At 66.0% G+C, this 230,686-nt stretch carries 209 protein-coding genes, 3 pseudogenes and 1 riboswitch (1 of these 213 running past the window's edge); of the genes and pseudogenes, 87 read left to right on the top strand and 125 right to left on the bottom strand.

The window, feature by feature from the left end; translation table 11 throughout:
* A protein-coding gene (locus AC3WTE_RS09425) for a hypothetical protein (RefSeq protein ID WP_492437135.1) crosses the window boundary here: on the top strand, positions 1–303 show its 3' end. 1,017 nt of this gene lie to the left of the window's left edge; the window shows 303 of its 1,320 coding nt (coding positions 1,018–1,320); its start codon lies beyond the left edge, outside the window; it ends in the stop codon at positions 301–303.
* A gap of 187 nt (positions 304–490) precedes the next feature.
* On the opposite strand, the gene AC3WTE_RS09420 is transcribed toward AC3WTE_RS09425, so the two are convergent.
* On the bottom strand, positions 491–2,599 hold the full coding sequence (locus tag AC3WTE_RS09420; protein WP_492437134.1) for an acyltransferase family protein: 2,109 nt from the start codon (positions 2,597–2,599) through the stop codon (positions 491–493).
* Positions 2,600–3,528: 929 nt separating this feature from the next.
* Between AC3WTE_RS09420 and AC3WTE_RS09415 the strand changes: the two genes are divergently transcribed.
* The gene (locus AC3WTE_RS09415; protein WP_492437133.1) at positions 3,529–4,947 is read left to right on the top strand and encodes a hypothetical protein; all 1,419 of its coding nucleotides are present in this window, start codon (positions 3,529–3,531) and stop codon (positions 4,945–4,947) included.
* Between the two features lie 295 nt (positions 4,948–5,242).
* Positions 5,243–5,938, top strand: a complete 696-nt coding sequence (locus AC3WTE_RS09410; RefSeq protein ID WP_492437132.1) for a class I SAM-dependent methyltransferase — start codon at positions 5,243–5,245, stop codon at positions 5,936–5,938.
* Positions 5,939–6,096: 158 nt separating this feature from the next.
* Here the strand turns inward: AC3WTE_RS09410 and AC3WTE_RS09405 are convergent, their stop codons facing one another.
* The 6 genes from AC3WTE_RS09405 to AC3WTE_RS09380 all read right to left on the bottom strand — a co-directional run bounded on the left by AC3WTE_RS09405 (position 6,097) and on the right by AC3WTE_RS09380 (position 13,234).
* Complete coding sequence (locus AC3WTE_RS09405) at positions 6,097–6,651, bottom strand: hypothetical protein (protein WP_492437131.1); 555 nt, start codon at positions 6,649–6,651, stop codon at positions 6,097–6,099.
* Between the two features lie 317 nt (positions 6,652–6,968).
* A complete protein-coding gene (locus AC3WTE_RS09400; RefSeq protein WP_492437130.1) occupies positions 6,969–8,351 on the bottom strand; it encodes a tyrosine-protein kinase domain-containing protein in 1,383 nt (460 codons plus the stop codon).
* 149 nt (positions 8,352–8,500) lie between these two features.
* Positions 8,501–10,336 carry a DUF4012 domain-containing protein gene (locus tag AC3WTE_RS09395; RefSeq protein ID WP_492437129.1) on the bottom strand — a complete coding sequence of 612 codons (1,836 nt, stop codon included), beginning with the start codon at positions 10,334–10,336 and terminating at the stop codon, positions 8,501–8,503.
* A 36-nt stretch (positions 10,337–10,372) separates the two neighbouring features.
* Positions 10,373–10,792 (bottom strand): hypothetical protein, encoded by a 420-nt coding sequence (locus AC3WTE_RS09390; RefSeq protein WP_492437128.1) that lies wholly within the window; start codon positions 10,790–10,792, stop codon positions 10,373–10,375.
* A gap of 520 nt (positions 10,793–11,312) precedes the next feature.
* Entirely contained in the window at positions 11,313–12,239 is a 927-nt protein-coding gene (locus AC3WTE_RS09385; protein WP_492437127.1) for a glycosyltransferase family 2 protein, read from the bottom strand.
* Complete coding sequence (locus AC3WTE_RS09380) at positions 12,236–13,234, bottom strand: glycosyltransferase (protein ID WP_492437125.1); 999 nt, start codon at positions 13,232–13,234, stop codon at positions 12,236–12,238. Before AC3WTE_RS09380 ends, AC3WTE_RS09385 begins: the two co-directional genes overlap by 4 nt.
* Positions 13,235–13,402: 168 nt before the next feature.
* Here AC3WTE_RS09380 and AC3WTE_RS09375 point away from each other — a divergent pair, with 168 nt between their 5' ends.
* The 6 genes from AC3WTE_RS09375 to AC3WTE_RS09350 all read left to right on the top strand — a co-directional run bounded on the left by AC3WTE_RS09375 (position 13,403) and on the right by AC3WTE_RS09350 (position 20,140).
* Positions 13,403–13,993: a D-sedoheptulose 7-phosphate isomerase gene (locus tag AC3WTE_RS09375; RefSeq protein ID WP_492437123.1), complete on the top strand. Its 591-nt coding sequence runs from the start codon at positions 13,403–13,405 to the stop codon at positions 13,991–13,993.
* Between the two features lie 19 nt (positions 13,994–14,012).
* Positions 14,013–14,588, top strand: a complete 576-nt coding sequence (locus AC3WTE_RS09370) for an HAD-IIIA family hydrolase (protein ID WP_492437358.1) — start codon at positions 14,013–14,015, stop codon at positions 14,586–14,588.
* 15 nt (positions 14,589–14,603) lie between these two features.
* Positions 14,604–15,647: a GHMP family kinase ATP-binding protein gene (locus AC3WTE_RS09365; protein WP_492437122.1), complete on the top strand. Its 1,044-nt coding sequence runs from the start codon at positions 14,604–14,606 to the stop codon at positions 15,645–15,647.
* A 78-nt stretch (positions 15,648–15,725) separates the two neighbouring features.
* Positions 15,726–16,418: a class I SAM-dependent methyltransferase gene (locus AC3WTE_RS09360; RefSeq protein WP_492437121.1), complete on the top strand. Its 693-nt coding sequence runs from the start codon at positions 15,726–15,728 to the stop codon at positions 16,416–16,418.
* 380 nt (positions 16,419–16,798) lie between these two features.
* Positions 16,799–17,650 (top strand): hypothetical protein, encoded by an 852-nt coding sequence (locus AC3WTE_RS09355; protein ID WP_492437119.1) that lies wholly within the window; start codon positions 16,799–16,801, stop codon positions 17,648–17,650.
* A gap of 303 nt (positions 17,651–17,953) precedes the next feature.
* Positions 17,954–20,140, top strand: coding sequence for an acyltransferase family protein (locus AC3WTE_RS09350; RefSeq protein WP_492437118.1), 2,187 nt, complete (start codon positions 17,954–17,956; stop codon positions 20,138–20,140).
* A gap of 199 nt (positions 20,141–20,339) precedes the next feature.
* On the opposite strand, the gene AC3WTE_RS09345 is transcribed toward AC3WTE_RS09350, so the two are convergent.
* From AC3WTE_RS09345 to rfbA, 6 genes are all read right to left on the bottom strand, one after another.
* Positions 20,340–21,152, bottom strand: a complete 813-nt coding sequence (locus AC3WTE_RS09345) for a TylF/MycF family methyltransferase (protein ID WP_492437116.1) — start codon at positions 21,150–21,152, stop codon at positions 20,340–20,342.
* A 162-nt stretch (positions 21,153–21,314) separates the two neighbouring features.
* Positions 21,315–22,949: an oligosaccharide flippase family protein gene (locus AC3WTE_RS09340; protein ID WP_492437115.1), complete on the bottom strand. Its 1,635-nt coding sequence runs from the start codon at positions 22,947–22,949 to the stop codon at positions 21,315–21,317.
* 97 nt (positions 22,950–23,046) lie between these two features.
* Entirely contained in the window at positions 23,047–23,931 is an 885-nt protein-coding gene (locus AC3WTE_RS09335; protein WP_492437114.1) for a hypothetical protein, read from the bottom strand.
* A 678-nt stretch (positions 23,932–24,609) separates the two neighbouring features.
* Positions 24,610–25,197 (bottom strand): glycosyltransferase, encoded by a 588-nt coding sequence (locus AC3WTE_RS09330; protein ID WP_492437357.1) that lies wholly within the window; start codon positions 25,195–25,197, stop codon positions 24,610–24,612.
* 112 nt (positions 25,198–25,309) lie between these two features.
* Entirely contained in the window at positions 25,310–25,711 is a 402-nt protein-coding gene (locus AC3WTE_RS09325) for a hypothetical protein (RefSeq protein WP_492437356.1), read from the bottom strand.
* A gap of 543 nt (positions 25,712–26,254) precedes the next feature.
* Positions 26,255–27,124 (bottom strand): glucose-1-phosphate thymidylyltransferase RfbA, encoded by an 870-nt coding sequence (rfbA, locus tag AC3WTE_RS09320; RefSeq protein WP_492437113.1) that lies wholly within the window; start codon positions 27,122–27,124, stop codon positions 26,255–26,257.
* A 75-nt stretch (positions 27,125–27,199) separates the two neighbouring features.
* On the opposite strand from rfbA, the gene AC3WTE_RS09315 reads away from it, so the two are divergent.
* A complete protein-coding gene (locus tag AC3WTE_RS09315) occupies positions 27,200–27,727 on the top strand; it encodes an arsenate reductase/protein-tyrosine-phosphatase family protein (protein ID WP_492437355.1) in 528 nt (175 codons plus the stop codon).
* Positions 27,728–27,738: 11 nt separating this feature from the next.
* Here the strand turns inward: AC3WTE_RS09315 and AC3WTE_RS09310 are convergent, their stop codons facing one another.
* Positions 27,739–28,818, bottom strand: a complete 1,080-nt coding sequence (locus AC3WTE_RS09310; RefSeq protein WP_492437112.1) for an NAD(P)H-dependent amine dehydrogenase family protein — start codon at positions 28,816–28,818, stop codon at positions 27,739–27,741.
* A gap of 237 nt (positions 28,819–29,055) precedes the next feature.
* On the opposite strand from AC3WTE_RS09310, the gene AC3WTE_RS09305 reads away from it, so the two are divergent.
* Complete coding sequence (locus AC3WTE_RS09305) at positions 29,056–30,891, top strand: acyl-CoA dehydrogenase (protein WP_492437111.1); 1,836 nt, start codon at positions 29,056–29,058, stop codon at positions 30,889–30,891.
* Positions 30,892–31,091: 200 nt separating this feature from the next.
* On the opposite strand, the gene AC3WTE_RS09300 is transcribed toward AC3WTE_RS09305, so the two are convergent.
* The 3 genes from AC3WTE_RS09300 to AC3WTE_RS09290 all read right to left on the bottom strand — a co-directional run bounded on the left by AC3WTE_RS09300 (position 31,092) and on the right by AC3WTE_RS09290 (position 33,368).
* Complete coding sequence (locus tag AC3WTE_RS09300) at positions 31,092–31,448, bottom strand: hypothetical protein (protein WP_492437110.1); 357 nt, start codon at positions 31,446–31,448, stop codon at positions 31,092–31,094.
* 227 nt (positions 31,449–31,675) lie between these two features.
* The gene (locus AC3WTE_RS09295; protein WP_492437109.1) at positions 31,676–32,389 is read right to left on the bottom strand and encodes a VIT1/CCC1 transporter family protein; all 714 of its coding nucleotides are present in this window, start codon (positions 32,387–32,389) and stop codon (positions 31,676–31,678) included.
* 61 nt (positions 32,390–32,450) lie between these two features.
* Positions 32,451–33,368 carry a TIGR03564 family F420-dependent LLM class oxidoreductase gene (locus AC3WTE_RS09290; protein ID WP_492437108.1) on the bottom strand — a complete coding sequence of 306 codons (918 nt, stop codon included), beginning with the start codon at positions 33,366–33,368 and terminating at the stop codon, positions 32,451–32,453.
* 81 nt (positions 33,369–33,449) lie between these two features.
* Between AC3WTE_RS09290 and AC3WTE_RS09285 the strand changes: the two genes are divergently transcribed.
* Complete coding sequence (locus tag AC3WTE_RS09285; RefSeq protein WP_492437107.1) at positions 33,450–34,565, top strand: TDT family transporter; 1,116 nt, start codon at positions 33,450–33,452, stop codon at positions 34,563–34,565.
* 11 nt (positions 34,566–34,576) lie between these two features.
* Here the strand turns inward: AC3WTE_RS09285 and AC3WTE_RS09280 are convergent, their stop codons facing one another.
* Positions 34,577–35,155 (bottom strand): TetR/AcrR family transcriptional regulator, encoded by a 579-nt coding sequence (locus tag AC3WTE_RS09280; protein ID WP_492437106.1) that lies wholly within the window; start codon positions 35,153–35,155, stop codon positions 34,577–34,579.
* 119 nt (positions 35,156–35,274) lie between these two features.
* On the opposite strand from AC3WTE_RS09280, the gene AC3WTE_RS09275 reads away from it, so the two are divergent.
* Positions 35,275–36,081, top strand: a complete 807-nt coding sequence (locus AC3WTE_RS09275; protein ID WP_492437104.1) for an alpha/beta fold hydrolase — start codon at positions 35,275–35,277, stop codon at positions 36,079–36,081.
* A gap of 178 nt (positions 36,082–36,259) precedes the next feature.
* Here the strand turns inward: AC3WTE_RS09275 and AC3WTE_RS09270 are convergent, their stop codons facing one another.
* Positions 36,260–37,561, bottom strand: coding sequence for an acetyl-CoA C-acetyltransferase (locus tag AC3WTE_RS09270; RefSeq protein WP_492437103.1), 1,302 nt, complete (start codon positions 37,559–37,561; stop codon positions 36,260–36,262).
* A 145-nt stretch (positions 37,562–37,706) separates the two neighbouring features.
* Here AC3WTE_RS09270 and AC3WTE_RS09265 point away from each other — a divergent pair, with 145 nt between their 5' ends.
* Both AC3WTE_RS09265 and AC3WTE_RS09260 read left to right on the top strand, forming a co-directional pair.
* The gene (locus tag AC3WTE_RS09265) at positions 37,707–39,083 is read left to right on the top strand and encodes a 3-oxoacyl-ACP reductase (RefSeq protein ID WP_492437102.1); all 1,377 of its coding nucleotides are present in this window, start codon (positions 37,707–37,709) and stop codon (positions 39,081–39,083) included.
* Positions 39,084–39,117: 34 nt separating this feature from the next.
* A complete protein-coding gene (locus AC3WTE_RS09260; RefSeq protein WP_492437101.1) occupies positions 39,118–39,960 on the top strand; it encodes a MaoC/PaaZ C-terminal domain-containing protein in 843 nt (280 codons plus the stop codon).
* A gap of 189 nt (positions 39,961–40,149) precedes the next feature.
* Here the strand turns inward: AC3WTE_RS09260 and AC3WTE_RS09255 are convergent, their stop codons facing one another.
* The 6 genes from AC3WTE_RS09255 to AC3WTE_RS09230 all read right to left on the bottom strand — a co-directional run bounded on the left by AC3WTE_RS09255 (position 40,150) and on the right by AC3WTE_RS09230 (position 46,082).
* Positions 40,150–40,713 (bottom strand): CHAP domain-containing protein, encoded by a 564-nt coding sequence (locus AC3WTE_RS09255; protein WP_492437100.1) that lies wholly within the window; start codon positions 40,711–40,713, stop codon positions 40,150–40,152.
* A 128-nt stretch (positions 40,714–40,841) separates the two neighbouring features.
* Positions 40,842–41,615 carry an ABC transporter ATP-binding protein gene (locus tag AC3WTE_RS09250; protein WP_492437099.1) on the bottom strand — a complete coding sequence of 258 codons (774 nt, stop codon included), beginning with the start codon at positions 41,613–41,615 and terminating at the stop codon, positions 40,842–40,844.
* Positions 41,612–42,601: a FecCD family ABC transporter permease gene (locus AC3WTE_RS09245; protein ID WP_492437354.1), complete on the bottom strand. Its 990-nt coding sequence runs from the start codon at positions 42,599–42,601 to the stop codon at positions 41,612–41,614. The genes AC3WTE_RS09250 and AC3WTE_RS09245 overlap by 4 nt, the downstream gene beginning before the upstream one ends.
* A gap of 20 nt (positions 42,602–42,621) precedes the next feature.
* Positions 42,622–43,629, bottom strand: a complete 1,008-nt coding sequence (locus tag AC3WTE_RS09240; RefSeq protein WP_492437098.1) for an ABC transporter substrate-binding protein — start codon at positions 43,627–43,629, stop codon at positions 42,622–42,624.
* Between the two features lie 68 nt (positions 43,630–43,697).
* A riboswitch (cobalamin riboswitch) is annotated at positions 43,698–43,883 on the bottom strand.
* Between the two features lie 386 nt (positions 43,884–44,269).
* Positions 44,270–44,869: a TetR/AcrR family transcriptional regulator gene (locus AC3WTE_RS09235; RefSeq protein ID WP_073697390.1), complete on the bottom strand. Its 600-nt coding sequence runs from the start codon at positions 44,867–44,869 to the stop codon at positions 44,270–44,272.
* Positions 44,870–44,894: 25 nt separating this feature from the next.
* Positions 44,895–46,082 (bottom strand): glycoside hydrolase family 3 N-terminal domain-containing protein, encoded by a 1,188-nt coding sequence (locus AC3WTE_RS09230; RefSeq protein WP_492437097.1) that lies wholly within the window; start codon positions 46,080–46,082, stop codon positions 44,895–44,897.
* A 106-nt stretch (positions 46,083–46,188) separates the two neighbouring features.
* Here AC3WTE_RS09230 and AC3WTE_RS09225 point away from each other — a divergent pair, with 106 nt between their 5' ends.
* Both AC3WTE_RS09225 and AC3WTE_RS09220 read left to right on the top strand, forming a co-directional pair.
* The gene (locus tag AC3WTE_RS09225) at positions 46,189–46,362 is read left to right on the top strand and encodes a DUF2613 domain-containing protein (protein WP_138228177.1); all 174 of its coding nucleotides are present in this window, start codon (positions 46,189–46,191) and stop codon (positions 46,360–46,362) included.
* Positions 46,313–50,542, top strand: a complete 4,230-nt coding sequence (locus AC3WTE_RS09220) for an alpha-(1->3)-arabinofuranosyltransferase (protein WP_492437353.1) — start codon at positions 46,313–46,315, stop codon at positions 50,540–50,542. Before AC3WTE_RS09225 ends, AC3WTE_RS09220 begins: the two co-directional genes overlap by 50 nt.
* On the opposite strand, the gene AC3WTE_RS09215 is transcribed toward AC3WTE_RS09220, so the two are convergent.
* Entirely contained in the window at positions 50,539–50,892 is a 354-nt protein-coding gene (locus AC3WTE_RS09215; protein WP_492437096.1) for a VOC family protein, read from the bottom strand. The genes AC3WTE_RS09220 and AC3WTE_RS09215 overlap by 4 nt on opposite strands.
* 8 nt (positions 50,893–50,900) lie before the next feature.
* Entirely contained in the window at positions 50,901–52,049 is a 1,149-nt protein-coding gene (locus AC3WTE_RS09210) for an acyltransferase family protein (RefSeq protein ID WP_492437352.1), read from the bottom strand.
* A 179-nt stretch (positions 52,050–52,228) separates the two neighbouring features.
* Here AC3WTE_RS09210 and pgfA point away from each other — a divergent pair, with 179 nt between their 5' ends.
* Positions 52,229–53,425, top strand: a complete 1,197-nt coding sequence (gene pgfA / locus AC3WTE_RS09205) for a cell envelope lipid trafficking protein PgfA (protein ID WP_492437095.1) — start codon at positions 52,229–52,231, stop codon at positions 53,423–53,425.
* Positions 53,426–53,442: 17 nt separating this feature from the next.
* A complete protein-coding gene (locus AC3WTE_RS09200; protein ID WP_492437351.1) occupies positions 53,443–55,062 on the top strand; it encodes an MmpA family trehalose lipid delivery protein in 1,620 nt (539 codons plus the stop codon).
* On the opposite strand, the gene AC3WTE_RS09195 is transcribed toward AC3WTE_RS09200, so the two are convergent.
* Positions 55,028–56,497 carry a sugar transferase gene (locus AC3WTE_RS09195; RefSeq protein ID WP_492437094.1) on the bottom strand — a complete coding sequence of 490 codons (1,470 nt, stop codon included), beginning with the start codon at positions 56,495–56,497 and terminating at the stop codon, positions 55,028–55,030. The genes AC3WTE_RS09200 and AC3WTE_RS09195 overlap by 35 nt on opposite strands.
* A gap of 328 nt (positions 56,498–56,825) precedes the next feature.
* Positions 56,826–58,013 carry a glycosyltransferase family 4 protein gene (locus AC3WTE_RS09190; protein ID WP_492437093.1) on the bottom strand — a complete coding sequence of 396 codons (1,188 nt, stop codon included), beginning with the start codon at positions 58,011–58,013 and terminating at the stop codon, positions 56,826–56,828.
* A gap of 57 nt (positions 58,014–58,070) precedes the next feature.
* Between AC3WTE_RS09190 and AC3WTE_RS09185 the strand changes: the two genes are divergently transcribed.
* The 5 genes from AC3WTE_RS09185 (at position 58,071) to AC3WTE_RS09165 (ending at position 61,865) form a co-directional block, all read left to right on the top strand.
* Positions 58,071–58,829 (top strand): class I SAM-dependent methyltransferase, encoded by a 759-nt coding sequence (locus AC3WTE_RS09185; protein ID WP_492437350.1) that lies wholly within the window; start codon positions 58,071–58,073, stop codon positions 58,827–58,829.
* A gap of 113 nt (positions 58,830–58,942) precedes the next feature.
* Positions 58,943–60,415, top strand: coding sequence for an aldehyde dehydrogenase (locus AC3WTE_RS09180; RefSeq protein ID WP_492437092.1), 1,473 nt, complete (start codon positions 58,943–58,945; stop codon positions 60,413–60,415).
* A gap of 176 nt (positions 60,416–60,591) precedes the next feature.
* Positions 60,592–60,813 carry a hypothetical protein gene (locus AC3WTE_RS09175; protein WP_459367882.1) on the top strand — a complete coding sequence of 74 codons (222 nt, stop codon included), beginning with the start codon at positions 60,592–60,594 and terminating at the stop codon, positions 60,811–60,813.
* 291 nt (positions 60,814–61,104) lie between these two features.
* Entirely contained in the window at positions 61,105–61,239 is a 135-nt protein-coding gene (locus tag AC3WTE_RS09170; RefSeq protein WP_492437091.1) for a hypothetical protein, read from the top strand.
* Complete coding sequence (locus AC3WTE_RS09165) at positions 61,236–61,865, top strand: TetR/AcrR family transcriptional regulator (protein WP_492437090.1); 630 nt, start codon at positions 61,236–61,238, stop codon at positions 61,863–61,865. The genes AC3WTE_RS09170 and AC3WTE_RS09165 overlap by 4 nt, the downstream gene beginning before the upstream one ends.
* On the opposite strand, the gene AC3WTE_RS09160 is transcribed toward AC3WTE_RS09165, so the two are convergent.
* Positions 61,862–62,389, bottom strand: a complete 528-nt coding sequence (locus tag AC3WTE_RS09160; RefSeq protein WP_492437089.1) for a dihydrofolate reductase family protein — start codon at positions 62,387–62,389, stop codon at positions 61,862–61,864. The genes AC3WTE_RS09165 and AC3WTE_RS09160 overlap by 4 nt on opposite strands.
* Positions 62,390–62,447: 58 nt before the next feature.
* Here AC3WTE_RS09160 and AC3WTE_RS09155 point away from each other — a divergent pair.
* From AC3WTE_RS09155 to AC3WTE_RS09140, 4 genes and pseudogenes are all read left to right on the top strand, one after another.
* A pseudogene (locus AC3WTE_RS09155) lies at positions 62,448–63,566 on the top strand (acyl-CoA dehydrogenase family protein); the annotation flags it as partial.
* A gap of 426 nt (positions 63,567–63,992) precedes the next feature.
* The gene (locus tag AC3WTE_RS09150; protein ID WP_492437349.1) at positions 63,993–64,568 is read left to right on the top strand and encodes an acyl-CoA dehydrogenase family protein; all 576 of its coding nucleotides are present in this window, start codon (positions 63,993–63,995) and stop codon (positions 64,566–64,568) included.
* A 101-nt stretch (positions 64,569–64,669) separates the two neighbouring features.
* The gene (locus AC3WTE_RS09145; protein WP_492437088.1) at positions 64,670–65,155 is read left to right on the top strand and encodes a hypothetical protein; all 486 of its coding nucleotides are present in this window, start codon (positions 64,670–64,672) and stop codon (positions 65,153–65,155) included.
* 55 nt (positions 65,156–65,210) lie between these two features.
* Positions 65,211–65,678 (top strand): hypothetical protein, encoded by a 468-nt coding sequence (locus tag AC3WTE_RS09140; RefSeq protein ID WP_492437087.1) that lies wholly within the window; start codon positions 65,211–65,213, stop codon positions 65,676–65,678.
* A 6-nt stretch (positions 65,679–65,684) separates the two neighbouring features.
* Here the strand turns inward: AC3WTE_RS09140 and AC3WTE_RS09135 are convergent, their stop codons facing one another.
* On the bottom strand, positions 65,685–66,470 hold the full coding sequence (locus AC3WTE_RS09135) for a crotonase/enoyl-CoA hydratase family protein (RefSeq protein WP_492437348.1): 786 nt from the start codon (positions 66,468–66,470) through the stop codon (positions 65,685–65,687).
* A gap of 147 nt (positions 66,471–66,617) precedes the next feature.
* Between AC3WTE_RS09135 and AC3WTE_RS09130 the strand changes: the two genes are divergently transcribed.
* Genes AC3WTE_RS09130 through AC3WTE_RS09120 form a run of 3 tightly spaced genes read left to right on the top strand, consistent with a single transcriptional unit; the run spans position 66,618 to position 70,220 of the window.
* Positions 66,618–67,361, top strand: coding sequence for a lysophospholipid acyltransferase family protein (locus AC3WTE_RS09130; protein WP_492437347.1), 744 nt, complete (start codon positions 66,618–66,620; stop codon positions 67,359–67,361).
* A 23-nt stretch (positions 67,362–67,384) separates the two neighbouring features.
* Positions 67,385–68,995, top strand: coding sequence for an acyl-CoA ligase FadD12 (fadD12, locus tag AC3WTE_RS09125; protein WP_492437346.1), 1,611 nt, complete (start codon positions 67,385–67,387; stop codon positions 68,993–68,995).
* Positions 68,985–70,220 carry an alpha/beta hydrolase gene (locus tag AC3WTE_RS09120; RefSeq protein WP_492437086.1) on the top strand — a complete coding sequence of 412 codons (1,236 nt, stop codon included), beginning with the start codon at positions 68,985–68,987 and terminating at the stop codon, positions 70,218–70,220. Before fadD12 ends, AC3WTE_RS09120 begins: the two co-directional genes overlap by 11 nt.
* Positions 70,221–70,326: 106 nt before the next feature.
* On the opposite strand, the gene AC3WTE_RS09115 is transcribed toward AC3WTE_RS09120, so the two are convergent.
* Together AC3WTE_RS09115 and AC3WTE_RS09110 are read right to left on the bottom strand one after the other, a co-directional pair.
* A complete protein-coding gene (locus AC3WTE_RS09115) occupies positions 70,327–71,745 on the bottom strand; it encodes a WS/DGAT/MGAT family O-acyltransferase (RefSeq protein ID WP_492437084.1) in 1,419 nt (472 codons plus the stop codon).
* A 45-nt stretch (positions 71,746–71,790) separates the two neighbouring features.
* Positions 71,791–73,014 carry an alpha/beta hydrolase fold domain-containing protein gene (locus tag AC3WTE_RS09110; protein WP_492437083.1) on the bottom strand — a complete coding sequence of 408 codons (1,224 nt, stop codon included), beginning with the start codon at positions 73,012–73,014 and terminating at the stop codon, positions 71,791–71,793.
* A 144-nt stretch (positions 73,015–73,158) separates the two neighbouring features.
* Here AC3WTE_RS09110 and AC3WTE_RS09105 point away from each other — a divergent pair, with 144 nt between their 5' ends.
* A complete protein-coding gene (locus AC3WTE_RS09105) occupies positions 73,159–75,357 on the top strand; it encodes an acyl-CoA dehydrogenase family protein (RefSeq protein ID WP_492437082.1) in 2,199 nt (732 codons plus the stop codon).
* Positions 75,358–75,446: 89 nt separating this feature from the next.
* Complete coding sequence (locus AC3WTE_RS09100) at positions 75,447–76,694, top strand: septum formation family protein (protein WP_492437081.1); 1,248 nt, start codon at positions 75,447–75,449, stop codon at positions 76,692–76,694.
* Positions 76,695–76,764: 70 nt separating this feature from the next.
* Here the strand turns inward: AC3WTE_RS09100 and AC3WTE_RS09095 are convergent, their stop codons facing one another.
* Positions 76,765–78,123 (bottom strand): WS/DGAT/MGAT family O-acyltransferase, encoded by a 1,359-nt coding sequence (locus AC3WTE_RS09095; RefSeq protein ID WP_492437080.1) that lies wholly within the window; start codon positions 78,121–78,123, stop codon positions 76,765–76,767.
* A gap of 45 nt (positions 78,124–78,168) precedes the next feature.
* Positions 78,169–79,656: an amino acid permease gene (locus tag AC3WTE_RS09090; RefSeq protein WP_492437079.1), complete on the bottom strand. Its 1,488-nt coding sequence runs from the start codon at positions 79,654–79,656 to the stop codon at positions 78,169–78,171.
* Positions 79,657–79,753: 97 nt separating this feature from the next.
* Here AC3WTE_RS09090 and AC3WTE_RS09085 point away from each other — a divergent pair, with 97 nt between their 5' ends.
* Together AC3WTE_RS09085 and AC3WTE_RS09080 are read left to right on the top strand one after the other, a co-directional pair.
* A complete protein-coding gene (locus AC3WTE_RS09085; protein WP_492437078.1) occupies positions 79,754–80,671 on the top strand; it encodes an alpha/beta hydrolase in 918 nt (305 codons plus the stop codon).
* A 271-nt stretch (positions 80,672–80,942) separates the two neighbouring features.
* Entirely contained in the window at positions 80,943–81,221 is a 279-nt protein-coding gene (locus tag AC3WTE_RS09080; RefSeq protein ID WP_492437077.1) for a hypothetical protein, read from the top strand.
* 66 nt (positions 81,222–81,287) lie between these two features.
* Here AC3WTE_RS09080 and AC3WTE_RS09075 read toward each other — a convergent pair whose 3' ends face one another.
* The 10 genes and pseudogenes from AC3WTE_RS09075 to AC3WTE_RS09030 all read right to left on the bottom strand — a co-directional run bounded on the left by AC3WTE_RS09075 (position 81,288) and on the right by AC3WTE_RS09030 (position 94,437).
* Positions 81,288–82,433, bottom strand: coding sequence for a 3-ketosteroid-9-alpha-monooxygenase, oxygenase component (locus AC3WTE_RS09075; RefSeq protein WP_492437076.1), 1,146 nt, complete (start codon positions 82,431–82,433; stop codon positions 81,288–81,290).
* A 46-nt stretch (positions 82,434–82,479) separates the two neighbouring features.
* Complete coding sequence (locus AC3WTE_RS09070) at positions 82,480–84,030, bottom strand: FAD-binding protein (RefSeq protein WP_492437075.1); 1,551 nt, start codon at positions 84,028–84,030, stop codon at positions 82,480–82,482.
* Positions 84,031–84,052: 22 nt separating this feature from the next.
* On the bottom strand, positions 84,053–85,735 hold the full coding sequence (gene casI, locus AC3WTE_RS09065; protein ID WP_492437074.1) for a steroid-22-oyl-CoA synthetase: 1,683 nt from the start codon (positions 85,733–85,735) through the stop codon (positions 84,053–84,055).
* Positions 85,731–85,856: pseudogene (locus tag AC3WTE_RS09060) on the bottom strand (nuclear transport factor 2 family protein); the annotation flags it as partial. The pseudogene AC3WTE_RS09060 and the gene casI, both read right to left, overlap by 5 nt.
* A gap of 129 nt (positions 85,857–85,985) precedes the next feature.
* A complete protein-coding gene (locus AC3WTE_RS09055; protein WP_492437073.1) occupies positions 85,986–87,017 on the bottom strand; it encodes a PucR family transcriptional regulator in 1,032 nt (343 codons plus the stop codon).
* A 19-nt stretch (positions 87,018–87,036) separates the two neighbouring features.
* Positions 87,037–88,050 carry a MaoC family dehydratase gene (locus AC3WTE_RS09050; protein ID WP_492437345.1) on the bottom strand — a complete coding sequence of 338 codons (1,014 nt, stop codon included), beginning with the start codon at positions 88,048–88,050 and terminating at the stop codon, positions 87,037–87,039.
* Positions 88,051–88,144: 94 nt separating this feature from the next.
* Positions 88,145–89,671 carry a fatty-acid--CoA ligase FadD4 gene (fadD4, locus tag AC3WTE_RS09045; protein WP_492437072.1) on the bottom strand — a complete coding sequence of 509 codons (1,527 nt, stop codon included), beginning with the start codon at positions 89,669–89,671 and terminating at the stop codon, positions 88,145–88,147.
* Positions 89,672–89,725: 54 nt separating this feature from the next.
* Positions 89,726–91,009 carry a calcium:cation antiporter family protein gene (locus AC3WTE_RS09040; protein ID WP_492437071.1) on the bottom strand — a complete coding sequence of 428 codons (1,284 nt, stop codon included), beginning with the start codon at positions 91,007–91,009 and terminating at the stop codon, positions 89,726–89,728.
* Positions 91,010–91,374: 365 nt separating this feature from the next.
* A complete protein-coding gene (locus AC3WTE_RS09035) occupies positions 91,375–93,204 on the bottom strand; it encodes a phosphoenolpyruvate carboxykinase (GTP) (RefSeq protein ID WP_492437070.1) in 1,830 nt (609 codons plus the stop codon).
* Positions 93,205–93,423: 219 nt separating this feature from the next.
* Complete coding sequence (locus AC3WTE_RS09030) at positions 93,424–94,437, bottom strand: hypothetical protein (RefSeq protein ID WP_492437069.1); 1,014 nt, start codon at positions 94,435–94,437, stop codon at positions 93,424–93,426.
* 89 nt (positions 94,438–94,526) lie between these two features.
* Here AC3WTE_RS09030 and trmB point away from each other — a divergent pair, with 89 nt between their 5' ends.
* The 3 genes from trmB to mmpL3 all read left to right on the top strand — a co-directional run bounded on the left by trmB (position 94,527) and on the right by mmpL3 (position 99,132).
* Positions 94,527–95,339: a tRNA (guanosine(46)-N7)-methyltransferase TrmB gene (trmB, locus tag AC3WTE_RS09025; protein ID WP_492437068.1), complete on the top strand. Its 813-nt coding sequence runs from the start codon at positions 94,527–94,529 to the stop codon at positions 95,337–95,339.
* A gap of 45 nt (positions 95,340–95,384) precedes the next feature.
* Entirely contained in the window at positions 95,385–96,065 is a 681-nt protein-coding gene (locus AC3WTE_RS09020; protein WP_459370571.1) for an NYN domain-containing protein, read from the top strand.
* 97 nt (positions 96,066–96,162) lie between these two features.
* Positions 96,163–99,132: a trehalose monomycolate exporter MmpL3 gene (gene mmpL3, locus AC3WTE_RS09015; protein WP_492437067.1), complete on the top strand. Its 2,970-nt coding sequence runs from the start codon at positions 96,163–96,165 to the stop codon at positions 99,130–99,132.
* Here mmpL3 and AC3WTE_RS09010 read toward each other — a convergent pair.
* On the bottom strand, positions 99,092–100,264 hold the full coding sequence (locus tag AC3WTE_RS09010; RefSeq protein WP_492437066.1) for an AI-2E family transporter: 1,173 nt from the start codon (positions 100,262–100,264) through the stop codon (positions 99,092–99,094). The two genes, mmpL3 and AC3WTE_RS09010, sit on opposite strands and share 41 nt — an antisense overlap.
* A gap of 126 nt (positions 100,265–100,390) precedes the next feature.
* Between AC3WTE_RS09010 and AC3WTE_RS09005 the strand changes: the two genes are divergently transcribed.
* Genes AC3WTE_RS09005 through AC3WTE_RS08995 form a run of 3 tightly spaced genes read left to right on the top strand, consistent with a single transcriptional unit; the run spans position 100,391 to position 103,095 of the window.
* Positions 100,391–101,533 (top strand): lysylphosphatidylglycerol synthase transmembrane domain-containing protein, encoded by a 1,143-nt coding sequence (locus tag AC3WTE_RS09005; RefSeq protein WP_492437344.1) that lies wholly within the window; start codon positions 100,391–100,393, stop codon positions 101,531–101,533.
* On the top strand, positions 101,520–102,734 hold the full coding sequence (locus AC3WTE_RS09000; RefSeq protein WP_492437065.1) for a M23 family metallopeptidase: 1,215 nt from the start codon (positions 101,520–101,522) through the stop codon (positions 102,732–102,734). The genes AC3WTE_RS09005 and AC3WTE_RS09000 overlap by 14 nt, the downstream gene beginning before the upstream one ends.
* Entirely contained in the window at positions 102,724–103,095 is a 372-nt protein-coding gene (locus AC3WTE_RS08995) for a DUF3054 domain-containing protein (protein WP_492437064.1), read from the top strand. Before AC3WTE_RS09000 ends, AC3WTE_RS08995 begins: the two co-directional genes overlap by 11 nt.
* Positions 103,096–103,140: 45 nt before the next feature.
* On the opposite strand, the gene AC3WTE_RS08990 is transcribed toward AC3WTE_RS08995, so the two are convergent.
* Together AC3WTE_RS08990 and AC3WTE_RS08985 are read right to left on the bottom strand one after the other, a co-directional pair.
* Positions 103,141–103,500: a heme-binding protein gene (locus tag AC3WTE_RS08990; protein ID WP_492437063.1), complete on the bottom strand. Its 360-nt coding sequence runs from the start codon at positions 103,498–103,500 to the stop codon at positions 103,141–103,143.
* A gap of 102 nt (positions 103,501–103,602) precedes the next feature.
* A complete protein-coding gene (locus tag AC3WTE_RS08985; protein WP_492437062.1) occupies positions 103,603–104,160 on the bottom strand; it encodes a hemophore in 558 nt (185 codons plus the stop codon).
* Between the two features lie 412 nt (positions 104,161–104,572).
* Between AC3WTE_RS08985 and AC3WTE_RS08980 the strand changes: the two genes are divergently transcribed.
* Positions 104,573–107,497, top strand: coding sequence for an MMPL family transporter (locus AC3WTE_RS08980; RefSeq protein WP_492437343.1), 2,925 nt, complete (start codon positions 104,573–104,575; stop codon positions 107,495–107,497).
* The gene (locus AC3WTE_RS08975; RefSeq protein WP_492437061.1) at positions 107,494–108,033 is read left to right on the top strand and encodes a helix-turn-helix domain-containing protein; all 540 of its coding nucleotides are present in this window, start codon (positions 107,494–107,496) and stop codon (positions 108,031–108,033) included. Before AC3WTE_RS08980 ends, AC3WTE_RS08975 begins: the two co-directional genes overlap by 4 nt.
* Before the next feature lie 9 nt (positions 108,034–108,042).
* Here the strand turns inward: AC3WTE_RS08975 and AC3WTE_RS08970 are convergent, their stop codons facing one another.
* Both AC3WTE_RS08970 and AC3WTE_RS08965 read right to left on the bottom strand, forming a co-directional pair.
* The gene (locus AC3WTE_RS08970; protein ID WP_492437060.1) at positions 108,043–108,732 is read right to left on the bottom strand and encodes a hypothetical protein; all 690 of its coding nucleotides are present in this window, start codon (positions 108,730–108,732) and stop codon (positions 108,043–108,045) included.
* Entirely contained in the window at positions 108,729–109,409 is a 681-nt protein-coding gene (locus tag AC3WTE_RS08965) for a hypothetical protein (RefSeq protein WP_492437059.1), read from the bottom strand. Before AC3WTE_RS08965 ends, AC3WTE_RS08970 begins: the two co-directional genes overlap by 4 nt.
* Positions 109,410–109,468: 59 nt before the next feature.
* Between AC3WTE_RS08965 and AC3WTE_RS08960 the strand changes: the two genes are divergently transcribed.
* Positions 109,469–111,451 carry a M13 family metallopeptidase gene (locus AC3WTE_RS08960; RefSeq protein ID WP_492437058.1) on the top strand — a complete coding sequence of 661 codons (1,983 nt, stop codon included), beginning with the start codon at positions 109,469–109,471 and terminating at the stop codon, positions 111,449–111,451.
* A 65-nt stretch (positions 111,452–111,516) separates the two neighbouring features.
* On the opposite strand, the gene AC3WTE_RS08955 is transcribed toward AC3WTE_RS08960, so the two are convergent.
* The gene (locus AC3WTE_RS08955) at positions 111,517–112,590 is read right to left on the bottom strand and encodes a L,D-transpeptidase (protein ID WP_492437057.1); all 1,074 of its coding nucleotides are present in this window, start codon (positions 112,588–112,590) and stop codon (positions 111,517–111,519) included.
* A 223-nt stretch (positions 112,591–112,813) separates the two neighbouring features.
* Here AC3WTE_RS08955 and AC3WTE_RS08950 point away from each other — a divergent pair, with 223 nt between their 5' ends.
* Entirely contained in the window at positions 112,814–113,113 is a 300-nt protein-coding gene (locus tag AC3WTE_RS08950; protein WP_492437056.1) for a thiamine-binding protein, read from the top strand.
* Between the two features lie 78 nt (positions 113,114–113,191).
* Here the strand turns inward: AC3WTE_RS08950 and ricR are convergent, their stop codons facing one another.
* Positions 113,192–113,557 carry a copper-sensing transcriptional repressor RicR gene (ricR, locus tag AC3WTE_RS08945; protein WP_492437054.1) on the bottom strand — a complete coding sequence of 122 codons (366 nt, stop codon included), beginning with the start codon at positions 113,555–113,557 and terminating at the stop codon, positions 113,192–113,194.
* Between the two features lie 75 nt (positions 113,558–113,632).
* Here ricR and ilvD point away from each other — a divergent pair, with 75 nt between their 5' ends.
* A complete protein-coding gene (ilvD, locus tag AC3WTE_RS08940) occupies positions 113,633–115,366 on the top strand; it encodes a dihydroxy-acid dehydratase (protein ID WP_492437052.1) in 1,734 nt (577 codons plus the stop codon).
* Positions 115,367–115,572: 206 nt separating this feature from the next.
* Here ilvD and AC3WTE_RS08935 read toward each other — a convergent pair whose 3' ends face one another.
* From AC3WTE_RS08935 to AC3WTE_RS08915, 5 genes are all read right to left on the bottom strand, one after another.
* Positions 115,573–116,013 (bottom strand): SPW repeat protein, encoded by a 441-nt coding sequence (locus AC3WTE_RS08935; RefSeq protein WP_492437051.1) that lies wholly within the window; start codon positions 116,011–116,013, stop codon positions 115,573–115,575.
* A 133-nt stretch (positions 116,014–116,146) separates the two neighbouring features.
* Positions 116,147–116,899, bottom strand: a complete 753-nt coding sequence (locus AC3WTE_RS08930; RefSeq protein WP_492437050.1) for a DAPG hydrolase family protein — start codon at positions 116,897–116,899, stop codon at positions 116,147–116,149.
* The gene (locus AC3WTE_RS08925; protein WP_492437049.1) at positions 116,896–118,236 is read right to left on the bottom strand and encodes an FAD-binding oxidoreductase; all 1,341 of its coding nucleotides are present in this window, start codon (positions 118,234–118,236) and stop codon (positions 116,896–116,898) included. Before AC3WTE_RS08925 ends, AC3WTE_RS08930 begins: the two co-directional genes overlap by 4 nt.
* Positions 118,237–118,300: 64 nt before the next feature.
* Positions 118,301–118,714: a hypothetical protein gene (locus tag AC3WTE_RS08920; RefSeq protein ID WP_492437048.1), complete on the bottom strand. Its 414-nt coding sequence runs from the start codon at positions 118,712–118,714 to the stop codon at positions 118,301–118,303.
* Positions 118,714–119,346 carry an O-methyltransferase gene (locus AC3WTE_RS08915; protein ID WP_492437342.1) on the bottom strand — a complete coding sequence of 211 codons (633 nt, stop codon included), beginning with the start codon at positions 119,344–119,346 and terminating at the stop codon, positions 118,714–118,716. The genes AC3WTE_RS08920 and AC3WTE_RS08915 overlap by 1 nt, the downstream gene beginning before the upstream one ends.
* A gap of 116 nt (positions 119,347–119,462) precedes the next feature.
* Between AC3WTE_RS08915 and AC3WTE_RS08910 the strand changes: the two genes are divergently transcribed.
* Positions 119,463–120,467: a DUF4331 family protein gene (locus AC3WTE_RS08910; RefSeq protein WP_492437047.1), complete on the top strand. Its 1,005-nt coding sequence runs from the start codon at positions 119,463–119,465 to the stop codon at positions 120,465–120,467.
* Positions 120,468–120,566: 99 nt separating this feature from the next.
* Here AC3WTE_RS08910 and AC3WTE_RS08905 read toward each other — a convergent pair whose 3' ends face one another.
* From AC3WTE_RS08905 to AC3WTE_RS08890, 4 genes are all read right to left on the bottom strand, one after another.
* Complete coding sequence (locus AC3WTE_RS08905) at positions 120,567–121,058, bottom strand: TIGR04338 family metallohydrolase (protein WP_492437046.1); 492 nt, start codon at positions 121,056–121,058, stop codon at positions 120,567–120,569.
* Between the two features lie 12 nt (positions 121,059–121,070).
* Complete coding sequence (locus AC3WTE_RS08900; protein ID WP_492437045.1) at positions 121,071–121,820, bottom strand: DUF2786 domain-containing protein; 750 nt, start codon at positions 121,818–121,820, stop codon at positions 121,071–121,073.
* A 76-nt stretch (positions 121,821–121,896) separates the two neighbouring features.
* The gene (locus AC3WTE_RS08895; RefSeq protein ID WP_492437044.1) at positions 121,897–122,925 is read right to left on the bottom strand and encodes an alpha/beta hydrolase family protein; all 1,029 of its coding nucleotides are present in this window, start codon (positions 122,923–122,925) and stop codon (positions 121,897–121,899) included.
* 13 nt (positions 122,926–122,938) lie between these two features.
* On the bottom strand, positions 122,939–123,778 hold the full coding sequence (locus AC3WTE_RS08890; protein ID WP_492437043.1) for an alpha/beta hydrolase: 840 nt from the start codon (positions 123,776–123,778) through the stop codon (positions 122,939–122,941).
* A 60-nt stretch (positions 123,779–123,838) separates the two neighbouring features.
* Here AC3WTE_RS08890 and AC3WTE_RS08885 point away from each other — a divergent pair, with 60 nt between their 5' ends.
* Both AC3WTE_RS08885 and AC3WTE_RS08880 read left to right on the top strand, forming a co-directional pair.
* The gene (locus tag AC3WTE_RS08885) at positions 123,839–124,873 is read left to right on the top strand and encodes a sigma-70 family RNA polymerase sigma factor (protein WP_492437041.1); all 1,035 of its coding nucleotides are present in this window, start codon (positions 123,839–123,841) and stop codon (positions 124,871–124,873) included.
* 191 nt (positions 124,874–125,064) lie between these two features.
* Positions 125,065–126,192: an NDMA-dependent alcohol dehydrogenase gene (locus AC3WTE_RS08880; protein WP_492437040.1), complete on the top strand. Its 1,128-nt coding sequence runs from the start codon at positions 125,065–125,067 to the stop codon at positions 126,190–126,192.
* 96 nt (positions 126,193–126,288) lie between these two features.
* On the opposite strand, the gene AC3WTE_RS08875 is transcribed toward AC3WTE_RS08880, so the two are convergent.
* Positions 126,289–127,155, bottom strand: coding sequence for a helix-turn-helix domain-containing protein (locus AC3WTE_RS08875; RefSeq protein WP_492437038.1), 867 nt, complete (start codon positions 127,153–127,155; stop codon positions 126,289–126,291).
* A gap of 238 nt (positions 127,156–127,393) precedes the next feature.
* Here AC3WTE_RS08875 and AC3WTE_RS08870 point away from each other — a divergent pair, with 238 nt between their 5' ends.
* Entirely contained in the window at positions 127,394–128,719 is a 1,326-nt protein-coding gene (locus tag AC3WTE_RS08870) for a hypothetical protein (protein WP_492437036.1), read from the top strand.
* 70 nt (positions 128,720–128,789) lie between these two features.
* Here the strand turns inward: AC3WTE_RS08870 and AC3WTE_RS08865 are convergent, their stop codons facing one another.
* From AC3WTE_RS08865 to AC3WTE_RS08850, 4 genes are all read right to left on the bottom strand, one after another.
* Complete coding sequence (locus tag AC3WTE_RS08865) at positions 128,790–129,698, bottom strand: DUF4349 domain-containing protein (protein WP_492437035.1); 909 nt, start codon at positions 129,696–129,698, stop codon at positions 128,790–128,792.
* Positions 129,699–130,030: 332 nt separating this feature from the next.
* The gene (locus tag AC3WTE_RS08860; protein ID WP_492437034.1) at positions 130,031–130,807 is read right to left on the bottom strand and encodes an SDR family NAD(P)-dependent oxidoreductase; all 777 of its coding nucleotides are present in this window, start codon (positions 130,805–130,807) and stop codon (positions 130,031–130,033) included.
* 59 nt (positions 130,808–130,866) lie between these two features.
* Entirely contained in the window at positions 130,867–131,250 is a 384-nt protein-coding gene (locus AC3WTE_RS08855) for a hypothetical protein (RefSeq protein ID WP_492437033.1), read from the bottom strand.
* A gap of 68 nt (positions 131,251–131,318) precedes the next feature.
* On the bottom strand, positions 131,319–131,753 hold the full coding sequence (locus AC3WTE_RS08850) for a MarR family winged helix-turn-helix transcriptional regulator (RefSeq protein WP_492437032.1): 435 nt from the start codon (positions 131,751–131,753) through the stop codon (positions 131,319–131,321).
* Between the two features lie 76 nt (positions 131,754–131,829).
* Here AC3WTE_RS08850 and AC3WTE_RS08845 point away from each other — a divergent pair, with 76 nt between their 5' ends.
* The 3 genes from AC3WTE_RS08845 to AC3WTE_RS08835 all read left to right on the top strand — a co-directional run bounded on the left by AC3WTE_RS08845 (position 131,830) and on the right by AC3WTE_RS08835 (position 134,314).
* Complete coding sequence (locus AC3WTE_RS08845; protein WP_492437031.1) at positions 131,830–132,600, top strand: pirin family protein; 771 nt, start codon at positions 131,830–131,832, stop codon at positions 132,598–132,600.
* Between the two features lie 170 nt (positions 132,601–132,770).
* Positions 132,771–133,877, top strand: a complete 1,107-nt coding sequence (locus AC3WTE_RS08840) for a phosphodiester glycosidase family protein (protein ID WP_492437030.1) — start codon at positions 132,771–132,773, stop codon at positions 133,875–133,877.
* Complete coding sequence (locus AC3WTE_RS08835) at positions 133,877–134,314, top strand: hypothetical protein (RefSeq protein WP_492437028.1); 438 nt, start codon at positions 133,877–133,879, stop codon at positions 134,312–134,314. Before AC3WTE_RS08840 ends, AC3WTE_RS08835 begins: the two co-directional genes overlap by 1 nt.
* A 59-nt stretch (positions 134,315–134,373) precedes the next feature.
* On the opposite strand, the gene AC3WTE_RS08830 is transcribed toward AC3WTE_RS08835, so the two are convergent.
* From AC3WTE_RS08830 to fadD5, 14 genes are all read right to left on the bottom strand, one after another.
* Complete coding sequence (locus tag AC3WTE_RS08830; protein ID WP_492437027.1) at positions 134,374–136,830, bottom strand: hypothetical protein; 2,457 nt, start codon at positions 136,828–136,830, stop codon at positions 134,374–134,376.
* A gap of 411 nt (positions 136,831–137,241) precedes the next feature.
* Positions 137,242–138,093, bottom strand: a complete 852-nt coding sequence (locus AC3WTE_RS08825) for a mammalian cell entry protein (RefSeq protein WP_492437026.1) — start codon at positions 138,091–138,093, stop codon at positions 137,242–137,244.
* The gene (locus AC3WTE_RS08820; protein WP_492437024.1) at positions 138,060–138,623 is read right to left on the bottom strand and encodes an Rv1363c family protein; all 564 of its coding nucleotides are present in this window, start codon (positions 138,621–138,623) and stop codon (positions 138,060–138,062) included. The genes AC3WTE_RS08825 and AC3WTE_RS08820 overlap by 34 nt, the downstream gene beginning before the upstream one ends.
* A complete protein-coding gene (locus AC3WTE_RS08815) occupies positions 138,623–139,573 on the bottom strand; it encodes an RDD family protein (protein ID WP_492437022.1) in 951 nt (316 codons plus the stop codon). Before AC3WTE_RS08815 ends, AC3WTE_RS08820 begins: the two co-directional genes overlap by 1 nt.
* Positions 139,574–139,605: 32 nt before the next feature.
* The gene (locus tag AC3WTE_RS08810) at positions 139,606–140,250 is read right to left on the bottom strand and encodes a hypothetical protein (protein ID WP_492437020.1); all 645 of its coding nucleotides are present in this window, start codon (positions 140,248–140,250) and stop codon (positions 139,606–139,608) included.
* On the bottom strand, positions 140,220–141,776 hold the full coding sequence (locus AC3WTE_RS08805) for an MCE family protein (protein ID WP_492437018.1): 1,557 nt from the start codon (positions 141,774–141,776) through the stop codon (positions 140,220–140,222). Before AC3WTE_RS08805 ends, AC3WTE_RS08810 begins: the two co-directional genes overlap by 31 nt.
* Before the next feature lie 3 nt (positions 141,777–141,779).
* Positions 141,780–142,946 carry a virulence factor Mce family protein gene (locus tag AC3WTE_RS08800; protein ID WP_492437016.1) on the bottom strand — a complete coding sequence of 389 codons (1,167 nt, stop codon included), beginning with the start codon at positions 142,944–142,946 and terminating at the stop codon, positions 141,780–141,782.
* Positions 142,946–144,562 (bottom strand): virulence factor Mce family protein, encoded by a 1,617-nt coding sequence (locus AC3WTE_RS08795; RefSeq protein WP_492437014.1) that lies wholly within the window; start codon positions 144,560–144,562, stop codon positions 142,946–142,948. The genes AC3WTE_RS08800 and AC3WTE_RS08795 overlap by 1 nt, the downstream gene beginning before the upstream one ends.
* Before the next feature lie 10 nt (positions 144,563–144,572).
* Entirely contained in the window at positions 144,573–146,138 is a 1,566-nt protein-coding gene (locus tag AC3WTE_RS08790) for an MCE family protein (RefSeq protein ID WP_492437012.1), read from the bottom strand.
* On the bottom strand, positions 146,135–147,163 hold the full coding sequence (locus AC3WTE_RS08785; protein WP_492437011.1) for a virulence factor Mce family protein: 1,029 nt from the start codon (positions 147,161–147,163) through the stop codon (positions 146,135–146,137). Before AC3WTE_RS08785 ends, AC3WTE_RS08790 begins: the two co-directional genes overlap by 4 nt.
* A complete protein-coding gene (locus AC3WTE_RS08780) occupies positions 147,160–148,443 on the bottom strand; it encodes an MCE family protein (RefSeq protein ID WP_492437009.1) in 1,284 nt (427 codons plus the stop codon). Before AC3WTE_RS08780 ends, AC3WTE_RS08785 begins: the two co-directional genes overlap by 4 nt.
* Positions 148,444–148,447: 4 nt before the next feature.
* Positions 148,448–149,317 (bottom strand): MlaE family ABC transporter permease, encoded by an 870-nt coding sequence (locus AC3WTE_RS08775; RefSeq protein ID WP_459367813.1) that lies wholly within the window; start codon positions 149,315–149,317, stop codon positions 148,448–148,450.
* Positions 149,318–149,321: 4 nt separating this feature from the next.
* Positions 149,322–150,125 (bottom strand): MlaE family ABC transporter permease, encoded by an 804-nt coding sequence (locus AC3WTE_RS08770; RefSeq protein ID WP_492437007.1) that lies wholly within the window; start codon positions 150,123–150,125, stop codon positions 149,322–149,324.
* Positions 150,126–150,387: 262 nt separating this feature from the next.
* Positions 150,388–152,010, bottom strand: coding sequence for a fatty-acid--CoA ligase FadD5 (fadD5, locus tag AC3WTE_RS08765; protein WP_492437005.1), 1,623 nt, complete (start codon positions 152,008–152,010; stop codon positions 150,388–150,390).
* Positions 152,011–152,146: 136 nt separating this feature from the next.
* On the opposite strand from fadD5, the gene AC3WTE_RS08760 reads away from it, so the two are divergent.
* Positions 152,147–152,845 carry a GntR family transcriptional regulator gene (locus AC3WTE_RS08760; protein ID WP_492437003.1) on the top strand — a complete coding sequence of 233 codons (699 nt, stop codon included), beginning with the start codon at positions 152,147–152,149 and terminating at the stop codon, positions 152,843–152,845.
* On the opposite strand, the gene AC3WTE_RS08755 is transcribed toward AC3WTE_RS08760, so the two are convergent.
* Positions 152,846–153,289, bottom strand: coding sequence for an SRPBCC family protein (locus tag AC3WTE_RS08755; protein ID WP_492437001.1), 444 nt, complete (start codon positions 153,287–153,289; stop codon positions 152,846–152,848).
* A 106-nt stretch (positions 153,290–153,395) separates the two neighbouring features.
* Positions 153,396–153,827, bottom strand: coding sequence for an acyl-CoA thioesterase (locus AC3WTE_RS08750; RefSeq protein ID WP_492436999.1), 432 nt, complete (start codon positions 153,825–153,827; stop codon positions 153,396–153,398).
* Positions 153,828–153,853: 26 nt separating this feature from the next.
* Here AC3WTE_RS08750 and AC3WTE_RS08745 point away from each other — a divergent pair, with 26 nt between their 5' ends.
* Entirely contained in the window at positions 153,854–154,942 is a 1,089-nt protein-coding gene (locus AC3WTE_RS08745; RefSeq protein ID WP_492436997.1) for an alcohol dehydrogenase catalytic domain-containing protein, read from the top strand.
* Positions 154,943–155,008: 66 nt separating this feature from the next.
* Here AC3WTE_RS08745 and AC3WTE_RS08740 read toward each other — a convergent pair whose 3' ends face one another.
* Positions 155,009–156,805, bottom strand: coding sequence for an acyl-CoA dehydrogenase (locus AC3WTE_RS08740; RefSeq protein WP_492436995.1), 1,797 nt, complete (start codon positions 156,803–156,805; stop codon positions 155,009–155,011).
* A 30-nt stretch (positions 156,806–156,835) separates the two neighbouring features.
* A complete protein-coding gene (locus AC3WTE_RS08735; protein WP_492436993.1) occupies positions 156,836–157,534 on the bottom strand; it encodes a TetR/AcrR family transcriptional regulator in 699 nt (232 codons plus the stop codon).
* Positions 157,535–157,683: 149 nt separating this feature from the next.
* On the opposite strand from AC3WTE_RS08735, the gene AC3WTE_RS08730 reads away from it, so the two are divergent.
* The 4 genes from AC3WTE_RS08730 (at position 157,684) to AC3WTE_RS08715 (ending at position 162,003) form a co-directional block, all read left to right on the top strand.
* A complete protein-coding gene (locus AC3WTE_RS08730; protein ID WP_492437341.1) occupies positions 157,684–157,797 on the top strand; it encodes a hypothetical protein in 114 nt (37 codons plus the stop codon).
* A 252-nt stretch (positions 157,798–158,049) separates the two neighbouring features.
* A complete protein-coding gene (locus AC3WTE_RS08725) occupies positions 158,050–159,582 on the top strand; it encodes a Re/Si-specific NAD(P)(+) transhydrogenase subunit alpha (protein WP_492436991.1) in 1,533 nt (510 codons plus the stop codon).
* A 34-nt stretch (positions 159,583–159,616) separates the two neighbouring features.
* A complete protein-coding gene (gene pntB / locus AC3WTE_RS08720) occupies positions 159,617–161,047 on the top strand; it encodes a Re/Si-specific NAD(P)(+) transhydrogenase subunit beta (protein ID WP_492436989.1) in 1,431 nt (476 codons plus the stop codon).
* Positions 161,048–161,160: 113 nt separating this feature from the next.
* Positions 161,161–162,003: a type IV toxin-antitoxin system AbiEi family antitoxin gene (locus AC3WTE_RS08715; RefSeq protein WP_492436987.1), complete on the top strand. Its 843-nt coding sequence runs from the start codon at positions 161,161–161,163 to the stop codon at positions 162,001–162,003.
* Between the two features lie 74 nt (positions 162,004–162,077).
* Here the strand turns inward: AC3WTE_RS08715 and AC3WTE_RS08710 are convergent, their stop codons facing one another.
* The 3 genes from AC3WTE_RS08710 to AC3WTE_RS08700 are packed head-to-tail and all read right to left on the bottom strand — an operon-like array spanning position 162,078 to position 164,863.
* Positions 162,078–162,974, bottom strand: a complete 897-nt coding sequence (locus tag AC3WTE_RS08710; RefSeq protein WP_492436985.1) for an alpha/beta fold hydrolase — start codon at positions 162,972–162,974, stop codon at positions 162,078–162,080.
* A 40-nt stretch (positions 162,975–163,014) separates the two neighbouring features.
* A complete protein-coding gene (locus tag AC3WTE_RS08705) occupies positions 163,015–164,220 on the bottom strand; it encodes a sensor histidine kinase (RefSeq protein ID WP_492436984.1) in 1,206 nt (401 codons plus the stop codon).
* A gap of 1 nt (position 164,221) precedes the next feature.
* Positions 164,222–164,863 carry a response regulator gene (locus tag AC3WTE_RS08700; RefSeq protein WP_492436982.1) on the bottom strand — a complete coding sequence of 214 codons (642 nt, stop codon included), beginning with the start codon at positions 164,861–164,863 and terminating at the stop codon, positions 164,222–164,224.
* A gap of 206 nt (positions 164,864–165,069) precedes the next feature.
* Between AC3WTE_RS08700 and AC3WTE_RS08695 the strand changes: the two genes are divergently transcribed.
* From AC3WTE_RS08695 to AC3WTE_RS08685, 3 genes are all read left to right on the top strand, one after another.
* Positions 165,070–165,309 (top strand): hypothetical protein, encoded by a 240-nt coding sequence (locus tag AC3WTE_RS08695; protein ID WP_492436981.1) that lies wholly within the window; start codon positions 165,070–165,072, stop codon positions 165,307–165,309.
* A 140-nt stretch (positions 165,310–165,449) separates the two neighbouring features.
* Positions 165,450–166,667 (top strand): acyl-CoA dehydrogenase family protein, encoded by a 1,218-nt coding sequence (locus AC3WTE_RS08690; RefSeq protein WP_492437340.1) that lies wholly within the window; start codon positions 165,450–165,452, stop codon positions 166,665–166,667.
* Positions 166,667–167,476: a tyrosine-protein phosphatase gene (locus tag AC3WTE_RS08685; protein WP_492436979.1), complete on the top strand. Its 810-nt coding sequence runs from the start codon at positions 166,667–166,669 to the stop codon at positions 167,474–167,476. Before AC3WTE_RS08690 ends, AC3WTE_RS08685 begins: the two co-directional genes overlap by 1 nt.
* A 15-nt stretch (positions 167,477–167,491) precedes the next feature.
* Here AC3WTE_RS08685 and AC3WTE_RS08680 read toward each other — a convergent pair whose 3' ends face one another.
* The 7 genes from AC3WTE_RS08680 to AC3WTE_RS08650 all read right to left on the bottom strand — a co-directional run bounded on the left by AC3WTE_RS08680 (position 167,492) and on the right by AC3WTE_RS08650 (position 173,543).
* Positions 167,492–168,031 carry a YceI family protein gene (locus AC3WTE_RS08680; protein WP_492436977.1) on the bottom strand — a complete coding sequence of 180 codons (540 nt, stop codon included), beginning with the start codon at positions 168,029–168,031 and terminating at the stop codon, positions 167,492–167,494.
* The gene (locus tag AC3WTE_RS08675; protein ID WP_492436975.1) at positions 168,028–168,513 is read right to left on the bottom strand and encodes a DUF456 domain-containing protein; all 486 of its coding nucleotides are present in this window, start codon (positions 168,511–168,513) and stop codon (positions 168,028–168,030) included. The genes AC3WTE_RS08680 and AC3WTE_RS08675 overlap by 4 nt, the downstream gene beginning before the upstream one ends.
* Before the next feature lie 2 nt (positions 168,514–168,515).
* A complete protein-coding gene (locus AC3WTE_RS08670) occupies positions 168,516–169,487 on the bottom strand; it encodes an NADPH:quinone oxidoreductase family protein (RefSeq protein WP_492436974.1) in 972 nt (323 codons plus the stop codon).
* A gap of 3 nt (positions 169,488–169,490) precedes the next feature.
* Positions 169,491–170,354: an SDR family oxidoreductase gene (locus tag AC3WTE_RS08665; protein WP_492436972.1), complete on the bottom strand. Its 864-nt coding sequence runs from the start codon at positions 170,352–170,354 to the stop codon at positions 169,491–169,493.
* A gap of 112 nt (positions 170,355–170,466) precedes the next feature.
* Positions 170,467–171,867 carry an aldehyde dehydrogenase family protein gene (locus AC3WTE_RS08660; RefSeq protein ID WP_492436970.1) on the bottom strand — a complete coding sequence of 467 codons (1,401 nt, stop codon included), beginning with the start codon at positions 171,865–171,867 and terminating at the stop codon, positions 170,467–170,469.
* A gap of 80 nt (positions 171,868–171,947) precedes the next feature.
* Complete coding sequence (locus AC3WTE_RS08655) at positions 171,948–172,880, bottom strand: class I SAM-dependent methyltransferase (protein ID WP_492436968.1); 933 nt, start codon at positions 172,878–172,880, stop codon at positions 171,948–171,950.
* 27 nt (positions 172,881–172,907) lie between these two features.
* Positions 172,908–173,543 (bottom strand): TetR/AcrR family transcriptional regulator, encoded by a 636-nt coding sequence (locus tag AC3WTE_RS08650; protein WP_492436966.1) that lies wholly within the window; start codon positions 173,541–173,543, stop codon positions 172,908–172,910.
* Positions 173,544–173,787: 244 nt separating this feature from the next.
* Between AC3WTE_RS08650 and AC3WTE_RS08645 the strand changes: the two genes are divergently transcribed.
* The gene (locus tag AC3WTE_RS08645; protein ID WP_492437339.1) at positions 173,788–175,974 is read left to right on the top strand and encodes an FUSC family protein; all 2,187 of its coding nucleotides are present in this window, start codon (positions 173,788–173,790) and stop codon (positions 175,972–175,974) included.
* Here AC3WTE_RS08645 and AC3WTE_RS08640 read toward each other — a convergent pair whose 3' ends face one another.
* Positions 175,975–176,979, bottom strand: a complete 1,005-nt coding sequence (locus AC3WTE_RS08640) for a pirin family protein (protein WP_492436965.1) — start codon at positions 176,977–176,979, stop codon at positions 175,975–175,977. It lies immediately after the preceding gene.
* Between the two features lie 53 nt (positions 176,980–177,032).
* The gene (gene ptsP, locus AC3WTE_RS08635) at positions 177,033–178,760 is read right to left on the bottom strand and encodes a phosphoenolpyruvate--protein phosphotransferase (protein WP_492436964.1); all 1,728 of its coding nucleotides are present in this window, start codon (positions 178,758–178,760) and stop codon (positions 177,033–177,035) included.
* Between the two features lie 102 nt (positions 178,761–178,862).
* Between ptsP and AC3WTE_RS08630 the strand changes: the two genes are divergently transcribed.
* From AC3WTE_RS08630 to AC3WTE_RS08615, 4 genes are read left to right on the top strand one after another with little or no spacing between them, the layout of a single operon-like run.
* Entirely contained in the window at positions 178,863–179,642 is a 780-nt protein-coding gene (locus tag AC3WTE_RS08630; RefSeq protein ID WP_492436963.1) for a DeoR/GlpR family DNA-binding transcription regulator, read from the top strand.
* Positions 179,639–180,616 (top strand): 1-phosphofructokinase, encoded by a 978-nt coding sequence (pfkB, locus tag AC3WTE_RS08625; RefSeq protein ID WP_492436962.1) that lies wholly within the window; start codon positions 179,639–179,641, stop codon positions 180,614–180,616. The genes AC3WTE_RS08630 and pfkB overlap by 4 nt, the downstream gene beginning before the upstream one ends.
* A 25-nt stretch (positions 180,617–180,641) precedes the next feature.
* Positions 180,642–182,657, top strand: a complete 2,016-nt coding sequence (locus AC3WTE_RS08620; RefSeq protein WP_492436961.1) for a PTS fructose transporter subunit IIABC — start codon at positions 180,642–180,644, stop codon at positions 182,655–182,657.
* A 44-nt stretch (positions 182,658–182,701) separates the two neighbouring features.
* Complete coding sequence (locus AC3WTE_RS08615) at positions 182,702–182,959, top strand: HPr family phosphocarrier protein (RefSeq protein ID WP_155900347.1); 258 nt, start codon at positions 182,702–182,704, stop codon at positions 182,957–182,959.
* 88 nt (positions 182,960–183,047) lie between these two features.
* Here AC3WTE_RS08615 and AC3WTE_RS08610 read toward each other — a convergent pair.
* Positions 183,048–183,185 (bottom strand): annotated as a pseudogene (locus tag AC3WTE_RS08610) (ESX secretion-associated protein EspG); the annotation flags it as partial.
* Positions 183,186–183,353: 168 nt separating this feature from the next.
* Between AC3WTE_RS08610 and AC3WTE_RS08605 the strand changes: the two are divergent.
* Both AC3WTE_RS08605 and AC3WTE_RS08600 read left to right on the top strand, forming a co-directional pair.
* The gene (locus AC3WTE_RS08605; protein WP_492436959.1) at positions 183,354–183,752 is read left to right on the top strand and encodes a hypothetical protein; all 399 of its coding nucleotides are present in this window, start codon (positions 183,354–183,356) and stop codon (positions 183,750–183,752) included.
* Positions 183,745–184,932 (top strand): MinD/ParA family ATP-binding protein, encoded by a 1,188-nt coding sequence (locus tag AC3WTE_RS08600; RefSeq protein WP_492436957.1) that lies wholly within the window; start codon positions 183,745–183,747, stop codon positions 184,930–184,932. Before AC3WTE_RS08605 ends, AC3WTE_RS08600 begins: the two co-directional genes overlap by 8 nt.
* An 8-nt stretch (positions 184,933–184,940) precedes the next feature.
* Here AC3WTE_RS08600 and AC3WTE_RS08595 read toward each other — a convergent pair whose 3' ends face one another.
* Entirely contained in the window at positions 184,941–185,648 is a 708-nt protein-coding gene (locus tag AC3WTE_RS08595; RefSeq protein WP_492437338.1) for a transcriptional regulator, read from the bottom strand.
* Positions 185,649–186,063: 415 nt separating this feature from the next.
* Between AC3WTE_RS08595 and AC3WTE_RS08590 the strand changes: the two genes are divergently transcribed.
* Both AC3WTE_RS08590 and AC3WTE_RS08585 read left to right on the top strand, forming a co-directional pair.
* Positions 186,064–186,360 (top strand): WhiB family transcriptional regulator, encoded by a 297-nt coding sequence (locus AC3WTE_RS08590; RefSeq protein WP_029104857.1) that lies wholly within the window; start codon positions 186,064–186,066, stop codon positions 186,358–186,360.
* 76 nt (positions 186,361–186,436) lie between these two features.
* On the top strand, positions 186,437–186,748 hold the full coding sequence (locus tag AC3WTE_RS08585) for a GNAT family N-acetyltransferase (RefSeq protein WP_492436954.1): 312 nt from the start codon (positions 186,437–186,439) through the stop codon (positions 186,746–186,748).
* Between the two features lie 49 nt (positions 186,749–186,797).
* Here the strand turns inward: AC3WTE_RS08585 and AC3WTE_RS08580 are convergent, their stop codons facing one another.
* The 5 genes from AC3WTE_RS08580 to AC3WTE_RS08560 form a co-directional block, all read right to left on the bottom strand.
* Positions 186,798–187,304 (bottom strand): pyridoxamine 5'-phosphate oxidase family protein, encoded by a 507-nt coding sequence (locus AC3WTE_RS08580; protein ID WP_492436952.1) that lies wholly within the window; start codon positions 187,302–187,304, stop codon positions 186,798–186,800.
* 99 nt (positions 187,305–187,403) lie between these two features.
* Positions 187,404–188,060 carry an enoyl-CoA hydratase-related protein gene (locus AC3WTE_RS08575; protein ID WP_492436950.1) on the bottom strand — a complete coding sequence of 219 codons (657 nt, stop codon included), beginning with the start codon at positions 188,058–188,060 and terminating at the stop codon, positions 187,404–187,406.
* The gene (locus AC3WTE_RS08570) at positions 188,057–188,683 is read right to left on the bottom strand and encodes a TetR family transcriptional regulator (protein WP_492436949.1); all 627 of its coding nucleotides are present in this window, start codon (positions 188,681–188,683) and stop codon (positions 188,057–188,059) included. Before AC3WTE_RS08570 ends, AC3WTE_RS08575 begins: the two co-directional genes overlap by 4 nt.
* 55 nt (positions 188,684–188,738) lie before the next feature.
* Positions 188,739–190,400, bottom strand: coding sequence for a serine/threonine-protein kinase (locus tag AC3WTE_RS08565; protein ID WP_492436947.1), 1,662 nt, complete (start codon positions 190,398–190,400; stop codon positions 188,739–188,741).
* 43 nt (positions 190,401–190,443) lie between these two features.
* The gene (locus AC3WTE_RS08560; protein ID WP_492437337.1) at positions 190,444–192,075 is read right to left on the bottom strand and encodes a metallophosphoesterase; all 1,632 of its coding nucleotides are present in this window, start codon (positions 192,073–192,075) and stop codon (positions 190,444–190,446) included.
* A gap of 203 nt (positions 192,076–192,278) precedes the next feature.
* On the opposite strand from AC3WTE_RS08560, the gene AC3WTE_RS08555 reads away from it, so the two are divergent.
* From AC3WTE_RS08555 to AC3WTE_RS08540, 4 genes are all read left to right on the top strand, one after another.
* A complete protein-coding gene (locus AC3WTE_RS08555; RefSeq protein ID WP_492436945.1) occupies positions 192,279–192,770 on the top strand; it encodes a hypothetical protein in 492 nt (163 codons plus the stop codon).
* Between the two features lie 358 nt (positions 192,771–193,128).
* A complete protein-coding gene (locus AC3WTE_RS08550; protein ID WP_492437336.1) occupies positions 193,129–194,397 on the top strand; it encodes a S1C family serine protease in 1,269 nt (422 codons plus the stop codon).
* 139 nt (positions 194,398–194,536) lie between these two features.
* A complete protein-coding gene (locus AC3WTE_RS08545; protein ID WP_492436944.1) occupies positions 194,537–195,133 on the top strand; it encodes a DUF3592 domain-containing protein in 597 nt (198 codons plus the stop codon).
* 103 nt (positions 195,134–195,236) lie between these two features.
* Positions 195,237–198,317, top strand: a complete 3,081-nt coding sequence (locus AC3WTE_RS08540; protein ID WP_492436942.1) for an ATP-binding protein — start codon at positions 195,237–195,239, stop codon at positions 198,315–198,317.
* A gap of 2 nt (positions 198,318–198,319) precedes the next feature.
* On the opposite strand, the gene AC3WTE_RS08535 is transcribed toward AC3WTE_RS08540, so the two are convergent.
* Together AC3WTE_RS08535 and AC3WTE_RS08530 are read right to left on the bottom strand one after the other, a co-directional pair.
* Positions 198,320–198,721 carry a hypothetical protein gene (locus AC3WTE_RS08535; RefSeq protein ID WP_492436940.1) on the bottom strand — a complete coding sequence of 134 codons (402 nt, stop codon included), beginning with the start codon at positions 198,719–198,721 and terminating at the stop codon, positions 198,320–198,322.
* Positions 198,722–199,453: an LpqN/LpqT family lipoprotein gene (locus tag AC3WTE_RS08530; protein ID WP_492436938.1), complete on the bottom strand. Its 732-nt coding sequence runs from the start codon at positions 199,451–199,453 to the stop codon at positions 198,722–198,724. It lies immediately after the preceding gene.
* Between the two features lie 241 nt (positions 199,454–199,694).
* On the opposite strand from AC3WTE_RS08530, the gene AC3WTE_RS08525 reads away from it, so the two are divergent.
* Both AC3WTE_RS08525 and AC3WTE_RS08520 read left to right on the top strand, forming a co-directional pair.
* The gene (locus AC3WTE_RS08525) at positions 199,695–200,231 is read left to right on the top strand and encodes an anti-apoptotic protein (RefSeq protein WP_492436936.1); all 537 of its coding nucleotides are present in this window, start codon (positions 199,695–199,697) and stop codon (positions 200,229–200,231) included.
* Positions 200,232–200,234: 3 nt separating this feature from the next.
* Positions 200,235–201,602 carry a neutral zinc metallopeptidase gene (locus AC3WTE_RS08520; protein ID WP_492436934.1) on the top strand — a complete coding sequence of 456 codons (1,368 nt, stop codon included), beginning with the start codon at positions 200,235–200,237 and terminating at the stop codon, positions 201,600–201,602.
* Positions 201,603–201,612: 10 nt separating this feature from the next.
* Here the strand turns inward: AC3WTE_RS08520 and AC3WTE_RS08515 are convergent, their stop codons facing one another.
* From AC3WTE_RS08515 to AC3WTE_RS08505, 3 genes are read right to left on the bottom strand one after another with little or no spacing between them, the layout of a single operon-like run.
* Complete coding sequence (locus AC3WTE_RS08515) at positions 201,613–202,131, bottom strand: nuclear transport factor 2 family protein (protein ID WP_492436932.1); 519 nt, start codon at positions 202,129–202,131, stop codon at positions 201,613–201,615.
* On the bottom strand, positions 202,128–202,748 hold the full coding sequence (locus tag AC3WTE_RS08510) for a TetR/AcrR family transcriptional regulator (RefSeq protein WP_492436930.1): 621 nt from the start codon (positions 202,746–202,748) through the stop codon (positions 202,128–202,130). Before AC3WTE_RS08510 ends, AC3WTE_RS08515 begins: the two co-directional genes overlap by 4 nt.
* 2 nt (positions 202,749–202,750) lie before the next feature.
* Positions 202,751–203,575 carry an SDR family NAD(P)-dependent oxidoreductase gene (locus tag AC3WTE_RS08505; protein ID WP_492436928.1) on the bottom strand — a complete coding sequence of 275 codons (825 nt, stop codon included), beginning with the start codon at positions 203,573–203,575 and terminating at the stop codon, positions 202,751–202,753.
* An 84-nt stretch (positions 203,576–203,659) separates the two neighbouring features.
* On the opposite strand from AC3WTE_RS08505, the gene AC3WTE_RS08500 reads away from it, so the two are divergent.
* Positions 203,660–204,526: a TIGR03619 family F420-dependent LLM class oxidoreductase gene (locus AC3WTE_RS08500; RefSeq protein WP_492436926.1), complete on the top strand. Its 867-nt coding sequence runs from the start codon at positions 203,660–203,662 to the stop codon at positions 204,524–204,526.
* A complete protein-coding gene (locus AC3WTE_RS08495) occupies positions 204,523–205,020 on the top strand; it encodes a nuclear transport factor 2 family protein (protein WP_492436925.1) in 498 nt (165 codons plus the stop codon). Before AC3WTE_RS08500 ends, AC3WTE_RS08495 begins: the two co-directional genes overlap by 4 nt.
* On the opposite strand, the gene AC3WTE_RS08490 is transcribed toward AC3WTE_RS08495, so the two are convergent.
* The 8 genes from AC3WTE_RS08490 to AC3WTE_RS08455 all read right to left on the bottom strand — a co-directional run bounded on the left by AC3WTE_RS08490 (position 205,017) and on the right by AC3WTE_RS08455 (position 213,546).
* Complete coding sequence (locus tag AC3WTE_RS08490; protein ID WP_459370560.1) at positions 205,017–205,622, bottom strand: TetR/AcrR family transcriptional regulator; 606 nt, start codon at positions 205,620–205,622, stop codon at positions 205,017–205,019. The genes AC3WTE_RS08495 and AC3WTE_RS08490 overlap by 4 nt on opposite strands.
* Positions 205,623–205,735: 113 nt before the next feature.
* A complete protein-coding gene (locus tag AC3WTE_RS08485) occupies positions 205,736–206,791 on the bottom strand; it encodes a DUF6670 family protein (RefSeq protein ID WP_492436923.1) in 1,056 nt (351 codons plus the stop codon).
* Between the two features lie 32 nt (positions 206,792–206,823).
* Positions 206,824–207,657 carry an SDR family NAD(P)-dependent oxidoreductase gene (locus AC3WTE_RS08480; protein WP_492436921.1) on the bottom strand — a complete coding sequence of 278 codons (834 nt, stop codon included), beginning with the start codon at positions 207,655–207,657 and terminating at the stop codon, positions 206,824–206,826.
* A 93-nt stretch (positions 207,658–207,750) separates the two neighbouring features.
* Positions 207,751–209,082, bottom strand: a complete 1,332-nt coding sequence (locus tag AC3WTE_RS08475) for a family 1 glycosylhydrolase (protein WP_492437335.1) — start codon at positions 209,080–209,082, stop codon at positions 207,751–207,753.
* A 103-nt stretch (positions 209,083–209,185) separates the two neighbouring features.
* Positions 209,186–210,022 carry a mycofactocin-coupled SDR family oxidoreductase gene (locus tag AC3WTE_RS08470; RefSeq protein WP_492436919.1) on the bottom strand — a complete coding sequence of 279 codons (837 nt, stop codon included), beginning with the start codon at positions 210,020–210,022 and terminating at the stop codon, positions 209,186–209,188.
* 46 nt (positions 210,023–210,068) lie between these two features.
* Positions 210,069–211,292 carry an NADH:flavin oxidoreductase gene (locus AC3WTE_RS08465; RefSeq protein WP_492436918.1) on the bottom strand — a complete coding sequence of 408 codons (1,224 nt, stop codon included), beginning with the start codon at positions 211,290–211,292 and terminating at the stop codon, positions 210,069–210,071.
* A 57-nt stretch (positions 211,293–211,349) separates the two neighbouring features.
* A complete protein-coding gene (locus AC3WTE_RS08460; RefSeq protein ID WP_492436916.1) occupies positions 211,350–212,525 on the bottom strand; it encodes an MCE family protein in 1,176 nt (391 codons plus the stop codon).
* Positions 212,518–213,546 (bottom strand): MCE family protein, encoded by a 1,029-nt coding sequence (locus AC3WTE_RS08455; protein WP_492436914.1) that lies wholly within the window; start codon positions 213,544–213,546, stop codon positions 212,518–212,520. The genes AC3WTE_RS08460 and AC3WTE_RS08455 overlap by 8 nt, the downstream gene beginning before the upstream one ends.
* A gap of 213 nt (positions 213,547–213,759) precedes the next feature.
* Between AC3WTE_RS08455 and AC3WTE_RS08450 the strand changes: the two genes are divergently transcribed.
* Positions 213,760–214,383: a TetR/AcrR family transcriptional regulator gene (locus AC3WTE_RS08450; RefSeq protein ID WP_492436913.1), complete on the top strand. Its 624-nt coding sequence runs from the start codon at positions 213,760–213,762 to the stop codon at positions 214,381–214,383.
* Between the two features lie 255 nt (positions 214,384–214,638).
* On the opposite strand, the gene AC3WTE_RS08445 is transcribed toward AC3WTE_RS08450, so the two are convergent.
* The 8 genes from AC3WTE_RS08445 to AC3WTE_RS08410 form a co-directional block, all read right to left on the bottom strand.
* A complete protein-coding gene (locus tag AC3WTE_RS08445; protein ID WP_492436912.1) occupies positions 214,639–215,307 on the bottom strand; it encodes an RNA ligase family protein in 669 nt (222 codons plus the stop codon).
* A complete protein-coding gene (locus AC3WTE_RS08440; RefSeq protein WP_492436911.1) occupies positions 215,304–215,813 on the bottom strand; it encodes a hypothetical protein in 510 nt (169 codons plus the stop codon). Before AC3WTE_RS08440 ends, AC3WTE_RS08445 begins: the two co-directional genes overlap by 4 nt.
* Positions 215,810–217,189 carry an AAA family ATPase gene (locus tag AC3WTE_RS08435; protein ID WP_492436909.1) on the bottom strand — a complete coding sequence of 460 codons (1,380 nt, stop codon included), beginning with the start codon at positions 217,187–217,189 and terminating at the stop codon, positions 215,810–215,812. The genes AC3WTE_RS08440 and AC3WTE_RS08435 overlap by 4 nt, the downstream gene beginning before the upstream one ends.
* Positions 217,190–217,539: 350 nt before the next feature.
* Entirely contained in the window at positions 217,540–217,995 is a 456-nt protein-coding gene (locus AC3WTE_RS08430; protein ID WP_492436908.1) for an SRPBCC family protein, read from the bottom strand.
* Positions 217,996–218,062: 67 nt separating this feature from the next.
* Positions 218,063–219,799, bottom strand: coding sequence for a dipeptide ABC transporter ATP-binding protein (locus AC3WTE_RS08425; RefSeq protein ID WP_492436907.1), 1,737 nt, complete (start codon positions 219,797–219,799; stop codon positions 218,063–218,065).
* Positions 219,799–220,758: an ABC transporter permease gene (locus AC3WTE_RS08420; RefSeq protein WP_492436906.1), complete on the bottom strand. Its 960-nt coding sequence runs from the start codon at positions 220,756–220,758 to the stop codon at positions 219,799–219,801. Before AC3WTE_RS08420 ends, AC3WTE_RS08425 begins: the two co-directional genes overlap by 1 nt.
* The gene (locus tag AC3WTE_RS08415; RefSeq protein WP_492436905.1) at positions 220,751–221,677 is read right to left on the bottom strand and encodes an ABC transporter permease; all 927 of its coding nucleotides are present in this window, start codon (positions 221,675–221,677) and stop codon (positions 220,751–220,753) included. Before AC3WTE_RS08415 ends, AC3WTE_RS08420 begins: the two co-directional genes overlap by 8 nt.
* A 3-nt stretch (positions 221,678–221,680) precedes the next feature.
* On the bottom strand, positions 221,681–223,327 hold the full coding sequence (locus AC3WTE_RS08410; RefSeq protein WP_492436904.1) for a peptide ABC transporter substrate-binding protein: 1,647 nt from the start codon (positions 223,325–223,327) through the stop codon (positions 221,681–221,683).
* Between the two features lie 295 nt (positions 223,328–223,622).
* On the opposite strand from AC3WTE_RS08410, the gene AC3WTE_RS08405 reads away from it, so the two are divergent.
* The 7 genes from AC3WTE_RS08405 (at position 223,623) to AC3WTE_RS08375 (ending at position 230,424) form a co-directional block, all read left to right on the top strand.
* The gene (locus AC3WTE_RS08405; RefSeq protein ID WP_492436903.1) at positions 223,623–224,306 is read left to right on the top strand and encodes a GAP family protein; all 684 of its coding nucleotides are present in this window, start codon (positions 223,623–223,625) and stop codon (positions 224,304–224,306) included.
* 98 nt (positions 224,307–224,404) lie between these two features.
* Positions 224,405–224,872: a hypothetical protein gene (locus AC3WTE_RS08400; protein ID WP_492436902.1), complete on the top strand. Its 468-nt coding sequence runs from the start codon at positions 224,405–224,407 to the stop codon at positions 224,870–224,872.
* 667 nt (positions 224,873–225,539) lie between these two features.
* Positions 225,540–225,839 carry a type VII secretion target gene (locus tag AC3WTE_RS08395; protein WP_492436901.1) on the top strand — a complete coding sequence of 100 codons (300 nt, stop codon included), beginning with the start codon at positions 225,540–225,542 and terminating at the stop codon, positions 225,837–225,839.
* 49 nt (positions 225,840–225,888) lie between these two features.
* The gene (locus AC3WTE_RS08390; protein WP_492436900.1) at positions 225,889–227,694 is read left to right on the top strand and encodes an alpha/beta hydrolase; all 1,806 of its coding nucleotides are present in this window, start codon (positions 225,889–225,891) and stop codon (positions 227,692–227,694) included.
* A 114-nt stretch (positions 227,695–227,808) separates the two neighbouring features.
* Positions 227,809–228,264: a lipoprotein LppJ family protein gene (locus tag AC3WTE_RS08385; RefSeq protein ID WP_492436899.1), complete on the top strand. Its 456-nt coding sequence runs from the start codon at positions 227,809–227,811 to the stop codon at positions 228,262–228,264.
* 545 nt (positions 228,265–228,809) lie between these two features.
* A complete protein-coding gene (locus AC3WTE_RS08380) occupies positions 228,810–229,889 on the top strand; it encodes a matrixin family metalloprotease (protein WP_492436898.1) in 1,080 nt (359 codons plus the stop codon).
* A gap of 121 nt (positions 229,890–230,010) precedes the next feature.
* On the top strand, positions 230,011–230,424 hold the full coding sequence (locus AC3WTE_RS08375) for a hypothetical protein (protein ID WP_492436897.1): 414 nt from the start codon (positions 230,011–230,013) through the stop codon (positions 230,422–230,424).
* Here AC3WTE_RS08375 and AC3WTE_RS08370 read toward each other — a convergent pair.
* Positions 230,409–230,588: a hypothetical protein gene (locus tag AC3WTE_RS08370; protein ID WP_492436896.1), complete on the bottom strand. Its 180-nt coding sequence runs from the start codon at positions 230,586–230,588 to the stop codon at positions 230,409–230,411. The two genes, AC3WTE_RS08375 and AC3WTE_RS08370, sit on opposite strands and share 16 nt — an antisense overlap.
* Between the last annotated feature and the right edge of the window lie 98 nt (positions 230,589–230,686).

The raw sequence follows: 230,686 nt of genomic DNA, 5'->3' as shown, positions 1-230,686 counted from the left end.
GCGGGCTACTCCGCATTTTCCGATGTTCGCCCAGATCAGAACGTTCGTGTGCAACTTCTCACGTATTTCTGGGAGACACCGGCAGATATTGTCATTCAGAACAATACATTCGACCAAGCATTCAGCGCTTACACCTATAATCATACTGAGCCCATAGGATGCGTGTCCCGCAACAACACGATCAGAATGAAACCTGGGCAGCTGATCGAGTTTCAGCGCAGCGAGACGGTGGATCAGTTTCCGGTCTGGCAGGCAGCAACGAAGCGTGAAATAGGATCTGTTTTGAAGATTTCCGCCGAATAGGATCCACTATCGGGCATTAGACCAAAATACGCCTAGGCCTCGATTGCCAGCTGTGACCGCCGTCGGATTGTTCGTTCATCGCACAGTGCGCATGTTCTTCGAACCCGACTTTCCGAAGCCCAAGCTCCGAGGCGATAACACCGTGGCGACGGCCCTGTCGAGGTCAAGTAAGGTCGCGGTCGGGTGGTCACCGAGTAGTGGTCGCCCGCGCAGCCAATGCGCGTCGGACTCCATCCTCGATGGCCGGTGCAAGCGTCTTCGCATACGTCGTCGTTAAGTGGGATGCGAGATCGCGGTACACGATTACGTTGCCTATAACCGATGGGCAACGGTCAGCTGTGCAGAAGTACGGCGTCAGGTCGATCAGTGTCGCGCCAGGTACGAGATCTGCGGCGGCGATCAGCGGATCGGATGCCCTCAGGGCAGACGCTCTTGGCATACCGCATTCGCCGGTTCGATCATCACTGAGACTGACCCTGGTCAGGCACGCAAGCGTATCCTCGCTCGTCGCCGGAACGTCTGCTATTACGCCGATTCGACTGCCGGCCGCGGCGATCGGTGCCCACGCTTTCTGGTAGTCGGCCGGTGCGGTGCCCGACGACCGAATGGATGTGGTGAGTACAAGATCGTACGGGTGAGCGAGGAGCTTCGTTTCGATCTCGTCCATCGGACAATCGAATCGGGGTGGGTCCTGCCAGCCGCATCCCATGTAGGTCGTGAGGCGCCACTTGTTCGGCCCGAGTACCCGGAACAGCGCCGGTAGGAGCGATGCCGCGTGCGAGTCGCCTACGAACGCAATGCGAGTCGCGTCGTCACCCATGTAGCCGTAGGTGCAGGTCTTCAGCTCTTCACCTTTGTTTTGGCCCCGGTAGCACTTGTATTGTTCCGCCGCGTCGTGGGCGAACGTGTCGACACTGGGCTTCAACGGCACGTTGGGGTCCCGCAAGACGCAGCCAGGAGTCAGCATTGCTGGCGCCCCGAAGCATGGGTCGACCTTCTCAGTAGACGGGGTCGAGTCAGTTGCCTGCCCTTGGCCATCCTGTGCGCGGGATAATTCCTGCTCGCCAGAAGTCATGCCGGTGTGCCGGATACCGAGGATGGACAACACAATTGCGACGACCATGACACCACCGATGAGACCCCAGCTCGACGGGCCCAGTGCCGGCAGTCGGCGATCTTTCCGGGCGGCCTTGTCGAGCAGCCAATCCGATTTACGGATCGGGTCCTCGTAGAAGTGGTATGTGACCGCGGTCAGCACCATCGCGACGCCGAGAGCGACGGCGTAGAAGAGCGGGCCCTTCGGAATCATGGTCAACAGCAAGATGATCACTGGCCAGTGCCAGAGATACAAGGTGTAGCTGGTGTCACCAAAGTAGCGGGCGACGGGGTTGGTCAGCGCAGGCATACCGCGGATCTCGGCGCCGTGAAACGACGCGACCACGAGCGCCGTCGACAGGACAGGCAATGCCGCCCAAGGGGCGGGGAACTGAACCGTCGAATCGATCAGGAACAGTGACCCGAGCACGCCCGCGAGACCGAGGTATGCGAGCCCTGGCCGGATGACAGATGGGATGTTTGCGAGCCACGGTCCGGCGATCGCCAACAGGGCGCCGACTCCGAGTTCCCACACCCGGGTCAGCGTGGAGAAGTACGCGCTGTTCGGGTCGTCCGCCGACAGGACCATCGCCCATCCGAAGGAGGCGGTGACGATCATGGCCATCGCGCCGATCAGCCCCCACTGTCGAGCCCACGTGTTCCCGCGACGGCGAAGCCTTCGGGTGAGCGCGAAGAGCAGCACCAGCAAGGCGGGCCACACGAAGTAGAACTGCTCTTCGATCGACAACGACCAGTAGTGCTGCAGCGGTGACGGTGGCTGACTTCGTTGGAAGTAGTCGGCCCCGACCGCTTGGAAGCGGAAGTTCGCGCCGAACAGCGCGGCGTATAGCGCGTCGAGGAGCGTCTCTTTCGCACGGGTCGCGGGGAACAGCAGGTGGGAGCAAATCACCGTTACGACGAGCACGAGCACAGCGGACGGCAGGATTCGCTTCACGCGGCGCACGTAGAAGTGCTGGAACGACAACTTTCCTCTCGTCGTCCTCTCCCGGATCAGGAGTCCAGTGATGAAAAAACCACTGAGGACGAAGAACACGTCGACACCGACGAATCCACCTGGTGGCCAATCGAACAAGTGATCAGCGAAGACCGCCAAGACCGCGACCGCGCGCATTCCCTGCAGGTCCGGACGCCGAGCACTTTCGATGGTGCGGCTCCTATGCGATGTCTTGCCGACATTCATATCTGGTGTACTACGGGTAGAAGCTCCCGCGACCTTCATCCGCGGTACGCTACTCCGCTCGCCCCAGTGAGACGGCGATATTCGTGGTCTTCATTCGCTTTGGGTTTCAGTGTCGCGTCGCGATTGCTTGCGGTCGCGCCGCAGTCGTAGGGGTGGCGCCACCGTCAACCGCATGCCGTTCGTGATGGCGGTCGCAGGTGTTGGATCTGGTCGATAGTGTCCTGCCACAGCGCTTTCCACGCAGGTCGGCGTTGGGGTCCGGACAAGTGAGCGGGGAGTCGACGATGCGCCGCCGTAGTCGGAGTTCTCGAAACACATTGTCGCCCTAGCCTACTAACTCGAATCCCAGAACCCGATACGCTGCACACGGCGCTTCCCACAACGCGGTCATCTAAGAGGACAGGATCGGCAACGTGCCCAGACCCAGATGAGCGGCGAGGCCTTCGCCCTGCACACGCAGGCCACCTATCGACACCTTAATAGGCAAGTCAGGCCTCAGCGCACTAAGGCTGTGAATCAATTTGCGGACTGGCGGTCAGCAACGAAGCGTGCAATCGGGCGTGCAATCGGGCCTGTTTTGGAGGTTTTCCGTCGAATAGCCCTCGACCCCGAATCGGCTGTCGGGCATTAAACCAAAATACGTCTAAACCTCGATTGTTGGCCGGGCCGCCGTCGGAGCGTTGCTTCATCGCACAGCGCGAACGCTCTTCGAGCCCGACTTTCCAAAGCCCAGCGGTCTGCCGTCGCGTACGGCAGAACATTGCCGTGGGGCGGGGCCACTGCACTGCCCCTCGGCAACCCCGACTTGGCGACTCCAGTGGTCAGCTCACGATCCAGCTCGCCAACCGCGCGGAACCCGCGATAAATTCGCGTGCACCTTCTCGTCAAGAGCAACCACACGGCACGTCGTTCTCCGCTACCCTTTGTTGATGGGGATGCTGGCCGTCATAGCCTTCATTGCGTTCGCGATGTTGATAATGGCGTATGCGCCACAGTGGTGGATAGGCGTGGTCATCTTCCTCACCTTTGCGAGTTTGCCTACGTTCATTCCACAACAGATCTATATTTCAGGATTCGGTGTATTTCTACACGAGATTCCGCTTTTTATCGCAGCTTTCTACCTATTGATCTCTCGGCCATCAAACCGCCTTACCGATTGGTGCTGCATAGGCATCGGAGCAATTACTTCCATCGGCGTGCTCGCCGGATTCTGGAGCGGATACGATATACGAGCAATCGCAAATGATGGGCGCGGCCTGCTGGTTGTCGCGTTGTCGGTGTTTATCGTTGGCCGAATTGCCTCGACGCCGCAAGCCGATATTGCGCTTCGGGCGGTAAAAATTACCCTTTGGGTGTCGTTTGGTTTCATTCTCATGGACCTCTGGGGTGTCATGAAAGTCAACGTGCACGCCGAGGACGCGTCACTGTCCGGGAGGGCGTTTCACGGTGGCGTAGCAGGCGTGGAACGAATACTTGGACCAACAACTCACCTGGCAAGCGCTACAGTCGCTATTGTCATCGCATTGTGGGCGATCAGGCCGGATTTGGCTCGCAAGACGCTCGGCTACTTCGTTCCCGCATTCGGCATGACGGTTATCGGATACTCGCGATACGCAATCGTCCTCGCAGGAATAACACTGTTACTGACGCCGCTGTTTCAGCGAGGCGTCCGAATTTCCGGACGGACGCATCGCTACGGCGGCATGATGCGGGCGATCGCGATCGCTGTCGTCGGCATCGCTGTCTTCGCGACGGTGGGAGTGGTCTTATCCTTCGCCGGCGATATTCCCGGACTAGATGGTCTCCGAATGATTTACGCGGCGTACACGAGCCGTGTTGTCGAGGGATTCGGCGGCTATGCGCAGCACTACGACTATTCAGTGCTGTATCGGCAGAGCGAAGTCGTCTGGCTGCACAGCGCAATCTCGGGCCACGAACTGACAGGTAACGGGTTCGGCTTCCGCTACCGCCAGCCTGTCGGCGTCGGGTTCACCGCGACTTCGGGAACTTACTACGCCCATCAGTTCTACTGGTGGGCTATTGCCAAGGTCGGCTGGTGTGGGCTTATCGCGTACATGGTTACATTCTTGACACCAGTTGCACACGCCCTCTTCGCTCACGGGCGATTTGCTCTGCGGTCAGCGGCGGGGGCCGCCATTGTCGCATTCCTAATCACGAACACAGTTGTTCCCGCCCCCGAGGACGTCTCCGGTGCACCGGTATTCGGGTCCTTGTTGGGTATAGCGCTACTCGCCCGGGGTTCCCGGCAGACCCAAGACGACAGCGACAGCGCCATCAGTGAGCCGCAGTTGCGCGGCCGTGAGGACGCTCAGTTGGCGGATTCATGATCGGTTCCGTCGACGAGAAGATTCCTGCATGCGAGCGACAAATTCCGTTCCGGACCGCCTCGTATCCGCGAAATTCCGGCGGGTTGCGACACGCATTCGCCACAACGGCACGGTGTTGTCGGTCGGGTGGCCGTGGGCTTCCGGCGGGTCGATCGTGGCCCTTCTCCGTGACGGGAGGGCCGCTGGTTCTCTCGTCGAATGATCGCTGGTGTCGCGGCGGATGTGAACGCGCGCAGAGTTGTTTGCAAGTGCGCTGGGATCTGGTTGTGTCACGACTGAGTCAGCTACCCTACGTATGAACTCGCCCGAAACCAATGAACATCACTCGGAAATTGTTAGGTCGTTCATGTTGTCGGTACAGCCCGTCAAAAATTACCACGACCTGGTACGCGCGGACGTCTTTCCATTGCTGCCGGATCGGTTAGGACGAGTGCTTGATTTCGGTGGTGGTGTAGGTGCTACCGGCGCGGCGCTAAAACGACTCGGACGAGCAAGCTACGTAGTCGTGGCAGACCGGGTAACCGGGCAGTTGAATGACATCGACCGAACCTGCCTCGGCGACCTTGAAGATGCCGACTTTGTGAAGAAGATTCTTGCTGAGCGCGGGCCATTCGACACGATCATGGCACTCGACGTCCTGGAGCACCTTCGCGACCCCTGGACAACTATTGAACTCTTGCACGACGGCTTGACGCCGGATGGCGTCATCGTGGTGAGTGTGCCGAACGTAAATTACTACCAGCTCCTGCTACCGCTGCTATTTCGTGGACGCTATACGCTTACCGATTCGGGAATCTTGGATCGTACACACATTCGATGGTTCGCGAGGCATGGCGCAGTTGAACTGATGAGTTCACCTGGAATGAACGTCGAGGTAGTGCGGCCAAATATTCCGGGAAGGCGTGGCGCTCTCCTCGATAAGCTGACATTTGGTCGTCTACAGCGGTTTCTTGCCGTGCAATATCTCATCAGGTCGCGACGCGTTGACTAAAGGAATATTCAGAGAGCGGCCTAGAGCCCTTATCTTGTACTCAGCATAGAGAAAGTACTCCGCAATTTGACCGTGCACTCATTCCGGTATGCGCCTTTTCGGCGCGTAGGTGCACACCATCCGGAACATTCGCGGGGAAGTATGCTTCCCGCTGAACATCAGTGTTCCGCGTCGGCTACAGACGTCGGAATAGGTGCCGCCGGAAGGCCATCCTCCAGCGCCCACACCTTGTCGAAGTCAAAAATCCCGGTCGCCGGCGTTCGGCTTGGATCTTCGCGCCAAAATCCGTATACCCCGGGCGAGACAGGCATCGGTAGTGATCTTGATTCGTCGATTCCCGGACCCGTAACACTCACTTGACTGCCATTGCAGCGTAGGAAAAATCGGTAGCTGCGACCCAGTTCTAACGGCCGGGAAAACTGGCCTGTTGCTATTATCTTGAGCCTGCTGTTGGCATTCTGACTCTGCAAGCCCCAATCAGTCCGGCTAGCGGCAAACATAACAACATCCGTTTTGAGATTCTCGTCGCCGGCGATACCAATCATGATGGTGCTTTCACTATTAGAATTGCCGCGGCGGTTAAACTGCCCTTCGGCACCGATGGCCAGTAGCGGAGCGCGAAACTGGCGTATCGCGATGACATCACTTGTCCCGGCGTAAGTGAAGTGTCCATCCGCGATGTATCCGTCCGTCGCGGAAGGCAGGGATGCCACGTCGCCCCTTGGCGTGTGACGCAAGTTCCAACCTTCTCCGAGTCCGTTTTTCGTATCGGGCCGGTCGAACTCGTCGACGAATGACGCCTCGGCGGGTGGCGAAACCGGCGCCGCACCGATGGGTTTAGTTGATTGACTCGTCGAGCTAGGTGTCGAGATTGCGCGCGACTCATAGAGCGGAGGCTTTGGCGTGCACGCAGAGAGCACTAACAAGACGCCTACTAGGCACCCACCTCTAATAGTCGCTGATCTCGTATGCCCAAATCTGATGTCATCGCGCATCGCGCCGGCACCCCGGGAAGGATTCATCGTCCGGGTCAGTCGTTACGAGAGCGTCGACCACCATGGCCACTGCCGTAGTAGTAATAAGCGCCGTCGTAAGACGAACGATTGCGTGGGGGCGTCATTGTGAAGACGGTGCCAAGCAAGACTGCGCCTACGTTCCGAAGGGCTCCTGTTGCGTGGGACAGCTGCTCGCGCTTGGTCAGGCCATATCGTGCCAGTAGTAACGCGCCATCTGAATTTGCCGCCAACAGCGCAGCATCCGTAACCGCCAGCAATGGAGATGAATCCATAATCACGTAGTCGAATTGCCCGCGAAGCTCTGCGATCAGCTTCTTGGCTGCTTGTGATGCCAACAACTCGCTTGGATTTGGCGGTACTCCGCCAGCAGCCAAAACTGTTAATCCGGGGAATTGCGTCTCCTGCAGCGCGTCGGCAAGAGACACGGAGCCACTGAGGACGGTACTCAGCCCTACCGCTCCATCGAGCTTGAGATAACTCTGTAACATCGACCGGCGCATATCGCCATCGACGAGTAGTACATTGTTGTCCGCTTCGGTCAAAGCCAACGCAATATTAATAGCAGTCGTTGTTTTACCCTCGTTCGGAATGGAACTCGTCACAACGATTACCCGCGGTGGATTGTCTACCGCCAAGAAGCTGAGATTGGTGCGCAGCTTTCTGAATGATTCGGCAATCCCGGAATTCTCCGCGCCGAACGAGATAGCTGGGTCCGCTCGCCGGGCTTTGTCGACTGGTATATCTCCAACAACACCGACTCCAGTGATGCTCTCAAGATCTTCTTGCTTCTTGACAGTGTTGTCCATGGCATCTCGCCCGACGGCGAATGCGATACCGAGCAAGATGCCCGCGGCCAACCCAAATGCAAGATTCTGTATCAAATTCGGAACAGCCGGAGAGGTGGCGACCGCCGCGGGCTGCTCCACCACCACCCGGGTATCGGGAATGTTGCCGTCGCCCGGGGTCTCTAGCGTACGAGTCATCGCGACGAATTCGTTCGATAGCGTATTCGCGATATCGCGCGCCCGGACAGGCGATGGGTCGAGTACATCCACGTCGATCAGAACAGTGCCTGCCTTTGATCGGGCTGTAATTTCCTTACGTAATGCCTGCGTGGACATGTCGAGATGAAGCGCATCCACAGTTCGCTGGGCGAGCGCCTCGCCCGTCAGCAGTATCGTGTACGACGTGATTCTCTCCTGGGAGAGTAGATTTCCTTGGTACGTATCGGACAATGAACTACCGGCATATGTGGAAATGAATAGGCGCGTCGACGACTTATAAAGTGGAGTCGTCGTAACGGTAATTACTATTGCCACCAGCACGGCCAAGACGATCGTCGCACTGACTGTGATCCATCTCTGCCGCAATATCTTTAGAAAATTCTGCAGATTCAACGCCGCACTCTCCTTCTAATCGCCTAGCGCGTCGACCCCGACTGGTTGCTGCGAGAAAGTGTGTGGCAGCCTAGGTCCGGTAAGCTCAGCGCGTCGATGATGCTCCTCAATATATGTCACGCGGAGGTCAAAAATATGCGGATTTGCCATCACTTCTGGGCGCATTCGGGGACCTTCACCGTAGTGGCCGCCTCATCGATGAGTGGTTGTGGTGGAACTCGCGCAACACCAGGAGCCGTGGGCTCCGACAAGCGAAAGGTCAGCACCCCCGATTGCCGCGGTGGGATGGCCACCTGGATTTCGAAGGTCGGGTGATCGCGGTCCACCCCGGTGAACACCGGTACCTGCTGGCCGTTCGAGAACGCGCCCTGTAGTTTCGCGCCCTTCGTGGCGACTAGTCGAACGGACGTCACCATTGTCCCGCTTGGCAATGTGAGCGGTATATCGCTCTTGAGGCCGAGGGAACCCGCCACATACTCAGGCAGCGGTGTGTTCGGCACGACGCTCGTCAGCTTCACGGTCACCGTCGAGTTACGGGTGTCGCCGGTACAGCCCTCGGCCTCGTAAGTGACGTCCTGCCTTACGTAGTAGTCAACTTTGTTGCCGGCCAGATTGTTGAGAACGACGGCTGCATATGGTGATGCGTCATCGGGAATCGTATGAGCAAGCGGCGTCTGCTCCAGTAGCTTTTCTTCATCCGGAGACGCACTCCATAGCGCAATCCGTCGCTCACTGGCGGCTCTGCCGAGCGCATCGAGGAGGCTCCGAGGTGAGTCGACTGCGGTGGTCATTTTCTTGACGACGGTCGTCGCGATGTCCTGTAGGAACTGTTTGCGCGCTCGCTGGTCCGTCGGAAATCGTTTGTACGCCGTCGATTCGGTCAGTTCGACGACGTTGGCCGCCGTGATCAGTTCGCCGTCCGACAACGCCAGCGGTCCAGTGGCACCCAGGACGTAGCTAAGCGCAACCGGATCCATTGCGATGACTCCATCGACAGTGGTGCCCGATTGCTGCGCCCACATCGATCGCCAAATCTGCGCTGCGTACGGAAAATGTGAGCTGAGATTGCTGTTGCGAAAATCGGTGCTGGGGTTGGTGTAGCCGTACTCCTGATTGAACTGGGCGCCAAGGTCCAGCGGTGTGAAAGGCCCGCTCAATTCGGTGTTGGGGCCCAACGCATTTACGGTCGGCACACCATGGTCGAAGTGAAGAATTCCAAACCCGCCGAGTATGCCGCCTGTTCCCCTGGCCTCGGCGTTGGTCTGAAATCCCATGAAATAGGTGCGAGGTCCGTCTACGCCCATCAACAGCGGGGCGAGCTTTGCGGTGAGAGTGGCTTTATCCAGCAGGTTGGCGACTTTGGCCGTTTGTGCTTGGAGCTCCGTACGGGCGTTCCGAAGGAATGAGAAGTAAGCCGGGTCAGCGATTGCACCGGCATCTGATTCAATACGACGCGCATCAGATGCGATCTTGGATACCGTCGGCTCCTTCTCGCGAAGCTTCTGAACGTCGACGTGCGAGCCCTTGATCAAATGGGTTGGAGAAAGCACCGTGCCCAGCTCTGCGGCGGGCCTTATGACATCTGACGCCAGTCCTAGAACGACCTGCGAGATCTGCTGTGCGGTCTTGAATGGACTTCCTAGCCACGGAACATGTGCGGCGAGGTTCCATGGCATTGAGTGGGCTGCACTGTTCGCCCGTTTAGCGTCCGCTTCTGCCTCGGAGGCAAAGCGCACCGCAGCGTCAAGATCGCCGCCTGACATCGCTTCTTTCGAATGCTGTGCGTTAGCACGCGCTCGCTCCAGATGGGATTTAGCCGAATACCCTTCTAATCCCAACCAGCACAGAAATCCGATTGCGCCGACCAGGACAGCCAGTCCCACTATGCGGATGGCGCGGCGACGCTCCGGCCGACGGTGCCGATTCCTGTCGGTGCTGTTGCCGTCACCCGATGCGTCGTCGTCAGCATCCCCCGCTGTATCCACAGAAGAAATGTGTTACTCGACGAGATCGCGCGCGACCTAGCAGCCCCGAGTCAGCGAAACCGTGATGGTGCCGTACGGCCCGATCTTGGCACCGAAGCCGAGGAAGCAGGCCGAGAAATTGATGTTGGCCGTGAGTTGCTTCCACAGTGGCTGAAGAAAGCCCGGGATGATCGACAGCGGGGTGAACGTCCCGACCAGGATGGGTGCGGGCGGAGTCGGGCTCGGCGAGTGGGAGAACCACCACCAGGGCTCGTTCTCCCACCAGCTGGCCTGTGGCAGGAACGTGAGTGGACCTTGAATGATGTTGTCCACCACGTGCGTTATTGGGGCAAGTGGAACCGGTGCGGCCTGCGCCATCACCGGAGTCAGTGTGGCGGCTCCGGCTACCGCGCATGCGGCCATACCGACCTGCAACTTAGCTGTGGCGTTCGAAACATGCGTCGTGAGAACAGACATTGTCCGAGCCTTCCGATGATGAGATCCTCGTGGAGGAAATCCTCATAGGAGCATCGCAGAAATTGAGCCCGGCGTCAATAGCTAACGACGCAGGCTGCGGGATATTTTCGGCGCTCGTGGTGGGCCGAATGCCCGATCGATGAACATCGATTCCTCAGGCAGAATCCTGCCCTCGCTCTCGATTGCCCTGCGCTGGTGCCGTCATTAGCTCGGTATAACAAATCTGAGGGCTTGCCCGCACACAAGCACTGAGCGCCCCGGGTTGGTTTCCTCAGTCGGTTTGAAGGTCCATACATGGCGACCGCCGGACATCGCGATCATTTGTCTGCCACCTCACCCATGCGTTGACCGAGCAAGTACTCAAGGCCGAGACAACAGCGGCCGGCGGCCCAGACGCTCGGTGCTGTCGACGCCAGTCCATGCCTCGACCGGTGACGACCGTTGCGCGAACCGACAGAACGGTGCTCTGTCCAGACCGATCTCCGTGTGTCATGGTTGCGCCCCGACCATCAGGTCGATTTCATCGCACTCTAGAAAACTGCCGCACCCCGTCGCAGGTACCGCGAATGGCGGCGCGCACTTTCAGGAACCGTTTCTCGCGTTCGCGGAGTGCCCAGAAGATCAGCCGCAACGACTCCAGTGCTCCGCGGCCCCAGGTCAGTCGGCGGCGTTCAATCCCGGTGTCGCGTGCGTAGACGAAGCGATTGCGAGTTGCCCAATAGTAGAAGACTGAGCTCAGTCCGTACCCAGATGAAGCCCCGACAGCATGCCAAAGACGCGCTGACGGAATGACGCCCAGTCGAAGCCCTAGCTGTCGAGCCCTCCAGGAGAAGTGGGCGTCCTCCCAGTAGAGAAAGTACTCGTCGGGGAAACCGCCGACTGCACGAAACACGGACGCACGCATCATCGGAGCGGCACCCGTCACGAAGCTGGTCTCGAAATCGTCCTGTGGCACAACAGTGGTCGGGGCGCCGTAGAGCTGATGACGCACCCTTAGTGAACGCCTGTTGATGTCCCCGCCGCAGTACCAAATCCAAGCCGTGTCGCCGCTTCCACTGAAGATGAGCGGTGAGATGACATCGAATTGCCCTCGATCCAGCGCATTTTCGAGCTCCGCGAGGCAACCGGGCTCCGGCCGAGTGTCTGGGTTGAGGAGCCACAGCACGTCAGATGGCGAGATACCGCCTCGGTCGGCCAAAAAGTTCATACCGGCGCCAAATCCGACGTTGTCGTCATTGACGTGAAGGGCTACTGAATCCAATCCGGATAGGTTGTCACGGAGTTCGCGGAGATTCTCCGGCGTAGAAGCGTTGTCAAGCACATGGACCACAACCTTGCGCCCGCTGGGTGTACACAGCGGGAGGGCTCTCACCAAACTCGACGTCAGAGCCGGTGTATTGAAATGAACGGTCAGCACATGCAACGTGCCCCCTGCCGCGCTACTCATGGAATCGACAGCTGGCCCGTCTTTATGAACAGTTCACGCCATGCGGCGGCCGCCCGTTCGGAATAGTCTGCCGCAGAACGAATTTGCCCTTCGCGGGCGGACGTCGCCGCTAGGACAGCCTGCAACCAGGAATCCGGATCATTCCAGTTGTCCACAGCACCAGGAAAATTCGCACCGAGGATCGACGTCAGAAATCCCGTGCTTCGTCCGACTGTGGGAACTCCGGCTTCCAGCGCACGCAACGCGACTCCACTCTGGAAGTAGTGCTTGTAGGGCAGTAACACCGCAGCTGCAGAGCCAAGGAGTTCGGCGAACTCAGCTTCACTGACAAAGCGGTCGATGACATCCCAGCCAGGCACAGACGGCCAGCCGCGGCCGGCCACGATGGGCGTCCAACCAGCTGCTCGCAGGGCTGGAGCGATGACTAACATGACGTCCAGGTCCCGCGCCGGCTTGTACTGACCGAGGACAAGGACGGACTTCCGGCGAACAGTAGGCTGGCCCAATTGCGGTGCCCTCATGGGATGCGGCACCAAGTGGATACGATCTGGATCCACATGTTTCGCGGCAGCTGCCATCGCTTCAGGGCTCATGGTGACCAGATGTGGCCAACGGGAACCTGACAACCTGATCGCATTGGCCGCGGCGAGCGGCGACAGTCCGTCCTGCCGGGCCACTGCCTCCGGATCGTGCATCGCGATGAACGTTCGGTGTGTGTGGTGCCGCCACAGCGGCATCTCCCACCAACCGGTGAGCGGCCAAGCCACGACATTGGGTCCACCCGTACGAACATGTCGGCGCACATTGAGAACATGGGCGCCGAGTGCTTGCGCTTTCGCAAGACGATTCGAACCAACCTCACCATCACGAGAGGGAAGCCGTACGCAGGCAATGCCTGCGGCGCCAAGCGACTCAGTCAACCGCTCGACAAAATGTTCAGAGACGTTGTGCAACGGACTGTAGATCCGGACACAGGCGCTGTCACGCCCGTTCAACTGAGCTCCGCCACTTTCGAAAACATTTATATTTCCCTGGCCTTCCGCAGTGCATCTCGTCGCGGACGTCTATTGTCGGCAGACTAGCAGCAGCGCGTCGACGGCAGTGCCGGAAACCACTGTTGTGTGAACAGGTTGCAATATGTGTTGAGTCTGTCAGGAGCGCACATGAGGAGCACCGAAGAAATACTCGCCGAGACCGTCGCGGTCAAGCAACGCATCCTCGCCGACACAGCCTTGCTGGCGACCATACGAGCGGTTGAGGATCGGATCATCGCCAGCTACCAAGCCGGCGGGCGGTTGTTCATATGCGGCAACGGAGGCAGTGCGGCCGATGCGCAACACTTCGCGGCCGAGCTGACCGGCCATTTCATCTTCGACCGGCCGCCGCTCAGCGCCGAAGCGCTGCACGCAAATTCGTCTCATGTCACGGCTGTGGCAAACGACTATGACTACGCCACCGTCTTCGCCCGCGCACTCGAAGCGTCTGCTCGACCAGGTGACACACTGGTCGCCATCAGCACCTCTGGCAACTCTCCGAATGTACTTCGGGCAGCAGAGAAAGCCCGCGATCTTGGCGTCACGGTGGTGGCCATGACGGGAGCCACCGGGGGCGAACTAGCGGAATTCGCAGACTATTTGATAAACGTGCCGTCTAACGATACTGGCCGCATTCAAGAAAGCCATATCGTATTCATTCACGCCATTTCGGAACATGTTGAATATGCGCTCTTCGGATCATTGCAGCACAGCTGCTGACTATTCGACCGTCCGAGATATCGTTCGCGACCGAGCTGGTCGCCGATGGTGTCTATTCATCGATCGAGATGGCGTCATAAACCGACAAATTGTTGGTGATTATGTACGTAGCTGGGCCGATTTCGAATGGTTGCCAGGGGCTGCGACCGCAGTCAGCGCACTCCTCGAATGGGCGCCCTACGTGGTGGTCGCCACTAATCAACAGGGCATCGGCAAGGGGCTGATGACCACTGACGATGTGGCGGAGATCCATCGACACATCCGGGCGGCTACCGCCCGAAATACCTTGGAAATAACAGATTTCCGGGTGTGCCCCCACCTCGAGTCCGACTGCTGCTCGTGCCGAAAGCCCAGCCCCGGCCTTCTGCTGGACTGGCTCGATCAACATCCCGACGCAGATCCGGCACTCAGTGTCATGATCGGCGACGGCGCAGGCGATCTGCTGTTAGCTCAAAACGTAGCCGCACTCACCGGTGCGTGCACAAGCGTCCACATCGGCCCCCATGGAGACTTGAACAGCGCCGCCGATATTTCGTTCAATTCCCTGCGGGAATTTACGTACGCGGTAATATCTGCCCAGAAGGAACTCCGCTAGGGAGGAACAGGGCTCATGAAGAGAGTGCGTGGGCGGGCCCCATTACGTTTGGGCTTGGGCGGCGGCGGCACCGACGTTGATCCGTACTCAACCGAGTACGGCGGACGAATACTGAACGCGACCATCGACCGCTACGCGTACGCCTTCGCGGAACCAGGATGCGGCGAACACATCGCCTTCCAGTCGCCTGATCGAGACTGTTCCGGAGAGGCCGACATAGCCGATCTCGGCTGTCTCGAAGACAACTTCCCGCTTCACGTGGCCGTGTACCGACGGGTGATGGCAGAGTTCAATGGCGGGTCACCCTTCCCGATACGCCTCGCTACGCAGGTGGACGCACCACCCGGGTCTGGCTTGGGTTCTTCGTCCGCATTGGTCGTCGCCATGCTGATCACTACGTGCGAGCTGATCGGCGTCACACCGGGGCCTTACGAACTGGCTCAGCTGGCGTGGGAGATTGAACGGGTCGATCTAGGGATGGCTGGCGGTTGGCAGGACCACTACGCTGCCGCGTTCGGCGGTTTCAACTACATGGAATCGCGCCGCGGTGGAGAAGTGGTCGTGAATCCGCTGCGCATTCGTCGTGAGGTCATCGCCGAATTGGAGGCGTCCCTGCTGTTGTACTTCGGTGGAGTCTCCAGACTGTCTTCTGAAGTCATTGCCGAGCAACAACGGAACGTGGTCGACGGACACGAGGACGCTCTTGACGCGACCCATACGATCCGCGCCGAAGCGCTGGAAATGAAAGATCTCCTGGTGGTTGGCGACATCCCAGGCTTCGCCGATTCGCTCTTGCGCGGTTGGGAAGCGAAAAAGCGTTTGGCATCCCGGATTTCGAACTCCGATATTGAGCGCGCCTACGACGTCGCCGCCTCGCACGGCATGATTGCCGGCAAGGTTTCGGGCGCCGGCGGCGGTGGCTTCCTCATGATGATCGTCGATCCACGTCGTCGGATCGAAGTGGTGCGCGGGCTCGAGAAGGAATGCGGCGGCTCCGTGGGCCCGTGCCTGTTCACCAAGAGTGGTGCGGTGACCTGGCGGATCCCCGAGCACAAGTAGCTAGCTATGCCCACCTGTGCCAATCGTCTTGGAGCCGGATGGAGTTCGCAATTGTGACCACCAGGAGCTACAGCTGACATGACCCTGATCAGCGACCGCGCAAAGTCACTGGGCCATGTCATCATGCGCGCCAACAACCGGCGCCGGTTCCTCAGTGAGCTGCCCACGGGAGCCGAGGTGTTCGACATCGGGTGTGGCAATGATTCGCCTTACCTGTTCAAGTCCATTCGTCCGGATATTCGCTACGTCGGACTCGACGTCGCTGACTATGGGATCGACCATGACCCCAGCGAGTACGCCGACCAGTACCTTGTCGTACCGCCGAACGAGTTTCTCAGTGCGATCGAGCAGCGCGAAGGCGAATTCGACGCGGTCGTGAGCTCCCACAACCTCGAGCACTGCGCCGAGCCTGACAGCGTCGTCACAGCAATGGCGCACGCACTCCGGCCCAACGGCCGCATCTATCTTTCGTTCCCATCGGCGGACACGGTGCGCTTCCCGTCGAGGAACGGGACGCTGAACTTTTACGACGATGACACGCACGTCCGGCCACCGGACTATCTTCGCGTCATCGGGCTACTGACCGCCCGCGGTATCAACATCGATTTCGCTGCTGAGCGATTCCGTCCGCTGAACTGGGCGCTGCTCGGCCTTATCAACGAACCGCTCAGTCGCATCCGAAACAAGGTGATGCGGGGAACATGGGCGCTATATGGGTTCGAAACTGTGATCTGGGGGACAAAGGCCGATCCTCACACCACCGCTTCCTGAGCCGCCCCTGGATGGTCGGCAGCGTCCTAATTGAAGGACCCAGCCGGCGGCGGGTCTCCGTCGCCGCGCGTGACGTACGGCCTCGAGTTCAGAGGTCGGGCGCCGCAAAAAGCGTAGAGACGTTCGCGTTGGTCGTTGAACCGGCCGCGCATCAAAGGTTCCCAAACTCAAGCTCTTCAATCGCGCGGGCGTGAGCATTAGCTTCCACGCACGGTAGCTCACTCTCCCGATATTGACGCCGAAGTCAGTCACTCCAGCTACACTTCTGCAAGTCAAGCCACGCGCGGCGGCGCCAAAGCCGCAACAGCTACCGCCGGAATTGCAGCTCAGCGAATCGCCGTAGGAGCCTTTTATGCCGAGTCAGTATCGGGGACGATGAGATGAACAATCGCAAGGCTTTGCTCATGGACAAACTGGTGCGCGCCGCGGCGAAAGACTCGTCATCCGTCGGCTTTATTGCCAAACGCCTCCTGGCGCGAACTCCCGCCAGCCACGGATACTCGCTCATGCAGCAAGTCCAGCTTGGCATTTTGCCGCGACCGGCATACGCGTACACCGCTGTTTGTGCTAGCGAAACCGCGGTGCGGTTAGGGTGCGACGAAGTCACCTGGATAGAATTCGGCGTCGCCGGCGGAGCCGGCCTGATTGCTCTGGAGGCAATCAAGTCCGAGGTCGAAAAGCGCCTGCCGATCCGAGTCCGCATCGTCGGATTTGATATGGGCTCAGGGCTGCCGACGCCCGCTGACTATCGCGACCTGCCCTATGCGTGGAAACGCGGCTTCTACGAGATGGATGTTCCTCTGCTAAAAAGCAGATTGACCAGCGCCGAGTTAGTCATAGGTCCCATCTCGGACACACTGCCGGAATTTATTGAAAACGGGTCGACGCACGCTCCAATCGGAATGATCTCGTTCGACCTCGATTATTACACGTCCACCATTGAGGCATTGAAGATATTCGATTTAGCCCCGGAGTCAATTCTCCCGCGGGTGTTCTGCAATATGGACGACGTTATAGGCTCAGGCGAGGTATTTTCAGATTTCACTGGGGCACGTCTGGCCATTCATGAATTCAATGCACTCAACGAATTACGCAAAATATCAGCTTGTTATGACTTCGCACAATTCGCCTACGAGCGATGGCAAGAGAAAGTAATGGTGCATCACAACTTCCAGCACCCTCGTTATCCTGAGTACGTTGGCGACGACACAGGCGGTCAGCTACCCATCTGAGGGAGGTATGACCGTCCGGGGGACAATGGCGTCCGACAGCTCAGCGAGGACCCCACAAAGGGGTCGCCCTGGAGACAGGCCGAGCTGGCTTCGACGAATGCTATCGACATTCAGTTCACGTCACCACCACACGGGGCAGCGAACACGCACAGGACCAACGGCGCCGGCCGAGCGCCGGCGGTCTAAACATCCCGACCTGGTCAGACTCCCCATCGACCCGATTCTGAGCGTCACCGGATCGAGGAATCGGCAGCAAATTGACGATCTCGTCGATAGGATATCTCCGACCTTAGGAGACTGACCGTGACGTCAATACTCAAGAAGTATCGGCGATACTCCCGTCACCGGGACCAGATTGCCGCGGAATCGCATCAACGTCTCGACCTTCAGGGACTGCGAATGGTCGCGATGCTCACCGTGTTCGCGAACCATCTGTGGGGATGGCCAGCAGGCGGCTTCGTGGGCGTTGACGTGTTCTTCGTCATCTCCGGGTTCCTCATCACCGGCAACCTATTGCGAAGCGCCGAAGTGCGCGGCAACGTCAGATTCCGGACGTTCTACTGGAACCGCGTCCGACGCATCGTCCCAGCCGCGACCGTAGTTCTGATCCTGACATATCTGGTCTCGACGTGGCTGCTCAAACCATTCAAGGCGCACGAAGTGGGGCTCGATGCCCTGTATGCATTCATCTTCATGTCCAACTGGCGGTTCGCCGCTAAAGGCACCGACTACTTCAACGCAGACGGTGCGGCATCGCCCATACAACACTATTGGTCGTTATCGATAGAAGAGCAGTTCTATTTCGTCTGGCCCGCACTGATTTTCGTGATCAGCTTGGTTGTCCTCCGCAAGGCTTGGCCACACCAACGCCGGATGCAATTGGCCGGCGGCGTAATGGGCCTGGTCACCGCGATCTCACTGGCGTGGGCCTTGCATGAATCCGTCAGCTGGCCGGCACGAGCGTATTTCGATACGTTTACCCGCGTTTGGGAGCTCGGCGTCGGCGCCTTGTTGGCTACCGCTGTGGGAGCACTCGCGCGGATACCCGCGCAGGTAAAGGTTGCGCTGTCTTGGACTGGGTTGGCCGCCATCGTGGCCAGCAACGCATTGATCACCGATCAGGTGATGGGTTTTCCCGCCCCGTGGGCGCTACTTCCCGTCGCGGGCTCAGCGCTCGTGATTGCCGCGGGCGTTGCCGGCGAACCGGCCTATCAACCCTTCCTCCGCAATCCTGTCAGCACATATCTAGGAGACATCTCCTACTCGCTCTACCTGGTGCACTGGCCGGTGATCATTTTACTGGCAGACCTCATGGACCCAAGTCCGGCGTACTACTCAGCTGCAACGGCGCTGACCTTGGGACTGGCTATCGCATCATTTCATTTCGTCGAAAATCCGTTGCGGCGCATCGACATGACCAAGATTCGCACGCGGGTGCGCGCGCTTCAGCGCCAGAGGTTCGAGATACGTCGGTCGACGCAACTCGCCGCCATCACTGCGTCCGCACTACTTGTTGTGGCAATGACTGCCTACGCGCTGCGCCCCGACACGTACCGACACGCACTGGTACCGAACGACATTCCAGCCGTCGCATCCGTTGATAATCCGCTCGCACCAAGCGATAGACCCAGGGCCAGCGAACTTCGCGCCGAGATCACAACTGCGATCAGAACAACCGCATGGCCCCAGTTCAATCCTTCAGTTGAGACCGTCGTGAAGGGCCCCATAACCTCGCCCGAAGTAGATGAATGCGGTGGCACAAAGCTGCTCGATCCAGGAGATTGCACCTGGGGTTCACCTTCGGCGCCCACGCGTGTAGTGGTAATCGGCGATTCCGTCGCGTTGAGCTACCTCGGACCGCTGCGCCAAATGGCACTGAATTCCAATGGCGAACTCCAGGTGCACAGCGAAGCTCAGTACGCATGTTTCTTCATCGACCAAGCCGTTGCATTTAAGGATCAGAAGCTGGTCGACACTTGCGCAAGAAGGAAACCAGTGGCTGTTGATTACATCAACAGAACAAAGCCAGATGTCGTCATTCTTTCGCATTTCTACGGGGCTAAAAAATTGGCCGACGGCGAATCACTTACAGCACAGGGATGGGCTGACTCGCTACAGAAATTCATCGATCAATTCCGCTCGAGCACAAAAAAGATCGTGTTCATCGCGCCGCCACCTGACGGCGTATCTATCGATGCGTGCTATGGACAACAATCCAACACTCCGCCGGACTGCATATCCAAGATATCGCATACTTGGAAATCCATGGCCGTCGCAGAGCAGCAATTGGCGCGGGCAGTCAACGGCGTTTGGGTCGACTCGCTTCCCTGGTTCTGTTACGACGAGCGGCGCTGCCCTAGTTTCGTCGGGGACATGCTGACCAAACGCGACGATGTACACATGACGCTGTCCTACGGCGAGAAAATACTCCCCGTCATGCAGGAATCGCTAGTCGCATCTGGTGTGCTCGGGCCACCCGCATCTCGGTGAATGAAGGCCGCCGAACGTGATGTCGAGTTTGAACAGCTACGCCCCAGAGCTCTATCGGAGCTCCTCGCGGATTACGGTGGGCTCGGGAAATCCATCAGTTAGCCCGACGAGAAGACCGTCGTGCCGTCCGTAATTGCTGCTCAGCACAGCTAACTTCGTTGCGACGCACGCAGCGATCGGGTCGACCGTGGCGCCGACCTCAGGCCGACTTCTGCCAGAAGGCACCCGTCCAGTCGATGGACTTGATCGTCTCAACAATTCCATGCTGAGCGCGGTAGTCGGTGACAGCCTGCTTACACCCAGGTATGGCTCCGTAATCGTCAACGATCAGGTAGCCACCCGGGGACAGTTTCGGGTACAGACTCACCAATGCGTCCATTGTCGATTCGTACATGTCACCGTCGAGCCGGGCTACCGCCAGCTTTTCGATCGGAGCGGACGGCAATGTGTCCTTGAACCAACCTTTCAGGAACTGCACGTTGTCGTCGAGCAGGCCATACCGTGCAAAGTTCGACCGCACCGTGTCTAGCGAAATAGCCAGTTCTGAATACTTGTGGTGCCTGTCATGTGCATCTGCCGAATACTTCGAGGCGTCTGGCTTCGGGAGTCCCTCGAACGAGTCAGCGACCCAGACGCGGCGATCGGTCACACCGTGGGCGGCAAGGATGCCGCGCATGAAAATGCATGCGCCGCCGCGCCATACGCCCGTTTCGATGAAATCACCGGGAATACCTTTGGCCATAACGTCCTCGACGCAGAAGCGCAAGTTCTCCATGCGTTTCTGGCCGATCATGGTGTGCGCCAGACGCGGCCAATCCCGTCCGTCTTCTCGCAAACCGGGCTCCGCGGCGCCGGACGACCGACCGGAGAGGCGAGCAGCAAGCTTGCGAGCGGCGGCTTTGAGCGGACTAGCCATAGGCATCGCGCCGTCGTCGGCATGCCAGAGCGACATAAGCAGGGCGCCTTGCAACAGATCGATATACCGATCGCACAGATCGGTGGCGTGATCCACAGGGTCAACAGACGAGTACGACAACGAGCCCCCAAACAACTGACGCTGGTGTCAGCAATGTTAGCGCTGGGCCGCACAACGCAAGGCGCAATTCCTCAACTTTGCCCTAGCGGCCAAGACAATCCGGGCAACGTTGCTGTTAATCCGTGACCACGGCCTACTTCAGGCGTCCCGGGTCGAACTTTCTGTAGGGTCCGAGTGCCCGAACTTCAGTTGCGGCAGCGCCTCGCGAGCGTCGGCAATCTCAACCGGGAGCGCACGAGTCTCAGCCGACACCCGATCAGCGCGGCGTCGCCACAGCATGTGGCGGCCCGGAGCGAACGAAACACGGGGCAAATAACCGCGGTTCCAACCGAGCGCCACGTAAACCACCAGAAATACCAACGTTGAGGCAATAAAGGGGACCACAGCGGAGCGCCGATCCTGCGGCATGGTCAGCAGGCCTATCGGTAACGCCGACAATGTCGCCACCAGAGCGACGGCGTAGGGACCACGCACGGAACGGAAATACAAGTGCTGTGGGATGCCAGCGCTTGCCCGCATGAACCAAAGCCCCACCTGTTTTATAACGGGAACACCAATGCCGATCGCCACCGCGAGGCCTACAAAACCGAAGAACTTGGTTGCGACCACCGCAACGATTACCTGCAACGTGCCGGCTATCACCGTAATCCGGGCGATCACCGCGGGCCTACCGATCGCAAGGAGCGTACAGCTGCACGTCAGAGCTGACACGTTGACCGAGATGCCGGCCAAAATGGCAAGCAAGACCCACACCACCTCCTCATGTCCCCGGCCCAGCCAGAGTGGGATCGCGGTCACCGCGGTGGCCACCATTGCGAACGGAACCAGAAGTGAGACAGAGGCGCTGCGTCGCGTCAGGTGCTCGTACTGAGTCAGTATCCCGCCGATTCCGTCTGTCACGTAGCTGCGAGTCAGATGCGGCATCAGGGTAGTTCCAGAAGCCGCGCCCAGAACCTGCGCGGCCATTGCGGGCCTGCTGGCAAGTTCGTAAATGCCAGCGGCAGACGGTCCGATCAGTGCTCCAGCAATGAGCTTCCCCGACTGGGTCAACAACATGTCGCCGGCGGCAGCGACTTGAGACACTGTTCCGTACGCGAAGATCTCGCGTGCTATCCGCATGTTCGGCAAAGCGAATGTAAGTCGACCCTCGTCAACCAAAATGACACCCACAACGACTGCGAGCCCGAGCGATATTCCTGCCAGCGTCCCATATGCGAATGCGAGCAACGCTGGTCTAAAAACAAGTACGACGACGCCACCGACGGCCTGCAGTATGGATAGGACTGCGACTGCCATCGTTGCCGGCACAGTCCGGCCCCTGCCGATGGATGCGGCGGCCAGAACCCTGGCCAATAACCCCACGATCAGAATCGCGACTGCGCTGAGCAACAGTGGGCGAGCCTGCGTCGGATCGTTCAGTCCGAGCACGGGAGCGACGAGCTGCGCAGTCATCGCGGCAAGAGCGCTGAGCGTTGCCCCTACAGCGAGCAGCGTTGCCACACATACCGCAACGACCCGACCTTCGCCCCGAACATCAGACTCTGCGTGAGAAATTGCCACAAAGCGGCTGGCTGCTCGCGAAACACCAAGGTCGAACAATGCCCCGTACTGTGCGAGCGCACCCGTTATGGACCACACACCGAAGTCATGCAGGCCAAGTCTTGCAAGCACATACGGCGTAGTAACAAGTTGTATGCCGTAACCCGCGACGATCGATAACATCTGGGCTGCGGAACCCAGCTTGAGCGATTGAACGCCTTTGGGGCGTGCCATATCCACCTACCTCGCTACGCGATGAGCAAGACTTCTGGACGAGCCCCGACTGGCCTGCGAATGTGCGCTATCTACCGGAAACCGCGCGGGCGACATCTCAGCCGTCAATCGCGGCTTTGACGCTTCCGACGCTCGGTCTCATAACGTAGTCCGGCCTAGTGGCAAGTGTCGCGCGGATTCGGGAGAGCGCCCCCGGGCCCTTGACCGTATCTATGAGTCGTTGCGTGTGAGGTGATTCATCTGGAAGTGTCACTGGTCGGAAATCTGCATGCGGCCCTTCCAAGCTGGCGATCAGCTCGGCCAATTCTTCCTGATTTGGAGTCGGCCGCTTGTCTGATGGTGATCGCGTGAAGTGTCGAATACGAGAAGTGAGGTCAATGTTTGGCTTGACAACGTCTAGTCCGGATGCCGTGCAAAACTCGATAAGTTGCCGGAACCACTTCTCAGGTTGTTCAGTGAGCTCAGAGTAAGCGGTAAATAGGACTGGATGTCCTGCAATCGAAGTCAGCATCTGGCGCGAATGACGTTCCCATATCGCTAGCGATACATCCATATCCAACTGATCACGTCGCGAGATGCTCGCCGCTACGGCAACCGGGTCTCGATATGGAATCAATAATGGCTGAATGCCCAACACCTGATCCCAGAACGGCAACAGCATCGCCAGGCGGGGATCCTTCCATACCCAACCGCGCTCGTCCCCGAATACTCTTCTGAATGTCCGCGTTGCACTGCGTGTGCAGTGGTATCCCGTTAAATAGTCCCGATCAACACGGCATGGCTTCCACCATGTCTGCCCGCTGGCCGCTAGAAGTCGGTCATTGAACGTAATGAGGCTACGACTTTCCAGATATCCGTCCGGGTTCCACTCATCGGCCGGAAGGTCATCGTTGGGCGGCCTCAGCCCCGCGAATTCAGCAAATGCTGTCGCTGTGGATGTGCCGCTTCGGCCAACGCCAACAACGAACAGTCCATCTGCCATGTACGAACCTCGTTCCTACACTCAGTTGCGTCATTACGTGTCCCACCGGGCGGCGTGGGGCCAGACCTCCGGCTACACACCTGCCCGATTTGTCACCGATAGGGCGGCAAGCGCCATGCACCCGCAGACCGGCACGGTACACGCTTGATTATTTGGATGTAGGACAACCCTGAATCTCTGTCAAACTTGGATGCGATCGCAGGTACTCGGCGCACCACGCCTGCCCTTCAGGTGTGTCGTGCCGCCACGCGTCCACTATCTGCTCCGTTTTTGCCGTGCGGCCTACGGGACTCCCGGCTGAGTTACCGGCCTCCGTTGCCGATGCAACCGCAGCATTGCAATTCAGGGCTAGGAGTAGCTTCGCGGGCGTCTTTACAGAACCAAATTGCGAGGCCGGACGAAGCGACTGGCTAGTAACGATGCAGTTGTCCCGAGAAAGCTCTGTGCCAAGAGTTGTGGCAACTTCATATTTGTAGTTCCACTTCGTTAGCAATCCCGCCGCCTTGGAGTACGTCATCCCTACCATCGACGGCACGTTTGCGCTGGCATGCCCAGCGCCGACCAACGCTCCGCCAAGCAACGAAAGTGCCACGACGTTGGTGAGAATTTTGCCCACAATGCCTCCTGAAGATTCTGAGATGATGCGTGCGGACTGTCGCTGGGTTGTTCGGTTTGCTGCTACATCGCGATCCGCTGCGGTCGCGCCGAACGGGCGACAGGCAGGTCCAGCTTCGCAGCGCGGCTCAAGATGGGATGAACTTCGGCATGCGCAGCCACGCCGCGCGCCTCCATGGCTGCGCGCATCGCACTGTCATAGCTGCGGGCGACCGACTCCCATGAATAGTGCTGCGCAGCCCGAAGCATCATGGCGCGCGATTCGTCTTCCCGCTCTGCGCGATTCCCCATGAGGTGCAGAACGGACTTTGCGATCAACTCAGGATCATCCGATACGAACTCGCCGGCAGAACCCAGAACCTCGCGGTTGTAGTCGGTGTCCCGTGCCAAAATCGGCGCACCCGCCGCCATCGCCTGCACCAGTGCCGGATTGGTACCACCGACGCTGTGCCCATGGAAATAGAGGCCGGCGTGCTGCCACAACGCAAGCAGCAACTGATGGTCGTGTACGTGCCCCAGCCAAGTCACCGACGGATGCGCGGAGAGGCGTCGAGCGGTGGCGTCCAATTCACCGCCATATCCGGAACTTCCGACGATCACTACCGGGTGATGCTCGGCGATGGCCGGCACCGCCTCGAAGAACTGAGCCACAGTGTTCTCCGGCACGAATCGCGTTACGACGAGGACGTATTCGCGCCGCGCCACCCCGTCCGGCACCGGCAGCTCGGAGGTGATGTCGCCGCCGTAAGGAATGAATGCACCGTCAGCGCCAAAGGTTTCCTTCCAATACCTCGCGATTCTGCGTGCATCGAAGACAAGCCCGTCCGCCCACTTCGCCGTACACTCGGCGGCTCGCCGGTAGACGCGCTTGGCCAGGGGGCCTCCATTTGTCGCGTTCCCATTCGAGTCCGTCGACATTCACCAGAGTCGGTATTCCCCGCGCGCGCAGGATGGGCAGGAAGTAGCCGTTGGCACAATTCATGATCAGAGCCACATCCGGCTTGCGAGCCGCAGCATCCAGTGCAGCTGTCAGGCCATGCGACAAGGTGCTCAGTTTCTGCGTCTCCATACCCCAAGTGACCTTCCGCTTTATCCGCGGATCCAAGGTGGGGTCATCGGGCTTCGTCGCTCCACGCCGGCCATAAACCGTGACGTCCCACCCCATATCGGCGAGATCAGGTGCGAGTTTTCGTACGGCCGTCTCAAATCCCCCGTAATAGCTGGGGTAGCCACGTGTACCAATGATTGCGACAGAAGACATCTGGACCCCGATCTAATCCAAACCCTCAGGCACGGAACCGGGCCTCATATGTATCCCTTGTGGAATCCATATGCGCCCTATATGCAGCCGATGCTACGGCCGCCATTAGGCCTGTGGATGCACTTTCGCGAAGTTTTTTGCTAAAACGTCAATATTGGTTAGCTGACCTCGACAGTCTGGATTAGCGCACACACCCCTCAGCAACCAATTCATTAGCAGTAGCAGCAATTCACAGATGCGGGCGAGCCAGCTAAATTGACGCCTTTGATATATTTACCTTCACGTCAATACGCGCAGGTCAGAGCCGCAGGTGGAAGCGCGGAGAAACGCCGGGGAACCGCGAGCCCCGACGCTCGCAAACCGAGGAAAGTCAAACACCCTCGCGCCAGCAACACTGAGCAAATGCCATGCCCACGTGAGGCGCAGTATGAATCGCAGCCGCGCCCATCACCATCCATGATCGAGAAGATCAAGCAGGTAGGAGCCGTAACCAGACCGCACGAGACCCTCCGCACGCTCCCGCAGCTCGTCGTCCGTCAGGAAACCTTGCCGCCACGCGACCTCTTCCGGCACGCCGACCTTCAGCCCGGTCCGTCGCTCCATGGTGCGGACGAACTCGGCGGCATCGGTCATATGGTCGACCGTGCCGGTGTCGAGCCACACCGTTCCCCGGGGCAGCACCTCAACATGGAGCCCACCCCGCTCCAGGTACCCGAGGTTGACGTCCGTGATCTCGTACTCCCCGCGGTCACTCGGCTTCAATCCCCGCGCGATCGACACTACGTCGTTGTCATAAAAATAGAGCCCCGGAATTGCGTAACTACTTTTCGGAACTTTTGGCTTTTCTTCTAGCGAAATCGCCATTCCTTGAGAATCGAATTCCACGACGCCGTAGTCGCTGGGCTCGGCCACTCGGTAAGCAAATATGGCGCCGCCGTCAACGTCACTGAAGTTCTGCAGTTGAGTACCCAGGCCCGGGCCGTACAAGAGATTGTCACCCAATATCAACGCAACTTTCCCGGACCCGATGAAGTCGGCGCCAATAGTAAAGGCCTGCGCAAGCCCGTCCGGCGATGGCTGCTGCGCATACGTGATCGACACGCCAAACCGTGAGCCGTCGCCCAGCAGCCGCTCGAAACTGGGTGCATCGAACGGCGTGGTGATGACGAGAATGTCGCGGATGCGCGCCAAGAGCAGCGTAGAGAGCGGGTAGTAGACCATCGGCTTGTCATAAACCGGTATCAACTGCTTGGACACACCCAAGGTGATCGGGTGCAGCCTCGTACCCGAGCCGCCCGCTAGGATGATGCCCTTCACGGGCTTATCGTGGCACGTCAGAAAAGCGCGCACACGGTTATTGACGATTGCGTTAGAGCTCTTTGGGAGGTCAGGCTGCGCATCTTGTTCGTCTGCACCGGCAACATCTGCAGATCGCCTACGGCGGAACGACTTTCAGTCCCATTGGCCGCGCAGATGGGTATCCCTGACTTCACCGCGACGAGTGCGGGAATCTACGCCGTGATCGGCCATCCGATACACGAGCTCGCCGCCGACGTCTTGACCCGACTCGGTGGAGACCCCTCCGGTTTCGCCGCGCGGCAGCTGACGCCGCCAATCGCTTTTGATGCCGACCTCGTCCTCACGATGACCGAGGTCCAACGCACCGCGGTATTGGAACTGGCGCCGCGACAGTTTCGGAAAACGTTCACCCTCGGACAAGCCGCGCTCCTGGCGTCTACCTACGGCCCACGCTCGGTCGCCGAGCTGGCCGCGCTGCGTCCCCGCCTGGCCGAGCATCACCCGGTTGAAGTCGCCGACCCCATCGGCCTCGATCTTGAAACGTTCGAGGCCGTGGGCCAGCAGGTCGCCGCGCTGCTGCCACCCGTCCTCACGCTGTGCCGCAACGCCTCCACGGCCTGACGGCTTTTCTCTCAAGCCCAGCGCGTCGCCTCGACCTCCGCCGGCAGCGGCGCATGCAAGGGCACGTCGAGGCCGTCGTAGATACCCGGCTTCTGGGTGGCCAGCCACTCGATCGCCCCGAGGAGCCGGTTGGCCGCAGTGGTGTTGCCGCCGTCGGCCCTCGTCCCGCCCGGCACGTCGGCGCGCACCACGATGGTCAGCTGCGGGTCACCGTCGATGATCACCCGATGGTCGCCCACGCCCTCGTCGGGCTGCGGCCAGTCCGGCGCGCAGGACGGGTCGATGCGGGTGATGTGTTCGATGATCACGCGCTGCACACCCTGCGACCACCCGATGACCTCCAGCCGGAAGGCGCCCTGGGTGCCCGCCTCGAAGCGGCCCATGACGTTTTCAACGTCGTCGGCCAGCGGCAGGCGCTCGCAGGTCTCGGTGATGTCGTCGATCTCGATGCCGAGCCCGCGGCCGATCAGCCGCACGTTGCCACCCCACACCATCGTCGGAATGGTCGGGATCAGCATCAACGGCGTCTCGTCCATCGGGCCGCCGAAACCGCAGCGCACCCGCACCGCTTCGGGCTGGTTGTAGGTCGAGTAGTCGAAGATCTCCTGGCATCTGATGGTCTTGATCCGGGTGCACAGCCCGGCCGCCGTCACGGCGAGCGCGTCGTTGCCCCATCCGGGATCGACTCCCGACACCAGCAACGAGGCATTACCGGCCGCCGCGGCGTCGGAGAGACGCTCGACCCACTCGGCCGGCGCCGACGCCGGGTCATATAAGGAGTAGAGCGACGGCGTCACGACGTGCTTGCCGGCGCGCAGACAGCGCTCGATGTCGGCGATGGCCTCCTCCGGGCGGATGTCTCCGGAAGACATATAGGCCACGGCATCGCAGTCCGCGAGGGCCGCGTCGATATCGGTCGTGGCGACCTTTCCCGTCAGGGCGTCGAGCTTGGCGAAGGTCGCCGCGTCGCGCCCCGCCTTGTCCGCGCTCGAGGTGATGACGGCCGCCAACTCGAGCCCGGGGAACGCGACCGCTGATCGGATCGCCGTGGACCCCATATTTCCTGTTCCCCACACCACAATCCGCCGCATTTGTGCACCGTACTTCACCCCCGAGTGACCATCCTCACACCTCGTTGAAATCGCTGGTCAGGAAGTTTTTGACGGGTCCGATGGGACTCCGATCAACTACTGGGTTGGTGCTTGGGTACAAATTGCTCGCAAGTGCTTTGCGATGAAGTTACCCGGCGGTATAGTTAGCCGCAGTTACTGGTGGGTAACTTAGCCCTGAGTACCCAACCGACAGTCCAATCTCATCGAGGAGAAATCGTGGGCCACTACAAGAGCAACGTCCGTGACCAGGTGTTCAACCTGTTCGAGGTCTTCGGCGTAGACAAGGCAATGGGTGAAGGCAAGTTCGCCGACCTGGACGCCGACACCGCCGGAGAAATGCTCAACGAGATCGCGCGCCTCGCCGAGGGCCCGATCGCCGATTCGTTCGCCGACGGCGACCGCAACCCGCCGGTCTTCGACCCCGCGACCCACACCGTCACCCTGCCTGCGCCCTTCAAGAAGTCGATGCGCGCACTGCTCGACGGCGGCTGGGACAAGGTCGGTCTGAAGGAGGAGCTCGGCGGCATGCCGATGCCCCGCGCGCTGCAGTGGGCCCTGATCGAGCACGTCCTCGGCGCCAACCCGGCCGCCTACATGTACGCCATGGGCTCGGGCATGTGCGAAATTTTCTACAACAACGGCACCGACGAGCAGAAGAAGTGGGCCGTCCTCGCTGCTGAGCGCGGCTGGGGCGCCACCATGGTGCTGACCGAGCCCGACGCCGGCTCTGACGTGGGTGCGGGCCGCACCAAGGCCACCCAGCAGGCCGACGGCACCTGGCACATCGACGGTGTGAAGCGATTCATCACCTCGGCCGACTCGGACGACCTGTTCGAAAACATCATGCACCTGGTCCTGGCCCGCCCCGAGGGCGCCGGCCCCGGCACCAAGGGTCTGTCGCTGTTCTTCGTGCCGAAGTTCCATTTCGACCCCGAGACCGGTGAGCCCGGCGAGCGCAACGGTGCCTTCGTCACCAACGTCGAGCACAAGATGGGCCTGAAGGTTTCGGCCACCTGTGAGCTGACGCTCGGCCAGCACGGCACCCCCGCCGTCGGTTGGCTCGTCGGCGAGGTGCACAACGGCATTGCGCAGATGTTCGACGTCATCGAGCAGGCCCGCATGATGGTCGGCACCAAGGCCATCGCGACCCTGTCGACCGGCTACCTGAACGCTCTCGAGTACGCCAAGACCCGCATCCAGGGTGCTGACCTGACCCAGATGATGGACAAGACCGCTCCGCGCGTCACGATCATGCACCACCCGGACGTGCGCCGGGCGCTGCTGACCCAGAAGGCCTACGCCGAGGGCCTGCGCGCCGTGTACCTGTACACCGCGACGTTCCAGGACCCCGAGGTCGCCAAGCTGGTTCACGGTGTGGACGCCGAGCTGGCCTTCAAGGTCAACGACCTGATGCTCCCGATCGTCAAGGGTGTCGGTTCCGAGCGGGCCTACGAGAAGCTGACTGAGTCGCTGCAGACCTTCGGCGGTTCCGGCTTCCTGCAGGACTACCCGGTCGAGCAGTACATCCGTGACGCCAAGATCGACTCGCTGTACGAAGGCACCACCGCCATCCAGGCGCAGGACTTCTTCTTCCGCAAGATCATTCGCGACAAGGGCCAGGCCCTGGCGTTCGTGGCCGGCGAGATCGAGCAGCTGATCAAGAACCAGGACGGCAACGGCCGCCTGAAGGCCGAGCGCGAACTGCTCGCCACCGCCCTGGGCGACGTGCAGGGCATGGCCGCCACCCTGACCGGCTACCTGATGGCCGCTCAGGAAGACCCGAAGTCGATCTACAAGGTCGGCCTGGGCTCGGTCCGCTTCCTGCTGGCCGTGGGTGACCTGGTCATCGGCTGGCTGCTGCTGAAGCAGGCCGCTGTCGCCATCAAGGCTCTGGACAACGGCGCCGCCGGCGACGAGCGTGCGTTCTACGAGGGCAAGATCGCGTCGGCATCGTTCTTCGCCAAGAACATGCTGCCGCTGCTCACCAGCACCCGGACCGTTCTCGAGTCCATCGACAACGAGACCATGGAGCTGGACGAAGCGTCCTTCTGATCCATAAGAAAACAGCAGCCCCCGGCGAATGCCGGGGGCTGCTGTTTTTGCATTGACCGACTCACCGCAATTTGACCGTGCGTGAGCGCAGAGGATTTGGCGCGGTCAACTTGCCTTGACGGTCAAGGCAAGTTGACCGCTCCCGACGAGAGTTGTGTAGGCAGAGGCAGTTCGACCGGCCCGGTCCCGATCGGCGAACCTCAACCGGCCCGGTCACGGAATCGGCTGTGCAGCGCCTGCTTGGAAACGCCGAGAACCCTCGCTACCTCGGGCCACGTCCAGCCAGCAGCTCGAGCTTGAACGACGGCCTGGTCATAGCGCTCCTTTGCGGCGGCCAGCCCGTCACGGGCTTCGGCCAACGCACGCAGGCTGTTTCCACTGTGGAAATCGGCCAACACCGGATCGGGTTCCGGTTCACGCTCCTCGAACACGTCCTCATCGGGCACGTCGATATCGAGGCCGTTGAGGGCGCGGTAGGCGTCCTCCTCGCCCAGAAGATCTATCAGCGCACGACGACCCAGTTCACGCATGTACGGGTCGTCACTCGGTCCACCCATGCTTGTCCCCTCCCCATGGATATTTCGGGAAGTATGCACCCGCGCACCGACAGCTTCTGTGGACCGCGCAACTGTCTCTAGGACATGTCCGATCTGGGCAGGTCAACTGTCCTTGACCGTCAAGGTAAGTTGACCGCTCCAAATCGCTTGTGTCACAGGAGAGCCGACACGCCAGTGTCTGACACGCCGACAAACGCCAGCAGGGACGGTAGGCGGGTCAGCCGGGCTCAGGCGACGACGCCGCCGACGAGATGACCGACCAGATAAGTGGCTCCCAGGGCCAGGGCGCCGCCTATCACGTTGCGTGCCACAGCCTTTCCGACGGATGCGCCGCCGAGCCGGGCCGACACCACCCCGGTGATGGTCAGCGCCACGAGCACCGCGAGCATGGTCACCGGGACCCGGTAGTCCATCGGGGGCAGCAGTATCGCCACCAATGGCAACAACGCCCCGACCGTGAACGCCACCGCGGACGAGAAGGCGGCCGCCCACGGGTTCGACAATTCCCCTGGGGTGATACCCAATTCGACGACCGCGTGTGCAGCGAACGCGTTGTGATCGGTGAGCTCCTCGGCAGCCGTGCGCGCTGTCGACGGCGACAGACCCCTGCCTTCCAGCAGGCTGGCCAGTTCATCAAGTTCGGCGGCGGGGTCCTCTTTGAGCTCACGACGTTCTTTGGCCAGCAAGGCCCGTTCGGTATCGCGCTGGGAGCTCACCGACACGTACTCGCCCAAGGCCATCGACACCGCACCGGCCACCAGTCCGGCCATGCCTGCGGTGAAGATGGGCCCGCGCTCCGTGGTCGCCGCTGCGACACCGACCACGATGCCGGCGGTCGACACAATGCCGTCGTTGGCGCCGAGCACGCCGGCGCGCAACCAGTTCAGTTTCGACGCAACCGAACCCTCATGAGGCTCGGCAGCGTGCGACGAGATCGCCATTCCTGCAACGCTATGCGGGCGCGCGACGATCCGCCAGCCAATGAAGCCTTGCCAAACCTGGTCAGGATTCCAGTTTTTTGAGCACCGCGCGGGTGCGGGCTCGGCCTTCGACAGACGGATCGAACGTCACGCCGACGTATTCGTCGACGCCGGCGGCTTCGATCTCGGCGAGCCGTTCATGCACCGTCTGCTCGTCACCGATGATCGCAACGTCCTCCGGCCCGGCGTAGCCCTCCCGGTCGAGCATCGCGCGGTACGAGGGCAGGTGCCCGTAGATCGCGAACTGCTCGGCGGCCTGCTTGCGGGCACCGTCGACGTCGTCGGTCACCGAGACCGGAATGGCTGCCACCACCCGGACTGCGTCGGCCCGGCCGGCGTCGGCGGCGGCCTGTCGCAGTGTCGGGCTGACATGGCCCGCAAGGGTTTTCGGCCCGGTCATCCAGGTCACCGTGCCGGAGGAACGCCGTCCGGCGATCTGCAGCAGCTTCGGTCCGAGCGCGGCGATGTACACGGGAGGGGTCGGGGCGCCGGGGATCATCAGCGCACCGCGGGTGGTCACCGTCTCGCCGCTTGCGTCGGCCTTCTCGCCATTCAGCAGCGGCAGTAGGCCGTCCAGATATTCGCCCAGCCGGCGCACCGGCTTGTCCCACGGGATGCCCCACATGCCCTCGGTGACGGCCTGGTGCGTCATCCCCAGCCCGAGCAGCAGGCGTCCGCCCGACATCTGGCTGATGGTCAGCGCCCGCTGTGCCAGCAGCATCGGATGCTGATTCTGGATGGGCAGCACGCCGGTGCCGGCCTCGATACCGTCGACTTCCCGCAGCCCGACCGTCAGCGCCGTGAGAAGGTCTGGCTCGTAAGGCATCTGGGCAAACCAGGCCCGGCGGAAACCCTCCTCACGCAGCTGCGCGAGATACGCGACGGTGTCGTCGACGGGAGATTTGAAACCACTCAACGAACCGAAAATACTGATCTGCACGGGATGCTCCTTGAGGCCGGATTACGTCACCTGTTTGTATCGAACCATGACTTCCCAGCGAGGAGCGAAGGCGGATCGCGCATGAGTACCGATGCCCAGGAGACTGCCCGGCTGCAATATTTCGGACCCAACTGGTTCGCGTCGGTAATGGGCACCGGCATTGTCGCCACGGCGGCCGCGTCGCTGCCCGTGCACCTGCCTGGGTTGCGGGGCTTCGCCGAGGGTGTGTGGGTGATCGCCACCGCCCTGCTGGTGTTGCTGATCGTCGCAGTCTCGGTCCAGTGGGTGCGCCACCCCAAGGTGGCCCGCGGCCAGGTCCGCAACCCGCAGATGACGCACTTCTACGGCGCGGCGCCCATGGCGCTGCTCACCGTCGGGACCGGCGCCCTGCTGGTCGGGCAGGACCTGATCGGCGCACGCTTCGCCGTCGACATCGATTGGGTGCTGTGGACCGCGGGCACCATCGGCGGCCTGTTCACCGCGATGACCATCCCGTTCCTGATGTTCACGCAGCTGGAAGTCGGGCCGGACGCCGCGTTCGGCGGCTGGCTGATGCCCGTCGTGCCCCCGATGGTGTCGGCGGCCTCGGGTGCCCTGCTCGTGCAGCATCTGGAACCCGGCACCGCCCGCGCGACGATGTTTTACGGCTGCTTCGCGATGTTCGGACTGTCGCTGGTCGCGGCACTCATCATCATCACGATGATCTGGAGCCGACTAGCGCACTACGGCACCTCGGGATCGGCTCGAGTGCCGACGTTGTGGATCGTGCTGGGCCCGCTGGGCCAGGGCATCACCGCGGCGGGCCTGTTGGGCACAGCGGCGGCCTCGGCCATCAGTCCCGAGCTGGCGTCGGGCATGAGCATCTTCGCCGTGCTGTTCGGCGTCCCGGTGTGGGGCTTCGCGGTGTTGTGGATCAGCCTGGCCAGCGCGCTGACGGTGCGGACCATGCGGCGCGGCATGCCGTTCGCGCTGACGTGGTGGAGCCTGACGTTCCCCGTCGGCACCTTCGTCACCGGTACATCGCAGCTGGCCGCGCATACCGGCCTGCCCGCGTTCCGGGTCGCCGCAGTGCTGGCGTACGTCTTCCTGCTGAGTACCTGGGCGCTGGTCGCGGTACGGACTTTGCGTGGCAGTGTCGGAGGCAGCCTGTTCACTCCACCACCTGCTCCGGCAGCCATCCGCAAGGACCCGAAATGATGGACTGAGTGTCAGCGCGAGGCCTGCGGCCGCGGGGCCGTCGCGAAGTCCACGAGCACGGCACGGGCCTGCAGATCGGCACGGCCCAGACCGAGTTCCAACAGCGCACACTCGACGGTCGCCCCGATCCACAGCCGTGCCGCGACTGCCGGGGCCGGCCAGCCGAGGGCGACGAAGTCCGTGGTCAGCAGCGTCACCGTCGCTTCATTGCGCCGGGCGATCTCGTCTTGGATCGGAACCAGCGCACGGGCCTCGAGGATGAGGGCACGCACGCCACGCTGGTTCAGGCAGGCGTCCAGATAAGTAGTCGATATCGCCGCCAGCCGCTCGCGCCCCGACGGCAGGCCCGCGACGGCCTGCTGGACATCGGCGAGTATCCGATCGTGAAACCGCCGGTGCAGCTGCACCAAATACGCGGTGCGGTCACCGAAATGGTGAAAGAACGTCCCCTTGGCCACGCCGGCCGCTGCGGTGATCGCGTTGACGCTCAGACTGTCCAACCCCGTCGTCTCAGCCAGGGCGAAGCCGGTGTCCAAGAGCACGTCACGGGTTCGTTCTTTCGCTGCCGCCCGCGATATTCCGGTCGTCATGGCATCCTGTTCGTCTCGTTGACCGACTGGTCAGCCGTAATGCTACTTGTTTCCGCATGGATGGACAGTGTTCAGACAATTCATTGACCGACCGGTCAATCAATGAATATCATCGGGTCATGCCCACAGTCGAGACCCGAGCCGGAACGCTCGCCTATCGGGACCACGGTGACGGCCCGGTCCTCATCCTGTTGCACGCCACGTTGCACAGCCACCACGACTTCGATGCCATTGCTCCCGCGCTGGCACGGGAGCACCGCGTCATCGCCGTGGACTGGCCCGGCTGCGGAGACTCGCCGCCGCCCGCGGACCCGGCGAATCTGAGCGCGCCGCTATTCGCCGATGCCCTCGAAGACCTCGTGGACCATCTCGGCGCATCGAAGGTGGTTTTGATCGGCAACTCCGTGGGTGGCTTCGCAGCCGCGCGACTGGCAATCACCCGGCCGCAGCAAGTCGCCGGGCTGGTGTTGGTGCAGACCGGCGGTTTCATGCCGATGAATGCCGCAGTGCGCCTGTTCTGCCGGACGTTGGGCACGCCAAGCCTGTTCAAGATGCTCGCGCCGCTGTTCACCCGCGCTTACATGAAGCCACGGACCGCACTCGACCACCAGATCGTCAATCACAGCCGGGCACTCGTGGGCACGGCCGCCGGACAGCTGCACGGAGCGGCGATGTGGCGCAGTTTCGCCGGACGAGATCACGACCTGCGGTCGCGTGGAAGGCAAATAACCGCACCTACGCTGATCATCTGGGGTCGTCGCGACGTCGCCATCCCGCAGGCCGCCGGTCGCGCGGCCAACGCCGCGATCCCCGGCTCCGAATTGGTGGTGTTGAACACGGGCCATGTGTCCTTCTCGTCCGCACCTGACGAGTTCCTGGCCGTGGCACAACCGTTCCTTGCCGCGATCCGCGAACGCATCGCCTGACGGCACACGGCCCCGAACACGAGAGTGCCCCGTGCCTCCGTCAGGTCGGGGGTCAGACGGAAACACGAGGCACTTGGGGTATCGCTGCGGCTTCGCAGGGCGTTACACGTCCCGCGAAAGTGGTTGAAACGGCCGCAAAACCGCTGGTTCGGCGGCCATTTCCCACACGTTCGAGGTGTCAGGCCTCCAGGATCGCGGTGACGCCCTGGCCACCCGCGGCGCAGATCGAGATCAGGCCGCGCACCGGCTTGCCCGTCTCCTTCTTCTTCTCGGCGAGCTGCTTGGCCAGCTGGGCCACGATGCGGCCGCCGGTCGCGGCGAACGGGTGACCCGCGGCCAGCGACGAGCCGTTGACGTTGAGCTTCGACCGGTCGATCGAGCCGAGCGGGGCGTCCAGGCCGAGGCGGCCCTTGCAGTACTCGGGCGACTCCCAGGCCGCGAGCGTGGCCAGCACCACGGAGGCGAAGGCCTCGTGGATCTCGTAGAAGTCGAAGTCCTGCAGCGTCAGACCGTTGCGCGCCAGCAGTCGCGGCACCGCGTAAGTCGGGGCCATGAGCAGGCCGTCGGGGCCGTTGACGTAATCGACGGCGGCGGTCTCAGAGTCGACGAAGTAGGCCAGCACCGGGATGCCCCGCTCAGCCGCCCACTCGTCGGTGGACAGCAGCGCCACCGACGCGCCGTCGGTCAGCGGCGTTGAGTTACCGGCGGTCATGGTGGCGTCGCCCAGCTTCACGCCGAAAACCGGCTTCAGCTTGGCCAGCTTCTCGGTCGAGGAATCGCCGCGCAGGTTGTTGTCGCGGTACAGGCCCAGGAAGGGGCTGACCAGGTCGTCGAAGAAACCGCGGTCGTAGGCGGCGGCCATGTTCTGGTGGCTGGCGGCGGCCAGGGCGTCCTGGTCGGTGCGCTTGACGCCCATCTCCTTGGCGGTCTGGGCGGCGTGCTCGCCCATCGACAGGCCGGTGCGGGCCTCGCTGTTGACCGGGATCTCGACGCCGACGGCGGCCGGCAGCTTGCCGACGAGCTTGAGCCGGTCGACGTTCGACTTGGCACGGCGCAGGCTCAGCAGCACGCGGCGCAGGTCGTTGCCGAGAGCGATGGGCGCGTCCGAGGCGGTGTCCACACCACCGGCCGCAGCCACCTCGTAGCGGCCGGCAGCAATACCGTCCGCGGCCGCGATGGCCGACTGCAGACCGGTGCCACAGGCCTGCTGCAGGTCGAACGCCGGCGTGTACGGCGACAGCGACGTGCCCAGCACACACTCGCGCATGAGATTGAAATCACGGCTGTGCTTGAGGACCGCGCCGCCGATCACCATGTCGAGCTTCTCGCCCTTGAGGTTGAAGCGGTCGATCAGGCCGTCCAGCGTCGCGGTGAACATGTCCTGGTTGGAGGCGTTGGCGTACGCACCGTCGGATCGTGCGAAGGGAATGCGGTTACCACCCAGGACGGCCACGCGGCGGCGGCTGTTGGTCTCGGCCACGGTATTTCTCCAGTTCGTTGACGTTCGATGACTGAGGCAAGATGTTGCTTGACGCCTATATTACCCACCGTTCTTACTCTGGAGTAAGTTCGTCTCTGACAAGACGGTTCCGTCTATACGACACACGTCCGCAGAAAGGTCCGCAATGGCTGACGTCCTCTCCCAAGTTCTGACCTCCGGCCCGGGTTCGTTCCTGGCCAAGCAGCTCGGCGTACCGCAGCCCCAGCCGCTGCGCCGCTACAAGGCCGGCGAACCCCCATTGAATGGACCGCTGCTGATCGGCGACTCCGGCTCGATTACCGGCTCAGCCGGCGGTGGCCGCGTGGCCGAGCCGCTCCGCGCGGCCCTCGCCGACGACTACGACCTGGTCGGCAACAACGTGGGCGGCCGCTGGGCCGACTCGTTCGGTGGCCTGTTGTTCGACGCCACCGGCATCACCAAGCCCGAGCAGCTCAAGGCGCTCCACCAGTTCTTCACCCCCGTGCTGCGCAACCTCGCCGCCAACAGCCGCGTCGTCGTCGTCGGCACCACGCCCGACGAGACCGACAGCATCGACGAGCGCATCGCCCAGCGCGCCCTCGAAGGCTTCACCCGGTCGCTCGGCAAGGAGCTGCAGCGCGGCGCCACCATCGGCCTGGTCTACCTGTCCGCCAAGGCCTCGCCGGCGGCGTCGGGCATCGAGTCGACCGTCCGCTTCCTGCTGTCGGGCAAGTCGGCCTACGTCGACGGCCAGGTGTTCTACGTCGGCGCCGCCGACTCCGTCGCCCCGGCCGACTGGGACAAGCCGCTGGCCGGCAAGGTCGCCCTGGTGACCGGCGCCGCCCGCGGCATCGGCGCCGAGATCGCCCGGGTGTTCGCGCGGGACGGCGCCGCCGTCGTTGCAATCGACGTCCCGCAGGCCGCGGACGCGCTCGCCGAGACCGCCGCGGCGGTCGGCGGCACGGCGCTGGCCCTGGATGTGACGGCCGACGACGCCGTCGCCCAGATCGTCGCGCACCTCACCGAACACCACGGCGGCAAGGCCGACGTCCTGGTCAACAACGCCGGCATCACCCGCGACAAGCTGCTCGCCAACATGGACGACGCCCGCTGGGACTCGGTCATCGCCGTGAACCTGCTTGCGCCGCAACGTCTTGCGCAGGGCCTGGTGGAGAACGGCACCATCGGTGAGGGCGGCCGCATCGTCGGCCTGTCGTCGATGGCCGGTATCGCCGGTAACCGCGGCCAGACCAACTACGCCGCCACCAAGGCCGGCATGATCGGTATGACCGACGCATTCGCCCCGGTGTTTGGCGAGAAGGGCGTCACCATCAACGCCGTCGCGCCAGGTTTCATCGAGACCAAGATGACCGACGCCATCCCGCTGGCCACCCGCGAGGTGGGCCGTCGCCTCAACTCGCTGTTCCAGGGCGGCCTGCCGGTCGACGTGGCCGAGCTGATCGCCTACTTCGCCAGCCCCGCCTCGAATGCCGTCACCGGCAACACGATTCGGGTCTGCGGCCAGGCCCTGCTGGGAGCGTGATGAGCGCTTGCGCGAAGAACAGGAGGCAATAGCCATGTCCCAGCCAAACGGTCTTCTGAACATGGCACGGGCGGTGGCGGGTGCGCTGCCGTTCGTGTCGCGGGGCTCCACCCTGCCGGCCCGCACCGTCACGGTGTCGGGCTTGACCATCGACCCGAAAAACGTCTCCGAGTACGCCGCGGTGACTGGGCTGCGGTTCGGCGACACCGTGCCGCTGACCTACCCGTTCGCGTTGACGTTCCCAACCATGATGTCGTTGGTCACCGGATTCGATTTCCCGTTCGCCGCAATGGGTTCGGTGCACATCGAGAACCACATCACCCAGTACCGGCCCATCAAGGTCACCGACGAACTGGACGTCGCGGTGCACGCGGAGAACCTGCGCGAGCACCGCAAGGGGCTGCTGGTCGACATCATCACCGATGTCAAGGTCGGCAATGATCTGGTGTGGAGCCAGGTCACCACGTTCCTGCATCAGCAGCGGACCAGCCTGTCGGGTGAGCCGAAGCCGGAACCGGTCAAGCAGCCGAAGCTGCCGCCGCCCAACGCGGTCATCAGCATCAGCCCCGGCCAGATTCGGCACTACGCCGACATCGGCGGCGACCACAACCCGATCCACACCAGCTCCATCGGCGCCAAGCTGTTCGGCTTCCCGACCGCGATCGCCCACGGGATGTTCAGCGCCGCAGCGGTGCTGGCCAACATCGAAGGCCAGCTGCCGGATGCCGTTCGGTATTCCGTCAAGTTCGGTAAGCCCGTGCTGCTGCCGGCCAAGGTCGGGCTGTACGTCGACCCGATCGATGGCGGCTGGGAGCTGGCGCTGCGCAACCTGTCCAAGGGTTACCCGCACCTGACGGCGACGGTCACCGAGCTGTAGCTCGACGCGCGTACGTGATGGCCCGGGCGTGCATGGCGCGCCCGGGCGCGTCGGCTCTCCTATGACACTTGCGATTTGGAGCCGTCAACTTTCCTTGACCGTCAGGGACAGTTGACGACTCCAGGCGAAACATGTTGGTAGACAGCGCCAACCTCGATTCCAGCGAGCCCACCAGGCGACCGCTCGGCGTCATTCGTACCGGCCGAAACCGCGGATTCCGGGGTCGTTGGCGATCTTGTAGGTCGACAGGCCCACGTTGGTGCCCTCGCCGCCGCCGACTGTCGTCAGCGTGCCCTTGTCGTTGATGAGCACGATGTTGACGTGCTGGCCCTTCGGACTTGGCTTGTCGTAGAGCACCAGGTCGCCGGGCAGTGGCGAGTAGTCCGCCGGTTCCCAGCGCCCCTCGACGTGCAGATAGTCGGTGAGTGTCATGACGCCCGGGATGCGCCAGTGCCCGGAGTTGGGATTGGCGAAGGGTTTTCCGGATTCCCGCATGACCCAGCTGGCGAAGTCCGCACACCAGGGCTCGTCGTTGCCCTCTGCGTACTTCGACATGCCCGATTGCGCCGCGTATTCCTGGGCCAGGACGTGCACGACGGCTGCGCGCCCAGGGCTCAGTTTCGAGGTGTCCACGGCCGGGAAGTCCGGCCGGGCGATGTGCTCGCGGTAGCCGCGATATCCGGCCAAAGCGCCGACGCCCACCGCCACCAGGACAGCGACGACCAGCAGGATGCGCCACGCCCGTTTGTGCATATTTCCCAGATTAAGTGACCGACATGGTGCTATCCGTCGGCAATTTCCGGGCAGCGCCTCGCCAAGGTGAAGTAGATCGCGAAGATCGAGCGAATTCTCGCGATCTACTGCACGCTCGGCGTGACGAGCTAGGGCCGGAGGAGCTGGATCGCCGGGCGGCCGTCGCCGGCGCCATCGGGAATGACGTGTGCCGCGACGCCATAGACCGACGAAATCAGCTCAGCGGTAAGGACTTCGGCGGGCGTGCCCGCCGCGACCAGACAACCGTTATGAAGCACGACGAGCCGGTCGCAGAACAGCGCCGCGAGCGTCAGGTCATGCAGTGTCACCACTGACGTCACCGGCAGCGCGCGGATGAGTGCCAGCAGTTCGAACTGATGGCGGATGTCGAGATGGTTGGTGGGTTCGTCGAGGAGCAGTTCGCGGGCCTCCTGAGCGAGCGCCCGGGCCATCTGCACCCGCTGCTGCTCGCCGCCGGACAGCGTCCGCCAGTCCCGGTCGCGCATGGCCGTCGTCTCGGTCTGCTCCAGGGCACGTTCGACCGCGCGATTGTCGGCCTGCGTCTCGCCGGACCAGATGCCGCGGTGCGGAATTCGTCCCAGCCGCACGATCTGTTCGACGGTCAGGTCCAGCTCGGTACTCACCTGCTGCTCGACCACCGCGATGCGTTGCGCGACGGCCCGGCGCCGATGGTCGGTGAGCGGACGTCCGCTGAGCAGGACCGCACCACCGTCGGGGTGCCGTAGACCGGCGAGTAATCGCAGCAGTGACGACTTGCCGGCGCCGTTGGGCCCGAGCAGCCCCAGCGTCTCGCCGTCGGCTACGACCAGCGACACCCCGTCGATGACGAGCCGTCCGCCGGCCGACCAGCTGACAGACTCGGCAGCAATCGGGCGCGTCATCGAAACCGCCTGCGCCGAGCCAGAATCCATATGAAGATCGGGACACCGACTAGTGCGGTCACCACGCCGACCGGCAATTCCTGCGGCGCGAATACCGTGCGGGCAGCGGCGTCGACCCAGACCAAGAAGATGGCGCCGGTGATCGCAGTGACGGGCAGCAGCCGGCGATGGGACGGCCCCACGATCATCCGCGCCGCGTGTGGCAACACCAGTCCGACGAAGCCGATGGCGCCGGCGGCACTCACCAGCACGGCCGTCAGCAGCGCCGTGGTCGCCAACAACACGGCCCGGACCCGTCGTACCGAGACACCCAACGAGGCGGCTGCGTCACGACCGAAAGCGAACGCATCCAAGGCATCTGAATGCAGCCGGCAGATCGCCAGGCAGACCGCACAGATGACACCGCACAGCGCCACCTGGGACCAGCCGGCCCCGGCCAGGGAACCGAGCAACCAGAACAGCACTCCGCGGGTCTGTTGAGCGTCGGCCGACGAGAACACCACCAACGCCGTGGCCGCCGAAAACAGCTGGGTACCAGCCACTCCCGCCAGCAGCACCCGGTCCTGCCCACCGCCGGAAACGGCGGCCAGCGCCAGGACCAGAACGAACGCGATCACCGCACCGACGAACGCACCGCCCGACAGCGTCAGCGCACCACCGATACCCGCCACCACGACCAGCACCGCTCCCGTGGACGCACCGGAGGAGATGCCCAGCATGAACGGGTCGGCCAATGGGTTGCGCATCAGCGACTGCAGTATCGCCCCGCAGATACCCAGGCCCGCACCACAGATCGCCGCCAACAGCGCTCGTGGCAGTCGCAGTTCCCACACGATGCCGTCGTCGATCGGCGCGATGTTCGCAGGGCGGCCCCAAACATGTTGCGCAACCACGTCATACACGTCCCCGAGCCCGAGTTCGGCGGGCCCGACGGTCATGGCCGCCGTGATCGACAGCGCCAGAACCGCGAGGCCGAGCGTCACCATCCCGCCGGCGCGCACAGCCGTCAGGACTTTCCACCCAGCCCGAACGCGCGCAGACCGGTTGCGACGGTCTCGACGGCGTCGACGTTGCGCAGTGACGGGTCCATCGCACTGGCAGGCAGCACGATCCACCGCCGTTCCCGCACGGCCCTCAACTTGCTTGCCGCCGGGTCGGTTTCGAGGAACTTGATCTTGGCTGCGACACTGTCACCGTCCTTGCCGCGAGTCAGGTCGGCGAGAACCAGAACGTCGGGATCGCGTTGCAGAATGGCCTCCCAGGAAATCTCAGGCCATAGTTGCCGGTCGTCGGCGAACGCGTTGCGCGCCCCGACAGCCGTGGTGATGATTCCGGGCGCACCGCAGCAGCCGGCGATGTACGGAGTTCTGGTACCCGCGTACCACCACATCAAAGAGACGTTGTCCGCTTTGAGCCCGTTTGTCGCGGACGCCATCCGGGCCCGCAATGTCGCCACCAGCTTTTCGCCGCGTTCAGGAACGTCGAAAACCTTGGCAATGTCGCTGATTTCGGCGTACGTGTCGTTGAGTGTCAGCGCGCGCTGCTGCGCCGCGTCCTGCCCACCGCACTCGCTGGAAGACTGGTACGTCGGCACCCCGAGGCGCTCGAACCGATCCCGCGGGGCGACGCCCTGGTCGGTGAACGACCAGTCGAACGTCGCGTAGACGAAGTCGGGCTTCTCCTTGAGCACCCGCTCGAATGACGGGAAATCCCGGCTCAGCACAGGCACTTTGGCGTTGTCGGCGGCCAGGTCGGGCCGGACGTCGTCGCTCCAGGACGCGGTCCCGGCCATGCGGTCGGCGAGCCCGAGCGCCAGGAGCAGCTCGGACGCCGGCTGGTTGATCGACACCGCGCGCTGCGGTGGCGCTTTCACCGTCACTGTGCGTCCGCAGTTCTGGAGGGTGACGGGATAGCCGGCTGTCGCGGCGTTGACGGTTCCGGTCGCCCGCGGTCCGCCACAAGAGCAGACCAGCGAAACAACTAGGGAGACAAGCACAATGGTGCGTCGAGACACGGCGGCGCCTTCCGATCCGGGACTCTGGTCGCGGAGTCCATGCGTGGGCGGGTTCTCGCGCCGCCAGGCCGCGAGAGCCCGAGCCAGCAGGTCTTCGGACTCGGGATCATCCAGCCGGAGCGCCTTCCCAGCCCACGTGGGACCAGTGGCCGTTGCTCCGCCTGTCCCCCTTACCGCTGCGCGTCAGTTCCGGGTTCGCACCGGATTCCCTGACCCAACCGCGTTGGGTTTCGACTGGCTCGAGTCGGACCATACCAGCGCCGCGGGGGTGGTATGCCTGGCGAGCAGTTCGCCGTGAGCATTCATTCTGCGCTGAGGGCGACAAATGTCGAGTGGACGCGGCCGTGAGCGCAGTGTCGACCGCGGCGCCCGGTTGACCCTGCGGCCACGGCGCAAAAGTTCGAGTACCCAACACCGCCAGCGCAGAGTCAACGCACGCGTGAGTGATCCTGCGGCCAGGGTGCGGTTGCCCAAGTGGCAACTGCGAATTGAAGCCGTCAGCAAACGTTGACATTTGTCAGCCCAAGCTGACAGCTCCCGGCGAAACATGCCAACAGAGAACGGTACTCAAGTTGCCAATGTGACGACTCGCGTCATGCCCGCGGCGCCACGCACCGCCCGCCGGGAAGGCCGAAAAGAGTCAGGACTCGGCGCGCTTGCCCTTCAGACCGCGCCAGAACAGGTTGATCATCAGCTCGGTGGCGTCGTTGACGTCGGTATCACCGGCGCTCACTCGCGACGCGATGGCCTCACCCGCGCCCACCAGCGCCACGGCCATCATCTCGAAGTCGCTGTCCGGCTCCGGGTTTCGCGTGCCGGTACTGAGCAGCCGGGCCACCAGGTCGATGATCTTCTCGCGACCCTCACGCACCGTGTGAGCGAACGCCTGCGAGCTGGTGGCCTGGGTGTACAGCACGATCCAGGACGCCCGGTTGCGGTCGATGTACGTCATGAACGACAGCACCGCGTTACGCAGCAGGTCGCGCGGACTCTGGGCGAAGTTGATGTCCGCCCGGACGGTGTCGACGAAGCGGGTCAGCTCCCGATCCAGGCACGCGGCGAACAGCTCTTCCTTCGAGCCGTAATAGAGGTACAGCATCGGCTTGGAAATCTCGGCCTGCGCGGCGATCGCGTCCATCGAGGTCTCGTGATAGCCGTTCACCGAGAACATCTGCACGGCGGCGTCGAGCATCTGCTGTTCGCGGACGGCCCGCGGCAGCCGCTTGGTTCCACCTGCCATCAGATCAGGGTATTCAACGAACAGCTCACTTCACGCATTTCGCGCCCGGCCCTTTCATGGCCGCCACCCGTAGCACCGAATTGTCGATCTGCGCCTGGTCCAGCTGCCCGGCCTGCGCGGCCGCCTCCAGCTTGTCCAGTACGTCCGGGATGCCGTCGGTGGTGATCCACAGGGCGACATCCGCACCGGCCTGCAGCGCCTTGAGCGCTGCGTCGGCAACGCTGTAGTGGGCGCTGATGGCCGCCATACCCGTCAGGTCGTCGGTGAACACCACGCCGTCGAACGGCGGGCCGCCGTACTGGCCGCTGCGCAGCAGGTCGTAGGCCGGCTTGCTGAGGCTGGCCGGATCATCGCCGAGTGTCAGGCCCGGCACCTGCAGGTGCCCGACCATCACGGCGACGGGCTGTTGCGTCGTCAACGTCCGGTACGGCACCAGGTCGTTGTCCTTCAGCGCCTCCAGCGGTGGCGTCTTCACGCCGCCGGTGTGCGAGTCGCCCGAGCCGTGCCCGTGACCGGGGAAGTGCTTGAGCACCGGGACCAGCCCCGCCTCGCGCAGGCCAGCGGCGTACGCACCGGCGTACTCGGCCACCTTCTGCGGGTCCGAGCCGAAGGAACGGTCGCCGATCACCTCGTCGTCAGCTTCTTCGGTGACGTCGGCGTCGGGCGCGAAGTCGACGGTGATGCCGAACTTGTCCTTCATCTGCTGCCCGCGGTCCTTGGCGATGGCCTCGACTTCGGCCGGCGTCTTGGTCGTCGCCAGCACACGCGCCGACTCCTGCGGCCCGATCAGTTTCTTCAGCCGGGACACCCGGCCGCCCTCTTCGTCGATGCTGACCGCCAGCGGCAGCGCGCCCGATGCGGCCTGCAGCGCGGGAATGGTGCCGTCCGACAGCATGGACAGGTCCGTCCAGCTCCCGATGAAGATGCCGCCGACCTGCTGCTGTGTCACCGCGGCGCGGGCATCGGCGGCGTCCTTGACGCCGACCATGAGCAGCTGGGCCAGCTTCTGCCGCAGCGTGAGGGTGCTGAGGAGGGCGTGCGGATCGCACGGCGGGGCGGTCGGCGCGGGGGCGTCCATGGGCTTGCTGGACGCGGCTGTGCTCTTGGCCGGGCTGGACGTGCTGGACGCAGCAGGATGGTCGGACGACGAGGAGCAACCCGCCACCAATCCGGACACCAGTGCCAGTACGCCGAGGGTTCGGTGCAGGGACATGGGATTCGAGCCTAGCCGGGCGACGACGGGGCCCTGGTCCCGCGATGACCTGGCAGCCGGCTGGCGAACACAGAAGCAGGCAGGTCGTCATGCTAGTTTGGGCGCCATGGACCGCTTCCTCGTGCCCGCCGGAGCCAGCATCGTGGTCGGTCTGTTGCTCGGCGCTGCAGCGGTCTTCGGCACCACGCTGATGCTGGAGCAGAACACCAAGCCGACGCTGCAATCGGGCGATCCAGCGTCATCGGTGCTCAACCGGGTCGAATACGGCAACCGCAGCTGATCCCGCAGCGCCGCTCTCCCGGCGCTGCCTATGGGTCGTCAGCGCGGCCGCACTGGTCCTGACGTTCGCCCAGTCACCGGGCCGGGTCTCGCCCGACACCAAACTCGATCTCACCGCCAACCCCGCGCGCTTCCTGGCGCGGGCGGCCAACCTGTGGAGCAGCGACCTGCCCTTCGGGCAGTCGCAGAACCAGGCCTACGGCTACCTCTTCCCGCACGGCGCGTTCTTCCTCGCCGGTGACGTCATCGGCCTGCCCGGCTGGGTGACCCAGCGGCTCTGGTGGGCGTTGCTGCTGGTCGTCGGGTTCTGGGGGGTCATCAGAGTCGCCGAGGCCCTCGGCATCGGCAGCCGGTCCTCGCGCGTCCTCGCCGCGGTGGCATTCGCCCTGTCGCCGCGCGCGCTGACGACGCTGGGCGCGATCTCCTCCGAGACGCTGCCCATGATGCTGGCGCCGTGGGTGCTGCTGCCGGTCATCCTGGCGTTGCGCGGGGACCCGAGAATCCGGCAGCTGGCCGCGCGCTCGGCCGTCGCCGTCGCGCTGATGGGCGCCGTCAACGCCGTCGCCACGTTGACGGGCTGCCTCGCCGCGATCATCTGGTGGGCCGCACACCGGCCCAACCGGCGCTGGTGGCGCTTCACGGCGTGGTGGTTCGGCTGCACGCTGCTCGCCATCTTGTGGTGGGCGGTGGCGCTGGTGTTGCTCGGCCGGATCAGCCCGCCGTTCCTGGACTTCATCGAATCGTCGGGTGTCACGACCCAATGGCTGTCGCTGACCGAGGTGCTGCGCGGCACCTACGGCTGGACGGCGTTCGTCGCGACCAACGCCACGGCAGGTTCGTCACTGGTCACCGGTTCGGTGGCGGTGCTCGCCACGACCCTGGTGGCGGCGGGCGGTATGGCCGGTCTGGCGATGCGCAGCATGCCGGCCCGCGGCCGGCTCACCGCGATGCTGCTGCTCGGCCTCCTGCTGCTGGCGGTCGCGTACTCGGGTGGCCTGGGCTCCCCCATCGCGCACCAGGTGCAGACCTTCCTCGATGCCGGCGGTACCCCGCTGCGCAATGTGCACAAGCTCGAGCCTGTGTTGCGGCTGCCGCTGGCGCTGGGCCTGGCCCACGTGCTGGGCCGGATTCCGCTGCCCGGCACGGCACCGCGCCGGGAATGGATCAACGCGTTCGCCCACCTCGAGCGGGACAAGCGGATGGCCGTGGCGGTGGTGCTGCTGACCGCGCTGGTCGCCGGGACATCACTGGCGTGGACGGGCCGCCTGGCCGCTCCGGGTGCCTATAGCGCCATTCCGCAGTACTGGCACCAGACCGCGGACTGGCTCGATGAACACAACGCCGAGACGCCGGGCCGGGTGCTGGTCGCGCCGGGGGCGCCGTTCGCCAACCAGGTCTGGGGCAACACGCACGACGAGCCGCTGCAGGTCCTGGAGCACGGCGCCTGGGGTGTGCGCGACTCGATTCCGCTGACCCCGCCCGAAACCATCCGCGCCCTGGACTCCGTACAGCGCCTGTTCGCCACCGGGCGGCCGTCCGCCGGGTTGGCCGATACCCTTGCCCGACAAGGCATCTCATTCGTCGTGGTGCGCAACGACCTGGACCCCGACAACTCGCGCTCGGCCCGGCCGCTGCTGGTGCACCGGGCTATCGAGGGGTCCCCGGGCCTGACGAAGGTCGCCCAGTTCGGCGACCCCGTCGGCCCCGGCATGCTGGACGGCTTCGTCTCCGACAGTGGCCTGCGGCCGCGCTACCCGGCGATCGAGATCTACCGGGTGACGGGCGCCACCCCGACCCAGCCCTACCTGGCCGACGCCGACACCATGCCCCGCATCGACGGTGGACCTGAATCCCTGCTGCGAATCGACGAGCGCCGGCGCCTGATGGGACGAAAACCCTTGGCCCCCACGGTTTTGACGTCGGACGCACAGCAGGCCGGACTGCCGGTGCCCGAGGTCACCGTCACCGACACCCCGCTGGCGCGCGAGACCGATTACGGGCGCGTCGACGACCACTCGTCGGCGGTGCGCGCACCCGACGATCCACGACGCACCTTCAACCGGGTCATGGACTACCCCAGCCCGGGCGCCGCTCCCGCGTACGGCGAATGGCCGGGCGGACGGATCACCACCTCGAGTTCGTCGTCCGATTCGACCGCGCTGCCCAACGTGGCGACGGCGGCCGGGCCGGCCGCCGCGATCGACGGAGACTCCTCGACCAGCTGGGTGTCCAGCTCACTGCAAACCGCTGTGGGCCAATGGCTTCAGGTCGACTTCGACCATCCGGTGACCAACGCGACCATCACCCTGACGCCCAGCGCCACCGCCGTCGGAGCGCAGGTGCGCCGCATCGAGGTGGCAACAGCCAACGGCACCAGCACAATTCGCTTCGACCAGCCCGGCAAGCCGCTGACGGCGGCGCTGCCCTACGGCGAGACCTCATGGGTCCGGTTCACCGCGACCGGCACCGACGACGGCTCCCCCGGCGTGCAGTTCGGCATCACCGACTTCTCCGTGACGCAGTACGACGCGTCCGGCTTCGCCCATGCGGTGAGCCTGCGGCACACCGTCGACGTGCCCGGCCCGCCGGCGGGATCGGCTGTCGCGCAATGGGATCTGGGCAACGACCAGCTGGGCCGGCCCGGCTGCGCCGAGGGACCTAACGGAGTGCGGTGCGCTGCCACCATGGCCCAGTCGCCCGAAGAACCCGTCAACATGAGCCGCACCCTCACCGTGCCGACGCCCATGACCGTCGTGCCGACGGTGTGGGTGCAGGCCCGGCAGGGCCCGCACCTGGCCGACCTGGTGAGCCAGCCGGGCACCACCCGCGCGTCCGGGGACGCGGACGTCATCGACGTCGCGGGCTCGGCCTACGCCGCCACCGACGGCGACCCGCGCACCGCCTGGGTGGCGCCGCAGGGCATCGTGCAATTCCGTGACGGCGCCAACCTGACCGTGCACCTGCCGGCCCCGACGACCGTCAGCGCCCTGCGGCTCGTCCCCAGCGCCTCCGAGCTGCCGGCGCATCCGACCGTCGTCGCCATCGATCTGGGCACCGGACCGCAGGTGCGGCGGATCGGCGACGGACCGCAAACCCTGCAGCTGACGCCCACGAAGACCGACACCATCAAACTGTCAATCCTCGACTGGCACGACCTGATCGACCGCACCGCACTGGGATTCGACCAGGTGAAGCCGCCTGGTCTGGCCGAGGTCACGGCCCTCGACGACCACGGCGCACCGATCGCGCCCGCCGATGCCGCCGCCAACCGGCGCCGCGCCATCACGCTGCCCTGCGGCCGCGGTCCGATCGTGGCGATCGCCGGCCAGTTCCTGCAGACCTCGGTACACACCACCGTCGGCGCGCTGCTGGACGGCGAACCGATCGCGGCCCAGCCCTGCCAGTCCGCGCCGCTGCAACTGCCTGCCGGGAAACAGGAACTTCTCATCAACCCGGGGGCGTACTTCACCGCCGTCGGCGTCCGCCTGACCGGCCCGCTCGCGGCCCACATCCACAGCGCCCCAATGACTCCCGCACAGCTGAAGACATGGACGTCTGATCACCGCGAGGTGGACGTGACCCCATCGCCCGTACAGCGGGTGCTCGTGGTCCCCGAAAGCGTCAACCCCGGCTGGACTGCCCACACCGCGGGCGGCGCCGTGCTCACCCCGGTAACCATCAACGGCTGGCAACAGGGCTGGGTGCTGCCGGCCGGCACCGCGGGCATCGTCACGCTGACGTTCGCACTGAACACCCCCTACCGGATCGGGCTGTTCGGCGGGCTCGCGCTGCTGCCACTCCTGGCGCTGTTGGCGCTGCTGCCGATGCGGCGCCCCGTCGATGACGAGCCGACGGACACCTGGCAGCCGCGTCCCGCGATCGTCGGTGCGGCCCTCATCGGCTTCGGGTTCCTGGTGGCCGGGTGGTCGGGCCTGGCGACCATGGCGGCAGCCATCGGCATCCGGTACCTGCTGGCGTCGCGGGCGCGGTGGCTCGACGGATGGACCGTCGTCGCCTCGGCGGGCGGCCTGATCGGCGCGGGCGCGATGCTCAGCGCCTACCCCTGGCGATCAGTGGACGGCTACGTCGGCCATTCGCCGTGGGTACAGTTCCTGGCGCTCATCTCGGTGGCCGCGCTGGCGGCATCGCTGTGGGACGCACCGAAGCGGTCCTCCGACTAGAGCCGATGGGCGATCTGGAAGACGTTCCCGAACGGATCGCGCACCATGGCTCGCCGGTCACCGTACGGCGTGTCCATCGGCGGCTCCATGGCGGTGGCGCCCGCGGCCAGAGCACGTTGGTAAACCCGGTCGGCGTCGTCCACATAGATGTAGAGGAAGGCCGGGAAGACGCCCCGGTCCAGCGGCGAGCTGACCATGACCAGCGAGTCGCCGATGCGGATTTCGGCGGGCCGGTCCGGCAGGACCTCGCCGGCGGCGCCGAAGACCGCGCGCAGAAACTCGACGGCGCGCTGCGGGTCGCTCACGAACATCCGCGGCGTCACCGAGTGATAGCCCGGCGGAGTACTCACGTGGCCTCCTATCCGACGGCAGCCGGCTCCGGAACGTCGGTGATCGAGCTGTCCCGCGGCGACGGAGCGTGCCGCGACTCCCAGCGGCGCAGCAGCTCGCGGCAGGGCGACTCGATCAGCCCATAGCTGACGGCCGCGATCGCGAACCCGAAAATCCAGGTCAGGATCAGCACGATCGGCATGTGCCCGTTGAACGGGAACTCGCCGATCACCGGGAACACCATGGCCAGCGCCGCGAGGTGCCAGATGAACAGGCCGTAGGACCAGCGGCCCAGCGTCACCATTGCAGTACTGCCGAGAATGCGGTGCGGCGTTCCGGGTGCGTCCAACACGAGCGGCGCCAGCAGCGCCCCGGCAACCACGGCGCCCATCGCCGTCTTGACCACGACCTGGCTGACGGTGCCCGGCGCGAGCCCGATGTTGCCGGCCAGCGGCGTTGCCGCGATGACGAACGCCACCCCCGCGATGGCCGCCATGACCCACCGGCGGCGGGCAAGCTGATGCATGCGCCCGACGGGCATGACCGTCAGCTCGGCCAGCAGCATGCCGGCGGCGAACCACGAGAACAGCGCCGGCAGCCAGTTCATCTGGTTGACGCCGAACGGCAGATGCCACGGCAGCGCCGGCCACGCGAGGCTCGCCACCGCCAGCACCGCGATGGCGGGCACGCGCCAGTTCACCGGCAACCGGCGGGCCAGCAGCGCCAGCAGCGGCAACACCAGATAGAAGCTGACCTCGACGGCCAGGCTCCACATCTGGGTCAGGCCCGCCGTCAGCGTCAGCGGTACATAGACCTGGGTGAGCGTGAGGTTGGCGAGCCACACCGTGAGATCGGCGTGGGCGTCGGGCAGCAGCGCCAGGATGACCACGACGGCCACCAGATAACCCGGCATGATCCGGACGATGCGCGAGCGCAGGTAGTGACCCGTCGGCGGCCGGTGGCGCAGACCCCGTGCGGCGGCCGCGTGACCGCGCCACAACAGGAAGCCCGACAGCGCGAAGAAGACGGCGACCGCCAGGTCGAAACGGGTGAACAGCCGGCCGTACCAGCCACTGCTGTTGGCCGTCTGGAACGCCACGTGGGTGAAGACGACGCCCATGGCGGCGCAGGCCCGCATGCCCTCGACAGCGGGCAGGAAACTGCGGGTACCGCTCATTCGAGCGCGGTCCGCGGTGTCGTGTCCTGGGGCGTCCACGACCCCAGTGTGCCGGGTGCCCGGTGTCGGGAGCGAATCTCACTGCCGGCGCACCCGACTCTGAGGGGCAGCCTTAGGGCGGGCTGTTAGGGTCAGTCGGGTTGCCGTGTGGCTTGAGCAGACAAAGTAAGGAGCACGGGTTGAACCGCGCTGTGGGGTTGCGAATCGCGGCATGCGTCTTGATGGGGCTCGGCGCTGCCCTGCTGATAGCTGCCTTGCTGTTGACTACCTATACCTCGGGCAAGATCGCCAAGATCCCGCTCAACATCGACACCACGCTGGTCAGCAACGGCACCGGCACCGCGCTGGACCCGGCGTCGCTGCTGGGCGAGAAGTTCGTCGTCAACAAGAACGTCCCGCTGGTGTTGCAGCGGCAGCTGAGCGTCGAGAACCCGGCCAACGCCGACGTCGTGACGCTCCAGGTCGGCAACACCGTGCGCCGCACCGACAAGCAGCAGGACAACGGCCTGCTGCTGGCACTCGTCGACACCGTGACGCTCAACCGCTCCACCGCCGCCGCGGTGAAGGGGGCGGCCGGGTCGGTGCAGAAGCCGCGGACCATCGAGGACCAGAACCCGCCGACCAACATCGCGCTGCCCCACACCGGGCTGAGCTACCGCTTCCCGTTCAGCACGGAGAAGAAGACCTACCAGGTGTTCGATCCGATCGCGCAGAAGGCGTACGACGCCAACTACGAGGGCGAAGAAGACGTCAACGGCCTCTCGGTCTACAAGTTCAGCCAGAACGTCGGCTTCGACGCCGACGGCAAGCTGGTCGATCCGATCAAGTTCTCGTCGCTGTACGACAAAAACGAAGACGGTTCGGTGACCGCCCGCGCCGAGCTTTGGGGCGTGCAGGCCGCCGACCCCACCGAGCCCGTCACCATGCAGCGCTACTACGCCGCAGCGCGGACCTTCTGGGTGGACCCGGTCTCGGGCACCATCGTCAAGGAGAAGGACCGCGGGTTCCACTACTACTCGCGCGATGCCCTCAAGCCTGAGGTGACGTTCGCCGACTTCACCGTCACCTCCAACGAGCAGACGGTCGAGTCGCAGGTCGCCGCGGCCCACGACGAGCGCGACAAGCTGGCCCTGTGGGACCGCATCCTGCCCATCACCTTCGGTGGCCTGGGACTGGTCTTCCTGGTCGGCGGCGTACTGCTCGCCGGGTACAGCCTGCGCTCGCAGGCCGCCCTGATCGATCCCGGCCTGGACGCTGCCGGGCACGGCTTCTTCGGCCGGCGCGATACCGATTCCGGCCCGATGCCCGCCGCCGAGGCCATGACCGAGAAGCTGCCCACCCAGCGGCCGACCGATGTGCCACCGGACCGGATCTGATCGTTTTCCGTCGTGCCCTGCCGGCGCTGTACGCGCTGGGGCTGACGCTCGCTGTCACGGCGCCACTGCTGGCGCCCGGTTATCTGCTGCTGCGTGACGCGGTCTCGACACCGCGGTCCTACCTGTCCGACGCGGCCCTGGGCCTGTCCGAGGCCGCGCCCCGGGCCCTCCCGCAGGACTTCTTCCTGGCCGTCTTCTCCCGTGTCGTCGACGGCGGGGTGCTGGTCAAGGCGCTGCTGATCCTGGGTTTGTGGTTCGCCGGCTGGGGCGCCGCGCGGCTGGCCGCAGTGGTGCTGGACGCCGGCCTCGGCGGGCAACTGGTGGCCGTCACGATCGCGGTGTGGAATCCCTACGTCGCCGAGCGGTTGTTGCAGGGGCACTGGAGTCTGCTGGTCGGCTACGGCTGTCTGCCGTGGGTCGCGGTCTCGGCACTGCAGCTGCGGGCGTGGCACCTGGCGTTCTGGATCGCGCTGGCGGGGCTGACGCCGACGGGTCTGCTGCTCGCGCTGGTCGTGGCGCTGGTGTGTTCGCAGACCTGGCGCGGCAGATGGCTGGCGCTGGCCGCGTCGGTTGGCGCCGCCCTGCCCTGGTTGGTGGCGACGGTGGTCGCGCGCTCGGTGCTGCCGGTGGCGAGCGCCGGGGTGCCGGCGTTCGCGGCGCGAGCAGAGCCGGGGCTGGGGACGCTGGGCAGCCTGGCCGGACTCGGTGGCATCTGGAACGCCGGGGCGGCACCGGCGTCCCGGACCACGCTGTGGGCCGTGGTCGGAACCTTGGTACTGCTGGCCGTCGTGGCGGTCGGTGCGCGCCGGGCCTGGTCCGTCGCGGCGGCCCGGCCGCTGCTGGCGCTCGCGGTGCTCGCCGTGGTCGCGCCCGCGCTACTGGCGACCGAGCCCGGGTCCGCGTTCCTCGACTGGCTGATCCGGACCATCCCCAGCACCGGTGTGCTGCGGGACGGCCAGAAGTGGGTGGCGCTCGCGATGCCCGGCTACGCCCTGGCCGGTGCCGCCGCCGTCGCGGTGCTGCGGCGTTGGATACCAACGGCTTTCGCTGCTGCCGGGTGCTGCGTCGTGGTGCTGGCCGCACTTCCCGACCTGGCGTGGGGCGTCGGTGGCCAGCTCCGGTCGGTGCAGTATCCAGCCGGGTGGTATTCGGTTGCCGCGCAGATCAACGCGGACCCGAAGCCCGTCGCGGTCCTGCCGCCCGACGTCATCCGGCAGTTCCCCTGGGCCGGGCCGACGCCGGTGCTGGACCCGCTGCCCCGCTGGGTTTCGGCCGACGTGCTGGCAACCGGCGACCTGGTGATCGGGGGACGGACCGTGCCCGGCGAGGGCGCGCGGGCGCGACGGGTGCAGGACCTGCTGCTACGGGGCGCCGACGTGCACCAGTTGACCGCGGCCGGGGTCGGCTGGGTGGTGGTCGAGGGACCGGCGCCGGCACTGTCGCTGCCGATTGCTTACCGGGACAACGATATTGCGCTGTACCGGGCGGGTGGCACCGCGCCCGCGGCATCGGGACGAGCACTGCTGATCGCCGCACACGTGGTGTGGTTGGGCATGCTGATCGGCGGCTTGGCCGCCATGCTGATCCAGCGGTGGCGGGGACTCAGTACGCCCCTTCGCCGCGTGCCACCACGCTGACGGTCTTCAGGATGATCCCGACGTCGGTGAGCATCGACCAGTTGTCGACGTACGAAAGATCAAGGCGCACAGCCTTGTCCCACGACAGGTTCGAGCGACCACTGATCTGCCACAGCCCCGTCACGCCCGGCTTGACGAGCAGCTTGCGCCTGATATCCCCGTCGTAGGTCTCGACTTCCCGCCGCAGCGGTGGCCGCGGACCGACCACGCTCATGTCCTGCTTGAGCACGTTGATGAATTGCGGAAGCTCATCGATGCTGTAGCGGCGCAAGACCTTTCCGACCTTTGTGATCCGCGGGTCCTCACGCATCTTGAACATGACGCCGCCGGCCATCTCGTTCGCGGGCAGCAGTTCGTCGAGGCGATTATCCGCGTCGACCACCATGCTGCGGAACTTGATCATCGTGAACGGTTCACCGTCCAATCCGATGCGTTCGGACCGGTAGAACACCGGGCCACGACTCGTGATCTTGATGGCGATGGCCGCGAGCACGAGCAGCGGTGCTGTCCCGATGAGCGCCGCCAGGGCGAATCCGAAGTCGAACGCCTTCTTCAAGAAACTCTTGGCGCCGTGATACTGCGGCTTCTCCACATGCAGCAACGGCATGCCGGCCACCGGCCGCATCGTGAGCCGTGCACCCGCCACGTCGAGCAGGCCGGGTGAGACCACCAAGTTGACGTCGGACGCCTCAAGGCGCCAGGTGAGCCGCTGGATTCCGGCGACTCCGAAATGTTCGGCGTCGGTCAGCGCAACGGTGTCCGCGGCACATCTGTCGCCGAGCGCACCGAGGGCGTCGTTCTCGTCGCCGAAGATCGGTATCACCCGATCACCGATCTTTATGACGTCACCACGCGCGCTCGGATCGCCCGGGATACCGGCACCGACCACCACATAGCCGTCGCCGGGATCGTTCATGAGCTCGGTGGCCAAGACGGCGACGGCGTCCCGATCGCCAATGGCGAGAACAGACGTCAGGCATTCGCCGGCTTGCCGGCGAGCACGAACCCGGCGGCGCCACAGCTTGCGCCCGATCAGCAGTCCGACCGTGCCCAAGGGGAACGCCAAGGCCAGATAGCCGCGCGCAATCTCGAGCCGCGAGAGCAAGGCCACGATCGCGATCACGCCGAACGTCCAGAAGGATGCGGCGACGACGCGGCGATACTCTTCGATGCCGCAGCCCAGGATCGAGGCGGAACGGGCGTGGTGCAGCGTCAATACACCGAGCCATAGGCACGCCAGCACCAGCGAATACCCGGTGTAGAGCATGGAGGTCGACGGACCGTAGCCGTCTCCGCCGAATCGGACCCACTGCGCGAACAGCATGGCGAGGACGATGGCCATGGCGTCGGTGATCAGCACGCGACGCGCGTAATGCGGCTGCCATACCGAGCGTGAATCAGTGAGGCGCGCAAGGCCGAACGTCGAGAGCGTCATTGGCAACCCCACATGTTCAACTCCTCAGAACCGTTGGTGCATCGATGGAGCGGTGAGTCCCACGCTTACTAATTGCTTGAATGAGAAGGGAGTTCGGTGCGCAACGCATTACCGGACCCAGTCGCCTGGATCCGCTATTTCGTGAGGACATCCGACAGGCGGAAGCCCGAAGGAGACCCTGCTTAACCATCAAATTTGACCTGAGCGTCAGTTTAGGTGCGGCGGTCACAATCCACGGCAAAATGGCGGATATATCTCGCCGCCACGAACAATTTCCGAAATCGATCTTGACCCCGTCGGCAACGCCGTCGCAGCCCCGGCGAATCCGTCAGACGATGCCTTCGACGAACTTCCCGGCCCGGACCGCCTCGGCGACGGTCAGCATCGCGGAAGCGCTTTGCGGCCACGAGAATTCGGTGGCCCGAACTTGAGCCTTGGCGCCCAGCTGGTCGCGCAGGACGTCGTCGGTCAGCAGGGTCTCGAGCGCGGTGACCAGACCCCGGTGGTCGTCGACCAGAAGGCCCGTCACACCATCGACGATCGAGTCGGTGAGGCCGCCCGAGGACCGGTAGCCGACCGTGGGCACGCCGTGCTGCGCGGCCTCGATGACGGCCAGCGCCCAGCCTTCCTTGCGCGACGGCAGAGCGTGGACCCAAGCCTGTTGCAGCACTTCGTGTTTGGTGACTTCATCGACGTGGCCGTGAAACGTCACCGCGGAGCTGATGCCGAGCCGGCGCGCGTGCGCAACCAACCGCTCGTCCCACCAACCGCCGCCGACGACGTCCAGGCGCAGGCCCGGCACCACCGGCGCCAGCAACGCGACCACATCGAGCACGTCCTCGATCTGCTTGTGCGGCACCAACCTGGACAGCACCACGATGCGTGGCTCCGCCGCCCGCGGCAGCGCCAGGGATGCCGCGGGAGCAAGGTCGACCCCGTTGCGCACGACCGCGATCCGCGACGCGTCGACGCCCAGGTCCATCAGGTCCCGGGCCGACGGCAGCGACACCGTCACGTACTGATTCTTCCGATGCAGACGCGGCGACAGCCGCGATTCCACGAACCAGCCGAACCTGCTCATCAGCCGTCCGGCAACCGGCCACTGGTCGCGATGACAGTGGTGCACCAGCACCATGGCCCGCCGGCCGTACGCCAGCCGGGCCAGAAACGGAATCCCGTTCTGGGAATCGATCACCACGTCCGGCTTGACGCCGCGCAGCGGACCCACGCCGATCCGGGCCAGCACCATGGCCAGTCCGGCCCAGATGTAGACGGAAAGCCGGCCACCGCCGCGACTGATCCGGATGCCGTCGACGATCTCGGTGCGCGCGGCCCCGCGGTAGCGGGCCGTCCGCAGGGTGACCCGGACCCCGGACTCGGCCAGTTGAGCGCCGATGCGTTGCAGATACGTCTCGCTACCGCCGCCCTGCGGATGGCCGGTGTCGCGCCAGCAGAGCAGCAGCACCGACCGGATCTCGTCGCGAGATCCAGCGGACTGCTGGGGGTGGTCTGGCATCGAATGAAGGGTACCGGTCAGTAGGGTTGCGGAGTGAATCGCTGGGCAGCCAAACGACTGGTCACCACGCGCGAGCGGGCCACCCTGGCCCGCTCGATCCGACTGCTCGGCGAGTTCCGCTTCGAGCAGACCGACCCGGCCCGCTTCTACGGTGCGCTCGCCGCAGACACCGTCGCACTGGTCGACGGCCTGTGGCGCGACCTCAACGGAACCGCACCCGAGGGCATGACCGTGCTCGACGTCGGCGGCGGACCCGGCTACTTCGCCACCGAATTCTGCGGCGCCGGAATGATGTACATCGGCGTCGAGCCCGACCCCCGCGAGATGCATGCCGGCCCGGCCGGCCAACCCGACGGCGCCGGCACGTTCGTGCGCGCCTCGGGCATGGCGCTGCCGTTCGCCGACGACAGCGTCGACGTGTGTTTGTCGTCGAACGTCGCCGAACACGTCCGCGAACCATGGCTGATGGGCCGGGAAATGCTGCGGGTCACCCGGCCGGGCGGGCTGGTGATCCTGTCGTACACGGTGTGGCTGGGACCGTTCGGCGGACACGAGATGGGGTTGACGCACTACCTCGGCGGCCGGCGGGCCGCCGAGAGGTACACCCGCCAACACGGCCACCGGCCGAAGAACGACTACGGATCGTCGTTGTTCGCGGTATCAGCCGCAGCAGGTCTGGAATGGGCCCGCAGCACCGGCGCCCTGGTCGCGGCATTCCCCCGCTACCACCCGCGATGGGCCTGGCGTGCGACGTCTGTACCGGTGTTACAGGAGTTCTTGACGAGCAACCTGGTGTTGGTGCTCCAGCCCAGCTGAATGACCCAACTGGAACAGGTTCTCGTTCGGTCGAAAACTGGGTAGTGTGACGGCCATGACACCGCGCGGGCGAGGAGCGCGGGCATGACACACCGCGCACGCGAGGAGCACAGATGACACAGAGCACGGCATTCAAAACCGAGTGGGACCAGCTGTTCATCGGCGGGAAGTGGGCTACTCCGGCGACCGCTGAGGTCATCGAGGTGCACTCTCCGGCCACCGGCGAGCTCGTCGGCAAGGTGCCGCTGGCCTCGACGGCCGATGTGGATGCCGCCTGTGCCGCTGCCCGCAAGGCGTTCGACGAGGGCCCCTGGCCCAAGATGTCCCCGGCGGAGCGCGCCGCGGTGATCGCCGAGGCGTCGCGCATCATGACCGAGCGCGCCGACGAGCTGAAGTTCCTGCTCTCCGCCGAGACCGGCCAGCCGCCGAGCATCGTCGACATGATGCAGTACGGCGCGGCGATGTCGTCGTTCAACTACTACGCCGGCGCCGCCGACAAGTTCCAGTGGAGCAACATCCGCGACGGCATCTACGGCCAGACCCTGGTGACCCGCGAGCCCATCGGCGTCGTGGCCGCCGTCGCCGCGTGGAACGTGCCGTTCTTCCTGGCCGCCAACAAGCTGGGTCCGGCGCTGCTCGCCGGCTGCACCGTCGTGCTCAAGCCCGCCGCCGAGACCCCGCTGTCGGTGTTCGCCATGGCCCAGGCCTTCGCCGAGGCCGGCCTGCCCGAGGGTGTGCTGTCTGTCGTGCCGGGTGGCCCGGAGACCGGCCGCGCGCTGACCGCCAACCCCGAAATCGACAAGTTCACCTTCACCGGCAGCTCGGCCGTCGGCAAGGAGATCGGCAAGGTCGCCGCCGAGCGGCTCAAGCCCTGCACGCTGGAACTCGGCGGCAAGTCCGCGGCGATCATCCTCGAGGACGCCGACCTGGACTCCACGCTTCCGATGCTGCTGTTCTCGGGCCTGATGAACACCGGTCAGGCCTGCGTCGGCCAGACCCGGATCCTGGCGCCGCGGTCGCGGTACGACGAGGTCGTGGAGAAGGTGGCCGCGGGCGCAGCCGCCATGCAGGTCGGCCTGCCCGACAACCCGGCCGCCATGATCGGCCCGCTGATCAGCGAGAAGCAGCGTGAGCGCGTCGAGGCCTACATCAAGAAGGGCGTGGAAGAGGGCGCGCGCATCGCCGCCGGCGGCGGCCGTCCCGAGGGCCTGGATTCCGGTTGGTTCGTGCAGCCGACGGTGTTCGCGGATGTCGACAACTCGATGACCATCGCCCAGGAAGAGATCTTCGGCCCGGTGCTGGCGATCATCCCCTTCGACACCGAAGAGGACGCCATCCGCATCGCCAACGATTCGGACTACGGCCTGGCCGGCAGCGTCTACACCACCGACATCCCGCGGGCCATGAAGATCGCCTCGCAGATCCGCACCGGCACCTATGCGGTCAACATGTATGCGTTCGACCCGGGCGCTCCGTTCGGTGGTTACAAGAACTCCGGCATCGGCCGCGAGAACGGCCCCGAGGGCATCGAGGCCTACTGCCAGGCCAAGAGTGTCCTGCTGCCGTTCGGTTACACCCCGGAGTAGTACCCGGCCTTCGTCCGGATGGCCCGCCCCATGCCACGTCCTTCGCCCCTCGGGAGACGCGGCCGGGTGGGCCATTCGGCTTTTCAGCAGCGGTGTTTTATCCCAGGCGGACCCCAGCGATCGCTGATACCGTCACGCCCGTCCGATGGTCCGGCAAACAATCTGGGAGGTAACGCATGGCCGTCTCTGTAGATCTGGAGAAGTCGCTCGACAAGGCATATGAGGAGAAGTCCCTCAAGGAAATCCTCGACGCATCGCCCGCCGCACTGGCTGGGGTCAGCGACTCCGACGCCGAGCACCTCGCCGCGGCATTCAACATCAAGACCGTGCGCCAGCTCGGCTCCAACAAGTACTTCGCCGTGGCCGCGGCGCTCGTCGCGCTGGAGAACGCCGGCTAGTTTTTCTGCGCGGGTTCGTCCCGCGAGCAGTCGCAAAGCTGTCCCTTTTCCTCGGAGAAGGGACAGTTTTTGCGTTCACCCACAAACCAGGGGCCCAGTTCGCGGGTGGGCTCGGGGGCCTGCACCCAGGGCCGGTCGGCGTGCAGCAGTCGAAATCATGTAAGTGTGCATAGTTTTAGGAGGCCACCCCGTTCATCCCCACGAAACACCCCTTGTCATGTGACCCGGAATACATTCTTTGGCCCGATGTGTCGGACGTTTTATGCTGAGCCCCATATCGAGGAGGGCGCCATGTGGGTGGTCGAAGTCAACGTGAAAGGCCATCGCTTCACGCATACCGTCCTGGGCGCCAATGAGCGGCTGCGCGAGGCGGCTCGCGGTGTGCAGGATCGGATGACACAGCTGCGGAACCGGATCACGCATTGACCGGAACTGCCACCAAGGCGGTCAACAAGCGCGGCGCCACCCGGGACCGGATGGTGCGCACCGCCGCTACCGTGCTGCGTGAGCGCGGTGCCGCCGGCCTGACCATCGACGAGGTGCTGGCGCGCAGCGGTGCGCCGCGCGGCTCGGTCTACCACCACTTTCCCGAGGGCCGCAGCCAGCTGCTGATCGAAGCCCTGCAGTTCGCCGGCGATGCGATCGCCGCCCACATCGACGCCTCCGCGGCATACGGAGGCATTGCGCTGGTACGCGGGTTCGTCAACTTCTGGGACCAGCTTCTGGCCGACAGCGACTTCACCGCGGGATGCCCGGTGGTCGCCGCCGCCGTCGGGTCGGGCGACGAAGCCCCCACCCTGACGCCCATCGCCGCCGAGATCTTCGACCGGTGGCGCACCGCGCTCGGGCACGCCTTCTCGGCCGAAGGATTCAGCGATGCCGACGCCTCCGCTTTGGCCGTCACCTGCCTGGCCGCGCTGGAAGGCGCCGTGGTTCTGAGCCGGTCGTCACAGAGCGTCGAACCGCTGCACGACGTCGCCGCCCAACTCGAATTCCTCATCAAGGCAAAAGCTTTCGTCAAGAACAACGGCGTACCCACCGCCGGCGACTAGGCGTCCACGCGAGCCCAGCGCGCGCAGACGAAGTCCCCGTTGACCCCGGATTCCAGCAGCTTCCACTCTGAGCGCAGCGGCAACACGGGCGCGCCGGCACCCAACGAGCACGGCGCATAGGACACCACGAGTTCGTCCACCAAGCCGGCCGCGATGAACTGCGCCGCGACGTTCCCGCCGCCGACGATCCAGACGTCACGCTCCCCCGCCGCCTCGACCAGCACCGGATGCAGTTTCGCTACATCACCGCTGACCGCCTGCACCGGATGGCCCTCGACGACGACGTCCGACCGGGAGGTGAGCACCCACGTCGATTGGGGGTACGGCCAGTCGCCCGGCTCGTGCTCGACGACCCAGCGGTACGTCGTCGACCCCATGACCAGCGCGCCCACCGACTTCTCGAAGGCCTTGTAGCCGAACGGCCCGTCGACATCGATGTCGCGGGTGACCAGCCAGTCCAGGCTGCCTGCGGAGTCCACGATGAAGCCGTCCAAGCTGGAGGCGGTGTAGTAAATGGTCGCCATCGCACCGAGTATGCCGCGCCCCACCGACAATCCAGGGTGTCGCGATTACTGTTGCCCGATGGACGATTTCGACGCCCTCCGCGCCGACGACGACGAGCTGGCGGAACTGCGCCGCGACCTGCGCCGGTTCCTGGCCGAGGACGCGCAGGAGTTCGGCTGGCAGCCCGGAGTCGACTGCTGGTTGTCGAAGTGGGACGCCGACTTCAGCGTGCGATTGGCAGAGGCCGGTTTCGTCGGGCTGACGATTCCGATCGAGTACGGCGGGCGCGGGCGCAGCCACATGCACCGGTACGTCGTCACCGAGGAACTCCTGGCCCACGGTGCCCCGGTCGCCGCGCACTGGATCGCCGACCGGCAGGTGGCTCCCGCCCTCCTGACCTACGGCACCGAGGACCAGCGTCGCCGGCTGCTGCCCCGAATCGCTTCCGGTACTTTGTATTCCGCGATCGGAATGAGCGAACACGAGGCGGGTTCCGACTTGGCGGCCGTCACCACCAAGGCCACCCGCACCGACGACGGCTGGCGCCTGAACGGCAGCAAGGTGTGGACCAGCGGCGCACACCTGGCGCACCAGATCGTCGTGCTCGCCCGCACCAGTCCCCTGGACCCAGACCACCGGCATGCCGGATTCAGCCAGTTCATCGTGCCCACCGACGCTCCCGGCGTCACCATCGAGCCCATCGTCCAGATGAACGGCGAGCACCATTTCAACGAGGTGCTGTTCGATGATGTCGCATTGACCGATGCCGACCTGCTCGGCACCGTCGGCGCCGGTTGGCACCAGGTGACCTCGGAACTGGGCTTCGAGCGCAGTGGGCCAGAGCGCTTCTTGTCGACGGCCACAATGCTTTTCGCGCTCATCGAAGCGTTGCGGGACCAACCGGGTACCGACATCGGCGATCTGATGGCACGAATGATCTCGCTACGCCAACTGTCCATATCGGTCGCCCGGGCGCTGACCGCCGGCCAGGATGCCGCTGTGCCCGCCGCGCTGGTGAAAGACCTGGGTACCCGGTTCGAACAGGATTCCGTCGAGATCGCCGCCGAACTGCTGGATCGCTACGACGGCCCCGACCGGCCGCGCCTGCAGGCGATGCTGGATACCGCTCGGGTGCACTCACCCCTGTTCACGCTGCGCGGCGGCACCAATGAGGTGTTGCGCGGCATCGTCGCCAAGAACTGGACCAAACAGGCGGCCGCGCAGCAGTATTCAGACGAATTCGCCGAACTGCGCGACCTGGCCGAGCAGATCGGCCGGTCCGCGGAACCCGCGAGGACGCTACCGCTGACGTTCGACGACGCCCTGTGGCACACCGCCGAGAATTCCGGACTGACGCGGTTGAGCGGCGATGCCGACGCCGGCCCGGCTGCGGCGGCCGTCGTCCTGGGGACCCTGGCGCGCCATTCCGCTGCGGTGCCCATCGCCGAAACCGATGTGTTGGCAACATGGCTGGCCACCGCGGCCGGACTGCCGGTGCCAGAATCGGGGCCACTGACGCTCGCCATCGACGAGGTCGCCACCTGGCCGCAGTGCGGGACGGTACTGGTGACCAAACAGGGGCCCGACGCCCTGTACGTCGCACTGCGCGGCGCACCGACGCTCATGGCCACCGGGCACAACCTCGCCGGAGAACCGCGGGCGATCATCGAATTCGACACGGCGGCCGACGATGTCGTCCACCTGCCGCTTGCCGTCGCCGACGAGTTGACCATCCGCGGTGCCTGGTGCCGCTGCGTGCAGATCGTCGGCGCATTCGACGCGGCCGCGCAATTGACCGTCACACACACCGCGAACCGGGTGCAGTTCGGCCGTCCCCTCGCCAGCTTCCAGGCGGTACAGCACTCACTGGCTTCGATGCTCGGCGAGATCGAACGAGCCAGGGCCGCAACCACTCTGGCGGTCACCGCGGCCGCCCAATACGGCTTTGCCGACGCCCGCACCGCCTACGCCACCACCGTCGCCAAGGTCGCCGTCGGCCGCGCCGTCGCCCCGGTCACCACCATCGCGCATCAACTGCACGGCGCCATCGGCACCACCGCCGAACATCCGCTGTGGCGCGCGACCATGCGCGCCCGCAGTTGGGCCGACGAGTTCGGCAGCACCAGTTGGTACGCGCGGCGACTGGCCGGCTTCACCGCCACGACCGGCGCCTGGGATGTGACGGTGGGGCGCATCTGAAACCCGTTGTGACCTAAGTCAATATCCGCCACAAAAGTGGGGTCCGTCAGTTTGTGACGCCGACCACTGCGTTACCGGCGGTCCCGGTAAAAACTTGACACATGTCCAAACTGAGCGGCGCGCTCGCAGCGCTCGCCGTCTGCACCGCCCTGCCCGCCGCGACCGCCGTCGCAGCGCCCGCGCAAGCCGCCACCGCACATCGGATGACCCTGATGTCGCGGACGTACGCCTGCGACCGGCAGCCGATCAATTACATGAAGTTCCGTTTCCCGGCAGCACTGACGGCAGAGGTCACCTCCGAGGGCCGCACCGCTGTCGCCCACATCGAGATGCTCGACGGCGCACGCGACGCCCAGTACAGCGTCCGGCTGATCCCGGCCCCGCACGCGACGCTGGGCTGCCTGCCCGGCGACCCGAGCATCGGCACCGCCGCGCTGAGCACCGATGGCTGGGGCAACGGCAGCTCCACCGTCCAACTGTCCGTCGCCCCCGGCACCACCGGCGTCTGGGTCGCGGTTGACCTGCCGTCGCCGCATTCGCAGAGCCCTGCCGAGTTCTACAGCAGCGACTTCGTCGCCTCGGTCTGACAATTGTTCGACCCCAGCGGCCGAGACAAACGATCTTCCCGGTAGAAACAAACACATGTCCTACCGGGAGATCGTGACGTCGCAGCGGTTCACCGGCCGTCAGGCCGTAGTGCTCGCCGCTGCCCTACTGCTGGCCGGGTGCGCAGGCGACAAGCAGCCTGCGCAGCCGACCACGTCGACATCGAGCGCTCCGGCGCCGGGTACGCCGGCCGCACCGAGCACGCCGGATGCGGGCGCGCCGCCGCCCCCCACGAGCCGTCAGCTGGACGGCGGGACCTGCCTGCAACTCACCAGCGCGGTGGTGAATCTGATGTCCGGCACGTCGGCCGACGATGCCAAAGCCGCCGCCGACACCATCGATGGGTTCCACCCGCCGGCCGATGTGCAGGCCGCCGTGACGCATTTCGTCAAGACCAACGGCCTGCACACCACCGACCCGGACCGCACTCAGTTCAGCCGCACGCTCAACAACTGGGTTGAGCAGCAGTGCCCGGTGCAGCCGCCGGAGAAAAAGCCCAAGTAGCGAAGGTCAGCTACCGGTCCACTGCGGAGCACGCTTCTCGGCGAAGGCCACCGCGCCCTCGCGGGCGTCCTTCGACATGAAGATCGGCCCCAGAATGGCGCCCTGCTTCTCCCACTTCTCCGCGTCGGACCAGTCGGGTGATTCGACGATGATGCGCTTCGTCGCGGCGACGGCGAGCGGGCCGTTCGCCGTGATGCGCTCGGCCAACGCGAGGGCGGCGTCGAGTGCGCCACCGGGCTCGGTCAGCTCGTTGACCAGGCCCAGCTCATGGGCCCGCGTCGCGGTCAGGTTGTCGCCCGTGAGCGCGAGTTCCATGGCGATGGCGTACGGGATGCGCTGTGGCAGCCGCAGCAGCCCGCCACCACCGGCGACCAGACCACGTTTGACCTCTGGGATACCGAACGCCGACGCGTTGGAGGCGACGATCAGGTCGGCCGACAGCGCCAGCTCGGTGCCGCCCGCCAGCGCGTAGCCCTCGACCGCCGCGATCAGCGGCTTGGCCGGCGGACGCTGGGTCAGGCCGAAGCCACGGCTCGACAGGATGTTCTCGCCCTTGGCGAAGGCCTTCAGATCCATGCCGGCACAGAACGAGCCGCCGGCGCCGGTCAGCACGCCGACCGACAGTCCCGGGTCCTCATCCAGGCGGTCCGCGGCAGCGGCCAAGCCGTTACTGACCGCCGCATTGACAGCGTTCTTGGCTTGGGGCCGATTGATGGTGATGATCAGTATGCGGTCGCGCTGTTCGACGAGGACGGCATCTTCGCTGGTGGCTTCTTCGGTCACGACGGTGATGCTAGCCACAGGGGATTGGCGTCCGGCGGTCAACCAGTGAATAATCGAAAATTAGAACGCGTTCTAGTTTTTGCCGCAGCCAGAGGAGAAACCGTGGCCAAGCTGCCCGAAATCACCAAATTCGACCCGGACCTGACCGAGAAGGTCATGGGGATTCTCCGACCGCTGCTGAAGGTCTATCACCGCTCCGAGGTCCGTGGATTGGAGAACATTCCGCTCGGCGGCGCGCTGGTGGTGAGCAACCATTCCGGCGGCATGCTGCCCATGGACGTACCGATCTTCTCGTCGCACTTCTACGACAAGTACGGCTACGACCGTCCCGTCTACACCCTCAGCCACGCCATGCTGATGGTCGGCCCGACCGCGGACTTCTTCAAGAAGACCGGCTACATCCTGGCCAGCCACGAGAACGCCGACGAAGCGCTGCGCTCGGGCGGCCTCGTCGTCGTGTTCCCCGGCGGCGACTACGACGTGTACCGGCCGTCGGCCGATGCCAACAAGATCGACTTCGACGGCCGCAAGGGCTACGTGAAGGCCGCGATCAACGCCGGCGTGCCGATCGTGCCGATGGTCGGCATCGGCGGCCAGGAGACCCAGTTGTTCCTGACGCGCGGTGAGCGCATCGCCAAAGCCCTCGGCCCCATCGCGCGCGCCGCTCGGACCAAGGTGGTGCCGGTGTCGGTCGGCCTGCCGTTCGGGCTGTCTGCCGTGCTGCCCTTCAACCTGCCGCTGCCGTCGAAGATCGTCATGCAGGTGCTTCCGCCGATCGACATCGCGGCCGAGTTCGGCGACGAGCCCGACATCGACGCGGTCGACGCGCGGGTCCGCAAGGTGATGCAGGACGCCCTCGACCATCTCGCCGAAGAGCGCCGCTTCCCGGTAATAGGCTGACCCGCGTGGGTATCACCGACAAGCTGACCGCGACCGCCGGGCTCGTGTCCACCATGGTGCGAGCCGGTGTCATCGCCCCACTCCGCCCGGACAAGTACGTGCGGATCGCCGGTGCCATGGCGCGCGAAAACATGAGCGTCACTTCAGGTTTCGCCAGCTCCGCACAGCGTTGTGGTAACCGTCCGGGCCTCATCGACGAGCTGGGCACGCTGACGTTCGGTGAGCTCGACCGGCGTGGCGATGCATTCGCCGCCGCCCTGCAGACCCTGCCGTCCGCCAAGGTCGTCGGCATCATGGCGCGCAACCACCGCGGCTTCGTCGACGCACTGATCGCGGCCAACCGCATCGGCGCAGATGTGTTGCTGCTCAACACTTCTTTTGCCGGTCCGGCGATGGCCGAGGTCGTGGCCCGGGAGAACGTCGACGTCATCATCTACGACGAAGAATTCACCGCGACGGTGGACCGCGCTTTGGAAGACCGGGCGGGGCGTCCCGAAGTGACCCGGATCGTGGCGTGGACCGATACCGAGGACCACCCACTGACCGTCGAGTCGCTGATCATCGATCACCTGGGGCTGCAGCCACGGCGCACCGGCGAGAAGAGCCGGGTGATCCTGCTGACCTCGGGGACCACGGGAACCCCCAAGGGCGCCAGGCATTCCGGCGGCGGCCTGGACACGTTGAAGGCGATCCTGGACCGCACGCCGTGGCGCACGGAGGAGACGACCGTGATCGTCGCTCCGATGTTCCACGCCTGGGGCTTCTCGCAGTTGGCGTTCGCGGCGTCGATGGCCTGCACCGTGGTCACCCGCCGCAAGTTCGACCCGCAGGCCACCATGGCGCTGGTGGACAAATACCAGGCCACCGGCTTGTGTGTGGTCCCCGTGATGTTCGACCGCATCATGGAACTGCCGGACCACATCCGTAATCGCTTCAGCGGTCGGTCATTACGGTTCGCCGCGGCCTCCGGGTCGCGCATGCGGCCCGACGTCGTCACCTCGTTCATGGATCAGTTCGGTGACATCATCTACAACAACTACAACGCCACCGAGGCCGGCATGATCGCCACCGCGACGCCGGCCGACCTGCGCGCCGCCCCCGACACCGCCGGCCGTCCCGCCGAGGGCACCGAGATCAAGATCCTGGACGCCGACCTCAACGAGCTCCCGACGGGCGAGGTGGGCACCATCTATGTGCGCAACTCGACGCAGTTCGACGGGTATACCTCCGGTGCCACCAAGGACTTTCACCAGGACTTCATGTCGTCGGGTGACCTCGGTTACCTCGACACCGCCGGCCGTCTGTTCGTGGTGGGCCGCGACGACGAGATGATCGTGTCGGGCGGCGAGAACGTCTACCCCATCGAGGTGGAGAAGACACTGTCCGCCCATCCCGAGGTGGCCGAGGCCACGGTGCTCGGCGTCGACGACGAGCAGTACGGCCAGCGCCTGGCGGCGTTCGTCGTATTGACCGACGGGGCGTCGGCCACCGAAGACGCCCTGAAGCAGCATGTGCGGGACAATCTCGCCAATTACAAAGTGCCACGGTCGATTACGGTGCTGGCAGAGCTGCCGCGCAACAGTACCGGCAAGATCGACCGCCGCGAACTGAAGGCACTGGCCAATGGCGCGTAAATCGGTGACCCTGTTGCGGGCCGTCGTCGGCCTGGTCAACGCCACCAACGCCGCCAGCCCGCTGGCCCGCTCCGGGAACCCAGGCATCGTCGCGTTCGCCTACGGCTGGCCCTCCAGTGAGGCAGCCGGCGTCGTGCTCAGTTCCTCGGTGCTGTCCGCGATCCGCCGGGGCCGGCGCGGCGATTTCTCCGGCACCAGCGGCCGGATCGCATTGGGTATCACCGTGATCACCTGGGCCATCCTGGGCTTCATATTCAATCGCAGCCGAAGTTCGCGGCCGGCATTCGAGAAGCCGTTGCGTGACGTGATCGGGCCGGGCAACCCGGCCGACCCGGGTGTGCCACGCCTGCCCGGCATCGGGCGCACCATGCTGTCGCGCCGCAAGTACAACAAGAAGACCGTGAAGTACGGTCCGCACCGCGCCAACCTCGCCGACATCTGGCGCCGTCCCGATGTGCCTCTCGACGGTAAAGCCCCTGTGCTGCTGCAGGTTCCGGGTGGTGGATGGATGCTCGGCGACCGTCGGCCGCAGGCGTACCCGCTGATGGGCGCCCTCGCCGACCGCGGGTGGATCTGCGTGTCCATCGGCTACCGCGTCAGCCCGAAGCACCAATGGCCGGCGCACATCATCGATGTGAAGCAGGCCCTGGCCTGGGTCAAGGAGAACATCGCCGACTTCGGCGGAGACCCCGATTTCGTCGCGATCAGTGGCGGCTCGGCGGGCGGCCACTTGTCGTCCCTGGCCGCCCTGACTCCCGGAGATCCCCAGTGGCAGCCGGGTTTCGAGGACGCCGACACCTCCGTGGTGGCCGCGGTTCCGGTGTACGGCCGGTACGACTGGTTCGGTTTCGAAGGCCCCGGGCGACCCGAGATGATGCGGGCCCTCGAGCAACTGATCGTGAAGAAGCGGTTCGCCAACGATTCGCAGGTGTTCCTGGACGCCTCACCCATCACCCGCATCGGCCCCGACGCCCCGCCGTTTTTCGTGCTGCACGGCACCCACGACACACTGATCGACGTCCAGGAGGGACGGGACTTCGTCGCGGCGCTGCGGGAACAGTCGCCGGCGCCGGTGGCATACGCGGAGATTCCCTACGCGCAGCACGCATTTGACATCTTCGGCTCGGCACACGGCCGCTACACCGCCGAGGCGATCACCCGATTCCTGGAATGGGTGCGGGCCGAGAAGGGGCGCGCCGCGGTCCCTACGGACGACGTCGGTTAGCCGGCCGTCCGGCCAGCCGGCGCGGTACGTGACCGCGCCGCTCTCTCATGGACATGTCCGACCTGGACCCGTCACCAATCGCTGACATCGTCACCTTGGGTTGACACTACTGCGCCATCGCGGTCTCGACGACCGTCAGCTCCTCGGAAAGCCCTGCGGCCCTGCGGATTTTCTTGAAGTCCGCGATCATGCCGTCAGTGACTTCGTGCGGGTCATCGGTGGTCTCACCATCGGCGAGCACCGAGATGTTGAGCTGGTCGACGTAGCTCCACACGGTGATGTTCAGGCCGCTGCCCGCGGTGAGCGGACCGACGGAGTAGATCTCGGTGACGGTCGCGCCGCCGACCTTGCCGCGTTCCCGCGGCCCCGGCACGTTGGAGATGTTCAGGTTCAGCACCTTGTTCTGGCCGTCCATGTTGGACAGCCGGCGGAACATCAACTCCATGGGCGCCGGCGGCATGTACGCGGCCCACCGGGCGACCAGCTCCGGGCCCACCAATTGGTGGCTCTCCTTGGCCAGCAATGCGGCCTCGCGGGCCTGCTGGACCCGCTGCGAGGCGTCGTCCACGTCGACCGGCAACGCGATCAGCACACCGCTGAATCGGTTGCCGGAGATGCGATCCGGCGAGAAGTCGTAGCTCATCGGCACCGAGGCCAGGAGCGGGTGGTCGGCCTTGCCGTCGTATTTCAGGAGCAGTTCGCGCAGCGCGCCAGACGACATGGCCAGCACCAGATCGTTGATGGTGACGCCCAGCTTCTTGCTGGTTTCCTTGACGTCCGCGAGCGCCAGAGTGGCTGTGGCGAAACGCCGCCCCGGCGTGAGCACGTGGTTCATGAAGCTCGGCGGCGGGGTGAACGGCCGGGTCAGTTCGGGCGACAGCTTGCGGCTGCTCTTGCGTACCCGCGCCATGCCGTCGGCGGTGTACTTCACCACGCCGGGAATGCGCCCGATCTGCCGCAGATGGTCGACGAACGCCGACCGGACCAGCTGGCCGCGGGACGGCGCTGGATCCGCCACGTACAGGTCGTTGTCATGCTGCGGCGCCTCGGTGATGTCCATGCCGAGGGCCAGCAGGTTGGCCGAGGCCACGCCGTCGGCCAGCGCGTGGTGAATCTTTCCGACCACGGCCACGCGCCCGTTGGCCAAACCTTCGACGAGGTACATCTCCCACAACGGCCGGCTGCGATCCAGTGGGGTACTTGCGATTTCGCCGATCGCCTCGTCGAGCTCCCGCCGGCCGCCCGGCGCGGCCACGCGCCACGGCCGCACGTGGTATTCGAGGTCGACGTCCGCGTGTTCGCGCCACATCGGGTGGTGGAACTTGAACGGGATGTCGACGAGCTGGTAGCCGAAAGGCTCCAGCTTGTACAGCCGTTCGCGGAGCACGCGGCGGAATTCGTCGATTCCGAAAGTGCGGTCACCGAGGCCGGCGAGGTCGATGACGGCGATCTTGAGGGTGTGCATGTGCACGTTGGGCGTTTCCGAATACAGCAGGAACGCGTCCCACCCACTCAGTCGTTTCACTCGACCTCTCCTGCGCTTCGGTCAGACGCCTGCCGGTCGAACGGTCTAGACGACCTCTTCGACACGCTGCTGGTTCTGGTTCCGGCGAACCTCGTCGAGGAACAACCCTATGGCAGTCGCCATGGACCCGGTGCGAGCACCGTCAGTCATGTCGAAACCGTGTCCGGCGCCGGGTAATTCGATATAACTGACGGTCGATTCCGACACCGCCCGCAGCTCGTGCACGAAGTCCCGCGCCTGGGCCACCGGGATGACGCTGTCGCCACTGCCGTGAATGACCAGGAACGGCGGCGCATCTCGATGCACGCGCGCGATCGGCGAAGCCTGCCGGTAGATCTCGGGATGCTTGTCGATGCGACGCCGAACCACGACGCGCTCCAGGAAGTCGACGAACTCCTCGCGCTCCTTGGTGGACCGGTCCTCCCAGTCGTACCGGCCGTAGATGCCGACGACGGCGTCGACCGAGGTGTCGGAGTCCTCGGGCAGGTCACCCTGCAATTCCGGGTCGTTCGCGGTGAGGCCGGCCAGCGCGGCGAGGTGTCCACCGGCCGAGCCTCCCGAGATCGCGATGAACTCGCGGTCGCCACCGAACTTGTCGACGTTCGCCCGGGCCCACGCGATCGCGGTCTTGACATCCGTGATGTGTTGCGGCCAACGGTGATTGGGCGCCACCCGGTAGTCGATGGACAGACAGACCCAGCCCTGCTCGGCCAGGTGACTCATCAGGGCATAGCCCTGCAACAGCCGGCTGCCGTGCACCCAGGCCCCGCCGGGCAGATAGATCAGCACCGGCGCCGGCTCGTTCGGCAGGTCGTCGGCGCGCCAGACGTCCAGCAGCTGCGACGGGCTGTCGCCGTAGCGCACCGAGGTGCGGTGCACCTGGCGCCGGTGTTCCCGCGCCCGCCAGAACGGTGGCGTGCGCTCCGGGGCCGGCCATTCGATGTCGAGTTCAGCCGGCGGCACAGCCTCGGTCAGCGCCGCCCGGATCACCTCGTTGGTGCAATCGCGCTCCGCTCGCCGGATCTCCGCGACGCTGGGCGTGAACAACGCCTTGGAGGTCGACGCCCAGAAGCTGGGCACGTGCCGCATGCCCCACAGCGTCATCGCGGTGGCCCCGCCGAGCGGCTCGAGGCTCTTGCCGATCACCGGCAACGACGCGGCGGCAGTCGCCATCGCCAGCAGGTGATCGGCGGGCTTGGCTGCCATGAACCAACGGAGCCTGGTCGCAAGCGATGGGCTGTGATCGTGATGATCCGGTCGAGCCGTCATTTCGCGAGCGTACACCTGGCTGACCACGGAGTTTCGGGGCCACGGCAAGTTTGGGGTCACGGTTCGGCGGCTGCCGATTTGTGAGGTGTATCACAGCTGCTCAGGGCCCATTCGAAGTCATACCGTCGTGCTTACAGTCAACCCATGGGCACCTCAGCGCTGGCGATCACCGACGACCACAACGACCTCGCGGACTCGGCCGGCGGACTGCTGCACCGACTCGGCAGCCGGGCCGCCGCCCGCGCCACGCTCGAGGGCGGGCCGTCGCATCCGGCCGGGTTCTGGACCGCCGCGGCCGATCTGGGCTGGCAGGGGCTCGCCATCCCCGAGGCCTACGGCGGCTCCGGATTCGGACTGCCCGAACTGGCGGTGGTGTTGGAGGCGCAGGGCCGCGAACTGTGCCCTGGGCCGTTCTTGCCGACCGTCGCCGCCGCCGTCGTCATCGACCGGTGCGGCACCGATCCGGTGCGCGCCGAGTTGCTGCCCGGGTTGGCAGCCGGCAACACCACCGCGGCGCTCGGTTTGTCGGGCCACATCCACGTCAGCGGCCACACCGTGTTCGGTGTGAGCCCGACGGTGCTCGGCGCTCCCGATGCCGCACTGCTGGTTCTCGTCGCCGGTGACGACGTGGTGATCGTCGACGCGAAAGCCCCCGGCGTCACCGTCACCGCGTTGGAGTCGGTGGACACCACCCGCAGCATCGGCTCCGTCAACCTTGACCAGGCCGAGGCAATAGCCGTCATCCGCGGCGCGGCCCCCAAGGCGCACACGGCTTTTCGCATTCTGGCCGCCGCCGAAGCGGTCGGGATCAGCTGGGCGGCGCTGGACATGGCCGTCGAATACGCCAAGGTGCGTGAACAATTCGGCCGCACCATCGGTACGTTCCAGGCCGTCAAACACCACGCCGCCAACATGCTGGTGGCAGCCGAACTCACCACCGCGGCGGTGTGGGACGCCGCCCGCGCCGACGATCTCGACGACGCCTGGTTCGGCGCGGCCGTGGCCGCCACTCAGGCGATCCACAGCCAGGTCTTCAACGCCGAGAACAACATTCAGCTGCACGGTGGCATCGGCTTCACGTGGGAACACGACGCGCATCTGTACCTGCGCCGCGCCCTGACACTGGCGGCGCTGACCAGCGACGGCGCCGACCCGCTCGCCGATGTGATCGACGGGCAGCGCACCGGCCGGGCCCATGGGGCGTCGTTCGCACTGCCCGAGGAGGCAGCCGAATACCGCACGGCTGCCCGCGATGCCGTCGCCACACTGCAGTCCCTCCCCGAGGACAAGCGGCGGGACTTTCTTGTCGATTCCGGCTACCTCGTGCCGCACTGGCCCAAGCCGTGGGGCCGCGACGCGGGTGTGCTGGAGCAGCTGGCCATCGAGGAGGAGTTCCGCGCTCCAGGGGGCACGAGCGCAGCGAGCGGGGGGAAGAAGCCCGTGGACCGACCCGACCTGGGCATCACTGGCTGGGTGACCCTGACCATCGCGCAGGCCGGCACCGACGAGCAACGTGAGCGCTGGGTCTATCCCGTCCTACGCGGCGAGATCATGTGGTGCCAGCTGTTCTCCGAACCCGAGGCCGGCTCGGACGCGGCTGCCGTGCGCACCAGTGCCAAGAAAGTCGACGGCGGCTGGCTGGTGACGGGCCAGAAGGTGTGGACCAGCCTGGCCCAGTACTGCCAGTGGGGCCTGGCCACCGTCCGCACCGATCCCGACGCGCCCAAGCACGCCGGCGTCACGATGATGGCGATCGATATGAAAGCGCCGGGCGTCACCGTCAACCCCCTCAAGGGACTGACCGGCACTGCCCACTTCAACGAGGTGTTCTTCGACGAGGTGTTCGTCCCCGACGCCGACGTCGTCGGGGACGTCAACAAGGGCTGGCTGGTGGCGCGGGCCACGCTGGGCAACGAGCGGCTGTCCATCGGCGGCGGGTCCGGCGCGCAGTCGGGCTTCAGCGCAGACGATCTGATCGCGCTGCTGGACGCTGCCCCACCGGAGGTGGCCGACGGGCTGCGCGACCGGGCCGGGGCGGTGATCGCCGAGGGGCACACCCTGCGGCTGCTGAACCTGCGCCGGATCAGCCGGGCCATCGCGGGCACCGGGCCGGGCCCCGAGGGCAATGTCACAAAACTCGTGGTGGCCGAGCAGGGGCAGCGCCAGACCGAACTGGGGATGAAGCTGGCCGGCCCCGCGGCCGTGACCGGGCAAACTCCGGCGCTCACCCAGGCCTACCTGGGCTACCGCGCCATGACCATCGCAGGCGGCACTTCGGAGATCACCCGGAACACCATCGCCGAACGGATTCTCGGACTGCCCCGCGACCCTTTGCTCAAGTAGGTCACCACGCATCACGAGTCGGCCCCGACTTGGTAGAGATCGATGCGCCAAACTGCGCCGATCGGTCGGATATGTCACGCTATGGACCGATGAGTCTGCTATCGGTCACGTTCTGGGCGTCGCGCCGCGCTTTGCTAGCGGCTTTGCTGTGCGCCCAGTTGATCGCTGGGTTGGTCGCCGTTACGGCGGTCGGCCCGTCTGCCGGCAGCACAACCGACGACGACCACACCGACACCGTCTTCCGCAGTGCCCATGCCGGCAGCTGCCTGACCTGGCAACCCGAGCCTCCCCAACGGCCCGCGTTCGTGCAGTGCAACAGCCCGCACCTGTTCGAGGTCGTGAACTCCTTGAGCGGTGATGCAGGCGACGCCGACATCGAAACCTGCGCGGTGTCGGGGCGCCGCTACCTCGGATCGCACTACGACCCGAACGGCCGGTTCGCGTACGGCCTGCTGCGATCGGCCGATTCCGGGTCCGGTCCCCGACTGTCACTGTGCGGATTGCAGCTGCCCGGCCCGAACGGCCAGCAGCTGCCGTTTCGCGGGCTGGTCGCCGAACAGGATCAGTCGCGCGTCTGGCCGCCCGGCACCTGTTTGGGTGCCGACATGAAGGGCGGGCAGGCGGGCCTGGTGCCAGTGGACTGCGCCGAGCCGCATTCGGTCGAGGCTGTCGGCCCCGTCGACCTCAGCGCGCACTTCCACGACGGCCCGGCGCCGTCGGACACCGAGCAGGAGGCGGTACTGCGGCCGGCATGCATGACGATGACCACCGCGTACCTGGCGCCAAAGACGTTGTACGCCAGCGATCTGACCCTGAACTACCGGCCCATCGGCCCGTCCAGCTGGTCCGCAGGCAGCCACCAGGCGCTGTGCGCACTGGCCTCACGGACGCCGGGCCCGCTGACCGGCAGCGTGAAGTCCCCGGGGGGTGCGTCCGCAGTGCCCGCTGCCGTGACCCCGCGCCCCGTGGCACTGCCGAGTCCCGTCACGACGGCCACGACCGTCGCCCCGACGAGCAACGCCCCGACCACCGCCGCGGCTCCGGTGGCAGCCCCGAGTGCGGCGTCGTCCGCATCGTCATCGTCATCGGCGTCGTCATCGGCCGCGTCGTCATCGCCCTCGTCGGTGGCCCAAACATCCGAGGCGCCAAGCTCTTCCGTCACCGACACCACGGTGCCACCGGCCGCACCGGCCTCACCGGTCGACAACCCCGCGCACGTACCGCAGGCTCCCCCGGCCGAACCCGCACCGCCCGCCGACCCGGCCGGGCCGTCGCATGTGCTCGAGATCCCGGGCATGGCCCCGATTACCTTCCCCTGGGCGCCGCCGCCGCTGTAACCCCTTCGCCGAAGGTGAACTTGATCGCGAAAAATCGGCGAAAAGTCGCCATCTTCTTCACGTTCGGCGGCTAACGGACCGCAGCCTCCAGGTCCGTCAGCGAGTCCTCGAGGTGGCCGAGGAGCCGCTGCAGGTGCGGCACGCTGTGCCGGCAGCCGACCAGCCCGAAGTCGAGGTTGCCGCCGTTGTTGACCAGCGTGATGTTCAGCGCCTGGCCATCCAGAGCGATGGACAGCGGGTAGTTGCCGTCGAGGCGCGCGCCCTTCCAGTACATCGGCACCCGGGGGCCCGGCACGTTCGAGATGACGATGTTGAACGGCGGCGGGGTGGCGTCGACGAAGCCGGGCACGGTGGACAGCGCGATCGGCGACAACAGCAGCGCTGACAGGGCCATGGACTCCGTCTTCGACAGCCCGGCGAACACCTGCTTGTTGCCGCGCATCGAATCGGCGATGGTCTGCAACCGCGTCGCGGGGTCCTTGACGTCGGTGGCCAGGTTGCACAAGATCGCGCCGACCTGGTTGCCACCCGCGTCGGCGTCAGCCTCGGACCGCAGGCTCACCGGGACCATCGCGATCAGCGGCGCGTCGGGCAGGGCGCTGTGCTCGAGCAGGTAGGCGCGTAGCGCTCCGGAGCACATGGCGAGCACGACGTCGTTGACCGTGACGGCGCCGGCGGCCTGCTTGACGGCCTTGATGCGGTCGATCGACCAGGACTGCGCCGCCACCCGTCGGGCACCGCCGATCTTGACGTTGAACATGGTCTTCGGCGCGCTGAACGTCCTGGTCAGGTTCTGCTCGAGCAGGGCCACGCGCGCCACCCGGAACGTCGACGGTGCGAGACCGACTGCCGCGCCCACCGTTTCCAACGCCGAGCCCACCAACGACGAGCTCGTCTTCGGCGTGCGCTTGCGCGATGGCAGATCCCACGGCACCCGCACCTCCAGCTCGGCCGGGTCATCGGACAGCGTGCGCATCGCCATCCGCAACGCGGACACCCCGTCGAGCAGCGCATGGTGAGCCTTCGAATAGACCGCGAACCGGCCGTCCTCCAGACCTTCCACCAGGTAGGTCTCCCACAACGGACGGTGCCGGTCCAGCAGGGTGGTGTGCAGCCGAGAGGTCAGCTCCAGCAGTTCGCGAATTCGACCCGGGGAGGGCAGCGCCGAGCGACGCACGTGGTATTCGGCGTCGACTTCGTCGTCATAGGCCCAACCAAAGCTGGCGATGCCGCCGAGAAACCGCGCCGGGCGTTTGCGGTAGGTGGGGTTGAAGTTGGTGTGCGCCAACATGTCCCGGTACAGGTCGGGCACGAACTCCGGGCCCGCCCCCTCCGGCGGGGTGAAGAGCTGCAGGCCGCCCACGTGCATCGGATGCTCGCGCGATTCGCCGAGCAGGAACAAGGCATCGGTTGGCGACATGATCTCCACCCGCCAAGTAAACGCGATTGGGCGGGCGGTGACCAGGTTGTCGCGTCAGGGCTGGCGTTCTCCCGGTGGTGGCGGGTTGGCGACCACCGGGAACTGCCCGGTGAAGCCCTGCCGCTGCTTGGCGATCGCGTACACCCGGCCGCGCGCGACGAACCAGCCGATGATGAGCGCCGGGATGATCAGCAGCAGCGTCGCCACCGTCCAGGTGCCCACGGGTTTGTCGAACGCCATGAGCACCAGCACCCCGGCCAGGAAGGCCAGCGTCAGGTATCCGGTGTACGGCGCCCCCCACATCCGGAATGCGGGCCGCTCCATCTCGCCGCGCTGGGACCACCGGAACAGCTGCAGCTGGCAGATGACGATGGTGGCCCACGACGCGATGATGCCGAGCGCGGCCATGTTCAGCACGATCTCGAACGCCTGGGCCGGCACCACACCGTTGAGCACGACGCCGAGTAGGCCGATGCTGGCCGTCAAACAGATACCGCCATACGGCACACCGCGTTTCGACATGACACCGGTGAACTTCGGCGCACTGCCGTTCATCGCCATGGAGCGCAGGATGCGGCCCGTGGAGTACAGCCCCGCGTTGAGGCTGGAGAACGCCGCGGTGAGGACGACGACGTTCATGACGGTCCCGGCGCCCGCGAAGCCGATCTTGGAGAAGAACGTGACGAAGGGGCTCTCACCGGCCTTGTACGCGGTGTACGGCAGCAGCAGCCCGAGCAGGACCAATGATCCGACGTAGAACAGCGCGATGCGGAAGATCACCGAGTTGATGGCCCGCGGCATGATCTTGTGCGGTTCGGCCGTCTCACCCGCCGCGGTGCCGACGAGTTCGACTGCGGCGTAAGCGAAGACGACGCCCGAGGTCACCACCACAAGAGGCAGGAGGCCACTCGGGAACAAGCCACCGGTGTCGGCGATGACGCTGACACCCGTGGTCTGCCCGTCGATCTTGAAGCGACCGACCAGGAACACGGCGCCGACTACCAGGAACGTCACCAGCGCAACGACTTTGATCAAGGCGGCCCAGAATTCGAGCTCGCCGAACAACGTCACCGAGATCAGGTTCATGCCCATCACGATGGCCAGTGCGATGAGCGCGATCAGCCACTGCGGGATGGCGCCGAAGGCCGACCAGTAGTGGAAGTACGTGGCGATGGCGGTCGAGTCGACGATCGACGTCATGGCCCAGTTGAGGAAGTACATCCAGCCGGCGACGTAAGCGGCCTTCTCGCCGAGGAATTCGCGCGCGTACGACACAAAGGAACCCGACGACGGCCGGTGCAGCACCAGTTCCCCGAGCGCCCGCAGGATGAGGAAGACGAAACCGCCGCACACGAGGTAGACGAGGAACAGGCCCGGCCCGGCGTTGTGGAGCCGGCCGCCGGCGCCGAGGAACAGGCCGGTGCCGATGGCGCCGCCGATCGCGATCATCTGCAGCTGGCGTGGTTTGAGGGTGTGGTGGTAGCCCGCGTCTTCGGCCGTCAGACCGGGTGGCTCGACATGCGTATGCGGCGTGGAAGTCATAGCGTTTCAGTGAACACTGATGCACAGTTTCGCGCAGGGCAACCAGTTTCCTGTGTGTGAACGCGCCGGTGCGGCCTGGTTCAGTAATGTCGGTCACATGCCGGGCCGCTCCCAGACAGTCGACTTCCACCCCGAGCTGGCGCGCGCCGCGCGGTTCATGCCACGCAATCCGGTCACGCCGTGGAACATCCGGGCTGTTCGCTGGCTCACCCACCTGCAGGAACGCCGCACCCCCGAGGGCGTCGAGGTGCTGACACTGCCGTCGGGCGTCGGGATCCGTCTGCACCGTCCACGGGCCGGAACCGGCCACGGCGGCGCACTGCTATGGATCCACGGCGGCGGCTACCTCATCGGCAGCCCGGCGCAGGACGACGCGTTGTGCCGGCGTTTCGCCGACGAACTGGGCATCACGGTGGCCGCGGTGAAATACCGGTTGGCACCCGACAATCCGTATCCGGCCGGGCTCGAGGACTGCTACACCGCGCTGCGCTGGCTGGTCGAGCTGCCTGCCGTGGATCCGACGCGAGTGGCCGTCGGCGGTGCGAGCGCGGGCGGCGGACTGACCGCGGCACTGGCCCAGCTGGCCTATGACCGCGGGGAGATTCCCCTGGCGGCACAGCTGCTGGTGTACCCCATGATCGACGACCGGTCGGGCAGCCGGCCCGGATTGGACCATCCGGGCCACCGGTTGTGGACCCAGAAGTCGAACCGCTTCGGCTGGCGTGCGTACCTCGGTGGCGCGGATCCCACGGTGGCCGTCCCCGCCCGGCGCACTGATCTGTCCGGCCTGCCGCCGGCCTGGGTCGGAGTCGGGACCTTCGACGTCTTCCACGACGAGGACGTCGATTACGCCGAGCGGTTGCGCGCCGCGGGCGTCCCGTGCGAGCTGGAAGTGGTGCCGGGTGCGTACCACGGCTTCGACGGCGTCGCCGCCAAGACCCAGGTGGCCCGCGACTTCTTTGCCAGTCAGGTGGAGTTCCTGCGGCCGCGGCTGAACCCCGCCGCCACCGACTAGGCCCGTCGGCTAACTCCTCGGCCCCTCGGGCCACCACACGGCTGCCGCAACCCCGGTGCGGCACTGCCGATCCCGCGGCGCAGCCCTGGCGGGAACGTGATCTTCGTTACTTAGCTTAATCTATCTAACTATTGTTTACGCAGGTCAAACCTGCTTTTCAAGAAATTAGCCCATCAAATAAACGCTTGCGGGGAAGCATTTCGGGGCGCATGGTTGTTGAACAGACCAACGACCACTTCGGTCTGATCTTCGCCAGAGAAGAGGCACGGCAATGACCACCCTGACCCATCAGACGTCTGAAAACATCGGCCCCCTGCGGCAGCTGTTCCGGCGTTCCACCGCTGTGGTGGTGCTGACGGCGGCAGGTTTGGGCGTGGCTGGATACATGGCCCTCGGCATGCTGCAGGACAAGCCGGCCGACCCGGTACTGCCAGCGTTCTCCGCGGTGCCGGTTCCGTCAGCCCCGGACATGGACAAGCTGCAGAACCTGGGCCAGCTCGCCGCCATCGTGCAGAGCCAGCCGGCGCCGCAGGCACACCCGGCCCGCTAGACCCCGACAAACCGATCTGAGCCTGAGCCGCCCTCGATTGCGAGGGCGGCTCAGTTTTTTTCGTGGCTATTGAGTGGCGTGCGCCTTGCCGACCGGCGTCCGGTTGGCCAGGTTCTTGGCCACCTCTTCGTGCCACAGGTCGTTGGCATGAGTGGTGTCGACTTCCTGCTCGAACCGGGCCACCATGTCCGGCTTGATGTCGGCGACGTCGACGTAGAACTGCTCGTACCAGCGGCGATGCTGATACACCGGGCCGTCTTCCTCGGTCAGCAGCGGATTCTCGATGCGGGTCTTGTTCTTCCAGATCTCGACGTCCTCCATGAAGCCGTCACCGAAACTGCGGCTCAGCGCCGCCGCCAGCTTCTCTGTCTTCTCGGCCGGCAGGGCCGGGTGGTTCTGCACCGCGACGCCCCACTGCAGCACGAACGAATCGTGAGTGACCGGGTAGTGGCAGTTGATCAGCGCGATCTCCACCGTGAAATCCGGAGCGAGGTCGTTGTGCAGCCAGTTGATCATGTACGCCGGCCCGAAATACGTAGCCTCCGACCGCAGGTAGGTCCCGTCCCACAGCTCGCGCGTCGCGTAATCCGGCCGCGGCTTGGACTCCATGAACTGACTGGCGGTGTGGCCCTCGATGACGTTCTTGAAGTACGTCGGGTAGGCGTGGTGGATGTAGAAGAAATGCGCCATGTCGACGTTGTTGTCGACGATCTCGCGGCAGTGTGATCCCTCGATCAGCAGCGAGTTCCACTGCCACGGCGACCACTGACCCTCCTCATAGCCCTCGATGGTCGGCGGCGTCAGCTCCGGCCCCGGCGTCGAGCCCTCGGGGTCGTGCCAGACCAGCAGCTGCCCGTTGACCTCGGCGGTCTGCCAGGCGCGGGTGCGCGCCAGCCGTGGGGTGCGCTTGGCGTAGGGCACCAGCTGGCACTTGCCGTCGCCGCCCCAGCGCCAGTCGTGGAACGGGCACGCGACGGCGTCACCCTTGATGGTGCCCTGGGACAGGTCACCACCCATATGGCGGCAGTAGCCGTCCAGGATCTTCAGGTCACCTTTCGAGTCCGCGAACACCACCAACTTGGTGCCGAAGGCCTGTATCGGGTGCGGCTTGCCGTCGCGGAACGACTCGGCCAATCCGATGCAGTGCCAGCCGCGCGCGAACCGGGTCATCTCGACACCCGCGTCGATGTGCCGGACCTCAGTCTCAATCATGTTGTGTCCCTTCCGAATTCGCCGAGCCCTGGAGTAACCGGGATTCTTACGAAGCCTCTCGCTTGACCATATCGAGCACGGCCAGGTGAGAGAAGACCATGCTGGTGCCGATCGGGTTGCCGCCGCCCGGGTAGGCGTAGCCGCTCGGCGCGGCCATGGTGTTGCCCGCCGCGTACAACCCGGCGATCGGGTTGCCGGCGGTGTCGAGCACCTGGCCGGTGGTGTCGGTGCGCAAGCCGCCCTTGGTGCCCAGGTCGGAGACGCCGAACTTGGCCGCGTGGAACGGCGCCCTGTCGATCCGGACCATCGGGCAGGCACCCCCGGAGAAGGCGCGGTCGTAGGCCTCCTCGCCGCGGCCGAAGTCCGGGTCGGAGCCGGCATCGGCGTATTCGTTGAACTGCTTGACCGTTGCGGCCAGTTGGCCGGCGGGAACGCCGATCTTGGCGGCCAGCTCCTCCAGGGTGTCGGCGGTGTGCCACAGCCCGGCGTCGACATACTTCTCGGTCTCCACCATCGACACGTTGGTCGCCTTGATCGGAGGGACTCCGTGATCGGTGTCGTCATAGATCATCCAGAACGGCAGCGTCATCTCGCCCTTGCCCATCCGGTCCACGACGACACGGCCGATGCGGTCGTACGCCGCGGACTCGTTGACGAACCGTTTGCCGTCCCGGTCGACGAAGATGCCACCGGTGAACCACAGCGCGAACGCGCTGCGGCCGTCCGGGTGGGTCAGACCGGGCGACCACCAGGCCTGCTCCATCAGGTCGGTGTCGGCGCCGACGGCGATGCCGGCCTCATGCGCCTGACCCAGATTTCCCCAGGGCCCCATGGTGTCTCGCGCCTCGCCGGGCACGCCGTACTTCTGGCGCAGCTCGTCGTTACCCTCGAAGCCGCCGGCCGCGAGCAGCACACCCTTGCGCGCTTTGATGGCCTTACGGACCCCGCCGCTCTCGACGACCGCACCTACGACGGCACCGTCCTCGGTGACGAGCTCGACGAGCGTCGTGTTGAGTTGCGTTGCGGCCGAGGGATATTGCTTCAGCGCGACCAGGAACCGTGCGATCAGCGCCCGGCCGCCGATGAAATAGTCGCCGGGCTGCGGAACGCCGAGCCGGTCGTTGTCGAGCGGACCCCGCACCAATTCCTTGAACTCAGGGGCTTTTTCGACCTTCAGCGGACGCGCCGCAACGTGCCGCTGACCGTCCAACCGGGCCTTGGGCATCTTCCCGAAATAGTCGGGCCAGGGCAGCATGTCGAACTTGATGTTCGGATCGGCTTCCAGGTACTCCATCAGTGGAGCCCCGCTGCGGACGTAGGTGTCCTGCAGTTCGCGCGGCGTCCGGTCCCCGACGACGGCGTGGTAGTACTCCAGCGCGTCCTCGATGGTGTCGTCGGTCCCGGCCCGCTGCAGCACGGGATTGCAGGGAAACCACACGCCGCCGCCGCCCGAGTAGGCGGTGGTGCCACCGAACTTGTCGGTGGCCTCGACCAGCAGTACCTCGAGTCCCTCGCGCGCGGCGGTGTAGGCGCCGGTGACGCCACCGCCACCAGAGCCCGCCACCAGCACGTCAACCGTCGCGTCCCAGTCCGTCATGCCCAAAATCTCCCACCTGGTGTCAGAGGTATCGCTGTCGTCCGTACTGCGTGAACTCATCGTCCAACGCGCGCTTCGCATCGTCGGTCATGGGCTGGTAATCCGGTATCCCCCGACCCGCCCAGTGGTACACCAGTTCGTCGGTATGCCACTTGTCTGCCTGCAACTCGCGCTTGAGCACCTTGTTGGAGCCGGTGACCGGCAGCGACACCGAGACCCGCAGGAACCGCGGGATGCCCTTGCGGCCCAGGTCGTCCTGGTCGTTCAGGTACTTCACGAACGTGTCGACGTCGAACCGGATCGGATCGGCCACCTCCATGGCCGCCATCACCTGATCACCCGAGCGCGGGTCCGGCACCGCGTACACCCCGGCGGCGATGACCTCGGGATGCCGCCGCAGGACGCGCTCGATGGACAGCGCCGAGGTGTTCTCGCCGTCGACCCGAATCCAGTCCCCGCGGCGGCCGGCGAAGTAGATGAATCCGTTCTCATCGAGATAGCCCAGGTCGCCCGTCCAGTACCAGCCGTTCCGGATGCGGTCGGCGTCGGCGGCGTCGTTCTTGTAGTAACCCTCGAACTTCTTGGTGCCGAGCTTGTCGACGATCTCGCCGACGGCGTCGTCGGGGTTGAGGATGCGGCCGTGCCGGTCCAAAACCGCTGGGACGCACTCGATCATGGTGTCGGGGTTGACGATCGCCACCCCGGGATGGGCTGGGCGGCCGAGCGCGCCCGCGGGCTGGTCGGGGTCGAGCACGACAACGCTGCCGCCCTCGCTGGAGCCGTATCCCTCGAACAACTCCGCGCCGAAGCGGCGCTTGAAGTAGGCCTGGTCTTCCGGTGAGGCCTCGGTGCCGAACCCGCGGCCCAGCTGGTTGTCGGCGTCGTCCGGCAGCTCCGGGGTGGCCAGCAGGTAGCCGAGTGCCTTGCCCACGTAGGTGAAGAAGGTCGCGCCGAAGAAGCGGACATCGGGCAGGAATCCGGACGCCGAGAAGCTCGGGGTCAGGCACACCGTCGCGCCGACGGCCAGCGCGGGGGCCCACAGCGCCATGATGGCGTTGCCGTGGAACAGCGGCATGCAGCAGTAGTCGATGTCGTCGCGGACGTGGTGGAACTTCTCCACCGCCGAGTAGGCGATCCAAGCCAGGCGACCCTGGCTGCACTTGACGGCCTTTGACGCGCCGGTGGTGCCGGACGTGAACAGCAGCAGCATCAGCGTTTCGGCACCGACGCCCGGCGCCGCTGCGATTTGTGCACGGTCCGGTCCGGTGAGCGCACCTTTTCGTGCACAAATCGCGTCTTGGTAGGCCGGGTCGTCGATGACCAGGATGCGCTCGGGCGTCAGGCCGAGGTCAAGGCATGAAAGCCGTTCGCGCCCAGCCGAATCGGTGACGATCAGCTGACAATCGGCATGTCGGACCTCGCCGGCCAGCTCCTTGTTGCCGCGCGTCGGGTTGATGCCCACGATCGTGGCCCCGGACAGCGCGGCAGCCCCCAACCAGAAGATGAAGTCGGGCACGTTGTCCAGCAGCACGCCGATGTGAAACGGACCGTCGTTGCGTAGCTCGGCGGCCAGCGCGCCGCGGGCCGCCGACTCACGGACCACCTCGTCCCACGTCCAGTCCTGGTCGCCGGTGCGCAGTCCCAGCCGCTGGTCGCCGAGGCGGTCGAGTAGCAGGGTCGCGACGTCTTGACGCTGATCAGGCATGGGCTTCGGCCTTCATGTGCTCGAGGACGACGCCCAGCACCTGGCGGTGCCGCTCGTTGGTGGTGGCAGCAAGGCGTTCCGCCACTGGAGCCCAGGTTCCGGTGGGGTCGATGATCGCCATGCGGGTACTCCTCGAGTCGGTGCCTGAGCGTGACTGTTCAGCGCGTGAGGCAATCATCACGAACCCGACCACCCTGGGTCATCCGACATACGTCGGCACATCCGCGAAAATTGTCCGACGATCGTCGGGTTAGTCCGCCAGCTCCGCCGACGACAGCGTGATCCGGCGGATCATCAGGACCAGAGTCGCCGAGAACCGGTCCAGCGGATCGTCCATATCCCAGCCCAGCTGCGATTCGATGTGCGCCAGCCGCGCCGCGACCGTGCTGTGGTGCACGTGCAGTTCCTCGGCGGTCCGCCGCAGGGACCCGAACACGCAGAACGCCTCCGCGGTCTCCACCTGCAGCCGGCCCGCGGGGGTCGCCGCGATCTCGTTGATCCGGGTCAGCGCGTGACTGCCTCGGGTGGCTTCGGGCGGCAGCTCTGCCAGCAGCTCCAGGGCGCTCAACCGCTCGTAGGCAACGGCGCGCCGGCCGAAGCCGGTCGACGACGCGAACCGCAATGCCCGCAGGGCCTGACCCCATGACGTGGGTGCGGCGAAGGCTCCGCAAGCCGCCCCGAGGCCGACCCAGGGTCCGCGGTCGGCGCCATCGGCCAGCGGCGCGGGGAACGCGGTGACGATGGCCTGGTCCAGCTCGTCGGACAGGGTGCGCGAGTCGGTCCGGCCCTGGCACACGACCGCCGTCGCGGTGCCTAGGTCGGCGGTCCGCACCGAGAGCGAGGTCAGGGCCGAAGTGATGACCCGCAAGGCTTCGGGCGACGACTGCGCGGACACCGCAAGCACCCGGACCTCGCGGGACTCGTCGAAGCCCAGCAGCCTGATGGCCCGCGCCCGGTCCTCGGGGCGTTCGCGGCTCGACAGCACCACCTCGACCAGGGCCGGATCGCCGAAACTTGGCGGCACCCGGGCACTGACGGCCCCCAGCGTGTGCCGCACCCGGTCGAGCAGGACGCCGTCCAGCGGATGGGCCGCGGCGTCACGCTCCAGCCACACCTCCGGCTCCGAACCGTCCCAGCGCACCTGCACGGGACAGCCGGCCACGGCCCGGGCCGCCTCCAGCACCGCGTCGACACCCGTGGCGTCCAGATCGTCGAAAAAGCGAACGAGCCGCAGCACCGACTCCGGATCGCTGCCCAGCTCGGACAACCGCAACGCGCTCACTCCGCCATTCTGGCAACGCTCAAAAAAGCAGGACGCTGAACCGCCAGTCCAGCACTTGCCGACCGGGGCCGTCGGCCTCGACCGCGAACACCAGCGACCGCAGATCCAGCGTGCCTCCGCGGCCCGACGGTGACCCGTGGGCCGCTTCGATGTGCAGCTCGCTGTACAGGGTGTCGCCCTCATGGACGGGCCCGGTGTGGTCGCAGGACTCCCAGCCGAGGACGGTGACGATGTTCGGCAGCAGCCTGGTGGCCTGGGCCAGCGCCAGGCCGATGGTATGGCCGCCGTACACCAGGCGGCTGCCGGCTATCCGCGAATCGTGATGTGTTGCTGCGATATTGAGCGTCAGCCTGGCCAACTCCGGCGCGCTGCTGACGACATCGGCAGTGCTGGTCAGCACGTGGCCGGCGAGCTCCGGATCGAAATTCGAGCCGGGCACCGCCGAGCGCCAGGCGTCGGCATTCCATTCCGCGGCCGGGTCCGGGAGGCCCCGCACCGCAGTGCCGATGGTGCTGAGGTCGTCGGCATGGCCCGTATCTTCTGCGTCGTCGCGCAGCGGCAGCATGGCGCACCGGTGGAAGTCGAGTACCGTGCGGCCGTTCTGGTCGATGGTGATCATGCGCAGGGCGGCCAACCCCGTGCGCGGCCTTCCTGGTTTCGCTGAATTCTGTTTGAGTCCAACGACTTCAGTGCGCGTGGTGATGCTGTCGCCGATGTGCGGGAAGCGGTGGAAGCGCAGGCCGCGGTAGAACAGATTCGCTTTGACCCGTTGCGTCGCCAGGGTGGACTGCCCGATCGCGACGTCGCACACGAGCGCTGGATGCGCCAGCGCCCGCGCCGATCCGGTAACGGCCGTCGACAATCCGGCGTCCAACGGCAGCCGCATGCGGTCACCGAGGATCGCTTGGTGCACCGCTGCCGCACCGCCGGTGAGCGTCATGGCCGGCGCCCAGTCGAAGACCTCGCCCACGCTGAGGTCCTCGAAAAATGGCCCGCCTGGCACCGTTCGACCGTGTGAAGTCACAGCGGGAATGCTGGCACCCACGTCTGACACCTGTCCATGAGACGGCACAGATGGATACCGAACCGAACCCTTGCCGATAAGTCGTGCGTCCCGGTAGCCCGCGTCAGACGGGGGAGGCCGCGTACTTCTCGATCAGCGATTGCTTGTACAGCTTGCCCGTGTCGGTGCGCGGCAACTGCTCCTCGAACGAGATGGACCGCGGGCACTTGTAGTGCGTCAGCCGGTCCCGCAGCCAGGCCAGCAGCTCCGTGCCGAACTCCTCGGTGCCGTCGGCCGGATCCACGGTCTGCACAACCGCTTTCACGCTCTGGCCCATCTCGGCATCCGGAATGCCGAATACGGCGGCGTCCATCACCTTGGGATGGGTGACGAGGACGTTCTCCGCTTCCTGCGGATAGATGTTCACGCCGCCACTGATGATCATGTGGTGCCGGCGGTCGGTGAGGTAGAGGTAGCCGTCGTCGTCGAGGTACCCGATGTCGCCGACGGTGGCCCAGCCGTGCTTATCCCTTGAGGCCGCGGTCTTTTCGGCGTCATCCAGGTACTCGAAGGTGTTCCCACCCTCGAAATAGATTTCGCCGGGCACGCCCTGTGGCTGCTCGTTGCCCTCCTCGTCGAGGATGTGCAGGACGCCCAGCATCGGCTTGCCGACCGATCCGGGGTGCGTCAGCCAGTCCTCGGCGGTGATGAGGGTGGAGCCAATGGCTTCGGACGACGCGTAGTACTCATCGACGATAGGGCCCCACCAGTCGATCATCTGTTTCTTGATCTCCACGGGGCACGGGGCTGCCGCGTGCATGACGCGCTTGAGCGACGACAGGTCGTACGCATCCCGCACCTCCTGAGGAAGTTTCAGCATCCGGGTGAACATGACGGGCACGAACTGGCCGTGCGTGATGCCGTGGCGCGCGATGGCGTCCAGACAGCCCTCGGCGTCGAACTTCTCCATCACGACGGTCGTGACGCCCTCGGCCTGAATTTGCATCGACCACACCGACGGTGCCGTGTGATACAGCGGCGCCGGGCTCAGGTAGACCGCGTCCTTGGGGAGCCAGAAGCTCATCAGCATCTTCATCAGGCCGGGCACCTCGGCCGGCGGCAGGTGCGTCAGCTCGCGCTTGATGCCCTTCGGACGGCCCGTCGTGCCCGAGGAGTACTGCAGCAGGTCGCCTTCGATCTCGTCATCGATCGGGGTATCCGGATGGGCGGCAACGCATTCCGGGTAGGTATCCCAACCGGGCAGAGCGCCGTCGGCGATCATCAGCAGCTTGGGCAGTCCGGCCGTGAGGTGTTCGGCCAGGCCCGCGCAGGTGTCACTCAGGGCCGCCGAGCCGATAACCGCGGTCGCTCCGCTGTTCTCGATGATGTACGCAGCCTCGGCCGGCGTCAGGTGGATGTTGATCGGCACGTAGTACAGACCGCTGCGCCGCGCGCCCCACATCGCGGCGTGCATGTGCTCGTTGTTCTCCATGACGATGGCAACGACGTCGCCCTCGACCAATCCGTTGGCCCGGAAATGGTGCGCCAGGCGGTTCGCCCGGGCCTCCAGCTCGTCGAACGTCACCACCGTGCCGGACGGGTGCAAGATGACGGCCGGTTTTCCATTGCCCACGTGCTGGCGAATCTGCATGACGGCACTCTACGACAGAGAACTTGACACCTGTCAAGAGAGGCTGCCGAGTTACTACCGAGTCACTACCGACAATTCCCGGCCATCGAACCTCACCCCGTCGTCGTCATCGTCGCCGCCACTGAATGGCGCCCGCAGCGTCGCGGCGACATGACGACGGTTGATGACCAGGCCCACGACCGTCAGCGCACCGTAGACCCCGCACAGCACCAGCCTGCCGGCGGTAGAGGTGATCGGGAACTGCACCACGAACAGAGCCAGCAGCAGCCACGCCGTCGCCCGATGGAACCGCAGCGACAGGATCAGCGCGACGCCCATCATGGTCTGGGTGGCCGTCAGCAGCACTTCCTCGATCTGCCGGCCGTCGAGCACGAGCTCGGTTCCGCCGCCGCCGGCCAGGTAGGCGATGGGCAGCGAGCCCATCAGCAGCGTCCACTGGTTGACCTTGGACGAGATGAGCGTCGCGATAGCCGCGGTGCTCTTGCCGCGCGCGGCGAAGATGGTCGCGATGATGAACTCCGGCGCCTCCGAGGCCAGCGGCGCCAGCCACTGCACCAGCAGGAAGCGGTCGACGCCCAGTTCGGCACCGGCGTCGATCAGGCTGTTCGCGAACGGCTCGGCGCACATCAGGATCACGGCACCGGACAGCAGGAACAGCGCCACGACCGTGATCCTGCGCGCCCTGTCCGGCAGCGCGCCGATGGCCGCAGCGGCGCCGACGAGGTCAGGCTCTTCGGCGTCACCACGGGTGAGTTTGTAGAGGTAGAAGCCGAACCAGGCCAGCATCGCGACACCCAGCACCAGGTGGATGCGGCCGGTCGCCGGAATGATGAACGCGACGAGTCCGGCGATGAGCAGGAAGCCCAGCTCGACCCGGTTGCCCGGTTCCAGCGCCAGCACCCGTTTGCTGCTCTGGTCCGCCGACATCTTCTGCGCGACGTACAGCCCGACGATCACCACGATCGGCCAGCCGATACCCATGAGCAGCCGGTTGGAGCCGGTCATGTTGGCGGCGGCGTACTGGACGTATTCGGCGTTGTGGCCGGCGACGTAGGCGTAGTAGAGGTCGACGGCGTATTCGGGCAGCACCGCGATGAGGGCCAAGACGGCGATGGCGAGGCCACCGGACACGTCAACCTGCGCCGCTTCGGCGGCCCAGGCCAGCACGAAGCTGGCGGCGACGACAGCCGCACCGAAGGCCAGCAGCGAGACGACGGGGTTGGGGTGGATACCCGTGAGGCGCAGCGCCGCCGCCGGAGCGACGAACACCGCGGCCAGCAGCAGGGATCGCACAAGCGGCCGACGCGTGGTCGGTCCGGCTGATCGAGTGCTGGTCACGCTGGAGACGATAACGCCCGAAAGTGACGCCAGCAACTTAGCCGTGGCTACGAATTAGCTGCGACCTCGATGCTGAATTTGCTGGTCAGTGTCATAAATATTTCAAGTTCGGGTACCCTAATTTGATTGTATGGCTAACCATGACCCCGGGCGCGGAGGGGCCGTCGACTATACGTCGCTCGCGAGCGTCGAAAGCCGCCGCGAGTGCATCGAACTTCGCTGAGCCTGACCACCGGGCGATTCTCGCCGCGGATTTCCGCAGCCAGGTCAGGCTCGAGCGCCCCTCGCCGCGGGACGCTCTCGCAAATACACAAAACCCCCGATCTCCTGGGAGACGGGGGTTGTGTGTTTGTGCGAGGAGAGCCCTAGCTCTCTTCGGCCAAGCGGTGCTTGAGGGCGTCGAACTCGTCCTTGATGCCGGTCGGCAGCTTCTCGCCGACGAACTCGAACCACTCTTCGATCAGCGGCAGCTCATTGCGCCACTCATCGACGTTGACGGCCAGCGCCTCGTCGACATCGGCGGCGTCCACGTCCAGGCCGGCCAGATCCAGGTCGGCGGCGGTCGGCACGATACCGATCGGGGTGCTCTTACCCTCGGCCTGGTGCTCGATGCGCTCGATGGCCCACTTCAGCACCCGGCTGTTCTCGCCGAAGCCCGGCCACAGGAAGCGGCCGTCGTCGCCACGGCGGAACCAGTTGACGAAGAAGATCTTCGGCATCTTGGACTCGTCGGCGTTCTTGCCGATGTTGATCCAGTGCTGGAAGTAGTCACCGACGTGGTAGCCGAGGAACGGCAGCATGGCCATCGGGTCGCGGCGGACGGTACCGACCTTGCCCTCGGCGGCGGCGGTCTGCTCGGAGCCCAGGGTGGCGCCGATGAAGACACCGTGCTGCCAGTCGCGGGCCTGCGTGACCAGCGGCACCGTGGTCTTGCGACGGCCGCCGAACAGGATCGCCGAGATCGGCACACCCTGCGGGTCGTCCCACTCCGGGGCCACCGACGGGCACTGCGAGATCGGGGTGCAGTAGCGCGAGTTCGGGTGCGCCGCCTTGGTCTCGGTCTCCCGCAGGATCCAGTCCTGGCCCTTCCAGTCGATCAGGTGCTCCGGTTCGCCCTCCAGGCCCTCCCACCAGACGTCGCCGTCGTCGGTCTTGGCGACGTTGGTGAAGACGGTGTTGCCGGCGGCGATGGTCTTCATGGCGTTCGGGTTCGACGACCAGTTGGTGCCCGGCGCGACGCCGAAGAAGCCGAACTCAGGGTTGACGGCGTACAGCCGGCCGTCCTTGCCGAACCGCATCCAGGCGATGTCGTCACCGACGGTCTCGGCGCGCCAGCCCGGGATGGTGGGCTGCAGCATCGCGAGGTTGGTCTTACCGCAGGCCGACGGGAACGCCGCGGCGATGTAGTAGGCCTTGTTCTCCGGGGAGATCAGCTTGAGGATCAGCATGTGCTCGGCGAGCCAGCCCTCGTCGTGCGCCATGGCCGAGGCGATGCGCAGCGAGTAGCACTTCTTACCCAGCAGCGCGTTGCCGCCATAGCCCGAGCCGTAGCTCATGATCTCGCGGGTCTCGGGGAAGTGGGTGATGTACTTGGTCTCGTTGCAGGGCCACGGCACATCCTGCTGCCCCGGCTCCAGCGGCGCACCGATGGAGTGCAGCGCCTTGACGAAGAAGCCGTCGTCGCCGATCTTCTCCAGCGCCGCCGCACCCATGCGGGTCATGGTGCGCATCGAGACCACGACGTACTCCGAGTCGGTGATCTCGACACCGAGCTTGGGGTCCTCGGCGTCCAGCGGGCCCATGCAGAACGGGACGACCCACATGGTGCGGCCGCGCATGCTGCCGCGGTACAGGTCGGCCATGATGGCGCGCATCTCGGCCGGGGCCATCCAGTTGTTGGTGGGGCCGGCGTCCTCTTCACGCTCCGAGCAGATGAAGGTGCGCGACTCGACACGGGCGACGTCCGACGGATCCGACAGCGCGAGATAGGAATTCGGCTGCTTGTCTTCGTTCAGCTTCTGGAAGGTGCCGGCCGCGACGAGGTGGGCGGCGAGGCGGTCGTACTCCTCGGCCGAGCCATCGGCGAACATGACCCGGTCGGGCTGAGTCAGCTCCGCAACCTCACGAACCCAGGCGAGCAGCCCGGCGTGATTGGTTGGAGCGGCGTCGAGACCGGGAATGGTCGCTGAGGTCATCAAATTCTCCTGCTCGCAAATCGCAGCTATACCTCTTTAGAGGTTAACGTGAGTGACATACAAGTGGACAATCGGGCTGCTGTCCGATCTCTCACAAGAACGATTCAGAAAGACCGATAACCGGTCCGCGAATCCGCTGGTACCACCAGCCGGGGCCCATGGCGGAAGAGTTACCCGTCAGTAGCGCGGTGGGGCCGCTCGACACAATTCCCAAATCGCTCAATTTTTCGTTTTGTGATGTGCCGATGCCATACCTGCCTGCGCCTCCAGTAATCGGTATCCGAGTTCCTCTTCACACGCCTGCCGCGCCGCCGCGACGGCCGTGCCGACCCACCGTTCCAGCACGGCCCGCCGATGCAGACGGGAGCGGACGCCGATGACCGCCACGGTCAGCGCCAGGCCCAGCACCAGTCCCAGTGCCCCGCCGACCGCCTCGGGCACCCCGGTCAGCCCGGCGGCCACTCTGGCCAGCCCCATTGCCACACCCAGGCCGAAACCCGCGCCAAGCACGATGCCCAACCACATCTCGTCCGGCCGCTGGGTCAGCACCGGCGCGGTGATGCCAGGCCGCGGCCACCGTTCGGGAGGCCGGGGAACGCCCAGTGCCGTTGCGGTCCGACCGCGCACGTCGTCGGCCGCCGCCGCCAATCGGTCACGGACTTCGGCCTCGAAACCCGCGGCCCCATCCCGGCCCGAGGGCACCCGGGTGAGCAGGTCGGCGCGCAGGTCGGTGAACCGCCTGCGGGCGTCCCGGACCAGCTCCAGCCGAATCCGCTGCAGCTCCAGGCGGGACGTCACCCGCCGCGGGCCGGACTGGGCGAACAGCCGCAGCGAGCCGCGGCTGAGGTCTGCGGCGCAGCGACGGTGCAGGTCGTCGGTGGCGCGACGGCCGTAGCGGCGCCAGTGCACGGCCCGCCGCAGATGTGCCTCGGCGTCCATACCGCGGTCGACGACGAGACCGTCGGCTTCCAGCACCGCTGTCGCCGCAGCGGTGACCAGGGCCGCGGTCGTATCGGATGCCAACCACCGCGACACGCGGTCGTCGTCCGATTCTGTTGCGGCCAAAGAGATTTCAGCCAGAGCCGCACGAATCGCCCGATACTCGCCGGCAGCGTCATCGGTGTCGGGACCGGGGACGGCGCGCACCAGCTCCGGCACCTCGGCCGTCAATCCCTCCAACGCAGCCGTGAAGCGCTGCCAAACGTCCCCTGACACCATGTCCCCCGATGCCATCGTCGCACCTCGGCGCGGGTACGCCTGACGCCGATTTCAGGCAACTGTTGAGTATCAATCTGCACCGCGATGCGGGCTCTCACAGCCAAATGAGAGACCATGGACAGATGTATGCCCAGCGCGAGGACACCGGGGCGAGCGAAGCGACGGGGGAAGACGACGCTGCCTCGTCGGCCAGCGCCCCAGCGGCCGAATCCACCGCCGCCCCCGCCCACCAGCACCGGCGCGTCACCAGCTTCCGGTCCCGCCGGTCGGCACTGTCGACCGGTCAGCAGAGCACCTGGGACCGCCGCTGGCCTGAGCTGGGCAAAGTCGCCCGGTCCGAAGACGGCGAACCCGCTCCGCTGATCGACACCACCGCCTGGTTCGGCCGCACCGCGCCGGTCGTGCTGGAGATCGGCAGCGGCACCGGCATCTCGACGCTGGCCATGGCGCAGGAGGAACCGCACCTGGACGTCATCGCCGTCGAGGTCTACCGCAAGGGCATGGCCCAACTGCTCGGCGGCGTCGACCGGGCGGGTCTGACGAATGTGAGATTCGTTCGCGGTGACGGCGTCGACGTGCTGGAACACATGATCGCGCCGGGCACCCTGACGGCGGTCCGCGTGTTCTTCCCCGATCCCTGGCCCAAGGCCCGCCACCACAAGCGCCGGCTGCTGCAGTCCGAGACGGTGGCCTTGATCTCCAGCCGCCTGAAACCCGGCGGCATCCTGCACGCGGCCACCGACCACGCGGACTACGCCGTGCAGATCGCCGAGGTGGGCGACGCCGAGCCAACGCTGCGCCGCACGTCAGTCGACGCAAACCTGCCGATCTCGGTGCAGCGGCCCACCACCAAATATGAGGCGCGGGGCATGCGGATGGGCAGCCCCATCACCGAGCTCATCTGGGAAAGGCTCTAGGTGACCACCACCACTGAGGCCTTTCCACAGGCCGCACCGCAAGCCATCCCCCAGGCCAAGCCCTACCCGTCGGCCCCGCCGCCGGGTCCGCGCCCGCACCGCGTACTGCTCGTCTGGGACGCGCCGAACCTGGACATGGGTCTCGGGTCGATCCTCGGCGGCCGTCCGACGGCCGCACACCGGCCGCGATTCGACGCGCTGGGCCGGTGGCTGCTGGCCCGCACCAGCGAGATCGCGGCCAGCCGGCGGCCCGACCAGGCGCCGGTGTCCCTCGAACCCGAAGCGACCGTCTTCACCAACATCGCCCCGGGTAGCGCCGATGTCGTGCGGCCGTGGGTGGAGGCACTGCGCAACGTGGGTTTCGCGGTGTTCGCCAAGCCGAAGACGGATGACGACAGTGATGTTGATAGCGACATGCTGGCGCACATCGCGCTGCGCCGCAGCGAGGGTCTGGCCGGCATCTATGTGGCCTCGGCGGACGGCCAGGCCTTCCGTCAACCGCTGGAAGACATCGCCCACGACGGCACCCCCGCGACCGTTGTCGGATTTCGCGAACATGCCAGTTGGGCGTTAGCGTCGGATACCTTGGACTTCGTCGACCTTGAGGACATCCCTGGTGTCTTCCGGGAGCCGTTGCCGCGAATCGGCCTGGATTCGCTGCCTGATCAGGGCGCGTGGCTGCAGCCCTTCCGGCCGTTGTCCGCGCTGCTGAGCTCGCGCGTTTAGGAAAAACTGCAGATGACGTGTGCGGTGGCCAAAAATGGCAACCTCTTAGAGAGTGCCTTTGAGCAGGACTTTATGCAGATAATCGTGAGGAGCTGACGTGTTCGCCTGGTGGGGTCGAACGGTGTACCGATTCCGATACATAGTGATCGGCGTCATGGTCGCACTGTGCCTGGGTGGCGCCGTATACGGGTCCAGCCTGGGCGAGCATGTCACGCAAAGTGGCTTCTACAACGAAGGCAGCGAGTCCGTCGCCGCTTCGGTGCTCGGTGACGAGGTCTACGGCCGCGACCGGACCAGCCTGGTGGTGGCGATCCTGACGCCGCCCGACGACAAGAAGATCACCGACCCGGCCTGGCAGAAGAGGGTCAGCGGTGAACTGGATACCTTCGTCAACGACCACAAGGACAAGGTCGTCGCCTGGGTCGGCTGGCTGAAGGCCCCCAGCGACGGACTGAAGAAGATGACGACGCAGGACATGCGGCACACCTTCATCACCGTCCCGCTCAAGGGCGACAACGACGACGCGATCCTGAAGAACTATCAGGCCGTCGCCCCCGACCTGCAGAAGGTCAACGGCGGCAACATCAAGCTCGCCGGCATGGAGCCGCTGGCCAGCGAGCTGACCGGCACCATCGGCACCGACCAGAAGCGCGCCGAGCTCGCCATCGTGCCGCTCGTCGCCGTCGTGCTGTTCTTCGTCTTCGGTGGCGCCGTGGCCGCCGCGCTGCCCGCCATCATCGGTGGTCTGACCATCGGCGGCGCGCTCGGCATCCTGCGCCTCACCGCGGAATTCGGGCCCGTCCACTTCTTCGCCCAGCCCGTGGTGACGATGATGGGCTTCGGTATCGCCATCGACTACGGCCTGTTCATCGTGAGCCGGTTCCGAGAGGAGCTCGCCGAAGGCTACGACGTCGAGGCCGCGGTACGAAGATCCGTCATGACCTCGGGCCGGACCGTGGCGTTCTCCGCCGTGATCATCGTCGCGTCCTCGCTGCCGCTGCTGCTGATCCCACTGGGCTTCCTGCGGTCCATCACGTACGCGATCATCGCGTCGGTCCTGTTGGCCGCCTTCCTGTCGAACACCGTGCTGCCTGCGGTACTGGGCATCCTCGGCACCAACGTCGACGCGCTGGGAGTGCGCACCCTGCTGAAGGTGCCGTTCCTGGCCAACTGGCCGTTCTCCCGCCGAATCATCGACTGGTTCGCCGAGAAGACGCAGAAGACCAAGACCCGCGAAGAAGTTGAAAAGGGCTTCTGGGGCAAGTTGGTCAACGTCGTGATGAAACGGCCGCTGGCGTTCGCCGTGCCGATCACCGTCGGCATGATCCTGCTGGTCATCCCGCTGGGTCAGCTGGCGCTCGCCGGTATCAGCGAAAAGTACCTGCCGCCGGACAACGCGGTCCGTACGTCGCAGGAAGAGTTCGACAAGCTCTTCCCGGGCTTCCGCACCAATGCCCTGACCCTCGTGGTCAAGACCGACAACGGCCAGCCGGTCACCGATCAGCAGATCGCCCAGGTGCGGGCCAATGCCGGAACCATCAGCGGGTTCGTGATGCCGGACGACAACGACAAGTCGAAGATGTGGGCCGAGCGGACCTACCAGGAGGGCGGCACCAAGAACCCGTCCGTCCGGGTGCTGTCCAACGGTCTCGTCAACAGCGGTGACGCCGCCGAGAAGATCAACGAGCTACGCGCCCTGCAGGAGCCGCACGGCATCACCGTGATGGTCGGCGGTACTCCGGCACTGGAGCAGGACAGCATCAGCACGCTGTTCGACAAGCTCCCGTTGATGGGGTTGATCCTGGTGATCACCACGACCCTGCTGATGTTCCTGGCGTTCGGTTCGCTGGTATTGCCCATCAAGGCCGCCCTGATGAGCATGCTGACCCTTGGCTCGACGATGGGCATCCTGACCTGGATGTTCGTCGAGGCCGGGCACGGTTCCGGACTGATGAACTACACGCCGCAGCCGCTGATGGCGCCGATGATCGGCCTGATCATCGCGGTGATCTGGGGTCTGTCCACCGACTACGAGGTGTTCCTGGTGTCCCGCATGGTGGAGGCCCGCGAGCGCGGCATGTCCACCGCCGAGGCCATCCGGATCGGTACCGCCACGACCGGCCGCCTGATCACCGGCGCGGCGCTGGTGCTGGCCGTCGTCGTCGGCGCGTTCGCGTTCTCCGACCTGGTGATGATGAAGTACCTGGCCTTCGGCCTGCTGATGGCGCTGCTGCTCGACGCCACCGTCATCCGGATGTTCCTGGTGCCGGCCGTCATGAAGCTGCTCGGCGACGACTGCTGGTGGGCGCCGCTGTGGATGAAACGCATCCAGGTCAAGTTGGGTCTCGGCGAGACCGAGCTGCCCGACGAGCGCAAGCGTCCCACGGTTCGCGAACCCGAGGACCCGCGCGCATTGGTCGGATCCGGTGCTCCGGTCCGTCCGCCGCACGATCCGACGCATCCGGCCGCCGGCCAGCGCGCCGTCCCGACCCGGATCGTCCCGGGTCAGCCGCAGCCGCCGAGCCAGGCTCCGACCAACCGCATGCCGAGCGCTCCGCCGCAGTCCCCGGCTCCGCAGGCCCCGGCCGCGCCGCCGGCTCCGTCTGCCGAGCCTGCGACCACCCGGTTCAGCGCCGCCCGGGGCGCCTTCCGCAACGTGGTGTCGAACGTGACCCGCGCCGTCACCCCGCAGAACGGGGAGCCGACGCCGCCCGCCACCGCCGTCGGCGACGCGGCGACCACCGCGTTCCGTCAGGCCGACCCCGCCACCACCGCGTTCCGTGCGCCGGGCGGTGTCGAGCGACCCGCCGACACGGGCCACGACGGCAATCGGGAGATCGAGTCGTGGCTGGGGCAGCTACGGGGCAACATCAGCGCCTCGGGGCCGCAGATCCAGACCCCGTCAGACGCGCCGGGCGAGGGCAACGAGCCGACCACGGCGTTCCGCGCCCAGCCGGCCGATGCCCCGGAGGCCACCGAGAAGATCGACACCGAGCAGACCCAGCGTCGCGGTACCGGCGGCGGGGTCAGCGCTGCGGATCTGCTGCGCCGGGAGGGCCGTCTGTAGCAGGCGGCGTGCCCTCCTGCGACACCGCCGCGGCGGCGACGGAACCGGCTTCGGCGAGTAGCTCAGCTTCCTCGGCGTCCGGATCGCTGGCCACCAGTACCCGGATGGCGCTGTTGAGGAAAGCGACGATGGGTACCGCGATCAGCGCGCCGATGATGCCGGCCATGACGCCGCCACCGGCGATGGCCAGCACGACGGCGAGCGGGTGGACGGACACCGCGCGGCCCATCACGATCGGTTGCAGCACATGGGCTTCCAACTGTTGGACCGCGATGATCAGGCCGAGCGCGATCAGCGCGTAGATCCAGCCCTTGGCGATCAGGGCCACCACCACAGCCACGAAACCGGTCAGCACGGCACCGACCAGCGGCACGAACGCGCCCAGGAACACCAGTGACGCCAGCGGGAGCGCCAGCGGCACGCCCATGATCGCCAGCCCCGTGCCGATGCCGACGGCGTCGACCATCGCCACCACGAACGTCGCGCGGACGTACCCGATGAGGGAGCCGAACCCCGCCCGGCCGGCGTCGCGCACGCGGTCCCGGACCGAGGCCGGGAAGATCCTCGTGACGAATTCGTAGATGTCGCGCCCGCCGTGCAGCAGGAAGATCAGGGTGAAAAGGGTGAGCAACAGGCCGGTGATGATCTCGGTCAGCGCGCCGGCAGTGGAGAACACCCCGCTGGTGAGCTTGGACTGATTGTTCTTCAGGGCGTCGATGGCGGTTTGGCCGACGCTGTTGATCTGCTCGCTGCTCAGATGCAGGATCGGGCCTTCGGTCAACCATTTGCGGGCGCCGTCGATACTTCGGGTGACCTGCTCCACGAGCGCCGGAGCACCATCGATGAACTGGGAGACGACGAACGTCAGGATGCCGCCCATCACCACGATGGAGCTCAACAGCATGACCGCGACGGCCGCACCGCGCGCCAGTCCGCGCCGGGCCAACAAATCGACGGCGGGCAACAGGAACGCCGTCGCCAGGGTGGCCAGCAGCACCGGTACCACGATGACTTCGAGCTTGGTCACCACCCACAACGCGGCGAGCACCGCACCGAAGATCGCCAGCAATCGCCATGACCAGGCTGCGGCCTTGCGTACCACCGGATCGACCGCTTCGTGGGCATGCGACATGGGCGCCAGCGTAGCGCCGACGGATGACGCCACGAGGTTGTTGCAAGATGCTTACCGCACACGGCGAGCCGCCCGCGACACGCCGGATACGCTAAGCGGGTGTCGAACGAGGCTGCGCCAGGCCCAATGGCGGCCCACCGTCGCGGCCCCTGGATCGCTTGCCGTCGCGGTGAGGCCCGCCCGCAGGCGGTTCGGGTGCGCGGCAAGTACTGGTGGCTGCGCTGGGTGCTGATCGGCATCGCCGTGACCGTGCTGACCATCGAGGTCGTGATGGTGTGGGAGCAGCTGGCCAAAGCGTGGCTCAGCCTGCTGTCGGCCGCGTGGTGGTGGGTTGCCGCGGCGGCCGTCGCGGCGCTGGCCTCCATGCACAGCTTCGCGCAGATTCAGCGCACTCTGCTCCGGTCGGCCGGCGTGCAGGTCAAGCAGTGGCGGTCCGAAGCCGCGTTCTACGCCGGCAACGCGTTGTCCACCACGCTGCCCGGCGGCCCGGTGCTCTCGGCCACCTTCGTGTACCGCCAGCAGCGGCTGTGGGGCGCCTCGCCATTGGTGGCGTCATGGCAGCTGGTGATGTCCGGGGCGCTGCAGGTGGTCGGGCTGGCCCTGCTGGGGCTGGGCGGCGCGGTCCTGCTCGGCGCGAGCAAGAACCCTCTGTCGCTGATCTTCACCATCGGCGGTTTCGCGGTACTGCTGGTGCTGGCCCAGACCGTCGCGGCCAACCCGCAGCAGATCGACGGCATCGGCGTCCGGTTGCTGTCGTGGTTCAACTCGTTGCGCGGCAAGCCGGCCGAGACCGGGCTGGACGGCTGGCGCCGCACCCTGGGTCAGCTGGAGTCGGTCAGCCTGAGCCGACGGACGCTGACGGTCGCGTTCAGCTGGTCGCTGTTCAACTGGGTCGCCGACGTCGCGTGTCTGGCCTGCGCGGCCTACGCCACGGGCGGGCATCCGTCGCTGGCGGGCCTGACCGTCGCCTACGCCGCCGCCCGCGCGGTCGGAGCCATTCCGCTCATGCCGGGCGGGCTGCTGGTGGTCGAGGCGGTGCTGGTGCCCGGCCTGGTGTCCAGCGGTATGACGCTCGCGGCCGCCATCTCGACCATGCTGATCTATCGCCTGGTCAGCTGGATCTTCATCTCGGCGATCGGCTGGGTGGTGTTCTTCATCCTGTTCCGCACCGAGAAGGACTTCGATCCGGACACTACCGGTACCTCTTCCAGCGCCACGGACATCCGCGGTTCGGCACCCGACCCCGAGACGCCGCATGACATCGGCTAGCCGGCTGGCGGCGGCGCTCGTCCTCGCCGCTGCCCTGACGTCGTGCACGCCGGCACCGAAATCGGTTCAACCGTCCTCTCCCCCAACTAGTTCCACTGGTTCCGCGGAGCCGATCGTCACGCCTGTGTTGGCCGACGTCGTCGCCGCACCCGTCCCGGTTCCGGCCACCGACGGCCGTGTCCACCTCGCGTACGAGCTGCTGCTCACCAACACCTCGCCCGAGACGGTGACGGTGGACTCGGTTGCCGTCATGGGTCCGGCCGGGCCGCTGCTGCAACTGTCCGGCGCCGGTCTTGTCTACTGGACCCGGACCATGGGCACCCGGATCAGCACCAACGATCTGGGCCCCGGGCAGCGGTCCATCGTGTGGCTGGACGTCAGCCTGACCGCGGGAAGCACCGTGCCCCAGCAGCTTTCACACCGCGTGGTGGTCAAGGTACCCAAACCGATGCCGCCGCTCGTGCCGCCGGTGGTGACCGAGAACGTCGCGCCGGTGACGGTGTCCGACCACAAGCCCGTCGTACTCGAACCGCCGCTGCGCGGCCCCGGCTGGCTCGACGGCAACAGCTGCTGCGACATGACGCCGCACCGCATGGCCCTCAACCCCATCGATGGAAAGCTCTGGGCCGCAGAACGATACGCCATCGATTACGAGCAGCTACAGCCAGACGGGCGGCTGTTCACCGGCGACGGCGCGAAGAACACCAGTTACGCCTACTTCGGGGCCGACGTGCACGCGGTGGCCGCGGGCCCCGTAGTGGCGGTACTCGACGGTCTGCCGGAACAGGTGCCCGGCCAGAATCCGACCGGCCTGACGCTGGCCCAATACGGCGGCAATCACGTCGTGCAGGACATCGGGAACGGCAACTACGCGTTCTACGCGCATCTGCAGACCGGGAGTGTCAAGGTCAAACCGGGCGATCAGCTGAACACCGGCCAGGTACTCGGACACGTTGGCAATACCGGCAATTCGACCGGGCCGCATCTACATTTCCACGTGATGAGCACACCGGATCCCTTGCGCTCCGACGGCCTGCCGTTCGTCTACCGCTCGTTCAAGCTCACTGGACGCCTGATCAGCATGGCGGCCGGTGACGCCCTGGAGACCGGCGCCCCCGCCCGGCTGGACCCCGGCTTCACTCCCCGAGACGAAAACAATGTCAGCCCACTGAATCTGGACGTGATGACCTATGACAATTGAGCAGACCACCGGAACCCGCAGCGCCGCACTGGCTTTCCTCGCCGACGTGGTGTGCGTGGTGATCTTCTGCACCATCGGCCGACGCAGCCACGCTGAAGGCGTCACGCTCACGGGCGTGGCGCACACGAGCTGGCCGTTCCTGACCGGGACCGTGGCGGGCTGGGCACTGTCGCGGGGCTGGCGTCGCCCGACAGCGCTGAACCCGACCGGATTGACGGTCTGGGTCAGCACCGTCGTGATCGGCATGCTGTTACGCAAGGCCTCGGCTCAGGGCGTCGCGGTCAGCTTTGTGATCGTCGCGTCGACCGTCACGGGCATCCTGCTGCTGGGCTGGCGCGGCGCAGCTCGCCTCTTCAAGTGATTTGTGCACGAAAGTCCGCGGCGGCCGCGGGTTTTCGTGCACAGATCACTTACGGATGCCGCAGCGGTCGCGGATGTCCTTCAGCGGCTGCCGGATGCCCTGCAGCTCGGCCTTGGTCTGCGGGTTATCGGCCAGGTACTGCTTCACCTTGGCGTGCGCCTGATCCCTCGACAGGCCGCGGAGGCCGCTGAAGAAGTCGTTCACATCCGGGTGGGTGAACAGGTAGGCGGAGGTCGAGGCGTCGACGCCCGCGCGGACGCCGGCCAGGTCCGCGGCGGTGCAGTTGGGCGGTGCGTCGTCGGCGAGGGCCGACGGGACGGCACCGAAAAGCATGCTGCCGGCGACCGCGCCGGCGCCGATGAAGCCGGCAACAGCGCGTCGCTTGGCCAGAGCGGTGAGCATCATGTAGTCAAACCCCTTCGTCGAGAACCCCGGTAGCGGAACCCCACGGGGCTACCGGCCCCTCAAAGATAAGCAGAAAGAGCTGATAACCGCCTGGCGTTGCGCTCAGCGCGCGGCGGGTTGCGTCGCCGCTACGGCCTGCGCCGCCGGAATGGACCCCGTCGCCGTCGTCACGCCGGGCAGGCTGGGCGTGAACGGCGCGCTTCCAGGCGCGCTGCCGGGCACGCTCGGCATCGCGGGCAGCGCGGCCGGCAGACCGCTACCCTGCTGTGCCGACTGCATCAGCCCCATCAGCTGCGGCAGCGTCAACGGCAGCTTGCACTGCGAGGACAGCGTCACCAGCGGCGCCTGCAAGTTCTGCAGCGCGGCGCCCTCCTGCGGGTTGGCGTCGAAGTACGTCTTGAGCGCTGCCAACGACTGCGGGCCGGGCTGCTGCTGCGAGATGGTCGTCAAGGTTTGGTTCGCCGTCGGGTGCGCATCCAGATAGGTGCCGGTCGACGTGGCCACCATGCCGATGGTCTTGGCAACCTGGCTGGCCGCGCACGGATCCTGGCCCGCACCCGCCGACGGGGCGCCGAACGACGTCACCACAACACCGCCGAGCGCAGTTACAGCGAATACCCCGGCAAGCCCGCGGCGGGCCGTCACGATGGTCGTTTTCATGGCACAACTCCTCACGGTTTACCGGCCATCGACGGCCGCGTAAACACTCGGCAAACACTGATTTCCCGGGACTGCGCCGCACGACGTGCCGGACCTCACCCGGGATTCGGCTCTTGCCATCTTGCCATCGCCGCCGGGCCGGCGCCCAATCCACACAGCAAACATCCAGGTCAACGACCAGTTGCCGCCAGCCCCGCAAACCCACGAACTGCCGTCGACGGGGTTGCTGGCCGCCCCGGCCGCCGCCCGGTTGCAGTTGGGTCAAGGTTCCGCCCCTGGCGCCCCAACGGCGCTCGCGGGCCGGTCACCCTACCCCATACTGAGGTAGGGTCGGCGGCACGCAACGCCGATCAAAAAGACTCCGGTGGCAACCGGGACGACCGCAGGAAGAGGGTTCGCCATCCAGCAGTTGATGATGCGGCTGAGCGCTCTGCTTCGGCGTTGGCGCTGGGCGGTTTTCGCCACCTGGCTGCTGCTCATGGTGCCGTCTCTATATCTCGCGGCGACTCAGTCCAGCAACCTCAGCGGCGGCGGGTTCGACGTCGCCGGTTCCCAGTCTCTGCACGTCCAGTACGAGCTCGAGGACCACTTCCCCGACGAGGGCGCCTCACCGCTGGCCTTGGTCGCGGCCCCGACCGCGGGCGCGTCGCAGGAAGACATGGCGGCGGCGGTCGACGAGCTGAGACGCATCGCGGCGGGCGTCTCCAACGTCAAGGTCGTGCCCGACCCCACGCAGGCGGAGCCGCAGGCCGGCAAACCCTACGTCGTGACGCTGCGCCTCGACTTCAACAACAGCGGCGCCGTCGACATCGCCAAGAAGCTGCGCAAGGCCGTCGGCGTCGAAGGCGGCAAAGCCGGCCAGACGGCGGACGGCAAGGTCCGGCTGTACGTCATCGGTCAGGGCGCACTCGGTGCGGCTGCCAGCGAGACCACCAAGCACGACGTCGCCGAAGCCGAGAAGTGGAACCTGCCGATCGTCCTGATCGTGCTGCTGGCGGTGTTCGGGTCGCTCGCGGCCGCGGCCATGCCGATGATGCTCGGCGTGTGCACGGTGATCGTGACGATGGGCGTGGTCTACCTCCTGTCCATCTGGGTCACCATGAGTGTCTTCGTGACGACGACGCTCTCGATGTTCGGCATCGCGCTGGCCGTCGACTATTCGCTGTTCATCCTCATGCGCTTCCGCGAGGAACTACGGGCCGGCCGCGACCCGGAACAGGCCGTCGACGCGTCGATGGCGACCTCGGGTCTGGCGGTGCTGCTGTCCGGACTGACGGTGATCGCCTCGATCACCGGCATCTATCTGATCGGCACGCCGGTGCTGTCGTCCATGGCCACCGGCGCCATCCTGGCCGTGGCCGTCGCGGTCCTGACCTCGACGACCCTGATTCCCGCAGTGCTGGCCACGTTCGGCAAGCGCGTCGCCAAACGCTCGTCGTGGCTGCACGTCACGCGCCGCCCCGACGCCACGCAGTCCCCGTTCTGGACGCAATGGACCGAACGCACCATGCGGCGCCCGTGGCTGTCGGCGCTGCTGGCCGCCGTCTTCCTGATCGCCCTGGCGGCACCCTCGTTCGGCATGCAGCTGGGCAACAGCATGCTGCGTCAGTTCCAGCCGTCCCACGAAATCCGGGCCGGGGTGGCCGCCGCCGCGGAAGCCCTGGGCCCGGGCGCGCTCGGACCGATCCGGGTGCTGGTGACGTTCCCCGAGGCGACGGCGTCCGACCCGCAGAACACCGCGACGCTCGACGCCCTGCACCAGAACATGACGCAGGCACCGGACGTGTCCCAGGTGGCCCCGCCGGTGTTCAGCAATGACAACCGCAGCGCCCTGTTCTCGATCGTCCTGCGGGTCGACCCCGAGGACCTCGTCGCGCGTGACTCCATCACCTGGCTACGACAACACCTGCCGAACGTCGCCGGCCCCAACGTCGCGATCGCGGTGGGCGGGCCCACGGCGCTGATCATGGACTTCGACCACCGGGTCGCCGACACCGAGATCCTGGTGTTCGTCTTCGTGTCGCTGATCGCGTTCGTGATGCTGCTGATCTCGATCCGCTCGGTCGTGCTGGCGATCAAGGGCGTCCTGATGACCGTGCTGTCTGTGGCCGCGGCCTACGGCAGCCTGGTGATCGTCTTCGAGTGGGGCTGGTTCCAGGCGCTCGGGTTCAAACCTCTGGAATCACTGGACACCACCATTCCGCCGCTGGTGCTGGCGATGACGTTCGGCCTGTCCATGGACTACGAGATCTTCCTGCTGACGCGCATCCGGGAACGGTTCCTGCAGACCGGCAACACCCGCGACGCCGTCGCCTACGGCGTCAGCACCAGCGCCCGCACCATCACCAGCGCCGCACTGATCATGATCGCCGTGTTCATCGGGTTCGCGTTCGCCGGCATGCCGCTGGTGGCCCAGATGGGTGTGGCGTGCGCCGTCGCCATCGCGGTCGACGCGACGGTGGTGCGGCTGGTCCTGGTGCCCGCGCTGATGGCGATGTTCGACCAGTGGAACTGGTGGCTGCCCAAGTGGCTGGACCGTCTGCTGCCGTCGGTGGATTTCGAGAAGCCGCTGCCCGCCTCCGACACCGGCAGCCTGGTCATCATCCCCGACGACATCTCCGCGCTGGGCCCCTCGGGCGCCGAACTGCGCAGCGTCGTCAAGTCCGCTGCAAAGTTGAAAAACCTTGCCGCACAGACGGTTACGGTTCCCGATCCGCTGGCCTTCAGCGGCTGCAGCGGCGCCGACGCCGACGAGCAGGAGTACGCGCCACGGGCCGTGCCACGGCGCATCGCGGCGGCCCCGCCGCGCAAAGACCGGCCGCGCGCCGGGCTGGCGCTGCTGCGGCGCGCGCACGGCCAGTCCCGGTCCGCGGCGGACAACCCCGACGTGCACCCGGTCACCATGTGGGGCGGACGGCTGTCGGTTGCCCTCGACGCCCTGTCGCTCAGCGAGACCGACGGCCCGGCCATCGAGCGCCTCAGCCCGGTGGAAACCACGACGGTGCTGCTGCCCACCGGCGACCGGCTGGAAATCCCGACGGGCGCCGAAACGCTGCGGTTGAAGGGCTACCTGATCATGTCCCGGGGCAGCGTCCGGGACTACGCCGACTTCGTCGACCTGGTGTCTTGCATGGACATCCGGACCGCGGCCGCGGTTCTAGCCGGCATTGACGGGTATTACTGTGGGGAACGGTCGAAGAACCAGTGGGTGGCCACCCAGTTGGTCCGCAGGTTGGCCGACCCGCACCCGTTCGACGACCAGGAAACAGCAGATTGGCCCGAAGTCAAGCAGCGTTGTTTGGCGGTGGCGGTGGCCATGTTGGAGGAGGCGAGGTGACGTTGACATCCGAAGTGAGGGACACCCCTTCTGGTGCCGACGATTCCGGTGACGCCACCGTAGCCGGCAGCAACGGTGCACCCACCGTCGCGTTTCCGGCGCAGGCTCCCGGTGAGAAGCCCGTCGAGTTCTGGTCGACGTCAGCCATCCGCGCCGCGTTGGAGAACGACGATCTGGCGGTGTGGCAGCGCATCGTCGCGGCCATCAAACGGGACCCCTTCGGCCGCACGGCCCGCCAGGTCGAGGAGATTCTCGCGACCACCAATCCGTACGGCATCTCCAAGGCACTGTCCGAGGTGCTGGCCCGCGCCCGCACCCAACTCGAGGCCAACGAATGCGCCGAGGTGGCCCGTCAGATCCGGCTGTTGATGGAGCGCTCCGGCCTCAGTGAGACCGAGTTTGCGTCCCGCATCGGGGTTGGTGCCCAAGAACTTTCGACGTACGTGGCCGGTACCACCAGCCCGTCGGCCGCGCTGCTGGTGCGCATGCGGCGGCTCTCGGACCGGTTCGCCCGGATGCGTTCCGCCCGCTCTTGAACAAGCGCCCTAACGCGATGCGAGCGGGGTCACGTCCATGACCAGCCAGTGTCCGTCCTGCTTGGTCAGCGTGACCCGCAGTCCCAGCACCGTCGCCTGCTGAGGTTTGTTGGGGATGTTCTGGGTGGCCCGCATGACCACCGCGACACTGGCGAAGTTCGGGCCGATGGTCTCGATGCCGGCCGAGATGGTGCTGGCCTGCCCGGCCACCCCACGGCTGGTCAGGTCCTTGGCGACAGCGTTGAACTCGTTGCGGTAGGCCTCCGCGCGCTGCGGCGCCATCAACGACGTGGCCCGGTCGATCGACACGTTCGGTGCGCCGGGCGTGAACGTTGCCGACGCTTCCGCGACGCTGCTGGCGATGCCGACCACCGTCGACATGTCGTGGTCGGTGGTGCGGTCCGGCACCGTCCACTTGGTGTAGCCCACGATCGCCGCCGCAGCCACGGCGACCGTCGTCAGCCCCACGACCGCGAACCGCAACCTGGGCGCGTCGTCGTCGGTGCCCATGGTGACGCCGTCGCGGCGGAACAGCACGAAATTCACCACCGCCGCCTGTAGCACCAGCAGCCCGAGAATGGTGCCCACCACGACCCACCACAGCGGCCGATCCAGCGCCAGCCCGATGTAGACCAGGCTCGCCAGCACCGCGAGCGGCGCCAGGATGTCAAAGACCAGGACGCGCCACGCGTTCCTCATCGCAGCGACTCCAATCGCGAGATCAGCATCTTGCCGCCGACGTCGGACACCCCGAGTCGCAGCCGCCAGCGCACGGTTGTCGGCTTGGCGCCGGCGTTCTGGCTCACGGACGTCGCGATCACCAGCACCGTCGTCGTGTCCGAGGAGATGGCCGCCAGCTCCGGCTGGACCGGCGGTTTGCCCTGATCCCCCGGCGGGTTGTGATGCAGCGTCTCCAGCGCGACGGACTCGATCTGCCCGCTGGTCTGGCTCTGCAGCTTCTGAACCAGCTGGGTGAAGGGTGCGACCGTGGCATCGAAGTCCGCGTTGAGCTGGCCGACCGTGCCCTCGTGCAGCTTCGGCACGTTGACCGTGACGTTGTCCTTGGTCATGTTGATCAGCAGGCCGGCCCACTCGGCGGCGGCTTTCATCGCCTGCGCCTCGTGTGCGCGCTCCGCGTCATTGGCGCGGTGGCCCAGCCAGACCCAGCCCGCCACGACGACCGCAACCACAGCAAGGACGCCCAGCACCGCCGAGGCGATGCCGTAGGGGCTGAAGATTCGATCAGCCTGATCGCTCGGCGCGCTGTCCGTGGCGGCGGGCTTCGCATCGGGCTTGGCAGCACCGGCCGCGCCGGTCGTTGCGGTGTCTTTCGCCGTGTCTTTTTCGGCAGACTCTTCGCTGCGCTCGTCGGGCATGGGCGTGAGGCTACCCGCAGCGCCCACCGGCACTGCAGCGGCGATGGCAGGATGGCGAGGTGACTCTCGAAGCTACCTCTCCCCGATCAGGTATCGACCTGAGCTACCTCGACACCGACGCCCGACCCCAGGATGACCTGTTCGGTCACGTCAACGGCCGCTGGCTCACCGACTACGACATCCCGGCCGACCGGGCCACCGACGGCGCCTTCCGGCTGCTGGCCGACCGCGCCGAGAAACAGGTGCGCGACCTGATCACCAACGCAGCCGGCGCCCCGAATACCGATGCCCAGCGCATCGGCGACCTCTACGCCAGCTTCATGGATACCGAGCGGGTGAACGCCGTCGGCCTGGCGCCGCTGCTGGCGGAGCTGGGTCTCGTCGCCGACGCCGCTACCCCTGAAGCCCTGGCGGCCGTGCTGGGCGCGCTGCAGCGCACCGGCGTCGGCGGTGGCGCGGGCGCGTACGTCGACACTGATTCCAAGGACTCGACGCGGTACCTGCTGCACTTCACGCAGTCCGGCCTGGGCCTGCCCGACGAGTCCTACTACCGCGAGCCGGCACACGCCGCGGTGCTGGCCGCCTATCCGCACCACATCGCCCGGATGTTGGGGTTGGCCTTCGGAGATGACGCGGGCGACCACCTTTCAACGTCCGCCCGCATCGTCGCCCTGGAGACCAAACTGGCTGCGGCGCACTGGGATGTGGTGAAGCGCCGCGATGCGGACCTGAGTTACAACCTGCGCCGGTTCAGCGATCTGGCCGACGAGGCGCCCGGCTTCGACTGGGCGGGCTGGCTGTCAGCGGTTGGCGCGTCGGCCGATGTGGTCACGGAAGTCGTTGTGCGACAACCGGACTTCCTGGCCGCGTTCGCGGCACTGTGGGCGTCCGAGCCGCTCGAGGACTGGAAGGCCTGGCTGAGCTGGCGCCTGATCAGCGGCCGCGCGTCGATCCTGACCGACGATCTCGTGAAGGAGAACTTCGAGTTCTACGGCCGCATGCTGTCGGGCACCGAGGAAATCCGGGACCGCTGGAAGCGCGGCGTCGGGCTGGTCGAGGGCCTGATGGGCGACGCCGTCGGAAAGCTGTACGTGGACCGGCATTTCCCGCCCGCCCACAAGGCGCGGATGGATGAGCTGGTGGCCAACCTGCGCGAGGCCTACCGGGTGAGCATCACCAACCTGGAATGGATGACGCCCGAGACCCGGCAGCGGGCGCTGGCCAAGCTGGACAAGTTCACCCCGAAGATCGGGTACCCGGCGCGCTGGCGCGACTACTCGGCGCTGGTTATCGACGCGAGCGATCTGTACGGCAACTACCTGCGCGGCCAGGCTGTCGAGCACGACCGCGAACTGGCCAAGCTGGGCAGCGAGGTGGACCGCGACGAGTGGTTCATGACGCCGCAGACGGTGAACGCCTACTACAACCCGGGCATGAACGAGATCGTCTTCCCCGCGGCCATACTGCAGCCGCCGTTCTTCGACGCCGAGGCCGACGACGCCGCCAACTACGGCGGCATCGGCGCGGTGATCGGGCACGAGATCGGCCACGGTTTCGACGACCAGGGCGCCAAGTACGACGGCGACGGCAACCTCGTCGACTGGTGGACCGACGCCGACCGCGCCGAATTCGGTTTGCGCACAAAGGCATTGATCGAGCAGTACGAAGCCTTCACGCCCCGGGCGCTGGACTCGAGCCACCACGTGAACGGCGCGTTCACCGTCGGCGAGAACATCGGTGACCTGGGCGGGTTGTCCATCGCACTGCTGGCCTACGAGCTGTCACTGGGCGGCAAGGAAGCCCCGGTGATCGACGGACTGACGGGTGTCCAACGCGTCTACTTCGGTTGGGCACAGGTGTGGCGCACCAAATCCCGTGACGCCGAGGCCATTCGGCGGCTGGCCGTGGACCCGCATTCGCCGCCGGAGTTCCGCTGCAACGGCGTGATCCGGAACATCGACTCGTTCTACGAGGCTTTCGACGTCACCGCGTCCGACGAGCTGTACCTGGAGCCTGCTGAGCGCGTGCGTATCTGGAACTAGCCGCCACCGAATACACAACTGCCCCTTTCCTTGCGGAAAGGGGCAGTTGTGTATGTGCCTGCGAGTCAGCGCGTCCCGGACGTGCTGGACGTGCTGGGCGTCGAGGTGGCGGCGCCGGGGGTCGGCATGCCCCACTGCCAGTCGTCGGCGCCGTCGGACTGGTTGTACAGCCCGACCGAGTTCTTCACGACGATCGGGTCGCCGCTGCCGAACTGGTCGTAGAACCACTTGGCGTTGTCGGGCGACAGGTTGATGCAGCCATGGCTGACGTTGCGCTTGCCCTGGTCGCCCACCGACCACGGCGCACTGTGCACGAAGGCACCGCTGTTGTCGATGCGCACCGCGTTCTGCACGTTCACCTTGTAGCCCTGCGGAGAGTCCACCGGCACGCCGTACGTCGACGAGTCCATGACCACCGTCGGAAACTTCTCCAGCACGTAGTAGGTGCCGTTCTTGGTCTCGTCGCCGGACTTGCCCATGGACATCGGGAAGGTCTTCTCGACCACGCCGTTGCGGCTGATGGTCATCTGGTGCGTGGCGTTGTCGGCGGTCGCGACCAGCGAGTCACCGGTGCGGAAGCTGGACTTCGTGCCCGCCGCGTCGATGTTGACGACGGTGTTCGCCGGCCAGAACGCGATGGGCCGCCAGCGCAGCTGGGTGTCGGTCACCCAATAGAACATGCCCGGCACCGGCGGGGTGGACGAGATGTGTACGGCGTCCTGCGCCATCTGCTTGTTGGCGATGGGCCGCGGGAAGTTGATGTAGATGGGCTTGGCCACGCCCACCATGGACCCGTTGAGCGGGTTGAAGGTCGGCGGGTTGAACGGCGGCTGGCCGACGAACGGGGTCGGATTCTGACCGGCCGGCGTACCCGGCGGGATGGGCTGCGGTTCGCCGGGAATCACGGCGCCAGGGACCACCGGTGTCGGCACAGCGGGAACGACGGGGTCCGCGACAGGCGGAATCGGCGGGGGCAGCGGTGCCTCCACCGGAGCATTCGGGTCGATCGGGCCCGCCGCCAAGCCTGGGTCTGGTGAGTCGGGATCGGCCAGCGCAGACGGGGTCACGACGGTCATCCCGGCGACCAGCCCGGCCGCCACAACCATGCTCAGCAGCCTGCTCTTGTTCCATTGCGGCATTCGCCACCTCCAGTTCACAACGTCCCCAGTCTGTCATAGCGCGCCGACCGGCCACTATCACGAAGGGCCGTCACACCGCACTTTCGGCCCGGTCGCGGGCCACTGAACTGCACAGTTGATCGCCACACAGGTATGGGGTGTTACTCCCGCCGGCTGCGCTGGAACCGCCGGTAACGCCACTAACGGCTGTCGATACCGGGGCGATCCGCGCACAATCGACAGCGTGATTGTTGCCTTCAGCGTCAGCCCGATGGGTGGTGACGAGTCCGGCGGTGTCGGCGCGGCCGTCGCAGCGGCCGTTCGGGTGGCGCGAGAGTCGGGACTGCCCAACGAGACCAACGCGATGTTCACGAACATCGAGGGTGAATGGGACGAGGTGATGGCCGTGGTCAAACGGGCCGTCGACGCAGTGGCGGCAGTGTCCCCACGGGTCAGCCTGGTCCTCAAGGCCGATATCCGCCCGGGCTACACCGGCCAGCTCACCGCGAAGGTCCAGCGCATCGAGCGGGAACTCGGCACCTAGCCGGAATTGCCGTTGACCCTGTACAGAGGGCGCTGATTACTCGCACAAGTGCACCCTCAGCTCAGGGTCGACGATGCGTCAGGACCGGACCAGCCGGGCGATGGCCGCAGAGGCCTCCGCGAGTTTCTGCTCGGCCTCGTCACCGCCGACTGCCACCGCGTGGCTCACGCAGTGCCCCAGGTGCTCGTCGAGCAGCGCCAGCGCGACCGACTGCAATGCGCTGTTCACCGCGCTGATCTGCGTCAACACGTCGATGCAGTACTTGTCCTCATCGATCATCTTGGCGATGCCGCGGACCTGCCCCTCGACTCGCCGCAGCCGCTTGGCGTAGTTGTCCTTGTTGGGCGAGTAGCCGTGTTGGGCCCCCGTCGGCGCATCGCCGTGTGAAGCCTCAGGGTGGCCCGCCACCGCATCCGCGGATGCCGCCGACTCGTCTGCCGTCATAAGCCCAGCGTACCGCATACCCCTTAGGGGTATCCAATAGAATTTCGCTTGGCGGCTCCGGGCATAATTACCTGCATGTCTCCCGAACCCACCAAGTCTGATCTTCGCGCAAGCGGCTCATCGCCTGACATCAAGCCGCGCTCCCGCGACGTCACCGACGGCCTGGAGAAAACCGCGGCCCGAGGCATGCTGCGCGCGGTAGGTATGGGTGACGACGACTGGGTCAAGCCGCAGATCGGCGTCGGGTCGTCCTGGAACGAGATCACCCCCTGCAACATGTCACTGCAGCGCCTGGCCCAGGACGTCAAGGACGGTGTGCACGAGGCCGGGGGTTACCCGCTGGAGTTCGGCACCATCTCGGTCTCGGACGGCATCTCCATGGGCCACGAGGGCATGCACTTCTCGCTGGTGTCCCGGGAGGTCATCGCCGACAGCGTCGAGACGGTGATGCAGGCCGAGCGCCTGGACGGCTCGGTGCTGCTGGCCGGGTGCGACAAGTCGATCCCCGGGATGCTGATGGCCGCCGCCCGCCTGGACCTGGCCTCGGTGTTCTTCTACAACGGCTCGATCATGCCGGGCGTGGCGAAGCTGACCGACGGCACCGAGAAGGAAGTCACCATCATCGACGCCTTCGAGGCGGTCGGTGCCTGCGCCCGCGGCCTGATGTCCCGCGAGGACGTCGACATCATCGAGCGCGCCATCTGTCCAGGCGAGGGCGCCTGCGGCGGTATGTACACCGCCAACACCATGGCCTCGGCGGCCGAGGCTCTCGGTATGTCGTTGCCGGGCAGCGCATCTCCGGTGGCCGTCGACAAGCGCCGCGGCGAGTTCGCCCGCAAGTCCGGCCATGCAGTCGTCGAGATGCTGCGCCGCGGCATCACCGCCCGCGACATTCTGACCAAGGAGGCGTTTGAAAACGCCATCGCCGTGGTCATGGCGTTCGGTGGCTCCACCAACGCCGTGCTGCACCTGCTGGCCATCGCCAAGGAGGCCGAGGTCGAGCTGACCCTCGCCGACTTCACTCGCGTCGGCAACAAGGTTCCCCACCTCGCCGACGTGAAACCCTTTGGCCGCCACGTGATGAAGGACGTCGACGAGATCGGCGGCGTGCCCGTCGTCATGCGCGCGCTGCTGGACGCCGGCCTACTGCACGGTGACTGCCTGACCGTCACCGGAAAGACCATGGCCGAGAACCTCGCCCACATCGCCCCGCCCGACCCGGACGGCAAGGTGCTGCGCGCGATGAACAACCCGATCCACCCGACCGGCGGCATCACCATCCTGCACGGCTCGCTGGCCCCCGAGGGCGCCGTCGTGAAGTCGGCGGGCTTCGAGTCTGACGTGTTCGAAGGCACCGCACGGGTTTTCGAGCGTGAGCGGGCCGCACTCGATGCGCTGGAGGACGGCACCATCACGCACGGCGATGTCGTCGTCATCCGCTACGAGGGCCCCAAGGGCGGCCCGGGCATGCGCGAGATGCTGGCCATCACCGGCGCCATCAAGGGCGCCGGCCTGGGCAAGGACGTGCTCCTGATGACCGACGGCCGGTTCTCCGGCGGTACGACGGGCCTGTGCGTCGGGCATATCGCACCCGAGGCCGTCGACGGCGGCCCCATCGCGTTCGTGCGAGACGGCGACCGCATCCGCCTGGATGTCGCGAACGGCAAGCTCGACCTGCTGATCGACGAGGCCGAATTGGCTTCTCGCCGTGAAGGTTTCGAGCCGCTGCCGCCGCGCTACAAGACCGGCGTGCTGGCCAAGTACACCAAGCTGGTGCAGTCGGCCGCCGTCGGCGCCGTCTGCAACTGACACTCTCCGCGAGCAGTCGCGAAAACCCTCAAATCCTCGCGGATTTGGGGGTTTTCGCGTCTCTTCGCCGGCTAGGCCGAAAGGCCGGGCCGCTTCCTCGATAACGTCGGCGTACCACTGGAGCAGCTTTACCCGATGCGGGGCACCGGTTTTGCACAGCTCCGACCAGCGGTCCGCGACCATCGGCTGAGGCCAGGGTCTCCTACTCAGCCATGGCGGGGGTCCGAACTGCGCACCCGCATACCGAGATACGCCGCACATAGACCGAGCACGATGATCAACGCCCCACTGGCCACGTGGGACCAGATCAGGCCGGCAGTCGGCCCGCTGGTGAAGATCCACGGCGAAATGACCAGCCACACACCGAAGAACGGCAACGTCCAGGTCATGCCGTGGCTCCGGTCGAGAGCACAACCGAAGAGCATGGCAAGTAATGCGACTGCGCCACCGACGATGAGAGCGTTGAACGTCATCCTCGTCATGCCATAGAAATCGATGATCCACGGTGACAACGCCACGTAGACCGCCGTCATCAGCGTCAGCCCGAAGGTCGCCTGGGCCGCCATCGACTCCGAGACCCGGTCATAGCCGGCCCGCAGCGCCATGATGTCCGGATGGTGTTCGATTGATGAATGGACCGTAGTCATTTTTAACCCCTTCCATTACGCGGCAAGGGGTTCGGCCTTGCCGCACCCATCCATCTCAATCCAGAATACGCGCTACCCGGTCACCGCGAACATGAGCTCATGGTCGAGAATCCGGCCACTTTTCGACCACGAGTCAGGCTGGGCCGCACTCCGCGTAAAGCTCAGGCAGGAAGCCGGCGAGGTGGTTCATCTCCTGCGCGCAGTGCACCAGCAGATCGCGCGGATCAGGCAGCTGACGCGCAGCGAGTACCCGGAATGCGTGGTCCGCCAACGAGTTACCCAAGCGGAAGTTGACGTGCCGTCCGCCCATCCAGAAGCGGGAGCGCATCTCGGCACCGCCAGGTGTCGGCCGCACCTGATGGACGAGCCAACCGATGTCGACCGGGATGTCAGGCGATCCGAGGCGAGCGACGATGGCCGGCCCGGCATGCCCTTGCGATACGGGGTCGACGAATTGGATCGCCACCGAACTGAGCGCCGAACCGATGTACTCCTGGACCAGGGACGTCCGCCCGATGTAGGCGAGATCGTCGCGGCCGTCACGCCACCCAGCCGACACATGCGCCCGCGGATGCCACAGCTTGTAGCGGCGCGGGTCGCAGCCGTGCCAGCCGAACCACCATTCCCACATCTCCGGCGTCACGCCCGGCATATCGGTGCGCACGGCCACGGTAAAGCCGCCGTCCGGCAGGCTGCCGTATCCGTTCTCGGTCTGCTGGTAGCCGTCCTCGGCCAACGGTTCTTCGAAGTCGGGTAGCACCGGAGCGGCCTGCGGACCATGCTCGAGCGCCAGCACCACGTGGCGTGGGAGCGCCGCCATGTCCGGGTTGAAGAACCGCCCAAACGGTGTGTCCGCGTCGTTGTCGCGATAGCCCAAATAACTCATGTCCGTCCCATCCACGCGTAGAACCGACTGTCTGGGTCATATTGTGCGCGCACAGCGTCCAGCCGCGCCATGGCCGCATCGGTGGCGAACCGCGCCGGCCGGTCCCCGAGATTCTCGTCCGCCAGCTGTATTCCGGTCGCCAGGTGGGACATCGCCGCCATATTCGACCGGGCCCAGTCGCCGTATCTTTCGTCATCGGCCGGGTCTGCCCAGCCGGCGTAGAGCGCCAGATACACCTCGTCCTCCAGGCTGTAGGCCATGTCCTCACGGGTGGGCGACGGCCCCCAGTTCAGCCAGAGGAAGTGCGACGGGTGCGGCGGCATGGTCGCCAGGATGTTCCGCACGCCCGGCATCAGCTCGTCCGCCGACGCCGACGTCCACATGTTGTCCGCGGCGTAGCGGTGGTCGTTCAGGTAGTTGCTCATCACCGCGTCGTACCAAGTGGGTAGGTTCGTCGGCGCAAACGGCACGGCCATCAGCGCGTTCGCCCGCGCTGGGCACGTATCCAGCAGGGCCACTGCATCTTTCGCTTCCTCGTCGTTGTCGGCGAACACCGGTGAGGCCAGCACGATGCCCGGCACATCGAGGCCCGAACTGGGCATGGCCCGCGAGGCGACGATCTGCAGTTCCACCCGGCGGTCCACGTCGGCACTGATCGCCCGGGCCCACGGGTAGATCTCGTCGGCAGCTTCGAAGGGGTAGACATAGAGGCTGCTACCGCACACCGGCGGCTTCGGATAGAGCCGCACGTGGAACGCTGTCACCACGCCGAAGAATCCCGAACCGGATCCTCTTGCCGCCCAATATAAATCGGGGTGATGTTCGGCGTCGCACCGGATCTGCTCGCCGTCGGCAGTCACCACGTCCAGCGCCAGCACGCTTTCACACGCGGGGCCCAGCATCCGGCTGTTCCACCCGTAGCCGCCCTGCAGCAGGTAGCCACCGAGTCGCACGCCCTTGCAGTGTCCGGATGGGAAGAACAGGCCCTCCTGCTCCAGTTCGGTCGCCAGGACGCTGCCGCCTTTGCCGGGCCCGACGGCGGCGGTCATCGCGTCGCGATCCACCTGGCAGACGTCGAGCCGGCTCACGTCGAGTAATAGGCCACCGTCACGCAGATGATTGGCCGACCAACTGTGCCCACCGGAACGGATGCCGACCGCCAGATTGTTCGCGCCGGCGTAGCGGACCGCCACCACCACATCCGCGCTACAGGACGCCTGCACGATCACTTCCGGGAAGCGCTGCGGCACACGGGCGTTCCACACCGTCGCGCAACGCGCTTCTTCATAGCCCGCATCGCCGCGGCGGAAATGTCGGACCTCGGCCAAAGCTGTCACCGTGACTCCTCACGCCTCGACCCGACCCTCACCGAGAACGTAACACCAGGAATCAGCGGTTACGTCAATTTGGCGATGCCGGATCCTGCTCAGCCAGTACCGCGCGACCACTGACAGGATTGGCCAGCGGCACAAAAATTTTGCCGGGCATCATCATCATGGTGCACACCATGCGTTCACGGTCGGACCGGCGGCCGGAGGTCAGCGTGACGATCACGGATTGCTCCGTCTCCAGCACGGCGGCGTGCACGCCATAGCAGTCCGGCGACCCGAGCGAGACGTTCAACGCCAGGACTGCGTCCGGGTCCAGGCGGCTCCAAGACTCCGCGGCCAGCGGATGGAGGTCGAAGATCGCTGGATCGTCGACGAATGTCGCTCCCGGCGATATGGGCGCTTCCCGTAGCGGCGTCGGGTCAGCCGAGGCCGTCGGCGCAAGGGCTACGGCCAAGACGAGCCCGGCCGCGGCGGCCCTGAGCACTATGTCCCCACCCGGGCCACCGCAAAGCCGTCCCAACCCTTGGTGCCGACCGTCTGGATGGCCGCGGCCTCCAGGCCAGGGTGGTTACCCAGCAGCTCCAGCATGTCCCGCACGCCGCGGGCCTGCAGGTCGTCCTCCGCAGGTTCCAGCACCCGCCCCATCCGGGTGACGTTGTCGATGACGATGAGCGCCCCGGGAACCGCGAGCCGCACCGCCCACTCGACGTAGGCACGGTTGTTCTCCTTGTCGGCGTCGATGAAGAAGAAGTCGAAATGCTCACCGCGCTCGGCCAGCCGCGGCAGGGTTTCCAGCGCGGCCCCGACCAGCACCTCGACCCGGTCGACCACAGCCGCCTGTTCAAAGTTGGCCTTCGCGACCTCCGCGTGGTCGGGCGAGTACTCCAAGGTGATGACCCGGCCCGCTGCCCCGGCCCCACGCGCCAGGTTGATGGTGCTGTATCCGGCGAGCGTGCCGATCTCCAACACCCGAGTGGCGCCGGTGGCGGCGACCAAGAGCGACAACAGCTTTCCGTGCTGTGCGGACACCTCGATGGCCGGCATACCCGCCGTCACCGCGGACTGGCGCGCTGCGGCCAGCGCCTTGTCCTCGGTGCGCAGCACTTCGTTGAACATCTGGTCGACAGCCTGCGGGTCTGGTTGCGTCACCGCCCCAGGCTAGCGCGGGCTGGGTACGTCCGGATTGACCGGTTACGCTGCGTGCCCAGCCACCGGCGACTTAGATAACGCGTATGTCGAATCACTTCACCGGACTCAGCCTCGGCCCGCCGCTGGGCGACCAGCGCCTGGATCTCTGCGATCTGTACGCGTTCCAATCGCCGGCCGACCCGGCGCGCACGGTGCTCATCCTCAACGCCAACCCGAACGCCGATGCCCTGCACCCCGACGCCATCTACCGGCTGGCGATCGACAACGACGGCGACCTGCACAACGACTTCGCCTTCAGTTACGTCTTCTCCGAACCGGTCGACGGGCACCAGACGGTGGACGTGTACCTCGCCACCGGCGACGCCGCGGAATCCCCGGAGGCGGTGGGCGACAAAATCTTCGAGGGCGTCGAGGTGTCGTTCGGCACAGAGCCCGTGATCGCCGAGTCGGGCGGCTACCAGTTCTTCGCCGGCGCCCGCAGCGATGCCTTCTTCTTCGACTTCGACGGCATCAAGAACCTGTTCGACATCCGGGGCGGCCGCAACTTCACCGCACTCCACCTCAGTGGCGAATTCCCTTGGACCGGAGTGGATTCCAACACGCAGGCCAACGTGTGCTCGATGGTCCTGGAACTGCCCACCAGGCAACTGCTGGGCGCCACGCCCGACATCCGAATCTGGGGCCGCTGCAGCGTCCGCCGCGACGGCGAGCTGCTGCATGTGGACCGGGCCGGGCACCCGTCGGTCAGCAGCTTCTTCAACACCGACGACACCAAGGAGGAGTACAACGCCAGCGTGCCGATCAACGACCGGGACCGCTGGATGCCGATGTTCGTACACCTCCTGGGGCACACCGGCGGCTACACCGAGGATGAGGCCGTCGCCGCTGTCGACGCCGAGGGCATCCTGCCCGACATGCTCACGTTCAACCCGGCCCAGCCGGCCAAGTACCCGAACGGGCGGGTGTTCACCGACGACGTGATCGACTACCGGCTGGCCTCGCTGACCAAGGGTGACTGCCCGCCGTCCGGATTGAGTCCACACACCGACACCCTGCAGGTCTTCCCGTATCTGGGTCCGCCGCACTAGACGGTCAGTAGACGCACCGCGCCGTGCGCGAGGGTGCACGGAATGGACCCTCGCCCACGGCGCGTCCACGTGCAAACACACACGCCCGCGGGAAAAGGGTTAGCGCACTCCCTCTTTGGCGTAGACCACCCGCAGTACGTGCCCCACTTCTGGCCCCATCACCAGGTCGGCCAGCTCGCAGAACGTCGCGGTGAAGGCGCTACCGTGCGGCGGCACCGCGGCCGACAAGTGGTGGGCAACCTCGTGCAGCACCACCAATTCCCTGAGCGCCCAGGTGGTTTGACGTTCAGGCACCGCGATGACGGCACCGCCGTCACCGGATTCGTAGTGCGCCGCCGTCACTCCCCGGCGTGCCCGCACCGCGACCGCACCGGCGGCGGGCCATCGCGCCGCCACGGCCGGCATGGTCATCACCTGGTCGACGTACCGCCGCACTGCCTCGACCGAGCCGAACCGCGCCTCGGGTGGCAACGTCAACTGCGCCCCGAAGAACTCGACCGCCCGATTGCCGCGCTCCCCGGCACGGTCGAACAACGTGCGCACGAACTGCTCAGCGGCATACACCGCGGAACGTTGGGAATCCCGGCTCATCGCTCCACCAGGTCACCCCTCCAGGGCAGTACGTGCACCGGACAACTCTGGACTCGGTCCCAGCCGTGCCCGGCGCCCGGCCCGGTCCCCCGCTCGCCGTGCCGCCGACGAATAACCGGCGGAAGCATTGGTCGCCCGCCAGCTGCCCCGCGCCTGCGACGTCTTCTTGTAGAACGACACCAGCTCAAGGTCCTTGTTACGCAACGCAACCGCCGTCCCCGGCTGATCGGCGCGCTCCGCCGTCGCCGCCTGCCGGGCTTCTTCCCGGGCATCGATCAGCCGCTGCCCCACCCGCGCGCCGAACGCCAGTTGGAAGTTCAGCCGCGCGGTGATGGTCGGCGTCGGCCGGTGCGCGCCGGTGGAAATGTACGCGTCCGAGGACTTGACCATCTGGACCACCACACTGGCGTACAGGGCGTGCGTGGCGTCGATGTCCTCGGCGAATCCGTAAGCGTACACGAATGTCGAGTTGGATGCGATGTCGCATTTCACGTCGTTGGCCCGGGCGATCAGCACGAACAACTGCACGAACGTCCGCAGCCCGCGAGTACCCGCCTCCCCGATGGTGACGGTGCGCTGCACCGGCTCCTGCGCCGCGGTCCGAGTGGCCGAGTGCGCCCGCGCCACCGCCAGATCGATCGACGTGGTGGTGGCCAGCCGCTGCGCGGCCGCCATGAACGCCTCGGCCTCGTGCGGGTTGTCGGTGTTCTCGGCCTGCCGCAGCAGCGCCGCGATCCGGGCCAGCAACCTGTCGTCACTCATGGCGCCAACCACCTTGTCCGACAAGAACTTTCAGATACATAACGTGCGTGTCATCCCCCATGGCGGCAGTGTACGACTAGCGTCCGACAAACGCGTCCAGCGCGCTGACCAGCTGCGGCGACAGCGGCGCCTTGTTGGCGTAGTTGGCCACGTTGTCGGTGGGGTCGTCGCGCAGCACGTGGCTGACACCCATCAACGTGACCACGGTCAGCGCGGTATGCGCCAACGCCTTGATCAGTGGCTGTTCCGCCTCGCAGAATGCCTGCACGTCGGAGTCCGAGCAGGTCAGCAGCACCGGGGTGCCGTTCGGGATCTTCACGGCCAAAGACAACGGATCGATGGCGTCGGCCTCCAACACCGCCTTGGCGTTGCCGGGGTTGAGGATCGCGCCCAGACCCTCGGGCAGCTTGGTCGGCGGCGTACCCGTGGCGCGCGTCGACGCGACGGCGTCGGTCCATTCCTTGAGCACCTGGTCGGCCTGCTCCCGGGTTTTGGCGCCGGCCTTCACGTCGGCGTCGACCGACGCCCGCACCCGATTGGTGATGACGTCCAGATACCGCCCGGCCAGCGGCTGCAGCAGCCCGACGGAGTGGATCTTCGGGGCGCCCGAACTTGTGTCGGTCGCCACTGCCAGTGCGTGCACCGTGCCTTCACCCAGGCCGTACACGGAGATTCGTGAGGTGTCGGTGCCGGGCTGGGCGGCCAGGAACCGCACGGCCGCCTTGGCCCCGGCGGTGTAGACAGCGCTGCCCACCTCGCGCAGGTTCTGCGCGTGCGGCCCGACGCCGGTCTTGCCGGTGCCGACCTTGTCGTACCGCAGGCTGTCGACGTTCTTGCCGGACAGGTACTCGGCCAGCTGCCGCATGTTGCCGACCTTGCCGGCGACGGCGTTGTCACCGTTGCGGTCGGTCTGGCCGCTCTCGGAGATCATCAGTACCGACGGCGCCGCGGCGGCGCCGGGCACGTGGCGATAGCTGCCGTGGATGGTCAGGCCGCCGGCGACGAAGCTGACGTCCTCGTCGACCCAGTCGCCACTCTTGCCCGAACTGCACGCCGCAACCGCCAGCACCGTCAGCCAAACCAGCAGGCGGACAGGCCATTTCACGTCAGAACCCCCGTCACAGGCGCACTTCGATCCAGCTCACGACGTCGTCGAGCACGACGGCCTTCTCGGGCTCGTTGAACACCTCGTGGTACAGCTCCGGATAGACCTTGAGCGCGACATCGGAGGAGCCGACGCATTCGACCAGCTTGCGGCTGCCGGCCACCGGCACCAGCTTGTCCTCTTCACCGTGCACCACCAGCAGGGGCGCGGTGATGGCGGCGGCGCGCTGCGGCATGGTCTCACCGACCCCGATCAGCGCCTTGGCGACTCCGGCGGGGAATCCGCCGTGGTAGACCAGCGGGTCGGCCTGGTAGGCCGCGACCACCTGCGGATCGCGCGAGATGGCCTCGAACGGCAGATTCTCGACCGGCAGGCCGGGCGCGACGGTGCCGACCACCTTGGCGAGCAGTGCCAGCGGTAGCGCGATCTGGGCGCGCGCATCGACCGCGGGGCCGGACAGCACCATGAGGTGGTAGTCGTCCGGGTGCTCGACGCCGTACGCGAAAACGATGCCGCCGCCCATGCTGTGGCCGAGAACAACGCGCTTCAACTCGGGGTATTCGGCGGTCGCGATGCCGACCAGGTGGTGAAAGTCCCCGGTGTACTCGGAGATGTCCCGGACGAACACGCGCTTGCCGGCCGAGCGGCCATGGCCCCGGTGGTCGAGCGCGAAGGTGATCAGCCCGGCTTCACCGAACCGTTGGGCGACATGGTCATAACGACGGGCGTGCTCACCGAAACCGTGGGACAGCACCACCACGCCGGTCGGGTCGGTGCCCGGTACCCAGACGTCGTAGACGATCTTGGTGCCGCCGATGCCGTCGAAGCTGCGTTCGCTGCGGGTGGTGGACATGCACAGACAATATCTGGGGTCTGCCCACCGCGCGTCCGTCGCCGCCGCGAGTACCGCCAGATGTCACACCCCCTGCGTACCCTGAGTCAGGTGAGTGTCCTCAGCGAATCTGGTGCAGCAGACACGTCGCCCCGGTCACGCGATGCGTTCCTGGCCGACGCCCAACGGCACCGGCGCGAGCTGCTGGCCCACTGTTACCGCATGACCGGTTCTCTGCACGACGCAGAGGACCTGGTGCAAGAGACCTACCTGCGCGCCTGGAAGGCCTACGACAATTTCGAGGGCAAGTCGTCGGTGCGGACGTGGCTGTACCGCATCGCCACCAACACCTGCCTGACCTCGCTGGAGGGCCGTCAGCGCCGGCCGCTGCCGTCCGGGCTCGGCCAGCCGTCGGCCGATCCGCACGCCGAGATCACCGAGCGCACCGACACCGCCTGGCTCGAGCCGCTGCCCGACGTGCACGACGCACCGGGCGACCCGCAGACCATCGTCAGCTCACGTGAGTCGGTGCGCCTCGCGTTCATCGCTGCGCTGCAACATCTTTCACCCCGGCAGCGCGCGGTCCTGGTGCTGCGCGACGTGCTGCAATGGAAGGCCGCCGAAGTCGGCGAGGCCGTCGGGACGTCCACCGCTGCCGTCAACAGCCTGCTGCAGCGGGCCCGCGCCCAGCTCGATGCCGTCGGCCCGAGCGAGGACGACGTCCTGGTCGCCCCCGAGTCCGACGAGGCCAAGGACCTGCTGGCGCGGTACGTCAACGCTTTCGAGTCCTACGACATGGATGCCCTGGTCGCGCTGTTCACCGACGACTCGGTGTGGGAGATGCCGCCGTTCGACACCTGGTACTCCGGTCCCCGCGACATCGTCGAATTGTCCCGGTTCAAGTGCCCGGCCGAGCACCCCGGCGACATGCGGTTCGTCGTCACCACCGCCAATGGGCAGTCCGCCGCGGGCATGTACATGCGCAACCCGGAAACCGGCCGACACGAGGCGTTCCAGCTGCACGTGCTGGACATCAAGCCCGGCGGCATCTCGCACGTCGTCGCATTCATGGATCCGCGGCTGTTCGAGAAGTTCGGGCTGGCGCCCCACCTCTGACCGGGCCCCGACCCGTCCGTGACCGCAGACCGGAAGTGCCCCCGGGCGCCTCGTTTCGGTTTCTGCGCACTACTGCCGCTAGTTTCCGGATCAGCTCAGTGACATGTTCTGAGGTGATGTTTACCCAGGTAGAGCACCTGCCATAGCACCTTTCTGGAACGTGTTCTTACTTTGTGGCTATGATCTTCGTCATGAAGACCAAAGGCGCTCTGCTGTGGGAAGTGAACTCCCCGTTCCAGGTCGAGGAGATCGACCTCGGTGACCCCGTTGCCGACGAAGTACAGATTCGGATGCATGCCGCGGGCATGTGCCACTCCGACTACCACCTGACCACGGGCGCCACCCCGATGCCACTGCCCTGCCTCGGCGGGCACGAGGGCGCGGGCGTCGTCACCAAGGTCGGTAAGAACGTCACGGGCATCGAAGAGGGCGACCACGTCATCCTGGCCTTCATCCCGGCCTGCGGCTCCTGCCCGCCGTGCATGAAGGGCTTCCGCTCGCTGTGCGACCGCGGCGCGGTCCTGCTGGGCGGCAAGGCGATCTCCGACGGCACCAACCGCATTCACACCGCCGGCGGCAAAGAGGTCGCGGCGATGAACCTGCTGGGCACCTTCGCGCCGTACATGACGGTCCACAAGGATTCCGTCGTCAAGATCGACAAGGACATCCCGTTCGAGTCGGCCGCCATCATGGGCTGCGCGGTGCCGACCGGCTTCGGCTCGGCCACCAACGTCGCGCAGGTTCAGCCGGGCGAGTCGGTTGTCATCGTCGGCGTCGGCGGCATCGGCATGAGCGCGCTGCAGGGCGCCGTGATCTCGGGTGCCAAGCACGTCATCGCCATCGACCCCAACCCGTGGAAGCGTGAGCAAGCGCTGAAGTTCGGTGCGACGCACGTCTACCCGTCGATGGCCGAGGCCATCGCGCCGATGATCGACCTGACCTGGGGCCTGATGGCCGACAAGGTGATCATCGCCGTCGGTGAGATGAAGGGCGAGTACATCGAAGAGGCCATGATCCTCACGGCCAAGACCGGCACCTGCGTTGTCACCGGCATGGGCTCGATGATGGATGCCGACGTCAAGCTGAACCTCTTCCTGTTCACCATGCTGCAGAAGACGTTGAAGGGCAACATCTTCGGTGGCGGCAGCTCGCATATCGAGACCCCGCGCCTGGCCGCGCTGTACAAGTCCGGCCTGCTGAACATCGACGACATGATCACGCGGACCTACAAGCTCGAGGACATCAACCAGGGCTACCAGGACATGTTGGACGGCAACAACATTCGTGGCGTCGTCACGTTCGACGAGTCCGACTGGTAACTGTTCTTCGCGCGCTGCAAACCTGCCCCTTCTCTTCGGAGAAGGGGCAGTCTTGCGTTCGCCCGCTAGCCGGAGGTGCCCCGGCCCCGCAGATGCTCAGTAACTCTCCCGGTAGACGCTGGGGGAAATGCCTACCCGTTTGCGGAATGCGGTCGCGAAGTGACTCGGTGTCGAAAACCCCACTGAAACCGCAATTTCCGCGACCCCCTGCGTAGTTGATGCCAAAAGTGTCTTGGCGCGATCGATCCTCAAGTCCAGCAGAAACTGATAGGGCGTCGTGTGAAACGCCCGCCGGAACGCACTGATGAACGTCTGCACCGGCATCCCGGCCAGCTCCGCCAGCGCATCCAGATGTATCTCGGAATCGAGCCCGTCATTGAGGAATTCGACGAGCGCGGCGCGGGTCCTGGTGTCGATGGCCCGGTGTTCGCGCTTCTTGGGCGCGGCCGCGGTGTATTTCTCACAGATCAGCAGACGGACTGTTTCAGCCATGGAATGAGTGAGCAGCCGCGCCATGACGTCATCACGATCCGCGACGCTGTAGATCTCCTCGACGAGATGGTGAATCAGTCGGTCGCGGTACTTGATCCGGGGCAGCAATCCGGTGTCGTCGATCACCCCGCGCGGGACGGCAATCTCGCACATCCCCGCGACATCGCCTTGCACCAGCGCCGCACATTCGATCCCGGCAGGCTTCCACCAGACATCTCCCGCAGTCGGGAGCACCTGCCCGGACGGCCCCCAGTCGAGGGCCGTCTGCATGGAATGCATTGTTCCGCCGCGATATACGTACACCAGGTGGTGGGTGTCGCTGGCGCTACACCAGTCGGTCGGCACCGATATCTGCTCTGTCGAAAAGGCGAACGACAGACCGCGCGCGGCAACATCCGCACGCTCCAACATGATTCGCGGCGTGAGCGGCCGGTCACCGTCCCACGGCTTCATCCCCATCAGAAACCCCACTGGCACATCATTTTCGATCACCCCGGTCGGCGGAATGCTAGACCTTCCGGCATGTGCGGTGGCTGGTTTCGCCTATCTACCACTTGGTAACTTCGCCACGCCCGAATATTTGAAAAGCCCTACAGAATGTGAATGCGCATCTTCGGTTCAGTCCGTACTTTTCGTGCCGGTCAGTGACAGCTGACATCCTCGACTGAACCAAAAGGAGACCGAGTTGAGTCTCGCTCTACGACCGTATATGAACGCCGGCGTCGCGCTGGTTGGCGCCGGCGTCATCGCCCTTACCCCAGTGGCGGCTCCCTCAGCGGCCGTCCATGCCCCGGCCCTACCCTCTGCGGCGACAATTGAGCTCACGGCGTTCACCAACCCGCTGGAAACTTGGGCCTCGGTAGCCACCGCGACATTCGCCAACCTCGGCGGCCTCGGCCAAGCCATCGCCGACAATCCTCTCCCAATCTTGCGGCAGCTGATCGCCAATCAAGTCGCAAACACCACCAAGCTGGCCGGTATCGCACAGACGGTGGGTACCAACATCGTGTCCATGCTCGACCCCAGAAATTCATTCGGCTCCGCGAGTCTCCTGCAAAAGGCAGTGACTCAGGCTGCGGCGGGTGACGTAGCAGGTGCAATCGACAGCGTCTACCAGGCGCTTATTGTTGTCCCCGCCTTCCGAATCGGATTCCCGCTTCTTGGCGCGTACGACATAGTGAACACCACAGCGAAACATATGCAGCAGTTCGTCGCAGTTGTTCCGAACCTCTTTATCGGTGCCGGTATGACCTTCTTGTTCGGCACGCTGGGCGGCCTTAGCTACGCTTTGCAGGACACCGCTCAAGGCTTCCTCGATGCGGTCAAGGCTGGCCATATCGAGACCGCGGCGAGCATCGCACTCAATGCCCCTGCGGTGTTGACGGGTGCTGTCCTCAACGGTTACGCCCCGTTTGGCACCAGTGGACTACTCGGTGAAGACGGTCCCATCAGGACTGTAGTGCACTGGCTCGAGACTGCTGCCGAAGCAATCGGCAAGCCAGCGCCTACATCAACAGTTGCCGCCAAGTCGGCGCCAGAGCCGGAGCCGACACAAGCCATCGCCGTCACGCCAGCGCCTGACTCTGCGGCGTCAAGCTCGGCTGCCGCATCACCAATTTCACCGTCGACCAAATCCCCCATCTCGACGGCAACCGCGACTAAAGCCGATTCCATTACAAAGCAGACTAATTCGACGAAGCCTGAACCCACAGCGACCACAGATGATTCGGTTGCAACGGAATCCGCTGCTACGCAGCCGGAACGAGAGGCCGCTGGGCCCGCACCCAAGGCCCGCCCCGTCCCCACGCCCGGCCAGGCCGTGGACGCAATGGAAAAGGCAGCTGCCAAAGCGATCTCGACTGCAGGTAAGCAAATCACGTCGACAACCAACAAGATCGGCGAGGATCTGAAGAAGACGTTCACGAAGCCCCGCAAGTCCGCCAAGACAGATACGTCGACCAAACCGACGAAGTCTGATTCAGACGGCAGTGGATCGAACGAGGGTCACAAGGCCAGTTCGGGGGCTACCAAGTAGGCAGAGCCGAGCAGTCGTGAAACCCCCGACTTCCTTAGGAAGTTGGGGGATTCGCGACTGCTCGCGGGAGTTAATCGTCCGGCGAAGTGGCGGATGACGCAGGCTCCGCCGGCGCGCTGCTCTTGTGACGCGAGCCCGTCCACTTGACGAGTGCGTACAAAGCTCCACCGAAGACCGCAAGCGGCAGCAGCCACGGCAGCAGGAAGCCGAACGCCATGACCAGGTGAGAGCCGAAGGCCCACAACGTGTCCCAACCTCGCTCGACCTGCCCAAAGAACCCGTGGTAGCGCTCTGGGGCGGGACCGCCCGGCTGTTCTGCGGTGATCTGGACGTCGATGGAGCTGTAGGTGATCTGGTCGCGGAGGGTGTCGCGCTGTGCCTGCAAACTCTGCGACTCGGCCTGCCGCGACGACAGCGCATCCTCGGCCTTGATCAACGCATCGGGGTCTTTCGAGTCACGCATAATGGCGAGCAGTCGGTCCACCGAGGTCTTCAGCGCGGTGATCCGGGCATCGAGGTCGACGCGCTGCGTGGTGACGTCGTCGGTCTTCACCTCGAGGGTCTGGACCGTGCCGAGCCCCTTGAGCGAGGCCAGAGCGGCGTCGAGCCCGTTGGCCGGAACACGCAACACGAGGTGGACGCTCGCCCGGCCCGAGGTCGATCCGGCGTCGTCCGAGCGCTCATCGACCCGTCCACCCGCTTTGTCGACAATCGCAGTGGCCTTGTCCGCCGCAGCCGCCGGGTCGGCGGTGACGAGGACCAGCGACGCGGTCTTGACGACGTCCCGCGCCGGCACGACGGGTGGTGGGGGCGCTTGTGGAGCATTGCCCTTGTAGTCGGCCCCACTCTTGAGCGGCGCCGCCGTCGGGGCGGACTCGTTATGCCGCGTCGAGTTACTGCCGCCGCATCCGGCCACCAACCACACCGAGGCGATCAACAGAGCGAGAAATACGACCGGCCGGAACCGCGTGCGCGCCATACCGTCCGAGCGTACCGAGCGATTCACAGGATTTCCGTGGCGAATGTGCAGCCACACCTACCGCCGATGCGTCACCAGTTCGTCGAGCTTCGCCGAACCTGACCACAGGGCGATTTTCCACGCTGATTTCCGCCATCAGGTCAGGCTCGTCGGACGCAGTCGCGCCGAACGCAACTGGACGGCGCCACGAGGCCGGTTTCTCCGCCACCTGGTTGCGTTGGCCGGCGACTGCGAAGGTGTAAGCCGGATCGCGTCCGACTCCCGTTCCGAAACGGTCGAACCCCCCAATCTCGTTGGAAATTGGGGGGTTCGAAAGTAACCGGGAAGAATTACTACTTCGGAGGCATCCGGATGCCGCCGTCGACGCGGACGACCTCGGCGTTCATGTACGAGTTGGTGATCAGCTCGATGACCATGGAGGCCAGTTCCTCAGGCTTACCCAGGCGGTGCGGGAACAGCACGGACTCGCCGAGCTTGGCCTTGAAGGCCTCCGAGGCTTCGCCCTCGCCATAGATCGGGGTATCGATCAGGCCGGGGGCCACGGTGTTCACGCGGATGCCGACTGCCGACAGGTCGCGCGCGACCGGCAGGGTCAGGCCCACGACGCCACCCTTGGACGACGAGTACGCGGCCTGGCCGATCTGGCCGTCGAACGCGGCGACGCTGGTCATGTTGACGATGGCGCCCCGCTCGCCGGCCTCGGTGAGGTCGTTCTTGCTCATCTGGGTGGCGGCGATGCGGATGCAGTCGAACGTGCCGACCAGGTTGATGTCGAGGACCTTCTTGTACAGGTCCAGGTTGTGCGCCGATTCGAACTCGCCGTCCTTGCCGATGGTGCGCTGGGCCCAGCCGACACCGGCCGAGTTCACCAGGGCACGCAGCGGGCCGAGGTCAGCGGCGGTCTTGACCGCGTCGATGATCTGCTCGGTGTTGGTGACGTCGACGGTGACGAACACGCCGCCGATCTCCTTGGCGAGCGCCTCGCCCTTCTCGGCCTGGAGGTCGGCAATGACGACCCGGGCACCCTTGGCGGCCAACTGACGGGCAACAGCCGCACCGATTCCTGACGCGCCGCCGGTGACGACCGCGCTAGCTCCATTGATATCCACGCCGACAGCGTATGCGAGGCCATCCACTCAGCGGGACGGACCTCACAATGCTCAGCGAACTACTGGTTGCAGATCGTCACACGGGTGTGGAAGTGCCAGCTATCGATGTTGACCACGTCACCGGGGTTGCCGGGCACCGACCCGCTGGAGTTGAGCTCCGGGATGTAGATCTGGTTGATGGTCGCACCGAATCCGAGGCCGGTGTTGTCCTTGACCCCACCGTCCTGGTGGATGGTCCAATTCACCATGCCGTCGGAATAGGTGTAGGTCCGGACGATATCGAGCTTTTTGCCGATGCCGGTGTTCGGGTTCCGCGTGACCACCATTGGGCTGCCGTCCAACGGCACACAGGACCCCTCCGCGTGCGCCTGCGGAGCCGGCGACCACGCCAGCCCGGCGACCAGCGCGCCTGCCATGGCAGCAGCGACGACTGAATGTTTCACGTGAATCCTCCCCGCAAACCCGACGGTCCTACTGTAGCCGCGAATTCGCTTCGACTCTCGGGGTCCGTTCAGGCCAATCGCTCGAGCACAGTCGCGATCCACCGCCGCAGCGCCTCCGCCTGTGTCCGACTCATGCCGTCGAACACCACCGAGCGGACCAACTCGGCATGTCCGGCCGCCGCGGCCTCGAGTGCGTCCCGCCCGCCTGTGGTGAGGGCGACGACGGCCGCGCGCCGGTCGTCGGCAACCCCGGACCGCTCGATGAGACCACGCGCCCGCATCCGCGCCAATTGGTGCGACACCCGGCTCTGCTCCCACCCCAGGTGCGCGCCGAGCTCACCCATCCGGCACTCGGGCAGCTCGCTGAGCGCCACCAGCACGTCGTAGTCCGCGAGGGACAGTCCGTAGTCGCGTTGCAGCTGTCGATTCAGCGCCGCTTGCAGCCCGCCACTCATGGCCAGATAGGCCCGCCAGAGGTCCTGTTGGTCGTCAGTCAGCCACATGAAATATATGACACATCATTTATGTTGTGCCGTCCAGTAGCGACACCTAAGCTCACCGACAACGACAGGGGTAAAAATGACGAGAAACCCGACTGCCGGCATTGATATCCGTGGCGCCGCCGACCGCGATGCGACCCGAATCTCATGGCTGGATTCCAAGCATTCGTTCTCGTTCGGCGATCACTACGACCCCGACAACACCCACCACGGCCTGCTACTGGTGAACAACGACGACCGTGTCGCGCCGGGCTCAGGCTTCGAGACCCATCCGCATCGCGACATGGAGATCGTCACCTGGGTACTGCGCGGGTCGCTCGTGCACCAGGACTCGACCGGCAACTCGGGCGTCATCTACCCCGGGCTGGCCCAGCGGATGTCCGCCGGGCGCGGCATCCTGCACTCGGAGAAGAACGATTCGTGGCGCCTCACGGGAGCCGAATCCCACAGCGAGCCAGTACATTTCGTGCAGATGTGGGTGGTTCCGGATGAGTCCGGGAAGACACCGGGCTACCAGCAGCTGGAGATCGACGACGCGCTGCTGCGCGGCAAGCTGGTCACCATCGCCTCGGGCATGCCCGGCCATGCCGATGACACCGCGATCACCATCGGCCAGCGCAACGCCGCGCTGCACGGCGCCCGGCTGGAACGGGGCGACAGCGTCGAACTGCCGTCGGCGAAGTACCTGCACCTGTTCGTGGCACGCGGCGAGGTGGCACTGGAAGGCGCCGGACCGCTTCATGAAGGCGACGCCGTCCGGCTCACCGCGTCCGGCGGACAGCGCGTCACCGCCACCGCGCCGGCCGAAATCCTGGTGTGGGAGATGCACACCGATCTGCTCGGCTCGTAACCCCACGCTCGCGGCCCCGCCCCGACCCCGGTCGGCGGCGGGACCAATTGCGCTGTCCACCAGGGTGATTCATCCGTCATCGGCCCGTGATGCGGGCGTGACAAAAGTTGACAGAGTGTTTGCTGTGGTTACGCTGAAGGTCCTTGTATCGGACCGGCGAAGGGGCCACAATGTCGTTTCTCGGGCCGGATACCCGACGCGACACCTTCCGTCGCACACGGAAGATCCTCAGGCGCTCAACGCTTCTGGTGCTGTGCGCCGGCTTGGTCGGCACCCTCGGCGTCGCCGCGGCCCACGCCGCCGACGGCCGCTCGCTACTGGTCAACGCCATCACCAACTACCGCGGCAGCTTCCTGGTCTACAACTTCGGCGGCGACCACCCCGCGCCCCTGCTCAACGCCGCGGGCAACTGGTACGAGTCCGGTAACGGCGGGCACCTCACCGTCATCAAAGCGGCGTCCAAACGCATGAACCCGCGCCTGCTCGTCGACTCCCACCGCGGCATCCAATCCCGCTGCGAACGCGATCCCCGCGCGCGCACCGCCGAAGGACTGTGGCAAGCCTCGGAGGTTTTCACGCCGCTGGAGGCCTGGCAGGCGCTGGGCCGGCCCACCATCGCGGTGAACGCCAACTTCTTCGACATCCGCGGCCAGCAGGGCGGGTCGTGGACGTCGACGGGATGCAGCTCGCCGCTGGGCGCCTACGTCGACAACACCCGCGGCCAGGGCCGCGCCAACGCCGCCGTCACAGGCACCATCCCCTATGCGGGCAAGCAGGGCCTGTCCGGCGGTAACGAGGTGTGGACCGCGCTCAGCACCATGATCATTCCGGCCGACGGTGCGCCGTACATGATAATGCCAAGCAGCACAAGCGATTTCCATGCCGCGACCGCAGCGGTCAACAACCTGGTGAACCAGGGCGCCCGGTTCGTCGCGGTGAGCGGCATCGGCCTGCTGGCGCCCGGCGACACCAGCCAGCTGAACGACGGCGGCCCCAGCGCCGCCCGCACCGCGCTGGCCTACGTGCGCAGCCGCGACGAGATGTACATCTTCCAGGGCGGCAGCTACACCCCCGACCAGATCCAGGATCTGTTCCGGGGGCTCGGCAGCGACACCGCCATCCTCCTGGACGGCGGCGGCTCCTCCGCCATCGTGCTGCGCCGCGACACCGGCGGCCGCTGGGCCGGCTCCGGCACGCCACGCGGTTCCTGCGACACCCCCGCAGTGCTGTGCGACTCGAGAGAGCGCGCACTACCCGGCTGGCTCGGCTTCGCTTGATGCGTCGGGCGCCTAGCCACTTCTCCACCGGTGCCGCCGGCACCGGAATCAGTTTCGGCGCCAGCATTTTTCGACTGCTCCGCAGCCTTGGCGCCCTGGCATTGGGGCGTGGCGTCTCCGCGCGCGAGCTGGCCCGGGTCGTCGCCCATACCCACCTGCTCACCCGGCGGGCGCTCGGTACCGGTCGTGGCGCCCGCAGCTTCCGCACCTGTGTACGGATCGGACTTCGGGTCGGATTCCGGATCGGGCTCGCACTCTTCTGCCTTGCCGTCGGCCTCGGCGTAGGCATTGGTCTCAGCGTGTGGCTTGTCGGACGCCTGCTCGTCGGTCTGGTCATCCTCGCGGGTCGCCTGATCGGCTGTGCCGACGCGCCGCGAACGAGCTTCCAGACCGGCGCGCGAGCAGCGTCTCGACCAGTGCGCACCCTCACGCGTTAGCCACAAAGACGCCCGACGCGCATTCGCGTCGGGCGTCTCTGGTGCCGCATTTCCGGGTGTCAGCCGGCGTGTGCGCCCGAGCCACCACCGGTGGCGGCGGTCGACTTCGCGGCGCCATCCTTCTTCTGCTGCTTGGTCTTCGGGCTGTCGGTCTTGGTCGACCCGTTGCCGCCCGCGGTCTTGTCGGACTTGTCCTTGGCGGACTTGTCGGTCTTGGCCGGCTTGTCCGTCTTGGTGTCGGTCTTGTCCGTACCCGCGGTGGTCGCACCGGTGGAGTCGCCCGCGGCGTGCTTTGGCTTCTTGCCGCTGTCCGGGGTGGACGGGGTGCCCTCCGCGGCGGCGTGCTTGCCCGAGGAACCGTCCGTGGCCGCCTTGGGATCTGTCGTCGGATCGGCCTTGGGGTCCGTCTTGGTGTCGCCTGCCTTGGGGTCGGTCTTCGGGTCGGCCTTGGGATCTTCGGCGGTCGTCGCGGTGCCGGTCTTGTCCTCGGCAGCCTTGTCCTTTGCGCCTGCCGACTGCTCGGTGGCCTGCTTGCCGTCCTTCTTGCTCGTACCGGTAAGGCCGGTGAGACTGGCCGACAATGGCTGCAGCTTCGGCGTGGTCGACGGAATGTCGGTCGCGGCCGCCGTGCTGACGACGCCCTGCTTGGCCGCCAGCGAGTTGACCGTCGCACCCTGCGTGAGGCCGCCGAGCGTGCCCAGCACGCCGTTGAGCAGGTTCTGCACCGTGCCGGCCAGGCCGCTCAGCGGGTTGACGCCGCTGAACTTGCCACCGGTGATCAGCTTGATCAGCGCCTCGATCGCGTTGTCCGGTGCAGCCGTCGGGTTGGCGCTGAAGAACTCCTTCTTGAAGCCCGCCACCAGCGAGTTCATGATGTCGCCCGGCACTTGCTGCCAGTTGACGTCCGGGAACGAGAAGAACGGCGTCGGGGTGCCCGGGTCGTTCAGGGTGCGGCTGTAGGTGCCGTCCGGGTTGCGCACCACATCGGTGTAGCCCAGGTTCACCAGGCTGGTCATGGCCGGGGCCAGCGCGTTGGCCAGCTTGTAGATGGGGCTGCCCAGCGTGCCGAAGCTGATCATGTTCAGCACGTCACCGGTGAGGTACATCGGTTCCATGAACGGCAGGGTTTTGGTCGGGACGGTCAGATAGATGTTGACCGCCAACGGATTTCCGGTCAGCAAGCCGCCGGTGAGGGCACCCAGCTGGGTGGTCAGCTGGTTGGTCAGGGTGGCGGTCGAGATGCCGCGCAGCAGGTAGGTCGGCAGGGTGCCGGCGACCAGGTTGTTGGCCAGGCTGAAGGGGTTGGGCCAGGCGGCCAGGTCCGAGAACGGCTGGTATTCGAGGGTCGCATCGACCTTGATGGGCAGCAGGTTCGCGCCGCCGATGGACAGCCCGGTGTTCAGCAGCGGAATTCCGCCACTGTGCGCGGCAGCCACATCCGGGGTGATCAGATTGATGCCCAGCAGATCGCCGAGCGGATAGAAGCGCGCCAGCAGGCCGCCGTTAGCGCGGCCCAGGTTGTTCAGCAGGATCATCGGCAGGACGGTCAGGCTGCCGAGGGCCGGGCTGGCGCCGGTATGCGTGGTCCCGCCCGGCTGGTTCGACAAGTCCGCCAGCACCTTCGAATACGCCTGCCCCATGGAGAACGCACCGAGCCCGAAGCCGACGCTGATCGGCACCCGCACATCGATCAGGTCCAGCTTGTCCAGGCCGATGGCACCGCCGACGGTGTCGATCGCCAACTGCAGGGCAGTGACCAGCGGCCCCAGCACCGGAAGTTGTCCGGCCCGGCTCAACACCGTGTTCAGCAGCCCCATGGCGCCCACGTCAAGGTACTGCGTGTTGTTGATCGCGTTGGCGATCGCGTTGGCGGTGCCCGGTGTCCAGCCCAGGTCCAGCCCGGCGATCTTCAGCAAGCTGAACAACGGCCCAGCAGTGACGATCTTGACGCCCGGAATGTTCAGATTGCTCAGGTCGAGGATGTTGCTGAGGTTGATCCCCAGAACGTCCAACAGGCCACTGAGGGTGATGTTGCCCTGGGCATCCATGAGCTGCAGGCCCTGCAGAAGCGGCACCAGCGCACCTGTGATGAGCGGGCCCAGCGCGGCGTTCAGGAGCGGCGTCAGCTGGATCGGCAGCGCGTCGAGGATCTGGCTGAGCAGATTCTTCGGCAGCTGGTTGATGAGATTGGTGAGGTTCAGCCCGCTCAGACCGCCGATGCCGCTCAGCGCCTGGACGATCGCCGGCGCCAATGCGTCGATGCCGTTCTGCACCTGGTTGTACACGGCATTGCCCAAGCCGCCGGTGATGTCGGGCCACACACCCGGCTTCGGGAACGGCGTGGTGAACGCGGACAGGTTGACCGCTGGGTGCGACGACGGCACCACCACCGGTCGCGGAGCCGGCGCGTTCGGCACCGACGCCGTCACGGTCATCGCGGTAGCTGTTGCGGCAGCCGCACCCAGCAATGCCGCCCGCTTTGCTTGAACCCGCCCAGCGAGTTGCGTAACAGTCATCAGCCCCGTCCCCTCAGCCACTGCAACTGGTTATCAACCGGACGGTAACATTAATGCATCGCAGCTCCAACACCCACCCTGACCAGCCGCTTTCCCAGATCTGGCAAAGGAATGAACAAGGCCCACCCCAGTCGGTGAACGCTGCGCAGTCAGCAAATTTTCGCACAGTGAAAATTGTTTGCTGGAACACGAGCGGGGCGCGAGGCGACCACACCGGCGGGCCGGCAAAAATTGACGCTATTGACGACTGTGACTCCTGGCCGCCGCAGGTCCGAACGTGATTCAAGCCATAGTCGTCGCGGACCACCTGACACCAGCCGCCTTCGCAACCAAGACGAAGACGGCCGGCTCACAGTGTGCTGACAGGCAGCACGCATCAATTCAGGCAAACACGAAAACCCGCGCCCTCGGCTACAGCTGCGGCGTCAGATCCAATTTGGTCAGAGCACTCATCTGACTGACCTTCCAATCGGCTCCCGCGCGCTTCAGGACCAGCCGGTAGGAGAGGTACCGCAGCGAGGGAATGCCTTTGGTCAGCGGGCTGGTCGCGACCGAGTTGGTGTAGACGATGGCGGTGGCCTCATTTGCACCGATACTTTCCACCGCGGTGCCCATCACCTTGGTCTGATTGGTGACCTGAGCCTGCTTGTTGCTGGCGACGATCGAGTCGACGAACTTGCGGTACTCCTCGGCGAAGTCGCCGGTCAAGTACTGCTGCGCCCGGTCCGCCAGCTTGTCCATGTCGTTCGGCGAGTACGACCACAGGGTGGTCACCGCCGCGGCGGCGGTCTTTGCGACCTCGAATTTGTTGTGCACCAAGGCACGGTCCGCCAGATACGGCTGAGCCGCGGCACCCGCGAACGCGGTGGCACCGACGAACAATGCCGCCGCCACGACACCCGCCGCCAGCAACTTGCGCCCAGCAGGACGGTGCGGCACCAGCACCACGGGCGCCGCCCCGGACTCCTCGGCCGTTACCTCGTCGGTCGCTTCGGTACCCGAATCTTCTTGCGCGGCAGTATCTTCCGACTTAGCTTCGGTGTCGGTCGGCGTGGCGGCATCGTCAGCGGCGGCCCCGTCAGCGGCGACGTCTCCCGCTGCGGTGTCCTCAGTCGCAGCCGCGCCGGCGCCGATCTGATGCCGGGGCAGCCGGTGCCGGCGCCGGCCAGCCTTGCCCTGCGGTGCGTCGACCGCCCCCTGCGGAGCATCGGCCACAGACTCCCCCGGGGTCACATCACCGGATTCATGCGGCTGATCTTCCACTGCTGCCCTTCCTGCGTTGCCGTTATCACCCAACGCGATCCGCTTTCCACGGTCGCGTTGCCGTCCGGTGTCGTGGTCGTCAGCTTCATCGCGATCAGCACGTCCGCGCTGCCGTCGTCACTCCACCGCGCGACACCCGCGGCCTCAACCGTCCCCTCCGCCGGCTGTGCGCGCGCCACCTGGAGCACGATCTGGTCACGCTTGTCCTTGAACTGCTTGGCGAACTCGCCAGTGGCCTGTCCCGCAATCCGCTCGACGTAGTTGTTGGCGTGGAACGGGTCGACCGCGGTGAAACCCTTCATGAACTCCTCCACATAGCCCAGCACGGCCGCCGACTTGGCCTGGCTCGTCACGTCTTTCTCGTGCTGGACCAGCAGGTAGGTGCTGGCCGTGATCGCGGCGATCACCAAAACCGTTGTCACGCAGGCAATGACAGTCAGCACCACGCGGCGAGGCGTCGCCGCCACGGCCTTGAAGTAATCACCGGCGACGAAGCGCTCGGCGGCATCGATCTTGCGGCGCGGGCTCATCAGCGTCCTCCCCGCGGGCTCTTGAGCACTGTCAGGTTCGACAACTGCCACTTGTCGTCGCGCGACTTCGCGAAGTCGACGCGCACGGTCGCGGTGATGAACCGCAGCGAGTTGGTGTCGACGCCGCGCTGCCCTTGTAGGGCGAGCAGCATCGTCGCCTTGTCGGTGTCGGCAGACAGCACCGCGCTGCTCACCGCGTAGTACTGGTTGGTCGTCGGCTTCTTGCTGCTGATCTGCTGCTGCTTGATCAGCTGGTCGCGGTAACCGTCGGTGACCAACGCCTGGGCGGTCTTGAAATCGTTCTGATAGGTGTCGACGCCGTAGCTCAGGACGTGCTCGACGATCTTGGGGCCCTGCTCCGAAATCTGGTGCCGCGCCTCGTCGACCGCGCGGTCATGCCGGAACTGCACGCCGTAGCTCAGCCCCACTGCCGCCACACAGATCAGGGCCGCGGCCGTGAGCACCTGGCCCGCACGGCGGCCGGGGTCCCGCTCCGGGGCCGGTACGACGCGAACTTCCGTGTGCAGCAACAGATCTGCGAAGGTGCGGTGACGCGGATCCCACAGCGGCCACAGCCAGCCGAGCAGCACCGCGACGGTGTCGAGCAGATGTGCGAGGTCACGCAGGATCAGCCGTCCCATGCCGGCAGGAACACCGGCGGGTACCCGCTCCACCCGGATCGAGAACAGCGAACGGCCCAGGCTCCAGCCCGTGATCGACGGCAGCAGCCACCGGTTCACCAGGATCGCGGCCACCGCCAGCGTCGCCAGCCCGGCGTACACCCACAGCGTCCAGTCGGCCCGGGCGGCGTAGCCCAGCAAGGCCATGACAGCGATGACTGCCACGCCCAGCACCACGTCGAGCGCGAAGGCGCCCGCGCGCGCCGGCCACGAGGCCAGCACCGGTGCCGCCTGGACCGCCGCCTCGGCCTGCCCAGACTCGGTGCTCACTGCCTCAGGGCTCGTCGTCTCCTGTCCAACCGTCACGAGGTGACCTGGTCGAGCTTGGCCACCTTGAACTTCCCGTCCACCGGTGCCATCTGCGCCCGCATCCGGTAACCGACTTCCTTGTCCTTCTCAGCGCTGTTGCTGATCTTCACGCGCAGCGCCACCAGGACGTCGATGGACCCGTCATCGTTGTGCTTCTCGACGGCGGCCCGCATCTGTGAGATCTGCACCTGCACATTGGCGGCCTTGTACGCATCGAGCGTGATACCGCTCATGAACGAAGCCTGCGTCGCGTACGCGCCGGTGGCGCACTCGATGATCTTCGTCTGCGCGGCGACCATGGCCGACGTATCAGGCGCCTGGGTGGCCGTCACGCAGTCCTTGGCCGCCGCGATGGCGGCCGTCTCGTTCGCCGCCAGCGCCTGGCTCTCGCGATGCGACTTGAGCGCGAACCAGCCGCCCGCGCCAACCGCGGCGGCCAGGATCACCAATAGTGCACACACCGTCAGGGCGATGCCCCGCCCGATCCGGGCGGGGCGCTGCGCACCCTCTGATTCGCCGGTTACGGCCGGCTCCTCGATCGATTCCTCGGCAGACGGCTCTGTCGTCACCACGTCCTGCGACGTGACGTCCTGCTCATCGGTGGGGTTCAGCTGGCTGGTGCCAGCATCTCCTTCCATCCGTCGTCTCCTGGGTTGCTCGAGTTGTTGACCGAATACTTCACACCGTTCGGTCCGACCACTTGACCGCTCTGCGGGTTGTAGGTGGCCGCTGGTCCTGCTGCCGGAGTGTAGATGCACGGGTTGGGTTGCTGTCCACTGCAGGCGACGGTGCCCTGCCCCGGGGCACTGACCGGGTCACTGGCCGGAGCCGACGCGCGCTCCGGGGGCGGCAGCATGTTGGCCGGCAGCGGGTTCATCCCGTTGTTGATCGACGGTGCCGGGATCACCTTGCCCGGATCGACCGGCTGATCACAGCGCGCGGCCGGAGCCGGGCAGTTCACGACCTGGTCCGGGGTGCCGTACCAGGGGTTCGTACCCAGCGGCTCGTACGGCTTGTTGTCGCGGCACTCCATGGGGCTCGCCGCACGCTTCGCCGGGTTGTCCACACAGGGCAGGTTGCGCGAACCACGGACCGTGTTCTGGGCGTCCTTCGGAATCTTGCAGTACAAGCCCGACGCCAGTGGCGCGGTGGACGTGTCCGCCGGTGACCGCCACTGTGGCGCCGGCAGGAAGCCGGTGAGGCACGGCGGCGGCTGGTTGATGCCCAGCGCCAGGTTGATCGGCAGTTCCTTCTCGTAGACCGCGGTCAGCGAGTCGACGATCGGACCGGCCATCGGCAGCACCACCAGCACCTGCTCGAGGCCCTTGTTGTACCGCTTCAGCATGTCCAGGACGATCTCGACGTTGGCCAGCGACTGCGGCAACGCATCACGGACTTCGCCGAACACCGCGTTGAGCTGGTCAGCCGTCGGCGCGCCCTGCTGGATGGCGCCACGCAGCGCCGCGTCCTGCTGGGCCGACTGCGCCGCCAGCACGTTCAGATTCCGGGCCCACCGTGAGATGGCGTCGCCGGACTGGACCTGACTGTCGATGATCGGTCCCGAGTTCTGGATGATGTCGTCGACCGAACCGAGGTTGTCCTTGAAGTCCCCCGCCAGCGCTTGAGTGCCGTCGACGAGGTGCTGCAGTGACGGACCGAGGCCGCCGATCGCTTCCGAGGTGTAGTCGAGCAGTGCCCCGATCTTTTCCTTGGGCAACGCCTTCAGGCCATTCTCGGCCGAGTCGAGCGCCGGGCCGACTTCCTTGGGCACCGTGCCCTTGGAGATGGTCTGGCCTTCTTTGAAGTACTGGCTGGGGTTGTCCGGCGACACCAGGTCGATGAACTGCTCACCGACCGCCGACACCGAGTGGACGTTGGCCACCGTGTCGACCGGAATCTTGTACTTGTCGTCGATATCCATCTTGACGCGGGCGCCGGTCTCCGTCGGCTCCACCGCCAGCACCTTGCCGATGGTGATGCCGTGGTAGGTGACGTTGGCCGTCTTGTACAGACCCGCCGAGTTCGGCAGGTCGGCATTCAGCCGGTACATGCCCACACCGAGGTAGGTCGGCAACTGTAGGTAGACCAGGGACAGGCCGACGAGCGCGGCGACCGTGAGGATGCTGAAGATCACCAACTGCATCTTCAGAAACCGGGTGAGCATCGGTCACTCCCCCCTTTCCACTCGCGGCCCGCCCGGCGCGGTGGCCGGGTTCGGGGTGAATCGGACATCCGGGATCATCGTCGCCGGATCGCGGCCCCACGACTGCTCCAGCGCGCGGGCCATACCCGACAGGCCCGTGCCGGTCAGGATGCCGTTGTCGACGGCACTCAGCGTCAGGTCCAGGTGCAGCGAGATGTTCATGTAGTCGCCACGGATGACCTTCGGGATGTTGTCGATCGGGAACGGCAGCGTGAACAGCAGCTTCATGGCCGGCACCAGGTTCGGTGACGTCTTGGCAATCTGTTTGAGCGCCCGCTGCAGCGTCGCCAGGTTGGTGTGGAGGTTGGCGTTGCTGTTCGACAGCGTCGTGTCAGCGGCCTTCGACAACCGGCCCAGCGCCAGCACCGCGTTGGTGAACAGGTCCTGAGTCTTGTTGAAGTGCTCGATCAGCGGCGGCGTCTCGGTCAGCACCCGGTCCAGGGTGTCGTTGCGGTCCGCCACGACCTTCAGCAGCGTGTCACTCGACCGGATGGCCCGCGTGATGTCGTCACGCTGCTGGTTGAGCTCGTCGGTGAAGGTGTCCAACCGGTGCAGGAACTGTTTGATCTGATCGGCGCGCCCGTTGAGGATGTTGTAGACCTCGGACTGGATCTTCTCGATGTTCGGCACACCGCCGCCGGTCAGGATGCCGGAGATACCGGCCAGCGTCGTCTCGATGGTCGGGAACGGCTTCGAGTTCTCGAGGGTGATGGTGTCGCCATTGCGCAGGGGCTGCGCGTCGGGATGGGCCGGCTGGTCCAGCTCGACGTGCTGCGAGCCCAGGAGGCTCGTCTGGCCGACCCTGGCAAACACGTTGCGGGGCAAGTGAATACCCGGGTTCAGATCGACCGTCAGAGTGGGAACCCAGTTCCTCAGGGCAATCGCACGCACCCGGCCGACGAATACGTCGGCCACCCGGACGCGGCTGTTGGCGTTGAGGCCCAACGTGTCCGACATCTGGATGTAGACCGTCCAGTGGCCGTCCACCGTGCCCGGTCCACCGGGCAGCGGCACGTTGGCGATGCCGCGCCAACCGCAGGAGCTGAGGATCAGCGCCGCGGCAGCCAACACACCGACCCGGCGGGCGTTACGCGCCCAGCTCCGCGATTTCGGATCGATCGACCCGGTCATCACTGGCCTCCAACTTCAGCAGGAAGTGCGGGTCCGGCCGGCGCCGGCGCTGGTCCCGGGGCGGGCCCAGGTGCCATGGCACTCATCGGACTCGGGTCATTGCCCGGTCGCGGCGGCGAAACCGGTCCTGGCTGCGGGTACCACGGCGGCGGCAGCGGGCTGCTCTCGTTGTAGGCATCCGGCGGACCGGCCATGTTGACGCCACCGGTCGGCGGAATGATGTCCGGCCCACCCATGAGCTCGGCCAACGACTCCGGCGTCAGCAGGTCCTGGGTCGACTGCCCGACCTTCAGCCCCTGCATACCCGGCGCGGTGACCCAGCCTGCCTCGTGCTGGCCGTGCGACCACGGGGTGTCACGCGAGAACACACCCGGCACAGTGGTGTCCTTGAACCCGCCCGGGGGCTGCAGGCGCGGCTCCGAGTAGGTGACCAGCTTCGGCAGCGTCATGGCAGTGGTCGCCATGTTGATGCCGAACGGCAGGTAGTTGAACTTGATCGCGTCCATGACCGGCGCCAGGTACTGCGCGCACAGTTCAGCGGAGTCCTGGTAGCCCAACCGGCTGCCGGCCTGGATCGAGCTGCAGATGAACTGCAGCGGGTTCGAGAAGTTCGTGACACCCGGCAGCACGGGTGCGGAGACCAGACCGCCGGTGGCCGGCGAGTAGATGTTCTCCAGGTTGGCCAGGAAGTTCGGGTAGGCGTGCAACGCCCGCTCCAGACCGTCGCGCGCCTCCGGCTGCACGACTGCCGTCGTCGCCTCGGAGACATCGTTGATGTCGTGGGCGAGAACGCTGCCGTTCTTGTCCAGGAAGCTGCGGGTCGTCGCCATCACCTTGTTCAGGTCCTTCAGCGCATTCGCCAGTTCCTGATCGGTGTTGGTGAACTTATTGGTGAACGAGGCCAGGTCGTTGTTCAGCGAGACGAACTGCTGGTCACTCTTGTGCAGGGCGTTGACGAACACCGCCAGGCTCTTGATCACCTGGATGAAGTCGCCGCGGCCCTGGTTCAGGGTGTTCACCGCATCAGACAAGCCCTTGAGGGTCTTGTTGATCTGCGCGCCCTTGCCCTCGAAGCCATTGGCGAACGACTCGATAATGTCGCCGAACGGGCCCTTGGGCTGTTCCTTGGTGGGACCCAGCTCGGCGAGGATGCGGGTCAGCTGGTTGCGCAGCTCGTCGTACTCGATCGGAATCTGGGTCCGCTCGATCGGGATGACGGCACCGTCTTTCATCACCGGTCCGCCGGTATAAGGCGGCGACAGCTGGATGACGCGCGACGCCACCAGACTCGGGTTCAGCACCGAGGCGGACGCGTTCTGCGGCACCTTGTACTTGCTCGAGTAGTGGAAGACGACCTTCATCTTCCCGTCGGGCGACGTCTCGAGGGTGTCGATGGCCCCGACCTCGACGCCCATGATGAGGATCTTGTCGCCGGGGTACAGCGCCAGCACCTCAGGGAAGTACGCCGTCACCGTCGTGGTGGTCAGCTTGCGGTAGAGCTGCAGCCCGAAGAATCCGACGAGCACGATCGCCACCAGCGCAAGCGCACCACCGATGAGTGTGCCCTTGGACAGGTCCGGCTTCTTGATGTTCCGGATGTTGAAAACAGTCGACATCGTGGCGGCCCTATCCTTGCGACCCTGGCGGGAGGAACGGCGGGTTACCCGGCAACGGCGGGGTACCAGCCGGTCCGGCGTTGGGACCCGGCCCCGGCGGCGCCGGCGGAGCGATCAGCGGCCCGGGGATCGGAGCGAATCCGGGAGCGATGTCGTTGTCACCGGGCTGCGGCGTCAGCGGAACCGTCCGGGCACCAACGGGTGCGGGAGGCAACGGCACCGGCGTGCCGGGCACGTTCTCGGCCGGCTGCCCCGGGAAGGCGGCCGACGGCACACCCGGGCCGGTGGGCACACCGGCCGGGTTCGGCGCCGAGGAGACGACATCCGGCGGCGCGTAGCCGGGGCCACCGAACGGACCGACGCTGAGGTGCGAGCACGGCAGCGGATCGGCTGGCGACGGGTCTGCGCCGGCCCCCGGGGTGTACGAGCACGGCGAGCCGGGAGGTACCGCGGGGCCGGGGTGCTCCGGCGTGCCTTCGAGCTTCGGCGGAGCCGGCGGCGGTGCACCGTTCGCGAAGCGCGTGCCGTTGGGATCCGGCCACTGCGCCTCGGGCAGACCAGCGCTGCGCCAGAAGTCTTCGGGGTTCAGCCCGCGCTTCTTGAACGCGGCGTCCACGAACGGCTGCATCAGCTGCGGCGGCAGGATGTTCTCGACCATGACCTTGAAGTACGGACCCGATGCGATGGCCTCGGACAGCGAAGCCACGAACTTGCCCGCCGACACCAGCGTGTCGGCCAGGTCCTGCCGGCGCGCGACGAGGATGTCGCCGATGGTCTTGAGCTGCTCCAGCACGTGGTTGATGTTGGGGTTCTCGTCGATGGTCGCCTGGAGTTGGTGCGACACCTTCGAGATCCGCTCCAGCAACAGGCCGATGGCCTCGCCGCGCTGATTCAGGGCGTGCAGCAGCGTCTGGGCGTTGACGAGCAGCGCGTTCACCTGACCACTGCGGTCGCTGAGGACCGTGGCGATCTTGTTGGCGTTGGCCAACAGCGACCGGACCTGGTCATCACGCTTGCCGATGGTCTCCGAGAGCTTCTGCACCCCTTCGAGCGCGGCGCTCAAGTGCGGCGAGGTCTGGTCGGCGGTCTCGGACAGCACGTTCAGCGAGTCCTTGATCGTCTTGGTGTCCCAGCCCTGCGAGGCCCGCGTGACATCGAAGATCGCGTCGTAAATCTGGTACGGCGTGGACGTCTGCCCCAGCGGCAGCGTGCCCCTTGCCGGCAGCTTGTGGGTGCCCTTGGGCTCGATCTCGATGGCCTTACGACCCAGGATGGTCTCGGTCTTGATCAGCGCGCGGCTGTCCGAGCCGATGGTGTTGGTGCCGATCTGGAAGCCGATGATCACCTTGTCGCGATCGATGTCCATGGACTTGACCTGGCCGACGTTCACACCGTCGATGCGGACGAAGTCGCCCACCATGAGGCCGCCGGTATCGCTGAACTGGCCGTAGTACGTCGGGGACGCGAAGAGCATCGGCACGTTCGTGACGGACGCTCCGACCGCCGTCACCAGCGCGACGACAGCGAGGCCCATTGCGCCTCTGCGGACCCGGTCGGATCCTTCTATGGTCCTCACTTCGGCGTGCACCTTCCCGACGGCTGGTTGAAGAGCTTGACCGTGCGCACCGGACCGCCCGGCTGCAAACCGTTCATCTTCACCTCGACGTCACAGACGTAGAAGTTGAAGAAGTCACCGTAGACACCACCGGCGCGGCCCAGAATCTTCAGCGCCTGCGGGACCTTCTGCAGGGTGTCGTTCAGCTGCTCCTTCTGGTCGACCAGGGACTGCTGCGTGGTCTCCACGTAGCCGAGGGTGTCGTGCAGCAACGGGCGGTTGTCGCCCAGCAGGTCACCGAGGGAGTTGGCGGCATTGCTGATGTTGGCCACCGAGTCGGCGATCGGGTCGGCGCGGTTCTTCAGCCCGGTCACCAGCCCCTCGAAGTTCTTGAGCGTGTCGTCGAACTGCTTCTGGTGCTTGACCGTGGTGTCGAGGACCGTGTTGAGGTTCTTGATCACCTCACCGATGGCCTGGTCCTGCTCCCCGATGGTCGAGCTGAACTGCGCGGTCTGATCGAGGATGTTGTTGATGGTCCCGCCCTCGCCCTGGAAGATCGTCACGATCGACGAGGCGATGGTGTTGACCTTCTGCGGATCGAGCGAACGGAACAGCGGCCGGAAGCCACCGACCAGCGCGTCGAGGTCCAGCGCGGGCTCGGTGCGCTCGATCGGGATGGTGCCGCCGGGCGGCAGGATCTGGTTGCTCTCACCCCGCCGCAGGTCCAGGAACCGGTTACCGAGCAGGTCGAGGTAGCGGATGTGCGCCGAGGTCTGCTGGTACAGCGGAACCGACTTGTCGACGTTGAAGTGCACCCGCACCTTGCCGCCGGGGATCAGTTCGACATCGGTGACCTTGCCGACCTCGACGCCGAAGGCACGCACGAACTGATCGGCCTTGAGGCCGCTCGTGTTGTCGAAGATCGCGTAGTAGTCGTTGTTCCGGCTGAACCGGAACTGACCGAACACGATGAAGATGCCTGCCGTGAACGCCAGCAGGACAGCGGAGAAGATGGCGAGTTTGATCGCCGTGCCCTTGATGCTCATGGGTTGATCGTGTTCTCCCCGTCTTGACGACCCCAGACGTATTCGGACGCAAACGGCGAACCGAGACCGAAGTGGTTGTACGGCGCGATCGACGCGCCAGTGTCCATCACCATGTAGGGCATCGGGAGGATGTCCTTGGTGACCGTCCAGCAACCCGGGCGGCCCATCGGACCGCCGGAGGCGTTGATCCGCGGGAGGTTGTCCGGGTAGACGTACTGGTTGGCCGCGCCGACGAGTTCGGTGTGGGTGACCAGCGAGAAGCCGTTGCCGCCCAGGCCCTTGGCCGCGGCCGGCGCACCCGCGGCGAATCCACGGAACAAACAGTCGAGCTCAGGGGCGTACTTGTCCAGCAGCGCCGAGGTCGGCAGCAGGTCCTGCACACCACGGACCAGATACGGGCCGCCGCGCTCCAGAATGTCACCACCGGTGTTACCGAACCCGACCGCCGACATCAGCGCCTGATCGATGTTGCCGCGCTGATCATTCAGCGTGCGCTCGGTGGTCACGGCATTCTTGAGCCCGTCCCACAGATCCGGCGACGCCTTCGCGTAGACCTCGGTCAGGTCGGCCAGCGCCTTCGTATCGTGCCGGAACGTCGGCATCCGCTGATTCAGGTCCGCAAGAATGGTGTTGCCGTTGACCAACGACTGACCGAACTTCTCCCCCAGACCATCGAGCGCCTGCGCGGCCGCCGTCAGCGTCTGGTTCAGCTTGATGGGGTCGACCTGCTCGGAGATCGCCGTGATGGTCTCGAACAACGTGTTGAACTCCGTCGTGACGCACGCGGTCGGCGGCGTCGGCGGGGAGCACTTGGACACGTCGATGGTGTCGCCACCCCGCAGGCGCTGCGGCGCCGGGCTCGGCGGTGAGGTGAACGAGACGTACTTGTTGCCGAAGGCCGTGGTGGCCAACAGCTTCACGTCGACGTTCTTGGGCAGCAGGCCCAGGTACTGCGGGTCGACGTTCAGGACCAGCTTGGCCTCGGGCGTCTGGCCCTGATGCCCGACGACCTGAATCTCCTTGACGCGGCCGATGGGCACGCCGTTGTAGGTGGCCTTCGAGCCGGGATCCATGGACAGGCCCGACCGTGGGGTCAGCACGTAGAGCTGGGCCTTGGTGTCGAAATACCCACGGAACTGGGCCCAGGTCAGGCTCAGCACCACGGCGGTGACGATCGCCATGACCACGCCGGCGATCTTGTAGGGCGGGGTCCGGTCCTTGTTGAGCGGCGCGTGGACCTGCCCATCGGCGACCGGCGGCAGCGGCTGTGGATTCGTCATCGGGTCACACCGTCAGGTTGAAGTTCGGGTCGGTGCCATACAGCGCCAACGAGAAGAGCAGAACGACCGTGACGATCGCGATCAGTGACGTACGCATCGAGCGGCCCACAGCCTCGCCCACACCGACGGCGCCGCCGCTGGCGTAGTAACCGAAGTAGGCGTGGTTGAGGAGGACGACCACCGACATGATGATGACCTCGAGGAACGACCACATGACGTCGTCGACGCGCAGGAACGTGTGGAAGTAGTGCTCGTAGGTACCGACCGACTGTCCGTAGAACAGAGTGGTCACCAGCTGAGCCGACAGGAACGACAGCAGGATGGCCATCGCGTACAGCGGGATGATGACGACCATGCCCGCGATCAACCGGGTCGACACCAGGAAGGACAGGGACTTGACGCCCATGACCTCGAGGGCGTCGACCTCTTCACTGATGCGCATGGCGCCGAGCTCGGCGGTGGCACCGGCGCCGACCGTCGCGGCCAGGGCCTGACCGGTCACGACCGGGGCGACGACGCGAATATTGGCCAGGGCGGCAAAGAAGCCGGTGAAGGCCGCGACACCGATGTTGCCCAGGGACGCGAAACCCTGGATGGCGATTAGTGAGCCGGCGGCCAGGGTGACGAAGCCGATGATGGCCACCGTGCCGCCGATGACGGCCATGGCGCCCGTGCCCATGCCGACCTCGGCGATGAGCCGCAGTACCTCTTTGCGGTAGTAGCGGAACGCGTGCGGGATGTGCCCGACCGCCGAGACGACGAAGACCGCGACGTGACCGAGGCTGTCGAACATCCTCGCCGGCGCAGCACCGATTTCGGCGACCTTGGAGAACGCCCGGGGGAACCGCCCCCGGAGAACTGTCGATGTGCTCATTCCGTCACCCGGCCTGCGTTCCGAACTTGACGCCGATCGTGGTGAGCACGACGTTCACCCCGAACAGCGCGATGACACAAAGCACCAGCGTTTCGTTCACCGCGGTGCCGACACCCTTCGAACCGCCCGCCACGGTGAGCCCGCGGTAACAACCGACCAGTCCGGCGATCAGGCCGAAGATGGTGGCCTTGAGCACCGAGATCACGACCTCGGGGAAGCCCGTCAGCAGCGTCAGCGTCGAGACGTAGGCGCCGGCGTTGACGTTCTGGATGTAGACACCGAAGAAGTAGCCGCCGACCAGGCCGATGATGATCACCGCACCGTTGAGCATGAAGGCGACGAACGTGGAGGCCACCACGCGTGGCACCACCAGGCGCTCGATCGGGTCGATGCCCAGCACCTCCATGGCGTCGATCTCTTCACGGACGGTCCGGGCGCCGAGGTCGGCGCAGATGGCCGTCGACCCGGCGCCGGCAACCACGAGCACCGTCACCAGCGGGCCCAGCTGGGTGACAGCACCCAGGGCCGCGCCGGCGCCGGAGACGTCAGCCGCGCCGAACTCCGCGAGCAGGATGTTCAGCGTGAAGATGATCAGCACCGTCAGCGGGATGGAGACCGCCAGCGTGGGCAGGAAGGCCACCCGGATCAGGAACCAGCTCTGAAGGACGAACTCCTTCCACTGGAAGGGCCGGGAGACCAGCGCCTTGAAGGTGAGGACGCACATCTTGACGAAGCCACCGATCTTGGTGAATGGCTTGTCCAACTGATCCTTGAGATAACTGACCAAGGTGTTGTCCGAGGCTGTCACTGATCAGCCTTCCCTTCCGGAAAACGGCCGTTCCGCGGCTTCACGCGTGGCACGCCCCCTCCTTAGCCCCTAGCACAAACTGAGTGATTTCTGTCTCGCTACTCCCGAGTAGTAAGACGGACCACAGGAGAGTACCCGATACACCGCGTACCCCGTGACCCAACTGAGGGATAATTGCGTTCCGTTTCAGCAAACGCGACATGGGCCCATCCGCCCTCCGCTCAGGTGGTGGAATTTCTCAGCGCGTCGTCACTTGCCACGCTTACGACACACTTGTATCACCGAACCGCTCGCGTAGTTCCGTTTTAAGGACCTTGCCAGAAGGATTTCGCGGAAGCGCGTCGACGATTTCGAGTGCTTTGGGGTGCTTGTATCGCGCCAGTCGTTCGGTCAGGAAATCATCGAGATCCGCCAGCGTCAGCACACTTTCGCTTTCGACGTGCGCGTTCGGCGTCACCGCGACGACCGCGACGGGCACCTCACCCCACTTTTCATGGGGGCGTCCGATCACCGCGACTTCGGTAATTGACGGGTGCGCGGCCAGAATGTTCTCTACCTCCGCGCAGTAAATATTTTCGCCGCCGGAAATAATCATGTCCTTTTTACGGTCGACGACCCAGATGTAACCCTCATCGTCCTGGCGGACCAAGTCGCCGGAATGGAACCAACCGCCGGCGAATGCCTCGGCAGTCGCTTTCGGGTTGTTCCAATATCCCGCCATGAGGGTGGGCGCACGGTAGACGATCTCCCCGACCTCGCCGACCGGCACGTCGTTCATGTTGTCGTCGACCACGCGCGCGGACACGGTCGGAATCACCCGTCCGACCGATCCGAGCTTGCGCAGCGCGTCCTGGCTCAACAGCATGCACGTCACCGGCGACATCTCGGTCTGACCGAACGCAGCAAAGATCTGCGTGCCGGGGAACGTCGCCGCCATCTCCCTCAGAAGAGTGTCCGACGCGGGCGCCGCGCCCCAGGACAACACACGCAGTTTCACGTTGCGGGGCTTGGCCTGCTGTGCTGCGCACACCGCCTGCCACTGGGCCGGAACCAGGAAGATCGAGGAGACGCCCTCGACCTCCAGCACGTCGAGCAGGGCGCCGGGGTCGAACGCGCCCAGCGGGTAGATGACCGTCGGCAGACCCAGCAACAGGCCGCCGATCATGTTGCCGATGCCGGCGATGTGGAAGAAGGGGACGCCGATGAAGCCGACGTCGTTGTTGATGTCTGGCGCGATGGTGAACAGGTTGGTCATGCCCTGACCCATGATGTTGACGTGCGTGAGCACGGCACCCTTGGGGTACCCGGTAGTGCCTGAGGTGTACATGATCAGCGCCGGCGAGTCCTCGGGGATATCGACAGGCGCGGGCGGCGCTCCTTCCTCGGCGAGCACATCCTCGTAACCGAGCACGTCGCCCTCGGTCGCGCCGCCGGCGACGATCACCGTGCCCAGCGACGGTTCCAGCTCCCGCACCGCGGTGGCGACCGGGGCCAGCACCTGCTCGGTGATCACGGCCTTCGGGTCACAGTCCCGGACCAGGTAGGCGATCTCGGGCGGCGTCATGCGGAAGTTGACCGGCACCGCGATGGCGCCGAGGAGGTTGGCGGCCAGGAATGCCTCGACGTATTCGGTGCGGTTCAGCATCAGGATCAGCACGCGGTCGCCGAAGCCGACCCCTCGACGGCTCAGCGCTCCCGCGAGTTTCGTGACCCGACGCTGCAGCTCACCCCACGTGACGGTCTGGCCCACGAACCGCATCGCGGTGGCGTCCGGCTGCATGAGGGCGTGACGGGCGAGGTGGGTGGTCCAGTTCTGCCGACGAGCGAGATAAGGCTGCTCGAGTGCTGCGGATGACACGGTCTGCTCCTGCGTCTCGATCGACATCGCGGCGAAATTGACATGACCACGACAAGCGATGCTGATATTTGATCAAATATAGTGTTGCCGCCGTCACAATAAGACGCCGGCACCAGCCGGACAACCGCCGGGGTCGCCCTGCCCGCCCAGAAGAAGGACTGCCGTGAACGCCTCGGCCAAACCGCTACCCGGCCTCCAGCGGGCCCGTCGGCGGGAACAGCTGTCCGACGAGGTGGCGGCCCATCTCCGGGCGGCCATCATGTCGGGCAGTTTGCGTCCGGGCACCTTCGTCCGGCTCGACGAGACCGCTGACGCGCTCGGCGTGAGCATCACGCCGGTCCGCGAGGCACTACGCACCCTGCGCGGCGAGGGCATGGTCCAACTCGAACCCAACCGTGGTCACGTGGTGTCCGCGTTCACGCGCGACGACATCGCCGACATCTTCTGGCTGCAGGCCACCATCGCCACCGAGATCGCCGCGAACGCGGCCCGGCGCATCACCGAGCCCGTGATCGCCGAACTCGACCGGCTCACCGACGAGCTCGCCGATGCCGTCGCCGCGGGTGATGCAGACGCAATCGCCCTGGCGGAGTTCCTGTTTCATCGGGAGTTCAACCGCGCCGCCGGCCGCACCAAGCTGGCGTGGTTCCTGCTCCATGCGGCGCGGTACCTACCGGTGCGCATCTACGCCGCCGACCCGGAGTGGGGCGCCGCAGCCGTCGCCAGTCACCGGGCACTGGTTGCGGCGTTGCGGGACAAGGACATCGATGAGGTCGTCCGGCAAACCCGCGGCCAGTTCGACGACGCCGCCGAGCGGTTGACCGACCGCCTCGACGAACTCGGGCTATGGCCCTCGGGCTAGTTAGCCGGCCGAGAGCTGCTCAGCGCGCGTCTTGAGGTTTCCGGCCAGGTGGTCCAGTGCGTCATTGACGACCTTCTTGACCATCATCGACGGGATACCCGGCATGTCGACCTCGACATCCATGTCGACGGTCAGCAGGGCACTCGCCCCGAGATCGACCACCGAGAACAGCTGCTCCTGCTTGGAGAACAGGTTGCCCTGCTGCATGACGGTCTGGATCTGACCGTCGCCCGGGTAGTAGACCGCCTGGATGTACGAGCCGTCCATGCCCTGAATCTTGGTGTCCAGCCTCAGCTGGCTGGGACGACCGTCGTCGTAGCGGTGCAGGATCCAGCAGCCGGTGACCTCTTCGTTCCACTGCGGGTAGGCCTCGAAGTCGGCCACGATCCCCAGGATGTGCGCTGCTGGTGCGGCCACCTCGACGGTCTTGCTCACGATCGGCATGCCGCCGAGCATATCGAGGCCCGTATGCCGTCGATCCTGCGCATGCATCCGTTGACCCTGAACTGACGGCGCACGTATCTCGACATTTCCCGCCCTGAACACAGGCTCAACAGGCGACGGCGGTCTCCAGCAGCTCGCGGATGGGCGCCGGGATGGGGACGGGACGCCGGGCGTCCCGGTCGACGTAGACGTGCACCCAGCTGCCGACCGCGGCAGGTGTGTTTTCCCCGGCCGCCCACAGCCCGGTGCGGTAGGTGACGCTGCTGTTGCCCAGCCGGGTCACCGCCAGCCCGACCACCAGCTGCGACGGAAACTTCAGCTCCGCGAAGTAGCGGCAGCCCGATTCGGCGACCACCCCGAGCCACGGTGCGGCCACCGGGTCGACGTCGCACGTGGTGTTGATCCACGCGTTGATCGCGGTATCGAACAGCTCGTAGTAGACCGCGTTGTTGAGGTGGCCGAACATGTCGTTGTCGGTCCAGCGGGTCTGTACGGGCCAGTGCACCGGAAATTCCGCGGTGGTCAGTGCCTGCTCCATGCCGGCCAGTCTGTCAGGCTGGTGCCATGTTGATTCGCGGTGCCGTACTCGAAGAGATCGGGCGAGCCCGCCCGTATGCCGAATCACGGCCACTCACCGTCAGCGAGCTCGAATTGGACGCACCCGGCGACGGAGAGGTGCTGGTGCGTATCGAGGCGGCCGGCCTCTGCCATTCCGACCTGTCGGTGGTGGACGGCAACCGGGTCCGCCCGGTGCCGATGCTGCTCGGCCACGAGGCTGCCGGCATCGTCGAACAAGTCGGCGGCACTTCGGATTTGGCCGTCGGCCAGCGGGTGGTCATGACCTTCCTGCCGCGCTGCGGGCAGTGCCGGTCCTGCGCGACCGACGGCCTGGCCCCCTGCATCCCGGGCAGCGCCGCCAACGGCGCGGGCACGCTGCTCAGCGGCGAGACGCGGCTATCCCGAAGCGGCGCGACAGTTCTGCATCACCTCGGGGTGTCCGCCTTCGCAACGTACGCGGTGGTGGATCGCCGATCGGTGGTACCGGTGGACAGTGACGTCCCTCCGGTGGTCGCATCACTGCTCGGCTGCGCGGTGCTGACGGGCGGCGGCGCGGTCCTCAACGCCGGACAGCCGAAGCCCGGCCAGACGGTGGCCATCGTGGGCATGGGTGGGGTCGGCATGGCGGCCATGCTGACCGCACTGGCGCACGACGACGTGCGGGTCGTCGCGGTGGACCGGCTGCCCGACAAGCTCGAGCAGGCCCGTGCACTCGGCGCCCACGATGCCGTCACCGATCCCGGCGACATCAAGGCCGACGTGGTCATCGAGGCCGCCGGCCACCCCGCCGCCCTAGAAACCGCGATCGGCATGACCGCCCCCGGCGGCAAGACCATCACGGTCGGCCTGCCCCACCCTGATGCGCGAATCACGGTGTCCCCGTTGGCTTTGGTCGCCGATGGCCGGTCGCTGATCGGCAGCTACCTCGGGTCAGCGGTGCCGGCGCGAGACATTCCGCGCTTCGTCGACCTGTGGCGGTCCGGCCGGCTGCCGGTCGAGAAGCTGGTGTCCGACACCATCGCCCTCGACGACATCAACACCGGCATGGACGCCCTGGCCGACGGCCGCGCCGTGCGCCAGATCATTACCTTCTAGCAAGCCCAACGTGAAGAAGATCGCGTGATTTCACTGAATCTTCGTCATCTACTTCACGTTCGGCGACTAGAACCAAGCGTCCCGCATCTCCAGCGTGGTCCGGTCCAGCGACTCCAGCAGGTCCAATTGCGGTGCGGTCTTGGGCAATTCGAACCGGAAGAAGTACCGGGCGGCCTGGCGCTTGCCGTCATAGAAATCGCCGTCTTTACCGGCGGCCGCGACGAACTGCTCCAGCCACAACCACGCCACGACGATGTGCCCGAACGCTTCCAGGTAGACGTGGCTGTTGGCCATCACCGCAGGGACGTCGCCCGAGCCGAACATGCCGGCAGTCACCCCAACGAGCCGCTGCCACGACGCGTCGAGCGCGGCCGCCAACTCGGCGCCCTCGCCACCCAGGGCGGAGGCCGTCCCCACCGTCTCGGCGATGACCTGCCCGAGTGCCGCCAGGCTGGCCCCGCCGCGCTGAGTCACCTTGCGGCCCAACAGGTCCAGGCTCTGGATGCCGTTGGTACCCTCGTGGATCGGGTTCAGCCGGTTGTCCCGGTAATGCTGCTCGACGTCGTACTCACGCGTGTAGCCGTACCCGCCGTGCACCTGGATCGCCAGGTTGTTGGCTTCCAGGCACCACTGCGACGGCCAGCTCTTGGCCACCGGCGTCAGGATGTCGATCAAGAGACCGGCCGTGTCGGCCTCGGCATCCCACTCCGCACTGTGCTGCACATCCACCAGCCGCGCGCAGTACAGACCCAGGGCCATTCCGCCTTCGACATAGGCCTTCTGCGCCAACAACATTCGACGGACGTCGGGATGTTCGACGATGGGCACCTGCGGCGTCGCCGGGTCCTTGACGTCCAGCGGGCGGCCCTGCGGCCGCTCCCGCGCGTACTGCACCGACTTGAGGTAGCCGGTGTAGCCCAGCGCCACCGCGCCCATGCCGACGGCCAGCCGGGCCTCGTTCATCATCTGGAACATGTAGACGATGCCGCGGTGCGGCTCGCCGACCAGGTAGCCGACCGCGCCGTTCTCGCCGCCCGGATTGAACTGTGTGTCACCGAAATTCAGCACGGTGTTGGTGACACCGCGCTGCCCCATCTTGTGGTTCAGCCCAGCGATGGCGACGTCGTTGCGCTCGCCGATGGACCCGTCGGCGTTCACCAGGTACTTGGGCACGATGAACAGCGAGATGCCCTTGGTACCAGGGGGCCCGCCGGGGATCTTGGCCAGCACCAGGTTGACGATGTTGTCGGTGATCTCGTGCTCGGCGCCCGAAATCCACATCTTCGACCCGAACAGCCGATAGGTGCCGTCCTCGCGCGGTTCGGCGCGCGTGGCCACGTCGGCCAGCGAGGATCCGGCCTGGGTCTCCGAGAGCGCCATGGTGCCCGAGAAGCGGCCTGCGAGCATGGGTTTGACGTAGGTCTCGATCTGTTCGGGCGTACCGAACCTGGTCAGCAGATTGACGTTGGCGATGGTCAGCATCAGATACCCCGATGTCGACACGTTGGCGGCGGCGATCCAGGCAAACGCCGCCTGCGCGACGACCGCGGGCAGTTGCGCCCCGCCGACCGACTCCTCCATGGACATGCCGATGAGATCAGCCGAGACGAATGCGTCCCAGGCCTCTTTGACCTCGGGGACCATCGTGACGGTCTGTCCGTCGAAGGTCGGCTCGTTGGCGTCGCTCTTCTTGTTGTGCGGCGCGAAGTAACGCTCAGCCAGCTGTTCGCTGAGGTCCAGGACCCCGTCGAAGGTTTCGCGCGAATGGTCGGCGAACCGCTTGCGGCCGGTGAGTTCGTCGACCTTCAGCCATTCGTACAGCAGGAAGTCGAGGTCCCGGCGGGACAGCAGCAGAGATTTCATCGGGCCTCGGTCACCTCTCGAACGCGCTGGTCAGTGTGATGTGCCGTCGCCGAGGGGGTCCTCGGTGCGGATCGTTTCGTCGCGGATCAGTCCGCGCAGCAGTGCGGTGCTGAACTCGACGGCGATCTCGGAAGCCGTGCGCCGGCCGTGCGGCCGCAGCCACCGGTAGGCCCCCAGCGTCATCCCGATGTAGCCCAGTGCCAGCACATGCGAGTCGCAGTCGTTGAACTCGCCGCTGGCGATGCCGCGGTCGATGACGTCGCGGACGTGCTCATAGACCGTGGTCTCGGCCTTGCGGATGTAGGCCACCTGCTCCTCGGTGAACCATTCGGTGATGTACGGCCCCTCCTGGAAGTACACTGCCGCGGACTCCAGGTCGGTGGCGATGCCGGTCAGCAGGCGCCGGGTGAAGTTGAAGATGGTCTCACGCGCCGAGGCCGTCGGATCGTCATGCAGGGCGTCGACGGTGAAGTCGGCGGTCGACTTGTAGATGTCCCACAGGATCAGCGACTTGCTGGCGTAGTAGTGGTAGACGGTCGCCTTGTTGAGCCCGACGGCGTCGGCGACGTCATCCATGCGGGTGCCGTGGTAGCCGCGCGCCGCGAACAACTTGGCGGCCACTGCCAACAACTCCTCGCGCCGCGACGAGCCGTTCGACCCGTTCGACGCAGACGACGCCCCCGCGGGCGACCCCGATGCAGCACCTTTTGTCGACGACTCTGTGGACATGTCAGCTCACTCTATGCAGCCGGGCGCCAGCCCGGGACCAATCAACTGGTTGGCCAGTCTATGCCGTGGCATGTCCACAGCCGATCCGCCACTCACTCGCCAGCTCCAGCAGCTAAGCTCACGAGTAACAAGCTTGTCGGTTGGAGGTACTGATGGATCCGAGTCCGGATTACGACGCGAGCGACGAGATCGAGTACTTCTTCAACTGGGTCCCGTGGGGCCTGCGCGGCGTATACCCGCCCCCGGCGTACCCCCCGGTCTAACCGCCGCTGAATTTCACCCCACCGACCGGTGTCTCGGCGCGTGCCGTCTCACCGGTCGGAATTTTGCTGTACCAAATCGCCGCCGTCCCGTAGACATATCCCCGGCAACGCCCCGCAGTGGATTTTTGGTCGGGTTATGAGCGACTGCTAATTTATGAGCGATTGCTAACTGGTATAGGGGGCAAGGGCACCGTCCAGACCTGGATGGGGGAGACTCTTGCAAGCAAACCAACACAGATCGGATCGAATTCGATGATCATCGGGATTCCCCGCGAGTCTCTGGCTGGTGAGACGCGGGTTGCCGCCACTCCTGCAACTGTCGGGCAGCTGATCAAGCTCGGCTATTCGGTAGTGGTCGAATCTGGCGCGGGTGCCGCCTCCAGTTTTGCCGACGCCGCCTATGTAGAGGCCGGGGCCAGTATCGGCTCTTCCGCCGAGGCGCTGTACGCGGACATCGTTTTGAAGGTCAACGCGCCTGACGACGGTGAGATCGCCGCCCTCAAGGACGGCGCCACCCTGGTCTCGCTCATCTCCCCCGCTTTGAAGCCGGAACTGGTCGAAAAGCTCGCCACCCGCCCGATCACCGTGCTGGCCATGGACGCGGTGCCGCGTATCTCGCGCGCCCAGTCCCTGGATGTGCTGTCCTCGATGGCCAACATCGCCGGCTACCGCGCCGTCGTCGAGGCCGCCCACGCTTTTGGGCGGTTCTTCACCGGCCAGGTCACCGCGGCCGGCAAGGTTCCCCCGGCCAAGGTCCTCGTCGTCGGCGCCGGCGTGGCGGGCCTGGCCGCGATCGGCGCCGCCGGATCGCTGGGCGCCATCGTGCGCGCCACAGACCCGCGCCCTGAGGTCGCCGACCAGGTCGCCTCCCTCGGCGGGGAGTACCTGTCCGTCGCCAACGAGGCCGCCGAGGTGTCCGCCACCGGCTACGCCAAAGAGATGGACGACGACTACAAGGCACGCGAGGCGCAGCTGTACGCCGAGCAGTGCAAGGACGTCGACATCATCATCACGACCGCGCTGATCCCGGGCCGTCCCGCGCCGCGGATCATCACCGGGGAGATGGTTGCCTCGATGAAGCCCGGTTCGGTGATAGTCGACATGGCCGCGGCCAACGGCGGCAACGTCGAGGGCACTGTCAAGGACCAGGCGGTAGTCACCGACAATGGCGTGACCATCATCGGCTACACCGACCTGGCCGGCCGCCTGCCCGCGCAGGCCTCCCAGCTGTACGGCACCAACCTGGTCAACCTGCTCAAGCTGCTCACCCCGGAGAAGGACGGCCAGGTCGTCCTCGACTTCGACGACGTGGTGCAGCGCGGCGTGACCGTCGTGCGCGACGGTGAGATCACCTGGCCGCCGCCACCGGTGCAGGTCTCCGCCGCTCCGGCCGCAGCCGCTGCCGCCGCTCCCGTGGTGTCGAAGATCAAGGAGCCGATGTCGACGCAGCGTCGTCTGGGCATCACCTTCGGCGCCGCGGCCGTGCTGTTCGCGCTGATCGCCGCCTCCCCAGCTGCCCTGCAGGTCCACCTGACGGTGTTCGCGCTGGCGATCGTCATCGGCTACTACGTGATCGGGCACGTGCACCACGCGCTGCACACCCCGCTGATGTCGGTGACCAACGCGATCTCCGGAATCATCGTGGTCGGCGCCCTGCTGCAGATCGGGCATCACAACACCCCGATCACCGCCCTGGCCGGCGTCGCGATTCTGCTCGCCAGCATCAACGTCTTCGGCGGCTTCGCGGTGACCCGCCGCATGCTGGCCATGTTCTCCCGCAGCTAGAGCCTGCTGACCTCAGAACCTTTGGAACGGATTCATGTTCAACGCAGAAACCATCACCAACGTGGCGAACGCGGCCTACGTCGTCGCTGCCCTGTTGTTCATCCTCGCTCTGGCCGGCCTGTCCAAGCACGAGACCTCCAAGGCCGGTAACGCCTTCGGCATGGCCGGCATGGGCGTGGCGCTGGTCGCCACCATCGTCCTGGCCATCAACAAGCACATCGAGCCCCTGGGCCTGGCGCTGCTGATCGGCGCCATGGCCGTCGGTGCTGCCATCGGTCTGTGGCGCGCCAAGGTCGTCGAGATGACCGGCATGCCCGAACTGATCGCGCTGCTGCACTCGTTCGTCGGTCTGGCCGCCGTGCTGGTCGGCTGGAGTGGCTACCTGCACGCCGAGTTCGACCCGAACGGCCAGGGCGCGCTCGAGCTGGCCAAAGAGGGCATGCTGGGGATTCATTCGGCCGAGGTCTTCATCGGTGTGTTCATCGGTGCCGTGACCTTCACCGGTTCGATCGTGGCCAACCTGAAGCTCTCGGCCAAGATCAAGTCCGCGCCGCTGATGCTGCCGGGCAAGAACTTCCTCAACGTCGGCTCGCTGGTGCTGTTCGTCGCGCTGACCGTGTGGTTCTGCATCTCGCCGAACCTGTGGCTGCTGGTCGGCGTCACGGTCCTGGCCCTGCTGCTCGGCTGGCACCTGGTCGCCTCCATCGGCGGTGGCGACATGCCCGTCGTGGTGTCGATGCTCAACAGCTACTCCGGTTGGGCCGCGGCCGCCTCGGGCTTCCTGCTCTCGAACGACCTGCTGATCATCACCGGCGCGCTCGTCGGCTCCTCCGGTGCCTACCTGTCCTACATCATGTGCAAGGCCATGAACCGGTCGTTCATCTCCGTCATCGCCGGTGGCTTCGGCATCGAGGCCGGCCCGGCCGAGGACAAGGACTACGGCGAGCACCGCGAGATCACCGCCGAAGGCGCCGCAGAGCTGCTGGGCTCGGCGGACACCGTCATCATCACCCCGGGTTACGGCATGGCCGTCGCCCAGGCGCAGTACGGCGTGGCCGACCTGACCCGCAAGCTGCGCGACAAGGGCGTCAACGTCCGCTTCGGTATCCACCCCGTCGCCGGTCGTCTGCCCGGCCACATGAACGTGCTGCTCGCCGAGGCCAAGGTGCCCTACGACATCGTGCTCGAGATGGACGAGATCAACGACGACTTCGATGACACCGCAGTCGTTTTGGTGATCGGCGCCAACGACACCGTCAACCCGGCCGCGTCCGAGGACCCGGGCAGCCCGATCGCCGGCATGCCGGTGCTGACGGTGTGGAACGCCGACAACGTCATCGTGTTCAAGCGCTCCATGGCCTCGGGCTACGCGGGCGTGCAGAACCCGCTGTTCTTCCGCGAGAACACCCAGATGCTGTTCGGCGACGCCCGCGACCGCGTCAACGACATCCTGGCCGCGCTGTAGCGAACTCTGCGAGGTTGACATTCGGCACGCCGGCGACGGCGTGTCGCGCGCAGAACGTCAGTGTCGCGAGCACGCATGGAACCGGACGCCGACCCTAGCCGTCGTACCAGGGCATGGGGGAAGTGTTCCGTGCCCGCGACGCGCTCTCTGCGGGCTTCCTCAGCCGGCGGGAGCTCGCGAGGCACTACCAGCCAATCCAGCGTGGTGTGTATCTGCCAGCCGGAGTAGAGCCGACATTGGCGGACCGCCTTGCCGCGGTCTCTTTGGCGGCACCCGCTGCCGTGATCGGTGGAGTCGCGGCCTCCGCCCTACACGGCGCAAAGTGGGTCGATCCGGACCTCCCCATCGAGGTGATCACGACTGGGCGCGCCCAACGCGGACTGGTCGTGCGCCGCGACGCCCTTGCGCCAGACGAGATGACCACCGTGGCAGGTACTCGTGTCACCACGCTCGCGCGGACGGCATACGACCTGGCCCGACAACTGCCTCGAAATGACGCCATCGCTCGTCTGGATGCGCTCATGGCCGCACAGCCGTTCAGCATCGAGGACGTCCAGTTGCTCGCGAAGCGGCATGCGGGTGCACGCGGGCTCCGTCGACTCCGGGCCGCGCTCCCGCTGATCGACGGCGGTGCCGCCTCACCGAGGGAGACCCGCCTGCGGCTACTCCTTGTCGACGCCGGCCTACCGCAGCCCGACACGCAGATCGTCGTGGTTGACGAGCGTGGCCGATTCGTGCGCAGGCTCGATATGGGGTGGGACCGATACCTGGTCGCCGCCGAGTACGACGGGGACCAGCACCGTACCGATCGTGCCCAGTACATAAAGGATCTTCGGACTGGCCCGAAGCTGGATGCGTTGGGCTGGAAAGTGATTCGCGTTGTCAAGGAAGACCGTTCGGACGACATCGTGCACGCCGTGCGCAGTGCGTTGCGGGAGCGGGGTTGGCAACCTTGACTCACGCCCGAGATCGACGTTGCGCACAACGCACCCGGCGTGTCGCGCGCAGAACGTCAGTGTCGCGGACGCTATCAGCGGACGAAATCGGTTATCGCCGCGAGGAATTGGTCAGGCTTCTCGACCATGGGGCTGTGCCCCGAACCGGCGATGAGGTGTGGCGGCAAGCCCGCCGCGGTATAGCGCGCGACATTTGGCGCTGTCGGGGTCAAGACGTCCTTGTCACCCCAGAGCACCAGCACGGGTTTACCCAGCCCCTTCAGCGTCTCGGCGACGGGGCGGCCGGCTTCCTTGGAGTCGCACACGCCTGCGTAGGTCAGCTGCTTCAAGGAGCGGTACGCCAACGGCGGGACGGGATAGTCGGCGGCGAAGCCGGTCTGCAGCGAGCTCTCACTGATCGCGTCGACGTCCCGGAAGCGGTCCAGTGCGGGTCCGATGACGGGCCAGCACAGCATCCTGCCGAGCAGTGGCATCGCGACCAGGTCCTCCCCCGCGGGCGTATCGGAAACTGCCACGCGCTCAACCATTTCCGGGTACTTGGTGGCGAACTCGGCAGCCACCTTGCCGCCCATGGAATGCCCCACCAGTTCGGCATGCCGGACACCCAACGCCTCCAGTGCGCGGTGGACGGCCTCGGCCTGGCCGTCGGCGTGGTACGGCGCCGCATCGGTCGGTGCCTCAGAACCACCGTGGCCGACGAGGTCGACGGCGATCACGCGCTGACGGGCGGCCAGCGCCGGGGCGACTTTATCCCACCATTCGATGGAGGCCGAATACCCGTGCAGCAGCACGATTGCCCGATCGCCTGGTGGCCCGTACTCGCGGACATTGAGGTCGGGGCCGTCGAGTTTCAGGACGTGGCCGCCGGCGAAGGGCTCCGCAGCCCGGCTGGTGTGTGCGACGACCACTGCGTTCACGGCCAACGCCACCGCCGCCGCGACGAGCAGGCCCACCAGGATGCGCAGTTTCATGGCGTGACGCTACCGCCGCGACCCCTCCGCCAGCGATGAATCATCTCCGAACTGGGGGCGATTGCTCGCGCTCAGGGGGCGAGGTGACCGTGACGCGGGTACCGCCATCGGCGGAGTCGACGACCATCGAACCACCCATCGCTTCCAACCGCGCCAGCAGCGAGCCCAGTCCGACGTGCCCGTCGGCCACGTACCGGGCCACCACGGCCGGATCGAAGCCGACGCCGTCATCGGACACCGTCAGGACGACGCGATCGCCGATACGACCCAGCCGCACCCACACCGACGTGGCTTGCGCATGCTTGCCGATGTTGGTGAGCAGCTCGCGGGCCGCCCGGTACAGCAGTTGCTGCGAATCGGGCTTGCCGACGTCCTCGAGGTCGGCCCGCACGTCCACCCGGTAGCGAGACTCGGACTGCCGCAACAGTTCCCGCATAGCCGGCGTGAGGCCGAGCTGGGCGAGCACCTGCGGGTGCAGTTCGGTGACCGTCGAGCGCAGTGCCGCCGCGGTGTCTTCCAGCGCCGCGTACACCGCGTCGAGTTCCGGGCCGGGCGTGCGTTCCCGGATTTCATCCAGCTGCAGACGGGCCGCCAGCAGGGTCTGCAACGGGCCGTCGTGCAGCCCGTCGGCCACTTCCCGGTTGTGCCGCTCGTCGGACTGCATGGCCTCGGACACGAGTTGGCGCCGAACCTCCTGCAGGGCCTGCACGCGCTCCTGGCGTCGCACCAGGACAAAGCACAACACCGTGGTGGCGACGGCGAGCCAGATCAGGAACCCGAAGTGGGTGTAGACCATGTTCGGCAAGCCCATGCGGTCGTCGTGCTTGGAATAGAAGATCCACACCGCCAGATAGCCCGTGGCCGTCAAGGTGCCGATCGCCGCGGTCATCACGGGCCGGTCCTGGAACGCGACCGAGATCGGTAACAGGAAGAACACCGGCAGCAAGGCCGCGGTCGCGCCGCCGGACACCAGGCACAGCGCGAGGATCACCACCAGGTCGATGCCGGTGGACGCCCAGTCCGCCCACCTCGGCACCGGGCCGCGCAGCACTGCCACCAGCCAGATCACCGCCGCGATTGCGTACAGCCCCAGGATCGCCGCGTACACCTCCGGCAGCCAGTGGTCGACCTCCCAGATCCACACCAGGACGCCGATCAGCGCGATCAGCGGCAGCCGCAGCCCTGCGGATATCCGCACCGGCTCGGCGGCCAGGTACTCGCCGATCCTGCGGAGTGTCGGGCTCACGTCAGTCCAGCAGCTTCCGACGCATCGCCTCGGCCACGGCCGCCGCGCGGTCCCCGACTCCGAGCTTCTCGTACAGCCGCTGCACATGGGTCTTCACCGTCGACGGCGCCAGGTACAGCTCCTTGGCCATGGCCGGGATGGTCGCGCCCTTGGCGATCAGCTGCAGCACCTCGCGTTCGCGCGGACTGAGCGCCGGGGCATCGGGCTCGGCCCGGCGCCGGATCTCACCGGCCAGCCCGGCGGCCAGGCTGGGTGCGACGACGTCGCGGCCCTTCGCGCATTCGAGGATCGCGTTGACGAGCTCACTGCGGGTCGACTCTTTCGGCAGGAAACCGGCCGCGCCGTCCTGCAGGGCCCGGTACACGATCTCGGCCTCGTCGTGGGCGGACAGCAGCAGTACCCGGGTCGGCAGTCCGTCGCGGCGCACCGCCGCCGCCACCTCGGCGCCGTCCATGCCGGGCATGCGGTAGTCCAGCAGGGCGACCTGAGGCTTGTGTGTACGGATCGCCGCCAGCGCCGACGTCCCGTCGTCCGCTTCGGCCAGCACCTCGATGGAGCCACTCGCCGTCAGCGCACGGACGACGCCGTCGCGAAACATCGGGTGGTCGTCGCCCACCACCACGCGAACCCGTTCGTCGGTCATGCCGCCAGCGTCGCACGGCGACCAGCGAAAAGTAACGCCGATCGCGAATTGACGGCCACGTGTCCCCCGATCAGGGGACACGTGAATCCTCCGGGAACTGGGCCGATTACCCGATACCGGCAGAGGTCGCGTCGGGGCACTCTTGAGTCATCACCGGAACACACCGGGGCAACACACCAAAAGCATACTCACACAGGAGAATTCAGATGAGCAGCACCGCCCGCACCTTCGGCTTCTCGATCATCGCCGCCGGCATCCTGGGGGGCTCGGCACTCGGCCTGGCCGGCGCCGCCGGTGCCACCACTCTCGGACCGGACGTCCGTCCGCCGCACATCGTCGCCACCCCGTCGATCACCGCGCCGCCGGCCGGCACGCCGCTGCCGGGCGTGCTGTGGCACCGCGGCATCTACCGCGTGGCCACCCTGATGCCCGGCCAGGTCCGCTGACCGACCCAAAGCCCGGATTCCCTCCCCGAAGTCGTCGCGGGGAGGGAATCCGTCGTCGCGCACGGCACTGGCCGCTGCGTCACCGACCGCCCGTCACATCGTTAGACAAGTGGCATATCGTGGCGGTCATGGACTTCGCGTTGTCGGCAAAAGCGCAGGATTACCAGCACAGGCTCACCGAGTTCATGACCGAGCTCGTGCTCCCCGCCGAGGCCGCTTACCACGCTTATCGCGAGGAGAAGGGCCCGAAGGACCACACAGTGCCGCCGGTGGTCGAGGAGCTCAAGATCGAGGCGCGCAAACGTGGCCTGTGGAATCTGTTCCTGCCCTCGGAGTCCGGGCTGACCAACCTGGAGTACGCCCCGCTGGCCGAGATTTCCGGTTGGAGCATGGAGATCGCCCCCGAGGCCATCAACTGCGCGGCGCCGGACACGGGCAACATGGAGACGCTGCACCTATTCGCCAACGAGCAGCAGCGCAAGCAGTGGCTCGAACCCCTCCTGAATGGTGAAATCCGCAGCGCCTTCGCCATGACTGAGCCGGCCGTGGCGTCCTCGGATGCCCGCAACATCGAGACGACGATGCTGCGCGACGGCGGCGACTACGTCATCAACGGCCGCAAGTGGTGGATCACCGGGGCTGCCGACCCGCGCTGCAAGATCCTGATCGTCATGGGCCGCACCAATCCCGATGCGGCGTCGCACGCCCAGCAGTCGATGATCCTGGTGCCCGCTGATACCCCCGGTGTGGATATTCAGCGGTCGCTGCCGGTGTTCGGCTGGCAGGACCAGCACGGGCACTGCGAGATCGTCTTCGACAACGTCCGCGTCCCGGCGGAGAACCTGCTGCACGAAGAAGGCTCCGGTTTCGCCATCGCGCAGGCCCGGCTGGGGCCGGGCCGCATCCACCATTGCATGCGCGCCCTCGGTGCCGCCGAGCGTGCCCTGGCCCTGATGATCGACCGGGTGTCCACGCGCGTGGCATTCGGCAAGCCGCTGGCCGAGCAGGGCGTGGTGCGTGAGTCGATTGCCAAGTCGCGCAACGCGATAGATCAAGCCAGGCTCTTATGTGAGAAGGCCGCCTGGACCATCGACCAGCAGGGCAACAAAGCCGCGCATGTGCTGGTGTCGCAGATCAAGTCGGTGGCCCCGCAGGTCGCTTGCGACGTGATCGATCGCGCCATCCAGGTGCACGGCGCCGCCGGAATCTGCGATGACGTGCCGCTGGCCCGGCTCTACGCCTGGCACCGGGCGATGCGGTTGTTCGACGGGCCTGACGAGGTGCACATGCGCACCATCGCCCGCGCCGAACTCGGCCGAGAGAAGTCGGCACTGGCGGCCGCGGCGTTGGGTCGCTGATGCGATCGACTGGCTTGGAACTCGCCGGCGCCTGGAACTTCCGCGATGTCGCCGAGGAGACGGGCATCGCTCCCGGCCGGTTGTTCCGCTCCAGCGAGCTGAGCGGACTGGCCGAAGACGGCCGTAAAGCGTTGCAGCACTACGGCATCACCGATGTCGCCGACCTTCGGTCGCTACACGAGGTCGAGCGCCGCGGCCCCGGCCAGGTACCCGACGGCGTCGCTGTCCATCTGCTGCCGTTCCACGAGTTGGCCGCCGCCGGAACCGACGGCGGTGAGGCGCCGCACGAGAACGCCTTCGAGAAGATGATGACGACGAAGCCCGACGACGAGGACGTCGCCGCGGCCGCCGGTCGCTTCATGGTCGAGGAGTACCGCCGCTTCCCCACCCTGCCGGGCGCGCATCTCGCAATACGCCAGGTGATTTCGATGCTCGCCGACTCCCGCCCGGTGATCGCGCACTGTTTCGCCGGCAAGGATCGCACCGGGTTCACGGTTGCGACGGTGCTGGGTGCCGTCGGGGTGGAGCGCGACGCGATCCTCACCGATTTCCTGCGCAGCAACGACGCGGTGCCGCAGCTGCGGGAGGGCATCCTGGAGACCATCCGCACCCGGGCCGGGCAGACGGCCGAGGTCGTCACGTTCGCCGAGGCCCGGCTCACCGAAGAGGTGCTCGGCGTCCGCGAGGAGTACCTGGACGCAGCGCTCGGGGTCGTGGCGGCCGACTACGGTTCGCAGGCGAATTACCTTGCCGCCATTGGCGTTACCGATGAGCAGCTGGCGCGGTTGCGGAGTGTCTTGCGTGGCTAGTAGCTGCACGGACAACTAAGTGCGCGCAGTGAGTGCCACCCGAACCTCGTCTGCCACTTTCATCGCGCCCATCAACATCGAATACTGCTTGATGCGATGGTCGCTGTGCCGTACCACCGCCTCACCGGTGATCCGCAGGTCCGCGCCGTCCTGCACCACCTGAACGACAACGGTCTGCTCGTGGCTCTGGCCGCTGAGGTCCAGGGTCCCGATGAGCTGCCACGAGTCGCCGCTGCGTTCGATCGATGACGAGCGGAACTTCGCCTGCGGAAAGCGCTTGGCCTGCAACGTTTTCAGCGCATTGATACGGATCAACGTCTTCTCTGCGCCAGACAACGGCGTCATGCCGCCCTCGCCCGTCAGCACGTCCAGAGAGTTCAGTTCGACGGTCACCGTGGCCGCGGTCGGTTCGTCCCCGTCCACATCCACCGTCGCCGACCATGATCGCATCGCGATGGTCAACCGGTGTCCCATCCGGGCCGCGGTGCCGGTGACGCCGGTGTGCAGAAGTAGCTCGCCGGCCGACGAGTCCAGAGTCCGTTTTCCTGCAGTCAACTACCCACCACCAATCCTGTCACCCATACCCCCGCAGCCAGCAGCGCGGCGGTGAACTCCACTCCCATCGCCAGGGCGACGCCCTTGATGGCGTGCTTGGTCGACGTCCACGCCCGGGTCGTGTCCCGCAGCGCCGAGTACTCGCACAGGTATACCCCCAGCACGAAGCCAAGGGCGAGCCCCAGCACCGGGATCACGAAAAAGCCGATGACACCCAGGATTCCACCGACGACGAGGCTGCGGGCGGACACCTCGGCCCGACGCATCCGGCGCATCGGCCAGAGGTACTTGATGATCTCACCCGCCAGGAACAACGCCGCCGCGACGCCGAGCACCACCCAGGACGTCGCGGCGTGGACGGCTATCGCCCACACCGCGATCGCCAGGAACACGAGGAGCCCGCCGGGTAGCACCGGCACCAGGATGCCGACCAGACCGATCGCGATGACCAGCGCGACGAGCACCGTTCCCAAGGTGTTCACGATCAGGGTTCCAGGACAGCCTTGCCGTGAATCTTCCCGTCGGCCAACGCTTGCAGGGCGGCTGCACCGTCGGACAAGGGAAAGCGCATGGGCTCCGGCGGCCGCAGACCGGCCTCGACCAGCTTCGCCAGTCCAGCGCCGACCTCCACGGCCGAACCGGGCACCTGGCGGATGAACTCGCCGTACCCGACGCCCACCACGCTGATGTTGCGCAGCAACAGGCGGTTCACCTTCACCGACGGAATACCTTGTCCGGCAGCGAAACCCAGGACAAGCAACCGGCCTTCGGGAGCCAGCACCCGAATCGCATCATCGAAGGCGTCGCCGCCGACCGGGTCGACCACCAGGTCCGCTCCCCGACCGTCGGTGGCCACCAGTGCGGCGTCGCGCCACGCGTCGGTCAACGGCAGCACCACGTCGGCGCCGACGGAAGCCACGAAATCCGTCGCCTCGACGCGGTGCACCATGGCAATCACCTTGGCGCCCATGGCCTTTGCGATCTGGATGGCCGCCACTCCGATGCCGCCGGCCGAGCCGAGCACCAACACCGTCTCCCCCGCCCGCAGTCCGCCGCGGCGGGCCAGCGCGAAGTACATGGTGTAGTAGTTGCCCAGCAGGCAGACAGCAGCCGCATCATCGAGACCGTCGGGCGTCGGGATCACCGAGTCCGGCAGCGCCAGCGCCCGCTGCGCATAGCCGCCCATCATGGTGAACGCCGAAACCCGCTGACCGGCAACGAAACCGGAGCCATCGGGCGCCGACCGGACGGTACCGGCCACCTCCATACCCGGGGTGAACCCCGGCGGCAGCTTCAGCTGGTACTCGCCACGGAGCAGCAGCAGGTCGGGAAAGCAGATGCCGGCCGCGCCGACATCGATGACGACCGCATTGCCCGAAGGATCCGCGACGTCATCGATATCGGTGTAGGCAAGGCCCGAAGGGCCCGTCAGCGACTGCGCGACAAGCGCTTTCACCTATCAGCCGAGCGCGAACGACGCGACCTTGGCGGCCGAGAGGTCGGTGATCTCGCCCCACTTGGCGGCGATGTCGTCCACTGACGGCACGTCGCCGAAGGTGATGCCCTCGTTCTGGAACAGCGCGGTGCGCTGCACCTTGCCGCCGCCGACGATGAAGATCGAATCGGTGTCGGGCAGTTCCTCGGTCATCAGGTAGGCCACCACCGGTGCGACGTACTCCGGCGACAGCTTCGCGAAGACCTCAGGCGGCACGATGTCCTGCGTCATGCGGGTCGCGGCAATCGGCGCGATGGCATTCAGCTTGATGTTGTACTTGGCGCCTTCCTGGGCCAGCGTGTTGATCAGACCGACCAGACCCAGCTTGGCCGCGCCGTAGTTGGCCTGGCCGAAGTTGCCGAACAGACCGCTGGTGGAGGTGGCGACGACAACACGGCCGAAGCTCTGCTCGCGGAAGTGCGGCCACGCGGCGCGGATCACGTTGTACCCGCCGTACAGGTGCACCTTGAGCACGATGTCCCACTGCTCGGTGGTCATCTTGTGGAAGGTGCCGTCACGCAGGATGCCCGCGTTGGACACCACGCCGTCGATCTTTCCGAACGCCTCGAGGGCCGTCTTGACGATGTTCTCGCCACCCTCGGGCTCGGCGACGCTGTCGTAGTTGGCGACAGCGCGGCCGCCGGCGGCCTTGATCTCCTCGACGACCTGGTCGGCCATGTTGTGGCCGGCACCGGTGCCATCGCGCGCGCCGCCGAGGTCGTTGACCACGACGCAGGCGCCTTCGCGGGCCAGCGTCAGCGCGTATTCACGGCCCAGGCCGCCACCGGCACCAGTGACGACAATGACGCGATCCTGCACTCCGGGCATGGGTTTCCTCTCGTGGAAGGGCAACGGGACAGCCCACCGGAGTGGGCACCCCTTTGTGTATACGGCGGCCGATCAGCCGCCGCATCGTCGGGTCGGTCTAGCGTCGAACGGCCTAGAAGAACTTGCGCGCGATCTTCCACGCCCGGTCGGTGTACGGCGGGTAGATGAGCTGTCCGAGGTCGGGCCGAGTCGGCTTGGTCATCACCGACTTGGCGTGGCTGAACTCCAGGAAGCCGTACCGGCCGTGGTAGGCGCCCATGCCGGAGGGGCCGACGCCGCCGAACGGCAGACGAGCCGTCGACACCTGGAAGATCAGGTGGTTGACCAGCATGCCGCCGGCCGGCACCTCGCGGATGAAGCGCTCACGGATGGCTTTGGCCTTGGTGAACAGGTAGGCGGCCAGCGGCTTGGGCCGGGCGTTGACGAACGCGATGGCGTCGTCGAGCGAGTCGACGGTGATCACCGGCAGGATGGGCCCGAAAATCTCGTCGGTCATCACCGGCGCGTCCAGCGGCGGGTCGACCACCACGGTCGGCTGCATGGTGAGCCGGGCCGGGTTGGTGCCGCCGCCGGTGACGACGTCCCCGCCCGTGCCGAGATAGCTGCTGAGCCGGTTGAACTGCCGCTCACTGACGATCGGCAGGCCGTCGGGGTCATCGGCGGTGAAGGCCACGATGGCATCGCGAATCTTGGTGACCAGCTCATCGCGGATGGGCTTCTCCGCCACCACATAGTCCGGTGCGACGCAGATCTGGCCAGAGTTGACCACCTTGGCGAAGGCGATGCGCTTGGCGGCGACGTCGATGTCCGCGTCGGCGGCGACGATCACGGGGCTCTTGCCGCCGAGTTCGAGCGTCACCGGCGTCAGGTGCTGCGCGGCCGCCGCCATGATCTTCTTGCCGATCTCGGTACCGCCGGTGAACATGATGCGGTCCAGGCCCTGCGCGATCAGTTCCTGGCTGACCATGCCGTCGCCCTCCACCACGGTGACGGCGTCGGTGTCCAGGTACTTCTCCACCAGCTCGGCCATCAGCCGCGACGAGGCCGGGGCGAACTCAGATGGCTTGAGTACCACGGTGTTTCCCGCGGCGAGCGCGCCGACCAGCGGCCCGAGCGTGAGGTAGAACGGGAAGTTCCAGGCGCCGATGATCAGCACCGTGCCGTAGGGCTCGTACTCCACCCAGCCGCGGCCGGGCAGCTGCGAGCGCTCCAGCAGACGGTAGCGACGTTTCGCCCACTTGTGCAGGTTCTTGGCCGCGTCCTTGGCCTCGGCGATGGTGCCGACGCTGTCCGCGAGCCACGCCTCGAAGGGCTTGCGGCCCAGATCGGCCTCGAGCGCCTTGGCGATGGCGGTCTCGTTCTCTTCCATGGCCTGGGCCAGTGCGAGCAACTGACGCTTGCGCCACTGCAGGTCACGGGTGCGCCCGGTGGCGTAGGTCTTGCGAAGACCGGCCACGACAGCCGGGATGTCAGCAGCCGTTCGGCCGACAGATACAGCTGATTCAAGGGTCATGAGTACGTCCTTACGTGAGCCAGGCAACACCGGAATCCTAACCAACCAGCCGGTTGGTTTGAAGAGTCAACCGCTCAGGGTCAGCTCTTACATGCGGTCACGAAGGTGGAAAACGCCTTGTCATCAGCGGTATCGACCTGCACCCAGCGGTTCAAGCGGCGCATCTCGTCCTGCGAGGTGACCGAGGTGGACGACCAGCCGTGCGCGTCGAGCCACTCGGCGACGTCGGACCGCTCGGGGTCCTCGTACATCAGGTCCTGCACGTTGATGGTCTGGCCGATGCCGAACTGCCCGGCGAGCTTGTCGAACCGGTCCCGCATCCGCTGCCGGCGTTCGGCGGCGTGCTCGCCGACCGTCTCGACCGAGATGCGGCTACCCGGCGCACTCAACGCGGTGATGTTCTCGAAGAGGCGGTCCTGCGCGTCGGCCGGCAGGTACATCAGCAGCCCTTCCGCCAGCCAGGCGGTCGGTGCCGACTCATCAAAACCCGCGTCCCGCAACGCTTTCGGCCAGTCGTTGCGCAGATCGATCGGCAGTTGGTGCAGCGCCGCGGCGGGCGTCGCGCCATGCGCCCTCAAGGTCTGGTCCTTGTACTCCAGCACCTTGGGTTGGTCGATCTCGAAAACCGTGGTGCCGGCCGGCCAGTTCAGTCGGTAGGCACGGGAGTCCAGCCCGGACGCCAGTATCACCACCTGGCGGATGCCGGCCATGGCGGCGTCGGCGAAGTACGCGTCGAAGAAATGCGTGCGCACCGCCTGGTAGTTGCCCATGTGCTCGAGCACCGCCGCGACCTCGGGATCAGCGTCGGCCATCCTGTCGTTGAAGTCGGAGTCGAGGATCGTCTCCCACACTCCGGTGCCGGCGCCGGCGACCAGGATCTTCGCGAACGGATCACGGATCAACGCGTCGTCGCGTTCGGTTTCCCCGGCCCGCGCGGCAGCCACCATCACCGCCGTCGCGCCAACACTGCTTGCGATATCCCAGGTGTCGTCGCCGGAGCGTTCGCTGCCCATGTTCTAGATGTACCAGCTGCCGCCGGTCTATTCAGTAACCTGCCACAGCTTGTTGGCGAGCAATAGTTCGAGCCGCTCGATGACGGCCGTCAGCTCCTGGTGACTGCCGACATACCCGGCATAGAAGCCCATCCCCCACATCACGGCGATCAGCATCTCCACCACGGTGGCCACCTCGGTGTCCACGGCCAGTTCACCGCGTGCGATGGCGTCGGTCACGGCCCACGTCACGAACTCACGGGAGGCGACGAGCGCGTCGTGCTCCTCCTGGCGCAATTCGGGATGTCGCTGCGCTTCGAGGATCGAGGTCACCAGAAATGCGGCAGCCGAACGGTCCTCGGAGTCAGCTTGGATGGCGGCGATGAAGAATGAGGACAGCCGCCGGATGAAGGTGGTCTCCTCCTCGGCCCGGCGACGGCCGGCGGCAACCACCATGGCGTTGGTCTGATCGAGGACCTCGCCGTAGAGCACCCGCTTGTTCGCGAAGTAATGATTGATCGCTGGGCGCGTCAGATCCGCGCGGATGGCGATGGCTTGGAATGTTGCTGCGTCATAACCGAGTTCACTGAAAACCTCGCGTGCGGCGCGCAGGATGCGCTCACGGGTTTCGGCCGCCTTCGCCGCTGGAGGGCGACCCGGACCTCGGGTGGCGATGTACGGCATCGTCAAATTGTGCCATAGATCTCGGCCCGGCCCTGCTCGTATGTGAAGCACGGCGCCCGGAATGGCTTCGTCCAGCAAACTTGCAACCCTGCCAACGATCGATTGCTGCACCGAGCGAGGTTCATGGCCGTGGCCCGGCCCCGATCCGTAGCCCGGCCAGGAACGACCCTCGATCACCGGTGACGGCAACCGGCCGAGCCCGGCACACATCAGTTGCCGGCGCGCGACCGTGTCAGCCAAATTAATGTTGGGCGCCATGGCGGGCGTGGTGTCGCGAGAGTCGCTGGCGGTGCGCTGGCAGCAGCTGCTCGCGCGGCCGCGAGACGGCGACCCCGAACACGACGCCCTGCGCCGAGCCACCCGCGCCGGTCTGGTGCTGCCACTCGTCGCCGTCATCGGATTGGCGGTCGGAACCGCCGTCGGCAGCACGGCGCAGACGACCATGTTCGCGATCTTCGGCGCGGTCGCACTGCTGGTCGTGGTCGATTTTCCCGGCAACCGCGCGGCGCGGGCCGTGGCCTACGCCGGGCTCGGTTTCAACGGCACGGTACTGATCACCCTGGGCACGCTGCTGTCCCCGCACCCGTGGCTGGCGGTGCCGGCGATGTTCGCCGTCGGGGTGCTGGTGACGTTCTCCGGCGTCCTCAGTGAAATCATCGCCGCTGGTCAGCGCGCCACGCTGATGACGTTCGTGCTGCCGGTGTGTACTCCGGTAGGCCCTGTCCCGGACCGGCTGCTCGGCTGGGCCGTCGCCTGGACCATTGCCGTACCGGCAGCACTGTTCCTGCTGCCGCCGACTCATCACGACGACCTGCGCAAGCACGCTGCACAGGTATGCCGGCTGCTGGCGGCCCGGCTCGAGGGGTCCGCGACAGCTCAGGAGCTCTCGGATGCGATGGAGGTGCTGGGTGACAACTTCCTCGGCGCCGACTTCCGTCCGGTCGGGCTGACCGCGGGTAGCCGCGCCCTGGTCCGGGTGGTGGACGACCTGCGCTGGCTGTGCGACCGCGCCACCGACGCCACCGGTTCGCTGCTGGCCGAGACCCGCGGCCCGGCCATCCGAGTACTGAACGACTGTGCCCGGGTGCTCAGCACCCCGCGGGCCGAGGGCCGCGACCGCTACCGCGCCGACCTGGCCGAGGCCCTGACCGAACATCGGGCGGCGACCCGCGGGCGCTATCGCGAGGACATCGAACTGATCCGCGCCGAACCCGATGATCTGCTGGCCGTCGCGACGGGGCGAAAATTGTTGCGGCTGAGGACATTCTCTGCCTGCGTCGGGGCGACGGGCCGGGTCATCGGGTTCGCCGCCGATGCCGACGCCCGCCCGGTCTGGGCCCGCGTACTGGGTCGACGACTGCCGTCCTCCGGGAACCTCGACCGGGTGTTGTCCGAATCCCAGGCCATGTCGGCCATCCCGTCGGGATTCGTCGCGACGCGAGCGGTGGTGGTGCAGAACAGCCTTCGCACCGGAATCGGGCTTGCCGTGGCGGTGGCCGTCGTCCACGTGTTTCCGCTCCAGCACGGATTCTGGATCGCCATGGCATCACTGTCGGTACTGCGCCGCAGCGCGCTGACCACCGGGACCCGCGTGGTGCGCGCCGTCGGCGGCACCGCGATCGGATTTCTCCTCGGCACCGTGGTGATCCACCTGATCGGGGCGAACCCTGTGCTGCTGTGGTTCGTCCTGCCGATCGTGGCGTTCGGTTCTGCGTATGTGCCCGATGTGTTTTCGTTCGTGGCGGGCCAGGCGATGTTCACCATGCTGGTGCTCACCATCTACAACCTGATCAGCCCGGCCGGCTGGCGCGTCGGACTGATCAGGTTCGAGAATGTCCTGGTCGGCGCTGCGGTGGGCGTCGTCGTTTCGCTGCTGCTGTGGCCGCGAGGATCCGCGGCCGTCGTCCAGCGCACGCTGGATTCGGCGCGGACCGCGGGCACGCGCTATCTGACCGCGGCAGTACGTCGGGTGACCCGCGGCGCCTCCGAGGCCGCCACCGACCGGGTGCATGCCCTGAGTTATGACGCCCTGACAGCCTCCCGGACCGTGGATGACGCTGTGCGCCACTTCCTTTCGGAGAGCAGCGGAGCCACGGAGTTGCGGGCGCCGGTGGTCCGGGCCGCCAATCAGACGGTCCGGTTGCGGGCGGCGGCCGACCTCATCGCTGACGTCGTGCCGCCGCCGCTGACCCCCTATCGCGCCGCCCGCGCGGTACTCGAGCAGCACACCGCGGCTATCTGCGCCCGAATCTCGGGTACCGAAGACCGGAACACCGCAGAGCTGGCCCCCATCAGTGACGACTTCGTCCTGGCCCTGCGCGCCGAGGCCGAGGGCGGAGCCTTGTCGGTCGAGGCCGCACTGCCGCTGGTGACCGTCGCCGCCAGCCTCGGCGAGCTGGAGCTGCTGTACCCGGACGCATCGCCGGCGTGATCAGCGCCCGGGCCGGTGCGGCTTCAGTGCATCCGGCGGGATCGTGCCCAACTTGCCGGACTGGAAGTCCTCGAACGCCTCGATGAGCTCCGACTTGGAGTTCATGACGAACGGCCCGTAGTGGAACACCGGTTCACGGATCGGCTGGCCGCCGAGCAACAGCACCTCGAGCGCGGGCCGGTTCGAGTCCTGCCCCTCGTCAGCAGCGACGGTGATCCGGTCCCCCGGGCCGAGCACCGCGAGCTGGCCCTGGTGGATGGGGTGTCCGACAGGTCCGACGGTGCCGCGTCCGGACAGGATGTAGACCAGCGCGTTGAACTTGCGGTTCCACGGCAGGTCAAGTCGCGCGCCGGGGGCGATTGTCGCGTGCGCCATGGTGATCGGCGTGTGCGTGCCGCCCGGGCCCCGGAGCCGCTCCGGCGGCGACATCCCATCGCGGTCTGCGTCCATCTCACCGGCGATGACGCGCACCAGCGCGCCGCCGTCGTCGGACGACAACAGGGTGACGTCGGCGCCCTCGATGGCCTGGTACCGGGGCGCCGCGAACTTGTCTTTCTTGGGCAGGTTCACCCACAGCTGCAGGCCGTGGAACAGTCCGCCACTCTCGACGAGTTCGGCCGGTGGCGTCTCGATGTGCAGGATTCCCGAGCCCGCGGTCATCCACTGCGTGGCGCCGTCGGTGATCAGCCCGCCGCCACCATGCGAATCCTGGTGCGCGAAGCGGCCGTCGATCATGTAGGTCACCGTCTCGAACCCGCGGTGCGGGTGCCAGTCGGTGCCTTTCGGTTCGCCCGGCTCGTACTCGACCTCACCCATTTGGTCCAGGTGGACGAACGGGTCGAGATCCGCCGGGCTGACCCCGGCGAAGGCACGGACCACCGGGAATCCTTCGCCCTCGTAGCCACGGGGGCCGGTCGTGATGGACCGCACCGGGCGTTCTGTATCGCTCGGCGCAGCGGGGGCAATACGCGGCAAGCTGATCGTGTCAGCGGTGATAGCGGGCATGCCACCTATAACCGGACTACGGTCCGATTAATTCCTGATCACGACGGTGCTGGTCAGCGCGCCGCCAGGGCGGCAATGGCCGCGCTACGCGCCAGGTCCGACGACTCGGCCGCCAGGGCGGCGTCCGCCGCGGACCGGCATTGGTCGAGCGTCACCCCGGCCAGCGCGGCGCCGACCGCCCGCACCGCGGCAGCCGCCGTCGACAACGACGTGACGCCCAAACCGACCAGCACGCACGCCAGCGCCGGGTCGGCCGCCGCCTCGCCACACACCCCGACCGGCTTGCCCTGATCCGCGCCGGCCCGCGCCGCCGAATGCACCAGCGCCAGCACCGCCGGTTGCCACGGATCGCTCAGTGTCGCCAGGTCGGCCGACATCCGGTCAGCGGCCATCGTGTACTGCGTCAGATCGTTGGTGCCGATCGACAGGAAGTCGACGTGCCGCAGTATCCGATCGGCCAGCAGCGCGGCGGCGGGCACCTCGATCATCACGCCGGGCTTCAAACCGAAGGACCGAACCTGCGCCGCAAAGGCTTTCGCTTCCGCCGGCGTCGCGATCATGGGTGCCATCACCCACGGGCGCTGGCCCGTCGCCGCGGCCGCATCGGCGATCGCCTGGAGCTGGCGTGTCAGCAGGTCCGGGTTTCCCTGGGCGATCCGGATGCCGCGGACCCCGAGCGCCGGATTGGCCTCATCGGGATGCCCGGCGAATCGCAGCGGCTTGTCCGAGCCCGCATCCAGGGTGCGCACGACCACCTTGCGCTCCGGGAACGCCGCCAGCACCTCGCCGTAGATCTGCGCCTGCTCGGCGACGCTCGGTTCGAGATCTCGGTTCAGGAAGCACAATTCGGTCCGGAAGAGGCCGATGCCCTCCGCCGGGGTACCGGCTGCGGCGTCCGCGGCGGCGCCGTCCTGCACATTGGCGAGCACGGCCACCCGGTGTCCGTCGGCGGTGACCCCCGGGCCCTGCCAGCTGTCGGCGAGATCGGCTTCACGGCGTGCGTGCGCCACCGCTTCGGCGGCCGCACCCGCGTCGGGCTCGACCGTCACGGTGCCGCGAGTGCCGTCCACCAGCACCATCGTTCCCGGCTGCACCTGCGCGAGACCCTGGACTGCGACCACGCACGGGATGCCCAATTGACGGGCGATGATCGCGGTGTGGCTGGTCGGCCCACCCAGGCTGGTCACCAACGCGACCACCAGCCGCGGGTCCAGCCCCGCGGTGTCGGCGGGCGCCAGATCCTCGGCACACAGCACCGACGGCACGTCCGGCACCGGAACCCCGGGCTCAGGGAGTCCGCGCAGTTCGGCGATCACCCGATCCCGGATATCCCGGAGATCGGCAACTCGCTCGGCCATCAGTCCGCCCATTCGGGTGAACATCTCCACGAACTGGTCCGCCGTCGCCATCACTGCCCGCACCGCGGACAGGCCGCCTGCGATCCGCTTTTCCGTGGCCGCCGCCCAGGCCCGGTCCTGCGCCAGGGTCGCTGTCGTCGCCAGGACCTCCGCAGCGGCTCCGGTGGCGCGCGCAGCCCGGTTCCGAAGGCGCTCCGCAACCGTCATCGAGGCCACCGCGAAGCGCTCCCGCTCCCCCGCGCGTTCCGGTTCTCCCAGTTCAATCACGTTGTCATCGGCCTCAGGCGCAGGCCGCGCCCCCGGCCACAGCACGGGCGCGTACCGCACTCCCCCGACGGCGGGCACCCCGCGCAACACAACGGGAAGGCCGCTGGTTTCGACGTCGACCGTCAGCGGCGACGGGCTCACAGATGTCGCGTTCATGTGATCCAGGTTACTCAAAACCGTTGACAAGTCAACATATCCAAGCGTAAAACAAACAATACAAAGATTGATTCGGATGCGTTCCCACAAGCCTGGAGGGTCATGTACGCGGAAGAGCGGCAGCAAGCCATCGCCGCGCGAGTCCTCGCCGACGGCCGGGCCTCGGTCAACGAACTGGCCGAGGCCTACGACGTCACCACCGAAACCGTGCGTCGCGACCTCGACGTCCTGGACAAGGCCGGCGTTGTCCGCCGCGTGCACGGAGGAGCGGTACCCGCCCGGACGCTCCACCTGGTGGAGCAGGGCGTGGTCCAGCGCGACTCCACCCAGACCCAGCAGAAGGCCGCGATTGCCGCCGCTGCGACTGCGCTGCTACCCGCCGCCGGCGGGACGGTGCTGATCGACGCCGGCACCACGACCGCGCGCATCGCCGAACTCATCCCCGCCGACCGCGACCTCGTGATCATCACGAACTCGATCCCCGCGGCGTCGAAGCTGACGTCCAACCCGACGGTCACCCTGCAGCTACTGGGCGGCCGGGTCCGGAGCCTGACCCAGGCGGTGGTGGGGGAGCAGGCCCTGCGGACGCTGGACTCCCTGCGCGTCGACGTCGCCTTCGTCGGCACCAACGGCATCAGCGTCCGGCACGGCTTCTCCACCCCGGACAGCGACGAGGCCGCCATCAAGCGCGCCATGGTCCAGTGCGCCAACCATGTTGTGGTGACGGCAGATTCGAGCAAGTTCGGCCACGAAGCCCTGATCAGTTTCGCGCCGCTGTCGGCGGTGCGAACCGTCGTCACCGACAACGACATCCGCGACCATGCGCGCCGGCAGCTCGTCGACGCCGGCATCGAGGTCATCTGCGCCGAGGCCCGCTCATGATCGTCACCGTCACCCTCAACCCGAGCCTGGACCGCACCCTCACCGTCGACGAACCGCTGACCAGGGGAGCCGTGCACCGGCTGACCCCCATCTCCACCGAACCGGGAGGCAAGGGCGTCAACGTATCTCGCGCGCTGACGCAGAACGGCATCGACACTGTCGCGCTGCTGCCGGCCGCCGATCACGACCCGATCCTGGCGGGGCTGCGGACCCACGGGGTGCCGTTTCACAACATCGATATCCACGGCACCGTGCGCAGCAATCTGACCATCACCGAAAATGACGGCACCACAACCAAACTCAACGAGCCCGGGGCCCACCTGGCGGACGCCGACCTGGCGGCACTGACCGCCGCCGTCTGCGACCACGCCACCCGGGCCACCTGGGTGGTGCTGTCCGGCTCACTCCCGCCGGGGGTGCCTGATGATTGGTACGCCGACGTCGTGGCCCGGCTCGCGGTGCTACCCTGCCGCGTCGCGGTGGACACCTCCGAACGTCCACTGACGGCGCTGGCCGAAGGCTTCTCCATCGCGGCGCCGGATCTGATCAAGCCCAACTCCGAGGAACTGGCGTGGCTGACCGGGCGCTCCGCCCCGGAACTGGAAGAGGCTGCCGCCCAGGGCAATCCACTGCCCGTGGTCTCCGCGGCGCAACAACTCGTCGCCCGTGGGGCCGGCACCGTGCTCGTGACCCTCGGCGGCGCAGGCGCGGTCCTGGTCGACCACGACGGGACCTGGGCTGCCACCGCGCCATCGATCGTCCCGCGCAGCACTGTCGGCGCGGGTGACGCGTCGCTCGCGGGCTATCTCGCCGCGACCATCGCCGGTGCGTCACCGGCCGAACGGCTCCAGACGGCCGTCGCCTACGGCAGCGCGGCTGCCTCGTTGCCGGGTTCTGCGCTGCCCCACCCAGAGCAGATCAACGTGAAAGCCGTTCGGGTACAGGCTGTCACGTCTGTATCCGCACCCCTCTGATCCCGTCCTATTCAAAGGAACTTCCATGCCGATCATCACCTCGGATCTGGTCGCACTCGACGTCGACGCCGGTCCCGACAAGCAGAACGTGATCGAACTGCTGGCCGCCCGGATGGCCGCAACGGGCCGTGCCACCAACGGAGATGGACTCGTGGAGGCCGCGCTGGCACGCGAATCCCAGTCCGCCACCGGACTTCCCGGCGGCATCGCGATCCCGCATTGCCGGTCGCCCCATGTCGACGAGCCGACCATCGGCTTCGCCCGTCTGGCGCCCGCCGTCCCGTTCGGCGCCCCCGACGGGCCCGCCGACCTCGCGTTCCTGATCGCGGCACCCGAATCCGGTGGCACCGAGCACATGAAGCTGCTGTCCAGCCTGGCGCGGGCCCTCGTGCGCAAGGACTTCGTCGAACAGTTGCGTGCCGCGGGCACTGCCGATGAAGTGGTCGCGCTCGTCGAAGACGTCGTCGGCCCGGTACCCGCATCTCCGGCTCCGGCTCCGGCAGCCTCGGCCCCCACTGCCGAACCCACGCCGACAACCGCCATCATCGCAATCACCGCCTGTCCCACCGGTATTGCCCACACCTACATGGCCGCCGACGCACTGAAACTCGCCGCGGACCGCGCTGGGGTGACCTTCAATGTCGAAACCCAGGGGTCGTCCGGTTCCACCCCGCTGTCGGCGGAGACCATCGCTGCGGCTGATGCCGTCATCTTCGCCACCGACGTCGGGGTCAAGGACAAGGCGCGGTTCGCCGGCAAGCCCGTCATCGCCTCCGGCGTGAAGCGAGCCATCAACGAACCTGACACCATGATCGCCGAAGCCGTTGCCGCGGCCAAGGATCCGCAAGCCGCCCGTGTGCAAGGGGAGACCACGGCCCCTGCCCCCACCGACACCCGCGGCGGGTTGGGCTGGGGCACGCGACTGCGCCAGATCCTGCTGACCGGTGTCAGCTACATGATCCCGTTCGTGGCGGCGGGCGGCCTGCTGATCGCGCTGGGCTTCCTGTTCGCGGGCTACGAGATTGCCAACAAGCCGGCCGGACAATCGGATTCACTCGCGCACATCATCGCGACCACCAACTCGCTGACCAACCTGCCCGCCGGTGGACTGATGCAGTACCTCGGTGCGGTGCTGTTCACTCTGGGTGGGCTGGCCTTCGGATTCCTCGTGCCGGCGCTCGCGGGGTACATCTCGTTCGCCATCGCCGACCGGCCCGGCATCGCACCGGGATTCACGGCAGGCGCGGTGGCCGTCACCGTCGGCGGCGGGTTCATCGGCGGCATCGTCGGCGGTCTGATCGCCGGGTTCGCCGCCCTGTGGATCGGCTCTTTCAAAGTGCCGCGGTGGTTCCGCGGCCTCATGCCCGTGGTGGTGATCCCACTCGGCGCCTCGCTGATCGTCGGCCTGTCCATGTTCCTGTTGCTGGGCCGCCCACTGGCCGCCGTCACCGCAGGCCTGACCCACTGGCTCGGCAGCATGTCCGGCAGCTCACTGATCCTGCTGGGCGTCATCCTCGGCTTGATGATGTGCTTCGACCTGGGCGGCCCGGTCAACAAGGCGGCCTACGCCTTCGCCGCGGCGGGCCTGAACATGAGTGATGCCGCGTCACTGCGGATCATGGCTGCTGTCATGGCTGCTGGGATGGTGCCGCCGCTGGCCATGGCGCTGGCCTCGACCGTCCGGCCCCGGCTGTTCACCGAACCCGAGCGCGAAAACGGCCGTGCCGCTTGGCTTCTCGGTGCTTGCTTCATCACCGAAGGTGCCATTCCGTTCGCCGCGGCCGACCCGCTGCGGGTCATCCCGTCGATGATGTTCGGTGGCGCCGTCACCGGCGCTCTGGTGATGACATTCGACGTGACCTCCAAGGCTCCGCACGGCGGCATCTTCGTCTTCTTCGCCATCGACCACCTCATCTGGTTCGTGGTGGCCGTCCTCGTCGGGGCCGTCTGCAGCGCCCTGGCAGTCATCGCCGCCAAGAGCGCCGGTAGGGCGCTCCCCGCGGTCGACACCACCGAGGCTCTGCAGCCGGCAGGCCGCTGAACGACTCCCGACCAACAACCAACCCCACCCCAGAAGGAGAAACCATGCCCAGCAAGACCGTCACCGTCGGATCCGCCATTGGCCTGCACGCCCGGCCGGCCGCCGTCATCTCCGAAGCCGTCGTCAACTCGGGTGCACAAGTGACCCTGGCGGTCGACGACGGTGAACCCGTGGACGCGGGTTCGGCGCTCATGATCATGACGCTCGGGGCCGGCAACGGAGCCCAGGTGACCGTGGCATCCGACGACGAGACCGCCCTCGCCGTGGTCGCTGACCTGGTGGCGCAGGACCTCGACGCCTGATGCGCATCGTTCGGGGTCACTCCCGGCAGGCACAGAAAGCGCACAGAGCCCCCACTACGCACCACTAGTATGAATTCGTGCTACATGCGTATACGATGTCCCGCAGGTCCAACTGGGGGATGTTCGGCCGGATGCCGAGGCTCGTCGGGAAATCCATGAGACCGAGCTTGTCGGCGATGACCAGCATGCCGTCGATGGTGACCTCGACGGCCACCACGTCATCGATGCCACCCGAGGCGGTGCTCGCCGCGGTATAAGGGCCGGTCACGACCACTGCCCCGACGGCATCGTCGACCCAGACGACCCGGCATCACGCCCGGTGCATGTGTCCACCCACTGCATCTCGGCTCCACCCCCTGTTCCCGCCGCCAGGCGCCGGGCATCGCTGTCCTCCGTGACCATCTTGGTACGCCACCTCACGGGCGGCAGGCCGATGGCCAAACTCCTACGCGAGTCACGGCATCTGACCTGCACGGGCGGCCCCACACCACCCCCACAGCGCTTCCCCACAACCCGCATCGAGCCTACCAGCGGGTCGCGGCCGGATCCGCACCAATTCGCCGACGGCGCCCACCGGCCCAACACACGCGCGCTGCGCCGAAATACACTGGCGGACAAGCACATCGACGCAACCCCGCACGTTAATGCCGAACCGGCCACCGAACGGGTGCCGGCGCAATTCGGCCCGGTGATCCCGCCGCCGGCGCCGGTGTGGTCGATACTGGGGTGGCATCCGCGTCTTGGCACCTGCGTCGAGCGAACCGAGGAGAGAAAGCGCGTATTCGGTGACTGACCACTTCGAACCGCAGCCGGGCCCCCCGGACAGCGCTTTTGCCGGACATCCCGTGGACACGCCACCGGCCTGGCCACGCGTGAATCCGGCCGGGCCCAACAGTGCGGGCATGCAGCACACCGAACCGCTGCAACGCCGGACCGGCTACCCACCGCAGCCCGGCCCCATTCCACCCGGGCCGGCGCCGTATCAGCCGTGGCCGCACGGTCCACAGGGTCAGTTCGCGGCACCGGTGTCGTACGCCGACGCCATCCGCCGGGACGACCTGCTGCGGCCCCGCAAGCCCGAGCCCGGTCGCGGCTGGCGCAAGACGCTCTTCAAAGCGACGTTCGGCCTGGTCAACCTCGGTCCGTCACCCGACGAGATCCAGGAGGCCCAGCGGATCAACCGGATTCGATCGACTCTGTCGGGCCACTACAAGGTCGGCGTCATGGGTAAGGGCGGCGTCGGCAAGACGACGGTGTCCGCCTCGCTCGGGTCGCTGTTCGCCGAACTCCGACAGGAAGACCGGGTGGTGGCCGTCGACGCCGATACCGCGTTCGGCAAGCTCGGCAGCCGGGTCGATCCGAAGGCGCTGAGCTCGTACTGGGAGCTGGCCTCGGACCAGCATCTCGAGAGTTTCGCCGACATCCGCAACCGCGTGGGCAGCAATGCAGCCGGGCTGTTCGTGCTGGCCGGTGAGGCGAGCCCGGCGCGGCGCCGGGTGCTCGATCCCGCCGTCTACCGGGAGGCGGCCTCCCGATTGGACCGCCACTTCACCATCTCGATCATCGATTGCAGCTCCACGATGGACAGTCCCGTCACTCAGGAGGTGCTGCGGGATCTGGACGCGCTCATCGTGGTGTCGTCCCCGTGGGTCGACGGCGCCGGGGCCGCCGGACAGACGCTGGATTGGCTGGCGACGCACGGCCTCAACGGCCTGCTGCAGCGAACCGTGGTGGTACTCAACGATTCCGACGGCCATGCCGACAAGCGCACCCGCTCGGTCCTGGCTCAGCAGTTCGCCGGGCAGGGTCAAGCCGTTGTCGAGGTTCCCTTCGACGGGCACCTGCGGCCGGGCGGCGTCATCGCCGGTACCCGCGAGATGGCGCCGGCTACGCGACGCAAGTTCATCGAGATCGCTGCCGCGCTGGCCGCGAACTTCCCAACCAGCGACGACCGGCACCGCGAGCGGTCCTGACGCCGCGTTCAGACCAGCTGCACGAGTAGCTTTTCGACGAGCTGCTTGTCCTCATCGGATACTGCCGCTTCGGCTTCGGCGCCGACCACGACGGCCTCGGGCACGCCGGCCGCGAGGGCCGTCTCCTGGATGGTCAGGTTGGCACCCCGGCGAGCGGCGTACAGCCGCTGCCCCAGAGTCGCGGTCGGCGCCTTGGCGCCGAGCAGCGTCAGTTCGTCGATGCGGGCGCGGACCAGGCCCAGTGCCTTGATGAGCGGCGGTGACACCGGACCCAGCCGAGCGGCGCTGGCCGCGACGGCTTCGAGCTGCCGCAGGTCAGACAGGATTTGCGTGACCCACGGCGTGAATTCCGAGTCTTCTATCGCCGGCAGCGCATCGGCCGTGGCACCCAAAGTGTTCACCGCGGCGACGACGGCCTGGGCAATCAGCGGAACCTCACCCGCGTTGGACAACGACGGCGCGGGCGCGCCGGGTGACTGAAGCGCCACCTGGGCCTGGGTGGGGACCGGCTCGCCGCTGCGGATCCGGGCGATGGTTCCCGGCGGCCACTGCAGTACTTCTTCGAGGCGCAGCCGTGTCCTCTCCCTCGGCCAGCTGCGGCCTTTCTCGAAGGAGATGAGTGCGCCGGCGTTGATGATGCCGTCGGCCGCCAGACTGCGCTGACTGATGTCGAGTTCGCGACGCCGGGCTGCGGCAGCCGCACCAGCGCGCTCCATCCCGGGATCGACGGCGGGCAGGGCGATGTATTCGGTGACGTCATCGGGATCGATGTTCGGCACCCGGGGCCACCTCCCATCCCATTACAACCCGCGCTCAACACGAAATCCGGAGCGCCACCAGCAGACCGATACAGCTTAGCCGGTTCGGTCCCGCATAACTATTGCGTTGACGGTCACTGAACCGTATCGGCGTGGCTCCAAGCGCTTCAGTTAGACCGTACACCCTGTCCAAACGGCGCCTTTCACCAATGTTATTCCGGACCATTCGGATGATTTCTGCGGCCTTGCAGCGCGCTGACCTGCCGATATATCAAACGCTACGGTTTAACTGTTGCGTTACTCCGGTCCGGTGCTATAGATTCCTCTCAACCGCGACGGAACAGTCGCAGCGCAACAGCTAAGGAGTACCCCGATGACCGCAATTGCCATGGACGGCCTGCCGCTCGGTGAGTGCACCCGGAGCCCGGAGCAATGGACGACGATCGCCAGCGAGGAAGCCAAGAGCCTCTGCCGGCAGTGCCCGCGGCGTTGGGCCTGTGCGCGCGACGCCGTCGAACTGCCCCGCGCCGAAGGCCTCTGGGCCGGCATCGTCATCCCCGCCGAAGAGGGCCGCGGCCGGACGTTCGCGCTGAAGCAGCTGCGGTCCCTGGCAGAAGCCAACGGCTACCCGGTTCGCCGTCAGCGCCGCATCTTCCTCGAAGTCGCGTAGTACCCGCTGCCCACGCTGCCGTTTGAGGGGGCGGCAGCGCGGGCAGCGGTTATCCAAGCGGACTACCGTGACTTCTATGGCCACTATGAGCACCACCGACAAAACCGGAGCGCCCGCCATTGTCACCGCCGAAGACGGGCGATTCACCATCGCCGTCGACGGCAAGACCGTCGGCCTGATCGATTACTTCGACCGGGACGGCCGACGCGTCTTCCCGCACACCGAAGTTCAGTCCGAATACGGGGGCCGTGGGCTGGCGTCGATCCTGGTCGCCGAGGCACTCGACGCAACGCGAGCCGCAGGGCTACGCATCGTCCCGCAGTGCTCGATGGTCAGCGGGTACATCGCCAAGCACCCCGAGTACGCGCCACTGGTCGATCCGGCCTGAGTGATTTGGGCGCGCTCCGTATCGGAGAGTGATACGGAGCGCGCCGAGATCACTCCTGGTTCAGGTACTGCGCGGTCGAGCCGCTGATCGGCATGTCGGGCATACCGAGCTTGCGGTGGTCCCAGCTGCGCATCCGCGACGGCACCACGCGCACCGCGATGCGGTTGTTCATCATCTGGTCGACGAACGGGCGCATCTCGTCGGTGTAGGGGCCCGTGTAGCGCTCCCACACGCTGATGCCCACGCGCAGGCAGGCGTCGGCGTCCTCGACGATCTCGGCGGTGCCGTCGATCGAGACGCCGCGGAGGGTGCCGTACGTGTCACCGTCCTCGATCATCACCGTGATGGTGGGGTTCCGGCGCAGGTTGAGGGCCTTCTGCGACTTGGCCTTGGTCTCGAACCAGATTTCGCCGTCGAGCACGGCGTACCACATGGCGACCAGGTGTGGCCGGCCGTCAGCCAGGACGGTGGCCATGGTCGCGGTCCGGCTGCGATCGATGAACTCGACGATCTCGTCGTCGGTCATCACGATCTTCTTGCGCTCGTTCTGTCCCACGCTCTTATGCCTATCAGGCCGCGGCAGCGAGCTGCCCATCGGATCCGGCAGCGAGCTGCCCATCGGACCCGGCAGCGAGCTGCCCGGGGCGTTCGCGCTCTACTCGGCGCGCAGCGCCGCCACCGCCGGGCCGAACATCGTCTCCTTGATGGCGGCCATGGTCGCCGAATCCTTGCCGGCCACCGGCATCACGAGCTCCACCGCGGCAGGCACCACCGCGACCTCGGCCGCCGCGACCTCCACCAGTCCGTACTTCGCGGCGTCGTCACCGCCGAAGCGCCGGCCGGTGGTCATCGACGCGATCGCCGCCTGCGGTGTCAACTTGGCCTGGATCAGTGCCGCCATGCCCGGCGTGAACGGAATCCGGATGTCGACCTCGGGGAAACAGAAGAACCCGCGGTCGGCACGCATGGTCCGGTAGTCGTGGGCCATCGCGAGCATCGCACCGGCGCCGAAGGCGTGCCCGTTGACCGCGGCGGCCGTGGGGATGGGCAGGGTCAGCACGCGCGCGAACAACGCGTGCACCCGTCCGACGTACGACTGCATCTGGTCACCGTGTGCCATCAGCCAGTCGAGGTCCAGCCCGTTGGAGTAGAACTTGCCGGCGCCGGTGGTGACCAGACCCTGGGCGCCACCGGCGACGAGATCGTCGAGGGCGCCGTTGATGTCGTCGAGGAAACCGAGCGAAAAACGGTTCTCGTCGTCGCCGAGATTCAGGATGGCGATCTTGTCCTGGTAGGTGACGGTGATGGTCATGATTGTTTCCTCCTGGTTGGGGTGGGTTCCTCGGCAAGGACGGCGCGGACGGCTGCGGTCAGCCGATCACGGGCCCATTTGTTACTGATTCTGTTGCGGGACAGGATGATTGCGGTCGGTAGATCGACGATGCAGACGGTGACGGCGTCGACCGCGGCGCCGTCGCGCCGGTCCCATAGGTGCGACGACAGCCGCACCATCAGCTCGATCAGCTGACGGTCGAGGTCGTTGAGTTCGGCCGCCAAGGACGCGGGTAGGTCAGGGCCGAGCAACTGGTCGCGCTGCACCCGCCACACCAGTTGGGCCGACTGGCGCTGTCGTTCGTAGAACACCGCGGGCGCCTGCGCGGCAGCGACGACGGCGTCCACGGGGTCGGCGGCCGCGCCGGCCAGGGCGGCATCGACCAATTCGGTTTGTACGGCGAGGAATCGGCGTGCGGCCCGCAGCCAGGTGCGGGCGACGAGTTCGGTGCGCGAGCCGAAGTTGTGGTAGATCGCGCCGTTCGAGATCCCGGCCGCGGCGGCCACCGAACGGGTGGTGACACCGGCCGGCCCGGCCTCGACAGCCAGCGATTCGGCAGCGTCGAGCACCGCATCGAGATCGTAGACACGAGGCCGGGGCACCGGCCCACCGTAACAGAGCGATTGCTCCGTTACTGTGGGGCGGGAGCGCGGCCCGTTACGGTGGGTAGATCTCCTTGACGGTCCCGTCGGGGTTGACCTGCATGTATCCGGTCCCTGGCGCGGTGGAGTGAATCGACAGGCCCAAGTCGCCACCCTCTTCACCCTCGATGATCAGGTAGGTCGACGTCCCGGGCTCGGCGCCCAGTTGCGGCGGCGCGCCGGCCAGCGTGGCGGCCACCGCCTGCTCGTTGATCGCACCGAGGTCCGCCAGCACATCGAACGAGCTGGTGCTGGTGTCCGAGCCCCACTTGCTCCAGCTTCCGCCGCGGTACATGAAGCTCTGGTCGACGTGCTTGTTCGTGGGAGAGACCCGGTCCATGATCGCGTAATCGGGATAAATCACGAGCTTGAACCCCATGGTGTCGCCGAACTTCGCCTTGATGGTCCCAATGAGGTTGGTCAGGCCGTCGGCGGTCTGCAGCTGACTCGGCGGCGTCGACGCCGCGGTAGAGGCGGGCGTCGACATGTCACCGCTCGGGTACCCGCCTGTTCCGACCGTGCCGGTGGGCATCGACGGAAATTGCTGTGCGCTGGGCTGATCCGAGGCCATGGGCTGCTCGGTCGAGCCGCTGTCGGACCACATCACGTAGCCGATGACGGCACCACCGAGAACGATCGCCGTGACCAACGCCGCGACGATCACGACAGTCGAGTTGCGCCACCACGATTGTGCCGGTTGACCATTCGTCATCTGTGGCGACCACTGGGCGGAACCGGGCGCACTCGGGCCCGCATTGGCGTACTGCGTGTGCGCATGCGCGGGGTAGGCCTCGGATCCCGTCGGGGGATAGGGCCCTGGTGGGGCGGTCCACGCCGGGGGCGCTGCCGGCTGACCGGACTGCAGCGGCGCGATCAGCGCGGCCCGGGCGGCGAGGGCCAGATCCTTGGTTGTCGCATAACGCTTTTCGGGATCCTTGGCCATGCCGCACGCGATGACGTGATCCATCTGCGGTGAAATCCCCGGCCGCATCGCCGAAGGCCGCGGCGGATCTGAGTAGAGGTGGCTGGTGATCTGCCGCTCCATGCTGTCGCCAGGAAACGGCGGTGCCCCGGTGAGACATTCGTGCAGCACGCAGGTCAGCGCATAGATGTCGGACCGGGCGTCGCACCGATCACTGGTGAAGCGCTCGGGCGCCATGTACGCGACGGTGCCGATGGTGGCGCCGGTGTGCGTCAGCTTGGTCTCGCCGGCGGCGCGCGCGATACCGAAGTCGATGAGGTACGCGAAATCGTCTGGGGTGACGAGGATGTTCGCGGGTTTGACGTCGCGGTGTACCAGACCGACACCATGCGCGGCGCCGAGCGCGGCGGCGATCTGCTCGATGATCGAGACAGCGCGGTCGGGCGCCAGCGGGCCGTCGGCCAACAACTGCTGGACGGTCTTGCCGTCGATCAGCCGCATCGTCACGAAGAGCCGGTCGTCGATCTCACCGAAATCGTGGATCGGCACGATGTGTGGCTCGTCCAGACCGGCTGCGGCGTGGGCCTCCCTGCGGAAACGCACTTGGTACTGCTCGTCGTCCGCGAACGTCGGGGGCAACACCTTCATCGCGACGACCCGCTTCATGGTGGTGTCGTAGGCCTTCCAGACCTCACCCATGCCGCCGCGGCCGAGCAGCTCAATCAGCCGGTAGCGGCCGAACGGTGTCCCATCCACCGGCTAACCATAAGAGGCGGCCGCCTCCGCTGCCAGGGGTGGGCTATGCGCGCACCCTGCGGCGATAGGTGACTTTGTCGAATTCCCGACCGTGTTCGTCGACTGCGGTCACGTCCATTTCGCTGAGCAGCTGCCCGGGCCTGACGTCGACCCGGATGAAGGCGTAGTTACGGAAACGCACCCGCGACCAGCCGACCGCCTCCGCCTTCTTCTTCCCTTCGGCGGTCCAGACATAGCTGTTCGGCACGAACGTGTCGGGAACCTCGTGGCCGCGGTAGCTTTCCGGCTCACCCGGCTGGAAGCCGTAACGCGGCCGGCCCGCGCAACCCACCGTGTAGTAGACGGTGCCGTCGGTTTCGGGCTCCACGATGGAGTTGTCGCCGGCAGCCTTGGTGGGGCGGTCGGCGCGAATCGGGTCGGTGCGTTCGTAGACGTGGTTGTGTCCCTGCAGCACCAGATCGACCTGGTAGCGGTCGAACAACTCGCACCAGGCCGCCCGCACGCCGCCGTCGCTGGCATGCGAGTCGGTGGTCGAGTAGGCGCAGTGGTGGAAGAAGCAGACAACGAAGTCGATGTTGGGATCGGCCCGGTAAGCCGCCAAGGTGCGCTCGACCCAGGAGTTCTGGGTACCGTCGGAATAGCCGGTGTTGGAACGGATTTCGAAGCTGACGTCGTTGGCGTCGAGCGATAGCACCGCGACATTGCCGTACGTGAACGAATACACCGATGGGCAGGCCGCCGGGCCGTTGTCCGGAAAGTCCATGCGCGCCAGGTGGCCGCCGTATCCATCGCTCGGATACGCGGCCTCCATGTCGTGGTTGCCGGTCGCGAACATCCACGGCGTGCTGGCCGCGCTGGCCTCGATCGAACCCAGGTAGACGTCCCAGACGAACGGGTTGTACTTGTCGAAACCGTTGGCGACCTTGCCTCCGAACGGCACGAACGACAACGGCTTGCCGCCGCCCGACGGATCGGCGTAGGCGATATCCCCGGCCAGCAGGTGGAATTCGGGGTTGGACGCGACGATCTGGTTGAACACGTTGGCGGTGTGCGGGACGTCGGGCTCGTTGTCCGGCTTGTAGTAGCTGTCGTCGTAGTCGCCGCGCTTGAGCCCGGGCGGCTGGCGCGGGGTGTCATCAGTGCCCTGATCGCCCATCATGGTGAATCGGAACGGCGCCAACGCCTTTCGCGCACTTGGCATTGCCGTCCTGGCCGACCGCACGTCGCTGACGAATCCGTCCTCGGTGCGCCACCGGTAGAAGTGCGCGGTGCCGGCGGGCAACCCGTCGACCGGAACGTGAGCATAGAACTGTTCAGCTGCCAGGACACCGCGGTCGCTGGTGGGAATCTGGGTGACGAGGTTACGTACCTCGGCCTCCACGGTCGCGCCCAGCTGATCGGTGGGTCCGTGGTCGACGAACACCTTGGTGCCGCCGGGGTTACGCGACAGCTGCGCGGCCAGCCTCAGCTGCTTGGCGGCGTCACCGCCAAAGCCGACCCGACGGTTCGCGACGCTCAGTGGCGCATCCTGCGCGTACGCGCGGCGCCCGAACGGCGCCAGGCCCAGGGCCGCCACCGCTGCGGCGGCCGCCGATCCACGCAGGAAATTCCGTCGCGATACGCGGTGCCGACGCAGGTACTGCCGGTGCCAGTCGTATTGCTCGGCGATGGTCATGGTCGACGACAGGTCGTCAGGGATGCCCGTGTCCGGGATTTCACCGGCGGCGGTCAGTCGGGTGGCACGCACCCGTCGATCGTGACCCAGCACGGTCCGTCTCGCGAGCCCGACACCGGAATCAGGGCTGAAGTTCAGCCGGGATTCACGGAATTGCGATCAACTACGCGGCCGCCGGACCAGGTGCGCCATACGCTGAACCCATGAGTCACCCCGCACCGGTACGGATGACGGTCGCGGTCCTGGCCGCGACGGTGAGCGCCTGCACCACAGGCACCGGGCAGCCGACGACCACCACCGCGACCACCACCGCGACGACCACCGCGACGACGATGGCGACGTCGACTTCCCGCGCCGACGCAGCGTGCGCCGGTTTCACAACGCAACAGTTCGTCGGCGACTGGACCAGCCCGAATGACCCGGCCACCACGACGCTGACGCTGGACGGCGCCCTGCGGTCCCGCGGAGTCGGCGACGAGTCGGGCACCTGGAGCGTGCGACCCATCGGCCAGACACCGGGCTCCGGTCAGCTACCCGATGACTCCATATGCGTGTTGTGGCTGCACTGGAACAGTCCAGCGCCGGCCTTTGACGCCTACTACGTGCCGCTGAAGGTGACCGACACGCAGCTGCAGCTGAGCTACGTCGGGCGGGGCAACACTTTGACCTGGATCCGTGCCGCCGGCTCACGTTGACACTTTCTGTGATCTGAAAAGTCTTGGATTGTCCCGAACACTTTCTCAGCAGGGCCTCAGTTGACGACGGCACCGTGGAGACATCCAGCGCGAATGCGCCTGTCTTACCGACGTTTCGAGAAAGTAGCCAACGCCAATGAGACACCCGACAGATCAGCCGGACAACCAACACGTCTGGTCCCGCCAGTACGCGGCTGACCAGGAAAAAATCGTCCAGTGGAGCCAGGACCGGTACCAGCGCCCCCACGTATCCGACGCGCACACCCAGCCGCTGCGGACACCGTACGGGCAGCAGAACCCGCAGTATTACGGCGCGCCCGTCCCGCCGCGGCCGGCCAAGCGGTCACGGTCCGGACTGATGGCGTTCGGGATCGCCGCCGTGGCCATGGCAGCCGGTGCTGCCGGCACCGTGGCCGTGGTCGACCACTACGGCAACACCGCCCCCAACGCCAGGGCGCCGATCACCGCTGCGCTCGGAAATCACTCGCAGCCGATACCGGCGGCGCCGGCCGCGCCGGCCGCGGCGGCGCCGGCCGGGTCCGTTGAGTCGGTGTCCGCCAAGGTGCTGCCGAGCGTGGTGAAACTGCAGATCCAGTCCGGCCAGCAGAGTGAAGAAGGCTCGGGCATCATCCTCAGCGCCGACGGGCTCATCCTGACCAACAACCACGTCGTAGCCGCAGCCAACCAGGCCGCGGGCGGCCAGGATTCGATGCCGGCTCAATCCCTTCCCGGCGGCGGCCTGCCGCGTGGCATGTCCCCGTTCGGCCAGCTCCCCGGCGGTCCACTGGACGGTCCCGACGCTCAAGACCCGAGCCAGGGCGGTCCCGCTACCGCTCCGTCGGGCCGAGTCAGCCAGGGCCTCAAGGCCACCGTCACCCTGTCCGACGGCCGCTCCGTGCCGTTCACCGTGGTCGGCGCCGATCCGGCTGACGACATCGCGGTCGTCAAGGCGCAGGGCGTGTCCAACCTGACCCCGATCAGCATCGGATCGTCCAAGGACCTGCGCGTCGGGCAGAACGTCGTCGCGATCGGCTCGCCGCTGGGTCTGCAGGGCACCGTCACCACCGGCATCATCAGCTCGCTGAACCGTCCGGTGAGTACCGGTGACGAGCAGACCGGGCAGCAGTCGGTGATGAGCGCCATCCAGACCGACGCCGCGATCAACCCCGGCAACTCCGGTGGTGCGCTGGTCGACATGAACGGCAACCTGATCGGTGTGAACTCGGCGATCGCGTCGCTCGGTGGCGGCCCGGATTCCGGTGGCGCCCAGCCCGGTTCGATCGGTCTCGGCTTCGCCATCCCGGTCGACCAGGCCAAGCGCATTGCCGACCAACTGATTTCGACCGGCACCGTGCAGCACGCCTCGCTTGGCGTCAAGCTGGCCACCAACAACAACGCCCAGGGCGCGGCCGTGGCGGGTGTTGTCGCCGGCGGTCCCGCCGCGGCGGCCGGCCTGGACAAGGGCGCCGTGATCACCAAGGTCGACAACCAGCCGATCGACGGTCCCGAAGCGCTCGTCGCGGCGATCCGGTCCAAGGCGCCCGGCGACAACGTCACCGTGACCTACGCCGATCCGTCCGGCGCGGAACGCTCCGTGCAGGTGACCCTGGGGCAGACGGAGGCCTGATTCACATCCTGTGAGGGTTGTGTACGCGGAACCCGAGATATGCGTACACAACCCTCACAGGCGCATTTCGGCCTCCGAAGCCAACCGGATTCCAATCGCGCCGCCCTAGGCTCTCCGTGTCGACCTTTCCGGAGGGGCCATGCGCGTCGAATACCTCGTGGTGCTGATCGCCGTCATCGTGATCGTGGACACCGGGATTCTCGTGGTGCTGCTACGCAAGCGCCGCGTCCGGCAGGCGTCGCGCGGCACAACGGAGACCACCGCAACCGAACTCGGCACCACCGGCCCCGCCAAGACATCCGCCGCACCCGTCCTGGCGAAAGTGTTCCTGTCGCTCGGGCTGTCGTTGGCCGTCGCAGCCGGTGTCAGCGCAGGATTTGTGGCCCACGACAATTCCGATGACAGTCACGCCGAGGGCACCGTCATCGAATTGGTGCCCAGTGGCCGCGGTAGCAGTCCCCGGTACCGGGCGCGCGTGGAATTCACCACGGCTGCGGGCGTTCCGGTTCGTTTCCTCAGTTCGGTGAGCAGCAATCCGCCACCGGCCCAGGTCGGCGAGCATGTGGACATTCGTTACGACGCCGGCAACCCGCACGGTGCCCAGATCAACACCTACTGGCAAGTGTGGTTCCTGCCGACGCTCCTCGGCATCATCGCAGCGCCCTTCCTGCTGGTCGGTACCGGATTCGCGGTCGTGAGCCGCGCGAGCCGCAAGCGCAGCCCGCAGATCGTCTGATCGGGCGATTGCATTCAGCAAATTGCCAGGTTAACCGCGATGTCACAGCTGACTCCCAGATGTATGGTCTCCCCAGTTCCACATTTGCTGTGAATCGGGGAAGATGGCGCAATATTTCCTCTCGGGTGCAGTGATGGCCCGCGTCGACGGCGCGCCGGCGGCGCTCGGCGGCCCGAAGCAACGCTGTGTGCTGGCGGTGCTGCTGGCAAACCACGGCACCGTAGTCAGCATCGACCGCCTGATCGACGCGGTCTGGGGCGACGACCCACCGGCGAAGGCGCTGGCCTCGGTACGTTCGTACATGGCGAACCTGCGGCGCGTCCTCGATCCCGCCGCCGACGGCGCCAACGAACCGGACGGGCGCCGCGCCGACGTCCACAACCAGCGCCTGGCCTCGCATCCGCACGGCTACCAGCTGAATCTGCTCCCGGGCGACACCGTCGATCTGTTCAGCTTCGAAGACCTGGTGGCAGGCGGCCGGAGCGCACTGATCCGGAACTCCGCCGAGACGGCCGTCGGGATGTTGACCGAGGCGCTGGCGTTATGGCACGGAGATCCGTTCGGCGAGTTCGCCTATCACGAATTCGCCGCCCCTGAGGCCATCCGCTTCTCTGCCCTGCGCTCCACCGCCATCGAGGCCCGCTTCGACGCCGCCCTGCAACTCGGCGGCGGCGGTGAGCTGGTGCCCGAGATCGAGGGCGCGCTGGCAGAACATCCTCTCCAGGAACGACTCTGGGGCCATCTGATGCTCGCACTGCATCGCGCGAACCGGACTGCCGATGCGATCCAGGCGTTCGAACGAGCCCGCACCACGCTGGATCGCGAAATCGGCACTCGGCCCGGCGAAGGCCTACAGACCCTCTTCGAGAAAATCCGCGACGGCGCACCCGAACTGAATGTCGCGCCGCCACCGCACGGGCCCGATCTGTCTCCAGACACTGCCGCTCCGCCACCGTTCGTCGGCCGCGACGCCGAACTCGGCAGCGTCGCGGCCGCGGTACGTCGTGGGCAGTCCGGTGCCGGTGGTCTCACGCTGGTGACGGGCGACGCCGGAATCGGCAAGACGTCCTTGGCGCAGGCGACCGTCGACCGCGCGGCTGCTTCAGGGCTGACGGTGGCGTGGGCGAGCCATCCGAGCAGCGTCAAACTGCCCCTGTTGTGGACCTGGATCCAGTTGCTGCGCCAGCTCGGCACCGAACTGGGACCGGATGCGCGGCGGGCCGTGCTACACGAGGCGCCCGGCGTCGTCACCGCACTTGTGCCGGAATGGCACGGCGACGACGACCTGGCCTCGGCCAGCCGCTTCGCCCCAACGGGTTTCGCGCTCGTGGAACGAATCGTGACGGCGCTGCGGGCGCTCTCCGCCATCAAGCCCCTGCTGCTCGTCATCGACGACCTGCAGCGGGCGGACCCGGCGTCGCTCAACACACTGGTTCTGCTCGCCGGTGAGTTCCCGCGCCTGCCGATCCAGATAGTCGGAAACTGGACGTTCTTCGGCGCCGACCGCCCGATGAACCGGTCGGCCTTCGAACGCCTCGTCCGTTCCAACGACGCAGTCACGATGCACCTCGACGGCATCGACTCGACCTCCGCCGCGCACTTGATCGACGCCGTCGCCGGCCGTGAAATCCCACCTGCAGTCTCCGACGAAGTGTGGCAGCAAGCCGGTGGAAACCCGTTCTACATCAAGGAACTCGCCCGCACTCTCGGCACGGATGGAGCGCCGCAGCGCGACCACCCGGCACTGTCGGATGCCGTCGTCGGCGTGGTCGGCCGCCGGCTCAGCGTGCTGGATCGGCCGAGCCGTCGCGTGCTCAGCGCCGCGGCCGTCGTCGGGCCCGAATTCGGTGTCGCGGACCTGGCCGACATCGTCGACCTGTCGATTTCGACGGTGCAGAGCCGGCTTCGGCCGGCGTACGAGACGGGTCTGCTCGACGAACTGCCCGAGCGGCCGGGTGCCTATCGGTTCAGCCACGGGCTGGTCCGCGACGCGCTCATCGCGCAACTGGCCACCACCGATCGCACCAGCGTCCACGCGGCCATCGCCACCACCAGGACTGCGACACTCGCCACCGCCGCGTACGAACACGTGATCGCGGCTGCCGACCACGCCTGGCGCGCCGGAGCCGAACTGAATCCTGACGTCGCGCTCAGCATTCTGGAGACGTCGATTCCCCGGGCCCTGAATCGTTCGGCGTACCACGACGTCGCCGGGTTGGCCGAACATGCACTGCAGATCTGCGAACGGCTACCGGCCAAGCCCGAACACCTGGATCGGCAGGCCACGCTGTGGCTGCATCTGGCGGGCGCGCGCGGAATCCTTGAAGGGCAGGCCAGCAAGTCCGCCACCGCGGCGGTCCAACGCGCCTTCGAAATCGGGCAGGAAGTCAAGGGACGCAGCTTCTACGGCGCCATCGCCATGCAATGCCTCATGCTGTGCTGCCACGGGCGCATCGACGAGACCGAGATCATCGCCAACGGCCTGCAGGACCAGTACGACAAGTCCGGAGATCCGGTCATCGGCGTCGTCAACGACTTCGCGCACATCATGGTGTACTCGCTGCGCGGCGAGACCGACCTGTTGATCGCCACCGGTCATCACATGATGACCAACTTCCCGCCGCCCGAGACGGTGATCGATCCCCTTCATTTCTTCCATCCGCGCGTGTACTGCTGGATGGCGCTGGCCGAGGCGGTGCGCGGGGATCAGGATGCGATGCGCGAATATCATCGTCGCGCACTGCATCTCGCGCAGAGCCGGGGGGATGTCTTCAACATCCTGGCGGCCAAGCTGACGTATGTCGAATGCGCTGCCATCCTCCGCGTCGTCGACGGCACTGCCGAACTGGCCGACCAGGTCGACGCCGAATTCTGTGCGGCAGGCGGCCAGCAGTGGGCGGCAACCGCCCGCATCATCAGCGTGTGGGCCCAGACCCTCAATGGCGGCGATATCGACCCCGACGTCGCGCGCCAGGCGTTTCAGCTGTACACGTCCGACGGGACGACGGCGATGAACACCCTCTTCCTTAGTCTGCTGTCGGACATCGAACTGCATCATGGCCGGACCGACGCCGCCCGCGATTGGCTACGGCAGGCCAGCCGCCTCGCGGATGCCACCGGTGAACGTGCGTACAACCAGATGATCGGCGCGCGGCTGGCCGCGCTGTCGGTCCAGTCCGTGTGAGGTCAGGTCTTTGGCGTGCTGTCCGGCAACGCTTCTCGCCACTGACGCCAGATGGCCCGGTCCGTCATCAGGTCGAGCACGCTGCCGAATCCTGATGGATACACCAGTGAGACAAGCCATTTGCGCGAATCGCCATGACTCACCTCGCAGCCACCACGGTAGAACTGTCGGAGCCACTTGAGATTCAGAGCGTTCCGCGGGAAGTCGAAGATCACGACCTCCTCTCCCGCGGACAGCTTCGCCTGGTAATCGGTGAGGCCCAATTCCTCATCGACCCACTTCGCATATTCGGACGCAAGGCACCGCACGCGGGTATCCGTCAGTTCCAACTCGACGTTCACCCACCAGGTGTTGGCTTTGCTCTTGAGTAGATACGCCTTGGTCCGCGGTGGTGCCGTCGTCATCTACTGGGTGATGGCGAGAGATTTGTCGATGGAGTCCAGCGCCTGGAACAGCTCTTGGCCCTGGGCTTCATCACTGGTCGCGTTCATCTGCAGGACGTAGAGCCCGTCATTGCCCTTGAAGACGACGGTCTCCTGGCCGAATGCGGCCTTACCGCTGGGCATGTCGTAGGTACCGGCGATCCGGAACGCCGGGAATCCCGCTGAGGTGCCCGGTTCCTCACCCGCCGATGAGAATCCCGGCAGGTTCTTCGCCTCCCCGCCCGCCAGCGACAGCATCTTGTCCGGATCCACCGGGCCGTCCAGCCGGGACACCAGCGCAATGATGTTCGGCGTGTAGGCCAGATTGTCGGCGCCGGGTCCGTTATAGACGATGGCGCCGTAGGCGAAATCCGGGGTGTCGTCCCCTGCGTTCTGCCAGCCGTCGGGGAACTGGATCTCGACCTTCGGGGCGCCCGCATCCGTCCGGTGAATCGGCGTCTCCTGGATCTTCTGCTGCGTGATGTAGTCGGCGATGGTCGGGTTCGCAGACCCAGGTGTGGCATCAGGCACCTTGCGGGGCTTGAGCTTGGGCGCTGCCTTTGCCGACGACGAACTGGAGCTACTGCTGCTGCTGGTCGAACTGGACGAGCTGGAGCTGCTGCTCGAGCCCTTGTCCTTGTCACCGCCACAGGCGCCCAGCGTGATACTCAGACACACCGCGGCGGCGACGGCGATGGCAGGTCGATGCGACATCTGCATCGTGACTCCTCAGGGGTAGACGGGGACGTCGGTCACGTCCTCGGCGTCACGATATGGACGGCGGATTGGAATTCCGTTGAATCCGGCACCCCGGGTGGTTGGAACGCCGCCGCTGCCCAACCCGAGCTGAGTGAGCTTCCAACCGGATTCCAACACCCCGGCGCTAACTTTTGCCGTCCGGCTTGAGAGGTGCGGCGCCGGTGGTCGGCGCCCGAACTTGGAAGGGGTTGGCGACATGACCAACACAACGTGTCAGAGGCTCGTTCTGGCATCCGCGATCACAGCTGCCGTGTTCGGCGCTGCGGCCTGCTCCAGCGGGACGCCGTCGGTGAGCAAGAAGGACGTCGAGAGCCAGATCGTCACCAAGATGACGGGCGCCGACGGCAAGAAGGCGGACTCGGTGACCTGCCCCGAAGACCTTGCGGGCCAGAAGGGCGCCGAAACCAACTGCACCATGAAGGTCGGCGACAAGACCAGCACCGTCAACGTCACGGTCACCGGCATCGAGGGTGAACAGGTGAAGTTCGACATGGTTCAGACCATCGACAAGGCGCAGGTCGCCAGCCAGATCAGCGACCAGCTGGGCCAGCAGTTCGGGACCAAACCCGAATCCGTGACGTGCCCGGACAACCTGAAGGGCGCGACCGGCGCCACGCTTCGTTGCGAGCTCAAGGACAGTGGCCAGACCTACGGCGTCACGGTCACCGTCAACAATGTCGACGGCTCCGACGTGAACTACGGGTTCAAGGTCGACGACAAGCCCAAGTCATAGCGGATGGGAATCCACCGGGCCCTCCGGCGGGCCTGCGCGCTACTGGCCGTCTGCACCCTGGCCGTTGCCGGCTGCGGCGAGAAACAATTGAAGCCGCAGGCATCGTCACCGTCATCGTCGACGAAGCCGATGGCCCCGCCTGCCGAGATCCACGGCGACACCTCGGATCCCGTGAACAAGATCGTCGCCCAAGCCATCGGCGATATCCAGGCGTATTGGCAGAACGAGTTTCCCAAGCTCTACGAGAAGGACTACACGCCGGTCAAGGGCGGCTTCTACGCCGTCTACCCGTCGAAGGGCCTGTTGCCGCCCTGCGCCGAGTCACCGGATGACGTCGCCGGCAATGCCTTCTACTGCGCCAAGGCCGACGATGTCGCATGGGATGCCGAGGGACTGCTGCCCAGCTTGCGAAAGCGCTTCGGCGACTTCGTTATTCCGGTTGTGCTGGCTCATGAGTGGGGCCACGCCATCCAGGCGCGGTCCAACTTTCAGGGCGAGACCGTGACCAAGGAGATTCAGGCCGACTGCTTTGCCGGAGCCTGGGCCGCACACGCCAAAGACACCTTCAACCCCAGCGCCGACGATATGGACAACGCGCTCGCCGGTTTCCTGTTCCTGCGCGATGAGCCGGGCACGGCCAAACATGATCTGAGCGCACACGGCAGTGGGTTCGATCGGGTGAACTCGTTCCGCACCGGGTTCGACAACGGACCGAAGGCCTGCGCGGATTACCGCAACGGCAACCCGGTGGTGGTGGAGCTGCCGTTCAACGACGCCGCCGACCAGGCGTCCGGGGGCGATGCCCCGTACGACGCGATAATCGCCGGCGTCCCAGCGGATCTCGAGGATTACTTCACGCAGTTGATTCCCGAGCTGACCGGCGGCAAATACGACTGGACTCCGTTGAAGGCGCCGCGCAAGATCGATCCCGACAACGCGCCCGACTGTGGCGGAAAGTCAATGAAGGGCTCGGTGCTGTATTACTGCGTGGACGACGATTACGTCGGCTTCGACAACGTCAAGGCGATGCCCGAAATCTATGACAGCGGCGGCGATTTCTCCGTAGCGACGCTCATCGCGACACAGTACGGGCTGGCCGCGCTGATGCGAATGGGTCAGCCTGCGGACCAGAAGCAGACCTCGCTGCGCGCGGACTGTCTGGCCGGTTCCTGGGCTGCCAGCATCCTGCTGCACAACCGCCCCAACAGCAGGTACAGCCTCTCACCAGGCGACTTGGACAAGGCCGTCGCCGCCCTGCTGCTCTACCGCACCGACGGCGGAGATGTCGAGCACCACGGCCAAGGAACCGAACGCGTCGACGCCTACCGCCGCGGGGTGTACGACGGTGCCGAGCCCTGCCTGACCCTTTGACGCTGAACCACTATCGGCTTTTGAGGAAGTCAAAGAAGTGCGGTGTGGTCTCGACCCGAAGCCTGGTGAGCTTGCGGTAGTTGATCAGCCACTTGCCGTCTTGCAGACGGTACTGCTCGTGATAGTGGCCGTAGCCGTGCAGGTGTTCCTCGACGTCGCCGTTGGTCCACCACAGCTGGTCCTCCATGGCCCAGACGCCGGTGGCGGTGGTATCGCTCGTGAGCTCGATCTCGGGGGTGTGGCCATGGTGGACAGTCGTGACGGTGGTGCCGCCGTCGAGCAATGACCGGATGGCCCGTGTCAGTGGCTCTTTGCCGACCACCCGGTTGCCCGTCCCAGTCCGAGGTGTCCAATTGCTGTTGTCCGGCAACCCATCCCAGGTTTCGGACACGACGTCGTCGGTGTGCAGCGTCGGATAGATTTCCCACTGCTTGGTGTCCATGCACCGCAGCCGCCGGGCGAAGGTCCGCTTGATGGCCTCGATGGCGTTGGCCTGGTCGCCAGTGCTCAGGGTGATATCGGCAGTCATCGGGCGCTCTCGTTTCGTCTGGTTCGTGTCCGTCGGCGCCAGGGCGCCAGGAGCAGTTCGCAGGCCCGGCGCATATCGCGCTCGGCCTGCTCGGGCGTCGTCTCGCCGGTGATGGCCCACGACAAGACGCCGTACGCACATTGCTCGAGCAGCAGCGCAACTTGTGTGTCGGTCGCGGTGGGCGCGACGATGCCGGCAGCGTCGAGGATGTTGCCGCGTAGGTTGTAGTCGCCGCTGGCTGTCGATTCGGCGCGCCGAGCATTGACCGACGTGATCATCGCGCGGGCCAGTTGTGGACGAGCCAGCATGGTCCGAATGATGCCGGCCATGAGTTCGGTGACATCGGCGACAGGGTCTCCCGTCGCCGGACCCGGGGGCGCAGCGGCCTGGGTGTAGTGGAACAGCAACGCCGCGAACAGGTGATGCTTGGTGGGGTAGTACCGGTAGACGGTGGTGATGGAGACGGCGGCCTGGTCCGCCACATCCTGCATCCGGACTTCTTCGAGTCCGCGGTGCGCGCCCAGCCGCGCGGCGGTGGCGAGGATGCGTTCGCAGCGGTCGATCTGCGCGGGGGTCCTCGGGGTCGCCGGTTCCCGGTCGAGTGGTGCCCGGGGCATGGCTACTCCGGTGGTCCAGACGGCGTGCCCTGCAACATCTTCTGAATCATCGCGTGCGACGCCAGCAGCACCTTGCCGCGGTCGCCCGTGGCGTGGACCGCCGGGTTGTCGGCGTGCGTCGAGATGATGTGCACCGGGCCGTTGGCGAGATTCGCGAGACCTTCGCGTGCGACGTCAGCGGGGTCGGATGCGGGCATCCCAGGGATGTCGAAGTTCAGGCCGACCCGCTCCATCGCCGGCGTCCGCGTGAGGCCCAGGACGAGCTCGAGGACGTCGACGTTGTGTTCGCGCAACTCCAGCCAGAGGCCCTCGGCGTAGATCCGGCTGAATGCCTTCGCGCCGCCGTACACGGTGTGCCGGGCCGACCCGAGGTGCCCGCTGAGCGACCCGACCAACATCAACCCGCCCCGGCCACGTTCGCGCATGGGTGCGCCGAAGTGGTGGACCAGCCGCAGCGGCGTGGTGATGTTCAGGTCGATCACCCGCTGGAATGCGGCCAGGTCACCGTCGAGGAATTCCGCGCTGTGGGTGTTGGCCCCGGCGTTGTAGATGAGAAGTCCGACCTCCAAATCGGCGGTGGCACTGATGATCTGGTCGACAGCCTCATCGCCGGTGAGGTCGAGGGTCAGTTCGCGTACCACCACACCGTATTCGCGACACCGGCTCGCGGTGGCCTGCAGCGGTCCCGGCTTGCGGGCGATCAACACCAGGTTGATGCCGGCCTGCGCCAGCAGCGCCGCGAACTCAGCCCCGACGCCCTCCGATCCACCCGCGATGACCGCCCACGGCCCGTATTGCTGCACGAGCAGCGCGTCCTCGCTAGACAAGTTCTCGCTCCATATCTAAAATTCATTTTAGTTTTCTGCGTCCGAGGGTAGCCGATCCAGACGCCGGTACGGAAGGGCGCACGCATGCGGATAGGACTGCAGACGCCGGTGGTCATCCAGGTTCCCGCGACCGCGTCGGCGTGGGAGCAGGCGGCCGGCGCCGCTGAGATCGGCGAGATCGCGGCCGTGGCCGACGTGCTCGGCATCGACTACCTGACCTGTTCGGAGCATGTCGTCGTGCCGACCGACGTCGCAGCGACCCGGGGGGCGGCATACTGGGATCCCTTGGCCACCTTGGCTTTCATCGCCGGGCGTACGTCGCGGATTCGGTTGGCCACCTCGGTGCTGGTGCTGGGCTACCATCATCCGCTGGAGATCGCGAAACGCTACGGCACACTGGACCAGGTCAGCGGTGGCCGGCTGATCTTGGGCGTGGGCGTCGGGTCACTCCGGGAGGAGTTCGACCTGTTGGACGCCGCCTGGGATGACCGCGGTGCCCGGGCCGACGAGGCAATGGCTGCACTGCGTGCCGCGCTGGCCACCAATCATCCAGTGCACCAAGGGCATTACTACCGCTACGAATCCGTGGTCATGAACCCCTGTGCGCTGCAGCCGCGGGTACCTCTCTGGGTGGGCGGCCGAACCCGGCGTTCGCTTCGCCGCGCCGTCGAACTGGGGGACGGCTGGATGCCGTTCGGTCTCTCGGCCGCGGAGGTCTCGACAATGCTTGCCGCCGTGGACCTTACGGACCCCTTCGACGTCGTGCTCGCGACCCCGCCGCTGGATCCGATGGGCGCGCCACAACAGACGCTCGACCGACTCGGCGCGCTCGAGGACGCCGGTGCCACCGCGGCGACGTGCGTCATCGCCTCCCGGTCCGCGGCACATTGCTGCGAGCAGCTCGGCGCACTGGCGGACCTGATCACCCTGCCGGGCGAAGACCGACCATGAGCGAGCAGCGGCTCACCGAGCTGGAGGTACGGCTGCGCCGCATCGAGGACGAACGCGCGGTCGAGCGGATGATCGCCTCCTACGGACCGCTCGTCGACGCCGGTGAGGCAGACGACGTCGCCGCGATGTGGGCACCGGACGGGGTGTACGACGTCGAAAACTGGATCATGGCAGGACGTGACGACGTTGCCGCGATGGTGCGCTCACCCGGTCACCAGGATTTGATCACCACCGGGTGCACCCACTTCCTGAGCCCCGCCGTCGTCACCATCCATGGCGACGAGGCGGTCGCGGTGTGTGAGTCGACGCTGTTGCTCAGGCGCGCAACCACTTACGAGCCAGTCCGCGCCGGCGTCAGCTACTTCCACCTTCGGCGCGCGGCGGAATCGCCATACGGCTGGCAGATCGTCAGACGCATCACCCGGCTCCTCGACGGAACCGAGCCGCCCCGCAGGCTCTTGGCGGACGGCATCGCCGGACGCATCCTGCCCTAGTCCGTCGCACCTTCCAACGTGTGCCCGGCCATGGCCGCCAGAACGCGGTGGGCCCGGGCCACCATCGCCGCGGCGGGCTCCTCGGGATGTTTACGCCAGAAGAGCATCAGCGCAGACACCATGTGCTCCCACACGCCGGTGGCGGCGACCAGATCGACGGGATCCGTCAGGCCGACGCCCCCGAGCGACCGCGACACTCCCGCGAAGGCCTGCTCACGCAAGATCGTCCGCTGCTCCCGCGCCGCGTCCCGCGCCGGACCGTGGGGGACCGACCGGTCGAACAGCACATGCCAGTCGCCCGGGTGCCCTTCGAACGTCGTGAAGATCGCCGCCAGCACCGGCTCACCGGCGGCGGCACCGGCCCCCGCCAGGTGGTCAGGGGACTTGAGCGCGGCGGCGACCGCCTGCTCGATCTGGTTTCCGATCCTGGTGACGCACGCGGCGTAGACGGCCTCTTTGGACCCGAAATAGCTGATGATGAGGGTCTTGGAGACGTCGGCCTGCGCGGCGATGGCAGCCAGGGACGCACCTGCGTAGGTGGCCCGGCTGAATTCGGCGATCGCCGCCTCGATGATGAGCTGCTCGCGCTCGCCGCGCGGCACACCTTTGGTGCCGGTTCTGCCGCTGACGGGGCGCGAGGTCATCCGGACAGCCTAATCAGCAGGCCCGCACCTTCGAGCCGCTGTTGATCATTACCCGGGACGAACGCGCCGATTCAGGCCGGCTGGACGTCGATCCACTCCAGGTAGGCGCTGCCCTTGACTGGCTCGTTGTGCCAGGTGCCGGCGTAGGAATACGCGGCGGCGTACCCCGGCCCGTGGCCCAGGCGCCACGGCGCGTCGACGGTGCCGACCAGAGCCAGAATTTCGTCTCCGCCGTCACGAACCGACCATTTGAACTTGCGGGGGCGACGCATCGTGTTGCCGCGGTCGTCGACGAGGAGCTCGCCGTATTCGGTGACCGCGAAGTGGACGTCGCTGTACACCTCGGTCTCGTGACCGAGTACCCGCACATGTGCCAGCTTGCACGCGGTGCGCCCACGGGCGCGGACATCGGTCAGCAATACCTGCGTGCGCTCGTCGAGATTGATGATCTGGTAGGTGAAGAAGTCCAGCGGCAGTTTGAGTCGCGCCGGTATCGGACGGCGCGTAACTGCCTGGTGCGTACGGATTCTGGCGTATTCGAAGGTCCCGAGTCCACTGACCTCGACGCCGTCGACCGTGCCGGTGTAGGGCGCCAACAGGCTCAGGTGGTCGTAGACCGGTGCCTTCACGAAGTACGAGACCTGGTCCGTGACCTTGAGTTTCAGGTCGACGTCGAACTGGGGGTAGCGGCCGCGCACGACGACGTCGGGCAGTGCGACGTTGATCGCCAGGTCTTCGGCCCATCGCATCCGGCGGGCGTCGCCGGTGAACCAACAGTCGGTGTGCATGTCGTACGCCCGGTGGAAGCGCTGGTCCGCATGCGCCGTCGAGGAGAAGACCGTGGTGGTGTTCCGCGCGTCGGGGGCGGCCAGGTGGTCGAGGTCGAACAGTTCACTGCCCGAGGCACCCAGCAGCGTCATCGTGTTCAGGTAGCGGTACGGGTCCGGCAGGTCTGGGATGAAGACACCGAAATGTGTTACGCCCCAAGCCCGGGATACGTCGTGGGGACGGAGAATCTCGGGCGCGTCGAACGGCCGGCGCGACGCCGGCAGGCGGCTGTCCACCAGCGGCAGCACGCCGTCGATGACGGCGCGCGACAGCGCGCGGGAGATCACGTGTTTCGTCATGGGATCCTTGCCTGGGTTTGCACTGACGCCGGTCAGGTGAGGGCCGCGAGAGCGCGGTCCGCGGCGGTCGGGGAGATGAGATCGATCGTCGGCAGCACCGCGCGCAACACCGCGGGGCTGACCTCCACCGGCTGATGAGTGACTGCCCGGATGATCCAGCGTCCGGCTTCCTCCGCTGACAGCGCCGCGGCATCCACGTATTCGGCTGTGGGCGCGATCATTTCAGTGCGCACCAGCGGAAAGTAAACATTGGTGGCGCAGATGCCGGGATGGGGCCGCTCGGCGTTGAGACTACGACCGAAGATCGCCAGCGCGCTCTTCGACGCGGCGTATGCGGAGAACCGCGGAAATGTGTTGGCGTGCAGACCCCAGGTGCAAACGTTGATCACCTGTCCGCGCCCCCGCTCGATCATGCCGGGTAGCAGCCCGAGGCTCAGTTGCACGGCGGCCAAGTAATTCAGGGACATCGTCCGCTGGTAGTCGTGCAGCCGGTCGGTGGCGTCGACGATGCTGCGCCGGATCGAGTGGCCGGCGTTGTTGACCAGGACGTCCACCCGCTTATCGGCGATATCCGCCAGCAGCCGGGCGGTGGCGTCCTGATTACTCAGATCGCAGGTACGCCAATGACATCCGGTTGCCTCCGCCAGCGTCCGCAGCTCCTCCTCGCGGCGGGCCACGGCGATGACGGTGGCGCCCCGGGCGCTCAGCTGAGTGACCGCCTCGCGGCCGATACCCGCCGAGGCACCCGTGACGACGACGGTCAGGTCGCTGACATCGCGGCCCGGCCCGGCCAGTGCGGCATCGAGCCGCTCGGGCAACAGGGTTCGGCGCTGGACGAGATCGACGATGGCATTGCGAATGGACATGGCTACCTCCCGGCCGGTGCGCTCACCGGCACGCGGAAGATATTACCATGTGGTCACTTAGATGAGCCGCGTCCGTGAGTGCGAGGAACATCGCTACTTCAGCGGCGACAGCGGCCCGTTGACGTCCAGCGGCGCGCAGCTATCGGTGCCGACGGTCGTCGAGCAGTGCGCTGCCGGGATGACCGGCCGGTATCCCGGCGGGGTGCCGCCGTCGCGGGTGATCTGCGTGTAGGTCGGTACGGCATCGGTCGGCACCCGGCGCAGCGCTGGATCACCCACCGCATCAACGGAATACAGGCCGAACCTGGGGCGGTAGCTGCCCCACTCGTAGTTGTCGACCAGGGACCAGTAGTTGTAGCCGATGATCGGGATGCCGTCGGCCTTCGCGCGCTGCAGCCAGAACACGGTGTCGCTGAGGTACTGCGATCGGGTCACGCCGTCGGCTCGCGGTTTGCCGTTGTCGGTGACCATGCCGTTCTCGACGACGTAGATGGGCAACCCGGGATACCGCTGGGCGTAGTGGCGGGCCACGTAGTAGATGTCCTCGGGCTGCAGCTTGATGCTCCACCGCTGCGCCATGCTCTGACTTGCGGCCGGATTGTCCTTGGCGGTTCCGGTGTAGTAGTCGAAAGCCAGGTAGTCCAGGGTGTCCTTGACCCGATCGAAGAACGATCCCTCGATGCCCTTCACCCCGAGGCTGGTGAACTGCGCGAGCACTTCCGGCGGGATGTAGGCCTCGTTCGTGGTGACCTTCGCCCCCGGGTCGGCATCGTGGGCCGCGCGGTATACCGCGCGGTGCGCGTCCGCGACGCGGTCGAGAAAGGTCGCGAACTGCTCGGGTTTGATGGCGCCCGTGCGTACCTCCATGGCGCCGAACGCCAGGGGCTCGTTGACACTCACCCACAGCACGCCTTGGCCCGCATAGCGTTTGGTGATCGCGGCGGCGAAGTCGTCGAACACCGCGACGTTGTCGAGGAAGCCACCACGGTCGGCGACCCAGCCGGGGTACACCCAGTGCATGAGCGTGATCATCGGCGTCATGCCGTTCGCGCGCAGCGTCGCGACGACGTCGTCGTAGTAGGCCAGTTCCTTCTCGTCCCACTTACCCGGCTCGGGCATCACCCGCGCCCACTCGATGCCAAGCCGGAACGTGTTGGCGCCCATGGCATGTGCGTTGGCAATGTCTTCGCGGTAGCGGTGCCGGAAGTCATCCGCTTGCTTGTAGGGCTCGACTGCCCCAAACGGATCGGCCTGCGGCTTGCCCGCCGCGCGGTCGACGTACCGGCGCCAGTTGCTGTCGGGTGCGTCGCCTTCCACCTGATAGCCCGCGGTCGCGGTCCCCCAGTAGAAGCTGCGGTCCCAGGCCTGGGCCGGCTTGGCCGGTTCCTCCTGGCCCGCGTCCTGTTTGGTGCCGCAGCCGGCCATGCCCATCACGACGGCCGACGCCAGCATCACCCTGATCCACTTCATATTAAAACCGTACACTGCACTGTTTTGCAGTGTGGGTGACGTTGGCTACACGGTCGGGTCAGCTACCCAACCGAGCGGAGGCACCGGCGTCGACGGGCAGGACGGTGCCTGTGATGTGTGCGCTGTCCCGGTGCGCCAGAAACATGACGGCACGGGTGATCTCGGCTGGTTTCATGAACGCCACCGGCTGCAGATGCAAAGAGGCGAACACCGATTCCACGTCCGCGAGCGTCGGGTGGTCCAAATCCGGGCGCATGGCGCCGAACAAGGCATCGTTGAAAGTCATGGGGGTTTCGACGTTTCCAGGCGCGACGGCGTTGACGGTGATCCCGAACCCGCCGAGGTCGTGCGCCGCCACCTTTGTCAGACCGATGACGCCCCATTTGGACGCCGCGTACGCAGCCTGGGCGAAGTTTCCGCTACGCCCGAGCATCGAGGACACCGTGACGATCCGTCCGTACCCGCGCGCCTTCATCCCCGGCGCCACTGCCGCGATCGTGTTGAACGTACCCGTCAGATTGGAGCCGATCACCTCATCCCATTGCGCCGAGGGCACGTCCGGCAGCATGGCGATGGCGCTGACGCCGGCGTTGGTGACGGCGATGTCGATTCGACCGAACTGCGTCTCGACGTCGGCTACGAACCGCTCCAGGGCCGGCCGGTCGCTGGTCGACAATTTCGCGGTGAGACAACGCCTTCCGGCCGCCTCGACCATCTCGGCGGTGGTCGCCAGATCGTCCTCCGTCGCGAGCGGGTATTTGATTTCGTCGTGATTCTCGCAGCGGTCGCAGATGGCGATGTCCGCGCCCGCCTCGGCGAGTGCCACCGCGTGCGACCTACCCATACCGCGCGCCCCGCCGGTGATCAGCGCAACGAGGCCATCAAAGTCACCCATACAAACTCCTATTGCAGTATTCGAAAATCTTCTGGACGTGCCCGCGTCAGATGGAGTCGGGCTTGCCGGTCACGACGCAGTGGGTGTGCGTGTAGATGGTGGGCATGCACAGGTTGCAGTGGGTGCACGCGGATCTAACTGGGTTTTCACGGTCTTCTGATTGGATGCGGTTGAGTAGGTCGGGTTCGGCGAGCAGGGCGCGGCCCATCGCGACGAACTCGAACCCCTCGGCCATGGCCAGGTCCATGGTGTCCCGGTTGGTGATTCCGCCGAGGAGGATCAGCGGCATCGACAGTTCAGCCCGGAATTGGCGGGCCTGCTCGAGCAGATAGGCCTCGCGATAGGGGTACTCGCGGAAGAATTTGTGCCCGCTCATCCGGATGCCCCAGCTGATCGGGGGTTTGAAGTTGGCAGCGAATTCTTTGACCGGGGCACCGCCACGGAACAGGTACATGGGGTTGACCAGCGAGCTACCCGCGGTCAACTCCAGCGCATCGAGGGCGCCGTCGTCTTGCAGCCACTGGGCGGTCTGCAGGGATTCGTCGATCGGGATGCCACCACGCACCCCGTCGGTCATGGTGAGTTTGGCGATCACCGCGATCTGATCACCCACCGCCTCCCGGACCGCCTGCACGGTGCTGCGCGCGACCTTCGCCCGGTTTTCCAGGGAGCCCCCGAACTCGTCGCGACGCTTGTTGATCAACGGCGACAGGAACGAGGACGCGAAGTAGTTGTGCCCCAGATGCACTTCCACGGCGTCGAATCCGGCGTCGATCGCCAACCTGGCCGCATTGGCGTGCGCAGCCATCACCGCATCGATGTCGGCGCGGGTGGCCTTCTTCGCGAAGCGCATCGACAGCGGGTTGAACAACCGCACCGGGGCCAGGGCGGTGGCCTTGTTGGTGCGGGCGTTGGCGACCGGCCCGGCGTGCCCGATCTGGGCGCTGATCGCCGCCCCCTCACCATGGATCGTCTCGGTGAGCTTTTGGAGGCCGGGGATCGCTTCCGGGCGCATCCACAACTGCCAGCCATCGGTGCGCCCGCCCGGGGACACCGCACAGTACGCCACCGTCGTCATTCCCACCCCGCCCGCGGCGGGCAGCTGGTGATACCGGATCAGATCATCGGTGACCAGCGCATCCGGGGTGGCCGCCTCGAACGTCGCGGCCTTGATGATCCGGTTCCGCAACGTCACCGGACCCAACTTGGCCGGTTGGAATGGGTCCGGCACTGCGGGCCCGTGGCCGGTCGACGTGGCGTCGGTCGTCATGGTGTCAGTATCCCTTCGATAAATCTCTGTGCGACAACATTTCTCGAAATCAAGGCGTCACGGCTTCGCGTCATGCTGGGTGGCGGTGCCGGGCGGAATCGTGAAGGGATCCGCGGCCTGGCCTGACAGGTTCGCAAGCGCTCCGGCCAGAAAATCCGGGGGATTGATGATCTCGGACAGGTGCGGCATGTTCGGGTCGAGCGCCGAGGTCGTGAGTACGTTCTCGCCGAGGCGTCGCATGGTGAGGTCGAAGGTCGAGTAGACGTTGAGGTAGTCGCCGCGCACGGCGTTGCGCAGGTATTTCCGGTCGAACGGGAAGGTCGGCATCAGTTCCAGATCGTGGATGAAATCGTCGGCGTTGTCGTTGAGGGCTTTGATGACGGGGAAGACGTCCCTGAAGTCCGCGGCGAAATCGTCCTTGGTCTGTGACACCACGCGCCCGGCAGTGGAGGCAAGCCTGCGCAGCGCCGCAAAGGCCGCGACGATGCTGCCGCGATTGCGGTTCAGGACATCGAGCGCGAGCGGAAGCGTCTCCAACGTCCGGCCCAGCGCGCGAGCGTTGCGGGCCAGTACTGCAGCTGTCCGGTCGACACCCTCGATCGCCGCGACGATGGTGCCGGTTTGCGCATCGAGGAAGCCGGTCAGCTCGGCCAACCGGGCCAGCAGACCGCTGAACGTTCCCACCCGTCCGGCCACGGCTGCATAGGCCTGGTCCGTGATGTCCTGCAGGGCACCGAGATTGCCCTTGTTGACGATCAGGCCCAGCGCCGCCAATACGTCTTCCGTGGTGGGGTAGTGGCCCGTGCGGTTGAGTTTGATGTGCGCCCCGTTGGTGAGTCTGCCCTGCGCGGGCTGGTCGGTCGGCGACGCGAGTTCGACGTGCTGCGAGCCCAGCAACGACGTCTGGCCGACGGTCGCCGTGGCATTCGCCGGGAGATCGACGTGCCGGTCCAGCGAAAGCCGAACGGCCGCATAGACAGTGGTGTCAGGCCGCTGCACGACGGCGACCCCGGAGACGCTTCCGACGGTGACGTCACCGACTTTGACGGGCGAATTCTGCGGCAAACCGACCACGTTGTCCAGGTCGAGGACGACCTCGAAGGAGCCCCGGCCGTGGCCCTTCGTCCCCGGCAGCGCGAGCGAGTTCAAACCCCCGAACTGGCACCCAGACACCACACCGGCGAGGCAGACGAGGATCGCGCCCCCGCGCAGACCAACACGCCGATCACCCATTTTCCGAGCACCGGCCCTTCGACGGGTCCGGCGCTCCGCCGATCGGAACGATGATGTCGCTGCCGGCGGGCCCGTTGATCTTGATCTTGCTGGAGCAGAAGAAGATGTTGAAGAACGCGCCGTATGCGCCAAGGGAGTTGAGCCGCAGATAGTTCTCGGCGAGAGGATCGATGGCAGCGTTGATGTCTGCCCGGCGTTCGTAGGCCCGCTGGGCGAAGGGCCGCGCGTTTTCGAGGACGCCCTGGACCGGGCGGCGGCTCTCCTGCAGCATCTGGGTCAGCGACGTCGTCGACTCGGCGAGGGGAGTGATGGCGCCGGCGACAGCGTCGCGGTCCTGCGCCAAGCCCGTAAGCAATTGTTGGAGTTCGTCGACGGTGTCCCCGAACTGCTTTCCCTTCGCGTCGACAGCTCCGAGAACGCCGTTGAGGTTGTTGATGACGTCGCCGAGAAGCTGATCACGGTCGGACAGGTGCTGCGTGAAACTCCCTGTGGTCGAAAGCAGTTGGGCCACAGCGCCACCTTGGCCCTGGAGTAGGTCGATGACGGCCGCGCTGATCGCGTTGATCTTGGTGCCGTCAAGGCCCTTGAGGACCGGCCGCAGGCCGCCCAGGAGCGCGTCGAGATCGACCGCGGGCTGTGTGTTGCTCAACGGGATGGTGGCTCCGGGATTCAATGCACACAAATCCCCTGCGGTGAAAGCCAATTCGAGGTACCTGTCGCCGGTCAAATTCAGATAGCGGATCACCGCCTTCGTCGTTGCGTACAGGTGGTAGCGCGAATCAACGTTGAAAAGGACGTCGACGGTGTTGTCTGCGTTCAGCGAGACCCGGTCGACGGAACCCACCGTCAGACCCGCCATCCGAACGTCCTGCCCGGCCTTCAAGCGGGAAGCGTCGGTGAACTCGGCGTGGTACTGCTCGCCCGTCCCGAACCGGAACTGGCCGAACACCACGACCAGAGCGGAGGCCACCAACAGCATCACGACGGTGAACGCCGCGACCTTCACTTCTGTCACGCGCACGGGCACGTACCCCGAGACGTCGCATGATCATCGGTTGCGGTGTGCGGCAAATGCCGAGGTAGACGACACAGGGGTACATCCATGGCAGCGTTCACCGGCAACCTCCTTAATTAGTGATCCAGTGGTACACTAATTGCTTGTTGGCGTCAATGCCCGCCGCGGCCCGGACCCATCGGAACTCGGGATCGCGGCCGCCCGAACACCCCCTTACCGATGCTGGATGATGAACGTGTGAGCAGTCAGTCAGGGCCCGGTCGGCCGCGCGACGTGAGCATCGATGACCGCGTGCTCGCCGCGACCCGAGAGTTGTTGTCGGAGGGCAGTTTTCGCCAATTGAGCATGCGGTTGGTCGCGCAGCGCTCCGGCGTCACCCGCGCCAGCCTGACCCGGCGCTGGCCATCGAAGGCCGCGTTGGTCATCGACGCGGTGATGGGCCTGACACCCGACCTGACGCCGTTTGCCGGCACGGACGTCTACGGCTGGATCGATTTCGTCGTCCGGGGCAGTCGCGCAATGTTCCACCGCCCGGAGATGAAAGCGACCGCACCGGACCTGACCCTGGCCCTGGTCGAAGAGCCCCAACTGGGGAGATCGCTGTGGAACCGATTCACCGGGCCGGCGGTGGAGCTGTTCGCCGACGACGTCGGCGCGGAGACCGAGGCGGAGCGCCGGCGTGCCGAATTGGACGCGCGCGCCGTGGTGATCATGGCCGCGGGAGCCGCGATGTACCTGACCACCATCGCCGCCGACGACGATTCAGCCGAACTCGAGGACCGGATGGCCGAACTCCTGACATCCGGATACCGCGCCTTGTCAGCGGAACGCGACGCCGAATAACTGCCTACGACTGTGAGTGCTGTCCATGGATTTATACGGCGGTCGCGAGGGTCGATGCAGCATTCGGCCGCGGCGGACTGGCTGTTGAGCTCGGTGTCGATGTTGTCCCAGATGCCGGGTCACCAAACGAGAGAGGCGGTAACTCTACGACACCTTCATTCGCTTATGCTCCGCGATTCGCGCGTGACTGGACCTCGGCGCCAGCCTGATATTCGTTTGAATCCTTCGACTATTAGTGCAATCGCCCGCGCAGAGCTAGCGCGCCAGCCGGTTCATCAAACGTTGAGCGGACATCCAGTGCTGATCGATTTGCTGCACGAACTCTGGACGAACCACCTTCGCACGGTGCTGTGGACCGTCGGTCATCACCGTACGGACAACGATGCCCTCCATCTGCTCATGGCCGACTCGGCTCCGGCACATGAGACCAGTCAGATCATCGAGGTTGAAGTGTCCGGCGCCGAGGAAAGGGACGGTGCATAGCCCTAGTTCTTCGGCGAGCGCGTCACGCATGTCGGGTTCCCAGAACCGCCCGGCCGCAGGTTCATACACGTCGAACACGAGGAACCAATCAGGCAAGCGGTCGTAGTGCACGCTATGTGTGACAGCACACCACTCGCCAAAAATAATCAAGTCATCACTGAGCCCGCGCGCGAGCCGCTGCTTGCGCGGCGCGACCCATGTCGCGAGGCCACGAAAATGCCGCCCACCGGGCTGCACGAAGCTACCGCGCGCCTGGAACTGCAGGCCTTCGTCGCCATTTGAGATACCGAGGTTCTGACCGTCGACCTTCTCCTCGACATGCAGCAGCTGCATCAGGAACTCGTCACGCTCGGACCTTGTGAGGACCTTGTCGTCGCGCACATCGACGCCCGGTGGGCGGACCAGGTACGGAGTGGAGGGGAATCTGACGAACTCCGTCACGGCGCATCGCGGTCGAACTTTTTGCGGTAGGCAGCACGAATCGAGGGTTCATGCGCGTACTCGACGCTTACCCCGTGCCGGCGAAGCACCGGCCCCCAGTCGAGCCACTTGGTATCAACGGCCTGCACCACTGGAACTCCAGCGACCTTCGCAGCGGCGACGAACTTTCGGTCTGACGGGTCGATCTCGTCGTGGTCCCCGTCTAGTACTCCGTAGATATTGCTGCCCAGTTCGCCCGGTTCGATGCCGGGGCGCATCGTTTCATCCCATCGATATCGGTTCTCGTATACGTATCGGACGAACACGTCGCCTAGGCTCGGCTGCCCGCTCCAATCCAGCTGATGTAAGTACTCGTCGAAGATTTCGCCGCCCTCGTCGGTGACGACCGGAACTCCGCATTCGATAATGCGCTCGAGCAGTTCTTCGCACGCATCCACAAGTTCGCTGGGATGGCCATCCGGAATCTTCACCACTAGCGGGACGTTGGTGTCGATAACCTTCGTCACCGGAGTTCTCCGTTCCGGCGGGCGCGGGCACTCCGTGACTGCGCAATAATGTCCTCCGCCGGATCGCCGAAGAAGTGTGCGGGCCAGTTACGAACGTTGCCATACTCATCGACATCGAGTGCGTCAATAGTCGACCCACCCCTTCCCGGATTAGCGACGTAGCAGCGCACTTTCGCGGGGTCAACGCTCCCTTCAGCGATCCTCCGCAGAAGTCGACGAAGCAAATGCTCGGAGTGAGATTCGATGATCAGCTGGGTGTTTCGTGACGAGCTGTCTTCGCGCGCCGAGATGGCGGCGATGAACAGATCCGCGAGACCAGCCTGGACGGTGGGGTGTAGATGGATCTCTGGCTGCTCCATCACGACCGTCGAGCCCGCAGCAGAGTAGAACGCCTCCACGATCACCGGTAACACCTGAGAAACGCCGAATCCGACATCCGTGAGGAGAACCTCCCGTCTGCTGCCCGGCGTGGTCACTCGCACTTCGTACTCGTCGCGGCCTTCCCCGATCTGTGCGACGGAAAACTTGTCGATGACGCCGAGGTCGCGTAGCCACTGCGCAACCAATACCTGCAGGGGCTTCGTTTTCTGCTTCGCAGCGAAGTTGAACTTGCGCGCGCGACCGGCCAGCAGCGCCTCGATGGAATGCTCACCACGCCAGCCGACATGGCTAACCTCTTCGCCTGACCAGCGGTACAAACGGCTGGGCTTCTCACGCAGTGGTCCCAGATAGTTGATAGCGCGCAGCTGCTCTTCCAGGGCCAGCGTCAGGTCTGCCGCAAAATCCAAGTATTGGTATCGGGTAGGCAAGTCGTCGGGGAAGGCGTGGAACTGAGAGGGCGGCGACACCGGCCATTTGCGGCCCATCGTGCGCACCAGCTCGATGCCTTCTGCACGGACGACATACCGGCCGTCATCACCGCGCTCACTGCCCAACTGCAAGCTGTTCGACGCATCGGCATTGAGTCGATACCAGTAGTTGTCGACTCTCAGCCGCGGTGGGGCATCGCCCGTGGCACTAATCGCGGCTTTGAATCCCATGTCATGCCCGCTAAATCGGGTCTTGTCGCGCGCATAGTCGACCTGTAGCGGGGTTGATCGGCGCCAGTCGAGTTCGAACTCAAGGGGCGACTTGACATTTGAATTACGTAGCAGACTCGAATAGCTACCGAGGTCAACGGGAGTCCGGTCATCACCTGTGTGTAGGACGCGCCGGCGGTCCGGCGATTCGATCGTCTGCTGAAGCATCAAGAGGAATTGGTGCAGGCTCGACTTGCCTGACGAGTTGGCGCCGAACAGGATGGTTAGCGGTGCGAGTTCCACATCGCCGGTGTCTTCCCACGCCTTGAAATTCTTCAGTCGTAATCGAGTGAGCATCAGTCCCCCTTCCTGTTGCGGGCGCCCCCGGCAACCATACTCACAACGCAGAGCTGTACCCGCTCCGTCAAGCCCTCGACATCGCACCAACGCGCCTCAAATATCGTCGGGCCACATCTTGGATCCACACCACGACTATGAGTGCTGTGGATGAATTCGGGCTGCCTTATCCGCACAGCACTCAGAGGGCCTCCGGGCAATCCAAAGCCGCGAGTCCAATTCGGATTCGCAGCTCTTTGTTGAGTGATCCACCTACACATCGTCAATAGCGAGCCCCTGGTTGGCGTAAGCGGCGAATACGAGGCCGCGAAGGCCGGGCTCTGACGGCAAAAACCGCGAACGCCCCAATATCAGGCGGTCTCGACCTCGGCCTTGATCCGGTTGAGCGTGGTTCTCATGTCCCGGATGTTGCGCCGGGTGCGCAACTGGCCACCAAAGATGCCGAACACGGTGTCCAGCAAGCCGGGCGTCATCCTGAACGACTCGGTGACATCCGTGCCGTCGCCGGCGGGCGTGAGGGCGTAGTGCCAGTTGTTTATCGCCTTGTCGCCGGCGAGCACCGCGAAGCCGAACTCACGACCGGGCTCGCAGGCGGTGACCCGGCACGTCGTCCAATAGATCGGCCCGATCTCGTTGCGCTTGACGTGGCCGCGGAACCGCGCGCCGAGCGCGGGTCCGGTCGCGCCGTCCAGCCATTCAGATTCGAAGACCTCCGGCGAGTACTTCGGGGTGTTGCGAATGTCGGCAATCAGGTTCCAGACCTGATCGGGCCGGGCGTTCATGTGCACCGTGACCGAACCTTTCATAGTGCGATCCTATCCACCGGTGCCGCCCATGAGGGCCCCGTTGGCTCCTGTCCGGGAATCGGGTGGATCAGCCCGCGAGCTCGATCGTTCCGCCCGGAATCGCATCGATCAACATCCGGGTGTAGTCAGACGCCGGGTTCTCGTACACCTGCTCGGTAGGCCCGGAATCCACCACCTCGCCGCGGGACATCACGATCACGTTGTGCGCGATCTCCTTCACCACCGCCAGGTCGTGGGTGATGAACAGGTAACTCAGGCCGAGCTCCTTCTGCAGCTGGCTGAGCAATGTGAGGATCTGCGCCTGCACCAGGACATCCAGCGCCGACACCGCTTCGTCGCACACCACCACCTCGGGGTTGAGGGCGATCGCGCGGGCGATCGCGACGCGCTGCCGTTGACCGCCGGACAGCTCGTTGGGGAAGCGCTGCATGACCGACTGTGGCAGCGCGACCAGGTCCAGCAGCTCCTTCACGCGGGCGGTGCGGGAGGACTTGTCCCCAATGCCGTGGATGTTCAGCGGCTCGGCGATCGCCCGGTAGATGGAGTACATCGGATCCAGCGACCCATAGGGGTTCTGGAACACCGGCTGTACCCGGCGGCGGAACTCCTTCGCGTCGCCGCCGCGCAGCGCCGTGACGTCCTTCCCGTCGAAGTGCACCGTGCCCGAGGTCGCCTCCAACAGTCCCAGCACCATGCGGGCCACCGTCGACTTTCCCGAGCCGGACTCGCCGACCACTGCGGTGGTCGTCCCCCGCCGCAGGGTGAAACTGACGTCGTTCACGGCACGAAAGGTCGAACCGCCGCTGAAAGGGACGGCACCGCGGATCGGGAAGTCCTTGACCAGGTTCGCCGCGACCACGACGTCCTGGGGGCCGGACGACGTGTACTGGGTGGGTTCGGCGATGGTGCCGGTGACCTTGAGCTGCAACGCCTGGTCGCCGACGAGCCCGCCGTGGTCCACGTCGGTGAGGGTCTTGCCGTGGGCACGCCGGGAGGCCAACGAGGGCGCCGCGCGCACCAGCCGCTTGGTGTACTCGTGGTGCGGGTCCTGCAGGATCTGCAGGGCGGGCCCCGACTCGACCACCCGCCCCTTGTACATGACGACCAGGTGGCTGGCGCGTTCGGCGGCCAAGCCGAGGTCGTGCGTGATGAGTAGGACCGCCGTGCCGAGCTCGGTGGTCAAATCCTCGAGATGGTCCAGGATCTGCCGCTGCACGGTCACGTCCAGGGCCGAGGTCGGCTCGTCGGCGATCAGCAGCTTCGGCCGGCACGCGAGTCCGATCGCGATCAGCGCCCGCTGGCGCATGCCGCCCGAGTACTCGTGCGGGAACTGATTGATTCGCTTGTCGGGGTCGCGCATGCCTGCCTCGCCGAGCAACGCGATGGCGCGTTTACGCGCGTCGCCCCGCTTCGCCGCGCCGTTCGCCTGCAGGGTTTCGCGGATCTGGAAGCCGACGCGCCACACCGGGTTGAGATTGGTGTTGGGGTCCTGCGGCACCAGACCGATGCCACTGCCCCGGATCTTCTCGAAGTCGCGGCGGGACGCGGCGGCCAAGTCCTGGCCGTCGAACAGGATCTGACCACCGGTCACCTTGCCGGTCCCCGGCAACAGGCCGAGCACCGCGGCGGCCGTGGTGGATTTGCCCGACCCGGACTCTCCGACGATGGCCACCGTTTGCCCCGGGTAAACCGTGAGGCTCGCGTCGCGCACCGCGGGCACCGGCTTGTCCTGCACCCGGAACTCGACCCGCAGGTCGCGGATGTCGAGCAGCGGCGCGGATCCGTCCTTCACCGTCTGGGTCATCAGCGCGTCCTCGCCTTCGGGTCCAGCGCGTCGCGCAGCACGTCACCGAGCATCATGAAAGTGAGTACGGTGATCGCCAGCGCCGCCGCGGGGTAGAACAGGATCGGCGTGCCCTCGCGGAGCAGTTGCTGCCCGGCCGCGATGTCGATGCCCCACGACACAGCCGTGGAGGGCAATCCGATGCCGAGATACGACAGGGTCGCTTCGGTGACGATGAAAATGCCCAGCGAGATGGTGCCGACCACGATCACCGGGCCCAGCGCGTTCGGTATGACGTGGGTGAACAGGGTACGAACCCGCGACGCTCCCAGCGAGCGCGCCGCCGTGATGAACTCCTCGCCTCGGACCGCGATCGCGGCCGATCGGGCGATGCGCGCGATCTGCGGCCAGCTGAAGATCGCGAGCACGATCACCACGGTGAACACGGTGCGGGAGCTGATCATCTGCATCGTGACCACGGCCGCCAGGATCAGCGGGATGCCGAAGAAGATGTCCGACAGCCGCGCGATCACCGAGTCGATCCAGCCACCGAAGAACCCGGCTACGCACCCGAGCAGGCCACCGATCAGGACCACGACCATCGTGGTCAGCACGCCCACCGCCACCGAGGCACGGGCGCCGTAGATCGTTCGGGTGTAGATGTCGTAGCCCTGCCGGTCGGTCCCGAACCAGTGCTCGGAGCTGGGCGGGAGCAGCGACTGCTCGAGCGAACCGTAATGCGGGTCCTGACTGGTGAACAGTCCCGGGAAGAGCACGACGACCACGATCATGGCCAGCAGCACCATCGACACGATGAACTCCGGCTTGGTGCGCAGCTCCAGCCAGGCCGACTTCCAGAAGCCGGCGGGATGCACGTCGGCGGCGACCGCGTCGACCGCGGCGACGCTGACCGCGTCGGGACCCGCGACGAAACGCTCCTGGCCCGGGTACACGGTGGGTTCGGTCGGGGTCTCAGGCATAGTGGATCCTCGGGTCGAGGGCGGCGTAGAGCAAGTCGACCACCACGTTGGACGCCAGGTAGATGAGCACAAGCACGGTCACAAAGGACACGACGGTCGACGACTCGCCCCGGATCACCGCCTGATAGATGGTTCCGCCCACACCGGGAATGTTGAAGATTCCCTCCGTGACGATCGCGCCGCCCATCAGCACACCGAGGTCGGCGCCGAGAAACGTCACCACCGGGATCAGCGAGTTGCGAAGCACGTGCACCACGATCACCCGCGGGCGGGACAGCCCCTTCGCCGTGGCGGTCCGCACGTAGTCCGCCGAGAGGTTCTCCGCGACCGACGAGCGCGTCAGCCGGACAACATATGCGAACGACACCGCACCGAGCACGAATCCGGGCAGCAGCAGGTGGTAGAGGTCGAGGTGGCCGCCGACGGTGACGGGGACGATCTGCCAGCGCACACCGAACAGGTACTGAGCCGCAAAGCCGATCACGAAAATCGGGACGGCGACGATGAGGAGCGTCACGATCAGGATCGTGGTGTCGAACCACCTTCCCTTGCTCAGACCCGCGAGCACGCCGAACGTCACACCGAACACCGCCTCGACGGCAATCGCGATGAGCGCGAGGTCGACCGTGACGGGGAAGGCGCGCTTCATCACGTCGAACACCGGCTGGCCCGAGAAGGAGGTGCCGAAGTCCAACCGGAACACTCCGCTGATGTAGTGCCAGTACTGCAGGTAGAACGGCTGGTCCAAGTGGTACTGCGCGCGCAGCGTCGCGATCAGCGCGGGCGACATGGGCTTGCCGCCGCCCAGCGCGGAGATCGGGTCGGCGGGCAGCAGGAACACGAGCGCATAGATCAGGAAAGTGGCGCCGAAGAACACGATCACCAGCTGCCCGAGCCGACTCAATCCGTATCTCAGCATCGGTTATCCCTTGGTGTTCTCGGCGACGTCGCCCTTGGTGATCTGGGTGAAATCAGCCAGACCGTTCCAGGTCAGCTGGGCCGTCACACCCGGCCCGACGCCGCCGGCGGCGGTGTAGTCCCAGAGCGGGATCACCGGGAGATCGTGCATGAGGATGGCCTGGGCCTGATTGACCAGCGCGTACGACTGGTTAGGGTCGAGCGCCCGTTCGGCCTCGATCAGCTTCGCGTCGAACGCCGGTGAACTGTAGACGGGATCGTTGGAGCCCGCGCCGGTCACGAACTGGGGCTGCAGGAACTCGATCATCGACGGGTAGTCGCCCTGCCACCCGCTGCGGAACGCAGTCCGAATGGTCCGCTTGGTGATCGCGTCGCGGACCTGTTTGAAGGTCGGCTCCGGAGCACCGTGCGCGTCGATGCCGAGCGTGTTCTTCAACTGGTTCGACAACGCGTCGATCCACGCCTGGTGATCGCCATCGGAGTTGTACGCGACCTCGAAGGATCCTGACCACGGCGCGATCGCGTTGGCCTGCGCCCACAGCCGCTTGGCTTTGGCAGGGTCGAACTTCAGCACATCATTGCCCGGGATATTCGGGTCCCAGCCCGGTAGCGACCGGGCGGTGAAGTCCAGCGCCGCGCCGCGGGCGCCGCGGAAGATCGCCTTGATGATCTCGGGCCGATTGATCGCCATCGAAATCGCCGCGCGTCGTAGGCGACCCTCCTCGCCGCTGAAATGCGTTAGGTAATAAGGGATTCCGAGCTGCATGTTCTGGGCGGTCGGTTTGGTCAACGCCCGGCTGCCGAGCACCTTCTGATACGTGCCCAACGCACTCACCGGCACCGTGTCGAGCACGTCGAGGTTGCCGGACTCGAGATCGGTGTACGCGGTGTCGAAGCTGCTGTAGAAGATGAAGCTCAGGCCACCGTTCTTCGGCTTGTCTGGACCCTTGTAATTCGGGTTGCGCACCACGTCGAGCTTGACGTTGTGCAGCCAGGCGTCCGGGCCCTTCAGCATGTACGGGCCGTTCCCGACGGGATGCTCGCCGAACTTGGCCGCGCCCTCGGTGAAGAACACATCGGGCAATGGCTTGAATGGCGTAAACCCGAGCCCCAGCTTGAAGTCGATGTTGGGGCTGATGAGGCGCACCGTGAAGGTGTAGTCGTCCACCACCTTCAGGCCCGACATCTCGGTCAGCGGGGAACCCTCGGCGGCGACGGCGTCGTATCCCTCGATCGGCGAGAAGAAGCTCTGCTGCAGCTGCCCGTTGACGGTGGCCGCACCGAAATTCCAAGCGCGGACGTAGTTTTCGGCCCGCACCGGGGTGCCGTCGGTGAAGGTCCAGTCCCGTCGAAGGTGCACCGTGTAGTGCTGGTTGTCGGTGGTGTCCACGGACTCCGCGTTGGCCAACACCGGCATGCCGTCGGCGGTGTAGCTGTAGAGCCCCGTGAACAACGAATCGACGACGCGACCGCCCATGTTCTCGTTGGTGTTGGTGGGCACCAACCCGTTCTGCGGCTCACCGCCGTTGACGGTGATGATCGCGTCCGGGCCGGTGCCATAGTTGCCGCGCGCGCCGTCCAGGCTGCACGCCGACGCGGCGAGCACCGCGCCCACCAGCGCCGCGTGCAATGATCTTGCTGCCCATTTCACTGTGGACCTCCGATCGGGTCCTTCACATTCCCACAGCTCGATGCCGTCGGCCAGGCGAGGAACGTCAGGTGCGAGCCCTCGTGCCGGCGTAGGACGAGTGTGTTCACCGTCTGGTGGTAGTGATCGACGAGGCGGCGTTCGGGTCGGTAATTGCGACCGGATAATCCACCGTCATCGACACGTTCTTATCGTTTGCTTACTTTTCGGTCGGGCGCCGTATGGTGAATGGGACGTTCATTACGAGCGTTTCGGTGCACCCTTGCCGATGCTCCAAGGGTGTCGGGGGAACGCGACGATGACGGCACTGTTGCTGACATTGGCGGGTTTGGCGTTCCTCGACTCCCTGAATGTCCTGAACATCGGCGTCGTCTCGGCGGTGATCTATGGCAGCCGATTGAATCGCCAGTCTGCGCTACCGGGTGGCGTGAGCTTCATCTCCGGAGTCCTCGCGGTAACGACCACTTTCGGCGTGTGCGCCGTGCTCGGCTTGGGATTGCTCACCGACCTGACCAACTTCGATCTGACGCCGTCGGTGAGGTACTGGGGCGAGATCGTGCTGGGACTGGTGCTGATCGTGCTGGCATTCTTCCCACTGGTCGCCCAAACCACCGCGCCAGGCTGGGCCCTGGCTGCGATGCGCCAGCGACCGTGGCTGCTCGGATTCCTCGGCGCCGCAATCGGTCTCGGCCAGGCTCCGACTGCTGTTCCCTACTTGGCTGGCCTGGCGATGATCGCTGCGCTGCATCCCCGGCCGCCCACCTGGCCAGTGATCGTAATCGTGTACTCGGTCCTGACCATGTTGCCGTGCATGGTGCTCCTCGGCCTGTCTACCAGCCGAAGTAAACGGGCCGATCAGGCGCAGCGCTGGCTGATACGAAGTCTCACTCGATATGGTCCGATCGGGGTGCGCCTCTTATTTCTGGTCGCTGGAGTGGCGTTGTTCGCTGATGCCGTGGTTCACCGCCATCGATGGTGGTGACGCCAAACTCAGATGCACGGTCCGCGGCATCCGGCCCCCGCACCGGACACCTTGCAGGCCGTCTACCCGAGCTCTAATGAGGATCAGGAGGGCCGCAGATGGCCGAGAACAAGGCGATCGTTTCCGATACCTCTATCGATGTCGGCTGGCCGGTAGTTCTTGGCGTGGTCGTTGTCTTCGTCGGCGCGCTGGTTGCGGTGAACTCGTTCTGGCCTGACTACTTCTCCGTTGCGGCCTGGGTGGCCGTCGTCGCGTTGATCGTCCTTATCGCATTCCCTCTTGTCCGCCTCGCCCGGCTGCAGAACCGGGTCATGACTTCAGGGCACTTAGCCGTTGGTGTTGTCGAAAAGGCGGCAGAGTGGCGAACGCACCACGACGAGGGCGCCGGCTACACCGTCGGGACCGTGGTCACCGTCCGTTTCACCGACCAGGACGGCCAGACGCGCCGGACCACGCAGTCCGTCGAAGGCGTCCTCGAGGTCGGGCAGCGGGTCAACTTGAAATACCTCCCGGACCGAGTCGGCAAGCGGGGCGGGGCGGTTGTGCTCTCCAGGCTTGTGTCCTGAGACTGGGTGTTGTTTCGACAAAAACCAACGCCATATCGAGGGCGCACAAAGATCTATTCGCTTAATGAGACGGCCGAGCGGTTTTGTGGGTGGCGTCTCTTAGCAGCTCAGTGGCGTTTCGTGCGATGTCCGGAAGATTTGCCCGAAATGTCCACCGCTTTTCCCCTGCCCACAGACGCTCGAGTTGGTTAGCTTCTGGGTGGAGTTCGCGCCGGCTCGTACCCGAGGTCCCCGGCAAGCCGGCGCATCTTGATGTCGATGGATTCGGCACGGACTTTGGCTGGGTCGTGTGACCGCCGGGTCACGAGGTTGGCTGTCACTTCCGCCATCGCGAGAATCAACTTGATCATCGATTCCCTACGCGTTGCGCAGCATCACAGGTGAGTTCGAGGTCATCGCCGCCCCTCTGTCCTGCTACTCGACAAATGTGGCGGAGCCCCGCCGCTTGAGCGCGCCAGCGAGCACCAATTGCCAAGTATGACAACCGATTTCCCGTTTCCCGGGACTGGATTGACCTCAGCGCCCACTTGTCGGGCCGGCGGATTGGTGGGCAGGTCGTGCTGTGCGCGCAGGCGATACGCGAACGACCTCGCTCGGCCACGCGCAACCCGAGGAAGACCCAAATAGGTGCATTGATGGGGACGCGGGTGGACTTACGATTGGGTGTATGGCGGGGGTGTTACGGGTGGATCCGAAGGCACTGCGTGACGCTGCCCAGGCGCAGACAGAGGTAGCGACGTTCATATCGACGATGGCGGTACATGAGTCGATGAGCAGCGCTGGGCAGGGAGTCTCTGGGCTCCATAGTGAGTCCGGGTGCCGACTAGTCGGCGAGTTGTTCAATGCCGCGGCTACGGCGGCGCACGAGGAGTTGGCGTCACATGCCGGCAAGTTGTCGACGGCCGCTGACAAGTATCAGCGAGCCGATAAGGAAATTGGTGAGCGCTTGGACCGGCTTATCCGATGATCGTCTGTGCCCGTGTTCACTCGGCTGCTGCTGAGGCCCGGGGGCGCTGATGACGGTGACGGTGCCGCAGGTGGAGGCGTCGCGGCCGGAGTCGTTGACTGAGTCGGCAGCTGAACTGGGTGGCAAGGCGTCGCGGCTGGCCGGCCAGATCGATGCGCAGCGCGCCACGATCGATGGGCTGCGGGGGAGCTGGCAGGGCACCGCTTCTGATGCCGCGGTCGCCAAGGTGCAACCGACTATGGCACGGATGCAACAGATCCACGATGCCCTCGGCCGTGCGCAGGTGGTGCTGCAGGCTGGCGGCACACAACTGGCAGCGGACCGGGTCAGCGTGGTCAATACGGTCAGCCAGCTCACTGGTCAGGGCTGGCAAGTCTCCCCTGACGGCACGGTCGGGGTGCGTCCGGGCGGCCCACTGGACCAATACGCCAAGGCCAGCACCGTCAATGAGATGAAAGTGGTTCAACTCGCGGCGACCAACTCCGTCACGGTCAAGACGCTGTTGGCCCGCTTCGACACCACCGATCGGCAGCTGAGCCAGAATCTGCGCACCGCGGTTGGCGGCCTGGACGGCTCGCCGGCCAAGCTCGGCTTCGGCGACCTACCGCAGGACACGCCGCCTTACGACGACGGCTCGCAAATTCCGACCGACAAGAGCCCCGAGGACGTCAAGAAGTGGTGGGATTCGCTGCCGCCGGACAAGCAGGCCGAACTGCGGGATAAGTGGCCCGAGAAGTTGGGCAATCTCAATGGCATTCCGATCGTGGACCGGAACAAGGCCAACCGGAAGGTCTGGGAGCGCGACCTCCATCTGCCTGACACGATCGCGGAATCCCGCGGCGTGACCAGGGACGAGGTTCTCGCGCACCCTGAGCTCTACGGGCTGACCGGCCCCACCATGGACCGCTACAAAAATGCCTGCAAAATCCAAGACGCGTTCAACAAGGACGCTGGCGCGAAGGACGCCCACGGCAAGACGCCCGAGGCCTTCCTGGTGAAGTACGACCCCGAAGCGTTCGGCGGCAAGGGTTCGGCCGCGATCGCGCTCGGTAACCCCGATGCCGCCAAGAACACCACGGTGATGGTGTCTGGCTTCACCACCTCCGTGGCAGGCGGCACGATGGCAGACGGCACCGCCGTCAGTGTGTTCAACGAAGCGAGCAAGGCGGACCCGAATAGCTCGACGGCGGTATTGCAGTGGATGGGGTATGACGCTCCAGGCCTGGACCTCAAGGGCATAGGGGTAGCCGAGCCGTTCATGGCCCGTGACGGTGCACAGATCCTTGCTCGGGACGTCAATGCGCTGGGGGTCACGCACGTGGGCGAGCACTCACACACCACGGTGATCGGCCATTCGTATGGGTCGACGACGGTGGCGGACGCGGCGGCCGGGTACGGCATGCGCGCAGATGACGTCGTCCTGGTCGGCTGCCCAGGAACGGATCTCGCGAAGTCGGCAGCCGATTTCCATCTGCCGCCCGGTGGCCACCTGTATGTGGGGGCGGCCTCGTCGGATCCCGTCACGAATTTCGGGCGGGAACATATCAACGTGCCCGGCGTCGGGTTAGGGGCCGACCCAGCCATGGACGGGTACGGCTCCACCCGATTCCACGCAGAGGTACCGGGCGTGAGTATCAATCCGGTCCATGACCACAGCGAGTACTTCACGCCTGGTTCGGAGTCGTTGTTCAGCGTCGCCGACATTGTCTCCGGGCACGGTGACGCGCTCGAGCATGACGGTATGACAGCTGGGCACCGCCACAAGACGTACGCCCCGCCGATTCCAGGGCTGCCCATCCCACCGGTGGTCGATCCGGAGCTGATACACGTTCCCCACAACGACCATCGCCATTAGGAGAAAGATGGCTAGCGATGATTCCAAACCGACAGGGAGAAACGGCGATTGACACGCGTACGAGTTGCCGCGGCGCTACTGACGCTGCTGCCTATGACTGGGTGCTCTGATCTCGTGGCCAATCCCATTTCGCCACAAGAAGCGCGCCGCCAGGTCATTGACGTCTCCCGCCAGGTGGTCACCGATCTGGATGCCGAGGTGGCCAACGCGACGTTCATTTACGATTCCTGCAACGACTACGGCAAATCACCATTCCGCGGTCACGTCAGTATGGGGTTGTGGATGCCCGGGGCTGACCGGTCCCGTGAAGTGACGTCCGAATCAGTCCTAAGTCGATTGCGCGAACGTGGCTGGCGCACGGACCCTGATTTCCATTCGCACGCCGCCACATTCAAGCGCGATGGCGTCGATGTGCAGGTATGGGTCATACCGCCACCGCTGCCCAATGACCCACCGGTTGCGCACGTGACCGTCGATGTTCTTGGCGAGTGCCGCGACAATTTCGACCACCGAAGCGACGGGACTGCCACAAAGTCGACCGATGTCAAGGGAGAGCTCACGTCCGGATAGCCTGCGCTCGGCTGTCGGGTAGTGCTGGCGCAACCCTCACTTTGGATTTCGCCGCACAGGGTATCGGCAACGACAGCCAGGTCACCGCCAAGCGCTCGAATAACGGTGGAGCCGCCACGCCTTGTGAGACGCGCGAGCCGGAAGACTCGGTTCTGTCACCGGCGTCTGATGCAGGCGCCAGTGACAGAACCGCCGCCGTCACCGAGTGGCAGTCCGGAATGCGTCGACGAGTTCGGTGAGCAGATCGTCCGATATCGGTCCCGAAAGTCATCATGGAAAGGGCGGCGGTGTTTTGCTGATTGCGATAGGCGATGCGACTGTCGGTCAACGGTGTGCCCGGTATCGGCGCGTTAGCCCGATGGGCGCGCCCACTGGGGTTTGGTCGGCGGTTCGCTAACCCGACACGCCTGGTAGGGATTGACATGTCGGTCAGCTATGTCCAGGATGAGCGCCTGGCCGTGCATGGGGGTGCGCAAGGGCCCAATCTCGGGGGATGAGACAACGTGATGAGACGTGCGCGGTTGCCGCGACGGTTGCGGCGGCCTATGACCGTGGTTGCCGTGATGTCGGTGCTGGTAGCCGGCGTTGTGGTGATCAACCGCGACAACACCGCGGGCACAGGTTTTTCGGCGCTGCCCGGGGCCACGGGGCAGCCGGCACCGACCGGCCCTACCGGTGGTGGCTCCGGTGGAGGTCTGGGCGGGCCACCGTTTCCGCTTCAGCCGCCGGACATGCCCAGCGGCCCACCGAACGGGTACAACGGCGGCGGATATCCGGCCCCTGACCAGGGCAATGGCATCTCCATCTATAATTCCGACGCCCCGCAAAGCCCGGGTGGTCGGGGCGGCTACCAGCAGGCCCCCAGCTACCCACAGCAGCAGTTGCAGCCCGCCAACGGGGTTCAGCCTCCGGACTACGACGCTCCGCTGCAAACCCCGCAGCCGCAAACTGTTCCGCAGCGTCCTGCGCAGAACCGGCCGAACGATCAACAGCCGCAGCAGGACTCGCAACAGCGGTCGGATGTTCACCACGAAGGCGACAACGACAACAGCGACAAGTGCCCCGGCAATGTTGCCCCGCTGTACGCAAACGACAACGTAAGCGAAACCGAGACTAAGCCGATGACGGTCAAAGACCCCAGCCCGTTCATCGTGGGCCCAGGACAGGTCAACAATCAGTTCGGCCAGAAGGAGCTCACGTTTCAGATCGCCCCCGGAACACCCGATACTTTCGCGAAGGCGTTCCGCGAAGCAGCCAAACGGTGGAATGGCGCGCAGCACAAGATCGACGTCCATGAGGTCGGCCCAACAGCGTGGTACGACTTCGTCGGGCCGAGTCTGACGTTCAACGTCCTTGATTCAGCCCCGCCGCAGCTGGGGAATGGAAGTACATCCCCCGCCCAACAAGCAGGAAACACGATTACCGCGTGGTCACACGGCTTCACGAACCTCGACACCGCTGGTGGTGTAGAGCAATTGATCGGCGTGATGGGCCATGAGATCGGACATGCGCTCGGCCTGGACCATTCCTGCAAAGGCGCGATCATGTACTACCAGATGGGCATATGGATGGCGACCTCACCAACCCCACTTGACATCGCAATCCTGAACTCGATCACCCGATAGAATTGACGTAACCATGCGGACACTAAAGCTGGCATCCTTTGCCGTTGCCGCGCTGCTGGCCGTGGCATCCTGCTCTCGTACCCCGCCGCCGGCACCCACGGCGACGTGCCCGGCGAGCAGCATGAAATTGCCGCTGCGAGCCGTCGTTGGCTCCGGAACCGACGTGTTTGTCGCCAAGATAACTGCCAACGGGCCGGTCGAGGAGGGCGTTACGGGTCCAATCCAGACCTATCAAGCGGACGCATCAGCGCCGCTGATGGGGTCGGCAAACGGACCCGTGCGGATCGGCGTTGGCAGTGTGCTCATCAACGGTAAGCCCTGCCGTGACGGAATTCCGCTGCCCGAAGTCGGCAAGTCTTACCTGATTGCGGCGAACTACAACAAGGCCAGCCAAATATTCGTTGCAGGCGTCTTCGAGGGATCCACGACCGAGCTCACCGACACCGACATCGCCAAGATCGGCACCCCCGACGAACCTATGTTGATCAAGGACATGCGCGAAGCGGTCAAAGCGCCGATCTATCCAACGATCTGACGGCGAGCAACAGACTCCGCCAGCTCCTTTGCTTGTCCGAGGATCAACGATCGATCACGGTGCTCAGTCGCCGAGGCCTTCAATCGATCGCGATGCGCGGTGATCGCCTCCCAAGCCTGCGCATCAATCCCGACGGGCTGCGTCAGTTCGAAATCATCAGCCATCGAAGGAGCATCGCACGAAAAACAGGAGTCCCGCTGTCACGCACACGGGAGTTAGCGACTGAAGTCCCGACACCGTCGAAACGGCAACGCAATATGAA

The sequence above is a fragment of the Mycobacterium sp. FW102-FHT13B02 genome, assembly GCF_058790275.1.
Note: the sequence above shows the minus strand (reverse complement) of the source record. Positions and strands in the feature narration are given on the sequence as shown.

Coding starts and splice junctions, on each gene's coding strand:
- AC3WTE_RS09420 (WP_492437134.1), bottom strand. CDS start 2,599: ATGAATGTCGGCAAGACATCGCATAGGAGCCGCACCATCGAAAGTGCT.
- AC3WTE_RS09415 (WP_492437133.1), top strand. CDS start 3,529: ATGGGGATGCTGGCCGTCATAGCCTTCATTGCGTTCGCGATGTTGATA.
- AC3WTE_RS09410 (WP_492437132.1), top strand. CDS start 5,243: ATGAACTCGCCCGAAACCAATGAACATCACTCGGAAATTGTTAGGTCG.
- AC3WTE_RS09390 (WP_492437128.1), bottom strand. CDS start 10,792: ATGTCTGTTCTCACGACGCATGTTTCGAACGCCACAGCTAAGTTGCAG.
- AC3WTE_RS09385 (WP_492437127.1), bottom strand. CDS start 12,239: ATGAGTAGCGCGGCAGGGGGCACGTTGCATGTGCTGACCGTTCATTTC.
- AC3WTE_RS09375 (WP_492437123.1), top strand. CDS start 13,403: ATGAGGAGCACCGAAGAAATACTCGCCGAGACCGTCGCGGTCAAGCAA.
- AC3WTE_RS09365 (WP_492437122.1), top strand. CDS start 14,604: ATGAAGAGAGTGCGTGGGCGGGCCCCATTACGTTTGGGCTTGGGCGGC.
- AC3WTE_RS09360 (WP_492437121.1), top strand. CDS start 15,726: ATGACCCTGATCAGCGACCGCGCAAAGTCACTGGGCCATGTCATCATG.
- AC3WTE_RS09355 (WP_492437119.1), top strand. CDS start 16,799: ATGAACAATCGCAAGGCTTTGCTCATGGACAAACTGGTGCGCGCCGCG.
- AC3WTE_RS09340 (WP_492437115.1), bottom strand. CDS start 22,949: ATGGCACGCCCCAAAGGCGTTCAATCGCTCAAGCTGGGTTCCGCAGCC.
- AC3WTE_RS09335 (WP_492437114.1), bottom strand. CDS start 23,931: ATGGCAGATGGACTGTTCGTTGTTGGCGTTGGCCGAAGCGGCACATCC.
- AC3WTE_RS09325 (WP_492437356.1), bottom strand. CDS start 25,711: ATGGGGTGGGACGTCACGGTTTATGGCCGGCGTGGAGCGACGAAGCCC.
- AC3WTE_RS09310 (WP_492437112.1), bottom strand. CDS start 28,818: ATGCGGCGGATTGTGGTGTGGGGAACAGGAAATATGGGGTCCACGGCG.
- AC3WTE_RS09300 (WP_492437110.1), bottom strand. CDS start 31,448: ATGGGTGGACCGAGTGACGACCCGTACATGCGTGAACTGGGTCGTCGT.
- AC3WTE_RS09295 (WP_492437109.1), bottom strand. CDS start 32,389: ATGGCGATCTCGTCGCACGCTGCCGAGCCTCATGAGGGTTCGGTTGCG.
- AC3WTE_RS09285 (WP_492437107.1), top strand. CDS start 33,450: ATGAGTACCGATGCCCAGGAGACTGCCCGGCTGCAATATTTCGGACCC.
- AC3WTE_RS09280 (WP_492437106.1), bottom strand. CDS start 35,155: ATGACGACCGGAATATCGCGGGCGGCAGCGAAAGAACGAACCCGTGAC.
- AC3WTE_RS09275 (WP_492437104.1), top strand. CDS start 35,275: ATGCCCACAGTCGAGACCCGAGCCGGAACGCTCGCCTATCGGGACCAC.
- AC3WTE_RS09265 (WP_492437102.1), top strand. CDS start 37,707: ATGGCTGACGTCCTCTCCCAAGTTCTGACCTCCGGCCCGGGTTCGTTC.
- AC3WTE_RS09260 (WP_492437101.1), top strand. CDS start 39,118: ATGTCCCAGCCAAACGGTCTTCTGAACATGGCACGGGCGGTGGCGGGT.
- AC3WTE_RS09255 (WP_492437100.1), bottom strand. CDS start 40,713: ATGCACAAACGGGCGTGGCGCATCCTGCTGGTCGTCGCTGTCCTGGTG.
- AC3WTE_RS09250 (WP_492437099.1), bottom strand. CDS start 41,615: ATGACGCGCCCGATTGCTGCCGAGTCTGTCAGCTGGTCGGCCGGCGGA.
- AC3WTE_RS09245 (WP_492437354.1), bottom strand. CDS start 42,601: ATGGTGACGCTCGGCCTCGCGGTTCTGGCGCTGTCGATCACGGCGGCC.
- AC3WTE_RS09235 (WP_073697390.1), bottom strand. CDS start 44,869: ATGGCAGGTGGAACCAAGCGGCTGCCGCGGGCCGTCCGCGAACAGCAG.
- AC3WTE_RS09230 (WP_492437097.1), bottom strand. CDS start 46,082: ATGTCCCTGCACCGAACCCTCGGCGTACTGGCACTGGTGTCCGGATTG.
- AC3WTE_RS09225 (WP_138228177.1), top strand. CDS start 46,189: ATGGACCGCTTCCTCGTGCCCGCCGGAGCCAGCATCGTGGTCGGTCTG.
- AC3WTE_RS09210 (WP_492437352.1), bottom strand. CDS start 52,049: ATGAGCGGTACCCGCAGTTTCCTGCCCGCTGTCGAGGGCATGCGGGCC.
- AC3WTE_RS09195 (WP_492437094.1), bottom strand. CDS start 56,497: ATGACGCTCTCGACGTTCGGCCTTGCGCGCCTCACTGATTCACGCTCG.
- AC3WTE_RS09190 (WP_492437093.1), bottom strand. CDS start 58,013: ATGCCAGACCACCCCCAGCAGTCCGCTGGATCTCGCGACGAGATCCGG.
- AC3WTE_RS09180 (WP_492437092.1), top strand. CDS start 58,943: ATGACACAGAGCACGGCATTCAAAACCGAGTGGGACCAGCTGTTCATC.
- AC3WTE_RS09175 (WP_459367882.1), top strand. CDS start 60,592: ATGGCCGTCTCTGTAGATCTGGAGAAGTCGCTCGACAAGGCATATGAG.
- AC3WTE_RS09170 (WP_492437091.1), top strand. CDS start 61,105: ATGTGGGTGGTCGAAGTCAACGTGAAAGGCCATCGCTTCACGCATACC.
- AC3WTE_RS09160 (WP_492437089.1), bottom strand. CDS start 62,389: ATGGCGACCATTTACTACACCGCCTCCAGCTTGGACGGCTTCATCGTG.
- AC3WTE_RS09150 (WP_492437349.1), top strand. CDS start 63,993: ATGGCCACCGGGCACAACCTCGCCGGAGAACCGCGGGCGATCATCGAA.
- AC3WTE_RS09145 (WP_492437088.1), top strand. CDS start 64,670: ATGTCCAAACTGAGCGGCGCGCTCGCAGCGCTCGCCGTCTGCACCGCC.
- AC3WTE_RS09140 (WP_492437087.1), top strand. CDS start 65,211: ATGTCCTACCGGGAGATCGTGACGTCGCAGCGGTTCACCGGCCGTCAG.
- AC3WTE_RS09130 (WP_492437347.1), top strand. CDS start 66,618: ATGGGGATTCTCCGACCGCTGCTGAAGGTCTATCACCGCTCCGAGGTC.
- AC3WTE_RS09120 (WP_492437086.1), top strand. CDS start 68,985: ATGGCGCGTAAATCGGTGACCCTGTTGCGGGCCGTCGTCGGCCTGGTC.
- AC3WTE_RS09110 (WP_492437083.1), bottom strand. CDS start 73,014: ATGACGGCTCGACCGGATCATCACGATCACAGCCCATCGCTTGCGACC.
- AC3WTE_RS09105 (WP_492437082.1), top strand. CDS start 73,159: ATGGGCACCTCAGCGCTGGCGATCACCGACGACCACAACGACCTCGCG.
- AC3WTE_RS09100 (WP_492437081.1), top strand. CDS start 75,447: ATGAGTCTGCTATCGGTCACGTTCTGGGCGTCGCGCCGCGCTTTGCTA.
- AC3WTE_RS09090 (WP_492437079.1), bottom strand. CDS start 79,656: ATGACTTCCACGCCGCATACGCATGTCGAGCCACCCGGTCTGACGGCC.
- AC3WTE_RS09085 (WP_492437078.1), top strand. CDS start 79,754: ATGCCGGGCCGCTCCCAGACAGTCGACTTCCACCCCGAGCTGGCGCGC.
- AC3WTE_RS09080 (WP_492437077.1), top strand. CDS start 80,943: ATGACCACCCTGACCCATCAGACGTCTGAAAACATCGGCCCCCTGCGG.
- AC3WTE_RS09075 (WP_492437076.1), bottom strand. CDS start 82,433: ATGATTGAGACTGAGGTCCGGCACATCGACGCGGGTGTCGAGATGACC.
- AC3WTE_RS09070 (WP_492437075.1), bottom strand. CDS start 84,030: ATGACGGACTGGGACGCGACGGTTGACGTGCTGGTGGCGGGCTCTGGT.
- casI (WP_492437074.1), bottom strand. CDS start 85,735: ATGCCTGATCAGCGTCAAGACGTCGCGACCCTGCTACTCGACCGCCTC.
- fadD4 (WP_492437072.1), bottom strand. CDS start 89,671: ATGCAGATTCGCCAGCACGTGGGCAATGGAAAACCGGCCGTCATCTTG.
- AC3WTE_RS09035 (WP_492437070.1), bottom strand. CDS start 93,204: ATGACCTCAGCGACCATTCCCGGTCTCGACGCCGCTCCAACCAATCAC.
- AC3WTE_RS09030 (WP_492437069.1), bottom strand. CDS start 94,437: ATGGCATCGGGGGACATGGTGTCAGGGGACGTTTGGCAGCGCTTCACG.
- trmB (WP_492437068.1), top strand. CDS start 94,527: ATGAGAGACCATGGACAGATGTATGCCCAGCGCGAGGACACCGGGGCG.
- AC3WTE_RS09010 (WP_492437066.1), bottom strand. CDS start 100,264: ATGTCGCATGCCCACGAAGCGGTCGATCCGGTGGTACGCAAGGCCGCA.
- AC3WTE_RS09005 (WP_492437344.1), top strand. CDS start 100,391: ATGGCGGCCCACCGTCGCGGCCCCTGGATCGCTTGCCGTCGCGGTGAG.
- AC3WTE_RS09000 (WP_492437065.1), top strand. CDS start 101,520: ATGACATCGGCTAGCCGGCTGGCGGCGGCGCTCGTCCTCGCCGCTGCC.
- AC3WTE_RS08995 (WP_492437064.1), top strand. CDS start 102,724: ATGACAATTGAGCAGACCACCGGAACCCGCAGCGCCGCACTGGCTTTC.
- AC3WTE_RS08990 (WP_492437063.1), bottom strand. CDS start 103,500: ATGATGCTCACCGCTCTGGCCAAGCGACGCGCTGTTGCCGGCTTCATC.
- AC3WTE_RS08985 (WP_492437062.1), bottom strand. CDS start 104,160: ATGAAAACGACCATCGTGACGGCCCGCCGCGGGCTTGCCGGGGTATTC.
- AC3WTE_RS08980 (WP_492437343.1), top strand. CDS start 104,573: ATGATGCGGCTGAGCGCTCTGCTTCGGCGTTGGCGCTGGGCGGTTTTC.
- AC3WTE_RS08970 (WP_492437060.1), bottom strand. CDS start 108,732: ATGAGGAACGCGTGGCGCGTCCTGGTCTTTGACATCCTGGCGCCGCTC.
- AC3WTE_RS08965 (WP_492437059.1), bottom strand. CDS start 109,409: ATGCCCGACGAGCGCAGCGAAGAGTCTGCCGAAAAAGACACGGCGAAA.
- AC3WTE_RS08955 (WP_492437057.1), bottom strand. CDS start 112,590: ATGCCGCAATGGAACAAGAGCAGGCTGCTGAGCATGGTTGTGGCGGCC.
- ricR (WP_492437054.1), bottom strand. CDS start 113,557: ATGACGGCAGACGAGTCGGCGGCATCCGCGGATGCGGTGGCGGGCCAC.
- ilvD (WP_492437052.1), top strand. CDS start 113,633: ATGTCTCCCGAACCCACCAAGTCTGATCTTCGCGCAAGCGGCTCATCG.
- AC3WTE_RS08935 (WP_492437051.1), bottom strand. CDS start 116,013: ATGACTACGGTCCATTCATCAATCGAACACCATCCGGACATCATGGCG.
- AC3WTE_RS08930 (WP_492437050.1), bottom strand. CDS start 116,899: ATGAGTTATTTGGGCTATCGCGACAACGACGCGGACACACCGTTTGGG.
- AC3WTE_RS08915 (WP_492437342.1), bottom strand. CDS start 119,346: ATGTTCAACGAAGTGCTGCGCACCGAGGACAAGGCGCTGGCCGCAGCG.
- AC3WTE_RS08910 (WP_492437047.1), top strand. CDS start 119,463: ATGTCGAATCACTTCACCGGACTCAGCCTCGGCCCGCCGCTGGGCGAC.
- AC3WTE_RS08905 (WP_492437046.1), bottom strand. CDS start 121,058: ATGAGCCGGGATTCCCAACGTTCCGCGGTGTATGCCGCTGAGCAGTTC.
- AC3WTE_RS08900 (WP_492437045.1), bottom strand. CDS start 121,820: ATGAGTGACGACAGGTTGCTGGCCCGGATCGCGGCGCTGCTGCGGCAG.
- AC3WTE_RS08890 (WP_492437043.1), bottom strand. CDS start 123,778: ATGTCCACCACCCGCAGCGAACGCAGCTTCGACGGCATCGGCGGCACC.
- AC3WTE_RS08885 (WP_492437041.1), top strand. CDS start 123,839: ATGTCACACCCCCTGCGTACCCTGAGTCAGGTGAGTGTCCTCAGCGAA.
- AC3WTE_RS08880 (WP_492437040.1), top strand. CDS start 125,065: ATGAAGACCAAAGGCGCTCTGCTGTGGGAAGTGAACTCCCCGTTCCAG.
- AC3WTE_RS08870 (WP_492437036.1), top strand. CDS start 127,394: ATGAACGCCGGCGTCGCGCTGGTTGGCGCCGGCGTCATCGCCCTTACC.
- AC3WTE_RS08865 (WP_492437035.1), bottom strand. CDS start 129,698: ATGGCGCGCACGCGGTTCCGGCCGGTCGTATTTCTCGCTCTGTTGATC.
- AC3WTE_RS08850 (WP_492437032.1), bottom strand. CDS start 131,753: ATGTGGCTGACTGACGACCAACAGGACCTCTGGCGGGCCTATCTGGCC.
- AC3WTE_RS08845 (WP_492437031.1), top strand. CDS start 131,830: ATGACGAGAAACCCGACTGCCGGCATTGATATCCGTGGCGCCGCCGAC.
- AC3WTE_RS08840 (WP_492437030.1), top strand. CDS start 132,771: ATGTCGTTTCTCGGGCCGGATACCCGACGCGACACCTTCCGTCGCACA.
- AC3WTE_RS08835 (WP_492437028.1), top strand. CDS start 133,877: ATGCGTCGGGCGCCTAGCCACTTCTCCACCGGTGCCGCCGGCACCGGA.
- AC3WTE_RS08830 (WP_492437027.1), bottom strand. CDS start 136,830: ATGACTGTTACGCAACTCGCTGGGCGGGTTCAAGCAAAGCGGGCGGCA.
- AC3WTE_RS08820 (WP_492437024.1), bottom strand. CDS start 138,623: ATGAGCCCGCGCCGCAAGATCGATGCCGCCGAGCGCTTCGTCGCCGGT.
- AC3WTE_RS08810 (WP_492437020.1), bottom strand. CDS start 140,250: ATGGAAGGAGATGCTGGCACCAGCCAGCTGAACCCCACCGATGAGCAG.
- AC3WTE_RS08805 (WP_492437018.1), bottom strand. CDS start 141,776: ATGCTCACCCGGTTTCTGAAGATGCAGTTGGTGATCTTCAGCATCCTC.
- AC3WTE_RS08800 (WP_492437016.1), bottom strand. CDS start 142,946: ATGACCGGGTCGATCGATCCGAAATCGCGGAGCTGGGCGCGTAACGCC.
- AC3WTE_RS08795 (WP_492437014.1), bottom strand. CDS start 144,562: ATGTCGACTGTTTTCAACATCCGGAACATCAAGAAGCCGGACCTGTCC.
- AC3WTE_RS08785 (WP_492437011.1), bottom strand. CDS start 147,163: ATGAGCATCAAGGGCACGGCGATCAAACTCGCCATCTTCTCCGCTGTC.
- AC3WTE_RS08780 (WP_492437009.1), bottom strand. CDS start 148,443: ATGACGAATCCACAGCCGCTGCCGCCGGTCGCCGATGGGCAGGTCCAC.
- AC3WTE_RS08775 (WP_459367813.1), bottom strand. CDS start 149,317: ATGAGCACATCGACAGTTCTCCGGGGGCGGTTCCCCCGGGCGTTCTCC.
- fadD5 (WP_492437005.1), bottom strand. CDS start 152,010: ATGTCGATCGAGACGCAGGAGCAGACCGTGTCATCCGCAGCACTCGAG.
- AC3WTE_RS08755 (WP_492437001.1), bottom strand. CDS start 153,289: ATGCCGATCGTGAGCAAGACCGTCGAGGTGGCCGCACCAGCAGCGCAC.
- AC3WTE_RS08750 (WP_492436999.1), bottom strand. CDS start 153,827: ATGGAGCAGGCACTGACCACCGCGGAATTTCCGGTGCACTGGCCCGTA.
- AC3WTE_RS08745 (WP_492436997.1), top strand. CDS start 153,854: ATGTTGATTCGCGGTGCCGTACTCGAAGAGATCGGGCGAGCCCGCCCG.
- AC3WTE_RS08740 (WP_492436995.1), bottom strand. CDS start 156,805: ATGAAATCTCTGCTGCTGTCCCGCCGGGACCTCGACTTCCTGCTGTAC.
- AC3WTE_RS08735 (WP_492436993.1), bottom strand. CDS start 157,534: ATGTCCACAGAGTCGTCGACAAAAGGTGCTGCATCGGGGTCGCCCGCG.
- AC3WTE_RS08725 (WP_492436991.1), top strand. CDS start 158,050: ATGATCATCGGGATTCCCCGCGAGTCTCTGGCTGGTGAGACGCGGGTT.
- pntB (WP_492436989.1), top strand. CDS start 159,617: ATGTTCAACGCAGAAACCATCACCAACGTGGCGAACGCGGCCTACGTC.
- AC3WTE_RS08715 (WP_492436987.1), top strand. CDS start 161,161: ATGGGGGAAGTGTTCCGTGCCCGCGACGCGCTCTCTGCGGGCTTCCTC.
- AC3WTE_RS08710 (WP_492436985.1), bottom strand. CDS start 162,974: ATGAAACTGCGCATCCTGGTGGGCCTGCTCGTCGCGGCGGCGGTGGCG.
- AC3WTE_RS08700 (WP_492436982.1), bottom strand. CDS start 164,863: ATGACCGACGAACGGGTTCGCGTGGTGGTGGGCGACGACCACCCGATG.
- AC3WTE_RS08695 (WP_492436981.1), top strand. CDS start 165,070: ATGAGCAGCACCGCCCGCACCTTCGGCTTCTCGATCATCGCCGCCGGC.
- AC3WTE_RS08685 (WP_492436979.1), top strand. CDS start 166,667: ATGCGATCGACTGGCTTGGAACTCGCCGGCGCCTGGAACTTCCGCGAT.
- AC3WTE_RS08665 (WP_492436972.1), bottom strand. CDS start 170,354: ATGCCCGGAGTGCAGGATCGCGTCATTGTCGTCACTGGTGCCGGTGGC.
- AC3WTE_RS08660 (WP_492436970.1), bottom strand. CDS start 171,867: ATGACCCTTGAATCAGCTGTATCTGTCGGCCGAACGGCTGCTGACATC.
- AC3WTE_RS08655 (WP_492436968.1), bottom strand. CDS start 172,880: ATGGGCAGCGAACGCTCCGGCGACGACACCTGGGATATCGCAAGCAGT.
- AC3WTE_RS08650 (WP_492436966.1), bottom strand. CDS start 173,543: ATGCCGTACATCGCCACCCGAGGTCCGGGTCGCCCTCCAGCGGCGAAG.
- AC3WTE_RS08645 (WP_492437339.1), top strand. CDS start 173,788: ATGTTGGGCGCCATGGCGGGCGTGGTGTCGCGAGAGTCGCTGGCGGTG.
- AC3WTE_RS08640 (WP_492436965.1), bottom strand. CDS start 176,979: ATGCCCGCTATCACCGCTGACACGATCAGCTTGCCGCGTATTGCCCCC.
- ptsP (WP_492436964.1), bottom strand. CDS start 178,760: ATGAACGCGACATCTGTGAGCCCGTCGCCGCTGACGGTCGACGTCGAA.
- AC3WTE_RS08630 (WP_492436963.1), top strand. CDS start 178,863: ATGTACGCGGAAGAGCGGCAGCAAGCCATCGCCGCGCGAGTCCTCGCC.
- pfkB (WP_492436962.1), top strand. CDS start 179,639: ATGATCGTCACCGTCACCCTCAACCCGAGCCTGGACCGCACCCTCACC.
- AC3WTE_RS08620 (WP_492436961.1), top strand. CDS start 180,642: ATGCCGATCATCACCTCGGATCTGGTCGCACTCGACGTCGACGCCGGT.
- AC3WTE_RS08615 (WP_155900347.1), top strand. CDS start 182,702: ATGCCCAGCAAGACCGTCACCGTCGGATCCGCCATTGGCCTGCACGCC.
- AC3WTE_RS08595 (WP_492437338.1), bottom strand. CDS start 185,648: ATGGAGCGCGCTGGTGCGGCTGCCGCAGCCCGGCGTCGCGAACTCGAC.
- AC3WTE_RS08590 (WP_029104857.1), top strand. CDS start 186,064: ATGACCGCAATTGCCATGGACGGCCTGCCGCTCGGTGAGTGCACCCGG.
- AC3WTE_RS08585 (WP_492436954.1), top strand. CDS start 186,437: ATGGCCACTATGAGCACCACCGACAAAACCGGAGCGCCCGCCATTGTC.
- AC3WTE_RS08575 (WP_492436950.1), bottom strand. CDS start 188,060: ATGACCATCACCGTCACCTACCAGGACAAGATCGCCATCCTGAATCTC.
- AC3WTE_RS08560 (WP_492437337.1), bottom strand. CDS start 192,075: ATGACCATCGCCGAGCAATACGACTGGCACCGGCAGTACCTGCGTCGG.
- AC3WTE_RS08555 (WP_492436945.1), top strand. CDS start 192,279: ATGAGTCACCCCGCACCGGTACGGATGACGGTCGCGGTCCTGGCCGCG.
- AC3WTE_RS08550 (WP_492437336.1), top strand. CDS start 193,129: ATGGCGTTCGGGATCGCCGCCGTGGCCATGGCAGCCGGTGCTGCCGGC.
- AC3WTE_RS08545 (WP_492436944.1), top strand. CDS start 194,537: ATGCGCGTCGAATACCTCGTGGTGCTGATCGCCGTCATCGTGATCGTG.
- AC3WTE_RS08540 (WP_492436942.1), top strand. CDS start 195,237: ATGGCGCAATATTTCCTCTCGGGTGCAGTGATGGCCCGCGTCGACGGC.
- AC3WTE_RS08535 (WP_492436940.1), bottom strand. CDS start 198,721: ATGACGACGGCACCACCGCGGACCAAGGCGTATCTACTCAAGAGCAAA.
- AC3WTE_RS08530 (WP_492436938.1), bottom strand. CDS start 199,453: ATGTCGCATCGACCTGCCATCGCCGTCGCCGCCGCGGTGTGTCTGAGT.
- AC3WTE_RS08525 (WP_492436936.1), top strand. CDS start 199,695: ATGACCAACACAACGTGTCAGAGGCTCGTTCTGGCATCCGCGATCACA.
- AC3WTE_RS08520 (WP_492436934.1), top strand. CDS start 200,235: ATGGGAATCCACCGGGCCCTCCGGCGGGCCTGCGCGCTACTGGCCGTC.
- AC3WTE_RS08515 (WP_492436932.1), bottom strand. CDS start 202,131: ATGACTGCCGATATCACCCTGAGCACTGGCGACCAGGCCAACGCCATC.
- AC3WTE_RS08510 (WP_492436930.1), bottom strand. CDS start 202,748: ATGCCCCGGGCACCACTCGACCGGGAACCGGCGACCCCGAGGACCCCC.
- AC3WTE_RS08500 (WP_492436926.1), top strand. CDS start 203,660: ATGCGGATAGGACTGCAGACGCCGGTGGTCATCCAGGTTCCCGCGACC.
- AC3WTE_RS08495 (WP_492436925.1), top strand. CDS start 204,523: ATGAGCGAGCAGCGGCTCACCGAGCTGGAGGTACGGCTGCGCCGCATC.
- AC3WTE_RS08485 (WP_492436923.1), bottom strand. CDS start 206,791: ATGACGAAACACGTGATCTCCCGCGCGCTGTCGCGCGCCGTCATCGAC.
- AC3WTE_RS08480 (WP_492436921.1), bottom strand. CDS start 207,657: ATGTCCATTCGCAATGCCATCGTCGATCTCGTCCAGCGCCGAACCCTG.
- AC3WTE_RS08475 (WP_492437335.1), bottom strand. CDS start 209,082: ATGGCCGGCTGCGGCACCAAACAGGACGCGGGCCAGGAGGAACCGGCC.
- AC3WTE_RS08470 (WP_492436919.1), bottom strand. CDS start 210,022: ATGGGTGACTTTGATGGCCTCGTTGCGCTGATCACCGGCGGGGCGCGC.
- AC3WTE_RS08465 (WP_492436918.1), bottom strand. CDS start 211,292: ATGACGACCGACGCCACGTCGACCGGCCACGGGCCCGCAGTGCCGGAC.
- AC3WTE_RS08460 (WP_492436916.1), bottom strand. CDS start 212,525: ATGGGTGATCGGCGTGTTGGTCTGCGCGGGGGCGCGATCCTCGTCTGC.
- AC3WTE_RS08450 (WP_492436913.1), top strand. CDS start 213,760: ATGCTGGATGATGAACGTGTGAGCAGTCAGTCAGGGCCCGGTCGGCCG.
- AC3WTE_RS08435 (WP_492436909.1), bottom strand. CDS start 217,189: ATGCTCACTCGATTACGACTGAAGAATTTCAAGGCGTGGGAAGACACC.
- AC3WTE_RS08430 (WP_492436908.1), bottom strand. CDS start 217,995: ATGAAAGGTTCGGTCACGGTGCACATGAACGCCCGGCCCGATCAGGTC.
- AC3WTE_RS08425 (WP_492436907.1), bottom strand. CDS start 219,799: ATGACCCAGACGGTGAAGGACGGATCCGCGCCGCTGCTCGACATCCGC.
- AC3WTE_RS08420 (WP_492436906.1), bottom strand. CDS start 220,758: ATGCCTGAGACCCCGACCGAACCCACCGTGTACCCGGGCCAGGAGCGT.
- AC3WTE_RS08415 (WP_492436905.1), bottom strand. CDS start 221,677: ATGCTGAGATACGGATTGAGTCGGCTCGGGCAGCTGGTGATCGTGTTC.
- AC3WTE_RS08405 (WP_492436903.1), top strand. CDS start 223,623: ATGACGGCACTGTTGCTGACATTGGCGGGTTTGGCGTTCCTCGACTCC.
- AC3WTE_RS08400 (WP_492436902.1), top strand. CDS start 224,405: ATGGCCGAGAACAAGGCGATCGTTTCCGATACCTCTATCGATGTCGGC.
- AC3WTE_RS08395 (WP_492436901.1), top strand. CDS start 225,540: ATGGCGGGGGTGTTACGGGTGGATCCGAAGGCACTGCGTGACGCTGCC.
- AC3WTE_RS08390 (WP_492436900.1), top strand. CDS start 225,889: ATGACGGTGACGGTGCCGCAGGTGGAGGCGTCGCGGCCGGAGTCGTTG.
- AC3WTE_RS08380 (WP_492436898.1), top strand. CDS start 228,810: ATGACCGTGGTTGCCGTGATGTCGGTGCTGGTAGCCGGCGTTGTGGTG.
- AC3WTE_RS08375 (WP_492436897.1), top strand. CDS start 230,011: ATGAAATTGCCGCTGCGAGCCGTCGTTGGCTCCGGAACCGACGTGTTT.
- AC3WTE_RS08370 (WP_492436896.1), bottom strand. CDS start 230,588: ATGGCTGATGATTTCGAACTGACGCAGCCCGTCGGGATTGATGCGCAG.